The sequence below is a fragment of the Streptomyces sp. NPDC088725 genome, assembly GCF_044751305.1.
In the GTDB taxonomy this organism is placed as follows: Bacteria; Actinomycetota; Actinomycetes; order Streptomycetales; family Streptomycetaceae; genus Streptomyces.
On record NZ_JBIVLO010000013.1, the window covers coordinates 1 to 189,552 of the forward strand.

The 189,552-nt window shown below is 69.9% G+C and carries 161 protein-coding genes, 1 tRNA gene and 4 pseudogenes; 91 read left to right on the forward strand and 75 right to left on the reverse strand.

From position 1 onward, the window contains the following. Window positions 1–182: 182 nt before the first annotated feature. The 11 genes and pseudogenes from ACIP6N_RS26600 to ACIP6N_RS26650 form a co-directional block, all read right to left on the reverse strand. Entirely contained in the window at window positions 183–728 is a 546-nt protein-coding gene (locus tag ACIP6N_RS26600) for an SMI1/KNR4 family protein (protein ID WP_401819590.1), read from the reverse strand. Further along, window positions 725–1,861, reverse strand: a pseudogene (locus ACIP6N_RS26605) (RHS repeat-associated core domain-containing protein); the annotation flags it as partial. The pseudogene ACIP6N_RS26605 and the gene ACIP6N_RS26600, both read right to left, overlap by 4 nt. Window positions 1,862–1,880: 19 nt before the next feature. Continuing rightward, a pseudogene (locus ACIP6N_RS26610) lies at window positions 1,881–2,728 on the reverse strand (IS5 family transposase). 73 nt (window positions 2,729–2,801) lie between these two features. Further along, window positions 2,802–3,008: a DUF397 domain-containing protein gene (locus ACIP6N_RS26615; protein WP_401819593.1), complete on the reverse strand. Its 207-nt coding sequence runs from the start codon at window positions 3,006–3,008 to the stop codon at window positions 2,802–2,804. Between the two features lie 39 nt (window positions 3,009–3,047). After that, complete coding sequence (locus ACIP6N_RS26620) at window positions 3,048–3,353, reverse strand: hypothetical protein (protein ID WP_401819596.1); 306 nt, start codon at window positions 3,351–3,353, stop codon at window positions 3,048–3,050. Window positions 3,354–3,384: 31 nt separating this feature from the next. Continuing rightward, the gene (locus ACIP6N_RS26625) at window positions 3,385–4,479 is read right to left on the reverse strand and encodes an amidase (RefSeq protein ID WP_401819599.1); all 1,095 of its coding nucleotides are present in this window, start codon (window positions 4,477–4,479) and stop codon (window positions 3,385–3,387) included. Further along, window positions 4,479–5,945 (reverse strand): penicillin-binding transpeptidase domain-containing protein, encoded by a 1,467-nt coding sequence (locus tag ACIP6N_RS26630; RefSeq protein ID WP_401819602.1) that lies wholly within the window; start codon window positions 5,943–5,945, stop codon window positions 4,479–4,481. Before ACIP6N_RS26630 ends, ACIP6N_RS26625 begins: the two co-directional genes overlap by 1 nt. Beyond that, window positions 5,942–7,444, reverse strand: coding sequence for an FtsW/RodA/SpoVE family cell cycle protein (locus ACIP6N_RS26635; protein WP_401819604.1), 1,503 nt, complete (start codon window positions 7,442–7,444; stop codon window positions 5,942–5,944). Before ACIP6N_RS26635 ends, ACIP6N_RS26630 begins: the two co-directional genes overlap by 4 nt. 102 nt (window positions 7,445–7,546) lie before the next feature. Further along, the gene (locus ACIP6N_RS26640) at window positions 7,547–8,905 is read right to left on the reverse strand and encodes a sensor histidine kinase (protein ID WP_401819606.1); all 1,359 of its coding nucleotides are present in this window, start codon (window positions 8,903–8,905) and stop codon (window positions 7,547–7,549) included. Then, window positions 8,902–9,732: a hypothetical protein gene (locus ACIP6N_RS26645; protein WP_401819608.1), complete on the reverse strand. Its 831-nt coding sequence runs from the start codon at window positions 9,730–9,732 to the stop codon at window positions 8,902–8,904. The genes ACIP6N_RS26640 and ACIP6N_RS26645 overlap by 4 nt, the downstream gene beginning before the upstream one ends. A 192-nt stretch (window positions 9,733–9,924) precedes the next feature. Then, the gene (locus tag ACIP6N_RS26650; protein ID WP_401819609.1) at window positions 9,925–10,371 is read right to left on the reverse strand and encodes a zinc-ribbon domain-containing protein; all 447 of its coding nucleotides are present in this window, start codon (window positions 10,369–10,371) and stop codon (window positions 9,925–9,927) included. Between the two features lie 136 nt (window positions 10,372–10,507). On the opposite strand from ACIP6N_RS26650, the gene ACIP6N_RS26655 reads away from it, so the two are divergent. Further along, a complete protein-coding gene (locus ACIP6N_RS26655) occupies window positions 10,508–11,401 on the forward strand; it encodes a nuclease-related domain-containing protein (protein WP_401819611.1) in 894 nt (297 codons plus the stop codon). 100 nt (window positions 11,402–11,501) lie between these two features. Here ACIP6N_RS26655 and ligD read toward each other — a convergent pair whose 3' ends face one another. Continuing rightward, the gene (ligD, locus tag ACIP6N_RS26660; RefSeq protein ID WP_401819613.1) at window positions 11,502–12,389 is read right to left on the reverse strand and encodes a non-homologous end-joining DNA ligase; all 888 of its coding nucleotides are present in this window, start codon (window positions 12,387–12,389) and stop codon (window positions 11,502–11,504) included. Between the two features lie 50 nt (window positions 12,390–12,439). On the opposite strand from ligD, the gene ACIP6N_RS26665 reads away from it, so the two are divergent. Together ACIP6N_RS26665 and ACIP6N_RS26670 are read left to right on the forward strand one after the other, a co-directional pair. Further along, window positions 12,440–13,444, forward strand: coding sequence for a Ku protein (locus tag ACIP6N_RS26665; protein ID WP_401819614.1), 1,005 nt, complete (start codon window positions 12,440–12,442; stop codon window positions 13,442–13,444). A gap of 180 nt (window positions 13,445–13,624) precedes the next feature. Continuing rightward, window positions 13,625–13,696: transfer RNA gene (locus tag ACIP6N_RS26670), tRNA-Arg, on the forward strand. Between the two features lie 174 nt (window positions 13,697–13,870). Here the strand turns inward: ACIP6N_RS26670 and ACIP6N_RS26675 are convergent. Next, the gene (locus ACIP6N_RS26675; protein ID WP_401819617.1) at window positions 13,871–15,553 is read right to left on the reverse strand and encodes an SWIM zinc finger domain-containing protein; all 1,683 of its coding nucleotides are present in this window, start codon (window positions 15,551–15,553) and stop codon (window positions 13,871–13,873) included. Between the two features lie 369 nt (window positions 15,554–15,922). On the opposite strand from ACIP6N_RS26675, the gene ACIP6N_RS26680 reads away from it, so the two are divergent. After that, the gene (locus tag ACIP6N_RS26680; RefSeq protein ID WP_401819619.1) at window positions 15,923–16,219 is read left to right on the forward strand and encodes a hypothetical protein; all 297 of its coding nucleotides are present in this window, start codon (window positions 15,923–15,925) and stop codon (window positions 16,217–16,219) included. Further along, window positions 16,209–16,388 carry a hypothetical protein gene (locus tag ACIP6N_RS26685; RefSeq protein ID WP_401819620.1) on the forward strand — a complete coding sequence of 60 codons (180 nt, stop codon included), beginning with the start codon at window positions 16,209–16,211 and terminating at the stop codon, window positions 16,386–16,388. The genes ACIP6N_RS26680 and ACIP6N_RS26685 overlap by 11 nt, the downstream gene beginning before the upstream one ends. Window positions 16,389–16,442: 54 nt before the next feature. Here the strand turns inward: ACIP6N_RS26685 and ACIP6N_RS26690 are convergent, their stop codons facing one another. The 5 genes from ACIP6N_RS26690 to ACIP6N_RS26710 all read right to left on the reverse strand — a co-directional run bounded on the left by ACIP6N_RS26690 (window position 16,443) and on the right by ACIP6N_RS26710 (window position 21,881). After that, window positions 16,443–17,078, reverse strand: coding sequence for a hypothetical protein (locus ACIP6N_RS26690; RefSeq protein WP_401819622.1), 636 nt, complete (start codon window positions 17,076–17,078; stop codon window positions 16,443–16,445). A 158-nt stretch (window positions 17,079–17,236) separates the two neighbouring features. Then, entirely contained in the window at window positions 17,237–18,130 is an 894-nt protein-coding gene (locus ACIP6N_RS26695; RefSeq protein WP_401819625.1) for a carbohydrate ABC transporter permease, read from the reverse strand. Beyond that, on the reverse strand, window positions 18,127–19,314 hold the full coding sequence (locus ACIP6N_RS26700) for a carbohydrate ABC transporter permease (RefSeq protein ID WP_401819627.1): 1,188 nt from the start codon (window positions 19,312–19,314) through the stop codon (window positions 18,127–18,129). The genes ACIP6N_RS26695 and ACIP6N_RS26700 overlap by 4 nt, the downstream gene beginning before the upstream one ends. A gap of 114 nt (window positions 19,315–19,428) precedes the next feature. Beyond that, a complete protein-coding gene (locus ACIP6N_RS26705) occupies window positions 19,429–20,673 on the reverse strand; it encodes an extracellular solute-binding protein (RefSeq protein WP_401819629.1) in 1,245 nt (414 codons plus the stop codon). A 155-nt stretch (window positions 20,674–20,828) separates the two neighbouring features. Then, the gene (locus ACIP6N_RS26710; RefSeq protein ID WP_401819632.1) at window positions 20,829–21,881 is read right to left on the reverse strand and encodes a LacI family DNA-binding transcriptional regulator; all 1,053 of its coding nucleotides are present in this window, start codon (window positions 21,879–21,881) and stop codon (window positions 20,829–20,831) included. Between the two features lie 141 nt (window positions 21,882–22,022). On the opposite strand from ACIP6N_RS26710, the gene ACIP6N_RS26715 reads away from it, so the two are divergent. The 3 genes from ACIP6N_RS26715 to ACIP6N_RS26725 all read left to right on the forward strand — a co-directional run bounded on the left by ACIP6N_RS26715 (window position 22,023) and on the right by ACIP6N_RS26725 (window position 26,004). Continuing rightward, window positions 22,023–24,140: a glycogen debranching N-terminal domain-containing protein gene (locus ACIP6N_RS26715; protein WP_401819634.1), complete on the forward strand. Its 2,118-nt coding sequence runs from the start codon at window positions 22,023–22,025 to the stop codon at window positions 24,138–24,140. Between the two features lie 99 nt (window positions 24,141–24,239). After that, window positions 24,240–25,211 (forward strand): acetylxylan esterase, encoded by a 972-nt coding sequence (locus ACIP6N_RS26720; protein ID WP_401819636.1) that lies wholly within the window; start codon window positions 24,240–24,242, stop codon window positions 25,209–25,211. Between the two features lie 247 nt (window positions 25,212–25,458). Continuing rightward, on the forward strand, window positions 25,459–26,004 hold the full coding sequence (locus ACIP6N_RS26725) for a hypothetical protein (protein ID WP_401819639.1): 546 nt from the start codon (window positions 25,459–25,461) through the stop codon (window positions 26,002–26,004). Window positions 26,005–26,083: 79 nt separating this feature from the next. On the opposite strand, the gene ACIP6N_RS26730 is transcribed toward ACIP6N_RS26725, so the two are convergent. Next, window positions 26,084–27,913 carry an MFS transporter gene (locus ACIP6N_RS26730; protein ID WP_401819642.1) on the reverse strand — a complete coding sequence of 610 codons (1,830 nt, stop codon included), beginning with the start codon at window positions 27,911–27,913 and terminating at the stop codon, window positions 26,084–26,086. Between the two features lie 317 nt (window positions 27,914–28,230). Here ACIP6N_RS26730 and ACIP6N_RS26735 point away from each other — a divergent pair, with 317 nt between their 5' ends. From ACIP6N_RS26735 to ACIP6N_RS26750, 4 genes are all read left to right on the forward strand, one after another. Then, window positions 28,231–30,465 (forward strand): MMPL family transporter, encoded by a 2,235-nt coding sequence (locus tag ACIP6N_RS26735; protein WP_401819645.1) that lies wholly within the window; start codon window positions 28,231–28,233, stop codon window positions 30,463–30,465. A 312-nt stretch (window positions 30,466–30,777) separates the two neighbouring features. Further along, on the forward strand, window positions 30,778–32,760 hold the full coding sequence (locus ACIP6N_RS26740) for an ABC transporter ATP-binding protein (RefSeq protein WP_401819648.1): 1,983 nt from the start codon (window positions 30,778–30,780) through the stop codon (window positions 32,758–32,760). 294 nt (window positions 32,761–33,054) lie between these two features. Then, window positions 33,055–33,648 (forward strand): RNA polymerase sigma factor, encoded by a 594-nt coding sequence (locus ACIP6N_RS26745; RefSeq protein ID WP_401819650.1) that lies wholly within the window; start codon window positions 33,055–33,057, stop codon window positions 33,646–33,648. Window positions 33,649–33,686: 38 nt separating this feature from the next. Continuing rightward, window positions 33,687–34,400 carry a hypothetical protein gene (locus ACIP6N_RS26750; RefSeq protein ID WP_401819651.1) on the forward strand — a complete coding sequence of 238 codons (714 nt, stop codon included), beginning with the start codon at window positions 33,687–33,689 and terminating at the stop codon, window positions 34,398–34,400. A 120-nt stretch (window positions 34,401–34,520) separates the two neighbouring features. On the opposite strand, the gene ACIP6N_RS26755 is transcribed toward ACIP6N_RS26750, so the two are convergent. Further along, on the reverse strand, window positions 34,521–35,255 hold the full coding sequence (locus ACIP6N_RS26755; protein WP_401819902.1) for a VOC family protein: 735 nt from the start codon (window positions 35,253–35,255) through the stop codon (window positions 34,521–34,523). 254 nt (window positions 35,256–35,509) lie between these two features. On the opposite strand from ACIP6N_RS26755, the gene ACIP6N_RS26760 reads away from it, so the two are divergent. From ACIP6N_RS26760 to ACIP6N_RS26890, 27 genes are all read left to right on the forward strand, one after another. Further along, on the forward strand, window positions 35,510–35,956 hold the full coding sequence (locus ACIP6N_RS26760) for a hypothetical protein (protein ID WP_401819653.1): 447 nt from the start codon (window positions 35,510–35,512) through the stop codon (window positions 35,954–35,956). 138 nt (window positions 35,957–36,094) lie between these two features. Further along, complete coding sequence (locus ACIP6N_RS26765; protein ID WP_401819655.1) at window positions 36,095–37,132, forward strand: aldo/keto reductase; 1,038 nt, start codon at window positions 36,095–36,097, stop codon at window positions 37,130–37,132. Between the two features lie 153 nt (window positions 37,133–37,285). Beyond that, entirely contained in the window at window positions 37,286–37,723 is a 438-nt protein-coding gene (locus ACIP6N_RS26770) for a response regulator (protein WP_401819657.1), read from the forward strand. 156 nt (window positions 37,724–37,879) lie between these two features. Next, window positions 37,880–38,947, forward strand: coding sequence for an ArgS-related anticodon-binding protein NrtL (gene nrtL / locus ACIP6N_RS26775; protein WP_401819659.1), 1,068 nt, complete (start codon window positions 37,880–37,882; stop codon window positions 38,945–38,947). A gap of 21 nt (window positions 38,948–38,968) precedes the next feature. Next, complete coding sequence (lysA, locus tag ACIP6N_RS26780) at window positions 38,969–40,360, forward strand: diaminopimelate decarboxylase (RefSeq protein ID WP_401819660.1); 1,392 nt, start codon at window positions 38,969–38,971, stop codon at window positions 40,358–40,360. 93 nt (window positions 40,361–40,453) lie between these two features. Further along, on the forward strand, window positions 40,454–41,746 hold the full coding sequence (locus tag ACIP6N_RS26785) for a homoserine dehydrogenase (RefSeq protein WP_401819661.1): 1,293 nt from the start codon (window positions 40,454–40,456) through the stop codon (window positions 41,744–41,746). Window positions 41,747–41,753: 7 nt separating this feature from the next. Then, complete coding sequence (gene thrC / locus ACIP6N_RS26790) at window positions 41,754–42,836, forward strand: threonine synthase (RefSeq protein ID WP_401819664.1); 1,083 nt, start codon at window positions 41,754–41,756, stop codon at window positions 42,834–42,836. A gap of 305 nt (window positions 42,837–43,141) precedes the next feature. After that, entirely contained in the window at window positions 43,142–44,059 is a 918-nt protein-coding gene (thrB, locus tag ACIP6N_RS26795; RefSeq protein ID WP_401819666.1) for a homoserine kinase, read from the forward strand. 404 nt (window positions 44,060–44,463) lie between these two features. Further along, window positions 44,464–46,500, forward strand: a complete 2,037-nt coding sequence (rho, locus tag ACIP6N_RS26800) for a transcription termination factor Rho (protein ID WP_401819668.1) — start codon at window positions 44,464–44,466, stop codon at window positions 46,498–46,500. 114 nt (window positions 46,501–46,614) lie between these two features. Then, on the forward strand, window positions 46,615–47,718 hold the full coding sequence (locus ACIP6N_RS26805; RefSeq protein WP_401819670.1) for an LCP family protein: 1,104 nt from the start codon (window positions 46,615–46,617) through the stop codon (window positions 47,716–47,718). A 288-nt stretch (window positions 47,719–48,006) separates the two neighbouring features. Beyond that, window positions 48,007–48,228, forward strand: coding sequence for a 50S ribosomal protein L31 (gene rpmE, locus ACIP6N_RS26810; RefSeq protein ID WP_161309761.1), 222 nt, complete (start codon window positions 48,007–48,009; stop codon window positions 48,226–48,228). Between the two features lie 100 nt (window positions 48,229–48,328). Continuing rightward, window positions 48,329–49,408 (forward strand): peptide chain release factor 1, encoded by a 1,080-nt coding sequence (gene prfA / locus ACIP6N_RS26815; protein ID WP_401819671.1) that lies wholly within the window; start codon window positions 48,329–48,331, stop codon window positions 49,406–49,408. Window positions 49,409–49,515: 107 nt separating this feature from the next. Beyond that, the gene (gene prmC / locus ACIP6N_RS26820) at window positions 49,516–50,355 is read left to right on the forward strand and encodes a peptide chain release factor N(5)-glutamine methyltransferase (protein WP_401819904.1); all 840 of its coding nucleotides are present in this window, start codon (window positions 49,516–49,518) and stop codon (window positions 50,353–50,355) included. A 116-nt stretch (window positions 50,356–50,471) separates the two neighbouring features. Further along, on the forward strand, window positions 50,472–51,119 hold the full coding sequence (locus tag ACIP6N_RS26825; protein WP_401819674.1) for an L-threonylcarbamoyladenylate synthase: 648 nt from the start codon (window positions 50,472–50,474) through the stop codon (window positions 51,117–51,119). Next, the gene (locus ACIP6N_RS26830; RefSeq protein ID WP_401819676.1) at window positions 51,116–51,766 is read left to right on the forward strand and encodes a protein-tyrosine-phosphatase; all 651 of its coding nucleotides are present in this window, start codon (window positions 51,116–51,118) and stop codon (window positions 51,764–51,766) included. Before ACIP6N_RS26825 ends, ACIP6N_RS26830 begins: the two co-directional genes overlap by 4 nt. A gap of 92 nt (window positions 51,767–51,858) precedes the next feature. Further along, on the forward strand, window positions 51,859–53,139 hold the full coding sequence (gene glyA, locus ACIP6N_RS26835) for a serine hydroxymethyltransferase (protein ID WP_401819678.1): 1,281 nt from the start codon (window positions 51,859–51,861) through the stop codon (window positions 53,137–53,139). A gap of 144 nt (window positions 53,140–53,283) precedes the next feature. Further along, window positions 53,284–54,612 carry an MraY family glycosyltransferase gene (locus ACIP6N_RS26840; protein ID WP_401819680.1) on the forward strand — a complete coding sequence of 443 codons (1,329 nt, stop codon included), beginning with the start codon at window positions 53,284–53,286 and terminating at the stop codon, window positions 54,610–54,612. A 283-nt stretch (window positions 54,613–54,895) separates the two neighbouring features. Then, window positions 54,896–55,333 carry a hypothetical protein gene (locus ACIP6N_RS26845; RefSeq protein WP_401819683.1) on the forward strand — a complete coding sequence of 146 codons (438 nt, stop codon included), beginning with the start codon at window positions 54,896–54,898 and terminating at the stop codon, window positions 55,331–55,333. Window positions 55,334–55,561: 228 nt separating this feature from the next. Continuing rightward, window positions 55,562–56,383 carry a F0F1 ATP synthase subunit A gene (gene atpB, locus ACIP6N_RS26850; RefSeq protein ID WP_401819686.1) on the forward strand — a complete coding sequence of 274 codons (822 nt, stop codon included), beginning with the start codon at window positions 55,562–55,564 and terminating at the stop codon, window positions 56,381–56,383. Between the two features lie 80 nt (window positions 56,384–56,463). After that, window positions 56,464–56,703: a F0F1 ATP synthase subunit C gene (locus ACIP6N_RS26855; protein WP_401819688.1), complete on the forward strand. Its 240-nt coding sequence runs from the start codon at window positions 56,464–56,466 to the stop codon at window positions 56,701–56,703. Between the two features lie 41 nt (window positions 56,704–56,744). After that, window positions 56,745–57,299: a F0F1 ATP synthase subunit B gene (locus ACIP6N_RS26860; protein ID WP_401819690.1), complete on the forward strand. Its 555-nt coding sequence runs from the start codon at window positions 56,745–56,747 to the stop codon at window positions 57,297–57,299. Beyond that, complete coding sequence (locus ACIP6N_RS26865; protein WP_401819692.1) at window positions 57,296–58,111, forward strand: F0F1 ATP synthase subunit delta; 816 nt, start codon at window positions 57,296–57,298, stop codon at window positions 58,109–58,111. Before ACIP6N_RS26860 ends, ACIP6N_RS26865 begins: the two co-directional genes overlap by 4 nt. A gap of 189 nt (window positions 58,112–58,300) precedes the next feature. Then, entirely contained in the window at window positions 58,301–59,896 is a 1,596-nt protein-coding gene (gene atpA / locus ACIP6N_RS26870; protein ID WP_401819693.1) for a F0F1 ATP synthase subunit alpha, read from the forward strand. A 20-nt stretch (window positions 59,897–59,916) separates the two neighbouring features. Continuing rightward, the gene (locus tag ACIP6N_RS26875) at window positions 59,917–60,834 is read left to right on the forward strand and encodes a F0F1 ATP synthase subunit gamma (protein WP_401819696.1); all 918 of its coding nucleotides are present in this window, start codon (window positions 59,917–59,919) and stop codon (window positions 60,832–60,834) included. After that, entirely contained in the window at window positions 60,834–62,288 is a 1,455-nt protein-coding gene (gene atpD / locus ACIP6N_RS26880) for a F0F1 ATP synthase subunit beta (protein WP_401819698.1), read from the forward strand. Before ACIP6N_RS26875 ends, atpD begins: the two co-directional genes overlap by 1 nt. A gap of 120 nt (window positions 62,289–62,408) precedes the next feature. Further along, the gene (locus ACIP6N_RS26885; RefSeq protein WP_401819701.1) at window positions 62,409–62,783 is read left to right on the forward strand and encodes a F0F1 ATP synthase subunit epsilon; all 375 of its coding nucleotides are present in this window, start codon (window positions 62,409–62,411) and stop codon (window positions 62,781–62,783) included. 151 nt (window positions 62,784–62,934) lie between these two features. Further along, on the forward strand, window positions 62,935–63,381 hold the full coding sequence (locus ACIP6N_RS26890; RefSeq protein WP_401819702.1) for a DUF2550 domain-containing protein: 447 nt from the start codon (window positions 62,935–62,937) through the stop codon (window positions 63,379–63,381). Between the two features lie 95 nt (window positions 63,382–63,476). On the opposite strand, the gene ACIP6N_RS26895 is transcribed toward ACIP6N_RS26890, so the two are convergent. Further along, window positions 63,477–64,049 (reverse strand): cob(I)yrinic acid a,c-diamide adenosyltransferase, encoded by a 573-nt coding sequence (locus tag ACIP6N_RS26895; RefSeq protein WP_401819705.1) that lies wholly within the window; start codon window positions 64,047–64,049, stop codon window positions 63,477–63,479. A gap of 422 nt (window positions 64,050–64,471) precedes the next feature. On the opposite strand from ACIP6N_RS26895, the gene ACIP6N_RS26900 reads away from it, so the two are divergent. The 3 genes from ACIP6N_RS26900 to ACIP6N_RS26910 all read left to right on the forward strand — a co-directional run bounded on the left by ACIP6N_RS26900 (window position 64,472) and on the right by ACIP6N_RS26910 (window position 68,828). Next, complete coding sequence (locus ACIP6N_RS26900) at window positions 64,472–65,320, forward strand: 3-hydroxyacyl-CoA dehydrogenase family protein (RefSeq protein WP_401819706.1); 849 nt, start codon at window positions 64,472–64,474, stop codon at window positions 65,318–65,320. A gap of 208 nt (window positions 65,321–65,528) precedes the next feature. Next, a complete protein-coding gene (locus tag ACIP6N_RS26905) occupies window positions 65,529–65,852 on the forward strand; it encodes an anti-sigma factor antagonist (protein ID WP_401819709.1) in 324 nt (107 codons plus the stop codon). A gap of 240 nt (window positions 65,853–66,092) precedes the next feature. Further along, window positions 66,093–68,828, forward strand: coding sequence for an ATP-binding protein (locus tag ACIP6N_RS26910; RefSeq protein WP_401819712.1), 2,736 nt, complete (start codon window positions 66,093–66,095; stop codon window positions 68,826–68,828). Between the two features lie 110 nt (window positions 68,829–68,938). On the opposite strand, the gene nucS is transcribed toward ACIP6N_RS26910, so the two are convergent. Further along, a complete protein-coding gene (gene nucS, locus ACIP6N_RS26915; RefSeq protein WP_401819714.1) occupies window positions 68,939–69,598 on the reverse strand; it encodes an endonuclease NucS in 660 nt (219 codons plus the stop codon). Between the two features lie 214 nt (window positions 69,599–69,812). On the opposite strand from nucS, the gene ACIP6N_RS26920 reads away from it, so the two are divergent. Further along, window positions 69,813–70,205: an SCO5389 family protein gene (locus tag ACIP6N_RS26920; RefSeq protein ID WP_401819716.1), complete on the forward strand. Its 393-nt coding sequence runs from the start codon at window positions 69,813–69,815 to the stop codon at window positions 70,203–70,205. Between the two features lie 146 nt (window positions 70,206–70,351). Here the strand turns inward: ACIP6N_RS26920 and ACIP6N_RS26925 are convergent, their stop codons facing one another. After that, window positions 70,352–71,365 (reverse strand): LLM class flavin-dependent oxidoreductase, encoded by a 1,014-nt coding sequence (locus ACIP6N_RS26925; protein ID WP_401819718.1) that lies wholly within the window; start codon window positions 71,363–71,365, stop codon window positions 70,352–70,354. Window positions 71,366–71,558: 193 nt separating this feature from the next. Between ACIP6N_RS26925 and ACIP6N_RS26930 the strand changes: the two genes are divergently transcribed. After that, a complete protein-coding gene (locus ACIP6N_RS26930) occupies window positions 71,559–71,876 on the forward strand; it encodes an ATP/GTP-binding protein (protein WP_401819721.1) in 318 nt (105 codons plus the stop codon). 96 nt (window positions 71,877–71,972) lie between these two features. Here the strand turns inward: ACIP6N_RS26930 and ACIP6N_RS26935 are convergent, their stop codons facing one another. The 7 genes from ACIP6N_RS26935 to mce form a co-directional block, all read right to left on the reverse strand. Beyond that, window positions 71,973–72,806, reverse strand: a complete 834-nt coding sequence (locus tag ACIP6N_RS26935; RefSeq protein ID WP_401819724.1) for an ABC transporter permease — start codon at window positions 72,804–72,806, stop codon at window positions 71,973–71,975. Continuing rightward, window positions 72,803–73,945, reverse strand: a complete 1,143-nt coding sequence (locus ACIP6N_RS26940) for an ATP-binding cassette domain-containing protein (RefSeq protein WP_401819727.1) — start codon at window positions 73,943–73,945, stop codon at window positions 72,803–72,805. The genes ACIP6N_RS26935 and ACIP6N_RS26940 overlap by 4 nt, the downstream gene beginning before the upstream one ends. A 159-nt stretch (window positions 73,946–74,104) precedes the next feature. Further along, entirely contained in the window at window positions 74,105–74,884 is a 780-nt protein-coding gene (locus ACIP6N_RS26945) for an ABC transporter permease subunit (protein WP_401819730.1), read from the reverse strand. Window positions 74,885–74,887: 3 nt separating this feature from the next. Further along, window positions 74,888–75,856, reverse strand: coding sequence for an ABC transporter ATP-binding protein (locus tag ACIP6N_RS26950; RefSeq protein WP_401819732.1), 969 nt, complete (start codon window positions 75,854–75,856; stop codon window positions 74,888–74,890). A 117-nt stretch (window positions 75,857–75,973) separates the two neighbouring features. Continuing rightward, window positions 75,974–76,912: a cellulose-binding protein gene (locus tag ACIP6N_RS26955; protein WP_401819733.1), complete on the reverse strand. Its 939-nt coding sequence runs from the start codon at window positions 76,910–76,912 to the stop codon at window positions 75,974–75,976. A 153-nt stretch (window positions 76,913–77,065) separates the two neighbouring features. Next, entirely contained in the window at window positions 77,066–80,851 is a 3,786-nt protein-coding gene (gene scy, locus ACIP6N_RS26960) for a polarized growth protein Scy (protein WP_401819735.1), read from the reverse strand. A gap of 158 nt (window positions 80,852–81,009) precedes the next feature. After that, window positions 81,010–81,438 carry a methylmalonyl-CoA epimerase gene (mce, locus tag ACIP6N_RS26965; protein WP_401819737.1) on the reverse strand — a complete coding sequence of 143 codons (429 nt, stop codon included), beginning with the start codon at window positions 81,436–81,438 and terminating at the stop codon, window positions 81,010–81,012. Window positions 81,439–81,623: 185 nt separating this feature from the next. Here mce and ACIP6N_RS26970 point away from each other — a divergent pair, with 185 nt between their 5' ends. The 3 genes from ACIP6N_RS26970 (at window position 81,624) to ACIP6N_RS26980 (ending at window position 85,330) form a co-directional block, all read left to right on the forward strand. Further along, window positions 81,624–82,823 (forward strand): acetyl-CoA C-acetyltransferase, encoded by a 1,200-nt coding sequence (locus tag ACIP6N_RS26970; protein ID WP_401819738.1) that lies wholly within the window; start codon window positions 81,624–81,626, stop codon window positions 82,821–82,823. A 112-nt stretch (window positions 82,824–82,935) separates the two neighbouring features. Further along, window positions 82,936–83,985: a methylmalonyl Co-A mutase-associated GTPase MeaB gene (meaB, locus tag ACIP6N_RS26975; RefSeq protein ID WP_401819905.1), complete on the forward strand. Its 1,050-nt coding sequence runs from the start codon at window positions 82,936–82,938 to the stop codon at window positions 83,983–83,985. A gap of 127 nt (window positions 83,986–84,112) precedes the next feature. Beyond that, window positions 84,113–85,330, forward strand: coding sequence for an MFS transporter (locus ACIP6N_RS26980; RefSeq protein WP_401819741.1), 1,218 nt, complete (start codon window positions 84,113–84,115; stop codon window positions 85,328–85,330). Between the two features lie 123 nt (window positions 85,331–85,453). On the opposite strand, the gene ACIP6N_RS26985 is transcribed toward ACIP6N_RS26980, so the two are convergent. Further along, the gene (locus tag ACIP6N_RS26985; RefSeq protein WP_401819742.1) at window positions 85,454–86,032 is read right to left on the reverse strand and encodes an HD family hydrolase; all 579 of its coding nucleotides are present in this window, start codon (window positions 86,030–86,032) and stop codon (window positions 85,454–85,456) included. A 16-nt stretch (window positions 86,033–86,048) separates the two neighbouring features. After that, entirely contained in the window at window positions 86,049–86,414 is a 366-nt protein-coding gene (locus ACIP6N_RS26990; protein ID WP_401819744.1) for a hypothetical protein, read from the reverse strand. A gap of 299 nt (window positions 86,415–86,713) precedes the next feature. Here ACIP6N_RS26990 and ACIP6N_RS26995 point away from each other — a divergent pair, with 299 nt between their 5' ends. Both ACIP6N_RS26995 and rph read left to right on the forward strand, forming a co-directional pair. Further along, window positions 86,714–87,163: an ATP-binding protein gene (locus ACIP6N_RS26995; protein ID WP_401819746.1), complete on the forward strand. Its 450-nt coding sequence runs from the start codon at window positions 86,714–86,716 to the stop codon at window positions 87,161–87,163. Window positions 87,164–87,457: 294 nt separating this feature from the next. Next, window positions 87,458–90,085, forward strand: a complete 2,628-nt coding sequence (gene rph, locus ACIP6N_RS27000) for a rifamycin-inactivating phosphotransferase (protein ID WP_401819747.1) — start codon at window positions 87,458–87,460, stop codon at window positions 90,083–90,085. Between the two features lie 131 nt (window positions 90,086–90,216). Here the strand turns inward: rph and ACIP6N_RS27005 are convergent, their stop codons facing one another. The 4 genes from ACIP6N_RS27005 to ACIP6N_RS27020 form a co-directional block, all read right to left on the reverse strand. Further along, entirely contained in the window at window positions 90,217–90,693 is a 477-nt protein-coding gene (locus ACIP6N_RS27005; protein ID WP_401819749.1) for a MarR family winged helix-turn-helix transcriptional regulator, read from the reverse strand. 114 nt (window positions 90,694–90,807) lie between these two features. Then, entirely contained in the window at window positions 90,808–91,605 is a 798-nt protein-coding gene (locus ACIP6N_RS27010) for an AIM24 family protein (protein ID WP_401819751.1), read from the reverse strand. Continuing rightward, on the reverse strand, window positions 91,602–92,252 hold the full coding sequence (locus ACIP6N_RS27015) for an AIM24 family protein (protein WP_401819753.1): 651 nt from the start codon (window positions 92,250–92,252) through the stop codon (window positions 91,602–91,604). The genes ACIP6N_RS27010 and ACIP6N_RS27015 overlap by 4 nt, the downstream gene beginning before the upstream one ends. After that, window positions 92,252–92,932 (reverse strand): AIM24 family protein, encoded by a 681-nt coding sequence (locus tag ACIP6N_RS27020; protein WP_401819755.1) that lies wholly within the window; start codon window positions 92,930–92,932, stop codon window positions 92,252–92,254. The genes ACIP6N_RS27015 and ACIP6N_RS27020 overlap by 1 nt, the downstream gene beginning before the upstream one ends. 152 nt (window positions 92,933–93,084) lie before the next feature. Between ACIP6N_RS27020 and ACIP6N_RS27025 the strand changes: the two genes are divergently transcribed. The 4 genes from ACIP6N_RS27025 (at window position 93,085) to ACIP6N_RS27040 (ending at window position 97,627) form a co-directional block, all read left to right on the forward strand. Then, window positions 93,085–93,429: a DUF3817 domain-containing protein gene (locus tag ACIP6N_RS27025; RefSeq protein ID WP_401819757.1), complete on the forward strand. Its 345-nt coding sequence runs from the start codon at window positions 93,085–93,087 to the stop codon at window positions 93,427–93,429. Continuing rightward, a complete protein-coding gene (locus ACIP6N_RS27030) occupies window positions 93,426–93,731 on the forward strand; it encodes an MTH1187 family thiamine-binding protein (RefSeq protein ID WP_401819760.1) in 306 nt (101 codons plus the stop codon). Before ACIP6N_RS27025 ends, ACIP6N_RS27030 begins: the two co-directional genes overlap by 4 nt. A 206-nt stretch (window positions 93,732–93,937) precedes the next feature. Then, window positions 93,938–95,644 carry a glycosyltransferase family 2 protein gene (locus ACIP6N_RS27035; protein ID WP_401819906.1) on the forward strand — a complete coding sequence of 569 codons (1,707 nt, stop codon included), beginning with the start codon at window positions 93,938–93,940 and terminating at the stop codon, window positions 95,642–95,644. 3 nt (window positions 95,645–95,647) lie between these two features. Continuing rightward, window positions 95,648–97,627, forward strand: coding sequence for a galactose oxidase-like domain-containing protein (locus ACIP6N_RS27040; RefSeq protein WP_401819762.1), 1,980 nt, complete (start codon window positions 95,648–95,650; stop codon window positions 97,625–97,627). A 48-nt stretch (window positions 97,628–97,675) separates the two neighbouring features. Here the strand turns inward: ACIP6N_RS27040 and ACIP6N_RS27045 are convergent, their stop codons facing one another. Further along, the gene (locus ACIP6N_RS27045; protein ID WP_401819764.1) at window positions 97,676–98,704 is read right to left on the reverse strand and encodes a glycoside hydrolase family 6 protein; all 1,029 of its coding nucleotides are present in this window, start codon (window positions 98,702–98,704) and stop codon (window positions 97,676–97,678) included. 287 nt (window positions 98,705–98,991) lie between these two features. Here ACIP6N_RS27045 and ACIP6N_RS27050 point away from each other — a divergent pair, with 287 nt between their 5' ends. From ACIP6N_RS27050 to ACIP6N_RS27060, 3 genes are all read left to right on the forward strand, one after another. After that, the gene (locus tag ACIP6N_RS27050; RefSeq protein WP_401819766.1) at window positions 98,992–99,501 is read left to right on the forward strand and encodes a MarR family winged helix-turn-helix transcriptional regulator; all 510 of its coding nucleotides are present in this window, start codon (window positions 98,992–98,994) and stop codon (window positions 99,499–99,501) included. Between the two features lie 68 nt (window positions 99,502–99,569). Next, a complete protein-coding gene (locus tag ACIP6N_RS27055) occupies window positions 99,570–99,908 on the forward strand; it encodes a DUF3817 domain-containing protein (RefSeq protein WP_401819768.1) in 339 nt (112 codons plus the stop codon). A gap of 119 nt (window positions 99,909–100,027) precedes the next feature. Continuing rightward, window positions 100,028–101,767, forward strand: a complete 1,740-nt coding sequence (locus tag ACIP6N_RS27060; RefSeq protein ID WP_401819769.1) for a methylmalonyl-CoA mutase — start codon at window positions 100,028–100,030, stop codon at window positions 101,765–101,767. A 151-nt stretch (window positions 101,768–101,918) separates the two neighbouring features. On the opposite strand, the gene ACIP6N_RS27065 is transcribed toward ACIP6N_RS27060, so the two are convergent. Beyond that, window positions 101,919–102,914, reverse strand: a complete 996-nt coding sequence (locus tag ACIP6N_RS27065; protein WP_401819771.1) for an aldo/keto reductase — start codon at window positions 102,912–102,914, stop codon at window positions 101,919–101,921. A 145-nt stretch (window positions 102,915–103,059) separates the two neighbouring features. On the opposite strand from ACIP6N_RS27065, the gene ACIP6N_RS27070 reads away from it, so the two are divergent. From ACIP6N_RS27070 to ACIP6N_RS27085, 4 genes are read left to right on the forward strand one after another with little or no spacing between them, the layout of a single operon-like run. Next, entirely contained in the window at window positions 103,060–103,935 is an 876-nt protein-coding gene (locus ACIP6N_RS27070; RefSeq protein WP_401819774.1) for a helix-turn-helix transcriptional regulator, read from the forward strand. 27 nt (window positions 103,936–103,962) lie between these two features. Next, on the forward strand, window positions 103,963–104,418 hold the full coding sequence (locus tag ACIP6N_RS27075; protein ID WP_401819776.1) for a MarR family winged helix-turn-helix transcriptional regulator: 456 nt from the start codon (window positions 103,963–103,965) through the stop codon (window positions 104,416–104,418). Further along, window positions 104,415–105,353: an ABC transporter ATP-binding protein gene (locus ACIP6N_RS27080; RefSeq protein WP_401819777.1), complete on the forward strand. Its 939-nt coding sequence runs from the start codon at window positions 104,415–104,417 to the stop codon at window positions 105,351–105,353. The genes ACIP6N_RS27075 and ACIP6N_RS27080 overlap by 4 nt, the downstream gene beginning before the upstream one ends. Next, the gene (locus ACIP6N_RS27085) at window positions 105,313–106,173 is read left to right on the forward strand and encodes an ABC transporter permease (RefSeq protein ID WP_401819779.1); all 861 of its coding nucleotides are present in this window, start codon (window positions 105,313–105,315) and stop codon (window positions 106,171–106,173) included. Before ACIP6N_RS27080 ends, ACIP6N_RS27085 begins: the two co-directional genes overlap by 41 nt. A 26-nt stretch (window positions 106,174–106,199) precedes the next feature. Here ACIP6N_RS27085 and ACIP6N_RS27090 read toward each other — a convergent pair whose 3' ends face one another. Then, window positions 106,200–106,889 (reverse strand): TetR/AcrR family transcriptional regulator, encoded by a 690-nt coding sequence (locus ACIP6N_RS27090; protein WP_401819782.1) that lies wholly within the window; start codon window positions 106,887–106,889, stop codon window positions 106,200–106,202. Between the two features lie 342 nt (window positions 106,890–107,231). On the opposite strand from ACIP6N_RS27090, the gene ACIP6N_RS27095 reads away from it, so the two are divergent. The 4 genes from ACIP6N_RS27095 to ACIP6N_RS27110 all read left to right on the forward strand — a co-directional run bounded on the left by ACIP6N_RS27095 (window position 107,232) and on the right by ACIP6N_RS27110 (window position 111,692). Next, the gene (locus ACIP6N_RS27095; RefSeq protein ID WP_401819784.1) at window positions 107,232–108,206 is read left to right on the forward strand and encodes a tetratricopeptide repeat protein; all 975 of its coding nucleotides are present in this window, start codon (window positions 107,232–107,234) and stop codon (window positions 108,204–108,206) included. 704 nt (window positions 108,207–108,910) lie between these two features. Beyond that, window positions 108,911–109,555, forward strand: a complete 645-nt coding sequence (locus tag ACIP6N_RS27100; protein ID WP_401819786.1) for a DUF6230 family protein — start codon at window positions 108,911–108,913, stop codon at window positions 109,553–109,555. 159 nt (window positions 109,556–109,714) lie between these two features. Next, window positions 109,715–110,377 (forward strand): DUF6114 domain-containing protein, encoded by a 663-nt coding sequence (locus ACIP6N_RS27105; protein WP_401819787.1) that lies wholly within the window; start codon window positions 109,715–109,717, stop codon window positions 110,375–110,377. Next, complete coding sequence (locus ACIP6N_RS27110; RefSeq protein ID WP_401819789.1) at window positions 110,367–111,692, forward strand: hypothetical protein; 1,326 nt, start codon at window positions 110,367–110,369, stop codon at window positions 111,690–111,692. The genes ACIP6N_RS27105 and ACIP6N_RS27110 overlap by 11 nt, the downstream gene beginning before the upstream one ends. 95 nt (window positions 111,693–111,787) lie before the next feature. Here the strand turns inward: ACIP6N_RS27110 and ACIP6N_RS27115 are convergent. Then, window positions 111,788–112,093 (reverse strand): annotated as a pseudogene (locus ACIP6N_RS27115) (ATP-binding protein); the annotation flags it as partial. Between the two features lie 270 nt (window positions 112,094–112,363). On the opposite strand from ACIP6N_RS27115, the gene ACIP6N_RS27120 reads away from it, so the two are divergent. Beyond that, the gene (locus ACIP6N_RS27120; protein WP_401819790.1) at window positions 112,364–112,957 is read left to right on the forward strand and encodes a hypothetical protein; all 594 of its coding nucleotides are present in this window, start codon (window positions 112,364–112,366) and stop codon (window positions 112,955–112,957) included. On the opposite strand, the gene pyk is transcribed toward ACIP6N_RS27120, so the two are convergent. The 4 genes from pyk to pta all read right to left on the reverse strand — a co-directional run bounded on the left by pyk (window position 112,849) and on the right by pta (window position 117,814). After that, entirely contained in the window at window positions 112,849–114,279 is a 1,431-nt protein-coding gene (pyk, locus tag ACIP6N_RS27125) for a pyruvate kinase (RefSeq protein WP_401819793.1), read from the reverse strand. The genes ACIP6N_RS27120 and pyk overlap by 109 nt on opposite strands. 81 nt (window positions 114,280–114,360) lie before the next feature. Further along, on the reverse strand, window positions 114,361–115,590 hold the full coding sequence (locus ACIP6N_RS27130) for an acetate kinase (protein WP_401819794.1): 1,230 nt from the start codon (window positions 115,588–115,590) through the stop codon (window positions 114,361–114,363). Further along, window positions 115,587–115,733: a hypothetical protein gene (locus ACIP6N_RS27135; RefSeq protein WP_401819797.1), complete on the reverse strand. Its 147-nt coding sequence runs from the start codon at window positions 115,731–115,733 to the stop codon at window positions 115,587–115,589. The genes ACIP6N_RS27130 and ACIP6N_RS27135 overlap by 4 nt, the downstream gene beginning before the upstream one ends. Beyond that, complete coding sequence (gene pta, locus ACIP6N_RS27140; RefSeq protein ID WP_401819799.1) at window positions 115,730–117,814, reverse strand: phosphate acetyltransferase; 2,085 nt, start codon at window positions 117,812–117,814, stop codon at window positions 115,730–115,732. Before pta ends, ACIP6N_RS27135 begins: the two co-directional genes overlap by 4 nt. Window positions 117,815–118,039: 225 nt before the next feature. On the opposite strand from pta, the gene ACIP6N_RS27145 reads away from it, so the two are divergent. Then, a complete protein-coding gene (locus ACIP6N_RS27145; protein ID WP_401819801.1) occupies window positions 118,040–119,065 on the forward strand; it encodes an ATP-dependent 6-phosphofructokinase in 1,026 nt (341 codons plus the stop codon). Between the two features lie 549 nt (window positions 119,066–119,614). Here the strand turns inward: ACIP6N_RS27145 and ACIP6N_RS27150 are convergent. From ACIP6N_RS27150 to ACIP6N_RS27175, 6 genes are all read right to left on the reverse strand, one after another. Continuing rightward, window positions 119,615–120,202 carry a helix-turn-helix domain-containing protein gene (locus ACIP6N_RS27150; protein WP_401819908.1) on the reverse strand — a complete coding sequence of 196 codons (588 nt, stop codon included), beginning with the start codon at window positions 120,200–120,202 and terminating at the stop codon, window positions 119,615–119,617. A gap of 155 nt (window positions 120,203–120,357) precedes the next feature. Beyond that, on the reverse strand, window positions 120,358–121,182 hold the full coding sequence (locus ACIP6N_RS27155) for a carbohydrate ABC transporter permease (protein ID WP_401819803.1): 825 nt from the start codon (window positions 121,180–121,182) through the stop codon (window positions 120,358–120,360). Further along, the gene (locus ACIP6N_RS27160; RefSeq protein ID WP_401819806.1) at window positions 121,182–122,108 is read right to left on the reverse strand and encodes a carbohydrate ABC transporter permease; all 927 of its coding nucleotides are present in this window, start codon (window positions 122,106–122,108) and stop codon (window positions 121,182–121,184) included. Before ACIP6N_RS27160 ends, ACIP6N_RS27155 begins: the two co-directional genes overlap by 1 nt. After that, window positions 122,105–123,457 carry an extracellular solute-binding protein gene (locus ACIP6N_RS27165; protein ID WP_401819809.1) on the reverse strand — a complete coding sequence of 451 codons (1,353 nt, stop codon included), beginning with the start codon at window positions 123,455–123,457 and terminating at the stop codon, window positions 122,105–122,107. Before ACIP6N_RS27165 ends, ACIP6N_RS27160 begins: the two co-directional genes overlap by 4 nt. A 120-nt stretch (window positions 123,458–123,577) precedes the next feature. Then, window positions 123,578–124,318, reverse strand: a complete 741-nt coding sequence (locus ACIP6N_RS27170; protein WP_401819811.1) for a response regulator — start codon at window positions 124,316–124,318, stop codon at window positions 123,578–123,580. Continuing rightward, window positions 124,315–125,991, reverse strand: a complete 1,677-nt coding sequence (locus tag ACIP6N_RS27175) for an ATP-binding protein (RefSeq protein WP_401819813.1) — start codon at window positions 125,989–125,991, stop codon at window positions 124,315–124,317. The genes ACIP6N_RS27170 and ACIP6N_RS27175 overlap by 4 nt, the downstream gene beginning before the upstream one ends. Before the next feature lie 136 nt (window positions 125,992–126,127). Between ACIP6N_RS27175 and ACIP6N_RS27180 the strand changes: the two genes are divergently transcribed. Beyond that, the gene (locus tag ACIP6N_RS27180) at window positions 126,128–127,519 is read left to right on the forward strand and encodes a cation:dicarboxylate symporter family transporter (protein WP_401819814.1); all 1,392 of its coding nucleotides are present in this window, start codon (window positions 126,128–126,130) and stop codon (window positions 127,517–127,519) included. A gap of 181 nt (window positions 127,520–127,700) precedes the next feature. Here ACIP6N_RS27180 and ACIP6N_RS27185 read toward each other — a convergent pair whose 3' ends face one another. The 4 genes from ACIP6N_RS27185 to ACIP6N_RS27200 form a co-directional block, all read right to left on the reverse strand. Next, window positions 127,701–128,264 carry a CAP family protein gene (locus ACIP6N_RS27185; RefSeq protein ID WP_401819816.1) on the reverse strand — a complete coding sequence of 188 codons (564 nt, stop codon included), beginning with the start codon at window positions 128,262–128,264 and terminating at the stop codon, window positions 127,701–127,703. Window positions 128,265–128,404: 140 nt separating this feature from the next. Then, complete coding sequence (locus tag ACIP6N_RS27190) at window positions 128,405–130,819, reverse strand: ATP-binding protein (RefSeq protein ID WP_401819817.1); 2,415 nt, start codon at window positions 130,817–130,819, stop codon at window positions 128,405–128,407. Between the two features lie 4 nt (window positions 130,820–130,823). Continuing rightward, window positions 130,824–131,453: a DUF6879 family protein gene (locus ACIP6N_RS27195; RefSeq protein ID WP_401819818.1), complete on the reverse strand. Its 630-nt coding sequence runs from the start codon at window positions 131,451–131,453 to the stop codon at window positions 130,824–130,826. Then, complete coding sequence (locus ACIP6N_RS27200; RefSeq protein ID WP_401819821.1) at window positions 131,446–131,715, reverse strand: hypothetical protein; 270 nt, start codon at window positions 131,713–131,715, stop codon at window positions 131,446–131,448. Before ACIP6N_RS27200 ends, ACIP6N_RS27195 begins: the two co-directional genes overlap by 8 nt. 579 nt (window positions 131,716–132,294) lie before the next feature. Here ACIP6N_RS27200 and ACIP6N_RS27205 point away from each other — a divergent pair. Together ACIP6N_RS27205 and ACIP6N_RS27210 are read left to right on the forward strand one after the other, a co-directional pair. Beyond that, window positions 132,295–132,564, forward strand: coding sequence for a hypothetical protein (locus ACIP6N_RS27205; RefSeq protein ID WP_401819823.1), 270 nt, complete (start codon window positions 132,295–132,297; stop codon window positions 132,562–132,564). Window positions 132,565–132,707: 143 nt separating this feature from the next. After that, window positions 132,708–133,466 carry a GNAT family N-acetyltransferase gene (locus ACIP6N_RS27210; RefSeq protein ID WP_401819824.1) on the forward strand — a complete coding sequence of 253 codons (759 nt, stop codon included), beginning with the start codon at window positions 132,708–132,710 and terminating at the stop codon, window positions 133,464–133,466. Window positions 133,467–133,611: 145 nt separating this feature from the next. On the opposite strand, the gene ACIP6N_RS27215 is transcribed toward ACIP6N_RS27210, so the two are convergent. Next, window positions 133,612–133,890 (reverse strand): hypothetical protein, encoded by a 279-nt coding sequence (locus tag ACIP6N_RS27215; RefSeq protein WP_401819826.1) that lies wholly within the window; start codon window positions 133,888–133,890, stop codon window positions 133,612–133,614. Here ACIP6N_RS27215 and ACIP6N_RS27220 point away from each other — a divergent pair. After that, window positions 133,873–135,888 (forward strand): HelD family protein, encoded by a 2,016-nt coding sequence (locus ACIP6N_RS27220; RefSeq protein ID WP_401819828.1) that lies wholly within the window; start codon window positions 133,873–133,875, stop codon window positions 135,886–135,888. The genes ACIP6N_RS27215 and ACIP6N_RS27220 overlap by 18 nt on opposite strands. A gap of 255 nt (window positions 135,889–136,143) precedes the next feature. Here the strand turns inward: ACIP6N_RS27220 and glgB are convergent, their stop codons facing one another. The 4 genes and pseudogenes from glgB to ACIP6N_RS27240 all read right to left on the reverse strand — a co-directional run bounded on the left by glgB (window position 136,144) and on the right by ACIP6N_RS27240 (window position 144,567). Continuing rightward, a complete protein-coding gene (glgB, locus tag ACIP6N_RS27225) occupies window positions 136,144–138,330 on the reverse strand; it encodes a 1,4-alpha-glucan branching enzyme (protein ID WP_401819909.1) in 2,187 nt (728 codons plus the stop codon). A gap of 419 nt (window positions 138,331–138,749) precedes the next feature. Then, window positions 138,750–140,237, reverse strand: coding sequence for a maltokinase (locus ACIP6N_RS27230; RefSeq protein ID WP_401819830.1), 1,488 nt, complete (start codon window positions 140,235–140,237; stop codon window positions 138,750–138,752). 626 nt (window positions 140,238–140,863) lie between these two features. Continuing rightward, window positions 140,864–142,582, reverse strand: a pseudogene (gene treS, locus ACIP6N_RS27235) (maltose alpha-D-glucosyltransferase); the annotation flags it as partial. Further along, window positions 142,579–144,567 (reverse strand): alpha-1,4-glucan--maltose-1-phosphate maltosyltransferase, encoded by a 1,989-nt coding sequence (locus tag ACIP6N_RS27240; protein ID WP_401819911.1) that lies wholly within the window; start codon window positions 144,565–144,567, stop codon window positions 142,579–142,581. The pseudogene treS and the gene ACIP6N_RS27240, both read right to left, overlap by 4 nt. 568 nt (window positions 144,568–145,135) lie before the next feature. Here ACIP6N_RS27240 and glgP point away from each other — a divergent pair. Both glgP and ACIP6N_RS27250 read left to right on the forward strand, forming a co-directional pair. Then, a complete protein-coding gene (gene glgP, locus ACIP6N_RS27245) occupies window positions 145,136–147,796 on the forward strand; it encodes an alpha-glucan family phosphorylase (protein WP_401819832.1) in 2,661 nt (886 codons plus the stop codon). Between the two features lie 242 nt (window positions 147,797–148,038). After that, a complete protein-coding gene (locus tag ACIP6N_RS27250) occupies window positions 148,039–149,283 on the forward strand; it encodes an alginate lyase family protein (RefSeq protein ID WP_401819834.1) in 1,245 nt (414 codons plus the stop codon). 68 nt (window positions 149,284–149,351) lie between these two features. Here ACIP6N_RS27250 and ACIP6N_RS27255 read toward each other — a convergent pair whose 3' ends face one another. Beyond that, window positions 149,352–151,406: a M4 family metallopeptidase gene (locus tag ACIP6N_RS27255; protein WP_401819836.1), complete on the reverse strand. Its 2,055-nt coding sequence runs from the start codon at window positions 151,404–151,406 to the stop codon at window positions 149,352–149,354. 399 nt (window positions 151,407–151,805) lie between these two features. Between ACIP6N_RS27255 and ACIP6N_RS27260 the strand changes: the two genes are divergently transcribed. Continuing rightward, on the forward strand, window positions 151,806–152,267 hold the full coding sequence (locus ACIP6N_RS27260) for a MarR family winged helix-turn-helix transcriptional regulator (protein ID WP_401819839.1): 462 nt from the start codon (window positions 151,806–151,808) through the stop codon (window positions 152,265–152,267). 205 nt (window positions 152,268–152,472) lie between these two features. Continuing rightward, complete coding sequence (locus ACIP6N_RS27265; protein WP_401819914.1) at window positions 152,473–154,173, forward strand: MFS transporter; 1,701 nt, start codon at window positions 152,473–152,475, stop codon at window positions 154,171–154,173. A gap of 207 nt (window positions 154,174–154,380) precedes the next feature. On the opposite strand, the gene ACIP6N_RS27270 is transcribed toward ACIP6N_RS27265, so the two are convergent. The 3 genes from ACIP6N_RS27270 to ACIP6N_RS27280 all read right to left on the reverse strand — a co-directional run bounded on the left by ACIP6N_RS27270 (window position 154,381) and on the right by ACIP6N_RS27280 (window position 158,439). Beyond that, on the reverse strand, window positions 154,381–154,578 hold the full coding sequence (locus ACIP6N_RS27270) for a hypothetical protein (protein WP_401819841.1): 198 nt from the start codon (window positions 154,576–154,578) through the stop codon (window positions 154,381–154,383). Between the two features lie 112 nt (window positions 154,579–154,690). Next, window positions 154,691–156,658, reverse strand: coding sequence for an ABC transporter ATP-binding protein (locus ACIP6N_RS27275; protein WP_401819842.1), 1,968 nt, complete (start codon window positions 156,656–156,658; stop codon window positions 154,691–154,693). Beyond that, on the reverse strand, window positions 156,655–158,439 hold the full coding sequence (locus tag ACIP6N_RS27280; protein WP_401819844.1) for an ABC transporter ATP-binding protein: 1,785 nt from the start codon (window positions 158,437–158,439) through the stop codon (window positions 156,655–156,657). The genes ACIP6N_RS27275 and ACIP6N_RS27280 overlap by 4 nt, the downstream gene beginning before the upstream one ends. A 179-nt stretch (window positions 158,440–158,618) precedes the next feature. Between ACIP6N_RS27280 and ACIP6N_RS27285 the strand changes: the two genes are divergently transcribed. Both ACIP6N_RS27285 and ACIP6N_RS27290 read left to right on the forward strand, forming a co-directional pair. Further along, window positions 158,619–159,575, forward strand: a complete 957-nt coding sequence (locus tag ACIP6N_RS27285; RefSeq protein WP_401819846.1) for an ABC transporter ATP-binding protein — start codon at window positions 158,619–158,621, stop codon at window positions 159,573–159,575. Window position 159,576: 1 nt separating this feature from the next. Further along, window positions 159,577–160,320 carry an ABC transporter permease gene (locus tag ACIP6N_RS27290; RefSeq protein WP_401819848.1) on the forward strand — a complete coding sequence of 248 codons (744 nt, stop codon included), beginning with the start codon at window positions 159,577–159,579 and terminating at the stop codon, window positions 160,318–160,320. 205 nt (window positions 160,321–160,525) lie between these two features. Here the strand turns inward: ACIP6N_RS27290 and glgX are convergent, their stop codons facing one another. Continuing rightward, complete coding sequence (gene glgX, locus ACIP6N_RS27295; RefSeq protein ID WP_401819916.1) at window positions 160,526–162,796, reverse strand: glycogen debranching protein GlgX; 2,271 nt, start codon at window positions 162,794–162,796, stop codon at window positions 160,526–160,528. A gap of 303 nt (window positions 162,797–163,099) precedes the next feature. Here glgX and ACIP6N_RS27300 point away from each other — a divergent pair, with 303 nt between their 5' ends. From ACIP6N_RS27300 to ACIP6N_RS27340, 9 genes are all read left to right on the forward strand, one after another. Next, window positions 163,100–164,344: an Ig-like domain-containing protein gene (locus ACIP6N_RS27300; RefSeq protein WP_401819850.1), complete on the forward strand. Its 1,245-nt coding sequence runs from the start codon at window positions 163,100–163,102 to the stop codon at window positions 164,342–164,344. A 232-nt stretch (window positions 164,345–164,576) separates the two neighbouring features. Further along, the gene (locus ACIP6N_RS27305; protein ID WP_401819851.1) at window positions 164,577–165,857 is read left to right on the forward strand and encodes an Ig-like domain-containing protein; all 1,281 of its coding nucleotides are present in this window, start codon (window positions 164,577–164,579) and stop codon (window positions 165,855–165,857) included. A gap of 90 nt (window positions 165,858–165,947) precedes the next feature. Beyond that, complete coding sequence (locus ACIP6N_RS27310) at window positions 165,948–166,718, forward strand: enoyl-CoA hydratase/isomerase family protein (protein WP_401819852.1); 771 nt, start codon at window positions 165,948–165,950, stop codon at window positions 166,716–166,718. Window positions 166,719–166,887: 169 nt separating this feature from the next. Then, the gene (locus ACIP6N_RS27315) at window positions 166,888–167,505 is read left to right on the forward strand and encodes an ATP-binding protein (RefSeq protein ID WP_401819853.1); all 618 of its coding nucleotides are present in this window, start codon (window positions 166,888–166,890) and stop codon (window positions 167,503–167,505) included. A gap of 99 nt (window positions 167,506–167,604) precedes the next feature. Further along, window positions 167,605–168,411 carry a polysaccharide deacetylase family protein gene (locus ACIP6N_RS27320; RefSeq protein WP_401819855.1) on the forward strand — a complete coding sequence of 269 codons (807 nt, stop codon included), beginning with the start codon at window positions 167,605–167,607 and terminating at the stop codon, window positions 168,409–168,411. After that, complete coding sequence (locus tag ACIP6N_RS27325) at window positions 168,411–169,607, forward strand: hypothetical protein (RefSeq protein ID WP_401819857.1); 1,197 nt, start codon at window positions 168,411–168,413, stop codon at window positions 169,605–169,607. The genes ACIP6N_RS27320 and ACIP6N_RS27325 overlap by 1 nt, the downstream gene beginning before the upstream one ends. A gap of 126 nt (window positions 169,608–169,733) precedes the next feature. Beyond that, a complete protein-coding gene (locus ACIP6N_RS27330; protein WP_401819860.1) occupies window positions 169,734–169,949 on the forward strand; it encodes an EF-hand domain-containing protein in 216 nt (71 codons plus the stop codon). A 269-nt stretch (window positions 169,950–170,218) separates the two neighbouring features. Further along, window positions 170,219–171,337 (forward strand): serine/threonine-protein kinase, encoded by a 1,119-nt coding sequence (locus tag ACIP6N_RS27335; RefSeq protein ID WP_401819862.1) that lies wholly within the window; start codon window positions 170,219–170,221, stop codon window positions 171,335–171,337. Window positions 171,338–171,411: 74 nt separating this feature from the next. Next, the gene (locus tag ACIP6N_RS27340; RefSeq protein WP_401819865.1) at window positions 171,412–172,905 is read left to right on the forward strand and encodes a metallophosphoesterase family protein; all 1,494 of its coding nucleotides are present in this window, start codon (window positions 171,412–171,414) and stop codon (window positions 172,903–172,905) included. Between the two features lie 55 nt (window positions 172,906–172,960). Here ACIP6N_RS27340 and ACIP6N_RS27345 read toward each other — a convergent pair whose 3' ends face one another. From ACIP6N_RS27345 to ACIP6N_RS27370, 6 genes are all read right to left on the reverse strand, one after another. Beyond that, window positions 172,961–174,430: an LCP family protein gene (locus tag ACIP6N_RS27345; RefSeq protein WP_401819867.1), complete on the reverse strand. Its 1,470-nt coding sequence runs from the start codon at window positions 174,428–174,430 to the stop codon at window positions 172,961–172,963. A 117-nt stretch (window positions 174,431–174,547) separates the two neighbouring features. Then, window positions 174,548–175,600, reverse strand: a complete 1,053-nt coding sequence (locus ACIP6N_RS27350; protein WP_401819918.1) for a sodium:calcium antiporter — start codon at window positions 175,598–175,600, stop codon at window positions 174,548–174,550. A gap of 270 nt (window positions 175,601–175,870) precedes the next feature. Beyond that, window positions 175,871–176,218, reverse strand: coding sequence for a MerR family transcriptional regulator (locus tag ACIP6N_RS27355; RefSeq protein ID WP_401819870.1), 348 nt, complete (start codon window positions 176,216–176,218; stop codon window positions 175,871–175,873). Between the two features lie 447 nt (window positions 176,219–176,665). Next, window positions 176,666–177,859: an HTTM domain-containing protein gene (locus ACIP6N_RS27360; RefSeq protein ID WP_401819873.1), complete on the reverse strand. Its 1,194-nt coding sequence runs from the start codon at window positions 177,857–177,859 to the stop codon at window positions 176,666–176,668. Beyond that, window positions 177,849–178,385, reverse strand: a complete 537-nt coding sequence (locus ACIP6N_RS27365) for a DUF5819 family protein (protein WP_401819876.1) — start codon at window positions 178,383–178,385, stop codon at window positions 177,849–177,851. The genes ACIP6N_RS27360 and ACIP6N_RS27365 overlap by 11 nt, the downstream gene beginning before the upstream one ends. 299 nt (window positions 178,386–178,684) lie before the next feature. Beyond that, window positions 178,685–180,124 carry an ice-binding family protein gene (locus tag ACIP6N_RS27370; RefSeq protein ID WP_401819878.1) on the reverse strand — a complete coding sequence of 480 codons (1,440 nt, stop codon included), beginning with the start codon at window positions 180,122–180,124 and terminating at the stop codon, window positions 178,685–178,687. 365 nt (window positions 180,125–180,489) lie between these two features. Here ACIP6N_RS27370 and ACIP6N_RS27375 point away from each other — a divergent pair, with 365 nt between their 5' ends. The 6 genes from ACIP6N_RS27375 (at window position 180,490) to ACIP6N_RS27400 (ending at window position 186,095) form a co-directional block, all read left to right on the forward strand. Next, window positions 180,490–180,819: a chaplin family protein gene (locus ACIP6N_RS27375; protein ID WP_401819919.1), complete on the forward strand. Its 330-nt coding sequence runs from the start codon at window positions 180,490–180,492 to the stop codon at window positions 180,817–180,819. Between the two features lie 19 nt (window positions 180,820–180,838). Next, window positions 180,839–182,098 (forward strand): hypothetical protein, encoded by a 1,260-nt coding sequence (locus tag ACIP6N_RS27380; protein WP_401819880.1) that lies wholly within the window; start codon window positions 180,839–180,841, stop codon window positions 182,096–182,098. 56 nt (window positions 182,099–182,154) lie between these two features. After that, window positions 182,155–183,099 (forward strand): hypothetical protein, encoded by a 945-nt coding sequence (locus ACIP6N_RS27385; RefSeq protein ID WP_401819882.1) that lies wholly within the window; start codon window positions 182,155–182,157, stop codon window positions 183,097–183,099. An 88-nt stretch (window positions 183,100–183,187) separates the two neighbouring features. Continuing rightward, a complete protein-coding gene (locus ACIP6N_RS27390) occupies window positions 183,188–183,673 on the forward strand; it encodes a ribonuclease domain-containing protein (protein ID WP_401819885.1) in 486 nt (161 codons plus the stop codon). A gap of 366 nt (window positions 183,674–184,039) precedes the next feature. Further along, a complete protein-coding gene (locus ACIP6N_RS27395) occupies window positions 184,040–184,198 on the forward strand; it encodes a hypothetical protein (protein ID WP_401819888.1) in 159 nt (52 codons plus the stop codon). A gap of 115 nt (window positions 184,199–184,313) precedes the next feature. Then, window positions 184,314–186,095: an MOSC domain-containing protein gene (locus ACIP6N_RS27400; protein ID WP_401819891.1), complete on the forward strand. Its 1,782-nt coding sequence runs from the start codon at window positions 184,314–184,316 to the stop codon at window positions 186,093–186,095. Between the two features lie 9 nt (window positions 186,096–186,104). On the opposite strand, the gene ACIP6N_RS27405 is transcribed toward ACIP6N_RS27400, so the two are convergent. From ACIP6N_RS27405 to ACIP6N_RS27425, 5 genes are all read right to left on the reverse strand, one after another. Further along, window positions 186,105–187,106, reverse strand: coding sequence for an iron-containing redox enzyme family protein (locus tag ACIP6N_RS27405; protein WP_401819893.1), 1,002 nt, complete (start codon window positions 187,104–187,106; stop codon window positions 186,105–186,107). Then, a complete protein-coding gene (locus tag ACIP6N_RS27410) occupies window positions 187,087–187,362 on the reverse strand; it encodes a CDGSH iron-sulfur domain-containing protein (protein ID WP_401819895.1) in 276 nt (91 codons plus the stop codon). The genes ACIP6N_RS27405 and ACIP6N_RS27410 overlap by 20 nt, the downstream gene beginning before the upstream one ends. Beyond that, the gene (locus ACIP6N_RS27415; protein WP_401819897.1) at window positions 187,346–188,029 is read right to left on the reverse strand and encodes a HemK2/MTQ2 family protein methyltransferase; all 684 of its coding nucleotides are present in this window, start codon (window positions 188,027–188,029) and stop codon (window positions 187,346–187,348) included. The genes ACIP6N_RS27410 and ACIP6N_RS27415 overlap by 17 nt, the downstream gene beginning before the upstream one ends. A 639-nt stretch (window positions 188,030–188,668) precedes the next feature. Then, entirely contained in the window at window positions 188,669–189,085 is a 417-nt protein-coding gene (locus tag ACIP6N_RS27420) for a hypothetical protein (protein WP_399140641.1), read from the reverse strand. A gap of 148 nt (window positions 189,086–189,233) precedes the next feature. After that, the coding region (locus tag ACIP6N_RS27425; RefSeq protein WP_401819899.1) for a tetratricopeptide repeat protein at window positions 189,234–189,552 on the reverse strand (319 nt) is incomplete at its 5' end.

The following is a 189,552-nucleotide window of genomic DNA, read 5'->3' on the forward strand; positions in this document are numbered from 1 at the left end:
CCCACTCCTTGTCCGTCAGCTGTCTCCGCGTCATACACACCGGACTACAGGACCCGCCCCCGAAGCGAGGGCGAATCCCGCAGATTGATCACGACCCGATACAGGCCCTAGCCCTATCCATCGGGTCGTGGCTGTCCGTACTGCGATATCGAGGAGGCGACCACCGCAGCCGTGGGGAAACGTTATTGGTTCGGCGTGTCTGTGAAGGGTCGCCAGGTGTGGGGGTGGGTGGGGAAGCGGGAGGAGAGGATGTCGGACTGGATGGTGCCGTCCAGGATGCCGGTCAGGTAGGCGGCGAAGCCGAGCTCGTGGAATTCCCAGCCTTCGCCGCGGGCTTCGTTGACGAGGATGGCGTAGTCGGCGGGGTTCTGGCCGGGCAGGATGCGCCAGAACAGCCATTCCCCGTTGTCCGTGGTTGCCCAGGGGATGATGCGGCTGCCTTCGGGCTCGAGCTGTGCGGGCTTGTCCTCGAAGTCGAAGAGGTCTTCGTAGGCCTCGTCTCGTTCGGCGGTTGCTTCGAGCAGGTCATAGTGCTGGTTGGGGGAGGCCGGGGCGAGAACGTAGAGGTAGTTGTCGACGTTGCCGCCTCCGGCCTGCTCGATGAACTCTTTGTAGTCCGAGGGCAGGGGGGCGTGCAGTTCCGCTTCGATGGCCGCCCAGTCCGGTGACGGGATGGAGACGGTGTCTGCGGCCAGTAGTTCCTTGAGGCGGCGTACCTGCTCGCTCACGTGGTGTGTCCTCCCTGGAAGAAGCTTTTCGGTTCGTTGGGGATGTAGATGCGGTTGGTTCCGGTGGTGGCGCCCTTGGGCATGAACTGGAACCCGTCGGTGCCGTGGGCTTCCAGCCAGACGCCCTCGGGGATCACACTGTTCCCCTTGTAGACCGGCGTGGCGGAGTATTCAATCACCTCGCCACCGTCGACCGCTCTGCGGATCTGGGTCTCATAGCGCCGCATCATGGGGCTGTTGGCGTAGCGGTGCATGGTGACGAAATTGCGCGGGTCCTTGTTGGAGCCGCCGAGCTGGGCGCCCAGCAGGTGCGCGCGGTTGTAGCCTGCGTCGCTCTTCCACCCGGCGGGGTCGACCTGTGGGTCGGTCTTCCCGCCCATCATGTTGCGCGCCAGGGTGGCGGTCATGCCCTGGGCCCGCCCGCCGGGGCCGAGCTCGCGGTAGTGGACCCGCCCGCCCCAGGTGACGTCCTTTTCGTTGCAGGGGGCCAGGCCCAGAGGGTCGGATTCGGCGCGCGGGTCGGGCACATAAGCGACCGGGTTGGGGGCGGGGGCCAGGCCGAGCGGGTCGGGGGAGACGTAGCGAGCGGTCTCGGGGTCGTAGTGGCGGAAGTAGTTGTAGTGGAGTCCGGTCTCCGGGTCGGCGTACTGGCCGGGGAACCGCAGGGGGGTGTAGGCGGTGGCGCTGGCGGCGTTCCAGGCGGTGGCGCCCCAGGCGGTGGGGCGACAGCGCCAGGCGACGTGGCCTTCTTCGTCGACCAGTTCGGTGGGGGTGCCGATGAGGTCGGTGATGATGGCGAAGAAGCGGGTGTCGAACTCATCCTGGGTGCGGGGCCGGCGCTCGTACTGGGTCAGGGGGCGGTAGCCGTCGTAGTCCCAGGCCACGGACGTGCCGGTGCAGGTGTGGGTTTCCTCGGCCAGCCGGGTGCCGTCCCAGGCGAAGAGGGTCTCGTCGTGGACGTGGCCGTCGCTGGTCTGCCGGTATTTCGCGGTGCGGCGCCCGAGCGGGTCATAGCGGTAGTGCCAGGTGGTCCCGTCGGGTGTGGTGCAAGTGGTCAGCCGGTCCTCGGCATCCCAGGTGTAGCGCCAGATGTCCGGTTTGCGGGACAGGCGCTTCTTGATGCGTTCCACCAGGTCCTGTATCGAGTTGTGATCAATGAATGGTCCGGGCGAGGTCCCTGATCCAGATCATGGAGGCGCGGAGATGGAGTCCGGCGAGGCGGCTCTCGGGGGTCTTGTCGTAGCGGGTGGCGATGCCGCGCCATGCCTTCAGCCTGTTGATCAGGCGCTCGACGGTGTTGCGGTCCTTGTAGAGCTCGGCGTCGTGGGTGAGGGGACGGTCGCCCCGGCGGCCCTTCTTCTTCCGGTTGGCGGCCTGGTCCTTCTTCTCCGGGATGACTGTCTTGATGCTGCGTTTGTGCAGGTAGGAGCGGTTGCCTCGGGAGGAGTACGCCTTGTCTCCGGCGACCGCGCCGGGCCGGGTTCGGGGACGGCCGACCGGGAGGCGAACCCGCACCTTGTTGAGCACGGGGATGAACTGCGGGCTGTCGGCGGCCTGTCCGGCGGTGAGCGTGAGGACGAGCGGTCTGCACTTGCGGTCGGCAGCGACATGGACCTTGCTGGTCTGCCCGCCCCGCGAGCGGCCGAGCAGGGCGGCCTTCAGGCGGAGCTTGCGGCGTCGCCGGACGCGTCGCCGTTCGACCCGCCCGGCCTCGACGTCGGTGTCCTGCCCGACTTGTTCCTTGCTGTCGCCCCTTTGAGCAGACCTTCCAGCAGGTTCTCGAAGACCCCGGCGTCCCGCCACTGGCGGAACCGGTTGTACACGGTGGGCCAGGCGCCGAACTCGGCCGGCGTCTCCCGCCACTGCGCGCCCGAGCGGAACTTCCAGAGCACACCCTCGAACTGCTCGCGCAGTTTCGTGGGGTACGGCCCGTACTCGCCGATCGGCAGGTACGGCTCCACGTACCCCCACTCCTTGTCCGTCAGCTGTCTCCGCGTCATACACACCGGACTACAGGACCCGCCCCCGAAGCGAGGGCGAATCCCGCAGATTGATCACGACCCGATACAGGCCCTAGACGTCGGTGCTCCGGGCGAAGGCGACCAGGTTGGTGAAGCCTTCGGGGGTGAGCATGAGGGCGGGGCCGGTGGGGTTCTTGCTGTCCCTGACAAGCACGATGCCGTGAGCGACCGCGTAGGCGGGGGACCACTCGACACAGTTGCCCTGATCGGGACCGCTGTAGCTGGACTTGACCCACAGTTGGGGCTTGGCGTTCACCACGTGCCCGTCCGCCCTTCTATTCCGCCGGTCGTGTGGGTTTCAGCAGAAGTGCTTCTGGATCTCGTTCGGAGGGACACCTGATCGCTTGAACTGGGAGCACAAGTGAGCGGCCATGGTGACGAAATTCGCAGCCTCGCGATCGCTCCCGAGGGCTCTGGTTGCCTCTCCGGTGGACATGTTCATGGAGGTTCCTTCGATGGTGACCCCATTGATTTCGCTGGCGCGGACGACGTCATTTTCCGCGTCCGGCGTGATGGCCCACCTCTGGGTGCCGTCAACTGTGCCCTCGTAGTAGGAGAGTCGGCCATCGCTCCTCACCAGCTTGAGGCGGAAGTTGTCTGCCATTTTGTTTCCTCTCTCTCGGAATCCGCATCTCTCACGGTCGTAACGTCCCCCCGTGCCGCTCCGCCGCCAGCGCTACTTCCAGGAGGCCGGCATCAGTGCCTCGGTCCGTTACCAGTTGTAGTCCCACCGGGCAGCCGTCCGGCGTCATGCCTGCGGGGAGGCTGGCCGCCGGGTGGCCGCTCAGGTTGAAGGCCCAGGTCAGCGCCGTGGAGTACAGCTCGCCTGGGCCCTCGTGGCCATGCGGGCGGTTGGGGGTGGTCGGGGTCAGCAGGAGGGGTGTGCGGGCGAAGAGGACGGCCAGCCTGCGGTTGTTCTCCGCCCGTACCCTCGCCGCCCCGGCAATCTCCGCCGCGTCGCTCCCGCCGCGTATCGCCAGCCATGCCGCCCGGGGGTCCAGCAGCGTGAACTCGCCTTCCCGCGGCTCCAGTCGGATGACGCCCGCCGCCTCCAACCGCGCCACCGCGCACCGGACAACCGCCGCCACCTCCGGGTCGACCTCGGCGAATCCCAGGTCCGGTGAGAACACCGCAGGTACCGGTAGTTCCGTCAGCGTCCTCTCGTGCGGTCCGGTCAGCACGCACCGCAGATACGTCTGCGCGTCCGCCACCGACCGGGTCAGTACCCCCGCCGACGCCAGGCCCGTTCTGTCTGGGGACGGCAGCAGTCCGTTCGTCGTCTTCAGGCCGAACACACCGCACCAGGCGGCCGGGATGCGCACCGAGCCCGCGCCGTCGCTGCCCGTCGCCAGCGGCACCATGTCCGTCGCGACCGCCACCGCCGAGCCCGCCGAGGAACCGCCGGGGGTGCGGTCGGCGCGGTACGGGTTCAGCGTGCGGCCGTGTCTGCCCCGGCCCCACGTCTGCCAGTAGGTGCCGGGACCCGGAACCGCTGTTGAGCCGACCGGGATCGCGCCTGCCGCGATCAACCGCTCCGCCGCGTACGACCGGATGCCCACCGGCCCTTTCACCGCGAACGGCAGCCCTGAGAGGGGGAGTTCGGTGACGTCCCGCGTTCGTCGCACGGACCTCGCCCGCTCCCGGGCTTCCTCGTCCCACACCTCGGTGAACGCGGACAGCTCCGGATCCAGCCGTTCGATCCGTGCCAGAGTCGCTTCGATCTCCCCCATCACCCCTCCTGCTTCCGCAGCGCGGCCTCCATCACCGCCCGCGCGATCGGGGCCGCGTCGCCGCCGCCGCTGATGTCCGTGCGGTTCGCCTCCGCGTCCTCGACCACCACCGCCACCGCGACCGCCGGCTGCGTCGCGCCGTCCGCCTGTGCCCAGGCGATGAACCAGGCGTACGGCGTACCGGAGTTGCCGAGGCCGTGCTGCGCCGTGCCCGTCTTGCCGCCTACCGTCGCTCCCTCGATTGCCGCGTTCGTGCCCGTGCCCTCCTCGACGACGTCGATCATCATCTGCCTGAGCTGCCCTGCCGTGCCCGCGCTCATCGACTGCTCGTACGTCCGCTCGCGGGTGCGCGAGATGACGTCTCCGTCCGACCTCATCGTCCTGTCCACCAGGTAAGGGCGCCTGAGTTCACCGTTGTTGGCGACCGCTGCCGCAACCATCGCCATCTGCAGAGGAGTCGCTGTCGTGTCGAACTGTCCGATCGAGGAGAGCGCCAGCTGATCGTCGCTCATCCGGGTGTCGAAGTTGGACTTGGCGACCCCGGAGGGAATCTTGAGCCCCGTGTCATTGAAGCCGAACTTCTCTGCCGTGTCAGTCATCCCGGACAGTCCGACCTTCACACCGAGCCCCGCCATCACCGTGTTGCACGACCAGGTGATCGCGTACTCCAGCGACGCGTCGTCGCACCCCGTCGCCTCGTTGGGGAGCGTGGTGGTGGTGCCCGGCAGGACATAAGGCTCGCGGATGCCCGTCGGGGCGCCGATGTCCGTGACCGCACGCGAATCGAGCGCGGCCGCCGCCGTCACGATCTTGAAGGTGGAACCCGGCGGATAGGTCTGCCTGATGGCCCTGTTGAGCATCGGCTGCGTGCGCTGGGCGTTGAGGCGGGACCAGGCGTCGATGACCGGCTTTCCGGTACCCGAGAGCTGTTGCGGGTCGTATGACGGGCTGCTGACCAGCGCCAGGATCTTGCCGCTCACCGGGTCGAGCGCCGCGACCGCGCCCCGGCGGCCGGCCAGCCCGCCGTACGCGGCCTGCTGCATCGACGCCTTGATGGTGGTGGCGACCCGCCCGCCCGGCTGCCGGCTGCGGGTGATGTCACTCCAGAAGGGGATCGGGTCCAGCATGGGGTCGATGCCCGAGAGGACGTCGTCCTCGGCGTTCTCGATCAGCGTCGTACCGTAGGTCTGGGATGCGTAGCCGGTGACGGGCGCGTACAACGGGCCCTGCTTGTAGGTGCGTTCGTATCGAAGTTGCTGTCCGGTGTCGGCCGATCCGGTCACGGACCGCCCGTCGACAAGGATGTTGCCGCGCGGCTGCTCGTAACGGGCAATGGTCTGGCGGCGGTTGGCGGGGTTGTGGTCGAACGACTCGGCCTGGAAGACCTGGACGCGCGCCGCGTTGGCCAGCAGCGCGAGGAGCAGCAGCAGGCAGAAGCCGGCCGCCCGCCTGATGTAGCGGATCACCGCTCACCTCCCGGCATCGCCTCGCCGCCCGGTGTCCCGCCGCCCGGTGTCGCACCGTCGCCGGGCAACCCGCCATGGCCGCGCGGGGCTTCGCCCGTCGGCGTGGCACCGTCCTCTCCCGTACGGTCGGTTCCCGCCGTCGGCGCGACGACCCCCGGTTCCACCGCCTCCGGACGCGGACTGCGCGCCGAATTGCTCAGCCGGATCAGCAGCGCCACGATGATCCAGTTGGTGACCACGGACGAGCCGCCCTGCGCGAGGAACGGCAGCGCCATGCCGGTCAGCGGGATCAGCCCCATCACTCCGCCCGCGATGACGAAGACCTGGAGCGCGACGATCGAGGCCAGCCCGACGGCCAGCAACTGCCCGAAGGAGTCGTGCAGGGCGAGCCCCGCCCGGTAACCGCGCGCCACGAGCAGCGCGTACAGCATGAAGATCGCCGTCAGACCGACGAAGCCCAGTTCCTCGCCCGCCGTGGCGAGGATGAAGTCCGACTTGGCGGCGAAGCCGATCAGGATGGAATCGCCACGGCCAAGACCCGTACCGAAGAACCCACCGGCGGCGAACGCGAAGAGGGACTGGGCGAGTTGGCCGGGTCCGCGTCCCGCGTAGATGGAGGCGAACGGGTCGAGCCAGTCCTCGACCCGGCTGTGGACGTGGGGTTCGAGCGAGCCGACCACATACGCGCCGACCACGGCCAGCAGCAGCCCGACCGCGATCCAGCCGGTGCGCCCCGTCGCCACGTACAGCAGGATCACGAACAGCCCGAAGAAGAGCAGGGACGTACCCAAGTCCCGTTCCAGGATGAGGACGATCACGCTGAGCAGCCAGATCGAGACGATCGGACCGAGCAGCCGGCCGGTGGGCAGTTGGAGCCGCCGGATCTTGCGGCCGGTGTACGCGAGGGCGTCGCGATTCGCGGCGAGGTAGGCGGCGAAGAAGACCGCGAGCAGGATCTTGGCGAACTCGCCCGGCTGGAAGGAGAATCCGCCGACCCTGATCCAGATCTTGGCGCCGTTCACGGCAGGGAAGAAGATCGGCACGATCATCAGGCCGAGCGCTGTGGCCACCGAGAGGTACGCGTACCGCCGCAGGACACGGTGGTCGCGCAGGAACACCACGACGGCGATGAACAGCGCGACCCCGAGCGCGGACCAGATCAGCTGAGCCGGCGCGGCCCGGTCGTGCGGGGTCTCCAGGTCGAGTCGGTAGATGAGCACCAGACCGAGGCCGTTGAGGAGGACCGCGATGGGAAGGAGCAGCGGATCGGCGTACGGCGCGCGCAAGCGGACCGCGACGTGTGCGAGGAGCGCGAGCAGCCCGAGGGACGCGCCGTACTTGGCCGCGCCGGGCGGTACGGCGTCGGCCTTGGCGAGGCCGACGCTCGCGTAGCCGAAGACGGAGATGAGGACGGCGCAGACAAGGAGCGAGAGTTCCACACCCCGGCGCTTGGGGAGGCGTAGCTCGGGCGGGGGAGCGTCCGCCGTCTGTGCGGTCATGACAGGCAACGTAGCAAGGTGACATGCTTTATGTCCGTTTATCTAAAGACAAAAGGCATGTCGAAAACCGGTCCAACTCGATGGAGCCGGCAGTGCGAATGGTCACCGGGGGTGATCGGCGGTGGGCGCCTCCGGGGCCGGGGCCGGAGGGAGGGCCAGCCGTGCCACCGCCCCGCCCGCCGGATCGTTGCCGAAGGTCAGGACCGCGCCGATCGCCGCGGACTGCCCGAGAGCGATGGTCAGCCCGAGGCCGTGGCCCCTGCCGCCGCTCTCGGTACGGAACCGCTGGGGCCCGTGTTCCAGCAGATAGGCGGGATAGCCGTCGCCGTGATCGCTCACGGTCACCTCCGTGCCCTCGACGGTCAGGACGATCGGGGGCCGCCCGTGCTTGCGCGCGTTGGCGAGGAGGTTGCCGAGGACGCGCTCCAGGCGGCGGCGGTCGGTCTCGACGTAGCCGTCCCTGACGACCACGACGCGCACCTCTGCGGTCTCGGGCGTCGCTTCCTCCTCAGGTGTCCCGGGCGTTCGCGCTGTTCCGGTGGACCCCGTCATTCCCGTCGCACCCATGCCGGAAGCTCTGACAGCTCCCTCGACCATCGGAGCCAGCGCGTGGACGGTCAGTTCCACCTTTTCCGTACGGGTGTCGAGGCGGGAGATCTCCAGCAGGTCCTCGGTGAGCGCCCGCATCGTCCGCACCCGTTCCCGCACCATCTCGGCGGGGCGGCCCTCCGGCAGCAGTTCGGCCGCGGCGGAGAGGCCGGTCAGTGGTGTGCGCAGTTCGTGGGCGACATCGGCGGTGAAGCGCTGCTCTCTCAGCAGCTTGCCCTGGAGCGTCGAGACCATGGTGTCCAGTGCGCCGGAGACCGCCGAGACCTCGTCCTGCAGGCGTGAAGGGTCTTTCGTACGGGGGTCGTTGACGCGCGCGTCCAGATCGCCCGCGCTGATGCGCCGCGCCACCTGCGCGGTCAGATGCAGCCGGCGGGTGATGCGGGTGACGGCGAACGCTCCCACCAGCAACGTGACGCCGATGGCGAGTGCGGAGGAAGCCAGGATCGACCGGTCCAGGTTGGCGATGGTGGACTCGCTGAGGGAGTAGTCGACGCGCGCGGCGAGCGCCTTGCCGTCAGCGGGGCCCGCCGCCCACATGATGGTCCGGTGCTGGAAGCGGGCGACCTTCGTGCCGCGCTCGCCGTCCGTGGCGAGAGTGCGCAGTGTGCGGGGCATCCCGGGCGGGTCGATCCCGGAGAACCGGGGGAGGGGCCTGCCCGCCTTGTACGCGTCGGTCACGTCGTCAAGCCGGGACAGGGCCGCCGCTCGGGCGGACGCGACGGTCTGACGGGTCACCAGTACGTGGACCAGGGTGCCGAGCAGCGCGGCGAGCATGCAGCACATCACCGTGATGAAGACGGCGGCCTTCCAGGTGAGGGTGGCGGTCCAGCCGGGCAGGCGGGGCCGTCTCACGGGGTGGCCGCCGGGCCGCTGACCTGCGCCTGCGTGGGTGCGTGTGCGTGTGCGGACGCCTGTGCCGGGGCTGTTGTCCGGCCCGGCACAGGGGCCGGGGCCGGTTCTGGCGGGCCGGACACCGGGCTCGACGGGGAGGGTGAGTGCGTGGGGATGATCTCCTCCCGCGCGGGGAGCATGACCTTCTGCCTGGCGTTCCAGGACCAGGTCGTCCGGTACTCGTTGCCGGGGATGCCCGCCGAGACGACCCGCACGATCAGGTCGCGGTTGGCCAGCTCGACGGCCGTGATCTGGTCCGAGGTGGTCATGATCCTGGTCAGGCCGCCGCGCTCGGCCCGGTAGCAGCGCACGGCCAACTGCTTGTCGGGCAGCGTGATGCCCACGATCAGTTCGTCGCGGCCGTCGCCGGTCAGATCATGGTGATAGGGCCTCAGCACCGGACAGGCCGCCGGCGTCACCGCACAGTCGGCGAGCTGCGCGACGGTCTGCCCGGGAAGCACGGTGGGATCGGTGTCGATCGCGTTGCTGTCGGCGTTCTCCGGCTGGGCGCGGGCCTCGGCGCGGACGACGGCCACGGGATCCACGCGATGGACATCGTCGTCAGGCACCCTGACACCGGGGACGCGCTCCTTGTCGCTCTCCCCGAAGTCGATGGGCGGCGCGGAGATGGGCGGCAGGTCGGGCCAGAGCGGCACGGGCCCGAGCGCCGCCCGGGTCGGGCCCGCGCTCTGGAGGCCGCCCTCGTTGACACACGCGGACAGGGAGAAGCACAGCGCGGCGGCAATGGCCGCCGGGACTGCTCCGGCTGCGACGCGGTGAGTGGGCAAGGTGCTCCCGGAACGCATGGGTTTCGTTCCGCCACCTTATGGGGGATATGCCCCCATTTCCCGCTGTGCTCGCCCACGCGAGGCGTCGCGCCCGCACGGATCATCGCCCGCGCGAGCCGCCCGCGGTACGACCAGGCGCCGGGCCGCGCGCTCCGCCGGGCCGCGCGCTCCGCCGGACCGCGCGAGGCGGGGTCAGTTCTGGTACGGGTTCTGACCCTGGCCGGGGTTCTGCACCTGTCCAGGGCCGTACGGCTGACCGCCGGCCTGTCCGTACGCCTGCCCCTGCGCCGGTCCGTACCCCTGACCCTGTCCATAGCCCTGCGCCGGACCGTGACCCTGCGCCGGAACGAAGCCCTGCCCCTGGCCCTGCGCCGGTCCGTACGCCTGGCCCTGGCCCTGCATGGCCGCGCTCTGAGCCAGTACCTGGTCCGCCTGCTCCTTGGTTATGCGCTGCTCCTCGCCGCAGAACGTGCACTGCGACGCGTACTGCGTCGAGATGGGGAAGAGCGGCACGAAGAACAGCGTGAATTTGACGACGCGCTTCCGCAGTGTGTGCGCCGAGGGATTGCCGCACCGGCCGCAGACCAGCGTCAGTATCGCCAACTGGTAGAGGTAGCCTCGGGTGCCGAAGATGATCATGACTGAATTTCCTTCCCCCATGGATCGCGCGCTCTGGGAAGAGTGTGGCGCACGCCTGTGACAACTGGTCAGCCAGGTCCGTGAGTTCTTGCCAGCAGGGGCGATCGCTGTTCCCATGGTGCGGGGGTGGTGCGGCATGACGGGACCTCGGCTGCGTGTGACGGCGGCGCGCTGGTACGGCCCGGAGCGGTTGTACGTCACCCGGGTGGACGGCGCGAGCGTGGTCGCCTGGTACGACAAGGAGACCGCACGCGTCAGCCTGCTGCCCGGCGCCGCGCGCGACGAAGTGCTGGCCGCTCTCGCGCCGTACGTCACCGGAGAGGTGACCGTAGGGCCGCCGCCGGTACCGACCGCCGCCGATCTCGCCCGTCTCTCCCTCCACCCGGACGACGACCTGGCCCCCAACCGCCCCGGTGAAGCCCTCCACGCGGAGCTGGAGGAGTCGGAGGGGCCGGATGCGTCCCGGCAGTACCCTCGCGGGTTACGGCGTGGCTCCCGCCGGCCGGATGAAGGCCCCAGGGACGCGCTGCTGGCGGCGCACCAGGCGGTGGGTGAACAGCTCGACCGTTTTGAGGGCGCTGGATGGCGCGTGGTGCACGCGATATCCCCGCCGGGAGCCACTGCCACCGCCATCGACCATCTGGTGATCGGTCCGGCCGGTGTCTTCGCGGTCCACACGCTCGCGGCCGGCAGGAAACGCGTCCGTATCGCCGACCCCTTGGTCAGAACGGGCCGCGGCGAACCGCTCCCGCACCTGCGCCGCGCCCGCCGGGCCGCCGAGCACGCCTCCCTGGCCCTGGCGACGGCGGTGCGGCCGGTGCTCGTGGTGGTCGAGGCGTCCCGGCTCGACGTAGGGCCACCCTCTCGCGGTAGGACCGCGTCCCCGGACGGTCCTGCGCTCACGCCCGTACGGATCCTGCACGACACCGAGATCCAGGCACTGACGGCGCTCACGGGCGTACTCAAACCGGCGGACGTCGAGTCCCTGTACGCGACGGCGCGCGACCGCCGCACCTGGACGCGCCTGTAGAGCCACGACGGTCCGCGGAGAGCACCGGAGGGCCGGCCAAGCCGTCCAGAGATCCAGCCCCCGCTCGGCCCAGCCGCCCGCTCGGCCCAGCCGTGCGGGGTCAGCCCAGCCGCCCGGCCAGTCCGGGATCGTTGAGCGGCGCGAGCAGGTCCCCGTACCGCTCCAGCCGTCCCGTGAGGTCGTCCAGCCGGAAGACGAGCTGACCGGCCGCCGTGCAGCTCGCGATCTCGTCCCAGCTCACCGGCGTGGAGACGGTTGGCTCCGGCCTCGCGCGCAGGGTGTAGGGGGCGGCGGTGGTCTTCGCGGCGGCGTTCTGGCTGTGGTCGACGAAGACCTTCCCGGGCCGCAGCGCCCGGTTCATCCGGTGCACCACCAGTGCGGGCAGCGCCGCCTCCGCCTCGACGGCGAGCCTTTTGGCGTACGCCGAGACATCCGTGGACGGTGTCGGTTCCAGCGGCGCGAGGACATGGAGCCCCTTCGAACCGGACGTCTTCACGCAGGCGTGAATGCCGTCCGCGTCCAGCCGCTCACGCAGCCAGAGCGCGACGCCGCAGCACTCGACGGCGGTGGCGGGCGGGCCGGGGTCCAGGTCGAGGACGAGACGGTCGGCGAGGGCCGGAGTGGCGGCACGCCACTGCGGGGTGTGGAACTCCACCACCAGATTGGCCGCCCACATCAGCGTGGCCAGATCGTCCACCACCACCTGCGGGGCGGCCCGCTCCCCGCCGGAGCGCGGTACGTCGGCGATCCGTACCCAGCCGGGGGTGCCGGGCGGCGGGTTCTTGGTGAAGAAGTGCTGGCCGCCGGGCCCGTCCGGATAACGCAGGAAGGAGATCGGGCGGTGGGCGACATGGGCCAGCAGAGGGCCCGCCGTACGGGCGTAATAGTGCAGGACCTCGCCCTTGGTGGTGCCGGTGGCGGGGTACAGCACCTTCTCCAGATTGCTGAGCGCCAGCCGCCGCCCCTCCACCTCTGTGATCGGCGTCATACGATGAGAATCCCATAGATTCGCTGCATGTCGGATGAAAGGGATGAAACGTGCGATCCATATGGAACGGCGCGATCTCCTTCGGTCTTGTCAGCATCCCGATCAAACTCGTGAACGCCACCGAGAATCATTCGGTCTCCTTCCGCCAGATCCACAAGGACGACGGCGGCCGCATCCGCTACCGCAAGGTCTGCGAGCTGGACGAGCGTGAGGTGTCGTCGGCGGAGATCGGCAAGGCGTACGAGGACGCCGACGGTTCCATGATCCCGATCACGGACGAGGACCTGGCCACGCTGCCGCTGCCGACGGCGAAGACGATCGAGATCGTCGCGTTCGTCCCGGCGGCCGAGATCGATCCGCTCCAGATGGACGCGGCGTACTACCTCTCGGCGAACGGCGTGCCCGCGGCCAAGCCGTACACCCTGCTGCGTGAGGCGCTGAAACGCAGCAAGAAGGTGGCCGTGGCGAAGTTCGCGCTTCGGGGACGGGAACGGCTCGGCATGCTGCGGGTGGTGGACGACGTGATCGCCATGCACGGCCTCCTCTGGCCGGACGAGATCCGCCGGCCGGAGGGCGTCGCACCGGAGTCGGACGTCACGGTGCGGGACGCCGAACTCGACCTGGCCGACGCCCTGATGGCCACCCTCGGCGAGGTCGACATGGATTCTCTCCACGACGACTACCGGGAAGCGGTCGAGGAGATGATCGCCGCCAAGGCGGAGGGCGAACCGGTGCGGGGGAAGGAGCCGTCGGGTGAAGGCGGCGGAAAGGTACTCGACCTGATGGCCGCGCTGGAGAACAGCGTGCGCGCGGCGAAGGAGTCGCGGGGCGAGGACGGCGAGGGCGGCGAGAGCGGTGAGCACGCCGGGGTGACCGAACTCCAGGGCAGGAAACAGCCGCAGAAGCGCACGCCGGGCAAGCAGGCGAAGAAGACGGCCCCTGCGAAGAAGACGGCGGCGGCCAAGAAGAAGACGACCCCGCAGAAATCGGCCTCGGCAAAGAAGGCAACCAGTCCGGCCAAGAAGTCGGCGCCGAGAAAACGGAAGTCGGCCTGAGGCGACGGCCGCGGCCCTGGCCGTCCGGCAAGGCGTGACGCCGATCGGCGGCGGCCACCCACCTGCTCCGGCACCACTCCGTCACCGCTCCGGCAATGAGGACGCCGCGACGGGAAATACCTGTCCACGGCCACCCCACCGGAGCTGGTAGGGTTTCTCCTGTCGCCACACCGGCGACACGCCCCCGTAGCTCAGGGGATAGAGCATCGGCCTCCGGAGCCGGGTGCGCAGGTTCGAATCCTGCCGGGGGCACTCAATTGCTTGGTGTATTCCTCCAAGTCAGAGTGCCGGAATCGCCGTCCTTCGGGGCGGCGATTTTGCGTTCGCCTCCTAGCCGTCGGGCGGGGCCGCATGGCCGTTCCGAGCCGAGCCTTTCCGAGCCGGGCTGGTCCGGACCGGCAGGCTTCGGCGCCCACATCTCCGCTCTCACAGGTCGTGCTGGTCGAGGATCTTCATCAGGTTGCGCTTGCGTTTCTGCTCGCTGCGCAGCGACGTCACATAGTCGGCGAACTGCTCTGATGTGCCCAGGTTTTGGTGGCAGACCCGGGCACCCGACAGCAGGCGGGCGATCTGCTGATAGTTCGCATTGCCGGTGATCTTCTTGAGCGGCTCGATCAGACGCAGGTACACCGGGAGCGCGTCGGCGGGGCGGTCGTCCCGGATCAGGTCGGCGAGGGCCAGCCACTGGCGTGTGCCGGCAGGGCCGTCGGTGGCTGCCTGCCAGGCGCTCTCCAGGTCGCCGTCGTCGATCAGCGCGTCGATCAGTACGGACCCGCCGCCCCAGGCGGACCGCGGGTGGGCCGCGTCCTCGCGGAGCAGTTCCAGGGCCGCCGGGCGTTCGCGTTCCCATTCACCCTCGGCCCGTGCGCACTCGCGCAGCAGCCGGTACGCGGCGAGCGAGCGGTGGACCCGGAACCCGTCCCGGCGCACGGCGGTCGCGCGGGCGAAGCGGCCCGCCGCGGCATGGCGCTCGCAGAGGTAGTCCTCCAAGCCGCTGCCGCCTCGATGGTGCACGGTCATCTCTCGCAGACCGCGTTCCGCCCAGTCCAGCGCCTCGTCCGGGCGGCCCGCCGCTTCGAGCTCCTGCGCGATCGTCAGGTGGGTCTCGCCCGTGGGGGACAGATCCGCCGCGTAGACGGCGATCAGCTCGTCCACGTCGCCGGCCGCCTTCAGCAATCGTTCCATCAGGTACTTCTCGTCCCAGCCCGACGGATTGCGCCGCCATGCCCCGGTCGCCAGTTGCCGCAGCCGTGCCAGGCCGTCCGTACCCAGGACCTCGCGGTACTCCACCGGGTCGGTGTCGAAGGCGTCGTAGTCGCTGTCCAGCAGGTGCCGGGCCAGCCACTCGGCTGTCTCCAGCGGGTCGGGCCGCGCCGCCCGGCACGCCTCCACATGGGCCTCGGCGAGTTCTGTGGCAACGGAGCCCACGTACCCGGACGAGTCATCGATGTCCCCGTACGTTCGGCACAGCAGCGCCATCGCCTCCCGGGCCAGGATGACGGCCTGCGCCGCCCGGCCGTCGGCGATCAGTGTGCGCAGCGCGGCGACGGCTTCCGATGCCTGGTCACCGTAGGCCTGTGCGTCGGCGCACTCGACGTACCCGTAACCCGCGAAGGGCGCCGGGTCGAGAAGGGCGAGAATTCGCTCCCGTACGACCGGATCGTCGCTGCGCGCGGTCGCCGCCCGCAGCTCCAGACGGTGGCGCAACTCCCGGTCCCCCTCGACTTGTTCCCGCACGAGCGCCAGCAACTCCTCGCGGGGCAGGGACACCAGCCACCGCTCAAGTCCCTCGGCCCGGGAAGCGGCGGCGGATCGCTGACGCGGTACGTCCCGCGCTCGGGAGAGTACGACCAGTCCCACCGCGACGCAGTGCTTGCAGAAGTTCCCCTCCTCCCCGTACGGACAGTCGCACGCGCCGGAGAGGCCGTCTGCCTCGCGCACGGCGACTTCGACCTCGTACACCTCCGTTCCCTGCACGCGCGCGGAGAACCAGCCGTCCTCCACTTCCAGGCCGCTCACCGCGTCCTGGTAGTCCTGTCCGCGTTCGAAGGAGCGGGGCCCGGCCAGGTCCCGCAGATCGTCCTTGCTGAAGCCCACGGAGATTTTCACGCGGACCATTGAAGCCGACGGCGACGGTGATCGCCCAACCTCACCTGTGCGAGGTAAACGGGATGGCATCGGGGCCGTTGCCGCCGCAGAGCGGTGACACTTGATCAGGTTCCCCTGGCTGCCGCCTGGGACGGCTGATCAGGGAAGACCCCGAATCGGCCGTGCCGGTGGCGCACGCCGTCCTGCCTTGAGGGAGGCCGGCCTACCTCGGGGCGCCCTCTCGTCGAACGGCTGAAGGGTTCTGAACCGGGCCGCCTCAAGGAACCGCGCGGTGCCAAAGCCGGAAACTGCGAGCGCTGGTAGTAGGAGAACGACCCAGCGGCAGAGGACCTCTGCCGCGAGTACACCGAGGGGATACAGGGAGCCGGGATGACGGAGAAGACGCCACAGGACGGGGAAACCCTGGAGGAGCAGCCGTACGCGGCCGGTGCCGACCCGGTTGAGGCACAGGCCGGAACCCGCAGACTGCTCGCAGGGTGGCGGGGGCGCCAGGACGGTAACCAGATTGGTGAGCTGATTCGGCTGCGCCACCGCCGGAGGATCGTCACTCGTGACGAGTTCGCCCGTATGTCGCGAACCGCTCCCGATATCCTCTCTCTGGACGCCTTCCGCGTCGATCAGGACCGTACGCCGGAGCAGGGAGCAAACGATCCCAATGACCGTTGAGCGACCGGTCCGCCAGATCGAGCGGGACGGCCTGAACGAGCTCATCGCGTCAGCCGAGGCCCATCACGGCCCAGTCGGTGACGACGAGATCCGGGCGAGGCGCGATCAGCTGCGACGCGCCCGTGAACAGCAGCAGGTCGACGCGTCGCCCGCCACCTCGGCAGAGTAAGGGCAGCCAAGCCCAGGCTCGGTGACCGGCGGAGTGCAGGGTTGCCTCGGTGGTTCAGCTGAGATCCGCCGGGTCGCCCCAGTGGCCAGGTATCTCCGGTGGCAGCCACATCTCCGGGGTGTCCCGCTCAAGAACCGGAGGCTCGGCGTGTGAGGGCAGTGGCCTTCCGTCGATCACCGCTTCCAGTGAGAACTGGACGTACCGCAGGCAGTTGCGGATGTCTCGAACCACGCGAGTGGGATGGTCTTGTCCCTCCTGCCGCCACCCCGCGTCGTAGGTGAGCTTCACGAGGGCGCGGCAGCGGTCACGGGCTTCGCCTTGGCCGATACCGAAGAGTTCCGTGTGCATTCCGCGGCGCAGGGACTCCATCGCCGTGCGACAGCTGTCCCGGGCGGTGGCGCTGAGGCGAGGGGGCTCGGCGGCCACGTCCGGCAGAGAGGGCAGCCAGGCATGGAGATCTGCCAGCCGCTCCAGGAGTTGCCTGGCTGCCTCGGACGAGCGTTCATGCTCCCTTTCGACGCGCGCCAGTCGCGCGTCGGCGGCCTGCTGGGCCGAGGCGAGGTCTGTTTGAGCCACGATTGCTTTGGCGGTTTGCCAGCGTGCGACCAGGACCGTGATCGCTCCACCGGCGATCGTTCCCGTCAAGGCACCGACGGCCTGGACCGCGAGGTCGCTCCAGCTGCTGCTCACGCGCACGTCCTCGGCGGGCCGGCATCCTGCGGCAAGGGTGTGGTCGCGAGGGCGACGAAAAGCGCCGGGCGCCCCACGCACAGCGAACCGGGAGGCGCCCCCAGTCAGGTGGGGGGCCTCCCGGAGTGCGGTGGGACGGGACCGGCGGCGGGCCGGGGTTACTCCTTCACCGCGCCCGAGTTCGCGCTGCGTACGAAGTGGCGCTGGAAGGCGAAGAACAGGATCGCCACCGGGATCGTGGCCAGCAGCGCCGCCGTGAGTTTGAGCGGGTACTGCGTGCCCGCGCTCAGGCTGCCGGAGACGAAGTGGGCGAGGCCCGTGGTCAGGGTCTCGTACTGGGGGGACTGGGTGGCCACCAGGAAGTGGGTGAACTCGTTCCAGGAGCCCTGGAACGACAGGATCGTCAGGGTGATCAGCGCGGGCTTGGCCATCGGCAGGACCACCGACCAGAAGGTGCGGAAGATGCTCGCGCCGTCGATCCTCGCCGCCTCTTCCACCTCCTTCGGTATGGAGACGAAGAACTGCCGCATGATGAACACACCGGCCGCGTCCACCAGCAGCGGGATGATCATGCCTGCGTAGCTGTCGAAGAGGCCGAGCTGGTTCAGGACCAGGAACTTCGGGATCAGCAGCACCACGCCCGGCACCGACATCACCGTCAGCAGGCCGTTGAAGAGCAGGTTGCGGCCGCGGAAGTCCAGCCGGGCCAGCGCGTAGCCGGCCAGCGAGTCGAAGAACACGCGGCCCGCCGTGATGAACAGCGTGACCAGGATCGAGTTCGTCAGCCAGCGGGTGAACGGAACCGAGTCCGCGGCGTCGCCGATGCCGAACAGGCGGCGGTACGAGTCCAGTGAGAGCGGGTTCGGCAGCAGGGACAGCGGGTTCGAGGCCGCGTCCGGGTCGGTCTTGAAGGACGTCGCGATCTGGACGGCGAACGGCAGCACGTACACCAGGCCGACAACGGTCAGCAGCAGGTAGATGGCCACGAGCAGCACCGTGTGTCCGGTGCTGCGCCGCGGCTTGGGCGCTTCGGTGGTGGTCTGCGTGCTCATGAGGCCCTCCTGCGAAGGAACCGGTCGCGCTTGGTGGGCCTGTCGCGGTCTCGCGTCAGTACGCGCTGGATCAGGGTCATCACCACGACGATCGCCAGCAGGATGAAGGCGATGGCGGCGGCGCGACCGTAGGCGGCGTCCTGGAAGCCCGAGGTGTACGAGAGGAAGGCGGGGGTGAGGGTGGTGTTGCCCGGCGCGCCCTGGCTCATCACGTACACGGCGTCGAAGACCTGCCAGGTGCCGATCAGGCCGAGGGTGACGACGAGGAAGAGCACCGGCCGGATGGCGGGCAGCGTGACGTTGCGGAACGACTGCCAGCGGTTGGCGCCGTCCAGCAGCGCGGCCTCCTCCAGTTCAGCCGGTACGTCCTGGAGCGCCGCGAGGAAGATCAGCATGTACGTGCCCGACGTGGTCCAGGCCAGCAGCAGGATGATCGTGCACATCGCGATGGACGGGCCGGACAGCCAGTCCCACCAGGAGAGTCCGAGGAAGCCGTGCGAGGCCAGCGCGGCCGTCGGCTTGTCGGGGTCGACGATGCCGAGGCCGCCGAGGATCGTCCACACCAGACCGTGGGCGTCGGTGAACCACTTGGGGCCCTTGAGGCCGACCCACTTCAGCAGCTCGTTGATAGCGCCGCTGCCCTGGAACAGGAACAGGAACACGGTGGAGATGGCGATGGAGCTGGTGACCGAGGGGAAGTAGAAGATCGTACGGAACAGGCTCTTGCCCTTGACCCGGCGGCTGTTGACGGCGACGGCCAGCGCGAGGGAGAGCACGGTCTGGAGCGGCACGACCAGCAGGACGAGGTACAGGTTGTTGCGTACCGACGTCATGAACAGCTTGCGGTCGAGCCCGTCGGTGGTCAGTACGTCTGCGTAGTTGCGTACGCCGACGAAGTCCGCCGCGGTGGTGAACGGGTTGGACTGCCCGTTCCAGTTCAGCAGGCTGACCCACAGGGCCATCCCGATGGGCAGCAGCAGGAACAGCCCGAGGACGATCACCATCGGGCTGACGAAGAGCCAGCCCCACATGCCCTGGCGGCCTCTGATGCCGGCCCTGCGCCGGCCGGCCCGGCCGCCACCGCCGCGGCGCCCGCCGTCGCCCGCGCCGGTGCCGGCCGCGCCTATGTCGGCTTCACCGGCCGCGGCCGGCACCGCGACGGAGCCGTTGCCGTACTGGCTCATTCTGTTCTCCTCCTGCGCCCGCCGGAGTCATGGCTCCGGCGGGCGTCGTGCGGGGTGGTGCGGGGTACCGCGGGGTGGTGCCAGGTGGTTACGGGTGGCGCGGTCGCAGAGCCGTCAGTTGGCGCTCTTGAGGACTTGCTCGCCGTTGGCCTGGAGGTCGGACAGGATCTTCTTCGGGTCCGCCGTCGCCAGCTCGGCCAGGTCGGTGTCGAACTGCGTCAGCACCTTGGTGAAGCCCGGGACGGTCACAGGACCCTGGGCGTAGGCGGCGCCGTCGACGAACGCCTTGTCCTGCGGGTGCTTCTGCTGGAAGGACTCAAGCGCGCTGGTCCGCGAGGGGAGGACCCCGTAGGCACCGGCGAACGTGACCTGCTGCTCAGCGGTGGTGAACGCCTCGACCAGCGAGACCGCGGCGTCGTGGTGGGCGCTCTTGTTGGCGACGCCCCAGCAGGTGCTGAAGGAGAGCGTGCCCTTGTCCTTCGGGCCCGCGGGAAGCGGGACGACCTTGTAGTCGACGGACGGGTAGTCCGTGGACATGGCGCCGGTCAGCCAGTTGCCCTCGATGGTCATCGCGGCCTTCTCGGTGCCGAACGCCTCGCCGCCCCAGCCCGTGTCGACCTGCTTCGGGAACTTCAGCACACCGTCGGTGAGCAGCTTCTTGACGTACGTCAGCGCCTCGACGTTGGCAGGGCTGTCCGCGGTGATCTTGGTCTGGTCGGCGTTGGTGATCCCGCCGCCGGCCTGCTTGATGAAGGCGCCGATCCGGTCGTACGAGCTGCTGAGGACCAGACCGCTGACCTTGTCGGTGGTCAGCTTGCGCGCGGTCTTCGCCAGGTCGTCCCAGCTCTTCGGGTAGTCGGCGTCGGTGAGCCCGGCCGCCTTCCACATCTTGGTGTTGACGGCCAGCGCGAGCGTGGAGCTGTCCTTGGGCGCGCAGACGAACTTGTCGTCGTAGCTGAAGGACTTGCGCAGCGTCTCGGAGAAGTCGTCCTTCTCCGGCAGCTTGTCGCCGTACGCGTAGAGCGAGTTGCCCTTGGCGTAGTTGGCGAAGACCGAGGAGCCGACGTAGAAGACGTCCGGCGGGCTGCCGCCCGCGAGCGCCTGGCCGAGCTGCTGGTCGAGGTTCTGCGCCGGAACGACCGTGACCTTGTTGCCGGTCTTCTTGGCCCAGGCCGAGGCCGCCGCCTTCACGGCATTGGTCTCGGCGTCACCGGACGAGCCGATCATCACGGTGAGGTCCTGCTTGCCGGAGGTCTTCTGTTCGGCGCTGCTGTCGCTGCCGAAGCCCGACGACGAGCAGGCGGTGAGCAGGAATCCGCCACAGACGGCGGTGGCTATCGCGGTTCTGCGTATCTTCATTGTCTTCTTTCTGAGGCTCTGTGGGCCCTGTGGGCTCTGTGGCTGTTCTCTGTGGCTTGCGTAGCCCGATGGCGGTGGTGCCTGAGGTGAAGTCCTGGGTGATGTCTGTGGGGCGGGTTGTGCCGGTGGTGCGGAGGGCGGCACGGGGTGGGAGGTCAGCGGCCGGGCAGCGGGGCGGTCGAGCTCTCCCGTACGACCAGTTCGGGCGTCAGGAGCACACGCTCCGGAGCGGCCTCCGGGTTCTGGATACGGGAGACGAGCAGCCGGGTGCAGGCCCTGCCGACCTCCTCCAGCGGCTGGTGCACGCTGCTGAGGCTCGGGGAGAGCAGTCCGGCGGCGGGGGAGTCGTCGAAGCCGACCACCGCCACGTCCTGCCCGGGGACCCTGCCGCTGTCCCGCAGCGCCCGGTAGCAGCCGAGCGCCAGCGTGTCGCTGGCCGCCACCACGGCGGTGACGCCCGGTAAGACCGGCGCGATCGCGTCCCGCGCGGCATCGACGTCGTCCAGCGACTGCACCCGCAGCTCGCGCACGGGCAGGCTGTGCCGCCGCATCGCCTCGCGCCAGCCGCGCGCCCGGTCGTCGCCGACGCTCGAACCGCGGGGCCAGCCGAGGAAGGCGATCTTGCGGTGCCCCGCGGCCACCAGGTGATCGACCGCGGCGGCGGTGCCGTGCGCGCCGTCGACGTCCACCCAGTCCGCGGTGTCCCGGGCCGACCACCTGCCGAACGCGACGAACGGCACGCCCCGCTTCTGCAGCCAGCCGGGGCGGCGGTCGCCGCGGAAGGTGCTGCTCAGGACGAACGCGTCCAGTGAGTGCTCGCGCAGCAGTTCGCCGTACCGCTCCGCCTCGTTCGCCGTGCCGGTGGGGGCGGCGAACAGCAGGATGCGGTAACCCGCCTTGTCGGCCGAGTCGGACAGCGCGTGCAGGAAGTGGTCGAGCACCGGCGTGGAGAGGCCGGTGGGTGTCGGATGGACGCCGTAACCGATCAGCCGGCTGGAGCGGGTGCGCAGCGAACGGGCCGCCTGGTGAGGCCGGTAGTCCAGATCGCTGATCGCCTCTCGGACCCGCTTCAGGGTCCGGGGTGCGAGCAGGTCGGGTGAGTTGAGCGCGTTGGACACCGTCTGCGCCGACACTCCCGCCCGCTGGGCGACCAGGGCCAGGGTGACCGGCCCGTCCTTGCGCCCGCCGGCCGGGGTCGTACGTGCCACCAACGGCCTCCGTCGTCCACGCGCCACTCACTCGAAATGCGGCGCTGCATCTTCGATGGATCGATAAAACTCTCTTCAATGCCAGCTTGGCAAGGGCTAGGGTGAATTTTGATCGATCCAATCTACGAGAGGCTCCACACAGTGAACACGGTCGTCCAGGGACACCCCACCGGTGATCACGGGCTCACGGACGTCGTCACCGAGGGCCTTCAGCCCTTCCTGCACGACACCTGCACCACTCTCTACGCGCCCAGCCTCGTGCTGTCCAGGCCCGACGGGGACATCGCCGGCGGCGCCGACGGATTCTTCCACGGTGACCGCCGGATGCTCTCGTCGCTGGCGGTCCGGGTGCAGGGCGTGCCGCTGTCCGCCATCCGCCAGACGCTGCGTTCCGCCGACCAGACCGGTTTCCGCGCGATCCTGCGCGGCCTCGGAGAACACACCGCGGACCCGGCCGTCACGCTGCACCGGCTGCGCTCGGTCGCCCCCGGCGTGCTGCGCGAGGAGCTGGAGATAGCCAACGCCGGTCTTCAGCGGATCCGCCTGGAGGTCGTGCTCACCGCCGGTACGGACCTGGCCCGGATGGACGACGTCAAGGCCGGCCGCCCCCGCCCCGCGCTGCCCGCCCGCGCCGAGGACGCCGGACTGGTCTGGAACGACGACGAGGTGACGGTCCGGCTGCACGCCGAGTCCGGCTCCCCGCGGATCGACGCGGCCCTCGGCGAGCTGCGCTTCCTGGTGGAACTGGGCGCCGGTGAGACGTGGCGTTCGACCGTGGAGTGCGCCGCCGTCTCCGTCGAGCCCGACCAGTTCCCGGCCGTCGCGCGCGACGCCGTCCCGTGGTCGCCGACCGAACTGCGCAGCTCCGACCGGCGCCTCGACCACCTCCTCGCCCGGTCCGTGGACGACCTCGCGCGGCTGCTGCTGTCCGACTCCCAGGCTCCCGAGGACCAGTTCCTCGCCGCCGGATCCCCGTGGTTCCTCACCCTCTTCGGCCGTGACTCGCTCTGGGCCGCCCGGATGCTGCTGCCGCTCGGCACCGAGCTGGCCGCGGGCACCCTGCGTACGCTGGCCCGCCGTCAGGGCGCCGTCACCGACCCGGGCACCGAGGAGCAGCCCGGCAAGATCCTGCACGAGGTGCGCCGCGAGGAGGCGAACCTGCGCGAGGGCGCCACCCTCCCGCCGGTCTACTTCGGCACCGTGGACGCGACCCCGCTCTGGGTGATCCTGCTGCACGACGCGTGGCGCTGGGGCCTGGACCCCGAGCAGGTCCGCGCGCTGCTGCCGCACGCCGAAGCCGCCCTGGAATGGCTCGCCGAGTACGGCGACGCCGACGGCGACGGCCTGCTCGAATACATCGACACGACCGGCAACGGCCTGGCCAATCAGGGCTGGAAGGACTCCGGCGACTCCATCCGCTGGCGCGACGGAACCCTCGCCGAGGCGCCCATCGCGCTGTGCGAGGTGCAGGCGTACGGGTACGAGGCCGCCATGGCCGGCGCGGCCCTGCTGCGCGCCTTCGACCGCCCCGGCGCCGAGCGCTGGGAGGAGTGGGCCGCCCAGCTCCAGCGCCGCTTCCGGGAGAGCTTCTGGGTCGACGACGAGAACGGCCGCTACGTGGCCGTCGCCCTGGACGCGAACAAGCGCCCGGTGGACGCCGTCACTTCCGCCTTCGGGCACCTGCTGGGCACCGGACTGCTCAACCAGGAGGAGAGCGCGCTGCTTGTCGCCAGGATCGCCGGACCCGAGCTGGACTCCGGTTTCGGCCTGCGCACGCTGAGCACCGACTCCACCGGCTTCAACCCCTTCGGTTACCACATCGGCGCCATCTGGCCGCACGACACCGCCATCGCGGTGCACGGCCTGGTCAGGGCCGGTTTCCCGGAGGAGGCCGCCAAGCTGGCCGACGGCCTGATCGCCGCTTCCGTGGCCTTCGACGGCCGGCTGCCCGAGCTGTTCGCGGGCCACGGCTCCGCCGCCGACAGCGCGCCCGCCCCGTACCCGGCCTCCTGCCGCCCGCAGGCGTGGTCGGCCGCCTCGGCGGTCCTGCTGCTCCAGGCCGCGCTGGGCCTGGAGGCCGACGTACCCGGCGGGACGCTGCGTGTGGCGCCGCTGGCCGCGCAGGGCATGGGGCCGCTGAGCCTGAGCGGCCTGGAAGTCGCGGGCGCGCCGCTGAGCGTACGGCTGGACGCGGCGGGCCGCGCCGAGGTGGACGCGCCGGACACGCTCACGGTGCACGGCGCCGGCGAAGACGCCTGACCACCCCTGGACTCGCCGCGTATCGCGGCGAGTCCATCACGAACCCGCATCACGAACCCGCACCGCGAACACTCACCACGAACCGAGGAGCCGCCCCTCATGCCGCTGATGGACATGCCCCTGGAGGAACTGCGCCGCTACCTCCCCGACCGCGAGGAACCGGCAGACTTCGACACCTTCTGGGCCGGCACCCTCGCCGAGGCGCGCACCCACGACCGGCCGGCCACGTTCACCCCGTACGACGCCTGCCTGACCGAGGTGAACGTCTACGACGTGCGCTTCCCGGGCTTCGGCGGCGATCCGGTGGCCGGCTGGCTGCTGGTCCCCGCCAACGCCACGGAACCACTGCCGTGCGTGGTGGGCTTCCTGGGATACGGCGGCGGCCGCGGCTTCCCGTACGAGTGGCTGACCTGGCCGTCCGCCGGATACGCCCACCTGCTGATGGACACGCGCGGTCAGGGCGGCTCGCTCCAGCCGGGCGCCACCGGTGACCCGCACGGCAGCGGCGGCTCCTCGTCCCCCGGCATGGTCACGCGCGGCATCGAGGACCCGGCCGACTACTACTACCGCCGGGTCTTCACCGACGCCGTGCGGGCCGTGGACGCGGCGCGCAGCCACCCGTCGGTCGACCCGGAGCGCATCATCATCTCCGGGGGCAGCCAGGGCGGCGGCATCGCGCTGGCCGCCTCGGCGCTGGTGGACGGGGTGAGCGCGGCGCTGGTCAACCAGCCGTCGCTGACCCACTACCGGCGAGCGCTCCAGGTGGTCGAGGGCAACGCGTACCGCGAGATCTGGACGTACCTGCGCACCCACCGCGACTCCGTGGAGCAGGTGTTCCGCACCCTGTCGTACTTCGACGGGGTCAACTTCGCGGCCCGCGCGAACGCCCCCTCACTGTTCGCGGTGGCCCTGATGGACGACATCTGCCCGCCGTCGACGGTCTTCGCCGCGTACAACCACTGGGCCGGTCCCAAGGACATCCGGGTGTGGCCCTGGAACCGGCACGAGGGCGGCGGCTACTTCCAGGACCTGGAACAACTGCGCTTCCTGCGTTCGCTGCCGACGCTCTGACCTGCTGATCCGACCCGCCTCCGCGCGGCCGCCCCGGTGCCGGGCGGCCGCGCGGAGTGCGTTCACAGCCCAACTACTCGTGTCCTGACCGTTGTTGGATCGATAAAACCAGCGCTATGGTCGCTCCGGAGGCCGAAGATTCGGCCGGTGCCTTCACGGACCGACCGTCATCCGAGCCTGCCTCGTGACTGACGGTCCCCCCACTGGACTTCTCTCAGTTCAGGTCCCCAACGACGAAAGGGCCGACATGGCTCCCCCCTCGCTCCGTCGCAAAATAGGCAGCGCCATCGCGACACTTGGCCTCGCAGCGTCCTTCCTGGTCGCGGGCTACGGCACGGCCGAAGCCGCGCCCGCCGCCCCCGCCGCCGTCGCGCCCGCCGACATCGGTGCGGACAGCGCCTACGTGACCTACACGTACACCGCCACGGGCGACACCACGACGTGTGAGGTCACCGTGCCCAGCGGGATCGGATACCCTCCCACCCAGCCGCACCAGCTCTCCTGGCGCTCGGTCGTCCTGTGCGGCCTCCAGCTCCACATGCAGGGCGCCAGCGCCTCGTACGTATGGGGCCAGGACATCGCCTACTACCCGGGCAGCCAGTACGACGTCATCGGCTACCAGTCGGAGACCGTCGGCCGGGTCAACGTGCCGCCGGGCACCTGGGGCCTGAACAGCAACGTCCTGCTCTTCACCCCGCCCGGCTGGACCGCCGTCCCGGGCACGGGCTGCGCCGCCCAGGACACCACCGTGATCAAGTGCACCGCCACCGCGGGCCCGATCTTGGTCAGCTGACGCGCAGTCGGAATACCAACGGCCCTCTGAACGCCGAAATACCGGCATTCAAAGGGCCGTTGGCCGTGGTGCGGTACCGCTATCCGTCCAGGCCCTGTTTCGCGGGCGGCGCTTCGCCGTCCTCGACCGGCACCACCAGTTCGGTGAGCGCGAGGCCCGACGCGCCCGAGACCGCGGCCAGTTCAGAGCCCAGCGGTTCCGGGGCGGGCACCGGGTGTGCGCGGCCGAGGCGGCCCGTCAGGAGCGAGGAGGCCGCGGCGATCACGCAGGCCGCCACCGCGAACCAGAACGCGATGACCAGGCCCTGGTGGAAGGGGCCCGAGATCAGGTGCGGGAAGAACTCCTTGCCGGTGATGTTCTTTCCGCCGTCCGGCAGCCCTGACAGCTGGTCACCCAACAGCTGCTGGAACGGGTTGTATCCCAGGAACGCGGCGAACAGCACGGCGATCGGCGGGAGTTGCGATACACCCTGGGCCATCTGGTCCGGCACGCCCTGGTGGACGAGACCCTCGTGCATCACGCTCGGCAGGCTGGTCGAGAGCCCCGCGATCATCAGGCTGAAGAAGATGCCGATGGACAGGACAGACGCGGAGTTCTGGAACGTCGCCGTCATCCCGGCGCCCGCGCCGCGCGATTCGGCCGGGACCGCGTTCATGATCTCGGCCCTGTTCGGCGACGAGAAGAGGCCGGAGCCCAGGCCGTTGACGAACAACAGGACGGCGAACAGCCAGTAGTTGAAGTCCGTGGGCAGCTCCATCAGCGCCACGAAGCCGGCGCCGGTCAGCAGCGAGCCGCCGACCGTGAACGCCCGCGCGCCGAAGCGGTCCGACAGGTAGCCGGAGAGCGGCGCGGAGAGCAGGAAGCCGACGGTCAGCGGAATCATGTAGATGCCCGCCCACAGTGGGGTCTTCTCGAAGCTGTAGCCGTGCAGGGGGAGCCAGATCCCCTGTAGCCACATGATCAGCATGAACTGCAGACCACCGCGGCCGAGTGCCATCAGCAGGCTCGCGATGTTGCCGGCCGTGAAGGCCCGCAGCCGGAACAGCGACAGCCTGAACAGCGGCTCCGCCACCTTCAGTTCGATCAGCACGAACAGGCCGAGCACCACCAGGCCGCCGATCAGGGCGGTCAGCACCCACGGGTTCAGCCAGCCCATCGTGCTGGAGCCGTACGGCTGGATGCCGTACGTGATGCCCACCAGCACGGCGATCAGGCCGACGGCGAAGGTGATGTTGCCCCACCAGTCCATCTTCGCCCTGGCGCGCACCCCGGTGTCATGGAGTTTCACGTACGCCCACACCGTGCCGAAGATGCCGAAGGGCACCGACACCAGGAAGATCAGCTTCCAGCTCACCGGGGCCAGTACACCGCCCAGGATCAGTCCGATGAACGAACCGGCGATGGCCGCGATGGAGTTGATGCCGAGCGCGGTTCCGCGCTGGCTTGTGGGGAACGCGTCGGTCAGGATGGCCGTGGAGTTGGCGAAGAGCAGCGCACCGCCGATGCCCTGCGCGATACGCCAGCTGATCAGCCACAGCGCGCCGGCGCTGCCGTCCAGCCAGGTGACCGCGAGCATCACCGAGCAGAACGTGAAGGCGGCGAAGCCCATGTTGTACATACGGACGCGGCCGAACATGTCGCCGAGTCTGCCGAACGTCACCACGAGCACCGCCGTGACGACCATGAAGCCCATCAACATCCAGAGCAGATAACTGGTGTTGGAGGGATCCAGCGGGTCCAGATGGATGCCGCGGAATATGTCGGGGAGGGCTATCAGCACGATGGACTGGTTGATCATCACCATCAGCACACCGAGTGTGGTGTTCGACAGCGCTATCCATTTGTAGTGTTCCCCGGGCGCGCCGCTCCCCGGGGGTTCCGCGGTCGTTCGACGAGTCATGCCCACCATGCGGGTAACTCCTTCACAACATGCGTCTGCTGTCCGCCGAGGGACGCGGGCACGGATGGTTGGCCGATGCACGCAATCTATCCCGTGTACGTGACATCCATATGTACGCCGAGGTCGAGAGCGTGAGAGCGGCAGCGGCGACCGCCGACACGGTCCGGAGCGTCACCGGCGTACGCCGTCAGGTCCACGCGCGCGTGACGCACCTGTGAAGCCGGAGCGGAGCGGCCGCGCATTCACACTCAGCCGTATTCCGGCAACAGCGTGTAATCATGAGGCGAGGTGGGGGCCGAGGGAACGCGAGAGAAAGTGGGCGGCCCGTGGCTGGACGCTTGTACGCGCTGGGGCGCTGGGCCGCGCGGTGCCGCGGCAGGGTTGTCGGGACGTGGCTGCTTCTCCTCGTGGTCGTCGCCTTCCTGGGAACCTCCCTGAGCGGCACGCTCACCACCCAGTTCACCGTGCCGGGCGTCGAGTCGCAGCAGGCGCAGGACCTCCTCCAGCAGAAGTTCCCGGAGGCCGCCGGAGGAGTGGCGCGCGTCGTGTTCGCGGCTCCGCACGGCACCGCGCTGACGGCGCCCGCCGCGCGGAGCGCGGTGTCCGAGAGCCTCAAACGGGCGGCCGGCGTGCCTGGCGTGGTCTCCGTCTCCGACCCGGCGAAGACCGGCACCGTCTCGAAGAACCGGACCATCGGCTACGCGGACGTGCTCTTCCGTCAGACCGCCTCCAACGTGCCCCAGTCGGCGAAGGACGCGCTCTCCCGGGCGATGCGACCGGCCCGTGACGCGGGGCTCGATGTCGAGTTCGGCGGCTCGGCGGAGAACGCGAAGACGAAGGTCGGCGGGCCCGCCGAGATCATCGGCGTGGTCATCGCCTTCTTCGTGCTGGCCATCGCGCTCAGCTCTCTCCTCGCGGCCGGACTGCCGCTGGTCACCGCGCTGATCGGGGTGGGAATCGGCGTCCTGGGCGTCATGTTCGTCTCCCGGTTCGTCCAGATGACCAGCACCGCCACCGTGCTCGCCCTGATGGTCGGTCTCGCGGTGGGCATCGACTACGCCCTGTTCATCGTCTCCCGCCACCGTGAGCAACTGGTCGATCCGGAGACGGACGTACGGGACTCGATCGCACGGGCCGTCGCGACCGCGGGCAGCGCCGTGTGCTTCGCGGGGGTCACGGTCGTCATCGCGCTCGCCGCGCTCTCAGCGACCGGCATCCCCTTCCTCACGATCATGGGCCTCGCGGCCGCGGGCACCGTACTGATCGCCGTGTTCATCGCCCTGACACTCGTCCCGGCGGTGCTGTCGTTCGCGGGGGAGCGGCTGCGGCCACGGTCGCCGAGACACGGGCGGCTGCTGCGCCGGCGGCGTACCGCCGGAAGCGCCCGTGCGTCAACCACCCCCGGTGATTGGGGAGTTGCCTGGGCCCGGATGGTCATGCGCGCACCGGTCGCCGTGCTGGTGATCGGTGTTCTCGGGCTGCTCGTCCTCGCGCTGCCCGCCCTGAACCTGCGTCTGGGGCTGCCCAGCAACGAGACACAGCCCGTCAACAGCACACAGCACCGCAGCTACGACCTGCTCTCCAAGGGGTTCGGCCCCGGCTTCAACGCCACGCTCACCGTGGTCGTGGACGCCACCGGCATTCCGGTCGCACAGCGGAAGCCCGTGATCGGGCGGGTACGCGCGACAATCAAGGACGACCACGAGGTGGCTGCCGTCGCACCGCCCCACACGTCCCCCGACGGAGACGTCACGGTCCTCGCCGTCGTCCCCAAGTCCGGGCCCGACTCCGCGGCCACCACCCACCTGGTCAACCGGCTGCGCGACACCGTCGAGCCGCCCGTCGCCCGCGCGCACGGCTCGGTGTACGTGGCGGGCGCCACCGCCGGCGCCATCGACGTCTCGGCGAAACTGTCGTCCGCGCTGCCGCTCTTCATCGTCATCATCGTGGTGCTCGCGGCGATCCTGCTGACCATCGCCTTCCGGTCCCTGCTGGTCCCGCTCAAAGCCGTGATCGGCTTCCTGCTGTCCATCGCGGCGGGCCTCGGCGCGGTCGTGTGGGTCTTCCAGTACGGCCATCTGAACAGCGTCTTCGAGGTCGCGGCCGCGGCGCCGGTCACCAGCTTCCTGCCCGTCCTGCTGATCGGCGTGCTGTTCGGGCTCGCGATGGACTACGAGGTGTTCCTCGTCAGCCGTATGCGGGAACACTTCGCGCGCACCGGGAACGCCAAGGAGGCCATCGCGTACGGCCTGGCGCGCAGCGGACGCGTCGTGAGCGCGGCGGCGCTGATCATGGCGTCGGTCTTCGGCGGCTTCATCTTCAACAAGGACCCGATCACCAAGTCCATCGGATTCGCGCTGACGGTGGGTGTGCTGATCGACGCGTTCGTCGTCAGGATGACGCTGGTCCCGGCCGTCATGGCCCTGCTCGGCCGCCACGCCTGGAGCCTGCCGCGCCCGCTCGAACGCCTCCTGCCGGACGTCGGCATGGAGGGCGCCTCGCTGCCCGCGCGGATCTCCGGGCGGCCTGGGCGTGGCGAGAAGGGACGGGAACGGGAATGACCTGTCGCGTCAGGGAGGGGACGGGGGAGGACGCCGGTCCGAACTTTCGTGCGATGACTCATCCGTCCTGTCCCGGCACACACCCCTGATCAGGCGCGTTGTCCGGATGGCCGCATGTGCCGCCGGCATCGCAGGAGGAAACGTCTTGTCCGCTCCCGCCCTCGTGGGCAGTGTTGTCGGGCACCCCGTGTTCGACGGCGGTGGCACGACCGGTCCATCCGAAGTGCGCCAGGTGTGACGCACGCTCGCAGTGGGGGTTGCCGAGTGAAAGTACGCCGGAAAGCCACGACCGCGCAGCCGGAGGGCGAGGCGGTGTCGGAGTCCGAAGAGCTGCTGTTCGGCGGGCCGCTCCGGTACGACTACGGCTGGAGCAAGCACGAAGACGCACTGTTCCAGCTGAACTTGCGCTCCCTGGTGACGCGGCTGCCGCGCATGCTCGCCACCACCGCCCGGCTGGCCTGGGAGGCCGACAGGGGCGCGCTGCGGCTCGTGACGTTCTCGGAGTTCGGCCGGGGGCTCAGCCAGGCGGTGGGCCTGATCGCCGTCAACCGCGTCCTGTCCCACCTCCTCGGCGACGGCACGACCGCGCAGCGGCTGACCGACGCGGCCCCCGCGCTCGCCGTCGCCGGCGCGGCCACCCTCCTCGGTGCGTTGCTGCGCGCCCTGTCTACCGCGGGCACGGGGCAGTTGGAGCCGAAGGTCGAACGAGTCGCCACCGAGCGCTACTTGGCCCACACCGCCAACGTCGAGCTGGAAGCGATCGAGGACGAGGAGTTCCACAAGCTCCTCGACAGCGCTTCCTTCGGGGCGAGTTCGGCCCGGGCCATGGTCAAGTACTGCCAGAACACCATCAACGCGCTGATGTCGCTGATCGCCGCCGCCGGGGTGCTCGCCGTACTGCACCCGCTGCTGCTGCCCCTGCTCGTCGCGATGACCCTGCCCAGCGCGTGGGCGGCCCTGACGACGGCGCGGCGGCGCTACCTGTCCTTCCACGCGTGGGTGCAGCACTCGCGCGCAGGGCATCTCATCAGGCAGCTGCTGATCTCCACCGACGCGGCGCCCGAGATCCGCGTCCACAACGTGGGCCCGTTCCTTCTGCACCACTTCCGCGCCATGTCCCAGTCCCAGGAGGCCGAGCAGCGCAGACTGGCCAGACTCGCGGCCCGTACGGGACTGGTCGCCGCGGGCTGGACCGGGCTCGCGGCGGCCGCCGCGTACGCCACCCTCGGCGGACTGACGTGGACGGGCGCCATGGCACTCTCCGTCGGCGGCACCGCCGTACTCGCCATCCGCACCGGCTCGTCCAGCCTGGACAGCCTGGTCCTCCAGCTCAACTACCTGCACGAGGAAAGCCTGTTCGTCGGCGATCTGCACCGGCTGTGCGAGGAGGCCGTCCAGCGGGCCATCCCGGAAGGCGGCCTGCCACTGCCCGCCGCGCCCAAGGCCATCACCTTCGAGGACGTGGTCTTCACCTACCAGGGCAAGGACAACGAACGCGCCCTGGACGGCGTCAGCCTCACCATCCCGACCGGCCGGATCGTCGCGCTGGTCGGGGAGAACGGCAGCGGCAAGAGCACCCTGGTCAAGCTGCTGTGCGGGCTCTACCAGCCGGACGCGGGCCGCATCCTCTGGGACGACGTCGACGCGGCGAAGGCCGACAGGCGGGAGCTGGTCGCCCGCGTAGCGGTGGTGGGCCAGGACTTCCACCGCTGGCCGTTCACCGCCTCGGTGAACGTCAGCATCGGCAGGTCCGACACCCCGGTGAGCGAGGAACGCCTCACGCGGGCGGTCGGTCACGCGGGCGCGGACGAGCTGATCGAGAAACTGCCACGCGGCTGGAAGACGCTGCTGGCCCGCGGCTACAAAGGCGGACACCAGCTATCCGGAGGCCAGTGGCAACGTCTGGGCCTCGCCCGCGCGCACTACAGGGCGGCCGAGATCCTCATCGTCGACGAGCCGACGTCAGCCCTCGACGCGAAGGCCGAACAGCAACTCTTCGAGCAGATCCGCGCGCTGGCCGACTCCGGCCAGACGGTCATCCTCATCACCCACCGTCTCGGCTCCGTGCGGGCGGCGGATCTGATCCACGTCCTCGACGGAGGACGGGTCGTGGAGACCGGGACGTTCGAGGAACTGCTGTCCGACGACACCGAAGGCCCCGGGGCCTTCAAGGAGTTGTACGAGATCCAGGCGGCGCAGTACGCGGTGGAGGGAAAACCGGCGGCTCCCGCCGTCCCGACCCAGAGGCCGAAGGAGGACAGGGCCCGGAACGGGGCCCAACTGACGGATCTGTAGGGCTGTCCGACCTCCGGTACCCGAGATCCGGCGTCCGGTGGCCGTTGCCCGGACGTTCGACGGCCGGTGCCCGGACGGACGCTGGTCAACCGCACGACGCACGGCGAACTGCCCCGCGCGCAGCGGGGAACCAGGGAACCCGGCCGTAGTCGCCCCGTCACCGTCCGCGAGAAAATCGGAGGGTGCCTTGCACGCCAACCACCGTCATCCGATTGGCTTATGAGGGAGAGACCGCACCTCTCACACCGACGCCCTCCACCCCGGAGCGGCGCGGTGCCAGGGAACGGGACACACGTGAGACTCGATCCGGAACGTGTGGTGGCCAGGCGGTACGAGTCCCGGGCCGGCAATCCCGGGGGGAGCGGCCCACGGCGGCGACTCGCGCTGACGTTCGACGCGTTCGACACCCACCATCACAAGTTATGGCTGCGCTATGCCCATACCCAGGTCGGCAAGCGGTCCACGGCGGAGGCGGTGGTGGACGCCACCTGCGCGCGGCTGATGGAGCACTGGGACCACGTCCTCACCCAGGAATCGGTGCCCCAGTACGCCTGGGCGGTACTGAAGGAAGAGGTCGCGCGCTGGCTGGACGCCCGCGGCCGGCGCCCCGTACTGGTGGACACCGCCGCCTTCCACATCGCCATTCGCAAGCTGCTCCTGCACGAGATGCGCGATCAATTCGCGGTACTGGAGGGCGAGATCGGGCTGTACGCGGCGATCGCCCGGCTGCCGGAGCGGCAGTACGACGTCGTCGTCCTGCGCTACGTCCTCCAGGTCCCCGACGACGAGGTCGCGGAGTACCTGGGCATCGAGGTGGCCACCGTCCGCTCCCATGTACGCCACGCCAGAAGGCGGTTGGCCAAAGACCTCGGGATGCGCGAGTTCTAGGGCGTGTTGCGAAAGTCCCGACATCAGGAAGAGCAGACGTGCCCCGCACAGATGAACCCGCGCCCATCGAAGGGCTGTTGGAAGGCGCGGAAGTCCTCGCCGACACCTATGACGACTACGACACCGAAGCCGCGCGCCGGCGCGTCCGCGACCGGTGTGCGGAGTACACCGCCTCGCCGGATGTCCCGCCGCGCTACCCCTCCGCCCACGAACAGGCCGCGCACGACCTCAACTTGGCCGTCGCGCTCATCGTGAACGCCCCGCAGGCCGCCGTCAGTCTGTCCCGGCTGGCCGATCAGGACCGTATGGACCCCGAAGGCGCCGTCGTCTTCGGCGCCCTCCTGCATCTGGCGGGCCACCGGGACGCGGCGCAGTTCTGGTGGCAGTTCGCCGCGGGCGGCGGCAACCGGACAGCGGCCTGCTGCCTCTTCCTCGCCCACCGGCGGCGGGCCGAGTTCCGGGACGCCGCCTACTGGCACGGCCAGTGCCGCGGGCCGGCCGGGCAGGGTCAACCGCCGCCCGCCACGCCCGCCCCGGCCCCGGTGACCTCGTTCCCCCTGCTTCCCGAGACGGTGCGGCACGACCTGATCAGCCAGTGCCGTCGCGGCCGTAATCCCTCCCTGCCCGCGTCGCTGGAAGCGGTCATCAACCGGCTGCGCGTCGACAGCGCGGACGAGGACTTCGGTGAAGTACCACAGCCCGACGTCGCGTTGACCGGCGAACTGGCCCGCGGGCCTGTCAAGCCGCAGTGATCGGAGTGAGGTGACCGCCATCCCGCCGTCGCGACCGCGATCCGGCCGTCGTGACGCTGACCGGGCCGTCGTGACGGTGATCAGCCCGCCGGGACCGCGAGAATGTCGTCGTGACGGCGATCAGACCGTCGTGACGGTGAACAGCGCGCCATCCGGATCCCGCAGAGTGGCCTCCCGGCCGTCCCGTCCGTCGTGCGCCTCCGACGGGGGAACGATGACGGTGCCTCCGGCCTTCGCGGCCTGATCGGCGGCGGCGGACACGTCGTCCACCCGGAAGGAGACGTGCCAGCGCGGCCGCACCTGCGGGTCCGGCGCGCTCTCCACGGCTCCGCCGCGCAGCGCCGCGACGGCCCGCGAGCCGTCCCGCACCAGCACCTGGTCGTGTTCGTACTGGACATCGCAGCTGTCCGGAGAACCCGAGGCCCAGGCCAGCACCTCCGCGTAGAAGATCGCGGCGGCGAACGCGTCCCGCGTACGCAGCTCCAGCCTTGCGGGGCCGCCGCCGCCCTGCCCCACCGACCAGCCCTTGACGGTCCTGCCCTCCCAGAACCCGAACACCGCGCCGTCCGGGTCCGAGGCGAGCGCCGCGCGCCCGTTGTCCACCGGGAGCGGCCCGACCGCGACGGTGGCGCCACGTTCGCGTACCCGGGAGGCGGTCACATCCGCGCTGTCGACCGCGAAGTACGGGACCCACGCGACCGGCGCGCGCAGGCTCGGCGCGGTGGCTCCGAGCCCCGCGACCGGTGCCTCGCCGTCGAGCGCGACGGCGAAGTCCGCGTCCTCGGGGACAGGCCGGTAGGACCAGCCGAGAACAGCACTGTAGAAGTCCTGGGCCGCGCCCAGATCGCGGGCCAGCAGGCTCACCCAACAGGGGGCCCCGGATACGGCATGACGTGACGCCGACATAAGACGTGTCCGCTCCATTCCACTCGTTCACACACCTGGATGACACCTGGATCGCACCTGGACCACACCTTGCCCGTGTGCGCGGCGGCATGCATGTGGCTCGCCGAAGAGCGAGGTACCCGATGACTTAGGCGGGAACGCGCAGTCTGTCCTCACACGTGAGAGAACGACTCACACGACACAGAACGAGAGGAAGTACCGCCATGTCCGACTCGCCGGCCGATGTCGTCCGGGCCTGCCTGGAGAGTTACGCCGCCCAGGACCGCGAGCTCGCGGAGAGGCTGATCGCGGACGAGTACGTGTTCACCAGCCCGCAGGACGACCGGATCGACCGGGCGGCGTTCTTCGACCGCTGTTTCCCGACCGCGGACCGTTTCGCCTGGCAGCGGATCCTCGCGGTCGTACCGGTGTCGGCCGCATCGGGGTCGACCGTGGCGGGGGCGGCCGCATCCGCGTGGGCCACGCCCGCGTCGGCCACGCCCGCGTCGGACGGTGACACCGGACCGGCGCCGGACGGCGATGTCTTCGTCCAGTACGAGTACGAGCTGAAGTCCGGGGAGCGGTACCGGAACGTCGAGGTCAGCACCGTCCGGGACGGCAGGATCACCGAGACGCAGGTCTTCTTCGGCGGCCGCGTGACCGGCGCGTAGGGTGTCCGCCCGAAAGCGGTTGCCACCGGGCGCCGCCCGCCCACTGCCGGGCTGCCACCGGGCCGCCGCCGGATGTCGTTCCAACGGGTCGTTCCGGCGAGTCGTTCTGACGAGACGTTTCATCGAACGGAGTGCACGATGACGGAGTACCGCCCCTTCGGCCGCACCGGAGTCCAGGTCAGCCCGCTGTGTCTGGGCACCATGATGTTCGGCCCCCGGGGAAACCCGGACCACGACGACAGCGTCCGTATCATCCACCGCGCCCTGGACTCGGGCATCAACTTCGTCGACACCGCCGACGTCTACTCGGCCGGTGAATCGGAGGTCATCGTCGGCAAGGCGCTGGCGGGCGCGCGGCGTGACAACGTTGTGCTGGCCACCAAGTTCCACGGTGGCATGGGCGACGACCCGAACCAGCAGGGTAATTCCCGGCGCTGGATCGTCCGCGAGGTCGAGAACAGCCTGCGCCGGCTCGGCACGGACTGGATCGACCTCTACCAGGTCCACCGGCCGTCCCCCGGAACGGACTTCGACGAGACCCTGGGCGCGCTGTCCGACCTCGTCCACCAGGGCAAGATCCGCTACATCGGTACGTCCACCTTCCAGCCGTCGGAGATCGTCGAGGGCCAGTGGACAGCCGAGCGGCGCGGCCGCGAGCGGGTCGTCTCCGAGCAGCCGCCGTACTCCGTGCTGGCGCGCGGTATCGAGCGCGAGATGCTGCCGGTCGCCCAGCGCTACGGTCTCGCGGTCATCCCGTGGAGCCCGCTCGCGGGCGGCTGGCTCTCCGGCCGCTACCGCAAGGGCGCCGCGCAGCCGTCGTCCAGCCGCTCCGACAGCCAGCGGGAGCGCTTCGACATCAACGCCCGTGAGAACGCGGCGAAGCTGGAGGCGGCCGACGCGCTCGCGGTGCTCGCCGAGGAGGCCGGTCTCACACTCGTCCAACTGGCGCTGGCCTTCGTGCTGGAACACCCGGCGGTCACCTCCGCGATCATCGGTCCGCGCACGATGGAGCAGCTGGAGACGCAGCTCGACGCGGGCGGCATCCGGCTGAGCAAGGACGTACTCGACCGGATCGACGAGATCGTCCCGCCGGGCACGAACCTGTCCGCGCGCGACTCCGGCTACACCCCGCCCGCCCTCGGCGACGCCGCGCTGCGCCGGCGCGCGTCGAACTGACATCCGGACCGCTCCACCACCGGCGTACGACCGGTGTCCGCGCGGTGCCCGCTCTGTGCGGGAACTGTGCGGGCACCGGACCGCCCTGCCCGCACGGGCGCGGAAGTCGCCAAAACCCGGACGTGGCACGGGGATCCGACCTACTCTCAAGTGGTGTCGGGCGCGTCCGGCCGGGTGCTCGTTGTCGACGACAACCGAGTCATCCGGCAACTGATCAGGGTCAATCTCGAGCTGGAGGGCTTCGAGGTCGTGACCGCTGCTGACGGTGCCGAATGTCTGGACGTCGTGCATGAGGTGGCGCCCGATGTCATCACGCTCGACATGGTCATGCCCCGCCTCGACGGTCTGCGCACCGCCGCGCGGCTGCGCGCCGACCCGCGCACGAGCAGGCTGCCGATCGCCATCGTCAGCGCCTGTACGCGGTACGAGGCGGAGTCCGGGTGCGTCGCGGCAGTCGACGCGTTCCTGGCCAAGCCCTTCGAACCGGCCGAGCTGATCAGGCTCGTACGGCAGCTGACCCACCACGAGGGGCCGGCGGTGCTGGACGGCAGATACGGCGCGGCGGGGCGCGCGGGGAGCGCACGCGGCTGACCGCACGGGCAGGCGGGGCCGCGCACGGAACGAACCCCGGGCGCGTACGCAGTGGACATCGGGCGCGTACGGAACGGGCCTCGGGCGCGTACGGGGCTGACCGCATCGCGAAACGCGTTCGCGAAGTGCCCCCCTTCCTCCCATACGCTGGTGCCCGTGACCCCCGCAGAGCTTTCCCTCACCGTGCGCGGCGCCGTGCGCCGCGCGGTCGAGGCCGGTCCGCTGCGCGGTGTCACGGTGCCCGAACGGGTACGGGTCGAGCGGCCGCGCCCCGGAGGCAGCGGCGACTGGGCCACCAACGCGGCGCTGACGCTCGCGGGCCAGGCGGGACGCGCGCCCCGGGAAGTAGCGGAAATCCTGCGCGAGCACATCGGATCCGGGCCCGCGGACGGCATCGCCCTGATCGAGATCACCGGCCCCGGCTTCCTCAACTTCACGCTCTCGGACGGCACCGGGGCGGATCTGGTCCGTACGGTGCTGAACGCGGGCCCGCGCCACGGCCACGGCAGCGCGCTCGCGGGAACCACCGCCGTCTTCGCGCGGGCTCCCGAACCGCGCGCCCGCGTCTGGACCGAAACGGTCGTCGCGCTGCTCCGCAGCCAGGGCGCCGACGCCTCCGTGGCCCCGCAGGGCATGGACCGCGTGGACGGCATGGACGGCGTGGAGACCGTACGCGTCGTCCCCGCGCCCCCCGAGGACGACCTCTTCGCGCGGCTCGGCCGGGACGCGGCGCGCTGGGCCCTGCTGCGCCCCGCGCCGCACGACCGCCCCAGGACGGGCCCCGAGCTGCTGATACAGCGGGAGAGCAACCCGCTGTTCCGCGTCCGCTACGCGCACGCCCGCACCCACGCGCTCGCGCGCAACGCGGCGCACCTGGGTATCACCCCGGCCCCGGCAGGCGAGGCCCCCGCCCCTCAGGCGGCCGGCCGGCCTGCCGCGCTCACCCACGACCCCGCGGCCGCCGGTCTCCTCGCGGTCCTCGGCGACCACTCCGCCGTTCTCGAAGCCGCCGCCCGGCTGCGCGCGCCCGATCGGCTCGCGCGCCATCTGGAACAGACCGCGGAGGCGTTCCTGCGCTTCCAGGAGACCGGACGTCTCCTGCCGCTCGGCGACGAGAAACCCTCGGCCGCCCACCGCTCCCGGCTCGCGCTCGCCGCCGCCACCGGGGCTGTGCTGGCCGGTGGCCTTTCCCTGCTCGGCATCGACGCACCCGAACACCTCTGAGAGAACCAAGAGAGCCACGAGATGAGCCGTTCCGCACACCCCGCAGGTCCCCGACACGGCGAGGTCATCGTCGACGGGCGCTACTTCCCCCCGGCCCCCGACCTCAACGTCCTCGACGAGAAGATCTGGTCGCGCACCGTCAGCAGGAACGAGGACGGCGTCGCCACCGTCGCCGGGATCGAAGTGACGCGCCTCGCCGAGGAGTTCGGCACCCCCGCGTACTTCCTCGACGAGACCGACTTCCGGGCCCGCTGCCGCGCCTGGGCCGCCGCCTTCGGCCGTAACGCCGACGTCTTCTACGCGGGCAAGGCGTTCCTCTCCACGGCCGTCGTGCGCTGGCTCAACGAGGAAGGGCTCAACCTCGACGTGTGCTCCGGCGGCGAACTGGCCACCGCGCTCGCCGCCGGGATGCCCGCCGAGCGCATCGCCTTCCACGGCAACAACAAGTCCGCCGCGGAGATCGAGCGCGCCGTCAGTGCCGGCGTCGGCCGTATCGTCCTCGACTCGTTCCAGGAGATCGTGCAGGTCGCGCACATCGCGACGCGCCTCGGCAGGCGCCAGCCCGTCCAGATCAGGGTCACCGTCGGCGTGGAGGCCCACACCCACGAGTTCATCGCCACGGCGCACGAGGACCAGAAGTTCGGGATCGCGCTCGCCGACGGGCAGGCCGCGGAGGCCGTCAGGCGGGTCCTGGGGCTCGACGGGCTCGAACTGGTCGGCATCCACTCGCACATCGGCTCGCAGATCTTCGACATGGCCGGTTTCGAGGTCTCCGCCCGCCGCGTCGTGCAGCTGCTCGCCGAGGTGCGTGACGAACACGGCGTCGAGCTGCCCGAGATCGACCTCGGCGGCGGCCTCGGCATCGCGTACACCTCGGACGACGACCCCAGCGAGCCGCAGGCGATCGCCAAGGCGCTCCTGGACATCGTCACCCGCGAATGCGAGGCGGCGAAGCTCACCACCCCCCGGATCTCCGTCGAGCCCGGCCGCGCGATCGTCGGCCCGACCGCCTTCACGCTGTACGAGGTCGGCACGATCAAGCCGCTCGACGGGCTGCGCACCTACGTCAGCGTCGACGGCGGCATGTCCGACAACATCCGCACCGCGCTGTACGACGCCGCCTACAGCGTCGCGCTCGTCTCGCGCCGCTCCGACGCCAAGCCGATGCTGTCGCGCGTCGTCGGCAAGCACTGCGAGAGCGGCGACATCGTCGTACGCGACGCCTACCTGCCCGAGGACCTCGCCCCCGGTGACCTGATCGCCGTGCCCGCGACCGGCGCGTACTGCCGCTCCATGGCGAGCAACTACAACCACGCGCTCCGGCCGCCCGTCGTCGCGGTGAAGGACGGGCAGGCCAGGGTCATCGTCCGGCGCGAGACGGAGGAAGATCTCCTGCGTCTCGATGTCGGCTGACGAGATTCACGTCTCACTCACCGGACAGGGGGTAGATCCTCGCGTCCGGTGAGTGAGACTGGTCCACGTTCCCGCTCAATGAAATGAGGTCGGATGATGCGTACGCGTCCGCTGAAAGTGGCGCTGCTGGGCTGTGGTGTGGTCGGCTCAGAGGTGGCGCGCATCATGACGACGCACGCGGGCGATCTCGCCGCCCGCATCGGCGCCCCGGTCGAGCTGGCGGGGATCGCGGTCCGGCGCCCCTCCAAGGTGCGCGAGGGCATCGACCCCGCGCTGATCACCACCGACGCGACCGCCCTGGTCAAGCGCGGCGACATCGACGTCGTGGTCGAGGTCATCGGCGGCATCGAGCCCGCCCGTACGCTGATCACCACCGCCTTCGAGCACGGCGCGTCCGTCGTCTCCGCCAACAAGGCGCTGCTGGCCACGGACGGTACGACCCTCTACGACGCGGCCGCGCGGCACGGCAGGGACCTCTACTTCGAGGCCGCCGTCGCCGGTGCGATTCCGCTGATCAGGCCGCTGCGCGAGTCCCTGGCCGGCGACACCGTCAACCGCGTCCTCGGCATCGTCAACGGCACGACGAACTTCATCCTCGACCGGATGGACTCCGCCGGGGCCGGCTACTCGGAGGCGCTGGACGAGGCAACGGCCCTCGGATACGCGGAGGCCGACCCGACGGCGGACGTCGAGGGCTTCGACGCCGCCGCCAAGGCCGCCATCCTCGCCGGGATCGCGTTCCACACCCGTGTGCGCCTGGACGACGTGCACCGCGAGGGCATCTCGGAGGTCACCTCCGCCGACCTCGCCTCGGCCCAGCGCATGGGCTGCACCGTCAAACTGCTCGCCATCTGCGAACGCGCCGCCGACGGCAGGTCCGTCACCGCCCGCGTCCACCCGGCGATGATCCCGCTCAGCCACCCGCTGGCCTCCGTGCGCGAGGCGTACAACGCGGTCTTCGTCGAGGCGGAGAACGCCGGACAGCTGATGTTCTACGGCCCCGGCGCGGGCGGCGCGCCCACCGCGTCCGCCGTGCTCGGCGACCTCGTGGCCGTCTGCCGCAACAAGCTGAGCGAGGCCAGGGGGCCCGGCGAATCCGCGTACACCCAGCTGCCCGTGGGCTCCATGGGCGAGGCGGTGACGCGCTATCACATCAGTCTCGACGTGGCCGACAAACCGGGTGTGCTCGCCCAGGTCGCGACGGTCTTCGCCGAGCACGGCGTGTCCATCGACACGGTCCGCCAGAAGGGAAAGGACGGCGAGGCATCACTCGTCGTCGTCACCCACCGCGCGCCTGACGCCGCCCTCTCGGCGACCGTCGCGGCGCTGCGCGAGCTGGACACCGTGCGCGGTGTCGCCAGCATCATGCGTGTTGAAGGGGAGTAAGGGACCCATGACCAGCAACGGCACCCAGCAGGGCAGCCACCAGTGGCGCGGCATCATCGAGGAGTACCGGGACCGTCTGCCGGTCACCTCCACGACGCCGGTCGTCACCCTCCGCGAGGGCGGCACGCCGCTCGTCCCGGCCCAGGTGCTGTCCGAGGCGACGGGCTGTGAGGTGCATCTCAAGGTCGAGGGCGCCAACCCCACCGGGTCCTTCAAGGACCGCGGCATGACGATGGCCATCACCCGCGCCAAGGAAGAGGGCGCACAGGCTGTCATCTGCGCCTCCACCGGCAATACGTCGGCCTCGGCGGCGGCCTACGCGGTACGGGCCGGCATGGTCTGCGCCGTCCTCGTGCCGCAGGGCAAGATCGCGCTCGGCAAGATGGGCCAGGCCCTCGTGCACGGCGCGAAGATCCTCCAGGTCGAGGGCAACTTCGACGACTGCCTCACCCTCGCCAGGTCGCTGTCCGACAACTACCCGGTGGCGCTGGTCAATTCCGTCAATCCGGTCAGGATCGAGGGCCAGAAGACCGCCGCCTTCGAGATCGTGGACGCGCTCGGCGACGCCCCCGACATCCACGTCCTGCCCGTCGGGAACGCCGGCAACATCACGGCGTACTGGAAGGGATACGGCGAGTACGCCGCCGGCGGCCCCGCCTCCCGTACGCCCCGCATGTGGGGATTCCAGGCCTCGGGTTCCGCGCCGATCGTGCGCGGTGAGGTCGTCAAGGACCCGCACACCGTCGCCACCGCGATCCGGATCGGCAACCCGGCCTCCTGGCAGTACGCGCTGGCCGCGCGCGACGAGTCGGGCGGCTTCATCGACGAGGTCACGGACCGCCAGATCCTGCGCGCGTACCGGCTGTTGGCCTCCCAGGAGGGCGTTTTCGTGGAGCCCGCCTCGGCGGCGTCCGTCGCCGGGCTGCTCAAGGCGGCGGAAGAGGGCAAGGTCGACCCCGGCCAGCGCATCGTCTGCACGGTGACCGGAAACGGGCTCAAGGACCCCGACTGGGCCGTCCAGGGAGCGCCGCAGCCGGTCGTCGTACCGGTCGACGCGGGCGCGGCCGCGGAGCGCCTCGGCCTGGGCTGAGCCGCGCTCCGGGACAAAGCGCGGCAGGGAGGGCAAGAACGGCAAGCGCGGCACGGGCGCGCAGCAGGCACGCGACACGCATCGTGCGCCTCCTGTGCGCCCTATGTCGCGGGAGAACCTTCCTTCGATAGGCTGTGGTCACCCGTCCCGCCGCATATGCCGCGGTGTTGTCGCCTTCGCGACCCCGGGTGTTCCGTACCCCTCGAAATCCCGCAGGCACACCACGATCCCGCCGGCCCCACCACGCAGGCACATCACCATTCCGTCCAGCCCACCACGCAGGTACAAGGAGAGTCGTCAGAGCGATGGCCGGTCCCGCGTTCCGCGCCGCCGCCGTACGGGTGCGCACCCCCGCCACCAGCGCCAACCTCGGCCCTGGCTTCGACGCCTTCGGCCTGTCGCTGGGGCTCTACGACGACGTGGTCGTCCGCGTCGCCGACTCCGGTCTGCACATCGACATCGCGGGTGAGGGCGCCGACACGCTTCCCCGCGACGAGAGCCACCTGCTCGTACGCGCGCTCCGCACCGCCTTCGACCTGCTCGGCGGACAGCCGCGCGGCCTCGAAGTCGTCTGCGCCAACCGCATTCCGCACGGTCGCGGGCTCGGTTCGTCCTCGGCCGCCATCTGCGCGGGCATCGTCGCCGCCCGCGCGGTGACCATAGGCGGCGACGCCAGGCTCGACGACGTGGCCCTGCTCGAACTGGCCACCGAGATCGAGGGCCACCCCGACAATGTCGCGGCCTGTCTGCTCGGCGGTTTCACCCTGGCCTGGACGGACGGGGGAGCGGCGCGTGCCATCAAGATGCAGCCCGCCGATTCCATCGTTCCGGTGGTTTTCGTGCCGGGCAACCCCGTACTGACGGAGACGGCCCGCGGACTGCTGCCGCGGACCGTCCCCCATGTGGACGCGGTGGTCAACGCCGGTCGGGCGGCCCTGCTCGTGGAGGCGCTGACCAGGCGCCCCGAGCTGCTGTTCCCGGCCACCGAGGACCGGCTCCACCAGGACTACCGCTCGCCCGCGATGCCGGAGAGCGTCGCTCTTGTCACCCGGCTGCGCGCGGACGGCGTCCCCGCGGTCATCTCCGGCGCGGGACCGACCGTGCTCGCGCTGGTCGAGGACGGTACGGCCGACAAGGTCGCGCGGCTCGCGGGCGACGGCTGGGCGGCCAACCGGCTCGCACTGGACGCCGCGGGGGCGAGCGTTCTGCCACTCGGTTCTTAGCGGACAGGGGATTGCCGGGCTATGAGAGGGGGAATGTTTGTTGGAGCCGGTAGTGTTAAAGTCAAGTCTGCAACCGACGTCTTTGTGGCGCGGTGCTCTGTGTCCCTCTTCGGGATCACGATTCTTCCGGGAGCCTCCCCAACTGCCTGAGCAGCCTGCCTGAGCAGTTTTGAGCACGCCTCGGAACCGGCACGACACCCCTCGCTTTGTCCAGGAGTGGGCCGAGCAGGGGGACCTCGGGCCGGACCCATCGCACGTACGCACGTTGCACATTTCTCCGCCGTACCCGGCGGGACCATCGCCCCGGCCCAGGTCCGCGATCCGAAAGATCACAGACCGCAGCCGGACAGCACAACCGGTCGCCGAGCCAGAAGGCCGACGTCCGCTCCAGGGAAGGACCCTTCGTGAGCGACACCACCGATCTGATGGGCGTGACTGCCGACAACACCGTCGACACCACCGCGCCCGCCGAAGGTGCTGCCACTGGCACCACCGCACGGCGCCGCCGCTCCGGCACCGGCCTCGAGGGCATGGTTCTGGCCGAGTTGCAGCAGGTCGCGTCCGGCCTCGGCATCAGGGGCACCGCGCGGATGCGCAAGAGCCAGCTGATCGAGGTCATCAAGGAGACGCAGGCCGGTTCCCCGGCCGCGTCCAAGGCCTCCGACGCGGCCGGCGCCGACACCGAGAGCAAGCCGAAGCGCCGCGCGACCTCCAAGAGCCGTACGGGTGACGCGCCCGCCGCTGCCGCGGAGAAGGCCGACAAGGCCGTGGCCCAGCAGCAGATCGACATCCCCGGCCAGCCGGACAGCGACGACCAGCCCGCGGGCGAGCGCCGTCGCCGCAGGGCCACCGCGCAGGCGGGCAGCCCCGACACCAGGGCCGACGCCAGGACCGAGCAGCAGGGCGACGTCAAGGTGGAGGCGCAGCCCGACGCCAGGGCCGAGGCCGCCGTCTCCGCGTCCACCCAGACCGCAGACGCGGACGGCAGGCAGAGCCGCCAGGACCGCGGCCAGCGCGGCGACCGTGACCGCGGCGACCGCCGCGACCGGCAGCGCGACCGCCGCGGCAAGGGCGACGACCAGCAGGGCGGCGGTCAGCGCCAGCAGCGCGACAACAACCGCCCCGAGCGCGACAATCGCGGCGGCGGCCAGAACCAGAACAACAACGGCCCGCAGGACGACTTCGACGACGAGGCGGGCGGCCGCCGCGGCCGTCGCGGGCGCTACCGCGACCGCCGCGGCCGTCGTGGCCGTGAGGACTTCGGCCCCGACCAGCCGCAGGTCGCCGATGACGACGTGCTGATCCCCGTCGCCGGCATCCTCGACATCCTCGACAACTACGCGTTCATCAGGACCTCGGGCTACCTGCCGGGCCCCAACGACGTGTATGTGTCGCTGGCTCAGGTCCGCAAGAACGGCCTGCGCAAGGGCGATCACGTCACCGGCGCCGTGCGCCAGCCCAAGGACGGCGAGCGCCGCGAGAAGTTCAACGCGCTGGTACGGCTCGACTCCGCGAACGGCATGGGGGCCGAATCAGGCCGCGGCCGCCCGGAGTTCCAGAAGCTGACGCCGCTCTACCCGCAGGACAGGCTCCGTCTGGAGACCGACCCGGGCGTGCTGACGACCCGAATCATCGACCTCGTCGCACCGATCGGCAAGGGCCAGCGCGGTCTGATCGTGGCCCCGCCGAAGACCGGCAAGACCATGATCCTCCAGGCGATCGCCAACGCCATCACGGTCAACAGCCCCGAGTGCCACCTGATGGTCGTCCTCGTGGACGAGCGTCCCGAGGAAGTCACCGACATGCAGCGGTCGGTGAAGGGTGAGGTCATCTCCTCGACCTTCGACCGCCCCGCCGAGGACCACACCACCGTCGCCGAGCTGGCCATCGAGCGCGCCAAGCGTCTCGTGGAGCTGGGTCACGACGTGGTCGTGCTGCTCGACTCCATCACGCGTCTGGGCCGTGCGTACAACCTCGCGGCGCCCGCCTCCGGCCGCATCCTGTCCGGTGGTGTCGACTCGACCGCGCTCTACCCGCCGAAGCGCTTCTTCGGTGCCGCGCGCAACATCGAGGACGGCGGCTCGCTGACCATCCTGGCCACCGCGCTCGTCGAGACCGGCTCGCGCATGGACGAGGTGATCTTCGAGGAGTTCAAGGGCACCGGCAACATGGAGCTGCGGCTCGACCGGAAGCTCTCGGACAAGCGCATCTTCCCGGCGGTCGACGTGGACGCGTCCTCCACCCGTAAGGAAGAGATCCTGCTCGCCAGCGATGAGCTGGCCGTCGTCTGGAAGCTGCGCCGGGTGCTGCACGCGCTCGACCAGCAGTCGTCGATCGAGCTGCTGCTGGACAAAATGAAGCAGACGAAGTCGAACGCGGAGTTCCTGCTCCAGATCCAGAAGACGACGCCCGGCAACGGCAACAGCAACGGCAACGACTGACCCCGACTGACGCCGTACAGAGCCGCCCCGGCGCCACCGCGCGCCGGGGCGGTTTTGCGCGCGCGGAACCGGGCGTGCTGTGGGAACCTTCGAGATATTTCACCGAGGGAGACCATGACCGACGACAGCGGCATCAGACGCCCACGTGGCAGCGGTGGGAACCGCGAGACGCCGAGCCGGCGCCGCCGCGTGATCAAGGTCGTCGTGTGGTCCCTCGTGGGCCTCGTGGTCGTCGTCGGAGGCGGTCTGACGGTCCTGTACTTCAAGCTCAACGGCAACATCAACGGCGTCGACATCAACGCCCAGCTGGGCACCGAACGGCCGCGCAACGTCGAGAACGGCTCGCAGGACATCCTCGTCCTCGGCTCGGACTCGCGGGCCGGGGCCAACGCGGAGTACGGCGGGAACCGGGGCGCCCGCTCCGACACGGCGATGGTCCTCCACGTCTACCCGGGCCACAAGAAGGCGAGCGTCGTGTCCGTACCGCGCGACACGCTCGTCGCGCGCCCCCGGTGCGCCGCGCTCCCGGGCAAGAAGGCGGCGCCGGCCATGGCCGAGGCGATGTTCAACAGCGCCTACGAGGTCGGCGGGCCCGCCTGCGCGGTGAAGACCGTGGAGAAGATGTCCGGCATCCGCATGGACCACTACATCGAGGTCGATTTCACCGGCTTCAAGAAGCTCGTGAACGAGCTGGGCGGCGTGAAGATCACCACTCTCAAACCGATCAGGGACCCGAAGAGCCACCTGACGCTCCCGAAGGGCACGCACACCCTCCGCGGCGAGCAGGCCCTCGGCCTCGTACGGACCCGCGAGACCATCGGCGACGGCAGCGACCTGGGCCGGATCGAGCTGCAGCAGGCCTTCATGAGGGCGCTGATCAAGCAGGTCAGGAGCGTCGGCGTGTTCAGCAGCCCGAAGAAGCTGTACGACCTGGCCGACACCGCCACGCAGACGATCACCCCGGACTCGCAGCTCGATTCGATCAACGAGCTGATCGGCTTCGCCGGCGGCCTCAAGAACCTCTCCGCGGGCGACGTCAAGATGATCACGCTCCCGGTCCGGTACGACCCCGCCGATCCGAACCGCGTCCTGCCGATGCGCAAGGCGTCCCGGCAGGTCTGGAAGGCGCTCAGGCAGGACAGGCCGATCCCCGCGTCCGCCACCAGGCACTCGGCGGGCGACCAGGGCGACGCGGGCGACGTGGTCAAGAGCGGCTGAGCCCGTAACCCCGCCCCCTGCCGTCAGCCCGCCTTCAGGCCCGCCGGCGTACCCTCAGGGGCCCGTCGAGCCCGGCCAGGCCCGTCAGGCCCGGACAGGGGCCGCGCGGCCGGCCCGGCGCGGCTCACGGCCGCCGGGCTGCGGAATACTTCCCGGCACACCCCCGTTTTGGGAGTTACGGCCGATCCTGGCAGACTGGTCCGCTGGCCCCGGTTCACGTACGAGCAATCCGCGCGTGCGACCCGGCGCCTTCCCCGCCCGGCGGGGAAGTTTCCTCTAGGAGTCACCTTGAAGCGCGACATCCACCCCACGTACGTCGAGACCCAGGTCAGCTGCACCTGCGGTGCGTCGTTCACCACCCGGAGCACCATCGAGTCCGGCACGATCCGTGCCGACCTGTGCTCCGAGTGCCACCCGTTCTACACGGGCAAGCAGAAGATCCTCGACACCGGTGGCCGTGTGGCCCGCTTCGAGGCCCGCTTCGGCAAGGCTGCCGCAGCCAAGAAGTAGCGAGTCATGTGCGCCGGTTTCCGGCGCCCCTCAGCGGGGCGCCGGGACCGGCGCTTTGGCGTCCCGAAGCACCTTCGTACGAAAAACCCAGGAGCACCCGATGTTCGAGGCGGTCGAGGAACTGATCGGCGAGCACGCCGATCTGGAACGCAAGCTCGCCGACCCGTCGGTCCACGCGGACCAGGCGAACGCACGCAAGCTCAACAAGCGCTACGCCGAGCTGACCCCGATCGTCGGCACGTACCGCTCCTGGAAGCAGACCGGTGAGGACATCGTCACGGCCCGCGAGTTCGCGGCCGACGACCCCGATTTCGCCACCGAGGCCAAGGCTCTGGAGAAGCAGCGCGAAGGGCTCACGGAGCGGCTGCGCCTGCTGCTCGTCCCGCGTGACCCCAACGACGACAAGGACGTCATCCTGGAGGTCAAGGCGGGCGCGGGCGGCGACGAGTCCGCGCTCTTCGCCGGGGACCTGCTGCGCATGTACCTGCGCTACGCGGAGCGCGTCGGCTGGAAGGCCGAGATCATCGACGCCACCGAGTCCGAGCTGGGCGGCTACAAGGACGTCCAGGTCGCGGTGAAGACCAAGGGCGGCAACGGCGCGACGGAGCCCGGACAGGGCGTCTGGGCGCGGCTGAAGTACGAGGGCGGCGTGCACCGGGTGCAGCGCGTGCCCGCGACCGAGTCCCAGGGCCGTATCCACACCTCCGCCGCGGGTGTCCTGGTGACGCCGGAGGCCGAGGAGATCGACGTCGAGATCAACCCGAACGACCTGCGCATCGACGTCTACCGCTCCTCGGGGCCCGGCGGGCAGTCCGTGAACACCACCGACTCGGCCGTGCGCATCACGCATGTGCCGACCGGCGTGGTCGCCTCCTGCCAGAACGAGAAGAGCCAGCTCCAGAACAAGGAGCAGGCCATGCGTATCCTGCGTTCGCGGCTTCTCGCCGCCGCCCAGGAGGAGGCGGAGAAGAACGCCTCCGACGTCAGGCGCAGCCAGGTCCGTACGGTCGACCGCTCGGAGAAGATCCGCACGTACAACTTCCCGGAAAACCGTATCTCGGACCACCGTGTCGGTTTCAAGGCGTACAACTTGGACCAGGTGCTCGACGGCGAGCTGGACACGGTCATCCAGGCGTGTGTCGACGCCGATTCCGCGGCGAAGCTCGCCGCCGCCCAGTAAGCCGCCAGTCATTCACTTAAACGCAGTCCGGAGGAACCAGCGTGCAGCCACATTCTGGGGGGCCCAGCGACCCTCAGCGGCTCCGCCGCGGGCCCGCCCCCCGCAGTCTGCTGCTCGCCGAGGTGGCCCAGGCCACCCAGCGGCTGGCTGACGCGGGTGTGCCCTCACCCCGCTTCGACGCGGAGGAGCTTGCCGCCTACGTACACGGCGTCAAGCGGGGAGAGCTGCACAACGTCAAGGACAGTGACTTCGACGCCCGCTACTGGGAGACGATCGCGCGCCGCGAGGCCCGCGAACCGCTCCAGCACATCACCGGACGCGCCTTCTTCCGCTACCTGGAACTCCAGGTCGGGCCCGGCGTCTTCGTACCGCGCCCGGAGACCGAGTCGGTCGTCGGCTGGGCCATAGACGCCGTACGGGCCATGGACGTCGTGGAACCGCTCATCGTGGACCTCTGCTCCGGCTCCGGCGCCATCGCGCTCGCCATGGCGCAGGAGGTGCCGCGCTCGCGCGTACACGCCGTGGAGCTGTCCGAGGACGCCCTCAGCTGGACGCGGAAGAACGCCGAGGGGTCCAGGGTCGTCGTGCACCAGGGGGACGCCCTGACGGCCCTTCCCGACCTCGACGGACAGGTCGACCTGGTCATCTCCAATCCTCCGTACATCCCGCTCACCGAGTGGGAGTACGTCGCGCCCGAGGCCCGTGACCACGACCCGCAGATGTCTCTCTTCTCGGGCGAGGACGGCCTCGACACGATCCGCGGCATCGAGCGCACCGCCCACCGGCTGCTGCGGCCCGGGGGCCTCGTGGTGATCGAGCACGCGGACACCCAGGGCGGCCAGGTCCCGTGGATCTTCAGCGAGGAGTCCGGCTGGGCCGACGCGGCCGACCACCCGGACCTGAACAAGCGTCCGCGGTTCGCGACGGCCCGCAAGGCCATGCCATGAGCGGGCAGACCACGGTGTTCCGCGCGCGCCGGAGCGCACGCGGCGCATGCGCGTGCAGCGCGCACAGCGCACAGAACGCGCGGAAGAGCGCACAAAAAAAGAGGGAGGGCCTCTAAATGGCCAGGCGATACGACTGCAACGACGCGACCGACCGTACGACGGGTCTGCGCGAGGCCGCGTCGGCCGTGCGCCGCGGTGAGCTGGTCGTGCTGCCCACCGACACCGTCTACGGCATCGGCGCGGACGCCTTCAGCTCCGAGGCCGTCGCCGATCTGCTGGACGCCAAGGGCCGCGGGCGCAATATGCCCACCCCTGTCCTCATCGGCTCGCCGAACACCCTCCACGGCCTGGTCACGGACTTCTCCGAGCAGGCCTGGGAGCTGGTCGACGCGTTCTGGCCCGGCGCCCTCACCCTCGTCGCCAAGCACCAGCCGTCCCTCCAGTGGGACCTCGGCGACACCCGCGGCACCGTGGCCGTCCGGATGCCGCTGCACCCCGTCGCCATCGAGCTGCTGACCGAGGTCGGCCCGATGGCCGTCTCCAGCGCCAACCTCACGGGACACCCGTCACCCGAGGACTGCGACGCCGCCCAGGAAATGCTGGGGGACTCCGTCTCCGTGTACCTGGACGGCGGCCCCACTCCCGGGATCGTGCCGTCGTCGATCGTCGACGTCACCGGCAAGGTGCCGGTACTGCTGCGTGCCGGCGCCCTCGACGCGGAGGAGCTCCGCAAGGTGGTACCCGACCTCGAGGTGGCCAATTGACCGCCCCTGAGGGGCGTGGCATAGCGGAGACCGCACAGCACAGCAGTACGTTCCGCATCCTCCACGTCAGTACGGGCAACGTCTGCCGCTCGCCCATCACCGAGCGGCTGAACCGTCATGCCCTGACCGCGCGCCTCGGTGAGGCGCTGACGGGCGGGCTGATCGTGGAGAGCGCGGGCACCTGGGGCCACGAAGGCGCCTCGATGGAGGCCAACGCCGAAGCGGTCCTCGCCGACTTCGGCGCGGACGCCTCCGGGTTCGTCGGACGCGAACTGCTCGACGAGCACGTCATCCGGGCCGACCTCGTCCTCACCGCGACCCGCGACCACCGCGCCCAGGTGATCTCCATGGGCCACTCCGCGGGCCTGCGCACCTTCACCCTCAAGGAGTTCACCCGGCTGGTACGCGCCATAGACCCGGCCACGCTGCCCGATCCGCTGGACGAGGGCGTGGTCGAACGCGCCCGCGCGCTGGTCCGCGCCGCCGCCGCGCTGCGCGGCTGGCTGCTGGCCCCGACGGTGGAGGCCGACGAGGTCTACGACCCGTACGGCGCCCCCATCACGTTCTTCCGGTCCATCGGCGACGAGATCAACACGGCCCTCGACCCGGTCGTCACGGCCCTGACCGGCGTCCCCGCCGCACGCTGAGCGAACGAGTTCCCCGCGACCATCAGGCAGCCGTCCTGCGACCGTCCTAGATTGGATGGCAGAGAAACCCTTCCGAGGCCCCGGAGCCAGAGATGCCGGTCACCGCAGAGGCAGCTTCAGCCGCACCCCACGCCCTCTTCGCGCAGGAACTCGGCCTCCTGCGCCGGCAGGATCCCGAACTGGCCGAGGTGATCGGCGGAGAGCTGCGCAGGCAGTCCGACAGCCTTCAGCTCATCGCCGCCGAGAACTTCACCTCACCCGCCGTTCTCGCGGCCCTGGGCTCCCCGCTCGCCAACAAATACGCCGAGGGCTACCCGAGCGCCCGCCACCACGGCGGCTGCGAGCAGGCGGACGCCGCCGAGCGGATCGCCGTGGCGCGGGCCACGGCGCTGTTCGGCGCCGAGCACGCCAACGTACAGCCGCACTCCGGGTCCTCCGCCGTCCTCGCCGCCTACGCGGCCCTGCTGCGTCCCGGGGACACCGTGCTGGCCCTGGGGCTGGCGTACGGCGGCCACCTCACCCACGGCTCCCCGGCGAACTTCTCGGGCCGCTGGTTCGACTTCGTCGGGTACGGCGTCGACCCGGAGACCGGCCTCATCGACTACGCGCGGGTCCGCGCGCTGGCCCGCGCGCACCGGCCCAAGGCGATCGTCTGCGGCTCGATCTCGTACCCCCGGCACATCGACTACGCCGAGTTCCGCGACATCGCTGACGAGGTCGGCGCGTATCTCATCGCCGACGCGGCCCACCCCATCGGGCTCGTCGCCGGGGGAGCGGCGCCCAGCCCCGTGCCGTACGCCGACCTCGTGTGCGCGACGACCCACAAGGTGCTGCGCGGCCCGCGCGGCGGGATGATCCTGTGCGGTGAGGAGTACGCCGAGCGAGTCGACCGGGCCGTGTTCCCCTTCACCCAGGCCGGCGCGCAGATGAACGCGATCGCCGCCAAGGCCGTCGCCTTCGGCGAGGCCGCGGCCCCGGCGTTCGCCGTGTACGCCCACCGCGTCGTCGACAACGCACGCGTGCTGGCCGGTGCGCTGGAGGCGGAAGGCCTACGGATCATCACGGACGGCACCGACACCCATCTGATCACCGCCGACCCCGCACCCCTCGGACTGGACGGCAGGGCGGCCCGCGGACGTCTCGCGGCCGCCGGGATGGTCATGGACACGTGCGGACTGCCGTACGGTGATCGTCGAGGGATCCGTCTCGGTACCGCCGCCGTGACCACCCAGGGCATGCGGCAGGCGGACATGGCGCAGATCGCGGGGCTGTTCGGCGCCGCATTGCGCGACGACGGCAGGGAAGCCAGCGGGATACGCGCCCAGGTGCGGGAACTCACGGGGCGCTTCCCGCCCTTTGCGGCGCATTCCTGAGCGGAAATTCGCGGCGGCGGAAAGACATGCAACCATCTCCGCAGGCCGGTCGTCCCTCCTCAGGGAGACGCGGTATCCGAAGACACTTCCGGTGACGGCTAGGGTGTGGGGCTGAGATGGCCAGCGATTCCTGTGGGGCAGCCTGTGCGTGATTATCTGCTGACGCTCTGTGTAACGGCTGCGGTGACCTATTTGCTGACCGGCCCGGTGCGCAAATTCGCCATCGCGGCCGGAGCGATGACGGCGATCCGCGCGCGCGACGTGCACCGAGAAGTGACACCGAGACTCGGCGGTATCGCCATGTTCTTCGGTCTGTGCGCCGGTCTGCTCGTCGCGGACAATCTGCAGAACCTCAACGGGGTCTTCGAACTCTCCAACGAGCCAAGGGCGTTGCTCTCCGGAGCCGCCCTGATCTGGTTGGTCGGCGTCCTTGACGACAAGTTCGAACTCGACGCCCTGGTGAAGCTCGGCGCCCAGATGATCGCCGCGGGCGTCATGGTCATGCAGGGTCTGACGATCCTGTGGATCCCGGTCCCGGGCGTCGGCACGGTCTCGCTGACCGACTGGCAGGGCACGCTGCTCACCGTCGCGCTGGTCGTCGTCACGATCAACGCGGTCAACTTCGTGGACGGCCTGGACGGCCTCGCCGCCGGCATGGTCTGCATCGCCGCCGCGGCGTTCTTCCTGTACGCCTACCGGATCTGGTACGGGTACGGCGTCGAGGCGGCCGCTCCCGCGACGCTCTTCGCCGCCATCCTGATGGGCATGTGCCTGGGCTTCCTGCCGCACAACATGGCCCCGGCGAGAATCTTCATGGGCGACTCCGGCTCGATGCTGCTCGGCCTGGTGCTCTCCTCGGGTGCGATCTCGGTCACGGGGCAGGTCGACCCCGACGCCCTGAAGATCTTCGAGGGCGGTACCCGTGAGGCCACGCACGCGGCGCTGCCGGTCTTCATCCCGCTGCTGCTGCCGCTGACGATCATCGCGATCCCGTTCGCCGACCTGGTGCTCGCGATCGTGCGCCGTACGTGGAACGGCCAGTCGCCGTTCGCCGCCGACCGCGGTCACCTGCACCACCGGCTGCTGGAGATCGGGCACTCGAAGACGCGCGCCGTGCTGATCATGTACTTCTGGTCGGCGCTGATCGCCTTCGGTGTGGTCCTCTACTCCGTGCACTCGGCGTCCATGTGGATCCTGCTGCTCATCGTCGCGCTGAGCGCCGTGGGCCTCGGGCTGCTGCTCCTGCCGCGCTTCAAGCCGCGCGCGCCGCGGTGGGCCGAGGCGTTCGTACCGCCGCGCTACCGCCGCAGGCGCCGTCCCGCGGTGCAGGACGGAGAGACGGCCGAACTCGCCTATGAGGCGCCGGAGATGGCCGAGGATCGCACGCCCGTTCCTGCGGGCGTCAACGGCGCGACCGCGATGGGCGCTCGTTCGCGTCTTCCCGATCGCTGGAAAACCGGCTCGTCGCGCTGACGCACGGACGATACAGGGCGTTGGAGGGCAATATCAGACATCCGGGTACTCTGTCTTGCACACACGCGCGGGGTCACTCTCATGTGTGACGGTCAGCACACTAATAGAGTAAAGACCTCATCAAATAGTTTGTGATATCGTTCACGAGACCCGGCGACAGAGCCGAAGGGCCGTTGTACGACGGCCCGTTGGCCCGAGAATGTATGACTCGGACCGGGCCTACGCTCGTCCTTGACGAACCGTTCCACCCCACGACCGACCCCTAAGCAGCGGAGCTGCCGACATGCCGTCCAACGACGTCCGGAACCTCCTCAACACCGCCGTGCCCACAGCTGCCGCCGGTGTTGTCGCCGCTGTGGTCAGCGGTGTGCTCGCAGGCGGCAAGGGGGTACTCGGAGCCGCCGTCGGCACGCTGGTGGTGATGGTCTTCATGGGTATCGGTCTCGTGGTTCTCGAACGGACCGCCAAGTCTCTTCCGCACTTGTTCCAGGCCATGGGTCTGATGCTGTACACGACCCAGCTGTTGCTGCTGTTCGTCTTCGTTGCGGTGTTCAAGGACACCACCTTGTTCAACCCGAAGGCCTTTGCCATCACACTGGTTGTCGCGACGGTGGTGTGGATCGCGGCTCAGGCCCGTTCGTACATGAAAGCCAAGATCCTTTACGTTGAACCCGAGTCCTCGAAGGGCGAAAAGCCCCAGAAGACGGGGACCTCGGCGTGAGGGGTAGGGCCGGGATAAGCGGACTCTCGTCGTCCTGCTATCGTCCGGTGCCAACTGCGGCATTGCGGGCGCGGGCATCCGAGCTGACGCCTGTTCTCACGACGCGAGGCTCGAAGCCCGGCCGCCGCCACCACATCCGTAACACCAGTCCAGTGCCGAACCGCGGCTGCGCGCCGCGCCGACACAACGAGGTTGCCGTACCTATGCGCCATGTTGAAGGAGCCCGCGGTGAGTGCTGACCCGACGCAGGTGCTCGCCTTCGAGACCGACTGTCACATCTTTGAGGGGTGTGGCTTCCCGGCACCCGGCCTGCATTCGTTCCTGTTCGAGCCCATTGCGGGCAACGGGGACAGCAACTTGTATTTCAACAAGCCGATGCTGCTGGCGCTGCTGGGCTCCGTCATCATCGTGGGCTTTTTCTGGGCCGCCTTCCGCAAGCCGAAGGTCGTCCCGGGCAAGCTCCAGATGGTGGCCGAGGCCGGCTACGACTTCATCCGGCGCGGTATCGTCCACGAGACGATCGGCAAGGCCGAGGGCGAGAAGTACGTACCGCTCGTCGTCTCGCTGTTCTTCTTCGTCTGGATGATGAACCTCTGGTCGATCATCCCGGTCGCCCAGTTCCCGGTCACGGCGATCATCGCCTACCCGGCAGTATTGGCGATCATCGTCTACATCGTGTGGGTGTCGCTGACCTTCAAGCGTCACGGCTTCGTCGGTGCGTTCAAGAACATCACCGGCTACGACAAGTCGCTCGGCCCGGTTCTCCCGCTGGCGATGCTCATCGAGTTCTTCTCGAACCTGCTGGTCCGCCCCTTCACCCACGCCGTGCGACTCTTCGCGAACATGTTCGCGGGTCACACGCTGCTGCTGCTCTTCACGATCGCCAGCTGGTACTTGCTGAATGGCATCGGGATCGCCTACGCCGGTGTGTCGTTCGTGATGGTCCTTGTGATGACCGCGTTCGAGCTGTTCATCCAGGCCCTTCAGGCGTACGTCTTCGTGCTGCTGACGTGCACCTACATCCAGGGCGCGCTCGCCAAGAGCCACTGATCGCGCGCGCACCCCACCCCACCCAATAGTCGTCCGGTGGCCAACCCCCACCGGTCCGTGAAAGCAAAGGAAGAACTGGCATGTCGCAGACTCTTGCCGCCGCCGCCGGCGTCCACGGTTCCGTCGCCTCCATCGGTTACGGCCTCGCGGCCATCGGTCCCGGCGTCGGCGTCGGCATCATCTTCGGTAACGGTACCCAGGCCCTCGCTCGTCAGCCCGAGGCTGCCGGTCTGATCCGCGCCAACCAGATCCTCGGCTTCGCCTTCTGTGAGGCGCTCGCCCTCATCGGTCTCGTTATGCCGTTCGTCTACGGCAAGTGATCTCTGATCCGCGACCAGTCCACTAGACGAAAGGCACTGATGTGAACCCTCTGGTTCAGCTCGCGGCCGAGAGCGCGGAAAACCCGCTTATTCCGCCGATTCCCGAGCTTGTCGTCGGCCTGCTCGCCTTTGTCATTGTCTTCGGTTTCCTCGCCAAGAAGCTCCTCCCGAACATCAACAAGGTTCTGGACGAGCGTCACGAGGCCATCGTGGGCGGCATGGAGAAGGCGGACGCGGCCAAGGCCGAGGCCGAGAGCGTCCTGGAGCAATACAAGGCCCAGCTCGCCGAAGCCCGTCACGAAGCCGCGCGGCTGCGCCAGGAGGCCACCGAGCAGGGCGCCGCGATCATCCAGGAGATGAGGGCGGAAGGCCAGCGGCAGCGCGACGAGATCATCGCCGCCGGCCACACCCAGATCGAGGCGGACCGCAAGTCCGCGTCCGCGGCGCTGCGCCAGGACGTGGGCAAGCTCGCCACCGATCTGGCCGGCAAGCTCGTCGGCGAGTCCCTCGAGGACCACGCCCGGCAGAGCCGCACCATCGATCGCTTCCTCGATGGACTCGAGGACGGCGCGTCGACCGCCGAGGCCACGCGATGAACGGCGCGAGCCGCATCGCACTGGCCGAGGCACGCGAGCGCATGGACGCGCTGACCGACAACACGTCGGTCGACGCGGCGAAGCTCGCGGAAGAGCTGGCCGCTGTCACGGCGCTGCTTCAGCGCGAGGTGTCATTGCGTCGGGTCCTCACCGACCCGGCGCAAGAAGGCTCGGGCAAGGCCGAGCTGGCGGGACGGCTGCTGAACGGCCAGGTGGGCGGTTCCACCGTCGACCTGGTCACCGGCATGGTCCGTTCCCGCTGGTCGCAGCCGCGCGACCTGGTCGACTCGGTGGAGGAGCTTTCCGCCACCGCTGACCTGACCGCGGCTGAGCGCGCGGGCGCCCTCGACGACGTCGAGGACGAGCTGTTCCGCTTCGGCCGCATCGTCGAGTCGGACGTCGCTCTGCGAGCGGCGCTGACCGACAGGTCGGCCACGGCCACCGCGAAGGGCGCGCTGCTGGCCCGCCTGCTCGGCGGGCGTGCCAACCCGGTCACGGAACGTCTTGTCGTGCGTCTCGTCACGCAGCCCCGTGGACGTAGCCTTGAAGCAGGGCTCGACACCTTGTCCAGGCTCGCCGCGGCGCGCCGGGACCGTGTGGTGGCCACCGTCACCTCGGCGGTGCCGCTCACCGATGTACAGAAGCAGCGTCTCGGCGCCGCGCTCGCGAGGCTTTACGGCCACACGATGCACCTGAACCTCGAAGTGGACCCCGAGGTCCTCGGCGGGATCTCGGTGCGGATCGGCGAAGAGGTCATCGACGGCACGATCGCCGACCGGCTCGAAGAGGCGGCACGGCGGCTGGCCGGCTGACGGCAGCAGCAGCCGACGGTCGCGGCCGCGCACAGGTGCCGCGACCGTCAACAGAACAGCACAGGCAAGACCAGCGGCCCGGTTGGGCCGTGCAGAAATTGCGGAAGATTCCTGGGGGTCGCCCCCAGACCCTAAGAAGTCAGACCCCCCAAGAAACTTCGGGCCCAACAAGGAGAGCAGGGAACCCAGATGGCGGAGCTCACGATCCGGCCGGAGGAGATCCGGGATGCGCTGGAGAACTTTGTCCAGTCGTACAAGCCGGACGCGGCCTCGCGCGAGGAGGTCGGTACGGTCAGCGTGGCCGGCGACGGTATCGCCAAGATCGAGGGTCTTCCCTCGGCCATGGCGAACGAGCTGCTGAAGTTCGAGGACGGCACGCTCGGTCTCGCCCTCAACCTCGAGGAGCGCGAGATCGGTGCGATCGTCCTCGGTGAATTCAGCGGTGTCGAGGAAGGACAGCCGGTCACCCGTACCGGCGAAGTCCTGTCCGTCGCCGTAGGCGAGGGCTACCTGGGTCGCGTCGTCGACCCGCTCGGCAACCCGATCGACGGCCTCGGCGAGATCGAGACCGAAGACCGCCGTGCCCTTGAGCTGCAGGCTCCTGGTGTCATGGCGCGCAAGTCCGTGCACGAGCCGATGCAGACCGGCTACAAGGCTGTCGACTCGATGGTCCCGATCGGCCGCGGCCAGCGTCAGCTGATCATCGGCGACCGTCAGACCGGCAAGACCGCTCTTGCCGTCGACACGATCATCAACCAGCGTGACAACTGGCGCAGCGGTGACGTGAACAAGCAGGTGCGCTGCATCTACGTCGCCATCGGCCAGAAGGGCTCCACCATCGCGTCCGTACGCGGTGCGCTGGAGGAGGCGGGCGCGCTCGAGTACACGACGATCGTCGCCGCCCCGGCGTCCGACCCGGCCGGCTTCAAGTACCTGGCGCCGTACACCGGTTCCGCCATCGGCCAGCACTGGATGTACCAGGGCAAGCACGTCCTGATCGTCTTCGACGACCTGTCGAAGCAGGCCGACGCCTACCGCGCCGTGTCCCTGCTGCTGCGCCGTCCGCCGGGCCGTGAGGCGTACCCCGGTGACGTCTTCTACCTGCACTCGCGTCTGCTGGAGCGCTGCGCCAAGCTCTCCGACGAGATGGGCGCCGGTTCGATGACGGGTCTGCCGATCGTCGAGACCAAGGCGAACGACGTGTCGGCGTTCATCCCGACCAACGTCATCTCCATCACCGACGGTCAGTGCTTCCTGGAGTCCGACCTGTTCAACGCCGACCAGCGCCCCGCGCTGAACGTCGGTATCTCGGTCTCCCGTGTCGGTGGTTCCGCCCAGCACAAGGCCATGCGGCAGGTCTCCGGCCGTCTGCGTGTGGACCTCGCCCAGTACCGTGAGCTGGAGGCGTTCGCGTCCTTCGGTTCCGACCTGGACGCGGCCTCCAAGGCGTCCCTGGAGCGCGGTCAGCGTCTGGTCGAGCTGCTGAAGCAGCCGCAGTACGCGCCGTTCCCGGTCGAGGAGCAGGTTGTCTCGGTCTGGGCCGGCACGACCGGCAAGATGGACGACGTTCCGGTCGCCGACATCCGCCGCTTCGAGAGCGAGCTGCTGGACTACCTGCGCCGCGAGCGCAAGGACCTCCTGACCAGCATCGCCGAGGGCGCCAAGATGTCCGACGACACGCTGCAGTCCATCGCGGACGCCATCAGCGCCTTCAAGAAGCAGTTCGAGACCTCGGACGGCAAGCTTCTGGGCGAGGACGCGCCGGCCGTCAACGTCTCCAAGTGACGACGGAAGGGACCTGACTCATGGGAGCCCAGCTCCGGGTCTACAAGCGTCGCATCAAATCCGTCACCGCGACCAAGAAGATCACCAAGGCGATGGAGATGATCGCCGCCTCGCGCATCGTCAAGGCCCAGCGCGCGGTCAAGGCGTCGACCCCGTACGCGTCCGAGCTGACCCGCGCGGTCACCGCGGTCGCGACCGGTTCGACGACCAAGCACGCGCTGACCACCGAAGCCGAGTCCCCGACCCGCGCCGCGGTGCTGCTCATCACGAGCGACCGCGGTCTGGCCGGCGGCTACTCGTCGAACGCCATCAAGGCGGCGGACCGGCTCACCGAGCGGCTCCGTGGTGAGGGCAAGGAGGTCGACACGTACATCGTCGGCCGCAAGGGTGTCTCGTACTACGGATTCCGCGAGCGCAAGGTCGTGGAATCGTGGGGCGGCTTCACCGACAACCCGACGTACGCGGATGCCAAGACGGTCGCGGCCCCGCTGATCGAGGCGGTCCAGCGGGACACGGCCGAGGGCGGCGTGGACGAACTCCACATCGTCTTCACCGAGTTCATCTCGATGATGACGCAGACACCGGTCCAGAACCGGCTGCTGCCTCTCAAGCTCGACGAGGCGGCAGAAGAGGCCGACGGCAAGGGCGAGATCCTTCCGCTGTTCGACTTCGAGCCGTCGGCTGAGGACGTCCTCGACGCCCTGCTGCCGCGCTACGTCGAGAGCCGTATCTACAACGCGCTGCTCCAGGCCGCTGCTTCCAAGCACGCGGCCACCCGCCGCGCGATGAAGTCGGCGACCGACAACGCCGGGGATCTCATCAAGAGCCTCTCCCGGTCTGCCAACGCGGCCCGCCAGGCCGAAATCACCCAGGAAATCAGCGAGATCGTCGGTGGCGCCAGCGCTCTGGCCGACGCGTCCGCGGGGAGTGAAAATTAATGACGACCACTGTTGAGGCGGCCAACCCGGGAAGCACGGTCACGGGCCGCGTCGCCCGGGTCATCGGCCCGGTCGTCGACGTGGAGTTCCCCGTCGACGCCATGCCGGAGATCTACAACGCCCTGCACGTCGAGGTCATGGACCCGACGGACGCGGGCAAGAAGAAGACGCTGACCCTCGAGGTTGCGCAGCACCTCGGCGAAGGCCTGGTCCGCGCGGTCTCGATGGAGCCCACCGACGGTCTGGTCCGCCAGGCCGCGGTGACCGACACCGGGGCCGGCATCCTGGTCCCCGTCGGTGACGTGACCAAGGGCAAGGTGTTCAACACCCTCGGCCGGATCCTGAACGAGCCGGAGGCCGAGTCCCAGATCACGGAGCGCTGGCCGATCCACCGCAAGGCCCCGGCCTTCGACCAGCTCGAGTCCAAGACCGAGATGTTCGAGACCGGCCTGAAGGTCGTCGACCTGCTGACCCCGTACGTCAAGGGCGGCAAGATCGGTCTGTTCGGGGGTGCGGGCGTCGGCAAGACCGTCCTCATCCAGGAAATGATCATGCGTGTGGCCAACCTGCACGATGGTGTTTCCGTGTTCGCCGGTGTCGGCGAGCGCACCCGTGAGGGCAACGACCTCATCGACGAGATGGCCGAGTCGGGCGTCCTGGAGAAGACCGCGCTGGTCTTCGGCCAGATGGACGAGCCGCCGGGCACCCGTCTGCGGGTCGCGCTCTCGGCGCTGACCATGGCGGAGTACTTCCGCGATGTGCAGAAGCAGGACGTGCTGCTCTTCATCGACAACATCTTCCGCTTCACCCAGGCCGGTTCCGAGGTCTCCACGCTGCTCGGCCGTATGCCGTCCGCGGTGGGTTACCAGCCGACCCTGGCGGACGAGATGGGTGTGCTCCAGGAGCGCATCACCTCGACCCGCGGTCACTCGATCACCTCGATGCAGGCGATCTACGTTCCCGCGGACGACCTGACCGACCCGGCCCCTGCCACGACCTTCGCGCACCTCGACGCGACGACCGTGCTGTCGCGCCCGATCTCGGAGAAGGGCATCTACCCGGCGGTCGACCCGCTGGACTCGACGTCCCGCATCCTGGACCCGCGCTACATCTCGCAGGACCACTACGACACGGCTTCCCGCGTGAAGGGGATCCTGCAGAAGTACAAGGACCTGCAGGACATCATCTCCATCCTCGGTATCGACGAGCTGGGTGAGGAAGACAAGCTCACCGTCTTCCGTGCCCGTCGCGTGGAGCGCTTCCTGTCGCAGAACACCCACGCCGCCAAGCAGTTCACCGGTGTGGACGGTTCGGACGTACCGCTGGACGAGTCGATCGCCGCGTTCAACGCGATCTGTGACGGGGAGTACGACCACTTCCCCGAGCAGGCGTTCTTCATGTGCGGTGGCATCGACGACCTCAAGGCCAACGCCAAGGAACTCGGCGTTTCCTGACCCCGGTCGGTGCGCGGAGGGGGCAGGTCAGCCTGCCCCCCTCCGACGCACCTCAGGCCACCCCATAGAATTAGCCCAACACCCGGCCGAACAGCCGGGTGGTGACCCGAGGAGCCACCCATGGCTGCTGAGCTGCATGTCGAGCTGGTCGCCGCCGACCGTAGTGTCTGGTCAGGCGAGGCCACTCTGGTCGTCGCGCGCACCACATCGGGCGACATCGGCGTCATGCCCGGTCACCAGCCGCTTCTCGGTGTGCTGGAGTCGGGCCCTGTGACCATCCGCACGAGCGACGGCGGCACGGTCGTCGCCGCCGTGCACGGCGGTTTCATCTCGTTCGCGGACGACAAGCTGTCGCTGCTGGCAGAGGTCGCGGAGCTGGCGGACGAGATCGACGCCCAGCGCGCCGAGCGTGCGCTGGAGCGTGCGAAGTCGGACGAGGACGCTGTCGCCGAGCGACGCGCCGATGTCCGTATGCGCGCGGTGTCGGGGCACTGACCCCGGACACCACAGATTTACCCTCAGCCGCGGCTCGTTCCGGACTCTCCGGACCGGGTCGCGGCTGAGGCGATGCAGGCGTCGGGACACGTGCGTTCCGTCGGGGCCCGTTCGTTCCGTGGTATTGGATGAGGCGAGGAGGTGGGTGCTGATGATCCTCGCTCTGCTTGTCTGCGGACTGATCGTCGTCCTGATCGCGGTGGGGCTCTTCGTCTTCGGTCTGCGCCGGCGGCTGATCCAGCGCTCGGGCGGGACCTTCGACGCCAGCCTGCGCTGGGACCTGCCGGAGGAACGTGACCTCTCCGGGAAGGGCTGGGTGTACGGCGTCGCCCGCTACAACGGCGACCGCCTCAACTGGTTCCGCGTCTTCTCGTACGCCCCGCGCCCACGCCGCACGCTGGAGCGCTCGGCGATCGAGGTGGTCACCCGGCGCGCTCCGGAGGGCGAGGAGGAGATGGCGCTGCTCTCCGATGCCGTCGTCCTCATGTGCGTACACCGCGGGGTCCGTCTGGAGTTCGCGATGACCGACGACGCCCTCACCGGATTCCTCGCCTGGCTGGAGGCCGCGCCGCCGGGACAGCGGGTCAACGTGGCCTGAGGCGCGGGAGTTCCGGCCCGAGAGCTGACGAAGGGGGCGGCGCCACGTGCGCCGCCCCCTTCGTGCTGCCCTGCCGTCCCTCGTCCGACGCCCTCTCAGCGCTCGCCGCCCGGCACCCACAGGACGTCCCCGACCTCCTTGTTCGCCACCCTTGCCAGGATGAACAGCAGGTCGGAGAGACGGTTCAGGTAGGTCGCCGTCAGCGGGTTCATGGTCTCGCCGTGCGCCTCGAACGCGGCCCACGTCGAACGCTCGGCACGGCGTACGACGGTGCACGCCTGGTGCAGCAGCGCGGCCCCCGGGGTACCTCCGGGGAGGATGAAGCTGCGCAGCTTCTCGACCTGATCCAGGAAGAAGTCGCAGTCCGTCTCCAGCTTGTCGATGTACGGCTGCTCGACCCGCAGCGGCGGGTACTCCGGGTTCTCCACGACCGGGTTGCACAGGTCGGCGCCCACGTCGAACAGATCGTTCTGCACACGGACGAGAACCTTCACCACCACCCCGGGCAACTGCCCCAGAGCGATCGCCGAACCGATGCACGCGTTGGCCTCATTGGCATCGGCGTACGCGGCGATCCGCAGATCGGTCTTGGCGGTACGGCTCATGTCGCCGAGCGCCGTGGTGCCCTTGTCGCCGGTGCGGGTGTAGATGCGCGTCAGATTGACCATGGGGTCAGCCTAATGAGGCGCAGGACCGCCGGCGTAGTCCGCCGGTGCCGTTCGGGCTCACGGGCCCTCAGATCCCGTCTCCGGCCCCCGTCTCCGGGCCGCCGGGCAGAATCTCCCGGCACCTTTGGAACCCGCTCCGGGAGGAGACTCCCGTGCCGATACGGTGAAGTCTTCACCCGGCGGACGGCTCCGAAGGCGTGCCGGGGGAGATGGTGCTCCTGGGGCAGAAGGTGCTCAAGTACGCGGTGCGTGGCGCTTGATGGACTGCCCCGGTGTGATGTCCGCCATTTGGGACGTGACGCGCATCTCTTCGCCCCCATATGGGCGCCCGTGAACGCTAACCTCCGCCACAGAGCCGAAATGTAAACAGCCGTTAAGGCCGTGACCGTCTCGCGGCCTTGGAAGAAAAGCAGAGGTGTGCCGTGGCCAGGAAGCTCGCCGTCATCGGGGCAGGACTCATGGGGTCCGGTATCGCGCAGGTCGCCGCCCAGGCCGGCTGGGACGTCGTGTTGCGTGATGTGACGGACGCGGCGCTGGCCCGGGGGACCGACAGCATCCGCGCCTCGTACGGCAGGTTCGTCGCCAAGGGCAAGCTCGAAGAGGCGGACGCCGACGCGGCGCTCGGCAGGATCACCACGACCACCGACCTGGACGCCGTCGCCGACGCGGAGATCGTCGTCGAGGCCGTCTTCGAGAAGCTCGAGGTCAAGCACGAGATCTTCCGCGCGCTCGACAAGCTCGTGCGGGACGACGCCGTACTCGCCTCCAACACCTCCGCCATCCCCATCACCAAGATCGCGGCGGTGACAGAGCGTCCCGAGCGCGTCGTCGGCGCGCACTTCTTCTCGCCGGTGCCGATGATGGCGCTCTGCGAGCTGGTGCGCGGCTACAAGACCAGCGACGAAACGCTCGCCGCCGCGCGGGAGTTCGCCGAGTCCGTGGGCAAGACCTGCATCGTCGTCAACCGCGATGTGGCGGGCTTCGTGACCACCCGGCTGATCTCCGCGCTGGTCGTGGAGGCCGCCAAGCTCTACGAGTCGGGTGTCGCGTCCGCCGAGGACATCGACATCGCCTGCAAGCTGGGCTTCGGCCACGCCATGGGACCGCTCGCCACCGCCGACCTGACCGGCGTCGACATCCTTCTTCACGCGACCGGAAACATCTACACCGAGTCGCAGGACGAGAAGTTCGCCCCGCCGGAGCTGATGCGCCGGATGGTTGACGCGGGTGACATCGGCCGCAAGAGCGGGCAGGGCTTCTACAAGCACTGAGCCGCGCTTGCCGGTCCCCCTCACCTCACCGGGTGAATCAGGTATCGGTTCGCTTACGGACGGCAACTTTTGCGACCGCGGGACGGTCAGTCAGTTGTCGGGTGGTAGTCAGATCAGTGGAGCCGGTTGACCACCGGTTCGTCAGTTGTCCGGTCATCGGCACAGTCATGACAGACACGGAGCACGTTCAGTCCTTACGGGAGCGCATATGTACATCAGGGGCGACCACGCCGAGCTGGTCGTCGGGGGCCGCCTCGACGTACGCAGCGCGGCGGACGCCCGTACGGTCCTGCATTCGGCGGTCGACGACGGCGTCGGCGATCTGGTGCTCGACCTGTCCGATCTGGATTCCTGGGACGCCACCGGACTCGGCGTCATCATGGGAGCCCACCGGCGAGCGGGGCGGGGTGGCCGGAGGCTTGTGCTGCGGGGTGTGCCGCCCCAGATGCAGCGTCTGCTGGTGGCCACCCGACTGCACCGCATCCTCGCCATCGAGGGCGGGATCGTCGCGGAATCGCTTCCGCGCGTCTGACGGCCGCCGGGCGAAGCGGCGCTCCGGTCCTTTGCGGCCATAGGTGTTCGCGAACAATCCTCACTAGACCGTGATGTCTCGGACGAGGCGGCACCCCGGCTGTTCGTAGATACTGAGCGGGAGTCTAGGGTTCGGCCGTCCGCGTATTGACGGACCCGTAGAACAGGCACCGGACCGGAGCGACAGATAGGCGTGCGAGGCCGGGGACAGCGGCACGCCACGATCTGGGGGACTTTCACCATGGACCCGATGAGCCGGGGACCGGAAGAAGAGTACGGTCACGACGCGCAGCGCCGGGCGCGCCCCGGGGTGAACACGGACCTGCCGCGCCCGCCGCGCGAAGCGCTTCCCGCCTCCCTCGGGCACCTCAAGGGAACGGGAACCGCAGGAGCGCCGCGCGCACGGCCCGTCCAGCTGTTCTCCGGCGACTTCCTGCTGACCGTCAACCCGGTCGACGGCAGCGAGATCGAGGCGCGGCCCCCGGGCAGCACGCCTGCCGCGCCGGGCAGGCGCGGCGTCGGCGAGCGCGCGGAGCTCCAGCGTGCCGGCCTGCCGCCCGTGCCGCCGGGCCCCGCCGCGCCGCCGCTTCCGCTGCTGGAGCGTCAGGAGCAGCGTGAGCGGCTGGTGGAGCTGCTGGGACGTGGCCGTTCGGTACGGCTCGTCGGGCCCGACGGCTCCGGCCGCACCGCACTGCTCGAGGCGGCCGCGGCGGAGTGCGGGCGGCTCGCGCCCGACGGACTCGTCCGTCTCTCCGGGTACCACCGCACCGCGACCGAGTTGCTGCACGAGCTGTGCACCGCTGTCCGGGAGACGGAGCTGCGCAGGCCGGACCGTGCTGAACTGCTCACGTACGTCCGTGACATCGGAGCGGTCGTCGTCCTCGACGACCTGGAGTTCGGCGGCGAGGCGCTGGACGAACTGCTGGACGCGACGCCCGAATGCGCGTATCTGCTCGCCGTGTCGCCCGAGGTCGCCCCGCCGTCCGCGGAGGCGGGCCTCGAAGAGGTCGTCCTCGGCGGACTGAGCCGCGCGTCGTCGCTGGAACTGCTGGAGCGCGCGGCCGAGCGGCCGCTCACCGACGAGGAGGCGAACTGGGCGGGTGACCTCTGGTTCGAGTCGGAGGGCCTGCCACTGCGCTTCGTCCAGGCGGGAGCGCTGCTGCGGCAGCGCGACGCGCTGCGCGGTGAGGTCGAGAACGTCGACGAGTTCGAGCCGTTCGCGTCGGGTGCGCCGGGCGGGGCCGCTGGGACGGGTGCGCCGAGTGGGTCCGGGGTGTCCGCCGTGGACCCGGCGATCACGGTCACGGTCCTGGGCGACACCTCGCTCGACGGGGCCGACATCCCCCTGCCCAGCATCGGCGAGGGCGCCGCGCCCGCGGCCCTGCTCGCCTCCCGGCTGAGCGAATCCGCACGTGCCACGCTGCGTTTCGCCGTCGCGCTCGGCGGCGAGGTCCCGCACCAGGCACACCTGCCGGCCCTGGTCGGCGACACACACGCGGACGCGGCCCTCGGCGAGCTGGTCAGCTGCGGGCTGCTCTCCCCGGTCGGCACGCGCTACCGCCTCGCGGCCGGGGTCGCGGCCCAGCTGGAGGAGAAGGGCTACGGCGACGACGCGACCGCCCACGCGCACACCGCGGCCCAGCACTACGCCTGGTGGTCGGGGCACCCGTCGGTCACGCCGGAGCGCGTCGCGGCGGAGGCGGACGCGATCCTGGCGGCGATGAGTCCGCTGGTACCGGCCGCACCGGCCGGTCGCGAGGAGGACGCGGGGCACCCGAGCGCAGCCGTCCTGCTGGCGCGCAGCGCGGCTCCCGCCTTCCTGGCGGCGCTGCACTGGAACGCCTGGGAGCGGGCCCTGCGGACCGGCCAGGAGGCGGCCAGGCTCGCCGGAGAGGTCGCCGAAGAGGCGTACTTCCACCATGAGTTGGGCGTGCTGGCGCTCTGCGTCGGAAATCTGGAGCGGGCCCGCGCCGAGCTGGAGGCGTCGATCGCGATGCGCGGCGCGCTGGCCGACAAGAGCGGGACGGTCGCGGGCCGCCGGGCGCTGGCGCTGGTGGCCGACCTGACGCGCGGCGGTGCGGAGCCGGGACGGTACGAGGAGCAGGCGGCGTCTTCCGCGCTCGGCAACACGGCGGCGACGGCGGTCGCGCTGCCCGTACGGTCACCGCTGGGCGCGGGTCCCGGCAGGGCGGGCGGGGTGTCCGGCAGGGCCGGGGCGGCGGCAGGTCCGGCCGCGCCGGGTACGTCCGCCTACAGGGCGTACGGCGCGTCGGGCGCGTCCGGTCCGTTCGGTCCGTCCGGTCCGTCCGGCGAGGACGCGACGCTGGTCGCGTCCGTACGTAACACCCGGTCCCTGTCCGGGACCTCGGGAACCGGCCGGCGCCCGATGCTCGGTGGCGCCCGGCGCAATCTCGTCGCCGCGGGCGCGGGCGCGGTGCTCGCGGCCGTACTGGGCACGGTCGTGACACTGGGCGCGACCTCGGGCGCCGACAACCAGGGCTCGGAAGGCGCGACGACAGAGCAGTCCGTGGACACGGACGACGGCGCGGGTACGGACGAAGAGGCTCCCGTAGAACCGTCGGACACGGACAGCCCGGCCGGCCACCGGCAGGGCGGCGGCTCCCCGACCGCCCCCGTGGCGCCGGAGCCGTCGGGCCCGAGCGCGAGTGGTTCGCCGTCGGGCAGTCCGTCCGCGCCGGGGAGCCCGTCGGACGGGGAGAGCGCGACGACGCCGGGGGGCGGGGACTCGCCGTCCTCTCCGGGCAAGCCTCCGAAGCCGCCGTCGCACTCCACCTCGCCGTCGCACACGCCGTCGGGCACCCCGTCCGACCCGCCCAGCGACCCGCCGACGGACCCGCCCACGAGCCCCCCGACGGAGTCCCCCACGGACCCGGAGACGCCTCCCGACGCCTCGGCCAGCGGCACGGCCCCCAGCATCACGGCAGGCGCTCCGGAGCCCGCCGACACCACCGCCTGAACGACCCGGCCCGGTCTGTCCGGTGCTCCCGCGCGTACGGGAGGACCGGACAGACCGGGCCGGAGAAGCGGACGGCAAAGCCCCGTGCGAGGCCTGCCGAGAACGCGTCCTCAGAAGAGGCGGAGCTTGTCGTCCTCGATGCCGCGCATGGCGTTGTAGTCCAGGATCACGCAGCCGATGCCGCGGTCCGTCGCCAGTACCCGGGCCTGCGGTTTGATCTCCTGGGCCGCGAACACGCCCTTCACCGGGGCCAGGTGGGGGTCGCGGTTCAGCAGTTCGAGGTAACGGGTCAGCTGCTCCACGCCGTCGATGTCGCCGCGCCGCTTCAGCTCCACCGCGACCGTGCCGCCGTCGGCGTCCCGGCACAGGATGTCCACCGGGCCGATGGCCGTGGGGTACTCCCGCCGGATCAGGGTGTAGCCGGGGCCCAGCGTCTCGATCCGGTCCGCGAGGAGTTCCTGGAGGTGGGCTTCCACGCCATCCTTGATGAGACCGGGGTCGACACCCAGCTCATGCGAAGAATCGTGAAGGATTTCTTCCATCGTGATGATCAGTTTCTCGCCCCCCTTGTTCACGACTGTCCACACGCCGTCGTCCTCTTTCAAGGTGCAGGGCGGTGACATCCAGTTGAGGGGCTTGTACGCCCGGTCATCGGCGTGGATCGACACACTGCCGTCGGCTTTGACCAGGAGGAGACGGGGCGCGGAGGGCAGGTGGGCGGTGAGCCGGCCCGCGTAGTCCACGGAGCAGCGGGCAATGACGAGACGCATGGTCGGCAACGCTACTCGACTGGCGCCACTCGGCGCGATTCGCCCCACAACCCCCTTTCGTTTGTGGCCGGTTGTGTTCGCATTCGCCTGGTGCGGTCAGGACAGCACGCATAACGTGGATGCGTGAGGTCGCCGGTCGTGCACGCTGCGTCGTCGTCACTCTCATACCTGACCGTAAGACCCCGGTATGTCCGGGGTCGCGAGAGGAGAACCCATGTCGCTCGACGTCTCACCGGCGCTGTTGGAGCAGGCCGAGCGAGGCGAGGTCGACGAAGCGGCTTTCGTCGACTGCGTCCGGACCTCCCTGCCCTTCGCTTGGGAGATGATCAGTTCCCTGGTGGCCCAGCTGAAGGTGGACGGTGGACAGTTCGCCGACAACCAGACGCCGCCGCCGGACGAACAGGCACGTGGCCAGTTGCTGCGCGCACTCGCGAGTGACGCCATTCGCGGCGCTCTGCAACGGCACTTCGGGGTGCGTCTCGCCTTCCAGAACTGCCACCGTGTCGCGGTGTTTCCCCTTGACTCCTCGGTGGACGAGCGGCTTGCCCGTTTCACCTCGATCCGGGGCCAGTTGCTCAACCAGTCTCCGGAACTGCGCGACTGCTGAGGCCACACGCTGCCGCTCCGTACGCCGGGGGCTCTGCGGAGCGGCAACAGCAATGGCAACGGCACGCGCCGGCCCCGTGCGCCGGCCCCGTGCGGCTGGCTCCGCGCGCCTGCCTCGCGCGCCGGCCCCGTGCGCCGGCCCGTGCGTCAGCTGAGCAGGGGCAGTACCTCCGTGCCCAGGCGCTGGACGTTCTCCTCCGTGGTCATGAGGTCGCCCGAGCCCTCCAGCAGCAGCGCGAAGCGCGTGATGCCCGTACGCTCCGCCGTGGCCGCGAGACGGTCGGCGGCGAAGCGGGGCGAGCCCACCGGGTGCAGGGTGCTGAGGAGTTGCGTATAGGCGACCGGATCGCGCATCGAACGGGCTCTGCCGTCGACCGTGACATGGGCGCCGAGGCCCTGTTTCAGCCAGCCGGGCATGGCCTTGAGGAGAGTGTTTCTCGCCTCGGTCCCGCCGTCGGCGATCTGGGCCACTCCCGCCGACACATGGGCGGCTTCGGGGTCGTGGCCCGCACCTTGTGCGTACGTACGCCACAGCGCGACCATGTCCGCTTTCTCGGTGTCGCCGCAGTGCATGCCGAGGAGCATCGGCAGGCCTTGTTCCGCGGCGAGTTTCACGCTTTTCGGTGAGGTGCACGCGACGATCACCTCGGGACCGCCGCTCCGGCCGGGTCCGTCCGGCCTGGGTACGACGGGGACCTCACGGAAGACGAACCGCTCTCCCGACGCCGACACGCGCGGCTCGCGCAGCCAGTTGAGCAACAGATCCAGCGACTCGGGGAATCCGTGTTCGAAGGCGCTGAGGCCGGCGCCGAAGACCTCCAGATCGACCCACGGACCGCCCCGCCCCACGCCGAGCGAGAACCGGCCGCCCGACAGGAGATGCAGCAGCGCGGCCTGTTCTCCCAGGGCCACCGGATGCGCGTTCGGCAACACGCTGACCGCCGTACCCACCCGGATGTGCCGGGTACGCCCGAGCAGCAGCCCGGCCAGCGTGATCGCCGACGGGCACACCCCGTACGGCACGAAGTGGTGCTCACCCAGCCAGACGGAGTCGAGGCCGGATTCCTCGGCGACCTCGGTGGTGCGCACCGCCCGGTGCAACGCCTCTCCCGGCCCCTGGCCCGGGAACTGGGCCGCCAGTACAAAAGCTCCAACACGCATCGCCTGGTGCCTCCTTGCGGCCGACGCGGCTCCCCGTTATAAGGCAACAACGCCGGACACGTGCCAAAGGCACGGCCGACGAGGAAATTCTTGCGATTGTCGGCTAAGTGCCTCTGGTGCTTTGTGCCCTCTCCACGTGGCCAGGGGCCGTAGGCTGGGGACGAAACGTGCTTCCTGCCCCGTGAGGTGTCCTGTGTCCCCGCGCCGCAACCGCCCTCATGGCGGCGAGAAACCGATCGAGAGCGGAAATCGCTACGGCGGCTTCCAGCGGACCGAGAGCTGGCAGGACGAGGAGTGGTCGGTCCGCCATGTCGCCGGCGCGAGCGCGGCGGGCAAGCGCTACCGCTGCCCCGGCTGCGACCAGGAGATCCCCTCGTCGGTGGCGCATGTGGTGGCCTGGCCCGAGTACGGGGGAGTCGAGGACCGGCGCCACTGGCACCAGGCCTGCTGGAACGCGAAGGACCGCCGCACCTCGCGGGTGCAGCGGTCCCGTAACGCGCCCAGGTACTGAGTACCGAACCCGGCGCCGAGCTTCCCGGCGGGCCTGGACGGGAGCGGTCCTGGACGGAGCAGCCCCGGGCAGCGGAGGCCCCGGACAGCAGCGGCCCTAGACGTCGCGCCTGTCGAGCGAGAAGAACGCGCCGGCCATCGCGACCACCGCCACGCCCAGCAGGATCCACACCGGGTCCCAGCCCGCGGGCCCCGAGCCGCTCGCGCTGTCGGCTTCGCCGTACAGGGTGATGAGCTGGTTGGGGATCGAGTAGTCGAACATCGCGTCGCGCAGATCGGCCAGCGAGTCCGCGAACATGAACATCGCCAGCACCATCGGCAGCAGAACGACCCCGATCATGACCGTGATCGCACCCGCCGAGTGCCTGATCAGGGCGCCGACCGCCAGCGACAGCAGCCCGAGCAGCGCCACGTAGAGGCTGACGCCGACCGTCGCCCGGAACCACACCGACGCCCCTTCCTCGGCGCCGCCCACGATCGCGGTCTGGAGCGCGGCGACGGCCGTCGTGCAGACCATCGTGATCACGAAGACCAGCAGGAAGAAGACGATCGCCTTGGCCGCCAGCACCCGGGCCCGGCTCGGGCAGGCGGTCAGCGTCGTACGGATCATGCCCGTGCTGTACTCGGAGGAGATCGTCAGCACGCCCAGGGTGATCACACAGATCGAGCCGAGCAGCACCCCGAAGAAGCCGAGCCCCAGGGCGGACTGGTCGGAGCTGTCGAGGGAAGAGGCCGCGACAACCGCCGCGGCGCCCAGTCCGATGCCCACGATCAGCAGGACCATGACGCCCAGCGTCCAGATCGTGGACCGCACGGAGCGGAGCTTGGTCCACTCGGAGGCCAGCGCGTCACCGAGGTGGGCGCGGCGCGCGGGGATCGGCGAGGTGTAGCTGCCCAGGGCCGGGCCCTGCTGCTCGTACGCGGTCGTCATCGGGCTTCCTCGCTCGGTACGGGCGGTGCGGTGCGCTTCTGCCCGGCCGCCGGGTTCTGCCCGGCCGCGGACGGCGGCTGGGCGTACGGGTTCCTCGCCGGCTGCTGCGCTGCGTCCGGAGCCTGTCCCGGCGGCGGCGGTGCGTACCAGCCCTGCTGCGGCACCTCGGGGACGATGGGCCCCGCGGGCCCTCCGGGCTGCTGGAAGCCCGCCAGGGCGTCGGCCGTCGAGCGGTAGTCCACCGCGCCCTGGGTCAGCCGCATGTACGCCTCCTCCAGCGAGGCCTGGTGCGGTGACAGCTCCCAGACCCGTACGCCGGCCTCGTGCGCGAGGTCGCTGATGCGGGGGAGCGGCAGGCCGGTGACCCGCAGGGCGCCGTCCGGCTCGGACATCACCTGGCCGCCCGCCCCGGTCAGCGCGGCCGTCAGCTTCTCCCGCTCCCCGGGGCCCGTCGCCGGGATGCGTACCCGGGCGAAGTCCGCGGAGTTCGCCGAGATGAAGTCCTTGACGTTCATGTCGGCGAGCAGCTGTCCCCGGCCGATCACGATCAGATGGTCGGCGGTCACGGCCATCTCGCTCATCAGGTGCGAGGAGACGAAGACCGTACGGCCCTCGGAGGCCAGCTGCTTCATCAGATTGCGGACCCAGAGGATGCCCTCGGGGTCGAGGCCGTTGACGGGCTCGTCGAAGAGCAGCACCTGCGGGTCGCCGAGCAGCGCGGCGGCGATGCCCAGGCGCTGGCCCATGCCGAGCGAGAAGCCGTTGGAGCGCTTGCGGGCCACGTCCTGGAGGCCGACGACACCGAGCACTTCGTCGACCCTGGAGGCGGGAATCCCGGAGAGCTGCGCGAGCGAGAGGAGGTGGTTACGGGCGGTCCTGCCGCCGTGCACCGCCTTCGCGTCGAGGAGCGCGCCGACCTGGCGCGGAGCGTTCGGCAGCTGCCGGAAGGGATGCCCGCCGACGGTGACCCGGCCTGCGGTCGGCTGGTCGAGGCCGAGGATCATCCGCATGGTGGTGGACTTGCCGGAGCCGTTGGGGCCGAGGAATCCCGTCACGAAGCCCGGCCGTACCTGGAAGGAAAGGTTGTACACGGCCGTCTTGGCGCCGTAGCGCTTCGTCAGGCCGACTGCCTCGATCATTCTCCAGCCCCATCGACAGTCAGGTCGTCGGGGCGGTGGCCTGTGCAGGCCGAAAGCCCCCGTTAGAGCTAGGAGCTTATCCGGGGCTTGACGGTTCCGGCACGAGGTAAGAAATGAACAGCGGCTGACCGCTGCCCCGGCACACCCTCGGGGCACCGCTCAGGCGTCGCGCTTCCTGAGCGTCACGTAACCGGCGACGAGCGCCGCCGCGGTCCAGGCGGCGAGGATGCCGAAGCCGCCCCAGGGACCGTACGGCGCCTTGTGCGCGGTGAAGGCGTCCGGCACCACCTGCAGGATCTTCTTGCCCGCCTGGTCGGGGAAATACCGCGCGACGTCCTTGGCGCCCGGAACCGCCGCCAGGATCTGTGAGACCAGGAAGAAGAACGGCATCAGGATGCCGAGCGCCAGGATCGAGCTGCGCAGCATCGCCGTGATGCCCATCGAGAAGATGGCGATCAGGCCCATGTAGAGACCGCTGCCGAAGACCGCCCGCAGCACATGGGGCGCGCCGATCGTCGTGCTGTGGTCGCCCAGCAGAGCCTGGCTGACGAAGAACGTCAGGAAACCGGTGACGATCCCGACCGCCAGCGCCAGCGCCCCGGCCACCAGGATCTTGCCGAAGAGGAAGAGTCCGCGCTTGGGCACGGCGGCCAGCGAGGTGCGGATCATGCCGGAGCTGTACTCGGAGCCGACCACGAGCACCCCGTAGACCACCATCGCCAGTTGGCCGAGGATCATCCCCGAGAAGCTGATGAACGTCGGGTCGAAGGTGGCCTGCTGCGCCTGGTCCAGGCTGCTGAACTGCGCGTTGTACAGCGCGGAGAGAATCGCCCCGAGCGCCACGGTGACGACGAGGGCGGTGATCAGCGTCCAGGTCGTGGAGGAGACCGTACGGATCTTGGTCCACTCGGACTGGACGACCGCCGGCAGCGATGCCATGGATCAGACTCCCTTGCCCTCGTCGCGCGGTCCCCACTGGGCCCCGGGGGACTGCTGCGTCCCGTCGGTCGCGTGGGCGTGGTACTCGACGGACTCCGCCGTCATCTGCATGAACGCGTCCTCCAGCGAGGCGCGTTGGGCGCTGAGTTCGTGCAGCACGATCTGATGGGAGGCCGCCAGCTCACCGAGCTGTTCGGTCTCGGCCCCGTCGATTTCCAGCGTGCCGTCATCGGTCTCGACCGGGGTGAATCCGGCCTCCCGCAGGACGTCCCTCAGCTGTTCCACCTGTGGTGAGCGGATCCGCGCGTAACTGCGCGAGTTCTCGTGGATGAAGTCCGCCATCGAGGTGTTCGCGAGCAGTCTGCCCTGCCCGATCACGATCAAATGGTCGGCGGTCAGCGCCATTTCACTCATCAGATGGCTGGATACGAAGATCGTGCGGCCCTCGCGTGCGAGATCCTTCATCAGATTGCGGATCCAGTGAATACCCTCGGGGTCCAGACCATTGACCGGCTCGTCGAACATCAGAATCTCGGGATCACCGAGCAGGGCCATCGCGATTCCGAGCCGTTGGCCCATTCCGAGGGAGAAACCCTTGGACTTCTTCTTCGCCACGGCGGTCAGCCCGACCATGTCGAGCACGTCGGACACCCGCCTCGCCGGGATCCGGTTGCTCTGCGCCATGCACAGGAGATTGTTGTACGCGCTGCGGCCGCCGTGCATCGCCTTGGCCTCCAGCAGCGCCCCGATGTGCTTCAGCGGCTCCGCCAGCTCGTGGTACTTCTTCCCGTCGATCCTGACCGAACCGCCGGTCGGGAGGTCCAGATCCAGCATCATGCGCATCGTGGTCGACTTGCCCGCGCCGTTGGGCCCCAGAAAACCCGTCACCACACCGGGTCTCACCGTGAAGGAGAGACGGTCGACCGCGATCTTGCGGCCGTACCGTTTGGTGAGCCCATCGACCTCGATCATGCGGCCAACCTAAAGGCGCGCAGAGCCCCCCGCCACCGGAGTGGCGAGGGGCTCTGCGACGGTACTCAGCCGGTACGCGGCCGGTTCAGCCGGCGCTCAGCGGGACAGCGTCCGTACTCAGCGGGACTGCTGGGCCGGAACACCGCGCGAGATCGGCTCGTCCTCGGCCGGGGCACCGGCGGCGGCGACCGCGGCACCCGTCAGCGTGGCCAGCATCTCGCGGACGTTGGTCAGCTGGGCGTTGATCGAGTCGCGGCGGTTGGTGAGTGCCGCCAGCTCGCGCTCCGACTCGCTGCGGATCCGGTCGGCCTTGGCGTTCGCGTCCGCCACGATGTCCTCGGACTGACGCTGGGCCGTCTCCACCGTCTGACGGGCCCGGCGCTCCGCGTCCGTACGCAGCTTCTCGGCCTCGAGCCGCAGCTGCTCGGCGCGGTGCTCGATCTCCGCCAGGCGCTTCTCGGCCTTCGCCTGACGCGAGGCCAGGTCACGCTCGGACTGCTCACGCCGCTTGGCGAGGTTCGTCTCGAAGTCCGCGGCGGCCTGGGCGGCCTTGGCGCGGGTCTCCTCGAAGAGCGCGTCCGCCTCCTCGCGCTTGGACTGCGCGTCCTTCTGCGCGTCCGAACGCAGGGTCGAGGCGTCGCCCTGTGCCTTCTCGACGATGCGCTGGCCCTCGTCCTCGGCCTTCGCCTTGCGCTCGCTCGCGAACGACTCGGCGTCGTTGCGCACCTGCTGAGCGGCCGATTCGGCCAGCTCACGGTGCTGCTCCGAGGCGCGGCGGGCCTCTTCGCGCAGGTCCTTCGCCTCCTCCTCTGCGAGGCGGAGGATCTTCTCGACGCGCGCGCCGAGGCCGGCGTACGACGGCTCGGCGTCGGTTACCTGTGCCTGTGCGTTCTGCGTCTCGAGGTGCAGTTCCTCGATGCGCTTCTCCAGCGCGGTGATGCGGCCAAGTGCACTGTCACGGTCGGCGACGAGTTTGGTAATGCGGTCGTCCACCTGACCGCGGTCGTAACCACGCCGCACGAGCTCGAAGCCGAATGGGGAGGATGTGTCGCTCATGGGGTTCCTGTCGAATGAGACCGGTGAGGTGATAGAGGGAATCCTAGGGGCCTTGGCGGCGTGTCATCGAGCCGATGCCGGTTTGATATGCAGAATGTCCAGCCTTTTGAGTGGCTGAAGCCACTCGTTGGCAAGACCTTAAGCCGTGTCGCGCTAACTCTCTGACGACTTGCCACTCGAACGAGTCGTTCCGGCCGCCGCGCCGGCCTTGACGGGGTTGTCCTTCGCCCCGCCGGACGGGGTCTCGAAGGATTCCAACGCTTCGAGAACATCCTGGACACGGGAGATCTCGGTCTGGATGTCCTTGCGCCTGCGTACCAGAACCTCAAGTTCACGCCGGCCCTCCTCCACCGTCTGCTTGGCCTCTGCATCCGCCTCGTCGCGCAGTTTTGTCGCTTCCTTGATCAGTTCGGCCTTCTTCTGCTCGGCTTCCTTCAGGAAGCCCTCGGCCTTCCTGACCGCGGCGATCCGGACCTTGCTCGCCTCCGCGGCCGCGTCCGCGACCAGCTCCTTGGCCTTCTCCTCGGCCTCGGCACGCTGCTCGGTGGCGGCCTTCATCAGATTGTCGACGCGCTCGCCGACCGTCTTCAGCTGCTCGGACGTCTCCCGGCGCGCACGCTCGTGAAGCTGCTCGATCTCGCTCTCGATCCGCGCACGCAGCTCCTCGGCCCGCTCCCGTACGGCCGTCGCGTCACGACGCGCGCCGACCAGCAACTCGTCAGCGTCCGTACGGGCCTTCTCGACCAGGGTATTACCCTCCACGGCCGCCTCCGACGTGATGCGGTCGGCTTCGGTGCGGGCCGCGCCCACCATCACGTCCGACTGCGCCTCGGCCTCGGTGGCGGAGCGCAGCGCCTCCTCCTGGGCCTTGTTCATCAGCTGGTCGGCCTGCTCGGCCGCGTCGGCACGGCGCTTGGCCGCGTCCTTGCGCGCCTCGTCGAGCAGCCAGTCCGTCTCTTCCTGCGCCTCGTTCCTGATCCGGTCGGCCGCGGCCTCGGTGTCCGCCTTGTACTGCTGCGCCTCGGCGCGCATCCGCTCGGAGGCCTGCTGCGCGGAACCCAGCGCTTCCGCCGCCTCACCGCGCAGCCGGTCCGACTCGCCCGACGCCTCCGTGATGAGCCGGTCGGCCTGCGCCGCCGCCTCGCTCCGCTGGCGGTTGGCGTCCGTGCGGGCCTCGGCACGCACCCGGGCCGCGTCCTGCTCGGCCGTGGCGAGGGTGTCCGACGCCTCCGTCCGCACCCGCTGCGAGTACTGCGCCGCTTCGGTACGCAGCCGCTGCGCCTCGCCGGCCGCCTCCGCGCGCACCCGCTCCGACTCGTCCGCGGCCTCCGCGCGCAGCCGCTCGGACTCACCGGCCGCCTCGGCGACGGTGTGCTCGGCGAGCTGCTGGGCGGTCTCGGCCTCCTCCTGGGACCTGGCACGGATACGGCTCGCGTCCTGCGCCGCGCGCTCCCGCTCGGCGTGCGCGTCGGCGCGTACCCGCTCGGCCTCTTCCCGCGCCTCCGTCTTCGTACGTTCGGCGGCGTGATCGGCCTCCGAACGCAGCGCGGCGATCTCCTGCCCGGCCTGCTCATGGAGGCCCGCGACGGCGTCCCGTACCTGCTGGGCGGTCTGTTCCGCGGCGGAGACCATCTCCTGGGCGCGGGCGTCGGCCTCCTCGACCAGACGCTGGGCCTCGGCCCCCGCCTCCTCGACGCGCTTGCGCGCGGAGGCGAGCAGTTCCTCGCTCTGCTCGCGGGCCCGCTCGCGCTCCTGGTCGGCTTCCGTACGGGCGGCCGACAGCAGCTCCTCGGCCTCGCGGCGGCGCCGCGTCGCCTCTTCCTGCGCGGCGGCCAGCGCCTCAGCGGCCTCCGTACCGACGCGCTCCGCGGCGGCCGCGGCCTCGCTCCTGACGCGGTCGGCCTGTTCCTTCGCTTCGGCCCGGAGCCGTTCCGTCTCCGCGGCGGTCTCGGCGTGCAGCCGCGACGCGGCGGTCTCCGCCTCCGTACGTGTCCCGGCGGCGTCGGCCGCGGCCTCTGCGCGCAGCCGCTCGGCCTCTTCCTCGGCCCGCGCCTGGAGCGTACGGACGCGCTCGGCGGCCTCCGTACGGAGGCGGTCGATCTCCTCGGCCGCCTCGCGGCGGATCCGCTCGCTCTCGGAACGCGCCTCGGTCAGCGCCTCCTCGGCGGACGCCACGCGCTGTTCGGCCTCGGTGCGCAGCCGCGTCAGCTCGCCGGCGGCCTCGTCCCTGCGGGACTCTATGCCGCGCTCGTTCTCCTCGCGCAGCTCGGCGGCGGCACGCTCGGCCGCCGCCCTCGTCTCCTCGGCCTGCTCTTCGCTCTCCGTGCGCAGCCGCTCGGCCTCGGCGCGCGTGCGCTCCAGGGTCTCCTCGGCCTGCCGGCGCAGCGTCGTGGCGCGCTCGATGGCCTCGGTACGCACCCGCTCGCCCTCGGCGGTGGCCTTGGCGCGCGCCTCCTCGGCGTCCGCCTTCGCCTTCGTCAGCAGCTCCTCGGCGGACTTGGCCGCCTCCTCGATCTGCTGGACGGCCTCGCGGCGCGCCTCGCCGCGGATCCGCTCGCCCTCGGCGACCGCTTCGGCCCGCAGCTGCTCGGCCTCGCCGCGCAGCCTGCGCGCCTCTTCCTGCAGCTCGACCGTCTTGGCGCGGTACTCCTTGGTGTCGTCCTTGGCCGCGCCCTTGAGCTGATCGGCCTGCTCGGCGGCCTCGCCGCGCAGCCGGTCCGCCTCGGCCTCGGCCTCGCGGCGGATCCGTTCGGCCTCCTCGCCCGCCGACCTGATGGTGCCCTTCGCGTCCTCGGACGCCTTGGTCAGCACCTCCTCGGCGCTGCGGGCCGCCTTCGCGAGCTGCGCGGCCGATTCCTCCGCCGCCTCGGTACGGGCCTTCTCCGCCGTCTCGGCGACCAGCTTCTCCGCCTCGGCGCGCGCGTCGGCGAGCGCCTGCTCGGCCTCGGCCTTCGTCGCCTCCGCGGACTCGGTGGCCTCTCCGACCAGCCGCGCGATCTCGGACTTGGCCGTACGGGTGCGCTGCTCGTTCTGCGACTCGGCGCTCGCCAGCCGCTTGGCCGCCGTGTCCTTGGCCTCGCCGACGAGCTTCTCGGCCTCCAGGCGCGCCTCGCGCAGGCGCAGTTCCGCCTCCTGCGCGCGCTGTTCCGCGAGACGGCTCTGCTCGGCGGCCTGCTGGCGCGCGTGGTCGGCCTCCGCGCTGGCGGACGAACGCAGCTGCTCCGCCTGGCTGGTGGCCTCCTGGGCCTGCGCGGACGCGGCGTTCAGCATCCGCTCGGCGTCCCTGCGGGCGCGCAGCAGCAGCGCTTCCGCCTCGGCGCGTGCGGCCTCGGCCTCGGAGCCGAGCCTGCGGCGTGCCTCCTCGGTGACCCGGGCGGCCTCGGCCCGTGCGGCGGCCAGGGACTGCTCGGCCTCGGCGCGCGACTCGTCGAGCAGCCTGCGCGCCTGCGATTCGGTACGGGCACGCAACTGCTCGGCCCACGCCACGTTCTCGTTGACGTGCGACTCGACGGTCTGCCTGCGCTCCGACAGCTCCTGGTCGAGCCGCTGCCTGCGCTGGACACCCTCGGCGTGCAGCTCCGCCTGGAGACGGGCCTGGTGCTCCGCGTGCTCCTGGAGGATGCGCTGCGTCTGCGCGCGGGCGTCGCGCAGCTCGCGCTCGGCATCCGTCCGCAGCTGATCCGCCTGCATCTGGGCGTCGCGAAGCATCTGCTCGGCCTGATAGCCCATGTCGGCGCCGTCAAACGAGGAGGGCCGCATCGCGAGACTGCGGCGTGCCTCATGGAGCTTGGCGCGCAAGACCTCGACCTGGTAACCGAGGTCCTCGGCGTGCTGGACGGCCTTCTCTCGCGCGGTCTTCAGCCGGTCCATCTCGGCTTCGAACCGCGAAAGGTGGTCGTCGTCAGCTCGGTGGCTCTCCTGGCGTTCGTAGCCCCGCACTGCGCGGTCCCATCCGTCCCATGGTCGCAACTCTCCGAACGAGCACCGTTCCCGGCGAACGGCCCCCCGGGGAATGGTGTCAGATCTGCGGTCGGGGCGCGGCCCCGGCCCGGCCCCGGCCCGGAGCGGTCACTCTACCGGGCCGGGAATCCTTAAGGTCAGTGCTCCGGACGGGAGGTGACCAGTTCTGTGAGGACTCCGTGGCAGTCCTTGGGGTGGAGAAAGGTGATGCGGGAGCCCATGGAACCGGTGCGCGGCTGGTCGTAGAGCACCCGTACGCCCTTCTCACCGATGGCCTGGGAGTCACCGTCGACATCCTCGGTGCCGAAGGCGATGTGATGCACGCCCTCACCGTTCTTGGCCAGCCACTTTCCCACTGCCGAGTCGTCCCGGACGGATTCGAGCAGCTGAAGATACGAAGCGCCGCCGTCCGACGTCTCGTTGATCTTGAGCATGGCTTCCCGCACGCCCTGTTCCTCGTTGACCTCGGTGTGGAACACCTCGAAGCCGTACGTGGCACGGTAGAACTCGACGGTCGCGTCGAGGTCGAAACAAGCGATTCCGATGTGATCAATTCGCGTCAGCATGCAGACAGTGGAGCGGTACGGCGCCGATTTCGCAACGGCTGCTCACGCAACGTGCCCGCCGTCACACATACTGCCTGGTGACCGCCGCCGGTACCGGTCAGTACATTGGAGGTTAACCCTCGTTCACTTCCTGACGGCGCACGGCTCACACCGTGTGCGGCCGTACGCAAAGGGGATCGCGTCTCATGTCGGATACGAACACCACCACCTCCGTCCTCGTCGCGGGCGCCCGCACCCCCATGGGGCGGCTCCTCGGCTCCCTGAAATCGTTCTCCGGCGCCGACCTCGGCGGTTTCGCGATCAAGGCCGCGCTGGAACGGGCCGGCGTCACCGGCGACCAGGTGCAGTACGTGATCATGGGGCAGGTGCTCCAGGCCGGCGCGGGCCAGATCCCGGCGCGCCAGGCGGCGGTCAAGGCCGGCATCCCGATGAGTGTCCCCGCGCTCACGGTCAACAAGGTCTGTCTCTCCGGGCTCGACGCGATCGCCCTGGCCGACCAGCTGATCCGCGCGGGCGAGTTCGACATCGTCGTCGCGGGCGGCCAGGAATCCATGACCAACGCGCCGCATCTGCTCCCCAAGTCCCGCGAGGGATACAAGTACGGCGCGATCGAGATGCTCGACTCGATGGCGTACGACGGCCTCACCGACTCCTTCGAGGACATCGCGATGGGCGCCTCGACCGAGAAGCACAACACCCGCCTGGGCATCGAGCGCGCCCCGCAGGACGCGTTCGCGGCGCGCTCGCACCAGCTGGCCGCCGCCGCGCGGAAGAACGGTGTTTTCGACGCCGAGATCACACCGGTGGAGATCCCGCAGCGCAAGGGCGACCCGGTGGTCTTCGCGCAGGACGAGGGGATCCGGCCCGACACCACGGCCGAGTCGCTGAGCGGGCTGCGCCCGGCCTTCGCCAAGGACGGCACGATCACCGCCGGCAGCTCCTCGCAGATCTCGGACGGCGCGGCCGCCGTCGTGGTGATGAGCAAGGCGAAGGCCGAGGAACTGGGCCTGGAGTGGATCGCGGAGATCGGCGCCCACGGCAATGTGGCGGGCCCGGACAACTCCCTCCAGTCGCAGCCCTCGAACGCCATCACGCACGCCCTGGAGAAGGCGGGCCTGAGCGTCGGCGACCTCGACCTCATCGAGATCAACGAAGCCTTCGCGGCGGTCGCGGTGCAGTCGATGAAGGACCTCGGGGTGTCCCCGGAAAAGGTGAACGTGAACGGCGGGGCCATCGCCCTCGGCCACCCGATCGGCATGTCCGGCGCGCGGCTCGTCCTGCACCTGGCGCTTGAGCTGAAGCGGCGCGGCGGCGGAGTCGGCGCGGCGGCGCTGTGCGGGGGCGGCGGCCAGGGGGACGCGTTGATCCTGCGCGTGGCCAAGTAGCCGTCGCACGCGGCGATTTGCGCGCCGTACGCGGCGATGTGCACGGCGCGTCCGCGTCGTACCGGTGTCGTTCTGCGATCCGGACCGAAGAGTCGAGGAAACGGGAGCTGTGATGCAGGACGTCCCCGAGCTGGTGGCTCAGGCACGCGAGGGTAGGCCCCGGGCCGTGGCCCGGCTGATCTCACTGGTCGAGGGGGCGTCCCCGCAGCTGCGCGAGGTGATGGCGGCGATGGCGCCGCTCGCGGGACACGCGTACGTCGTGGGGCTCACGGGCTCACCCGGGGTCGGCAAGTCGACATCGACCTCGGCGCTGGTCTCCGCGTACCGGCGCGCGGGCAAGCGGGTCGCGGTGCTCGCCGTCGACCCGTCGTCGCCGTTCTCCGGAGGCGCGCTGCTCGGCGACCGCGTCCGGATGTCCGAGCACACCTCGGACCCGGGCGTCTACATCCGCTCCATGGCGACCCGCGGTCACCTCGGCGGTCTCGCCTGGGCCGCGCCGCAGGCGATCCGGGTGCTGGACGCGGCGGGGTGCGACGTGATCATCGTGGAGACCGTCGGGGTCGGCCAGTCCGAGGTCGAGATCGCCTCGCAGGCCGACACCTGCGTGGTGCTGCTCGCGCCGGGCATGGGAGACGGTATCCAGGCGGCCAAGGCCGGGATCCTGGAGATCGGCGACGTCTACGTGGTCAACAAGGCGGACCGCGACGGCGCCGACGCGACGGCCCGCGAGCTGAACCACATGCTGGGCCTCGGCGAAGCGCGCGGCCCCGGCGACTGGCGTCCGCCGATCGTGAAGACCGTCGCGGCGCGCGGCGAGGGCATGGACGAGGTCGTCGAAGCGCTGGAGAAGCACCGCGCGTGGATGAACGAACACAACATCCTCACCGAACGCCGGGCCGGGCGCGCGGCCCGCGAGGTGGAGACGATCGCGGTCACGGCGCTCCGCGAGCGCATCGGGGACCTGCACGGCGACCACCGCCTGGGCGCGCTGGCGGCACGCGTCGTCGCGGGCGAACTGGACCCGTACGCGGCGGCGGACGAACTGATCGCGGCGCTCACCGCGGCCGGATCCTCCGCCGGGCCTGCCGCCACTGGATCCTCCGGAGCAGGTGACAGCGGCGGCCCGTCCCGCCCCGGTGACAACTCCGTCGCCGTCTGTTAGCTTCCTTGGCATGTTCCTCTTCCGTGCGTAGGACCCCGGCCCCCGCGGCACACGTCGCGACCCTCCGGCGTCCCTGTACGGCCGCAGCGGCCGGATTTCGCGCTGCCCTCTCCGAGGAACCTCTCCCATGTCTTCGTACGCCGCTGTCCTGCGGACCCCGCACGCGGCGCGCACCTTCGGTGCCGCGCTGCTCGGCCGGCTCTCCTACGGAACGGTCTCGCTCTCGCTCGTACTGGCCGTGAAGGACGCCTCCGGCTCCTTCGCCGTGGCCGGAACCGACATGGCGCTGTTCGGTGCCACCAGCGTCGTTCTCTCACCCGCAAGAGCGGCCCTGGTCGACCGGCACGGACCGCGCCGCGCCCTGGTCCCGATGGCCGCGCTCTACGCGGCGCTGCTGGCGGCGCTGGCCTGGGCCACCGCACGGCCGGGAGCGCCGGGAGCGCTGCTCGGCGCGCTCGTCGTCACCGCCGGGGCCTGCACCCCGCCCCTGGGCCCGGCCATGCGCACGCTGTGGAGCCAACTCCTGCCGGACCGGCGCATGTTGCAGCGCGCCTACAGCCTCGACGGCGTCGCGGAGGAGTTGCTGTTCGTCACGGGACCGCTGCTCGTCGGCGTCCTGGTGACGTACGCCGAACCCGCGATGGGGCTCGCGATCAGCGCCGCGCTCGTCCTGGTGGGCACGCTCGGGCTGGTGGCGTCGCCGGTCCCGTTCCCGCTACGAGCGGCACGGGTCGGCCCGAAGTCATCCACGCCCCGCACCGGTCCGAGGCCGCTCGCCCGGCCGGTCCTTGCCGCCGCCTGCGTCGGGCTCTGTCTCGGCGGCCTCGAACTGCTGGTGGTCGCCTTCACGGAGGACCTGAACCGGCCGGGCGCGGTGTCCTGGGTGCTCGCCGCGCTCTCGGCCGGCAGCGCCGTCGGCGGACTGGCGAACGGAGCGGTCTCCTGGCGGAGTTCGGCCCGGACACGGCTCCCGGCGTTCTGCGGGGCGCTCGGCCTCGTACTGGCGCTGGCAGGTCTCGCGCCGAACGCGTACGTACTGGCCGGAACGGCCGCGCTGGCAGGCCTGTTCGTCGCCCCGGCGCTGACCACGGCCTACCTGATCGCCGACGAGACAGCGGCGCCGGGCGACCGTACGAAGGCGGGCGCGTGGGTCAACACAGCGGTGAACGCGGGCTCTTCGACCGGCACAGCCGCCGCCGGCCTCCTGGCGGGCAGCCTCCCCCTCGCCGCGTGCTTCGCCCTCACGGCGGCCCCGGCCCTGCTCGCGGCGGTGCCGATCCTGGGTGCGAATACCGGCCGCGCGCGGGAGGGCAGCCGACGACTCCGCCCTGAGCCAGGGCCGTAGCTCAGCGCACGCCGCGACGTCCCGTCGCCGTCACGAAGAGGTGACGGGGCGCGAAGTCTCCCGCGGTGCGGACGCGCCCGGTGCAGCCTGGCCACGGCCAGATCGCGCCCCATGGCCCAAGTCTCAGCGGAGATAGGCTTCCTGCCAGTCCACCGAGGTCATGTTCAGAGCAGCCTCGGCGAGTTCCTGGGCGGAGGCGGTCTTCAGTTTGGAGATGCTGCTGTCGATCCACCCCTGCACATTCGAGCAGCCCTGCTCGCGGTACTCGACGGCCTGAAGGAGACATTCGAGCTTGTCGGCGTCATGTGCGCAGATAACTTCGAGGGAGTCACCGTTCTCGTACTCCTCGACAATGCGCTGGGCTCCGGCCCGCACCGCTGGGTGTGCCGCCGACACCTGATCCGCTGTGACGCTCTCATTGGACGCCGCGTCCAAGTAGCGGCGGCCGATGTGCGGGATGTCGCTGACACGGGTTTCCTGCGTGTCGTGCCACAAGCCGAGGAGAGCGGTCCTCGCGGGGTCGGCTCCCTCCATCATCGCGAGTACGGAACCGATGAGACCGACACGGAACGAGTGCTCGGCGATGGTTTCCGGGTCCTTGACTCCGGCGATCCACCAACCGGACCGCTTGGCCCGCTTGAGCATGCCCATCTCCAGCAGGAACCCCGCTGTGCCCTTGGCCTGAGCGGTGTCGTCCGCCATCGTCTGCCTCCGGTTGTCACGTGCGGTTCTCGCGTAGAACGCAATGTACGGCGCTGAGTTCTCGTCTTGATCGTGAGGAAATTGCCCCGTTGCCGAGGAGTTGTACCGTCCGCCTGTCCAGTTTTTCGGTGAGATCGGGGGACGCCAGTGGGAGCCACTTGTACGCGGTCAACAACGCCCACACTGAGTGGGCGTAGAGGTCGACGTAGCCGGGGGCTTGGTGGAGACCTACGACCAGGCTGCGCAGCAGCTTGATCGGCTCCCACCCAGAAAGGTCCCCGTTGCGCATGAAGCCGTCGTCTGCCTGCGGTTCAGGGAGGGCGCCGAGCCAGTACGCCCAGTAATTCAGGTTCGCGGCCTCTGCCGCGTCGTCGTCGGCCATGGCCCGATCGATGAAGTCGAGCAGGGGTTGCGGGTCACCCAGACGTGCCAGTGCCGTAGCGGTCGAACGGGCCGCCGCCCAGTGCGGCGTCCACCCTCGGGCGGCAAGGAGGCCACGACGAGCATGGAGTGCGTAGGCGGTCCACGAAGTCGCTTCCGGCGTTCGATCGTAGGAACAGAGGTACAGCGCCTGGCGGTGCAGGAGCGTCCCGTTCTCGCCTGCTCGCGCCGCGGCCTCGGCGGAGTCCCGAACATGTTTCCTACGGGGCCTGGGTGGTCCATGCTTTGAAGGGGAAACCAGTGACCACGACCGCGACCAGGTCGAACGCGACCGGCGCCCCCGGTTACAGCGAAACCCTGCCGTGCGAGGCGGCGTCCGCGAGGCGGGCTCGGTCGCTGGTGCGCGATGCCTTGACCGCGTGGGGTCTCGGCTGCCTCGTCGATTCCGCGACGCTCACCGTGTCCGAACTCGTCGCCAATTCGACTCAGCACAGCGGGAGTCGTCTCATTCGCGTCGGCATTCACCTGCCCATGCCCGATCGCGTGCGTATCGCCGTTTCCGACAAGTCCCGCGCAGTTCCCGCCGTTCGGGAAGCACAGAACGACGAGGAAAACGGCCGAGGTCTGTGGATTGTCGAGGAGATCGCCCATCAGTGGGGCATCGACCGTCGTCGTTGGGGGAAAGTCGTCTGGGCCGTTCTGCTCGTCCCCGGGGGCGCGCGGAACGGCCCCGGCCCGGATCTCGGCTGAGTGGCGCACGGGACGGAACGCGGAGCCGTTCGGTGTGGCGGGACGGCCGGGCCGCGAGCCGGGTGACAAAAGTGAAGGCAAGGAGAGCACTCTCCTTGCCACTCTTAACTTATAGCGCAGAGGGGGGCTTGCGGCAAGGCCCCCGTGGTGGCGCAAAATCGTCCGCCGAGGCCACAACCTGCGGAAATGAGGGCACGACGTGCGTGTGTTGTCGAGGTACGAGGGGCGCGGTGACGTCGGACCAGTGGGGGCGCCGGCCGTGCTGCGGAGCACGACCGCCACGGAGGCGTCGCGATGACCGAGCGGTACGTGTGGGATCTCCGTGACGTCGACGAGACACGGGTCGCGGTCGTCGGCGGCAAGGGCGCGCAGCTGGGCGCGCTGTCGCGGATCGACGGCATCAGCGTGCCGGCCGGCTTCTGCGTCACGACGGACGCCTTCCGGCGGATGCTGGCGGAAGCGCCGTCGATCGGCGACCTGCTCGATCAGCTGTCGCGCCTGGACCCGGACGACCGGGAAGGAATCCGCACGCTCAGCGCGGAGATCCGAGAGGCCATCGAGAGCATCGCCGTCCCGGACGATCTCGCGGCGCCGATCACCCGCGCGCTCGCCCGGCTCGGCGAGCAGGCCGCGTACGCGGTCCGGTCCAGTGCGACGGCGGAGGACCTGCCGACCGCTTCCTTCGCCGGTCAGCAGGACACGTACCTGAACGTCGTGGGGCCTGCGGCGGTCCTCCGGCATGTCAGCCGGTGCTGGGCCTCGCTGTTCACCGAGCGGGCCGTGATCTACCGACGCCGGAGCGGCATCGACCACCGGGCGGTCCGCATGGCCGTGGTCGTGCAGCGGATGGTCTTCCCGGACGCGGCCGGCGTCCTGTTCACGGCCGACCCCGTCACGGGCAACCGGAAGGTCGCCACCGTCGACGCGGGCTTCGGCCTGGGCGAGGCCCTGGTCTCCGGCCTGGTGAACCCGGACGTCTTCACGGTGCGAGACGGCGCAGTCGTCGCCAGGGCGATCGCCGCCAAACAGCGTGCCGTTCAGGCCCTGCCGGCCGGCGGTACGCGGGACGTGGCGATCGATTCGGGGCGGCAGGAGCAGCCGGCGCTGACGGATGAGCAGGTCGTGCGGCTCGTGGGGCTCGGTCGGCGGATCGAAGCCCACTTCGGCCGGCCGCAGGACATCGAATGGTGCCTGGCCGACGACGGCTTCCAGATCGTTCAGAGCCGGCCGATCACCACACTGTTCCCCGTCCCCGAGACCGGCGACCAGGAGAATCACGTCTACGTCTCCGTCGGGCACGGGCAGATGATGACCGACGCCATGAAGCCCCTGGGGCTCTCCATGTGGCAGCTGACGGCCATGGTGCCGATGCACGAGGCCGGCGGGCGGCTGTTCGTCGACGTCACCCGGCGCCTGGCCTCGCTCGCGAGCCGCGCCGGTCTTCTGGACGTCATGGGCAAAGGCGATCCGCTGGTCAGGGACGCTCTGGAGACCGTCCTCGACCGCGACGACCTCGTCCCCTCGCTCCCGGACGCGGGTCCCGGCAGGCCGCCGGCCGGCGGTGCGTCCGCGCCGGTCGAGACCGATCCGGCCATCGTCGCCGCGCTGATCGAGCGCAGCCAGGAGTCCGTCGCCGCCCTGGAGCGCGACATCCGGACGAAGACCGGACCGGAGCTGTTCGACTTCCTGCTGGAGGCCTTCGAGGAGCACAAACGAGTCCTCGGTGATCCGCTGAACATCCAGGCGATCATGGCGGGGATGGAGGCCACGTGGTGGCTCAACGACAAGCTGCTGGAGTGGCTGGGCGAGAAGAGCGCGGCTGACACGCTCACGCTGTCCGCCCCCGACAACGTCACGTCGGAAATGGGCCTCGCGCTGCTCGACGTCGCCGACGTGATCCGCCCGCATCCGGAGGTCGTGGCGTTCCTGAGGGGCGTCGGGAACGGGGGCGTCGGGCGCGAGGGTGCCGGGGACGAGGGCTTCCTGGACGAGCTGGCGAAGCTCGCGGGCGGGACCGGGGCGCGCGACGCCATCGAGGGCTACCTCGACCGGTACGGCATGCGCTGCGTCGGCGAGATCGACATCACGAGGCCGCGTTGGCGCGAGCGCCCCAGCACGCTCGTGCCGGTGATCCTCGACAACGTCAGGAACTTCGAACCGGGCGCCGCCGAGCGGCGCTTCGAGGAGGGGCGGCAGAAGGCGCGGGAGAAGGAACAGGACGTGCTGTCACGCCTGCGGGCCCTGCCGGACGGGGACCGTAAGGCCGACGAGACCAAGCGGATGATCGACCGGGTCAGAACGTTCATCGGGTACCGGGAGTACCCGAAGTACGGAATCGTCAGCCGCACTTTCGTCTACAAGCAGGCCCTGCTGGCGGAGGCCGAGCGCCTGGTGCGGGCCGGCGTGCTTCCGGAGAAGGAGGACGTCTTCTACCTCACGTTCCAGGAACTCCACGACGTCGTGCGCTCGAACCGGCTCGACGAACAGCTCATCCGGCGGCGCAAGGACGCGTTCCGGTCGTACCACGCGCTCACCCCGCCCCGGGTGCTCACCTCGGACGGCGAGGCCGTCACGGGGGCGTACCGGCGCGACGACGTGCCGGCCGGCGCACTGATCGGCCTGCCGGTTTCCGCCGGGACCGTCGAGGGGCGGGCCCGCGTCGTCCTCGACATGGCGGACGCCGATCTCGAAGCGGGCGACATCCTGGTCACGGCCTTCACGGACCCGAGCTGGTCGCCGCTGTTCGTCGGAATCGCCGGCCTGGTGACGGAGGTGGGCGGCCTGATGACCCATGGCGCGGTGATCGCCCGCGAGTACGGCCTGCCGACCGTCGTGGGCGTGGACCGGGCCACCCGGCTGATCCGGGACGGGCAGCGGATCCGGGTGCACGGAACCGGCGGGTACGTCGAGATCCTGCCGTGACCGGTCACGAGTCAGCGTCGGCCGGTCACGAACCTCCGTGACCGGCCGTACCGGACCAGGGAGACCAGGACGTCACTCGTTCGAGATCACCTGGCCGTGATCACCGTCGCCCACCCCACGGGCCGGACAACCTAGGCCTTGCCCCGGCAGTCGCGCAGGTGGTCCGCGATCGGGGCCAGCGACGTGTGCAGCTCGGCCAGGGCTTCCGGGGAGAGCAGGTCGATGAAGTGCGCGCGTACGGACGCGACGTGGTGCGGGGAGACCTTCTGCATGGTCTCCATGCCCAGGTCCGTCACGACCGCGAAAAGACCCCGGCGGTCGGACTCGCAGTGTTCCCTGACCACCAGGCCCGCGTTCTCCAGGCGGGTGATCTGGTGGGAGAGGCGGCTCTTGGACTGGAGTGTGGCCGCGGCGAGGTCACTCATCCGCATCCGCCGGTCCTCCGACTCCGAGAGGTTCACCAGGATCTCGTAGTCGTTTATGGTCAGGCCGAACGGCTGAAGGTCTCTTTCCAGCTGGTGCGTGAGCAGCCTGCTGACATCCAGATGCGTGCGCCAGGCGCGCTGCTCCGCGGCGGTCAGCCAGCGGGTGGCGGTGTCGGTCTCCATGAGGGGATTCTACCTAAGAAGTTGAAAAGTGGACAATATTATCTGCGGTCGCACGGTGTTCGTCATCCACGGGAAGCGTGCGAATGTTCGACATTACACTCCGCAGACAAGCGCTCACAGGCCGAAGCGCCGCTGAAGATCTCCCAGCTGCCCCGGCATCCGCGGCACCCCGCCCATGCCACCCGTGCCACCCATGCCGCCCTGCTGTCCGGGCCCGCCACCGCCCGGCACTCCCGGCTCCTGCGGCACCGCTCCCGTCGCCTGCTCGGCCATCAGTACCTCGGTCGACTGGAGCAGCACCGTACCGGCGCCGACGAATTCGAACTGATGCTCCTCGCCGGACGCTCCGCCGATCCCCGTCATCGCACGCAGGCCGCCCAGCAGTCCGGTCATGTAGCCGTGATCGTAGTGGTGGCAAGGGGACGGGCAGTCGGACCAGCCCACCAGGGCCTGCGGGTCCACCCGGATCGGTGGTTCCATGAAGACCACTTCGCCGTTGGACGCCGCCACGAACTTCCCCGTACCGATCAGGGTCAGAAAGCCCGGCACGATCGACTGCTTGAGCGCCAGCGTCGGCTGATACGCCAGCAGATTGCCGGAGCGGATCGTCAGATTGCCGTCTTCCAGGTCGTACGAGTTGACGTCGAACGCCCGGTCGGCCAGCAGCATCTTGCCGTTGCCCTCCGCCACCACCCAGTCGCTCGCGTGCAGCGGCGAATGGAAGCTGGTGCGCACCAGGCGCTCGAACCGGCCGTGGCCGATCCCGTTGAAGTCGATCCGCCCGTAGTAGGCGATCATCTTGCCCTTCTGCAGGAACCACTGGCTTCCGCTCAGCTCCACGCAGAAGGTGTACGGATTGACGTTGTCGTCGCTCGGCAGCGTCATCGGGTCAAAGATCACGGGCGCGCTCACAGCTTCTCCTCCGACGCCTGGACGTACACCGCACCGCTGCCGCTCAGCTCCAGCTGGAACGCCTCGCCCGAGCCGCGCCCCACCATCTCGCGCCAGCCGAGCGCCGTGGAGAGCTTGTTGCGCACCTCGCCGTGGTGGGCGACGTACGCCTGTGGATCCACATGGACATCGCGGCCAGGGGTGATCGGTACCTCGATCACCCCGCCGTGCGCCATCACCGCGACCGCGCCATGGCCCTTGAGCGTCGTGGTGAACAGGCCCTGGCCCGTCACCTGCCCGCGCACCATGCCCATCACGCCGCCCTGCGAACCCATGAACATCGTGCCCTGCTGGAGGGTTCCGTCGAACGCGAGCATCCGGTCGGCCTCCACGTACAGGGTCTCGCCGGTCAGGCTGATGACCTGGATGTGGTGGCCGCCGTGACCGAACATCACCGTGCCGCTGCCCTCGACCGTCATCAGCGGCGTCGCCTCGTTGGCGACGCGCCGGCCGATCATCGACATCAGGCCGCCCTGGCCGCCCTGGATGTTCGGCGTGAAACTGACGTCACCGCGGTACGCCAGCATCGCGCCGCGCTGGCTGAACAGCTTCTGGCCCGGCGCGATCGTCGCCTCGACCATCTTCGAGCTGACCTCACGGAACGGCATCAGACGTCACCCCCGATCGTGTTCCGCTCGCTCGGCTGCACGTACACGAGCCCGTCGCCCTCGAAGCGGATCTGGAAGGACTCGCCGGAGCCCTCGCCCATCAGCGTCCGGAAGTTCACCCCGGACTGGAAGCTCTGCTGGAGCCGTCCCTGATGCGCGATGTACGCGCCGGGGTCGACGGACAGCGGGTACTGCGGCGTCACGCGCAGGATCACCGCGGGGCCGTCCGACATGATCGCCGCCTGACCGGTGCCCTCGACGGTCGTCGTGAACAGACCGTTGCCGCTCGCGCCGCCCCGCAGTCCGGTGAACGACGTGCCGGTGCGCAGCGCCGCGTCCGTGCACAGGAGGTTGCTGGCCTCGACGTACAGCTTGTCGCCGGCCAGTGAGACGAGATTGATCTCGCTCGCCCGGTCCGCGAAAAAGCAGGTGCCCTGGCCTTTCACCTCCATCACGGTCAGCTGCTCGCCGGTGATGCGGCGCGTCACCATCCCGCGCAGACCGTCACCGCCGCCGGTCATCTTCTTGAAGGCCATCTGGCCGTCGTACGCGACCATCGAGCCGTTTTTCGCTTTGACGGAGTCGCCTGTCATGTCGACGGCGAGCACCTTGCTGCCTTGCAGTCGGAACTGAGCCACGCCATGACGGTAACCGGCGCCACGCCGCGCGAACAGAGCCATCCGTATCGATCCGGCCCTGACTCCACCCCGGGAAGGACCCCGACCCGACCCTGAGAACCGCCCGCCGGACCGGGCTGCCACAATGAAACAGCCGCTTGTGCGCGTATTCACAAGATCGCGCCGCTCCTCCCGATGACGAAGGTGCCTGCCTCGTGGACATCAAGACCGCATCCGCCCTCCACCGACTCCGCCTGGTCTCCGGCCCCGAGGCGGTGTCCTTCCTGCTGCTGCTCGTCTGCTCGGTGCTCAAGCGCACGACGGACTTCAACGCGGTCCCGGTGATGGGCATGGTCCACGGCCTGCTCTTCGTGCTGTACGTGATCTTCTGGGCGGACGCCTGGCGCCGCGCCCGCTGGGGACTCGGTATCGCCGCCCTCTATTTCGTCCTCTCGGTGCTGCCGACCGGCGGATTCTTCGCCGAGCGCAAGCTGCGGCGCGCCTCGCAGGACGCGGTCATCGCCTCCCGCGCCCGGCGTGAAGGTACGGTCAACGCATGATCATCGCCTTCTCCGTGTCCCCGGTGGGTGTGGGTGAGGACGTCGGTGAGTACGTCGCCGACGCCGTCCGCATCGTCCGCGAGTCCGGCCTGCCGAACCGCACCGACGCCATGTTCACCTCTATCGAGGGCGAGTGGGACGAGGTGATGGACGTCGTGAAACGCGCCGTCGCCGCTGTCGAGGCCCGCTCCTCGCGCGTGTCCCTCGTCCTCAAGGCCGACATCAGGGCCGGCGTCACGGACGGCCTCACCTCCAAGGTCGAGACGGTCGAGCGCCACCTCTCCGGCGGCCCCGCGCGGTAGTCCGCCGCCCGGCCGCCGTCCGCCCGGTTACTCCCCCGTACGCGTTAACCGGCGAGCTTGATGACGCTCAGTCGGACGACTCCAGTCGACACGCAGGTCCATGTCCCCTTCTGTGGGGATATCGACCGAGTGCAACAGCTGGAGGAATCGTGCGGCAGCCGGAAGGCTACGACTACGACACCCACAGCTGCCTGGCCGGTCCGCTCATGGAGCCGGACCAGGCGGCGACCTACCGGGTGCGTTACCGGAGTCTGCTCTCGCAGGAGCCCCACCGAATAAGAGCGGTCCTCCTGATGGGCCTGGCGCCGCTGCTGTCCGGCGTCCTGATGGTCTATCTGATCTGGCCGTCGCACAGGACCGTGCGCGAGGGCGGCGACCGCTGGCTGATCGCTTTCGACCACGTGATGCTCGTGTCGATCGGCCTGATCGCCTTCTTCATGCTCGTGAACGTGACCTCGGTCGCCCACGCCACCCTCGTCGCCAGGGACCCGATCCCCGTCCCCGCCGAGACCGGCACCCGCGTCGCCTTCCTCACCACGTACGTCCCCGGCAAGGAACCGCTCGCGATGGTGCGCGCCACCCTGGAGGGCGCGGTCCGGCTGCGGCACAGCGGTCCGCTCGACGTCTGGCTCCTCGACGAGGGGAACGACGCGGGAGCCCGGGCGCTCTGCGAGGAGCTGGGGGTACGTCACTTCACCCGCAAGGGCGTGCCCGAGTGGAACCGCGAGAAGGGCGTGCACAAGGCCAGGACCAAGCACGGCAACTACAACGCCTGGCTCGCCATGCACGGCGACGAGTACGACTTCTTCGCCTCCGTCGACACGGACCACGTACCGCTGCCCAACTTCCTCGAACGGATGATGGGTTACTTCCGTGACTCGGACGTCGCCTTCGTCGTGGGACCACAGGTGTACGGCAACTACACCTCGCCCGTGACCAAGGCGGCCGAATCGCAGCAGTTCCTCTTCCACGCGCTGATCCAGCGGGCCGGGAACCGCTACCACGCCCCGATGTTCGTCGGCACCAACAACGTCGTGCGCATCAGGGCGGTCAAGCAGATCGGCGGCCTGTACGACTCGATCACCGAGGACATGGCCACCGGCTTCGAACTCCACCGCAGGAAGAACCCGCTCACCGGCCGCTTCTGGCGCTCCGTCTACACCCCGGACGTGCTCGCGGTCGGCGAGGGACCGGCCTCCTGGACCGACTTCTTCACCCAGCAGCTGCGCTGGTCACGCGGCACGTACGAGACGCTCATCAAGCAGTTCTGGAAGGCGCCCTTCCGGGTGCCGCCCGGCCGGCTGCTCAGCTACACGCTGATGCTCGTCTACTACCCCATGACGGCCGTCAACTGGTTCCTCGGCATTCTCAGTTGTGTCCTGTTCCTGTGGCTCGGCGCCTCCGGGACGCAGGTCTCCTCGCAGGTCCTGCTGATGCTCTACAGCGACGCCGCCGCGTTCCAGATCGGGCTGTACCTCTGGAACCGCAGGCACAACGTCTCGCCGCACGAACCCGACGGCTCGGGCGGTCTCGCCGGCATGGCGATGTCCGCGCTCTCCGCGCCCATCTACCTCAAGTCGCTGGGCTCCGCGCTCATGCGCACCAACGGCAGCTTCGTCGTCACGCCCAAGGGCGGCGAGGCCAGCCCCGACCGGGCCGCCACCTTCCGCATCCATCTGTTCTGGGCCGCCGTCCTGGTCGTCTCGCTGCTCGCGTCGGTGTGCCTCGGCCACACGCACGCGGCGATGCGTATCTGGGCCCTGCTGGCCCTGGTCATCGCCCTGTCCCCGGTGGCGGTCTGGCGCTGGACCGCATGGCGCGGGCGCGGGGAGCGGCACACGGCGATCAGCATTCCGGCGGCGGGCGAGGAACCCGAGCCGGCCCTGGCCACGACGACGACAGGAGGGCACTGAGCCATGGCACACCTCTCGTACCGTTACCGTCCCACCGGAAAACTCAAGAAGACCGTGCTCGGTGGCGGAGCGCTGGTGGTGCTCGTGGGCCTCAACGCCCCGGCCGCGGCGTCCTTCGCGAGCGAGAAGTACCACGCGTACAAGATCGCCCAGCCGGACTACCAGCAGAAGTACGGCTCCTGGTCGGTCCTCGACGTCCCGAAGCAGTACCGCACCAACGCGATCCACGCGGCCCTGCTGCACACCGGCAAGGTCCTGCTCATCGCCGGCTCCGGCAACAACCAGAAGAAGTTCGACAAGGGGACGTTCGAGACCATCCTCTGGAACCCGGCCGACAACACCTTCAAGAAGATAACGACCCCTGAGGACTTCTTCTGCTCCGGCCACTCCCAACTGCCCGACGGGCGGATGCTGGTGGCGGGCGGCACGGCGCGCTACGAGGTCCTCGACGGCAAGGTCACCAAGGCCGGCGGCGGGATGCGGGTCAAGAACGAGGACCCGGACAAGGCCGTCACGTTCAAGAAGGGCACCCTCTTCCGCTCGCCCTCCGGCATCGAGTACGTCAGCAAGTTCGACGTCAAGGTCCCCAGGGCGAAGAAGAAGTTCAAGGTCGACTACGCCAGCAGCGGCCGGATGCTGCCCTGGAAGACGAAGGTGACGGCGGGCGAGGCCCGGGTCTTCGTGGAGGCCGTCGAGAAGGGCCCGCAGGCGCTGACGACGGAGGCCGCGCAGTACGAGATCGTCGGACTCAAGGGCAAGGACGCGGACAACCAGTACGGCCTCGCGGAGAAGATCACCACGGAGAAGCAGGACTTCCAGGGCATCAAGGCGGCGTACGAATTCGACCCGAAGGCCGAGAAGTACGTGCGGGTGGACCCGATGAAGGAGGCCCGCTGGTACCCGACGCTGGTCGGCCTGGACGACGGCAGGGTGCTCGCGGTCTCCGGCCTCGACGACGTCGGCGCCGTACTCACCGGCGACAACGAGATCTACGACCCGGTCACCAAGAAGTGGTCGAAGGGGCCCACCCGTTACTTCCCGACGTACCCCGCGCTCTTCCTCACCAAGGGCGGGAAGCTGTTCTACTCCGGCTCCAACGCCGGGTACGGGCCCAAGGACAAGGGCCGCCAGCCCGGTCTGTGGGACGTCAGGAACAACACGTTCACCAAGGTCGGCGGACTCACCGACGCGGACGCGACCGAGACCTCGTCCTCGCTGATGCTGCCTCCCGTACAGGACCAGAAGGTGATGATCCTGGGCGGCGGCGGTGTCGGTGAGTCGTCCAGGTCCACACCGCGCACCGGGATCGTCGACCTGAAGAAGGACAGCCCGTCCTTCCGGAAGGGGCCCGATCTGCCGCAGGGCACGCGGTATCTGAGCAGTGTGCTGATGCCGGACGACTCCGTGTTCACCACCGGCGGGTCCTCGGACTACCGGGGGCGCAACGCCAGCGACGTCCTCAAGGCGCAGTTCTACGACGCGAAGAAGAACACCTTCCGCGCGGCGGCCGATCCCACCGTCGGGCGCAACTACCATTCGGAGGCGCTGCTGCTGCCGGACGGCCGCGTGGCGAGCTTCGGTTCGGACCCGCTCTACTCCGACGCGGACAACACCAAGCTCGGGACGTTCGAGCAGCGCGTGGAGATCTTCACCCCGCCGTACCTGCACGGCGACAAGGGCAAGAAGGCGAACCGCCCCGCGCTGGGGGAGGGCCCGGACGAGCTGGACCAGAACGGCCGGGCGACCTTCAAGGCATCGAACCCCGACAAGATCGTCAAGGCACGGCTGATGCGGCCGAGCGCCGTCACGCACTCCACGGATGTCGAGCAGCGCTCGATCGAGCTGACGCTCTCCACCGACAAGGACTCGGTGACCGTGGACGTCCCGACGGACCGGACGCTGGTGCCGCCGGGCTGGTACATGCTGTTCGTGACGAACGTGGCGGGTGTTCCGTCAGAGGCGAAGTGGATCCACGTGGAGTAACGGGCGCGGGGAATCCACGGGGAGCGGCGGGCCGGGGCCCGCCGCTCCTCAGCCCTTCGCCCTGCGGGCCAGTCCCAGGGCGTAGGACGGCCACCACGTGCCGGCCGCCGGGCCGCCCCGGCAGGTGCCGTCGGACTGGCCGGGGCGCTTGATCCACAGGTAGGCGTCCAGCAGCTCGTTGCCGGTGGTGGTGGTCGGCGGCGTACCCAGCGCGCGGCCGGGCGGGTTGCACCACGCCTGCGCACGGCCGCCGGGCAGCGGGCCCGCGCCGTTGCGGCTCGTGTCCACGACGAAGTGCACGTTGTCGCCGAGCAGGCCGGAGAGCCGGGTGCCGAACGCCTCGACCGCCGGGTTCTTCTGGAAGTTGGAGACGTTGAGCGAGAAGCCGTCCGCCGCGTTGATCCCGGCCCGCCGCAGCGGCTCCGCCACCTTGGCCGGGTCGGAGATCCAGGCCGGGTTGCCCGCGTCCAGATAGACCTTCGTGTGCGGCTGCCGCTTCAGCCTGCCGATCGCCTCCGACAGCAGCTGGATCCGCTCGTCCTGGTGCTGGGCGGGCGTACAGCCGTCGGCGATGTGCGGCACCGCGTCCGGTTCGAGGACCACCACGGCCCGGGTGTCACCGATCGCGCCCGCGAAGCGGTCGATCCAGTCACGGTACGACTGCGCGTCGGGGGCGCCGCCCGCCGAGTAGAGCCCGCAGTCGCGGTGCGGGATGTTGTACGCGACCAGCACCACCGTGCGTTTGGCGGCCGCCGCGCCCCGGGCGGCCCGCTGGATCACCGGTACGGGGTTGTCGGCGGGCGGCCAGTCGGCCACCGGCCGCTCGGAGATCCGCCGGAGGGCCTTGGCATCGGCGTCGCGGCCCTGCGACTCCCACGCCTTGACCTGCCGCGCCGCGTCGCTGTCCGGATCGGTCCAGAACGGCGAGGCGGCGGTGGGGGCGGCCTCGCCCCGGATCGCGGACGCCGCGGGGTCGGACGCGCGGGGCCCGGAGGGGGACGGGGGAGAGGCGCAGCCGGCCAGGGCCACTGCGCACACGGCGGCGACGCACGGACGGAACGCTCTGCGGCCGGACATCCAGCCCCCTTGCCCTTGAAGGGTCCCCCTGGAAGCGTCCTGAACGACGACGGAGACGTCCGAACGACGACCGGGTGACGGCGGGATCATGACTGACGGAATCGGCTTATCGTTACATAACAGGCATTCAGGACCGGGGTGCGACACCGGGAGTGACGGAGATGTGACGCCGTCGCCGCTCGCCCCTCCGCAGGGCTCGCGGCCGTCCTGTCCTGCACGTCGGACCGATCGGACCGAAGTCCGAGACGGGGCTGACCAACATATGACCGGTCGGTAGGCTCGGTGTTGTGTCAAAGCCGCTCAGCCTTCCCTTCGACCCGATCGCACGCGCCGACGAACTGTGGCAGCAGCGCTGGGGACCCGTCCCTTCCATGGGCGCGATCACCTCGATCATGCGCGCGCAGCAGATCCTGCTCGGCGAGGTCGACGCCGTGGTCAAACCGTACGGACTGACCTTCGCCAGATATGAGGCGCTGGTGCTGCTCACCTTCTCCAAGGCCGGTGAGCTGCCGATGTCCAAGATCGGTGAGCGGCTGATGGTCCATCCGACCTCGGTCACCAACACCGTGGACCGGCTGGTGCGCTCCGGCCTGGTCGGCAAGCGGCCCAACCCCAACGACGGCCGCGGCACGCTCGCCGCCATCACGGAGAAGGGCCGCGAGGTGGTCGAGGCGGCCACCCGTGATCTGATGAAGATGGACTTCGGGCTCGGGGTGTACGACGCGGAGGAGTGCGACGAGATCGTCGCGATGCTGCGGCCGCTGCGCGTCGCGGCCCAGGACTTCGAGGAGAAGTAGCCGGCCGGGGCCGGAGAAGGGGCGGCCCCGGCGAAGATCGTCCACAACGGGCCGTTACGCTCATCGCTATGAAACGAAGCGTACTGACCCGCTACCGGGTCATGGCGTACGTCACGGGCGTGCTGCTTGTCCTGCTGACCCTGGGCGTCATCGCCAAGTACCTGCTGGACATGGACGGAGCCGCGAGCTTCGTGCAGATCGTCGGCATCGCGCACGGCTGGCTCTACATCGTCTACCTGGCTTTCGCCTTCGATCTCGGCTCCAAGGCGAAGTGGCCGGTCGGCAAGCAGCTCTGGGTCCTGCTGGCCGGGACCATCCCGACCGCTGCCTTCTTCGTCGAGCGCAAGGTCTCCAGTGAGCTGGAAGCCCGGATCGCCGACCGGGACCCGGTGCCCGTCAAGGCGTGACAGCCGCTCCACCGCTCCACCGACACCCACTGTCGATATCACCGCTGATACCGCCGCGTATATGACTCGCGGCGGTCAGCCATCGACATTTACTTGGACGTCCTAGTAAATTCGACTGTATGGACGGTTCAGGCAAGGACGGCAGAAACGTGGACGGCAGCGGCCCGGAGGCCATCGAGGCGGGCCGCGCCCGCTGGCAGACCCGTTACGACAAGGCCCGCAAGCGTGACGCGGACTTCAGCACGCTCTCCGGCGACCCCGTGGAGCCCGTCTACGGGCCGCGGCCCGGTGACACGTACGAGGGTTTCGAGCGGATCGGCTGGCCCGGCGAATACCCGTACACCCGCGGACTCCACCCCACCGGCTACCGCGGCAGGACCTGGACCATCCGGCAGTTCGCCGGGTTCGGCAACGCCCGGCAGACCAATGAGCGCTACAAGACCATCCTGGCCAACGGCGGCGGCGGGCTCTCCGTCGCCTTCGACATGCCGACGCTCATGGGCCGCGACTCCGACGACCCGCGCGCGCTCGGCGAGGTCGGCCACTGCGGTGTCGCCATCGACTCGGCCGCCGACATGGAGATCCTGTTCGGCGACATCCCGCTCGGTGACGTCACCACGTCCATGACCATCAGCGGTCCCGCGGTCCCGGTCTTCTGCATGTACCTGGTCGCGGCCGAACGGCAGGGCGTGGACCCCGCCGTACTGAACGGCACGCTCCAGACCGACATCTTCAAGGAGTACATCGCGCAGAAGGAGTGGCTTTTCCAGCCCGAGCCGCACCTGCGCCTGATCGGCGACCTGATGGAGCACTGCGCGCGCTCCATCCCCGCCTACAAGCCGCTCTCCGTCTCCGGGTACCACATCCGCGAAGCCGGTTCCACGGCCGCGCAGGAGCTGGCGTACACCCTCGCCGACGGCTTCGGCTACGTCGAACTCGGCCTCAGCCGCGGTATGGACGTGGACGTCTTCGCCCCCGGCCTCTCCTTCTTCTTCGACGCGCACCTCGACTTCTTCGAGGAGATCGCCAAGTTCCGCGCGGCCCGCCGGATCTGGGCGCGCTGGATGAAGGAGGTGTACGGCGCCACCACGGACAAGGCGCAGTGGCTGCGCTTCCACACCCAGACGGCGGGGGTCTCCCTGACCGCGCAGCAGCCGTACAACAACGTCGTACGGACCGCGGTGGAGGCCCTGGCGGCCGTCCTCGGCGGTACGAACTCGCTGCACACCAACGCGCTCGACGAGACCCTCGCCCTGCCCAGCGAGCAGGCCGCGGAGATCGCGCTGCGCACGCAGCAGGTGCTGATGGAGGAGACCGGCGTCGCCAATGTGGCGGACCCGCTCGGCGGATCGTGGTTCGTGGAGCAGCTGACCGACCGGATCGAGGCGGACGCCGAGAAGATCTTCGAGCAGATCAAGGAGCGCGGGCTGCGGGCCCACCCGGACGGGCGGCACCCCATCGGCCCGATGACGTCGGGCATCCTGCGCGGGATCGAGGACGGCTGGTTCACCGGCGAGATCGCCGAGTCCGCCTTCCAGTACCAGCGCTCCCTGGAGAAGGGCGACAAGCGGGTCGTCGGCGTCAACGTCCACCACGGCTCGGTCACCGGCGACCTGGAGATCCTGCGCGTGAGCCACGAGGTCGAGCGCGACCAGGTCCGCACGCTCGCGGAGCGCAGGGGCGTACGCGACGACGCCGAGGTCCGCACGGCGCTGGACGCGATGCTGGCGGCGGCCAGGGACGGCTCGAACATGATCGCCCCGATGCTGGACGCGGTACGCGCGGAGGCGACGCTCGGCGAGATCTGCGGGGTGCTGCGGGACGAGTGGGGCACGTACACGGAGCCGCCGGGCTTCTGAGCGCGGCGGGCTGAGGCTCCGGGCCGGATGTGCGGGGTTGGGCCCGTGCCGGGCTGGACGTGCCGGGCGCTCGTGGCCGGGCCCGGCGGGCTTCCGGGCCCGCCGGGTTTCGCGTCCGTACCGATGGCCGTCCGTGAGGGCGGGGTGGGGCTCAGTTCCCCACGCCGAGGCCCGACATGAACGCGGACGGGTACCGGTCGCCGCGTGCCGCGCCCGGCGGCACCGCCTTGTCGATCTCGGCGAGGTCGTCCGCCGAGAGGTCCAGCTCGGTCGCGGGCAGCGCCTCCGCCAGCCGCTCGCGCGTACGAGCACCGACCAGCGGCACGATGTCGTCCCCCTGCGCGGCCACCCAGGCGATGGCCAGCTGGGCGACGGTGCACCCCTTGGCCTCCGCGACCCTGCGCAGCGCCTCCACCAGGGTGAGGTTGTGCTCCACGTTCCCGCCGGAGAACCGCGGACTGACACCGCGGAGGTCACCGGGGCCCGTGACGCGGCCGGCGGACCAGTGCCCGGAGATCAGGCCGCGGCTGAGGACGCCGTAAGCGGTCAGGCCGATGCCGAGTTCCCGCAGCGCGGGCAGCACCTCCGTCTCCACCGCACGCGAGATCAGCGAGTACTCGATCTGCAGGTCGGCGACCGGGTGCACGGCATGCGCCCGGCGGATCGTCGCCGCGTCGACCTCCGAGAGGCCGAGGTGGCGCACGTACCCGGCGTCGATCATCTCCTTGATCGCGCCCACCGTCTCCTCGATCGGCACCGCGGGGTCCCGCCGGGCGGGACGGTAGATGTCGATGTGGTCGGTGCCCAGCCGGGTCAGCGAATAGGCCAGGAAGTTCTTCACCGCCTCGGGCCGGCCGTCACTCCCGCCGAACGCCGGGCCCGGTCCCCGCAGCATGCCGAACTTGACGCTCAGCTGGTAACTGTCCCGGTCCCGGCCACGCAGGGCCTCGGCGAGCAGCAGTTCGTTGTGGCCCATGGCGTAGAAGTCGCCCGTGTCGATCAGGGTGACGCCGGCGTCCAGCGCGGCGTGCACGGTGGCGATACTCTCCGCGCGGTCGGCCTCGCCGTAGGCGCCCGACATGCCCATCGCGCCCAGTCCCAGCGCGGAAACGGCAGGGCCGGTACTTCCCAGGGTGCGTTTGCGCATCGCGTTCTCCTTCGTGGTCGGTCTGTCACCTGCGGTCGGTCTGTCACCCACCTTGAGGCCGCGCGGACCCGCGCGAAAGCGGAGCGTTCATCATGGGAGAGCCGCTCCCTGGATGGGCCCGTCCACGGCGAGAGAGCATGGAGTCATGCAACGCGACCAGCTCGCCGACTTTCTGCGCCGCCGCCGCGAGGCGATCCGCCCGGCCGAGGTCGGAGTCCCCGACGGTCCCCGGCGCCGCACCGCCGGCCTGCGCAGGGAGGAGGTGGCCATGCTCGCCGGGATGTCGGTGGACTACGTCGTACGCCTTGAGCAGGGCCGCAGCAGTCAGCCCTCGTCCCAGCTGCTCGGTGCGCTGGCGCGGGCGCTGCGTCTCTCTGACGACGAGCGCGACCACCTGTTCCACCTGGCAGGCCACCGGCCTCCGCCCTCCGACGGGCCGGCCCGCCTGGCTCGTGCCGGCCTGACGCGCATGCTCGATCTGCTCGGGGACACGGCGGCCATGGTGCTGTCCGACCTCGGCGAAGTCCTCGCCCAGAACCGGGCAGCCATCCTGCTCACGGGCGATGCCACCGGCTTCTCCGGAGACCGGCGCTACGCCGTGTACCGCTGGTTCACCGACCCCGCCACCCGTGCCGCCGCTGTCCCCGAGGAGAGGGAGCACCTCGCCCGCGCGGCCGTGGCCGACCTGCGCGCGGCCGCCGGCCGCCGGTCCGGCGACCCCGTGGTCGCCGGACTCGTCGACCGTCTGCGGGCCGAGAGCGACGACTTCCGCCGGCTCTGGGCCGAGCACGAGGTGGCGATCCGGCGCGCCGACCGCAAGACCCTGACGCACCCGCGCGTGGGCCGTCTGCTGATGGATTGCGAAACCCTGGTCACGCCCGACCAGCGCCAGCAGCTGCTGGTACTCACCCCGGCGGACGCCGAGACCCGCGAGCGGCTGGAACTGCTGCGAGTCCTCGGCAGCCAGGAATTTCCCACCGGGGCGGCGACCGGCCGCCCCGGAGAATCGGCCGGTCAATAGCTCTGATTGAGAGCTAAAATCGGCAGCGTGGCCACAGAGGAGTTTCACGACTCGCTCGCCGGGGTGCTCGCGGGTGTCCAGCGGCTGATCAGACGGCGGCTGCGGGAAGGGCTGAGCACCCCGCCGCTGCGTGGCGCGCAGGTCTCGCTGCTGCGGCTGGTCACGGCGCGTCCCGGGATCCGCGTGTCGGACGCGGCCAGGGAGCTGTATCTCGCGGGCAACTCGGTCTCCACACTGGTCAAGCAGCTGACGAAGGCCGGTTACCTGCTGCGCGAGACCGACCCGGACGACCGGCGCTCCGCGCTGCTGATGCCCACCCCGGCGGCCGGGGCGCGGCTGCGTGACTGGGAGGCGCGCCGCAGCGCGCTGATGCGCGCGCAGCTGGCACGGCTGTCCGAGGATGACCGGGCAGCACTGGCCGCGGCGCTTCCCGCGCTGCGCAGACTGGCCCAGAACCTGCACGAAGAAGTGGAGGGACCATGACCGACGATCCGCACAGCACCGGCGACAGCGGAGCGGACAGCACAGGACCGGACGGCCACGAAGCCGCGGGCACCGGCACGGAGGCAGCCGGCACCGGGCAGGACGCCGTCACCTGCACCGGACTTGACTACTCGTTCGGGGAGACGAAAGCCGTCGACCACCTCGACCTCTCCGTCGGCTCCGGTGAGGTCTTCGGCCTGCTCGGCCCGAACGGCGCGGGCAAGACGACCGCGATCCGCTGCATCACGACCCTGCTTCCGGTGCCGGCGAACATGGTGCGGGTCTTCGGGTACGACGCGGCCAAGGACAAGATGGCCGTACGGCGCCTGCTCGGATACGTACCGCAGCAGCTGTCCGCCGACGCGGCGCTGACCGGCCGGGAGAACGTCACGCTGTTCGCCCGCGTCTTCGACGTCTCACGCCGCGAACGCGCGGAACGGGTCGCGCAGGCGCTCGCCGCGGTCGACCTGACCTCGGCGGCCGACCGGATGGCCAAGACGTACTCCGGCGGCATGATCCGCCGTCTCGAACTGGCGCAGGCCCTGGTCAGCGCGCCCCGGCTGCTGATGCTCGACGAACCGACGATCGGCCTCGACCCGATCGCCCGTACCAGCGTCTGGGAACACATCAACGCCGTACGGAAGGCCACGGGCATGACGGTCCTGGTCACCACGCACTACATGGACGAGGCGGACCAGTACTGCGACCGGGTCGCGCTCATGCACCAAGGCAAGATCCACGCGCTCGGCACTCCGGACGACCTGCGGGCCGAACTGCGCGAGACCAGGCGGGCGGCGGGCGCCAAGGGCGCCGACGATGTCATGCCGTCGCTGGAGGACGTCTTCCGCGACGTGGCGGGCAGCGGCCTCGACGAGGAAGGAGGCGATTACAGCGATGTCCGGAGCACCCGGCGAACAGCGTCCCGCGTCGGCTGAGGTCACGCACCCGCAGGGACTCGACCTGCTCCTCGTTCCGCCGCGCGCCCGTACCGGCTGGCGGGTCCTGCTCGCCAGGGTCCTCGCGATGTGCGTGGTCGAGCTGCAGAAGCTGCGGCACGACAGGACCGAGCTGTACACCAGGGCTGTTCAGCCGGCTCTGTGGCTGCTGATCTTCGGTGAGACGTTCACCCGGATCAAGGCCATCCCTACGCAGGGCGTCCCGTACATCGACTTTCTCGCGCCGGGCATCATCGCCCAGTCCGCGATGTTCATCGCGATCTTCTACGGCATCATGATCATCTGGGAGCGCGATGCCGGCATTCTGACCAAGCTGCTCGTCACCCCGACTCCGAGATCGGCCCTGATCAGCGGCAAGGCGTTCGCGTCCGGGGTGAAGGCGCTGATCCAGGCGGTGGTGGTGATCGTCATCGCGGCGGCCCTCGGAGTGGCACTGACGTGGAACCCGCTGCGGCTGCTCGGTGTGGCCGTCGCGGTGATCCTCGGTTCGGCCTTCTTCTCCTGCCTCTCGATGACGATCGCGGGGATCGTGCTGACCCGCGACCGGCTGATGGGCATCGGGCAGGCCATCACCATGCCGCTCTTCTTCGCCTCCAACGCCCTTTATCCGGTGGCGATCATGCCCGGCTGGCTGCAAGTGGTCAGCAAGGCGAACCCGTTGAGCTATCAGGTCGATGCGCTGAGAGGATTGCTGCTCGGCACCCCGTCCCATCTGCTGCTGGACTACGGGGTGTTGGTGGTGGCCGCTGCGGCGGGCATCGCGGCCGCCTCGTCGCTGCTGGGACGTCTGGCCAGATGACCGAGGACGCGGTGGCCCGGGGTGTCTCAGCTGGACGGCGTCCCGGCGCCGAGTCCGGACAGCAGGAGCCGGGTGAAGCGTCTGGCCCACTCCTCGTCCACCGGCTCCGCGCTCACCAGCGTCCGGTGGACGACCGCGCCCGCGACCGTGTCGAAGATCAGGTCGGCGTCGCGGGCGGCGGTCACCGGGTCGCCGGGGCAGGGGAGTTCACCGCGCAGCTGGGCGCGCTCTCGGCCCTTGAGGACCAGGCGTTTCTGCGGCTCCACGATGGCGGAGCGGATCCGCTCGCGCAGCGCCGGATCGCGCGTCGACTCGGCGACGACCGCCATCAGCGCGGTCTTCGTCTCGGGGCGCTCCAGCAGCGCGGCGAACTGGCGCACCACGCTCTCCACATCGGCCACCAGGCTTCCCAGGTCCGGGAGTTCGAGTTCGTCGAAGAGGACCGCGACCGCGTCCACCACCAGCTCGCTCTTGCATCCCCACCGCCGGTACAGCGTGGTCTTGGCGACCCCGGCGCGCGCCGCCACGTCTCCCATCGTCAGCCCGGACCAGCCGAGTTCCACCAGAGCGGCCCTGGCGGCCTCCAGGATCGCCGTGTCTGCGTCGGCGCTGCGCGGGCGTCCGCCGCCGCTGCCCGTACGGGCTGCGCGGGCCGTACGGCCCGTCTCGCCCGGACCTTCCGCGGGCGCGCCGGGGGAGTTGGTGCGGCTACACATGACCGCGACCATACCGGCCGGTATCCGGTTCGCCGCCGCTCGGTTCGGCGGGCACACCCCGGTCGGCGGGCACACTCCGGTGCTTCCGGACGGGTGGCTCGCGGGCGGGTTCACGCGCCGGTCCACGCCCGGTCCGGCTGTCCGGTCCGGCGGGCCGGTTCTGTGAGCCAGTTCACCGGAAGGATCTTCCCGCCCACCCACTGCGGAAGTTACGCTACGGGTCGTAGCGAAAGCCCCTGACAGACCGCTCGCGACGACCACGAGCGCCGGGTGGGGACCCGGCGCGGAGCTTCTTCACGGGTTGCTTTTCTGAAGTGTGCGCGAAAGGGGGAGGATGTACCTATGCAGCCTAGGAACATGTCCATGAGCGGCGTGGTCGATCTCGCCGCGGTGAAAGCGGCCGGAGAGGCCAAGGTCAAGGCCGAGCAGGCCCGTGCCGAGGCCGCCCGCCAGGGTGGCGCCGTCGCCGTACCCCCTTCCAGCCTCGTGTTCGACGTCGACGAGGCGGGCTTCGAGCGTGATGTCCTCCAGCGTTCCGCCGAGGTCCCCGTCGTCATCGACTTCTGGGCCGAGTGGTGCGAGCCGTGCAAGCAGCTGAGCCCCGTGCTCGAACGGCTGGCGCACGAGTACAGCGGCCGCTTCGTCCTCGCCAAGATCGATGTCGACGCCAACCAGATGCTGATGCAGCAGTTCGGTATCCAGGGCATCCCCGCGGTCTTCGCGGTGGTGGCCGGCCAGGCGCTGCCGCTGTTCCAGGGCGCGGCGCCCGAAGCGCAGATCCGGGGGACCCTGGATCAGCTGGTGCAGGTCGCCGAGGAGCGTTTCGGGCTGACCGGCATCGCCGTGGACACCGACGCCGAGCCGGGTGAGGAGGCCGAAGAGGCCGCCGTTCCGGAAGGGCCGTACGACGCCCTGCTGGAGGCTGCCGTACAGGCGCTGGACGCCAATGACTTCGCCGGCGCCTCCGAGGCGTACCGGAGCGTGCTCGCCGACGACCCCGGAAACACGGAGGCCAAGCTCGGCCTCGCCCAGGCGGAACTGCTCGCGCGCGTTCAGGGGATGGACCCGCAGCAGGTCCGCAAGGACGCGGCCGAGGGGCCGGACGACGTCCGGGCGCAGATCGCCGCGGCCGATCTCGATCTGGTCGGCGGCCATGTGGAGGACGCCTTCGGCCGGCTGGTCGAGGCGGTGCGCCGTACGGCGGGTGACGACAGGAACGCCGCGCGGGTGCGGCTGCTCGAACTGTTCGAGGTCATCGGCGGGGACGACCCCCGGGTGACGGCCGCGCGTTCGGCGCTGGCGAGGGTTCTCTTCTGATACGTGGGCTGACGCCCGGTCATGCGGCGGCGTACGTACCGTACGCGCGCACTCGCCGTGCACGCGCGCGCACAATTCCCGTGCGTGCGCTGCCGTATGGGCCGGACACTCCCTGATCCATTGCTGAACCAGGTGTCCTGCCGCAGATTTGGCGACAATACGCCATCGGCGATCGCGCTTTACCAAAACTTGGTAAACCGATCCGCTGTTACTCGCAGTAAATCGGCTCGGTTCGCGTGTCCGTGCATGCGCCGAAATCCCACTCTTTGTCATGTCGGGCGGAAGTACCCTGTGTCGCCGCGCGATGGCATGCGGTTGCCGCTCGGTGATCTCTGCGTTACTCACTAGTAACGAAGCCCCTTGTGTGACAGGCGCGAATGGACCACGATCGTCGACGCTCGGTCCAATTGCGCGCCCAGCTCGGCAGCCGGCCGCGCCGACGCTCTTGGGTCCCCACCGAGTGGACCGGCGGCAGCGCCGCCGGCCCGGACAGGGGGGTTCCTGCCCACCCGGCAGGGCCTGTCCAAGTGAGGTTGCGCGAACGCGTGGCCAGTGGTTGTCGCTCGGGGGTGATCGCCGGTGATTCGGACGAGGCTCGCGCCCTCCGACGCGGGCGCTCTCCTTCCCGAGGACGTAGCACTTCTCCCATCCCAGGACGGGCTCAGGCCCGATCCGGAGATGTACGTCCGAGAAGGAGGAAATTGATGGAGTCCCTAGTTCGCGGTGGGACCAGATGGAAGCGGTTCGCCGTCGTCATGGTGCCGAGCGTGGCCGCTACGGCCGCGATCGGTGTCGCCCTGGCACAAGGGGCGCTGGCGGCCTCGTTCAGCGTGTCCGGCCAGAGCTTCAAGGTGAGCGCCGCCAAGCTGGACGGAACAGGCTTCGCCCAGTACGGCACGATCGCCCAGGGGAAGGATCTCAAGGGCAACCCGACGGCGAACCCGGTCGCGGTCTCGGCGTTCAAGTCCGCCGAGATCACGAAGATGTGTCAGTCCGTCGTCACGCCGGACGTGCCGATCTTCGGCAGCGTCAGCCTTGTCCTCAACGCGGGCGGCGGCGGCAAGCCGGTACACGCCGACAATCTGTACATCGATGTCGCGGACCTCAGCGCCGACGCCGAGTTCTCGAACATCGACATCGGCGTGGCGGCGGGCTCGACCGACAAGGGTCCCGCCGTCCAGTCGCCCGGCAAGGGCGGCCCGGGTATCAACCCGAACGGCTTCGCGCAGCAGGCCGACAGGGCCGTGCTGACCGACGTGAAGCAGACGGCGTGGGCGACCACGGCCGGCACCTTCAAGCTCAGCGGTCTGAGCATGAAGCTGCACAAGGGCGTGAAGGAGTGCTACTAGTACCGCGGCCGGTGACGTTCGCCCGACCGGGCACACGTCGCCGCGAGGGGTACTAGGCACACGCCTGGCGGACGGGGGAGTGCGGAGTCCGCGAACCCCCGTCCGCCGCCCTCACTTTCTCTTTTTCATAGCAATGCCGGTTCCAGGGAGCTGTTTTCCATGAGCGCCGAGTCTTCGGTTCGCCAAGGCCGATTCACGTACTGGCGGCTGCGCTTCCGCGCCTGGCGAGGTGCCCGGCCCTTCTGGGCGGGCCTGTTCACCGTGATCGGCGGAGTGCCGATCGCGTACCTCCCGTACGCGAATCTGCAACTGGGCAACCTCACGCTGGCGATGGCCACGACGGCGGGCGCGGGCTCGCTGATCATCGGCGTACTGCTCGTCACGCTGGGTCTGACGATGTGGTACCACAGCATCGTCCGGGTGTTCGCGGGCGTCGCCACGATCCTGCTCGCGCTGGTCTCGATCCCGGTCTCCAACTTCGGCGGTCTCGTCATCGGCTTTCTGCTGGCTCTTGTCGGCGGATCCCTGTCCATCGCCTGGGCGCCGGGCAAACCGGCCGAGCCGGCCGGGCGGGCCACCGAGAACGACGGCCGCCACCGGGCAACGGAGCCCGACGGCGCCGATGACCCATACCTTCCCGCCGCGTACGGCTCAGACTCGTACGGCTCCGATCCGTACGGCACCGGCGGCTCCCGCACCGACTCCTTCGGCACCGAGGGCCACGGCCCGGGTGGCGGCGGCTCGGGCGGACGCCACGGGAAGAGTCCGAACGTGACGGACACGACTGCCCACGCCAACGGCGGGAGGAACAGTGCGGGGTGACGAGACGCGGCCGGTCACGGCCGGATCCGAGGAGGTCCGAGAGCGAAGAGGGGGACGTCACGCGGCCCCCAGAAAGTCCCTCCTGACGAAGCTGCAGATACCGGCGGGCAAGGCGATGGCGCTGGCCGCGATGCCCACGGCGGTCTTCGTGGGCATGGGGCTCAGCCCCCGGCTCGCGCTGGCGGACGACAACGGGGACATCCCCTACGCGCCGGGCCCCTGCGTGACGCGTTCCGACGAGCCGTCGACGGAGGCCTCGGAATCGGAACCGCCGAAGCCGGACACTTCGCCCTCGGGTTCACCGTCGGGTGCGGTGTCCGAGCCGTCGGCGGACCCGGCCTCGCCGTCACCGTCGGCGAGCGCCTCGACCGGGGACAGGGGCAGCACGGAGCCCAAGCCGTCGGCTTCCGCTTCCGCTTCCGCCTCCGCTTCCCCGACGCCGAGCGGGAGTCCGGGCGCGGCGAAGGACCACAAGCCCGCGGACCCGCTGGGTCTGGGAGGCCTGCTGGGCGGTCTGCTGGGCGGCGGCTCCGCCAAGGAGACGCCGGCGGCGGACGAACCGTCCTCGGAGCCTCCGTCCAAGCCCGCGTCGGAGCCCTCCTCGAAGCCGGAGAAGGACGACCCGATCGGCAAGGCCGGTGACGCCGTGGGCGAAACCGTCGGCGAGACCGTGGACGACACGGTCGGCAAGACGGCCGACGCGACCAAGCAGGCCATCAAGGACGCGGCGGACCGTGCGGGCGCCACGGTCGAGGAACTGGGCGACGAAGCCAAGGGACTTGAGGCCCACGCGGACGACGACATCCCGGAAGGCGCGGACGGCAAGGAACCCTTCCCCTGCCCGACCGCCGACCCCGAGGCCCTGGCCAACGCGAAGGAAGAGCAGGGCATTCCGCTGCTGCCGGACGACCCCTGGACGCTGCACAGCTCGATGCTCACGCTGAAGGGGCTCGACTACGAGGGCATTGTCGAGGTGCGGACGGCCAACGGCTCGACGAAGAAGGCGCTGAAGTTCACCTCGTCGTCGCTGGACATCAAGGACCTCCACCAGACCACGGTCTACCCCGGAGGCAAGACCGCCCACGTCAAGGCCCGCGCGGGTTCCAACTCCACGATCCGCGACGGGGAGGTGACGCTGTACACGGAGGAGCTGAAGGGCAACCTCTTCGGCCTCGTCCCGATCACCTTCAGCCCGGAGACCCCGCCGCCGGTGAACATCCCGTTCGCCTTCTTCACCGACGTCACGGTCATCCAGGCAGGTCAGTTCGGCGGCACGCTGTCGATCCCGGGTCTGCACAACTACATCACGGACTGACCCAAGTCCCCACCGCACGAACGACTGTGGCCCGCCCGGCCTTCCGGCGCGGGCCACAGCCGCGCTCAGCCGTACCTGTCCGGGCCGAGCCGCGCTCAGCCGCACCCGCCCCGGCTGATCCGTGCCCATACGGTCTTGCCGCCGTCCGGCAGGGGCCGGTGCCCGAAGCCGTCGGCCAGCGCGACCACGAGCAGAAGCCCGCGGCCGCGTTCCCCGTCCTGGGCCGGGACGGTGACCCTGGGAGGCGCGGGGAGAGGGTCGGACACCTCGATCAGGCAGTCCGATCCGGTCACCGTCAGCTGGACGCGGAGGAGTTGGCCGGGCACGAACCCGTGCCGGACGGCGTTCGTGGCGAGTTCACCGGCGACCAGAACGACGGTGGCGGTGTCGTCCTCGGCGCATCCCCACGTACGTGGTCATCGTCCGAGCGGTCTGCCCGCGGACGAGTCCCACGGACTTCTCGTACAGGGCGAATTCCCCGAGCCAGATCGGTGGGCGCGGACCCGGGTGCGGACGGTGTGTCGGGTGTCTCTGCGGCTGGCTCCACCAGGACGCGGGTGACCACCGGGCCGCGCGGTACTGGACGGACCGCGCGCTCGACTGGTCCCACGCGACCGGAGGTCAGGACCTGATCACATATGTCATGGACCGCAAGGCGCAGTTGGCGGGGGATGTCGGCGACAGCGTGGAGGCAGTCGATCTGGCTGAGGCGGCGCGGAGCATGGCGCCGCCGGGCGGCCGGCTCCAGGCCATGGCCACGCTGTACGGAGCGCACGGCCATCCTCGCCAAGCTGCCGGCGGACGATCCGCGGCTGCAGGGCGCCACTCTCTACAGCTCGCTGGAGCCCTGCTCCGAGCGCCGTTCGCGGCCCCGTACCTGCACCCGGCTCGTGCTCGACGCCGGGATCCCGCGTGTGGTCATCGCGTGGCGGGAGCCCGACCTGTTCGTGGTCGGCTGCGAAGGCGTCGAACTGCTGGCGGCGGCCGGCGTCGAGGTGGTGGAGATCACCCGGTCTCGCGGACGCGGCCCGCGCCGCCAACGCGCATCTGCCGCTCTCCGGCTGATCCGGGCGCGGCACCGGGCCGCTGTACGACGGTGGGCCGCACCCCCGTTGTCCGGGGTGCGGCCCACCGTCATACAGGTGCCTCAGGCGCGTCAGTCGCGGCCGGTGCCGCCCAGGTGGTGCACCCGGACCATGTTCGTCGTGCCGGGGACGCCCGGAGGGGAGCCGGCCGTCATGATCATGGCGTCGCCCTCGTTGTAGCGCTGGAGCTTCAGCAGCTCCGAGTCCACCAGCTCGACCATCTCGTCCGTGCTGCTCACCCACGGCACGATGAACGACTCCACGCCCCAGCTCAGCGCGAGCTGGTTGCGGGTCGACTCGTCCGTCGTGAACGCCAGGATGGGCTGGCTCGCGCGGTAGCGGGAGAGGCGGCGCGCCGTGTCGCCGGACTGGGTGAAGGCGACCAGCGCCTTGCCGCCCAGGAAGTCCGCGATCTCGGTCGCCGCGCGGGCGACGGAACCGCCCTGCGTACGGGGCTTCTTGCCCGCGACCAGCGGCTGGAGGCCCTTGGAAAGCAGCTCCTCCTCGGCCGCGACCACGATCTTCGACATCGTCTTGACGGTCTCGATCGGGTACGCGCCCACCGACGACTCGGCGGAGAGCATGACCGCGTCCGCACCGTCCAGGATCGCGTTGGCGACGTCGGACGCCTCGGCGCGCGTGGGGCGCGAGTTGGTGATCATCGACTCCATCATCTGGGTCGCCACGATCACCGGCTTGGCGTTGCGGCGGCTCATCTCGATGAGGCGCTTCTGCACCATCGGGACCTTTTCGAGCGGGTACTCGACGGCCAGGTCACCACGGGCCACCATGATGCCGTCGAACGCCGCGACCACGTTCTCCATGTTCTCGACGGCCTGCGGCTTCTCGACCTTGGCGATGACGGGGACCCGGCGGCCCTCCTCGTCCATGATCTTGTGCACGTCGAGGACATCGGCGCCGTCGCGGACGAAGGAGAGCGCGACCAGGTCGCAGCCCATCCGCAGACCGAAGCGCAGGTCGTCGATGTCCTTCTCGGACAGCGCGGGCACGTTCACGGCCGCGCCGGGCAGGTTGATGCCCTTGTGGTCCGAGATCACACCGCCCTCGATGACGATGGACTTGACCTGCGGCCCCTCGACGGCGACCACCCGCAGCTCGACGTTGCCGTCGTTGATCAGGATCTGGTCGCCCTTGGTGACATCGCCGGGCAGGCCCTTGTAGGTCGTGCCGCAGATGGACTTGTCACCCGGTACGTCCTCGGTCGTGATGACGAACTCGTCACCGCGCACCAGCTCGACAGGACCCTCGGCGAAGGTCTCAAGACGGATCTTGGGGCCCTGGAGGTCGATCATCACGGCCACGGCGCGGCCGGTGTCGGCCGCGGCCTGGCGGACGCGGTTGTACCGGTCCTCGTGCTCCGGGTGGCTTCCGTGGCTCATATTCAGGCGGGCCACATTCATTCCGGCCTCGATGAGCGACTTCAGTTGCTCGTACGAGTCGACGGCTGGGCCCAGGGTGCAAACGATTTTGGAACGGCGCATACTGCGGATCCTATCGGTTTGTTTCAACGCGGAATATTCCGTCTGGCGGAAAATACAAATGGGCGGGCACCCGCTCAGGCGTTAAACAGTTCTGGCGTCGCCGACGAGTGCGAAGGTCTGCTGCGCGATCTCCAGCTCCTCATCGGTCGGCACCACGGCCACGGCCACTCGCGCGTCGTCCGGCGAGATGATCCGAGGCACGTCGGAACGTACGGCATTGCGCTCGGCATCCACCGCGAAGCCTATGGTTTCCAGGCCCGCCACGGCCGCCTCCCTTACGGGGGCCGCGTTTTCGCCCACACCCGCCGTGAAAACCAAGGCGTCCACCCGGCCGAGTACCGCGGTGTAAGCGCCGATGTACTTCTTCAGCCGGTGGATGTAGACGTCGAAGGCGAGCTGTGCCCGTTCGTCGCCCTCGCCGATCCGGCGGCCGATCTCCCGCATGTCGTTGTCTCCGCAGAGGCCGATCAGACCGCTTTTCTTGTTGAGAAGTTCATCGGTCTCGTCCAGGGACATTCCGGCTACACGGCCCAAATGGAATACGACCGCCGGATCGATGTCACCGGAACGCGTTCCCATCACCAATCCCTCCAGCGGTGTCATCCCCATGGAGGTGTCCACGCACCGGCCGCCCGCGACGGCCGACGCCGAGGCGCCGTTGCCGAGATGCAGCACGATCACGTTCACCTCGGACGGGTCCCTGCCCAGCAGCGCGGCGGTTTTACGGGACACGTACGCGTGCGACGTCCCGTGGAAGCCGTAGCGCCGGATGCGGTGCTCGTCGGCCGTCGCGATGTCGATGGCGTACCGGGAGGCGTACTCCGGCATCGTCGTGTGGAACGCGGTGTCGAAGACCGCGACCTGTGGCAGGTCGGGGCGCAGCGCCTGCGCCGTACGGATCCCCGTCAGGTTCGCCGGATTGTGCAGCGGCGCCACCGGCACCAGCCGCTCGATCTCCGCGAGCACCTCGTCATCGATCAGGGACGGCTCGCTGAACTTCAGTCCGCCGTGCACCACGCGGTGCCCGATCGCCGCCAACTCGGGTGAATCGAGGCCGAGTCCGTCCCGTTCGAGCTCCTGCGACACGGCCTTCAGCGCCGCCGCATGATCCTCGATCCGCTCCGTACGCTCACGCTTCGTGCCGGCGCCCTCGCCGGTCAGCGGAGTGTGGACCAGCCGGGCGGAGTCCTCGCCGATGCGCTCGACCAGACCGATGGCGAGCCGGGAGGCGTCCCGCATGTCGAGCAGCTGGTACTTCACCGAGGAGGAACCGGAGTTGAGCACAAGGACGCGGGTGGGATCTGCGGTCACGGGCTGAGCACTTTCTCTTGGCCGGGCAGCGTCTTCTCGTGCGCCGGAACGGTGATGGTCTGCCGGCACGCCGGAACGGTGACGGTCTGCTGCCGCGCCGGAACGGTGACGCTTTCTGGTGTGCCGGAGCGGTGCGAGGTCATACGGCGGGCTCGCCCTGCGCCTGGATCGCCGTGATGGCGACCGTGTTGACGATGTCCTGGACGAGCGCACCGCGCGAGAGGTCGTTGACCGGCTTGCGCAGCCCCTGGAGCACGGGCCCGACGGCCACGGCTCCGGCCGAACGCTGCACGGCCTTGTAGGTGTTGTTGCCGGTGTTCAGGTCCGGGAAGATCAGCACCGTCGCCTGCCCCGCGACCTCCGAATCCGGCAGCTTGGTCGCGGCGACGGTCGGCTCGACGGCCGCGTCGTACTGGATCGGCCCCTCGATGCGCAGATCCGAACGCGAGCCGCGCACCAGCTTGGTGGCCTCACGAACCTTGTCGACGTCCGCCCCCGATCCCGACGTGCCGGTGGAGTACGAGAGCATCGCGATCCGCGGGTCGACGCCGAACTTGGCTGCGGTGGCGGCCGATTGAATCGCGATGTCCGCCAACTGCTCGGCGTTCGGGTCCGGGTTGACCGCGCAGTCGCCGTACACCAGCACCTTGTCGGCCAGGCACATGAAGAAGACCGAGGAGACGATCGACGCCTCCGGCTTCGTCTTGATGATCTCGAAGGCGGGCCGGATCGTCGCGGCCGTCGAGTGCACGGCCCCCGACACCATGCCGTCCGCGAGCCCCTCCTCGACCATCAGCGTCGCGAAGTAGTTCACGTCCGCCACCACGTCGTACGCCAGCTCCACCGTCACGCCCTTGTGGGCGCGCAGCTGCGCGTACCGCTCGGCGAAGCCCTGCCGCAGGTCGGAATCGACCGGATCGATCAGCTGCGTGTCCGTACCGCCCAGATCGATGCCGAGATCGGCGGCCTTCTTCCGGATCACATCGACGTCCCCGAGCAGGGTCAGATCACACACGTCGCGGCGCAGCAGCACATCCGCGGCCCGCAGCACCCGCTCCTCCGCGCCCTCCGGCATCACCACACGGCGGCGGTGCGCGCGGGCCTGCTCCAGCAGCTCGTGCTCGAACATCATCGGTGTGACCCGGCCGCTGCGCGCGACGGACATCCGGTTCAGCAGATCGACGGTGTCCACATGACGCTCGAAGAGCCCGAGCGCGGTCTCCGCCTTGCGCGGGGTGGCGGCGCTCAACTTTCCTTCCAGGCCGAAGAGTTCAGCCGCCGTCGGGAAGGACCCACCGGCCACGGAGACGACGGGCGTGCCGGGCGCGAGCCTGGCGGCCAGGGTCAGGATGGACGTGGCGGGCCGCTCGTCCAGTGTGAGCAGCACACCGGCTATGGGCGGGGTTCCCGCGGAGTGCGCGGCGAGCGCGCCCACCACGATGTCGGCGCGGTCGCCGGGAGTCACCACCATGCAGCCCGGGGTCAGCGCGCCCAGGAAGTTCGGCAGCAGCGCACCGCCGAAGACGAAGTCCAGCGCGTCACGCGCGAGCCCGGAGTCGTCCCCGAGCAGCACCGTGCCGTCCAGCGCCTGGACGATCTGCGCGACGGTGGGGGCGGCGAGCGCGGGCTCGTCGGGCAGCACGTAGCAGGGCACGGGCAGCTGCTCCCGCAGCGCCGCGGTTATCTCCTCGCGGTCCTCGGCGGCCACGCGGTTGACGACCGTGCTCAGCACGTCGCAGCCCAGCACCTCGTACGCGCGGTGTGCGTTGCGCGCCTCGGCCCGTACGGATTCGACGCTCTGGCCCTTGCCGCCCACCACGGTGATCACGGAGGCGCCGAACTCGTTGGCGAGCCGTGCGTTGAGCGCCAGCTCGTCGGGGAGCTGCGTCGCCGCGTAGTCGCTGCCGAGCACCAGCATGACCTCGTAGTCACGCGCCACCCGCAGGAAGCGCTCGACCAGCCGGGACACCAGCTCGTCGGTCCCCTGCTCGGCCTGGAGCGCGGACGCCTCGTGGTAGTCGAGGCCGTACACCGTGGCCGGGTCCTGCGACAGCCGGTAACGGGTCCGCAGCAGATCGAAAAGCCGGTCGGGACCGTCATGGACGAGCGGCCGGAAGACGCCCACGCGGTCCACCTGGCGGGTGAGGAGTTCCATGACCCCCAGCTCGACCACCTGCCGGCCGTCTCCGCGGTCGATCCCGGTCACGTACACGCTGCGTGTCACGCATGCTCTCCTGTCTGGGTGGCCTGAACAGAATCTCCGCCGAGGCGGGTGTGTCCTCTTGACAATACCGGGGGAGGCGGATAAGACGCGTGCGGGCTCGGTCCGAGCCAGGTGGGTGCATGGGCGGCCGATGGCCCGTGGGAGGATCGAACCCGGCTCATGCCTGGGGAGGGAGGGTCCGCTCCCCAGAAAAGCACAGCACTAGCGAGCAGGAGACACGGGACGATGCGTATCGGAATTCTCACCGCGGGTGGCGACTGTCCCGGCCTGAACGCAGTGATCCGCTCGGTAGTGCACCGAGCCGTCGCCGAGCACGGCGACGAGGTCATCGGCTTCGAGGACGGCTTCAAGGGCCTTCTCGACGGCCACTACCGATCCCTTGGCCTCAACGAGGTCAGCGGCATCCTCGCCCGGGGCGGCACGATCCTCGGCTCGGCCCGTCTGGAGCGCGGACGGCTGCGCGAAGCGGCCGAGAACTGCGAGGAACTGGCCCGCAGGTACGGGATCGACGCGCTCATCCCGATCGGCGGCGAGGGCACGCTCACCGCGGCGCGGCTGCTCTCCGACGCCGGGATGCCCGTGGTGGGCGTACCGAAGACCATCGACAACGACATCTACTCCACCGACCGCACGTTCGGTTTTGACACCGCGGTCATGGTCGCCACGGAGGCGATCGACCGCCTCAAGACCACGGCCGAGTCGCACCAGCGCGTGATGGTCGTCGAGGTCATGGGCCGGCACGCGGGCTGGATCGCCCTGGAGTCCGGCATGGCCGGCGGCGCACACGGAATCTGCCTCCCGGAACGGCCCTTCGAGGTCGACCGGCTGGTCAAGATGGTCGAGGAGCGCTTCGACCGCGGCAAGAAGTTCGCGGTCATCTGCGTGGCCGAAGGAGCGCACCCGGCCGAGGGCTCGATGGCGTACGCCAAGGGCGAGATCGACCAGTTCGGCCACGAACGCTTCCAGGGCATCGGCAACCGCCTGGCGGCGGAGCTGGAACGCCGCATGGGCAAGGAAGCGCGCCCGGTGATCCTGGGCCACGTCCAGCGCGGCGGCACGCCGACGGCGTACGACAGGGTCCTGGCGACACGGTTCGGCTGGCACGCGGTCGAGGCGGTGCACCGCGGCGAGTTCGGCCGTATGACGGCGCTGCGGGGCACGGCGATCGAGATGGTCCCGCTGGCCGAGGCGGTCACGCAGCTGAAGCGGGTCCCGGAGGAGCGCATGTTCGAGGCGGAGTCGGTCTTCTAGAGACCTTGGGGCCGGAATCCCGGCCCCAGCGCATCCCTTGCCCACTAAAGACGGTCCGCGGATACCCGCTCGGGGCTGCTACCGCGGACGGACCGACGGGGAGCACCGGCGGGAGGGGCGCGGGGCGCAGGAGGCATGTGTCCGGACGGCGAGCGTGATGTGCGGCCTGCGACCGCCGGTCAACTGCTCGCTGCGCTTGAGCGCGCCGTGAATCTCGCAGTCCGGACACGCGCCTCCGGAGCCCACGGGCCCCGGCACTACGGCCCCGCACGCGCACGGCCCCGCACCACGGCCCCGCACCACGGCCCCGGACCCGGGCCCGCACGGTAGCCGCGCACCGGAACGCCGAACCGGCACGCGCACGGCGCCCGCGCCCCGGAACGCCGGATCACGCCACGCGCCGCGCACACCACACCGCGCGACCACACCACGCGCCGCGCACACCGCACCGCGCACACCGCACCGCGCACACCGCGCCGCGCACACCGCGCCGCGCACACCGCACCGCGCACACCGCACCGCGCACACCGCGCCGCGCCAAGCCGGCCGCTACCCCCGCACCAGCTCCCAGAAGCGCTCGGTGACCCCCGCCAGAACGTCCGCCGCGTCAGCCGGCCCCGCGCCCATCCCCGAACCCGCCCGGTAATCCGCGTTCAACTGCTCGAGCACGTCCTCCAGATGGTGCCGGGGCAACGGCAGCATCTTCGCGACGGCCCGCACATGCGGCTGCCACCGACCGGTCGCGGCCTCCCGCAGCACCCCCGCCAGTTCCTCGTTCCGGCCGGTCGCCGTCAGCAGTTCGCGCGGTGTCAGCACCAGCGCCGTCGCCAGCGCCTCGGTCTGCCGTTCGCTGCCCCGCCACTGCCCCGACTCCTCCATGCGGACGTACGAGGCCGGGTCCATGCCCAGGCGCCGCGCCAGTTCGTCCGGCGCCATCCCGCGCGCCAGGCGGTGTTCGCGCAGGGTGCTGGCCTGGGCCAGCAGTTCGCCCACCGAGCACCACAGCACGCCGGCGAGCGCGTTCACCTCGCGGGCGCTGGGGGCGCTCAGCCCGTGTTCCCAGGACGCCACCGTGTCCACGGTGACGGCGAGGCCGTACTGCGCTTGGAGGCCGTAGGCGACATGGCCGGGGGCCATTCCCAGGGCCTCGCGCAGCCGGCGCGCGGCGGGGGCGTCGAAAAGTGGCGTGGGGGAGGACGTGCTGGGCTGCGGGGACACGCGGCCACGGTAGAACCCGGCGGGCCGCCGTGCCTATGGTGCGTTCGGTCGCACGAACGTCAAGAAAGGCCGGATTACCCCTTGACGCCGCCGCTCAGTGCGAATCCGCCGCCGAGACGCCGTGAGATCAGGAGGTAGAGGACCAGTACCGGCGCCGAGTAGAGGATCGAGAACGCCGCGAGCTGCCCGTAGATCACCGAGCCGTAGTTGCCGAAGAAGGTGAAGATCGATACGGAGGCGGGCAGTTGCTCCGGCGTCAGGAGCAGCATGAAGGGGACGAAGAAGTTCCCCCAGAGCATGATGAAGGTGTAGATCGTCACCACGGTCATGCCGGGCCCCATCAGCGGCAGCACCACGCGCGTCAGCGTCTGGAAGCCGGAGGCGCCGTCCGTCCGGGCCGCCTCTTCCAGGACGGTGGGCACGCTGTCCATGAAGTTCTTCATCAGCCAGATGGAGAACGGAAGTTGGGACGTGGCGAGAAACAGGGACGTGCCGTACACCGTGTTGATCAGGTTGACCTGGACGAACAGCCCGTACACCGGGACCATGATCGCGGTGATCGGCAGACAGGTGGTGAAGAGGATCGTCAGCAGGTACGGGCGGTTGAAGCGCGACTTGTAGCGGGAGAGCGGATACGCGGCCAGCGCCGCGCACACCACCGTCAGGATCGTCGCACTGCCGCACAGCAGAAGGCTGTTGAGCATCGGTGTGAAGGTGATCTCGTCGGTGAGAACAGCGCTGAAGTTGTCCGTCGTGAGGGACGAGGGCACGCGTACGCGGAGGTCGGCGTCGGAATCCACGGACGCCAGCACCAGCCAGAGGAGCGGGAGCGCGAACGCGGCGGCGGTCACCAACAGGGCCACGTCCGAGGCGAGTCGGGCGCGGGTGCGGCGCCTCATCAGACGTCCACCTTCATCAGCCGCAGGTAGAGGACCGAGAAGAGCGCGCCGACGACCAGCAGCAGCAGGGCGACCGCGGTGCCGTAGCCCATCAGGCTCTTCAGGAACGCCTGGTCGTACATGAACACCGGCAGGGTCTCGCTGCGGTTGCCGGGCCCGCCGCGCGTCATCGCCCAGATCAGCCCGAAGACGGAGAGCGTCGAGAGGGTGTTCAGCATCAGGTTGGTGCCGATGGAACGGCGGATCATCGGCAGCGTGACGTACCAGAGCCTGCGCACCCCGTTGGCCCCGTCGACCTCGGCCGCCTCGATGATCTCCAAGGGGATCTCGGAGAGCGCGGCCGAGTAGATCAGCATGGAGAAGGCGGTCCCGCGCCAGACGTTGGCGAACGAGACCGCGAGGATCGGCAGCGTGAACAGCCAGTTCTGGGACGGCAGATGCAGCCAGTCGAGCACCGCGTTCAGCGTTCCCTCGCGGCGGAAGAAGGCGTACAGCAGGAAGGCCGCGACGATCTCGGGAAGCACCCAGGCGGCGATCACCAACGCGCCGGTGAGGCTGCGGACCGGCCGGGACGCCGTCCGCATCAGCCCGGCCAGCGCGAGCCCGAGCGTGTTCTGCCCGAGGACCGACGAGATGAACGTGAAGACGAGCGTCAGCCACACGGCGTTGCGGAAGTTCTTGTCGGAGAAGGCCCGCCGGAAGTTGTCCAGCCCGACGAATTCCGACGAAGAGGAGCCGGTCAGCTGCGTGTTGGTGAAGGCGATCCAGACGCAGTACAGGATGGGCCCCGCCAGGAAGAGCAGCAGGAGGAGGGTGGCGGGGGCGAGCGGCATCCAGCGCCAGAGCCGCCCCGTCCGCCGGGACGCGGGACCGGCGGCCGGGGCGGGCCGGGCGCCCGCCCCACCCGCCGCGCTCACGGCGCTCATTCGCCGGCGGCGGCGCCGTCGACGATGGACTTCAGCCCGTCGTTGTAGTCCTTGGCCGCCTCCGCCGGTGAACCGTCACCCGTGGTGACCGTCTCCAGCGCCTCGCCGATCGCCGACGAGACCTGCGGATAGACGGGCAGCGCGGGGCGGTAGTGGCTGAACTCGACGAGGCCGGTGAAGAATTTGATGCCCGGCATGGAGTTCAGGTACTTGGGGTCGGCTGCCACGTCCTTGCGTACGGCGATCTGCGCGTCCACGACGTCCCACTTGACGGCGTTCTCCTTCGACTGCGCCGTCTTGAGGAACTCCCAGGCCAGATCGGCCTTGGGGGACTTCTCAGGGATAGCCCACGTCCAGCCGCCGGACATCGACACCTTGCCGGGCGCCTGCCCGTTCTGCGTCGGCATGGCTGTCTGCGCCAAGTCCGTTGACCACTCGGGCCATTCGCTGCCCCCGCCGGTGAGCCAGTGCTGTCCCAGCCACGATCCGTCGAGCGAGATCGCCAGCTTCCCTTCGGGGAACCACTCTCCGGCCACCGTCGTGCCGACGTTGGGATCGAGCGCGTCCGAGACATCGGGCCCGAGCTTCTCCCCGTACACCGTCTGTACGAAGCGCAGCGCGTCCTGGAAACCCTTGCCCGCCGGGACCCACTTCTTCGTCGCGGGGTCGTAGAGCGGGTCGGCGCCGGTGCCGTAGAGCAGCATCTCGAAGCCCTGCATCACCGCGGCCTCGCCCGGCCCCTTGCCGGTGTAGACATTCAGCGGAATGACGCCCGGCACCTTCTCCTTGACGGTGCGTGCCGCGTCCAGGACCTCGGCCCAGTTCTTGGGCTGCCAGTCGGCGGGCAGGCCTGCCTTGGCGAAGATCTTCTTGTTGAACCAGAGGCCGCGCGTATCGGTCCCGTCGGGGATGCCGTACGTCTTGCCGTCTTCCGCTTTGGCCGCGTCCTTCGCCGTGTCGACGAACTGGTCCCAGTCGGACCACTTCGCCAAGTAACCGTCCAGCGGCCGCAGATACCCGGCCTTGATGTCGGAGCTGATCCGGAAGGTGTCCTCGTAGACCAGATCGGGCGCGGTCTTGGGGGAGCGCATCATCTGCTGCGCCTTGGTGGCGTAGTCGTTGTCGGGCGCCTGGATCGGGATGAGCTGGACCTTCTTGCCCGGGTGGCTCTTCTCGAACTGCTTCTTCACGGACTCCAGATAGGTGTCCTTGAAACGGTTCTTGTTGTCGGTCGAGCGGTTGTACGCGATCTTGACGGTGTCCGGATCGTTTCCGGAACCACTGCCGCAGGCGCTGAGCGACGCGGCGGCAAGGGCGGCGACGAGAATCAGTGGAACGGTGGGGCGCACGGGCTCGACCTCCTGCGATCCGCAGCGGTGGCTGCCCGGTGACCGTAGGACTGCCCCGATACCAAGGTCAATCCCCTTGCAGGGGGCGCGCGTTGGTCACCACTGCGGACAACGCTCCGCTCAGTGCGGTGCGCTGACCCAGCGGTACTGCAACTCCGGCCGTCCGATCTGGCCGTACTGCGGGCTGCGGTCGGCCCAGCCGTGCGTCACCAGATGTTCCAGATAGCGGCGCGCCGTGATCCGCGAGATCCCGACCCGCACGCCTGTCTCCGCCGCCGTGAGGCCGGTGGCGGCGTCCCGCAGCGCACGGGTCACCGTCTCCAGCGTCGGAGCACTCAACCCCTTAGGCAGGGAGGCGGGTTGGGGGGTACGGAGCGCCCCGAGCGCGCGGTCGACCTCGTCCTGGCCGCTCGCCTCGCCCGCCGCCGCACGGAACTCCGCGTACCGTACGAGCCGGTCGCGGAGCGTGGCGAAGGTGAAGGGCTTCAGGACGTACTGGACGACGCCGAGGGACACGCCTTCCCGCACCAGCGCGAGATCGCGCGCCGAGGTGACCGCGATGACGTCCGCCTGGTGCCCGGCGGCGCGCAGGCCGCGCAGGAGCTGGAGTCCGTGCCCGTCGGGGAGGTAGAGGTCGAGCAGGATGAGGTCTATGGCGGTGCGTTCGAGCAGCCGGCCCGCCTCGGCGCGGGAGTGGGCGACGCCCGCGACGGTGAAGCCGGGTACCCGGCCCACGTACAGCTGGTGCGCGTCGGCCGCGACCGGATCGTCCTCCACGACGAGGACACGGATGGCCCGGCCTCTCGGGGTGTCCCCGCCGTCGGCGCCGGTCCGGAAGTCCCCGCCGTTCGCTCCGCTCATGAGGACGCCCCCGTACGTGAAGTCGCCTTCGTACGCGGCTCCGTGCCCGGCGTCGCGACGGCCACCTCGCGCGCTCCGAGCGGCAGCCGTACGGTGAACTCCGCACCTCCCTCGGGGCCTTGGCTGAGGTCCACGGTCCCGCGCGCCCGGTGCACGGCCTGCTGTACGAGCGCGAGGCCGAGCCCGCGTCCCGGCCCCCGCGTCGACCAGCCGCGCCGGAACACCGAGTCCATGTCCCCGGGGTCCACCCCGTCGCCGGTATCCCTGACGCCCAGCAGCAGTTGACCGCCCTCCACCAGCGCGGTCACGGTCACGCGCGGGCTGTCGCACATCTCGCCCCGAGCGTCGTCACCGCTCTGCGCCGCGTCCATGGCGTTGTCGATCAGGTTGCCCAGGATGGTCACCAGATCGCGCGACGGAAGGGTCGCCGGAAGGACGCCGTCGTCGATCCGGCTGTCCTCGGCGAGCACCAACTCCACACCCCGCTCATTGGCCTGGGCCGCCTTGCCCAGCAGCAGCGCGGCGAGCACGGGCTCTCCGACGGCGCCGACCACCTGGTCCGTGAGCGCCTGGGACAGCTCCAGTTCGGCCGTCGCGAAATCCACGGCCTGCTCCACCCGGCCCAGTTCGATCAGCGAGACCACCGTGTGCAGCCGGTTGGCCGCCTCGTGCGCCTGGGAGCGCAGCGCCTGCGTGAAGCCGCGCTCGGAATCCAACTCGCCCGACAGCGCCTGAAGTTCGGTGTGATCGCGCAGGGTGATGACCGTGCCGCGCTGTTCGCCGCCCACCACGGGCCGGGTGTTGACGACCACGATCCGGTCGGCCGTCATATGGACCTCGTCCACCCGTGGCTCCGAGGCGAGCAGTGTGCCCGTGAGCGGCGCCGGCAGGCCGAGGCCGGCGACGGACCGGCCCACCGCGGTGTCGTCGAGCCCCAGCAACTCCCGCCCGCCGTCGTTGATCAGCGCGATCCTGCGGGCGCCGTCGAGCATCAGCAGCCCTTCGCTCACGGCATGCAGCGCGGCCTGGTGATAGTCGTGCATCCGGCTCAGCTCGTCGGCGTTCATCCCGTGCGTGTGCCGGCGCAGCCGCGCGTTGATCACGTACGTACCGAGCCCGCCGAGCAACAGCGCGGCTCCTGCCGCGAGGAGCAACAGCTTCACCTGGTGGCTCAGTTGGGTGGAGACCCGGTCCACGGTGATGCCGACGCTCACCAGACCGGTGATGCGCTCGCCGTCCCTGACCGGGGTGACCACCCGGATGGACGGGCCGAGCGTGCCGGTGTACGTCTCGGTGAACGTCCGCCCGCGCAGCGCGGGCGCCGTACGGCCGAGGAACGGCATCCCGATCTGCCGGGGGTCCGGATGAGTCCAGCGGATCGCGCCCGTGCTCATGATCGTGACGAAGTCGACGCCGGTGTCCGCGCGTACACGCTCCGCGTACGGCTGGAGTAGCGCGCTCGGATCAGGGGTACGGATCGCCTCCCGCACCGAAGGCGCGTCGGCCACGGCGCGGCCCGCGGCCTGAACCTGCCTGGCCGCGGTCTCGTCCGCCTGACCGCGGTCACTGAGATAGGCGAAGACCGCGCACCCCGCCACCACGACCGCGACCAGCACGGCCTGCATCGCGAAGAGCTGGCCGGCGAGGCTGCGGGGGCGGCGGGGCAGGTACATGGGCCCAGTCTGCCTGGCCGGATTCGTATGAACGAAATGCACGTAAGGGTGACCGGCGTCACACGGTGGTGGATAGTCGCCGGGACCCCCCGGGACAGGGACGGGGGCACATGCAGTGACGAGTCAAGGAGGACCCGTGGCCGCAGCAAGGCGGGACCGTACCCACTTTCTGTACATAGCGGTGGTCATAGCCGTCGCGCTCGGCATCCTGGTGGGCTTCGCCGCCCCGGGTGTGGCCGTCGAGCTGAAGCCGATCGGGACCGGCTTCGTCAGTCTGATCACGATGATGATCTCCCCGATCATCTTCTGCACGATCGTGCTGGGCGTGGGCTCTGTCCGAAAAGCGGCGAAGGTCGGCGCGGTCGGCGGGCTCGCCCTCGGCTACTTCCTCGTGATGTCGACGGTGGCGCTCGCGATCGGTCTGGTCGTCGGCAACATCCTGCACCCCGGCGACGGGCTTCACCTGACCGAGTCCACGAAGGGCGTGGGAGCGGCCCAGGCGGAGGGCGCCTCCTCCTCCACGACGGACTTCCTGCTCGGCATCATCCCGAAGACGATGGTCTCCGCCTTCACCGAGGGCTCGGTGCTCCAGACCCTGCTGATCGCGCTCCTCGCGGGCTTCGCGCTCCAGGCGATGGGCAAAGCGGGTGAGCCGGTGCTGCGGGGCATCGGACACATCCAGCGGCTGGTCTTCCGTATTCTCGCCATGATCATGTGGGCCGCGCCGATCGGCGCGTTCGGCGCGATGGCGGCGGTCGTCGGCGAGACGGGCCTCGACGCCCTGAAGTCGCTCGCGGTCATCATGATCGGCTTCTATGTCACGTGTGCGCTCTTCGTCTTCATCGTCCTCGGCACGCTGCTGCGGCTGTTCACCGGTGTGAATCTCTTCCTGCTGCTGAAGTACCTGGCGCGGGAGTTCCTGCTGATCCTCTCGACATCGTCGTCGGAGTCGGCGCTGCCGCGCCTGATCGCGAAGATGGAACACCTCGGCGTGAGCAGGCCGGTTGTCGGCATCGTCGTACCGACCGGCTACTCCTTCAACCTCGACGGCACCGCCATCTACCTGACAATGGCGTCGCTGTTCATCGCCGACGGCATGGACCAGCCGCTCGCGCTGGGCGAGCAGATCTCCCTGCTCGTCTTCATGATCATCGCCTCGAAGGGCGCGGCGGGCGTCACCGGAGCGGGACTCGCGACCCTGGCCGGCGGCCTCCAGTCGCACCGCCCCGAACTGGTCGACGGCGTGGGCCTCATCGTCGGCATCGACCGCTTCATGAGCGAGGCGCGCGCCCTGACGAACTTCGCGGGCAACGCGGTGGCGACGATGCTGGTCGGCACCTGGACGAAGGAGATCGACAAAGAGCGCGTGAACCAAGTGCTCGCCGGTCAACTCCCCTTCGACGAGAAGACCTTGCTGGACGACGGCCACGGCGGCTCCCCGGAGGACGCCGAAGCCGACGCGGACCGGTCGCGGGAGCAGGACGCCCCGGGCGCGCAAGCAGGCGAAAAGACCCAGGCCGGGGTCTGACCTCCCTCCCCGAACCCCGGCCTTGAGGAAGACCGGCCCGTACGGTGACCACACCCGTACGGGCCGGTCTTTGTTGCCGCGGCGGGGCTGTGCGGTGGCTGTGCGACGACGCGCGTCCACTGCGCGGCGGCCACGCGGTAGCTGCGTGACGCTTGCGTGGCCCGGGAGTTCGTTCCCGCGGTTATGTGGCCGGGAGTACGTTCTCCTTGAACGCCCCCGTCATGTTTCCCGGTGGGCTGAAGTTCACGACGATGTAGCTCTCGTGCATCTCGTCATCGCCTTTGCCGTCAGCACGAGCGGCGCCGATTCTCTTCGTGCCCTTCCATACGAGCTGCGTGAAGTGGCCTGTTTCCTCGCTGAATTGACCTGAGTCGAAGTCGTACTTCGAAGATTCCTCGTACCACGCCCTGACGGCAGCGGACGCGGCGACCTTGTTCGGTTCGGTCGAACCGTGCCAGAACAGATTCTCGCCGTATTTATGATCCAGCCCCCTGTGCGCCTCCCGCAGCTGCTCCCGCGAGGAGACCGTTGCCGCCCGGGACTTGGCATACCGGGTGACCTTCGTGTCCAGCTTCACGGGCGGCACACCATGTCTGGCCCGGTAGCTGTTGACCGACCGCAGAATCTCCCGCAGGAACGCCCGGTCGGTCGAATCCCGTAAGGGCTCACGGGCCTGCGCGGGAACACCCGTCACCCCGACCAACGTTGCCACAGCCAGCAGGACACCGATCTTCTTCAGCTTCAACACCATCGCACCTTCGGCTCGGTTACGCATGGCGAGCTACCCGGGTTGCCCCGGAAATACCCCAGCTTCATTCAATGTCCCATAATCCACTGACCAATTGTGCGAACCTCGAATACCACGACCGTTTCCAACGGCACTGCTCAGCCGGCCGCAGCGAGTCGTTGTTCGATGAGACGGCGTGTCGAGGCCGCCCGGGGATCGTCGAAGTGGGCGATGAGGTCCCGGGCTTCGGTCCAGTGGCGTGTGGCTGTTTCCGGGGCGTCGGTGGCCAGCGCGGCGGCCAGTGCGCTGAGGGACAGGGCTTCGTTCCAGGCATCGCCGAGCTCGTGGTGTGTCGCGGCGGCTCGCCAGTGGAAATGAGCCGCTTCCACGTGGCGGTCGAGGCGGCGGTAGGCCTTACCTGTGCCGTTCCAGGCCAGCGCTTCGCGGCTGCGGTTACGGAGGCGCCGGTGGAGAGTGGCGGAGCGGTGGTAGGAGGCCAGCGCCTCGTCCAGTTCGCCGTTCGCCTGTTGGGCGTCTCCCAGAGCGAGGAGCCAGTAGCCCTCCAGTGCGTGGTTGCGCAGTGTGAGGGCGATGTCCACGGCGTGGCGGGCCGATCGCAGCGCCCTCCTGGGCTCTCCGCGCTCCCGTTCGATGCCGCTGAGCACTCGCAGCAGGTTTCCCTCTCCCCGCTGGTTGTCGAGGGCTCGGTGGGCTGCCAGCGCCTCATGTGCGACGGCTGACGCCTCAGCCAAACGCCCGGCGTTGTAGTGAGTGGTCGCAAGGTTGGACAGTGCGGTCGCCGCCCAGTGGGCGGAGCCCAGCTCTTGGAAGCCGGCGATGGCTTGTTCGAAGTGGTCTGCGGCTGGCCCAAGTTGCCTTCGGCTGAGGTGGGCGAGTCCGATCAGATTGAGCGAGTCAGCCTCACCGAATCGGTCACCCGCGTCCCGCCGGATCGTCAGCGCGCGCTGGTGATAATCCAGGCTGTCGGCGTGCTGGTTGATCCGGGAGTGATCCATGCCGAGTTCCGTGAGCAACAGCCCCTGCGCCACGAGATCGCCCTGTCGCCGGGCTGCCGCGAGAGCGACCTCACCCGCCGTCAGGCAGTCCGTGACGGGGACTGAGGAGGAGCGCGCACCGAAGAAAATGGCGGCCAGCTGCCAGGCAGCTTGATCCTGTTCCGCGGTCGCGGCGACGCGAATCGACTGGAGGAGGTTGGTGTGTTCGCGCTCCGACCAGTCCAGGGCGGCGTCGTAGTCGGGCAGAACAAGCGGTCGCACGCCCTCGTACGGCCGAGGGAGGGCTATGCGGGGGAGGGCGGGGCTGAGCCGGGTCCGGGCCTCGTCCGCGGTGTGCAGGTACCAGTCGAGGACGCGGCGCAGCGCGGCGGCACGCTGATCGGGCGGTTCCTCCTGCCGTGCTTGAGAGGTGGCGTAGGCGCGCAGGAGATCATGGAACTGGTAGCGGTCGGGGGCGGTCTGTTCCAACAGGTGGGCGCCGACGAGGCTGTCCAGGAGCTGCCGGGTTCTGTTGGAAGGGAGCCCGGCCAGGGCCTCGGCGGCGTGGAGACTGAACTCCGGGCCCGGATGCAGACCGAGGAGACGGAAGAGCCGGGCGGCATCCTCAGGCAGAGCACGGTAGGACCAGGCGAACACAGTGCGGACGGCTTCGGCCTCGTCGTCGTCTCCCGTACTCAAGGCGTCCCAGAGCGCTGATTCGTCGCGGAGATCGGCGATGAGGTCGGCCAACCGCATATAGGGGTGGCTGGCGGCGCGTTCAGCGGCGATGCGCAGGGCCAGCGGGAGCCGGGCGCACAACTCGGCGAGTTCGGTGAGCTTGTCCAGGTCGTCCTCCGGACGGTACCCGGCGGTGACTGCGCGCAGCAGGGCCACGGCCTCGGGCCGGGGCAGAGTGCCCAGGGTCAGCCGTCGCGCTCCGTCGCGCACAGCGAGGCCGGACAGCCGGCTGCGGCTGGTGACGATGGCCAGGCAGTCCGAACTGCCGGGCAGGAGCGGCCGGACCTGACTCACTGCGGCCGCGTTGTCCAACACGATCAGGACGCGACGGTCCGCCAACAGCGAGCGGTACAGCGCGGCAGCCGAGTCGAGGTCCTGGGGTACGGAATCGGTCCGTACACCGAGAGCGAGAAGGAAACGGCGCAGGGCCTCCTGTGCGCTGACCGGTTCTCCTGGGTCGTAGCCCCGCAGATTCACGTACAACTGCCCGCCGGGGAACAGGTCGCGGACCTGATGCGCCCACCGCAGGGCCAGCGACGTCTTGCCCGCGCCGGCAGTGCCCGCGATGACACACACGGATATGACGAGAGGAGCGCCGTCCTCACCGGCCACGACCGCGTTCAGCTGGTCGAGTTCGTGGCTGCGATTGACGAATCCGTGTACGTCCGAAGGTAACTGCCTCGGGGTCGGCCCTGGAAGCTCGCCCGGGTCCTTCACGGGCTGCTCGTGGAAGTGGATTCCGCCATGGACCTGGCCGGCTTGCACGATGTCCCGTGACGAGGCCGTCCCCGACAGCTCGTTGTGTGTCGTACCGCCATCGTTTTCGCTGGTTTCCCGCATGTGCCTACTCTCGCGGTGTTTTGGGCGCGGGCAGGTGCGATACCTCGCGGTCGAAATAGGTGTGCATTTCTTCACCGGCCCGGTAGAGCGCTTTGATGTAGCGTTCCCAGCGCCCGACGAGGTCGGGATCGGTGTAGCGAATCGCCCCTTCAGAAGCTCCTGCTTCGGTATAGAGGACGTGATAAAGAGTCTGTCCGCCGACTACCACCAACTCCGGCAGCAGGCCGGCTCTCTCCGTCCTCGCCAATGTGTTCGCGCTGACGACGCGGATGCGCTGCCCGTACTGCGCCTGCTGACGCAGTGAGTGCAGCTCCCATTGCAGATACGGCGTCAGCGGTTGCTCGACCACCCGCACACGATGAAAGACATGGCCGTGACGCCGATCTTCCTCAGCCTCCGCGAGCAGGGCGCCGTGCCTCTCTTCCATCAGACGCAGTGCTTCCTCCCATTCGCCTCGGCGGAGCGCGTCCCGGCTGGCGCTCCCGTGCTCCTCGAAGTGCTGCAGCCGCTCCAGCTTCCAGGAGTCGCCATTACGCACCGCCGCTTCGCGCCGGCGGAAATCGCGCTTGTAGTCCGCCCGGACAAGTCGCTCGCCCTGTTCGGGTACGAGGGCCGGGGGGCAGTGGTCAGGCATCCGCGATGTCCGCTTTGGCGGCGCTGAGCATGTTCCCCGGGATGACGACGAGCCGTTCGTCCGGCGCGAGCGATACTCCCTCGGGCAGGTGGGCTTCGTATGCGGCCGTAAGGTCCTGGCCGATGACCGCGATGTCGCCGTTGTCGAGTTGCCATATGTCCGGGCAGTCGTCGCGACCGTCGGAATTGCCCAGTTGTTCCGCCGGCTTTCCGAGCCGTCGCTCGAATAACGCGGACGGATCTGCTTCCCAGGCGCGCGCCATGGCTGTCTCCACTCGACGTGGTTGAAGTGCGCAACTGGCACGGATTGTAGGCGCGTTGGTTACTCTGCGCAACGCGCTGTGGATGGCCGGTACGGCTTCGAGATGGCATTCATGGTTGAGGGAAGGGTTGGTACCTCAATGTGGTGAATGTGCGGATGATTCCGGTTGGAGAGTGAGCCGGTGGCGCAGGTTCTCTGCGACCGGGCGGGTGTCGCGCCCTGACGGAAGGACCCATCGCCATGCGGCTGCCGCGTAACGTCGTCGACGCGCTCCCCACCGGCCGGGCTCGTCGCTGTGTCGGCGCCGGCCTCGCCGTCGCTGTTGTCGCGGCTCCCGTGCCGTGGCGGGACCGACGTGTGGCGGGGACGGTACGCGGTGTGTCGCCGGTTTGCGGTTCGGTGGTGGCAACTGGAAAGCGGGGCGCGACGATTTACCACCCGGAGGCGAGGGCGACGAGCCGGATCGTGTCGGGCGTGAGCCGGTGGCGGGGCCCGTACCGGTCAACAGCCTTGCGAGCGAAGGGAACACCGACAGGCGCTCCGTCGATCTGCGGTTCGATGACGGCAGGTGGAAGGTGGCGTGGAACGTGACGAGCGCCCCATTAGTAAGTGGCAGGTGCAAAGTGCCCGGGACGGGGCATCCGAATCCCTGACCGGTCTGAAGGCCGCTCCACTCGAACAACGGGAGAACCCCATGCTGTTCCATGGCGCATCCACTCTGGACTATCTGGATCTTGAGGACGAACCGCAGACCGCGGTCGCGTCCACATCTCAGGAGAGCCAGTCGACGGGCCGCGTTCCGGCGCCGGCTTCCGCACCCGAGCCCGCGGACGGCACGCGGCGCGCGTAGTGCGTGGCGGGGTCTTGGTCCGGGGCGTGGCCCGGGCTTGGCGCGGTCGAACAAAGCGGGCGAGTGAGTGAGGGAGCGGCCGTATCATCGGCCGAATGAGGGTGAACTCGCTGGGATTTCGCACCGATTTGATGTTACGGAAGATGGCCGGGGCCGTCCTTGACGACCGTGCCTCACATCTGGTGGTCCGGACTCCGGCCAATCCCGGTTATCACTGGGGTAATTTCGCGCTGTTCGGCGCACCACCCGCACCCGGTGACGCGGAGCGTTGGGCTGCCGTATTCGCCCGGGAGTTTCCCGGTGCGGAGTATCTGGCGCTGGGTGTGGACGGCACCGACGGTGCCCCGGGCGACAGTTCCGCCCGCGCGCGGCTCGGCGTTGCGGCGGAGGTGTACGCGGTCCTCACGGCGACGCGGCTGAATCCCCCCGCCAGGCCGAATCCCGCCGCCGACATCCGCCCGCTGGCCACGGACAACGACTGGGCGCAGGCCCTCGCGCTGCGTATCGCCTGCGAGGACTCCGCGCCCTCGGACGGGTACATGGCGTTCATGGAGAAGAAGACCGCCGAGTACCGCATGCTCACGGAAGCGGGCCACGGCGCGTGGTTCGGGGCGTTCCTCGGGGGCCGGATGCGCGCGGGAGCGGGACTGTTCGGCCACGCCGGGGGACCGGTGCGTTTCCAGAACGTCGAGACCCATCCCGGCTTCCGCAGGCGTGGCCTCGCCGCGTCGGTCGTGCACCGCGCCGGCCAGTGGGGGCTGCGCGAACGCCGCGCCCGGCCGCTCGTCATCGTCGCCGACCCCGAATACCACGCGATCCGCGTCTATCGCGGCCTCGGATTCACCGAAATCGAGCGGCAGGTCATGCTCTACCGTGCCGACGGAGCCGGCCCCGGCGATTAGCGATCAAGAGCGCGCACAAAAATACCCCGAACCGAATTGACGGTCGGGGTGTTTCTCTGCGTATATTGGTTGTTTCCGCGCCTTGATGAAAATCAAGATTCAGGGTGCGCCACTCCAAACAGCGTATCGGACAGGGGTAGAATTGTCAAGCGAGGAATTGCAGAACGAACAGCAATTCATCTCCCACCTCTATGAGCGTCTGGATACCCTCAGGGAGCAGGCCGAGGCTGCCATGACGCAGTCGATCGGCCAGGTCAACACCGGTCGCCAGGCCCGGGTTGAGCGGGACATCAGCGTCGCGGAGCAGTCCGGGCGCATGTCCGCGCTGAATGCCGTGGAGTCCGGGCTGTGTTTCGGGCGAATCGACCTTTCCGATGGTGCGACGCATCACATCGGCCGTATTGGAATGCGGCGTGACGATCAAGAACGCACCCCGCTGTTGATCGACTGGCGGGCGCCCGTAGCCCGTCCCTTTTATCTCGCCACGGGCTTTTCGACCATGGGACTGCGCCGGCGCCGGCACATCACCACGCAGCAGCGCCACGTCACCGCGCTGCACGACGAGATCATGGACATCAGCGACACCACCCGCACCGGGTACGAGGACCCGGACGGCGACGCCGTGCTGCTCTCCGCGCTGAATTCCGTCCGTACCGGGCGCATGAGCGACATCGTGCAGACCATCCAGGCCGAGCAGGACCGCATCATCCGCGCCCCGCACCGCGGTGTGCTCGTCGTGGAGGGCGGTCCCGGCACCGGGAAGACCGCTGTCGCGCTGCACCGGGCCGCGTACCTGCTCTACGCCTACCGCGAGCAGCTGGCCCGCCGTGCCGTGCTGATCGTCGGTCCCAACCCCGCCTTCCTCGGCTACATCGGCGAGGTGCTGCCCTCGCTCGGCGAGACCGGCGTGCTGCTCGCGACCACGGGGGAGCTGTTCCCCGGTGTGGTGGCCACGGGTACGGACACCCCGGAGGCGGCCGCGGTCAAGGGCCGGCTCGACATGGCGCGGGTGCTCGCGGACGAGCTGCGCGACCGGCAGGTCGTGCCCGAGACCGCCGTCGAGATCCCGACCGAGGACCATGGCACGCTGCTGCTGGAACCGGCCGCGGTCCGCGAGGCCAGGCAGCGCGCCCGCGACACCGGGCTGCCGCACAACCTCGCCCGTCCCGATTTCGCCTTCCGCGTCATCGATGTCCTGACCGGGCAGCTCACCGAGCGCCTGGGCGCCGACCCGCTCGGCGGTCCGAACCTCCTCGACCCGGCCGACATCGCCCAGCTCGGCAAGGAGATCGCCACCAGCCCCGAGGTGCAGACGGCGATCGACGCGCTGTGGCCGACGCTCACCCCGCAGCAGTTCGTGGCCGACTTCCTGGAGGATCCCCGGCGGCTCGACGCGCGCGACGCGGTGGCCGTACGCCGTCCCGGCGCGCGGACCGGAGCGGACGCGCCGGTCGAGTGGACCCCGGCCGACGTGCCGCTGCTCGACGAGGCCGCCGAACTGCTCGGCGAGGACGACAGCGCGGCCCGCGTCGCGGCCGCCCGCGAGAAGCAGGAACGGATCGCCTACGCGCAGGGCGTGCTGGAGCTGTCGTACGGATCCCGTACCCAGGAGTTCGAGGACAAGGACGAGGAGGACTCCGAGGTGCTCGCCGCGCACGACATCATCGATGCCGAGCGGTTCGCGGAACGCCACGAGGAGACCGACAGCCGGAGCGCGGCCGAGCGTGCCGCGGCCGACCGTACCTGGGCGTTCGGGCACATCGTCGTCGACGAGGCGCAGGAGCTGTCCGCCATGGCCTGGCGGCTGCTGATGCGCCGCTGCCCGAGCCGTTCCATGACACTGGTCGGCGACCCGGCCCAGACCGGGGACGCGGCCGGCTGCGACTCCTGGCAGCAGATCCTCGACCCGTACGTGGGCAAGCGCTGGGAGCTGGCGAGACTCGGCGTCAACTACCGCACGCCCGCCGAGATCATGGAGGTCGCGGCCGACGTGCGCCGGATGGCGGACCCCCTCTTCGAGCCGCCGCGTTCCGTACGCTCGACCGGTGTGGGGCCCGAGGTGCGGACTGTGAAGGCCGGCGAACTCGCCCTCACGGCAGCCGAGTTGGCCGGGAAGTACGCAGGCGACGGTCGGCTCGCGGTCATCGCGCCGCCTGCGCTGTTGCCGGGCCTCGCGGCCGAACTGCCCGACGCCTCCTGGGCCGTGACGCCCGACCTGACCCGCTCGGTGGTCCTGATCACGGCCCGGCAGGCGAAGGGGCTGGAGTTCGACACCGTGATCGTGGTGGACCCGGAGGCCATCATGGACGGCTCGCCCCGCGGCGCCAACGATCTGTATGTGGCGCTGACCCGCTCCACCCAGCGGCTCGGGATCGTCCGCGACGCCGGGGTTCCGTCGCGGATCGCGTCGGCGGCGCTGTAGGGCGCCCAGGTCCGGGCCCGGTCCCGGGGCTCCGGACGGGGCTGCCCGGCCCGCGCCGGACCGGGTGGCAGGAGAAGCCGGAGTGGCGCCCGCGGAGTACGTACGTATCCGCAGGCGCCACCCTCCCCGCACGATCCGACCCCGCACGGCGCAGACCAGTGCGGTCCGACCCCGCACGGCCGTACCAGCGGGGTCCGACCCCGCACGGCACGAATCAGCGCGGTCCGGCCCCGCAGCGGCTCGGCCCCGCAGCTCTCAGGCCGGGCGCAGCCAGATCGTCGCCAGTGGCGGCAACGTCAGCTGGATGCTCGCCGGACGGCCGTGCGAGCCCACCGGCTCGGGCTTCACCGGATCGGTGTTGAGTACGTCGCTCCCGCCGTACCGGAGCGCGTCCGTGTTCAGGACCTCGGTCCACGCCGAGTACTGGTCAGGGACGCCGAGGCGGAACTCCCGGCGCACAACCGGTGAGAAGTGCGAGACGGCGAGCAGGGGCGAGCCCGACGCGTCGTAACGCAGGAACGCGAAGACGTTGTCCTCGCCCGCGTCCCCCTCGACCCACGAGAACCCCTCGGACACCGTGTCGCGCTCCCACAGCGCGGGCGTGGACCCGTACACCGTATTGAGATCGCGGACCAGATCGCGCACACCCCGGTGGTCGACCGCCGCCTCGTACGACGGGTCGAGCAGCCACCAGTCCGGGCCGTGAGCCTCCGACCATTCGGCGCCCTGCGCGAACTCCTGTCCCATGAAGAGCAGTTGTTTGCCGGGGTGCGCCCACATGAAACCGAGATAGGCGCGGTCGTTGGCCCGCTGCTGCCACCAGTCGCCGGGCATCTTGGACACCAAGGCGCCCTTGCCGTGCACGACTTCGTCGTGCGAGATGGGCAACACGTAGTTCTCGCTGTACGCGTACACCATGGAGAACGTCATCTCGCCGTGGTGGTACTTGCGGTGGACGGGCTCCTTCGACACGTAGTCCAGCGAGTCGTGCATCCAGCCCATGTTCCACTTCAGGCCGAAGCCGAGACCGCCGAAGCCGTCGGGGCCGACGATGTGAGTGGCGCGGGTGACGCCGTTCCACGCCGTGGACTCCTCCGCGATGGTCACCACACCGGGACAGCGGCGGTAGACGGTCGCGTTCATCTCCTGGAGGAACGCGACGGCATCCAGATTCTCCCGGCCGCCGCGCTCGTTCGGCGACCACTGGCCGTGCTCGCGCGAGTAGTCGAGGTAGAGCATCGAGGCGACCGCGTCGACGCGCAGCCCGTCGATGTGGAATTCCTCGCACCAGTAAACGGCGTTGGCGACCAGGAAGTTGCGGACCTCCGTGCGGCCGTAGTCGAACTCCAGCGTGCCCCAGTCGGGGTGCTCGGCGCGCTGCGGATCGCTCGGCTCGTACAGCGGCTGTCCGTCGAAGCGGGCGAGCGCCCACTCGTCCTTCGGGAAGTGCGCGGGCACCCAGTCGACGATGACCCCGATGCCCGCGCGGTGCAGGGCGTCCACCAGATGACGGAAGTCGTCAGGGGTGCCCATCCGGGACGTCGGCGCGTAGAAGCCGGTGACCTGGTACCCCCACGAACCGCCGAAGGGGTGCTCGGCGATCGGCATCAACTCCACGTGTGTGAAGCCCAGATCCCTGACATAGGCAGGCAGCTGATCGGCGAGCTGGCGGTATGTCAATCCCGGCCGCCAGGAAGCCAGATGGATCTCGTAAACGGAGAACGGCGCTTCGTGGACGGGACGGTCCGCGCGGTGCGCGAGCCATTCCTCGTCCTGCCACTCGTAGTGTGTCTCCGTGACGATGGAGGCGGTGGCGGGCGGCACTTCGGTACGCCGTGCCATCGGGTCGGCGCGTACGGTGTGCGAGCCGTCCGCCAGGCAGATGTCGAACTTGTACAGCGCGCCCTCGCCGATACCCGGCGCGAACAGCTCCCACACACCCGTGGCACCGAGTGAACGCATCGGAAAGGCCGTGCCGTCCCAGTAGTTGAAGTCCCCGGTGATCCGCACGCCCCGCGCGTTGGGCGCCCAGACGGTGAAGCGGGTACCGGTCACACCCTGGTGCGTCATGGGCCGGGCGCCGAGCGCCTTCCACAACTCCTCGTGCCTGCCCTCACCGATCAGATGCAGATCGAGTTCACCGAGGGCCGGCAGGAAGCGGTACGGGTCCGACACCTCGGCCTCGTCGGCGCCCGCCGTGTCGCCGTACCGGACGAGCAGTGTGTACGCCGGTACCGCGCGCAGCGGCAGCACACCGGAGAAGAAACCGTCGCCGTCGTCGTTCAGCTCGGCCCGCAGGCTGTCCGCCACGACCGTCACGGCACGCGCGAACGGGCGCAGCGTACGGAAAAGCACACCGTCCGGGACGGGATGCGCCCCCAGCAGCCCGTGCGGATCGTGATGCGCCCCGGAGAGCAGCCGCTCCCGGTCGCCGTCGTCCAGCGAATGAGCGGCGCGCGCACGAGATGCGTCGGAGGCGGGCGCGGAGGAAGCCCCGGAGCCGGCGGAGTTCCCCGATCCGGCAGGGGCCCCGGAGCGGGCGGAGTTCCCCGATCCGGCAGGGGCCCCGGAGCGGGCGGAGTTCCCCGATCCGGCAGGGGCCCCGGAACCGCCAGAGGCCCCGGAACCGGCAGCGGATCCAGCGGCAGCCGACGGGGCGCCGGCACCGGGGCCCGGCGCGTGCGTGCGGCGGGCGCGAGCGGGAGGCACCGGTTTCCCGGCCGGTACGGACCCCGAGGCACGCGCCGGGCGGAACGTGGCGGGAAGATCGGGATCGGACGGGAAGTCGGACGGCGGACGGGCGGTCACGGGGGCTGCCTCCTCGGCGTGTTACGCGGATGGGATACAGGTGTGCGGTGACATCAGCCGTCGCCGGCCAGCCGCTCGATCGCCGCCATGGGGACGGGCAGCCAGTCCGGGCGGTGCCTCGCCTCGTACAGCACCTCGTAGACCGCCTTGTCCGTCTCGTACGCGCGCAGCAGCTCGGGCTCCGCGCGCGGGTCGGTGCCCGCCGCGCTCGCGTACCCCTCGCAGAACGCCGACCGGCAGCGCGCCGCCCAGTCGGCCCGCCACGGCTCGTGGGACCGGGCCGCGTAGTCGAAGGAACGGAGCATCCCCGCGACATCGCGGACCGGCGGCTGCGGGCGGCGGCGTTCGGCCAGGGGCCGGGCGGGCTCGCCCTCGAAATCGATGATCGACCACCTGCCGTCCGGCGTACGCAGCGCCTGGCCCAGGTGCAGATCGCCGTGGACGCGCTGCGCGGGCCGCCCGCGCGCCGCCTCACCCAGCTCCGCGAGTGCGTCGAAGGCGTTGCGCAGCCCCGTGACGTACGGCAGCAGCGCGGGCACCGCCTGCGCCGCCGCGTCCAGCCGCTCGGTCATCGCCCCTGCCAGCAGGTGCTGCTGGCTGCGGCCCAGCGTGACCGTCGGCAGGGCGGTCGCGAGAGCGAGGTGCACCTCTGCCGTCGCCCGGCCGAGCGCATGCGCCTCGGAAGTGAACTCACGCCCCTCGGCCAGCGCCGCCAGCGCGAGCTGCCAGCCGTCCTGCGAGCCACGGAGATAGGGCTGGAGGACGCCGAGGGTCAGTGGTTCACCGCTGCCGGAGGGGTCGGACGCCTCGAACCAGGCGACCGGCGCGGGCACCCGGTCGCAGCCCTCGGTGGCCAGCGCGAGCGGCAGTTCCAGATCCGGATGGGGGCCGGGGAACACCCGGCGGAGGATCTTGAGGATGTAGGCGTCGCCGTACACCAGCGACGAATTCGACTGTTCGACGCCGAGCAGACGCGACGGCAGCCCGGCGGGTACGGCGCCCGCGCGGTCGAAGCGGAGCGGCCCCCGCGCGCCGGGGGTACGCAGCCGTTCCAGCAGCAGGTCGGCGAGGCGCGGATCGTGCAGACCCTCGTAGACGGTACGGCCGGCCAGCGGCCCGTGCGCCGCGTGGCCGATCAGCGCGGGCGCGAGCCGGGGCGGCAGGGAATCCCGCACCCCGAGCAGCAACTGGTAGCAGTCACCGGCCAGGGGCGAAGCGGACGCGGGTGAGGAAGCGGCAGGGGCGGGTGAGGGGGCCGGGGGTCTTGTCGTGCCCTGTTGCTCCACCCGTACGAGCAGGTGCAGCAGCCCGGGAACATCGGAATCGGCCTGCTCGGCCCGCTCGTACGGCTGCAGCTCTGTCACCGTCACCGGCACGAAACCGGTGATCCTGCGGCCCTTGCCCGCGAACCATCGCTGCCTGGGCAGCCAGTCGTGGAGCAGGGGAGCGAGCGAGCGGATCAGTTCCGCCGCGTCGGCGGCCGGTACGGCCGCAGGCGCCGTGGGCCTGCGAGTACTCCGGGTGGATGCAGCCTTCGACATGGCATCGCGTCCTTTCCCCGGGCACACCACAGGATCCGCTGAGTGTCCCGGATAGCGGCAATGGCTGTCCGGCTGTGCGGGACGTGTCGGGTGAGGATGGTCCGTACGGGCTCGAATCCGATGGGACCCCAAACGTGTTCGGTGTGCTCGATGTGGGACAGAGTGCCCCGTGCGAGGCGGCGGAAACCGCCTCGCACGCGCTGCATCGGTCAAGATCGGACAACATCGCTCAGCGCTACCGGCGAGAGCGCTTCGGTGGCACGTCGGTGACGCGCCGGTAGCCATGACGCCGGCCGTACGCGTCGCCTCGGCGCGATGCCCCGGAGCCGGAAAGCCCCGGAGACGCGATGCCCCGGAGAAGCCCCGGAGACCGGACACGCCCCGAAGGCGGAGCGCCCCGGAGAAACGTTGCCCCTCGGGAAACATTGCCCCGGAGACGCGATGCCCTAGGAACCCGTGCCCGGGGAAGCCGTGCCGTCGGGAGCGATGCCCTGTGCGGGGGTGATGCCGTGAGCAGGAGCGATGCCTTCAGCAGCACCGACGGCCTCAGGACCCGGCCCCTCCGGCGCCACACCCTCCGGCACCACACCCTCCGGCGCGACGACCTCCTGCGGCGCCACGTCCGTCGGCGTGATGTCCTTCCTCAGCCGGAACCAGTAGAAGCCGTGTCCCGCCAGCGTGAGCAGATACGGCCACTCCCCGATCGCCGGGAACCGCACCCCGCCGATCAGCTCCACCGGATGCCGCCCGTTGAACTCCTTCAGATCCAGCTCCGTGGGCTGCGCGAACCGCGAGAAGTTGTGCACGCACAGCACCAGATCGTCGCCGTTGCCGTCCGCGGACGGCGCCTCGCGCAGGAACGCCAGCACCGCCGGGTTAGAGGACGGCAGCTCGGTGTACGAGCCGAGTCCGAAGGCGGGATTCTGCTTGCGGATCTCGATCATCCGGCGGGTCCAGTGCAGCAGCGAGGACGGCGACGCCATCGCCGCCTCCACGTTGGTGACCTGGTAGCCGTAGACCGGATCCATGATCGTCGGCAGATAGAGCCGCCCCGGGTCGCTGGACGAGAAACCCGCGTTCCGGTCGGGGGTCCACTGCATCGGCGTCCGTACGGCGTCCCGGTCTCCGAGCCAGATGTTGTCGCCCATCCCGATCTCGTCCCCGTAGTAGAGGATCGGGGAGCCGGGCAGCGACAGCAGCAGAGCGGTGAACAGCTCGATCTGGTTGCGGTCGTTGTCCAGCAGCGGGGCGAGACGGCGGCGGATGCCGATGTTGGCGCGCATCCGCGGATCCTTGGCGTACTCCGCGTACATGTAGTCGCGTTCTTCGTCCGTCACCATTTCGAGGGTCAGCTCGTCGTGGTTGCGCAGGAAGATGCCCCACTGGCAGCTCGTCGGGATCGCCGGGGTCTTCGCCAGGATCTCGGAGACCGGGTAGCGGGACTCGCGCCGTACCGCCATGAAGATGCGCGGCATCACCGGGAAGTGGAACGCCATGTGGCATTCGTCGCCGCCCGACTGGTAGTCGCCGAAGTAGTCGACGACGTCCTCGGGCCACTGGTTCGCCTCGGCGAGGATCACCGTGTCGGGGTAGGCGGCGTCGATCTCCTTGCGGACCCGTTTGAGGAATTCGTGGGTCGCAGGAAGGTTTTCGCAGTTGGTTCCTTCCTGCTGGTACAGGTACGGGACGGCGTCCAGCCGGAAGCCGTCGATGCCCAGGTCGAGCCAGAACCGCAGCGCGGAGATGATCTCCTCCTGCACCTTCGGGTTCTCGTAGTTGAGGTCCGGCTGGTGCGAGAAGAAGCGGTGCCAGTAGTACTGCTTGCGCACCGGATCGAAGGTCCAGTTGGACGTCTCCGTGTCGACGAAGATGATCCGGGCGTCCTGGTACTGCTTGTCGTCGTCGGCCCAGACGTAGTAGTCGCCGTAGGGGCCGTCGGGGTCCTTGCGGGACTCCTGGAACCAGTCGTGCTGGTCGCTCGTGTGGTTCATGACGAAGTCGATGATCACGCGCATGCCGCGCTGGTGTGCGGCGTCGACGAATTCCACGAAGTCGGCGAGGTCACCGAACTCGGGGAGCACCGCCGTGTAGTCGGAGACGTCGTAGCCGCCGTCACGCAGCGGCGACTTGAAGAACGGCGGCAGCCAGAGGCAGTCGACGCCCAGCCACTGCAGATAGTCCAGCTTGGCGGTGATGCCCTTGAGGTCACCGATGCCGTCGCCGTTGCTGTCCTGGAACGAACGCACCAGGACCTCGTAGAAGACGGCACGTTTGAACCAGTCGGGATCCCGGTACTTGACCGGGGTGTCCTCGAATGTGTCCGGGACGGGCTCGTTGACGATCATGATGTGGGTGACCCTCCGATCGGCGGGGACGGTCGCAGAACCACGATGTGCGCGGGCGTGACGCCCGGCTCTAGGCGCACATAGTTGGCGCTGCCCCAGTGATAGGTCTCTCCGGTGAGCTCATCACGCACCGGGACGGTCTCGTGCCGGTCGAGGCCGAGCCGCTGCATGTCCAACGAGACCGTCGCCTCCTGGGTGTGGTGCGGGTCGAGGTTGACGACCACGAGAACGATGTTCGAGCCCGAACGCTTGCTGTAGACGATCACCGCGTCGTTGTCGGCGTGGTGGAAGTGGATGTCACGCAGTTGCTGGAGCGCGGGGTTCCGGCGTCTGATCCGGTTGAGGGTCGTGATCAGCGGGGCGATCGTGCGGCCCTCGCGCTCGGCGGCTTCCCAGTCGCGCGGACGCAGCTGGTATTTCTCGGAGTCGAGGTATTCCTCGCTGCCCGGCTTCGCCGGCACGTTCTCGTACAGCTCGTACCCGGCATAGACCCCCCAGGTGGGCACCATCGTGGCAGCCAGGACCGCCCGCGCCTCAAAGGCGGGACGTCCACCGTCCTGAAGATACGCGTGCAAGATGTCAGGCGTGTTGACGAAAAAGTTCGGCCGCATGTACGCGGCGGACTCGCCGGAGAGGTCCGTCAGATAGTCGGTCAGTTCCTGCTTGGTGGTGCGCCACGTGAAGTACGTGTACGACTGCTGGAACCCGACTTTGCCGAGGGTGTGCATCATCGCGGGCCGGGTGAACGCCTCGGCGAGGAAGATGACATCAGGGTCGGTCTTGTTGATATTTCCGATCACTTTCTGCCAAAAGATGACCGGCTTCGTGTGGGGATTGTCGACGCGGAAGATGCGTACGCCGTGGGACATCCAGTAGCGCAGGATCCGGACGGTTTCCCGTACGAGACCGCGCATGTCGCGGTCGAAATCGATCGGGTAGATGTCCTGATACTTCTTCGGCGGGTTCTCGGCATAGGCGATCGAGCCGTCCGCGCGGTGGTGGAACCACTCGGGCCGCTTCGCGACCCACGGATGGTCGGGCGAACACTGGAGGGCGAAGTCGAGCGCGACCTCCATCCGCAGGGTGCGGGCCTTCTCCACGAAGTGGGCGAAGTCCTCGATCGTGCCGAGGTCGGGGTGGATCGCGTCGTGACCGCCCTCCGCCGAGCCGATCGCCCAGGGCACGCCGACATCGTCGGGTCCGGGAGAGAGGCTGTTGTTGGGACCCTTGCGATACGTGGTGCCGATGGGGTGGATCGGTGGCAGATAGACCACGTCGAAACCCATCGCGGCAACGGCGGGCAGTCGCTCGGCGGCCGTTCTGAACGTGCCGCTGACGGGTGGTTCGCCCTTCTTCACCACGGCGCCCTCCGACCGCGGGAACAGCTCGTACCACGAGCCGTACAGCGCGCGCACGCGCTCCACCAGCAGCGGAGCCGGGCGCGAGGCGGTCACCAGCTCGCGCAGCGGGTGCCGGGCGAGAGCGGCGCCGGCCTCCGGGGCCAGCGCGGCGGCCAGCCTGGCGGAGGGCGGCAGCGACTCGTCGCGCAGCGCGTCCACGGCGGCGAGCACCGCCTCACGACCGTCCTTCTTCGGTACGCCCGCGGCGGCGCGCTCCAGCAGTTCGGCGCCCTCCGCCAGCACCAGCGCGGTGTCGATACCGGCCGGAATCTTGATCTGGGCATGATGGCGCCAGGTGGCGACGGGATCGCTCCACGCCTCCACGGTGAAGCTCCAGCGGCCCTCCTCGGTCGGCGTGACCTCGGCGCCCCAGCGGTCGGTGCCTGGCGCGAGTTCACGCATCGGGGTCCAGGGGCCGGGCCGGCCACTGGGATCCATGAGGACGACATTCGCCGCGACCGCGTCATGACCCTCGCGGAAGACGGTCGCGGTGACCTGGAAGGTCTCACCGCTCACCGCTTTCGCGGGGCGTCTGCCGCAGTCGACGAGCGGGCGTACGTCCAGGACGGGAATGCGACCAATCAGCGGTTTCAACGGATCACCTGAGGGCTGTGCGGGCGTGACAGGCAGGGCAGGTCCAGCGGGTTGGCTACTCTGACGGCTACTTTGACGAGGCTTTGCAGTTCTTTGTAGCTGCTTGGTCGACGACTGACGGGCTGCGGGCATGGCCGCTCCTGTCCGCGTTCACTCGAATAGCGCTTGGACGGCGCGTGAATCGGGTGAGGGCGCGCTCGTGTGCCGTGCGTACCGGAGAAGCCTTCCCATCATTTTCGGGTCAGCAATCCGGCGCTCTGTTAACTACTGGGGCGTAGGAAACGAACATGACCCAGTTCCGCGGAGCCGGCCGTAAGGACCGGCCTGCCACGGCCGCGCGATGCCCCAATCCTGTACCGGACAGAGGTTCTGCGCGAGCGTGTTCGACGAACCGCCCACATATCCCGCTTATCCGCGTACGGCGCAGAAACACATGCGGGCGGACGCATGAATTGGCCGTGTTCTGGAGAGAGTGGGGCGACTACCGTCGGAGCCATGGTGCGGCGCACGGCGTGGTGCGTCCCTCCAGGTTCGTCTGTCCCCTGCGAAGGTGGAACACGTGAAGGCAATCCGTCGGTTCACCGTCCGCCCTGTCCTCCCCGAACCTCTACGACCGCTCAGCGATCTGGCGCGTAACCTGCGCTGGTCCTGGCACACCGAGACCCGTGAGCTGTTCCGGGCCGTCGATCCGGACGGCTGGCAGGAGTCGGGCGGCGACCCCGTACGGCTCCTCGGGTCCGTCTCCGCCGCACGTCTCGCCGAGCTGGCCGCCGACCGCCCCTTCCTGGACCGGCTGACGGCGGCCCACGACGACCTGGACACCTACCTGCACGGCGCCCGCTGGTACCAGGAGCGGGACGGCGGGGGCGCGGGCGGCGCCGGACGTGACGGCGGCCTGCCCGCCGCCGTCGGTTACTTCTCGCCGGAGTTCGGCGTCACGGCGGCCCTGCCGCAGTACTCCGGCGGCCTCGGCATCCTTGCCGGCGACCATCTCAAGGCCGCCAGCGACCTCGGCGTCCCCCTCATCGGCGTCGGACTCCTCTACCGGCACGGCTACTTCCGCCAGTCCCTGTCGCGGGACGGCTGGCAGCAGGAGCAGTATCCGGTCCTCGACCCGCACGAACTCCCGCTCACGCTGCTGCGCGAGGTCGACGGCACACCCGCGCAGGTGGCCCTCACCCTGCCGGGCCGGCGGACGCTGCGCGCGTGCGTCTGGCAGGCGCACGTCGGACGGGTCCCGCTGCTGATGCTGGACTCCGACGTCGAGGAGAACGCTCCCGCCGAGCGCGAGGTGACCGACCGGCTCTACGGCGGCGGCAGCGAGCACCGGCTGCTCCAGGAGATGCTGCTCGGCATCGGCGGTGTGCGCGCGGTGCGAACGTTCTGCCGGCTCACCGGACACCCGGCGCCCGAGGTCTTCCACACCAACGAGGGGCACGCCGGCTTCCTCGGCCTGGAGCGCATCCGTGAACTCGCCGACACCGGGCTGGGGTTCGAGGCCGCACTGGAAGCGGTCAGGGCCGGCACCGTCTTCACCACCCATACCCCGGTGCCCGCGGGCATCGACCGTTTCGACCGCTCCCTGGTCGCCCGCCACTTCGGTGACGAGGGTGAACTGCCCGGTGTGGACGTCGAACGCGTCCTCGGGCTCGGACTCGAGACGTATCCCGGCGGGCAGCCCGACCTCTTCAACATGGCCGTGATGGGCCTGCGGCTCGCCCAGCGCGCCAACGGCGTCTCCACCCTGCACGGCGCCGTCAGCCGGGAGATGTTCGCCGGACTCTGGCCGGGATTCGACCCCGAGGAAGTGCCGATCACGTCCGTCACCAACGGCGTGCACGCACCGACCTGGGTCGCCCCCGAGGTCATCGGGCTCGGGGCGCGCCGGATCGGGGTCTCCCGTACGGAGGACGCCCTGTCCGTGGGCGGATCGCCGCGCTGGGACGCCGTCGCCGACATCCCCGGCACCGACATCTGGGACGTACGCCGGTCCCTGCGCGCGCAGTTGGTGACGGAGGTGCGTACACGACTGCGCGCGTCCTGGCGCCTGCGCGGCGCCGCGGAGGCCGAACTGGGCTGGATCGACGGCGTACTCGACCCCGATGTCCTGACGATCGGCTTCGCCAGGCGAGTCCCCTCGTACAAGCGCCTCACGCTGATGCTGCGCGACCGCGAACGGCTGACCCGCCTGCTGCTCGACCCGGAGCGGCCCATCCAGATCGTCGTCGCGGGCAAGGCGCACCCGGCGGACGACGGCGGCAAGCGGCTGGTGCAGGAGCTGGTGAAGTTCGCCGACGACCCGCGAGTGCGCCACCGCATCGTCTTCCTGCCCGACTACGGCATGGGGATGGCGCAGAAGCTCTACCCGGGCTGCGACGTCTGGCTCAACAACCCGCTGCGCCCGCTGGAGGCGTGCGGCACCAGCGGGATGAAGGCGGCGCTCAACGGCTGCCTCAACCTGTCGGTCCTGGACGGCTGGTGGGACGAGTGGTTCGAGCCGGACTTCGGCTGGGCCATCCCCACCGCCGACGGCGCGGCGGCCGACGACGAGAACCGCAGGGACGAGCTGGAGGCCAACGCGCTCTACGAGCTGATCGAGGAGCGCGTCGCACCGCGCTTCTACGACCGGGGTGGCGAGAGCGGGCTGCCCGACCGGTGGATCGAGATGGTCAGGCGCACCCTGGTCAACCTCGGCCCCAAGGTGCTCGCGGGACGGATGGTGCGGGAGTACGTGGAGCGGCTCTACGCCCCGGCCGCGCGCGCCCACCGCGCGCTGGACGCCGGCAGCGCGGCCGATCTCGCGGCCTGGAAGTACCGCACGCGCACCCTGTGGCCGAATGTGTCGGTCGACCACGTCGAGGCCCTGTCCGTCGCTGCCTCCGGCGGCTCGGCGGAACTCGGCTCGACGCTGAGCCTGCGGGTCACCGTCGGCCTCGGCGAACTGCGCCCGGACGACGTCGAAGTGCAGGCGGTCGCGGGCCGGGTCGGCTCCGACGACGCGATCGCGGACGCGCACACCTTCCCGCTCAAGCCGGTCGGCGGGCCCGAGGAGGGCCGCTGGGTGTACGAGGGGCCGCTCGCCCTGGACCGTACGGGGCCCTTCGGTTACACGGTCCGGGTGCTGCCCGCGCATCCGCTGCTCGCGTCGAGCGCGGACCTCGGCCTCGTCACCCTGCCGACGGAGGTGCCGGGGGACGGCGCCGGGGTGCTGATGCGCTGAGCGGTCACCGTTTTCAGGGCCGGGTCCCCGCGGGGACCCGGCCCTTCGCGTACAGCCGGGTCTCCCACGGGGCACGGCCTTTCCTGCGCGCCTCTGTTCGTATTGGTCCAGACCTTGACGCCGTGGGGGGATGGCTTTAGGTTCCTCATCCCAACAGGGTTCACAACTCCATTCAACGTTCATGTCCATGAATGAAGTTGAGGAACATCCATGGAATCCATTGACCGGAAGGCACCCCCCAGATGCTCCCCGGAATGATCCCCAGAGTCCTCGGTCTCGCCGCCGCCCTGGCGGGGGTGACCGCCGCTTTGGCGGCGCCCGCCTCGGCCGCGAAGGCGGCCCCGCAGCCGGCGGCCGTGCGGGCCCAGCAGGCGGCCGTCGCACCCGCCCCCGCGAACTTCACCCACCCCGGCGTGAACCTCAACACCGCGCAGCTCGACTTCGTACGCTCCAAGGTGCAGGCGGGCGCGCAGCCGTGGAAGGCCGCGTACGACCAGATGATGGGGAGTTCCTATGCCTCCCTGTCGCGAACGGCCAAGCCTCGCGCGAACGTCGAGTGCGGCTCGTACTCCAACCCCAACAACGGCTGCACGGACGAACGCGAGGACGCGATCGCCGCGTACACGGACGCGCTCGCCTGGTACATCACACGCGACGACCGGTACGCGCAGAAGTCCATCGAGCTGATGGACGCGTGGTCCAATTCCATCAAGCAGCACACCAACAGCAACGCGCCGCTCCAGACCGGCTGGGCCGGCTCGTCGTGGCCGAAGGCCGCCGAGATCATCAAGCGCGTCCACGGCGGCTGGTCCAACTCGGGCCGCTTCGACACGATGTTGCGTGACGTCTACCTGCCCACGCTCATCAAGGGCTCCAATTCCAACGGGAACTGGGAGCTGACGATGGTGGAGGCGGCCACCAGCATCGCCGTCTACCTCGACGACAAGACCAGCTACGACAAGGCGATCAGCCTCTACCTGGCGCGTGTTCCGGCCTATGTCTACCTGGCCTCGGACGGCGACCTGCCCAAGACCGTACCGAGCCAGAACCTCGACACCCGCGCCAAGATCGTCAGCTACTGGCAGGGGCAGGGCACGTTCGGCGCCTCGATGACCGGTCTCACGCAGGAGACCTGCCGCGACTTCGTCCACACGGGCTACGGCATCTCGTCCATCTCCCATGTCCTGGAGACGTCCAGGATTCAGGGCCAGGACCTCTTCCCGCAGGTCGGTGAGCGGCTGCGGCAGGCGCTCGGCTTCCAGTCGAGGTACGAGATCCAGGCCGAGCCCGTGCCGTCGAACCTGTGCGGGGGCGGTGTGACCCGCGGTCTGGGACCGATCACCGAGGTCGGCTTCAACAACCTCAACACCCTGCACGGCACGGCGATGACCAACACCCAGAAGCTCACCGAGCAGCAGCGGCCCGCCGGGACCAACAACCTGTTCGTGGCCTGGGAGACCCTGACCAACGCGCAGAACCCCAACTGACCTCACGGCGCACGCGCGATGCGGCCGCCCGGGGTGCGTGGACCCCGGGCGGCCGCGGCCTGCTTCGCTCAGAAGGTGAGCTTGAAGCTGTTGATACGGCCGGTGTCGCCCGAGGCGACGTCCTGGACCTTCAGCTTCCACGTGCCGTTCGCCGTCACCGAGGACGCGTTGACCGTGTACGTCGCGATGACGTTGTCCGCAGAGTCCGACGCGCTGGAGTTCTTCAGCCGGTACGTCGTCCCGTCCGGCGCCACCAGGTCGATGACCAGGTCGCCGCGCCAGGTGTGCGTGATGTTCACGTCCACCTTGAGGGCCGCGGGGGCCTTGCCCGAGATGCCGGTGACGTCGACCGACGACGTGACGGCCGCGCCATTGTCCGGGATGGAGACCGCGGTGGTGTTCTGGAAGACGGTGCCGTCGCCCGGGGCCGGATCACCGCCGCCACCGGGGCGGGTGCCGACGTTGACCCCGGCCCACGCGTTCGCGACGGCCGTGTACTCGGCGCTCGTCGTGCCGTACAGCTCACCGGCGGCCGCCAGGGTGCCGGTGCGGGCCGCCGCGTAGTTCGTGGTGCTGGTGAACTTCGTGGAGAGTGCCTTGAACCAGATCTGCTCCGCCTTCGCCCGGCCGATGCCGGTCACCGGCAGGCCGTCGGAGGTCGGCGAGTTGTAGCTGACACCGCCGATGACCTTGGCGCCGCTGCCCTCGGAGAGCAGGTAGAAGAAGTGGTTCGCGATGCCCGAGGAGTAGTGGACATCGAGGTTGCCGACACCGGAGTACCAGGAGTCCGCGGAGCCGCCGTCCTTGCTCGGCTTGTCCATGTAACGCAGCGGCGAGCCGTCGCCGTTGATGTCGATCTTCTCGCCGATGAGGTAGTCGCCGGGGTCGTTCGCGTTGTTGGCGTACCACTCGACGGCGGTCCCGAAGATGTCCGAGGTGCCCTCGTTGAGGCCGCCGGACTCACCGCTGTAGACGAGGCCGGCCGTGGCGGCGGTGACGCCGTGGGACATCTCGTGTCCCGCCACGTCGACGGCGGTCAGCGGGGCCTTGTTCTGTGCGCCGTCGCCATACGTCATGCAGAAGCAGGAGTCGTCCCAGAAGGCGTTGACGTAGCTGTTGCCGTAGTGCACCCGGGAGTACGCGGCGACGCCGTTGCCCTTGATGCCGGTGCGGCCGTGCACGTTCTTGTAGTAGTCCCAGGTGAGACCCGCGCCGTAGGCGGCGTCGGCGGCGGGCGTCTCCTGGTTGGTCGGAGTGCCGTCGCCCCAGACGTCGTCGGGGCCCGAGAGCAGCGTGCCCTTCCCGCTCGACGTGGTGTTCTTCAGCGTGAACGTCTGGTGCCCGCCGCGTCCCGCGTCGGTGAGGTTGTACGTCGAACCCGACTGCGTGGACCCGAGCGTGACCTGACCGCTGAACTCGGTGTTGCCGATGCCCGTCTCGATGCCCTGGTACTGGAAGAGCTTCTTGCCGGTGGTGGCGTCGGTGATGACGTGCAGCTGATTGGGGGTGCCGTCCTCCTGGAGCCCGCCGACGACGGTCTCGTACGCGAGGACGGGGGAGCCCTGCGCCAGCCAGACGACCTTGCGCGGTGCGCTGTCGGGGCTGGTGCTCTTCGACCCCTCCGCGGCGGCGGCGCCGAGCGCCTGCTTCTGCGCGGTGGCCGGGGTGACGCCTGCGGTGGTGTCGACGTTCTTCAGGGCGGCGTCGGAAGCCTTGGTGACGGACTCGGTCGTGCCCGCCTTCGACTCGACGACGAGGTCGCCGCCGAGGACCGGAAGGCCGTCATAGGTACGTTCGTACCGGGTGTGGGTGGTGCCGTCGATGTCCTGGACGACATCGCGGACGGCAAGTTTCTCCAGGGACCCGAGGCCGAGTTCCCTGGCCTTGGCGGTGGTGCCGGCTTCGGCCTGGGATATCAGCGCGGCCCGCTGGGCGGGGGAGAGCGCGCGCGGCAGGGCGCCGGGGTGGGCGGTCCGGGCGGCCTGCGAGGCCAGTGCGGCCGGCAGAGCGGGTGCGGCGGCGTCGGTCTGCGCGGCCGAGGCCGGGACAGCGACGGAGAGAAGGGCTGCTGCTGCGATCAGAGCGCCGGTCGCTGTGGCGCGACGGCTGGGCGTGGGTCTCACGCGAACTCCTTCTGCGAGGGGGGTACCGGGCCGCCTGGTGGGTGGCCCGGACGTAGCAAGCGGAGCGAGTTGGTGCGAGGAACGGGGGAAGCGTCGCAGGGCGGCGCTTTACTGTCAGGAGCGCGTCAATAACTTGGCCGGAACTCGGCCTCGGCCCGGATGTTGTCGCTCATTAAGCGGACGTTTCATGGAGCAACATGGCCGCGTCGACGGGGGTTTGCCGCAACGGCGGCGGGCGTGCCTTGTGTGAACGGAGTGTGTGGCGGAGGCTGCGTCCGGGCCGGGCCGCGCATGTCGACTCGTGGCTTGTTGTGGACCCTCGCGAACCCTGATATACGGCAGTCCGTACTGATCAGATGACACTGGACAGTTTGGACTGAAGGTTTTACCGTGCGACGTATGGAAGAGAGCAGGGGAGAGACCCCCGGGGGAATTTCCGAGTCGGCCGCACGCGCCGCGCGCGATCTGCGAGTGGTGGTCGGCAGGGTGCGCCGCCGGGCCAAAGAGGTGTCGGGCAACGACGAGCTCACGCCCTCACAGACCTCCGTGGTCAGCCGGCTGGCCAGAGCGGGGGCCGCGTCGGCCAGTGGTCTGGCGGCTGCCGAGGGGGTCCGCCCGCAGTCGATGGCGGCCATCCTCGCGGCGCTCGACGAGCGGGGGCTGATCCGGCGCAGGCCGGACCCCGACGACGGCCGGCGGCAGCTGGTCTCGCTGAGCGAGGCGGGGCGCGAGCTGCACCAGGGCGGCCGGCAGGCACGCGAGGAATGGCTGACGCGCTCGCTCCAGGATCTCTACACCGAGTCCGAGCGGCGCACCATCAACGAGGCGCTGGCCCTGCTGGAACGGCTGACGAACCCGTGACCGGGGTTTGCGGGGGCCGGGCGTGTCCGCTCACGCGACGGCCGGGCGTGACGGCGCTCTCGTACGCCCCACGCACCCGGCACACTCCACGCACGCGGAACGAGAGAGGCTCCACATGGCCGGCGGGCTGATAGCGAGGACACTGGGTCACGCCAGGAACGGCCGCCCCCGGCACGGCCGTTCCGCCGACGACCGCTACAAATGGATGGCCCTGTCGAACACGACCGCCGCCGTGTTCATGTCGCAACTCGACGGCTCCATCGTCATCATCGCGCTGCCGGCGATCTTCCGCGGCATCCACCTGGACCCGCTGGCGCCCGGCAACGTCGTCTACCTGCTGTGGATGATCATGGGGTACCGGCTGGTCCAGGCCGTGCTCGTGGTCGCCGTCGGCCGCCTCGGTGACATGTTCGGCCGGGTCAGGATCTACAACTCCGGTTTCGCCGTGTTCACCGTGGCCTCCGTCCTGTTGTCCTTCGACCCGTTCACCGGCGGCCACGGAGCGATGTGGCTGATCGGCTGGCGGATGCTCCAGGCGGTCGGCGGGTCCATGCTCCAGGCCAACTCGGCGGCCATCCTGACCGACGCGTTCCCGCGCGAGCAGCGCGGATTCGCGCTGGGCATCAACCAAGTCGCCGGGATGGCGGGCATGTTCATCGGGCTGGTCGCGGGAGGAGTGCTGGCCGCCCTGGACTGGCGGGCGGTCTTCTGGGTCAACGTGCCCGTCGGTGTCTTCGGCACCCTGTGGGCCTACCGCAAACTCCGCGACACCGGCGACCGCAGGCCCGGCCGGATCGACTGGTGGGGCAACATCACGTTCGCCGTCGGACTGGCCGCCGTCCTGATCGGCATCACCAACGGCATCCAGCCGTACGGCGATCACTCCATGGCCTGGACGAACCCGTCGGTCTACGGCCTGCTCGCCGTGGGCGCGGCCCTGCTCGTGGCGTTCGCGGTGATCGAGACCAGGGTCGCCGAGCCGATGTTCCAGCTCACCCTGTTCCGGATCCGGGCCTTCACCGTCGGCAATGCCACGGGATTCGTCGTGGCCGTCGCACGCGGCGGGCTCCAGTTCGTGCTGATCATCTGGCTCCAGGGGATCTGGCTGCCGCTGCACGGCTACGACTACGCCGACACGCCTTTGTGGGCCGGTATCTTCCTGCTGCCCATGACCGTCGGCTTCCTCGTCTCGGGCCCCGTCTCCGGATTCCTCTCCGACCGGTTCGGCGCCCGGCGGTTCGCCACCGCGGGCCTGCTCGTCTTCGCCGGCAGTTTGATCGGCCTGATGCTGCTGCCCGTCGACTTCCCCTACTGGGCCTTCGCGACGCTGATCACGGCGAACGGGATCGGCGTCGGCATGTTCAGCTCGCCCAACTCCTCGTCGATCATGGGCAGTGTGCCCGCACAGCAGCGCGGCGCGGCGTCCGGCATGCGCGCGACGTTCCAGAACTCCGGTACGTCGCTGTCGATCGGGGCGTTCTTCTCGCTCATGATCGCGGGACTGGCGAGCACGCTTCCGCACACACTGACGAGCGGCCTGCAACAGCAGGGCGTACCGCACGGCATCGCCGAACAGGCCGGCTCCCTCCCACCGGTCTCCTCGCTGTTCGCAGCGATGCTCGGCGTCAACCCGATCGAACACCTGCTGGCCCCCAGCGGGATCCTCTCCACGCTCACGCACGCGCACCAACAGACCCTGACCGGAAGGGAGTTCTTCCCGCACCTGGTGGCGGGTCCGTTCCACCACGGCCTGGTGGTGGTATTCGCCGCGGCCGCAGGACTCTCCCTGCTGGCGGCCTTCGCCTCAACACTGCGCGAAGCCCGCGCCAAGCCGCACGCGGAACACGCCGCCGACGCGGCGCCGGAGGAGGCTGCCACGTCGGCGCCGCCGGACGCGGCGGGGTGAGAGTGGGAGGGGCGGCCCGCAGTGAGGGCCCGGGCACGTCAGCTCGGACGGGCCGGCGGCAGCGCTTCCAGCATCCTGGTGGCCGCGGCGACGCGGAAGGCACCCATGTGTGAGATCACCGAGTCGTCGCGGGCGATGGCCTCGGCGAGGATGTGAACACCGGATCCGGCCTCATGACGGGTCCCGGCGGCTACGGCCGACCGGTGACTATGCGGTCTTGGCGGCCTCCGCGGCGCGTGCTGAGACGGCGTCGGCCGCGCGTCGGCTGTGGCCGGCGAGCTTCCAGCCGGCGAGCCGTGCGGCCGGGGCGGGGGTCGGCGGGAAGACACCGAGTTGGCCGAGCATGGTCATGTCGTCGCGGACGGCCTCGTGCCCGACCACCTTCCCGTCGCGCACGGTCGGCACGCCCGCGGAATCGTGCGATGGTCCGTCCGTTGTCCGTCTCGCAGGGGCGCTGCCCATCGAAACGCGGAACCTGCAGGTCCGGCCGTTACGACCGAGCCTGCAGGTCCGGCCGTTACGACAGGCTGTCGCGCCAGGCTCGGTGGAGGCCGGCGAAGCGGCCTTCGCCGGCGATCAGGTCGGCCGGGGTGCCGTCCTCGACCACGCGGCCCGACTCCATCACCAGGACCCGGTCCGCGATCTCCACCGTGGAGAGCCGGTGGGCGATCACCACCGCCGTGCGGCCGTGCAGCACCGTGTCCATCGCGCGCTGTACGGCCCGTTCGCCCGGGATGTCCAGCGAGCTGGTCGCCTCGTCGAGGATCAGTACCGCCGGGTCCGCGAGCAACGCGCGGGCGAACGCGACCAGTTGGCGCTGACCCGCCGAGATGCGGCCGCCTCTCTTGCGTACGTCCGTGTCGTAGCCGTCCGGCAGGCCCGTGATGAAGTCGTGGGCGCCGATGGCCTTCGCGGCGTGCTCGATGTCCTCGCGGGTGGCCTCGGGGCGGCCGATGGCGATGTTCTCCGCGACCGTTCCCGAGAAGAGGAACGCCTCCTGCGTCACCATCACGACACCGCGCCGCAGTTCGGGAGTGTCGAGATCGCGCAGGTCGACCCCGTCGAGCAGAACGCGGCCCCGCGTGGGGTCGTAGAAGCGGGCCAGCAGCTTGGCCAGGGTGGACTTGCCCGCGCCCGTCGAGCCCACGACCGCCACCGTCTGGCCCGCCGGGATCGTCAGGTCGAAGCGCGGCAGGATCTCGCCGCCCGTGCGGTAGCCGAATCCGACGCCGTCGAAGACGACCTCGCGGCCCGGGAACTCGCCCGTGAGCACCGGAAGCGGTCGAGGGTCCGCGGTTTCCGGCACCGTCGGGGTCTGGGCCAGCAGGCCGGCGATCTTCTCCAGGGAAGCGGAGGCCGACTGGTAGGAGTTGAGGAACATCCCCAGCCGGTCGATCGGGTCGTACAGCCGCCGCAGGTACAGCACCGCCGCCGCCAGCACACCGAGCGCGAGCGTGCCGTCCGCCACCCGGTAGGCGCCCCACAGCACGATCCCCGCGACCGCGGTGTTGGCGACGAGCCGGGAGCCCGACACGTAACGGGCCATCTCCAGGAGCGCGTCACCATTGGTGCGTTCCGCCCTGCGGTTGAGCGTGTGGAACTGCGCGTCGTTGGCGCGCTCGCGGCGGAACGCCTGCACCGGCCTGATGCCGTTCATCGTCTCCGTGAACTTCACGATGACGTCGGCCGTCGCGGTGGAGCGGCCGCTGAAGATCCGCGCGGCCCGGCGCTGGTAGAGCCGTACCAGCAGATACAGCGGAACGAACGAGAGCACGGCCAGCGCGCCGATGCCGAGGTCCAGATAGAGCAGCATGCCGGAGATGTAGACGAACGCCAGCACCACGCCGATGAGTTCTTGGAGTCCTTCGCTCAACAGCTCGCGCAGCGACTCCACATCGGTGGTCGACCGGGAGATCAGCCGTCCCGAGGTGTACCGCTCGTGGAAGTCCACACTCAGCGCCTGGGCGTGCCGGAAGATCCGCTCGCGCAGTTCGAGCAGCACATCCTGGTTGACCCGCGCCGATGTGTTGATGAACGCGTACTGGAACGCGCCGGAGGCCACCGCGCAGAGCAGATACCCCAGGCCGACAGCGAGCAACGGCCCGTGATCGCCGTCGCGGATGGCGGGGACACCGCTGTCGATGGCGTACGCGACGATCAGCGGGCCCGCCTGGGCCGCGGCCTGCTGGAGCAGCAGGAACACCACGGCGGTCGTGACCCGCGCGCGCCGGGCGCTCAGCAGTGATCGCAGCAGCGCGCCGGTGGCACCCGGAGGCGCGGGCAGTTCGTCGCGGTCGAACGGGTCGTCGGACGGGGCCGGCGCCTTTACGGCGTCCGCAGCCGCGTCGGTGTCCGCGTCGGCATCAGCAGCCGTATCCGTATCCGCCGCCACAACAGCGGCCGACCCCGCGTCGGCCGGTCCGCGCTCGCCGCCCGGTTCCTCGTCCTCGGGCTCCCGGGTGTCCGTGCTGGTCGACGTCGTCATCGGGCGCTCTCCTCAACAGCACCGGCCATCAGCCAGGCGTACTCCTCGCTGCTCCGCAGCAGTTCCTGATGGGTCCCCACGGCCACGATCCGGCCCGCGGAGACCAGCGCCACCCGGTCGGCGAGCATCACCGTCGAAGGACGGTGCGCCACGACGAGCGCGGTCGTCTCTTCGAGCACCCGCCGCAGCGCCGCCTCGACCAGGGCTTCCGTGTGCACGTCCAGCGCGGAGAGCGGATCGTCGAGCACCAGGAAGCGCGGCCTGCCGACCACCGCCCTGGCCAGCGCGAGCCGCTGGCGCTGGCCGCCGGAGAGGCTGAGGCCCTGCTCGCCGACCTCCGTCGCCACCCCCGCGGGCAGCTGGTGCACGAAGTCGGCCTGGGCGGTGTCCAGCGCCCGCAGCAACGCGTCCTCGCCGGCGTCCGCCGCGCCCATCAGGACGTTCTCCCCGACGGTGGCCGAGAACAGCGTCGGCTCCTCGAACGCCACCGACACCAGCTCGCGCAGCCGTTCGCGCGGCATCAGCGAGATGTCCTCGCCGTCGAGCGTGATCCGCCCGGTGGTCGCGTCATGCAGGCGCGGCACGAGCGCCGTCAGCGTCGTCTTGCCCGAACCGGTGGCCCCGACGAGGGCCATCGTCTCACCGGACCTGATGTGCAGATCGATCTCCGCCAGCACCGGTACGGAGCCGTCCTCCGCGTCCGGATAACGGAACGACACGCCTTCGAAGCGCAGCCCGTCCGCCTCGCGCGCCGCCTTCTCCGGCGCCGCCGAGGGCTCGGGCCCGGCCTCCTCCGGCTCGTCCATCACCTCGAAGAACCGCGTGGTCGCCGTCGCCGAATCCTGGGTCATCGCCAGCAGGAACCCGATCGACTCCACCGGCCAGCGCAGCGCCAGCGCCGTCGACAGGAACGCGACCAGCGTGCCCGCCGAGAGGTCGCCGTCCGCGACCTGAACCGTGCCGAGCACCAGCGCGGCGCCGATGGCCAGTTCGGGCAGGGTCGTGATCAGCGCCCAGATGCCCGCGAGCAGCCGCGCCTTGCCCAGCTCCGTGGCGCGCAGCTTCGTCGTCAGTTCACGGAAGGCGAGCGCCTGGCTGCGATGGCGTCCGAAGCCCTTGACGATCCGGATGCCGAGCACGCCCTCCTCGACCACCGTCGTGAGATCGCCGACCTGGTCCTGCGCCTTCCGTGCGACCAGGGAGTACCGGGACTCGAAGAGCGAGCAGAGGATGACCAGCGGCACCACGGGAGCCAGCAGGACAAGACCGAGCGTCCACTGCTGCGCCAGCAGGATGACGAAACCGACCAGGATCGTCACGCCGTTGACCAGCAGGAAGGTCAGGGGGAAGGCCAGGAACATCCGCAGCAGCATGAGGTCGGTCGTCCCGCGCGACAGCAGCTGGCCGGACGGCCAGCGGTCGTGGAACGACACCGGGAGCCGTTGCAGATGCCGGTAGAGGTCGGCGCGCATGCCCGCCTCGACCCCGGCCAGCGGCCTCGCCACCAGCCAGCGCCGCAGCCCGAACAGGCCCGCCTCCGCGATACCGAGCAGCAGCAGATACAGCGCGCCGCGCCATATGCCCGACGTGTCCCGGTGGGTGACCGGACCGTCCACCATCCACTTCAGGACGAGCGGTATCACCAGGCTGAGGCAGGACGCGACAATCGCTATGAAAGCCGCGCTCGACAGGCGGACGCGCACCGGGCGCACGTACGGCCAGAGCCGCAGCAGGGTGCGCACGGTGGACGGGGATTCGGCGGGAGCGGGAGTCTCGGACATCAGGGGCGAGCCTACGGTTCACCACTGACATCGCTCACGTGGTTTTCCCGACATCCTGGGCGCTTGACGGGAAGCCTCCCAGGTCGTAGGCGCGTCCGGACCATCTCGGACGATCGGCCGACCGAGTGTGGACGCGAGGGGGTATGGCCCCGTCCCGCCGAGGACGGGACCCTCGGTACATGGCGATTATCGAAGTGAAAGGCCTGCACAAGGCCTACCGCGGCCGACCAGCCGTGGACGGGGTGTCCTTCGCCGTCGAACAGGGGGAGATCTTCGGGATTCTGGGTCCCAATGGCGCGGGGAAGACGACCACGGTCGAATGCGTCGAAGGACTGAGGGTTCCCGACGCCGGAACGGTCCTGGTGGCAGGGCTCGATCCGGTCACGGACCATGAACAGGTGACGCGGCTCCTCGGAGTGCAGCTCCAGGAGAGCGAGCTGCAGCCGAAACTGACCGTACGGGAGGCGCTCGAGCTGTACTCCGCCTTCTATCCGAGCCCGGCCGACTGGCGTCCGCTCGCCGAACGTCTCGGGCTCACCAGCAAACTGACCGCCCGCTTCGGGAAGCTGTCCGGCGGTCAGAAACAGCGGCTGTTCATCGCGCTCGCGCTGATCGGCGACCCGCGCGTGGTCGTCCTGGACGAACTCACCACCGGCCTCGACCCGCGCGCCCGCCGCGACACCTGGTCCCTGATCGAGGAGATCAGGGACTCCGGGGTGACCGTGCTGCTGGTCACGCACTTCATGGAGGAGGCACAGCGCCTGTGCGACCGGATCGCGGTGATCGACAAGGGCCGGGTCGCCGCGCTGGACACGCCGTCCGGGCTGATCGCGAGGTCGACCGCGTCCACCGTCATCACCTTCACGCCCTCGCGTCCGCTGGACGACGCTGAGATCGGCGGGCTGCCGCAGGCCACGTCCGTCGAGACCAGGGACGGCCGCGTGGTGATCAACGGTACGGACGAGACCGTCAACGCCGTGATCGCCCTCCTCGCGCGCCGGGACATCGCCGTCAGCGGGCTCCGGGTCACCGACGCGACGCTGGACGACGCGTTCCTCGACCTCACCGAGTCCGCGTCCCGCAGCGGACGGACCGGGCAGGCAACGCCGGCCGACCAGCCGGAAGAGAGGGTCTGACATGGCTTCCGCGTCCCTCGCCGTCCTCAGGACCGAGGCACGGCTCTTCACCCGCGAGCCCGGCATCCTCTTCTGGATCGTCGTCTTCCCGACCGCTCTGACGGTGATCCTCGGGTCGATCCCGTCGTTCCGTGAGGTCGACGACTCCCTCGGCGGCAGACGGGTCATCGACCTCTACGTCGCCGTGGCCGTCCTGCTCGCGCTGATCGTGGCCGGCCTCCAGGCCATGCCGCCGATCCTCACCGGCTACCGCGAGCGGGGAATCCTGCGCCGGATGTCGACCACGCCGGTACGGCCGTCCGCCCTGCTCACCGCGCAGCTCTTCGTGCTGGGCGCGAGCGCCTTCTGTTCGGCCGTGCTCGTGATCGCCGTCGGCCGGATCTTCTTCGAGGTGGAGCTGCCGCGACAGCTCGGCGGCTACCTGCTGGCCCTGATCCTCGCGACGGCGAGCGCTCTGGCGTTCGGCGCGGTGGTCTGCGCGGTCGCCCCCACCCTGAAGGCGGCTCAGGCGATCGGCTCGGTCGTCTTCTTCCCCGCGATGTTCACGGCCGGCGTCTGGACGCCGGTTCAGGTGATGCCGCACCTGCTTCGCGAGATCGTCGAGTGCACCCCCTTCGGCGCCGCGTCGGACGCGCTCGACCAGGCGATGCGCGGCGTCTGGCCCGGCTGGTCGCACCTGGGCGTCATGGCGCTGTGGACGGTCCTGCTGACGGCCGGCGCGGCGCGCTGGTTCCGGTGGGAGTGAGCGGCGGACGGCAGCGCTGAGGGTCGCGGTGGCGTTTACGGCCGCCGCGACCCGGCGCGAGCGCGTATGCGCGGGCGCGCGTAAACGCCACCGCGAGCCGGCGCACGCGGGCGAGCGCCACCGCACGTGAGCGCCACCGCACGTGAGCGCCACCGCCCGTGAGCGCCACCGCACGTGAGCGCCACCGCCCGTCACGGGCCTCGCCTCAGCTCCGCACCCGGAACAGCAGCACCGTACGCTCCGGCACCGTCACCGCCGTGCCTCCCTCGTACACCGTTCCCGGCGCCGCGTCCTGGTCCTCCAGCGACGTGTCGATCATCAGCTCGTACGCCTCCGCCCACGGTGGCCCCGGCAGCTCGAACTCGATCGGGTGCGCCGCCGCGTGGAAGACCGTCAGGAAGCTGTCGTCCGTGATCCTGCGGCCCTGTTCGTCGCGCCCGGGGATGTCACGGCCGGACAGGAAGAGCCCGAGCGTCGACGCGGGCGCGTACCAGTCCCGCTCCGTCATCTCCGCGCCGAACGCGGTGAACCAGGCCAGGTCCCGCAGCCCGTCCGCCGTCTGCGGACGGCCGGAGAAGAACGCGCGGCGGCGCAGTACGGGGTGGGCCCGGCGCAGCGCGAGCAGCCGGCGTGTCAGCTGATGGAGAGCGTACGGGCCGGGCTGCTCCAGCAGCGACCAGTCGAGCCAGCTGACCTCGCTGTCCTGGCAGTACGCGTTGTTGCTGCCGCCCTGCGTACGGCCCATCTCGTCGCCCGCGACCAGCATCGGCACCCCCGTCGACACCAGCAGGGTGGTGAGCAGATTGCGCAGCTGTCGCCGCCGTACCGCGTTGATCCCGGCGTCGTCCGTCTCGCCCTCCGCACCGCAGTTCCAGGAGCGGTTGTCGTTCGTCCCGTCCTGGTTGCCCTCGCCGTTGTCCTCGTTGTGCTTTTCCTCGTACGTCACCAGGTCGCGCAGGGTGAAGCCGTCGTGCGCGGTGACGAAGTTGACGGAGGCGTACGGCCTGCGGCCGCCCCACGCGTACAGGTCGCTCGACCCGGACAGCCGGTAGCCGAGATCCCGTACGTCGGGGGTGGCGCCGCGCCAGAAATCCCGTACGGCGTCCCGGTAACGGTCGTTCCACTCCGTCCACAGCGGCGGGAACGCGCCCACCTGATAGCCGCCGCTGCCCACGTCCCACGGTTCCGCGATCAGCTTCACGCGGCGCAGCACCGGGTCCTGGGCGATCACGGCGAGGAACGGCGAGAGCATGTCGACGTCGTGCATGGAGCGCGCGAGGGCCGCCGCCAGGTCGAAGCGGAAACCGTCGACGCCCATCTCGGTGACCCAGTAGCGCAGCGAGTCGGTGATCAGCCGCAGCACCTGCGGCTGGACCACGTGCAGGGTGTTCCCGCAGCCGGTGTAGTCGGTGTACCGCCGGGCGTCCGGCTGGAGGCGGTAGTAACCGCGGTTGTCGATCCCGCGCAGCGACAGCGTCGGCCCGCGCTCCCCTGCCTCGGCGGTGTGGTTGTAGACGACGTCGAGGATGACCTCGATCCCCGCCGCGTGCAGCGCCCGCACCATCTCCTTGAACTCCTCGACCTGCTGACCGCGGGTGCCGCCGGCCGCGTAACCGGCGTGCGGGGCGAAGTAGCCGATCGAGTTGTAGCCCCAGTAATTGCGCAGGCCGCGTTGGAGCAGATGCTCCTCGTGGGCGAACTGGTGTACGGGCAGCAGCTCGACCGCCGTCACCCCGAGCCGGCGCAGATGGCCGATCGCGGCCGGGTGCGCGAGGCCCGCGTACGTACCGCGCAGCTCCTCCGGGATGCCGGGATGCCGCTTGGTGAAGCCGCGTACGTGCAGCTCGTAGATGACCGAGTCGGCCCAGGGCGTCCCCGGGCGCCGGTCGTCGGCCCATTCGCCGTCGGGGGCGTCGTCGTGGACTACCACGCCCTTGGGGACGTACGGGGCCGAGTCGCGGTCGTCGCGCACGGTGTCGGCCACCTGCGGCTGCGGCCAGTCGCGCACATGGCCGTAGACCTCGGGAGGCAGCGTGAAGTCACCGTCGACCGCGCGGGCGTACGGGTCGAGGAGCAGCTTCGCCGGATTCCAGCGGGCGCCGGTCCAGGGGTCCCAGCGGCCGTGGACCCGGAAGCCGTAGCGCTGGCCCGGGCGGATCCCCGGCACGAAGCCGTGCCAGATCTCATGCGTCAGCTCGGTCAGCGGCAGCCGGGTCTCGACGAGCGGGGCGTCCTCGCCGGCCTCCTCACGTACACCGGTCCCGCCGGTCTGGCCGGGCCCGTCGGTCCCGTCGTCGAAGAGGCAGACCTCCACCGCCTCGGCCCCGCCCGCCCACAGTGCGAAATTGGTGCCCTCGACGCCCTCGGGTCCCGCCGGCCGGTACCGGGCGCCCAGCGGATTCGGCACACCGGGCCACACCGGGCGGCGCGCGGTGCCCGTCCCGCCGTGCGGTCCGGGCAGCGGGGAGCCGGACAGCCCGTGGCCGTTCGCGCCGCCGGTCCCGTTGCCGTCGTACCCGTACGCGCCCCCGTTCCCGTTCGGGTTCCCGTTCCGTGACGTCTCTTCCGCCCTTCCCGATGCCTTCTCCGGCGCCCCCTGCGCTGCCTCCTGCTCGGCTGCGTTCGCCACCTGACCGGCCTCCCGCGCTCGTCGGCCCCGCGAAGCCGGCCGCGCACGGCGTCCCGGCCGTGGCACCCTCGCGTGGTCCTTCTCCCTGTTCTTCCCGCAAGAAGGCCCGCGCTCACGTTTCCCCGCGAGGGGGGTGGTCGTTGGGGGGTCGTGAGACACGTACTGAAGCGCGCGGGAACCGGCACGGCCGCGGTTCTGACATGGGCAGGACTGACGGCAGTACTCATGGCGGGACTGATGGCGGGGCTCGCCGGATGCGCCGAGGTGGCTTCCTTCACCGAGGGCAAGTCGCGGGCGCCCGGCGACACGATCCGGATCACCCCCGAGGACGGGGCCAAGGGGGTCGGCCGATCCGACCGGATCGAGGTGACGGTGCCCGACGGCCACCTCGAACGGGTCACGCTGGAACGGATCGAGAACGCGCAGCCGGCCGAGCTGCCGGGCCGGATCTCCGCCGACGGCCGCAGCTGGCGGCCCGCGAGCGGCTCCGAGATCTCGCTCGCCGCGAAGTACGGCGTCGACGCGGTCGCCGTGGACGGCCAGGGCCGCCGCTCCGCGCGGCACACCACCTTCACGACGTTCGTCCCCACCCGCCGGTTCATCGGTTACTTCGCGCCGGAGAACCGCTCCACGGTCGGCACGGGCATGATCGTCTCCTTCGACTTCAACCGGCGGATCGTGGACCGCGCCGCCGTCGAACGCGCGATCAGGATCACCTCGAACCCGCCGGTGGAGGTCGTCGGCCACTGGTTCGGCGACCGGCGCCTCGATTTCCGGCCGCGCGAGTACTGGAAGCCGGGCACCGCGGTCACACTCGACCTGGGGCTGCGTGACGTCCAGGGCGCGCCGGGGGTGTACGGCATCCAGCGCAAGACGGTCGGCTTCACCGTCGGCCGCTCCCGCGTCTCGCGGGTCGACGCGGCCCGGCACACCATGGAGGTGCGGCGCAACGGCGAGCTGGTCAGGACCGTGCCGATCACCGCCGGCGCGCCCAGGACCACCACGTACAACGGGAAGATGGTGGTCACCGAGCTGTACGACATCACCCGCATGGACGGCAGGACGGTCGGGTTCGGCGGCGAGTACGACATCAAGGACGTGCCGCACGCGCTGCGGCTGACCACTTCGGGGACGTTCCTGCACGGCAACTACTGGGCGCCCAAAGGCACGTTCGGCTCCGAGAACACCAGCCACGGCTGTATCGGCCTGCGCGATGTGAAGGGCGGGGGAGCGGACACCCCGGCGGGCTGGTTCTTCGACGGGACGCTCATCGGGGATGTCGTGGAGGTGGTCAACTCGAACGACCGGACGGTCTCGCCCGACAACGGCCTCGGCGGCTGGAACATGGACTGGCAGAAGTGGAGGGCGGGTTCGGCCGTCCACGGATCCGACTGATCCCGCCGGAGCGCTCCGTCGATCTCCAGGGGAGTCCACGGACATCTCCACGTGGCGTACAAGCCCCGGCGCGCCCCGCTCACCCCGTTCCTTGATCGGTTGGGACGGAACGGTGACCTGAGCGGGGGCTTCCGCACGTCCTCTGTGTGGTTCTCTGGTGTGGAGCGCGCACTCGACGCGCCGGGAGTACGGGCCGTGGCGGGGCCAGGCCGTGCGAGGGGAGACAGCCATAGTGAACGGGCAGCCGATATCGGGTGCGTCGGCCGGGGCGGGCCGCGGATCGACGCGCCGGAGCGGCGGATACGGACGAACGGGGCTGCCGGCCCTGGTACTTGGCGCGTTGCTGCTGATGGTCACCGCGTGCGGTGGCGGTGGCACGGGCGGGGACGACGCCAAGGGCGGCGGGAGGGGCGGCGTGGCCAAGGGCGCGTCGCAGATAGAGGACACCGCCTCCCGGGCGGTCCTGACGGTCGCGCCCAAGGACGGCGCGAAGTCCGTCGCCACCACCGGCGTGCTCAAGGTCGCCGTACACGAGGGCACGTTGACCGCGGTCACCGTCAAGGACGACAAGGGCAACCCCGTCGAGGGCAAGCTCGCTGCCGACGGCGGCAGTTGGGAGCCCTCGCGGCATCTGGCGGGCGCGACGAAGTACACGGTGCACGCGAGCGCCAAGGACCCGAAGGGCCGGGAGTCCGCCAAGGACACCACCTTCACCACGCTCGTTCCGAAGAAGACCTTCATCGGCTACTACACCCCCGAGGACCGCTCGACGGTCGGTGTGGGCATGCCGGTGTCGCTCAGCTTCAACCGGGGCATCACGCGGCCGGAGGACGTGGAGAAGGCCGTCGAGGTCACGGCGGAGCCCGCCGTGCCGATCGAGAGCCACTGGTTCGGCAACGACCGCCTCGACTTCCGTCCCGAGAAGTACTGGGTGCCGGGCACGAAGGTGACGGTGCGGATCGACTTCGACGGTGTCGAGGGGCGTTCCGGTGTGTACGGCACGCAGGCCAGGACGGTGACGTTCACGATCGGCCGCAGGCAGGTCTCCACGGTCGACGCCGCCGCGCACACGATGAAGGTCGAACGGGACGGCAAGCAGCTCAGGAAGATCCCGGTCAGCGCGGGTTCGCCGTCGACCACCACGTACAACGGACAGATGGTCATCAGCGAGAAGTACAAGGTGACCCGGATGAACGGGGACACCGTCGGGTTCGGCGGTGAGTACGACATCGAGGACGTGCCGCACGCCATGCGCCTCTCCACCTCGGGGACGTTCATCCACGGCAACTACTGGGCTTCCTCGGGCACGTTCGGCTCGACCAACACCAGCCACGGCTGTGTGGGCCTGCGGGACGCGCGCGGCGCCGGGGACAAGAGCACACCGGCCGCGTGGTTCTACGACCATTCGATTCTCGGCGACGTCGTGATCGTGAAGAACTCCAAGGACAAGACGATCGCTCCGGACAACGGCCTGAACGGCTGGAACATGTCCTGGGCCGACTGGAAGAAGTAGCGCGAGGGCAGCACGAGGCGGGCGGGCCCGGCACACGGCGGAAGCGGTGTGCCGGGCCCGTCGTCGTTAGTCCCCGTTAACCTGGCGCGTATGGCAACCGTGAATCTCGAAGTCTCCGGCGGCGTCGGTACGATCCGGCTCGACCGCCCTCCGATGAACGCCCTGGACACCGCGATCCAGGACCGGCTGCGTGAGCTGGCCGAAGAAGCCGGACGGCGCGACGACGTCCGCGCGGTGATCCTGTACGGCGGTGAGAAGGTCTTCGCGGCCGGCGCGGACATCAAGGAGATGCGGGAGATGGACCACGCGGCGATGGTCGTACGGTCCCGTGGGCTCCAGGAGGCGTTCACCGCCGTGGCCCGCATCCCCAAGCCAGTCGTCGCGGCCATCACCGGCTACGCGCTCGGCGGCGGCTGTGAGCTGACGCTGTGCGCCGACTACCGCATCGCGGCCGACAACGCGAAGCTCGGCCAGCCCGAGATCCTGCTCGGCCTGATCCCCGGCGCCGGAGGCACCCAGCGCCTGGCCCGGCTGATCGGCCCCTCGCGCGCGAAGGACCTCATCTTCACCGGCCGTCAGGTCGCGGCCGAAGAGGCGCTGTCGCTCGGCCTGGTCGACCGGGTCGTCCCCGCCGCCGAGGTGTACGAACAGGCCCACGCCTGGGCCGCGAAGCTCGCCAAGGGGCCCGCGCTCGCGCTGCGGGCCGCCAAGGAATCGGTCGACACCGGCCTGGAGACAGACATCGAAACCGGCCTTGCCGTCGAACGCACTTGGTTCGCAGGCCTGTTCGCCACCGAGGACCGTGAGCGTGGCATGAGCTCCTTCGTCGAGGACGGTCCGGGGAAGGCCAAATTCACCTGAACATAAGTCAGTTGGACTGCCTGCCGGGCGGCGCTCGCGGCACAGCCCGGCTGTGGTGAGGCTTAGCCCAGCCTTAAGGGAGCCTTAAGCAATTCGGTCGCTGGAGAGGGGACCAGGAGCGGGCGCCCGGGTGTCACCGCAGGTCAGCCGAGACGGGTGGGAATGGGTAGTGTCGTTGGCATATGCCGCTCGCGCCCCCTGGAATGACTCGTTCCGACAGGTGGATTCCCCGGGAACCGCCCCCGGGACAGGCCCCGGCGGCCATGATGGGGGCATGGCGGGCCTGGAGGGTGTGGAGCAACCGCGGCGGCGCGGTCACGCGGCCGCGGAGCGTTGGACGCCGGCCGTCGAGGACGAGCAGGCGCTCGAAGCGCTGGAGTTGTACGGCAATCCGACCGAGGCGGAAGTGCGGCTGCCCTCCCGCCCGGAGTCGGCGTACGCCGCGCGCCGGATCACCCATGGCGTGGTGCTCCGGCAGTGGGCGCTCTCGCCGCAGACCGCGGAATACGCGGTCCTGCTCGTCTCGGAGCTGGTCGGCAACGCGGTACGGCACACCGGAGCGCGCGTCTTCGGGCTGCGCATGCTGCGCAGGCGCGGCTGGATCAGGATCGAGGTACGGGACCCCTCGCGCGGCCTGCCGTGCCTCATGCCGGTCCAGGCCATGGACACCAGCGGCCGCGGCCTGTTCCTGGTGAACAGGCTGTCCGACCGGTGGGGCGTGGATCTGCTGCCGCGCGGCAAGACGACGTGGTTCGAGATGCGGGTCGCGGACCGCCAGGCCACCTGACGCGCCCACCGCCGGTGATCGTTGCCGGGAAGATCCGGCTGACGAGATCCGGCCGGGTCAATCAGGGCGTTTTCTTCCCTTCACCCCTTAAATGGGTGCGTGACCCCCGACCGTCGCAGTGCGCTGCGCGCCGCAGCCGGCGTGGCCGTCTCGGGCGCCCTCGCCACCGGCTGTACGGACAGCGGCTCCGCCGCGCCCGTACAGCCGGCGTCCACGTCACCGCAGGGCCCCGCCACCCCGCGTCCGGCCTCCGCGAAGGCGCGGCCCGACACCCCTGCCGCCCCCGCGCCCCGGCGCTTTCCCCGCCAGCCGGCCGAGATCGCGCACGGCCCCCGTGACCACGGCCGCGTCGCCCTCACCTTCCACGGCCAGGGCGACCCCGCCACTGCCAGGGCCCTGCTCGCCGAGGCGGAACGGGCCGGCGCCCGGGTCACCGTGCTCGCCGTGGGCAGCTGGCTCGACGCGCACCCGTCGATGGCCCGCCGGATCCTCGACGGCGGCCACGACCTCGGCAACCACACCCAGCGCCACGCCGACATCTCCGCCATGGACGAGGCGCGGGCGTACGCGGAGATCATCGGCTGCGCCCGGCGACTGCGCCGTCTCACCGGCTCCATCGGTCTGTGGTTCCGGCCGTCCCGCGCCCAGCACGCCACCCCGCTCGTACAGCGGCTGGCCCTGCGCGCGGGTTATCCCCACGTCCTCTCGTACGACGTCGACTCGCTCGACTTCACCTCGCCCGGCGCACCGGCCGTCCTGAGCAACATCACCGGACAGATCCGTAACGGCTCCGTGGTGAGCCTGCACTTCGGCTACGCGGACACGGTCGCCGCACTGCCCGCCCTCCTCGACGAACTCGACGACCGCGGCCTGCGCGCGGTGACGACCACGGAGTTGCTGACCTGATGATGTCTTTCACCACCCGGTCCGCGGTGCTCGCCGCCTGTGCCGCGCTCGCCCTGCTCGGCGGCTGCGCGGGATCCGATGGCGCGGCGCACGACGCGCACGCGTCCCGCGGCGCCGCCTCGCCGGCCGCCCGCCCCGAGGGCGACCAGTCCCGGGCCGTATCCGGCGGGCTTCCGGGAATGCCTCCCGTACTCGACCCGGACGATCTCTACTCCGCCGACCGCCCGGGCAAGCTCTCACCGGTAGTGCGGCACTTCCCCTCCCGCGTCTACGTGCCGAACAGCAACTCCGACACGGTCTCGGTCATCGACCCCGCCACGTACAAGGTGATCAAGACGATCCCGGTGGGCAGACAGCCGCAGCACGTCGTGCCGTCCTGGGACCTGAAGACCCTGTGGGTCAACAATGACCGGGGCAACACCCTCACCCCGATCAACCCCGCGACCGGAGCCGTGGGCAAGCCCGTTGACGTGCACGACCCGTACAACCTCTACTTCACGCCCAACGGCAGGTACGCGATCGTCATGGCCTCGCTCGACCGCGAGCTGGTCTTCCGCGATCCGCACACCATGAAGGTGCTCAAGACGGTGCCGGTCACCTGTTACGGCGTCAACCACACCGATTTCTCCGCCGACGGCCGGTACTTCATCGTGTCCTGCGAGTTCTCCGGCGAACTGCTCAAGGTCGACACCGAGAAGATGAAGGTCGTCGGACAGCAGCGGCTTCCGTTCAAGGGCGCCATGCCGCAGGACGTGAAGATCTCGCCCGACGGCAGGACGTTCTACATCGCCGACATGATGGCGCACGGCGTGTGGGTGCTCGACGGCAAGAAGTTCGGCACGCCCGAGCTGCTGCCCACAGGCAAGGGCGCGCACGGGCTCTACATCAGCCGCGACTCGAAGGAGATGTACATCTCCAACCGGGGCGAGGGCACGATCTCCGTCTTCGACTTCCCGAAGAACAAGCTGACGAAGAAGTGGCGGCTGCCCGGCGGCGGAAGCCCCGACATGGGCGGGGTCTCGGTGGACGGCAAAGTCCTCTGGCTCGCGGGGCGTTACAACTCCGAGGTGTACGCGATCGACACGGCGAGCGGCAAGCAGCTCGCCCGGATCCCGGTCGGCGGCGGACCGCACGGCCTTGCGGTGTACCCGCAGCCGGGCCGCTACTCGCTGGGCCACACGGGCGTCTTCCGCTGAGGCAGCCCCCGGCACAGCCGGGAGCGCTGCCCGCACGGGGGACGGGACGCCGTACCGCCGCCGTACGGCCGAGGGCGTACGGATAATCTGGCCCCGTCAGCGAGGCACCAAGAAGGGGCGGCAACAGTGGCGGACAACGACGACGTGCGCAAGGCGTTCGACCGGTTCGACGCGAACGGCGACGGGCTCATCACGGCGACGGAGTACAAGAGCGCGATGGCGCAGCTCGGCGACCACTACGTGACGGAGACCGTGGCCCAGGCCGTGATCAACGCCCACGACGCGAACGGCGACGGCCTGCTCAACTTCGACGAGTTCCTGGCCTCCCGCAGCAAGGGCTGACCCGCCCCGGACGTGGGGCGACCGCCGGGCGGTGTTCCGGCGGTCGCCCTGGTCTTCCGTGATGAGATTCCCGCGATGGGTCCCGGCACGAGTTTCCCGGCATGGGTTTCCGCCATGAATTTTTGTCATGGACGCGACTTCATTGGTCTGAGCGGTCCGGCACGGGGCACACGGAGCCCATAGCCGCCCTTTCGCAGTTGCCGTCCGAGACCGTGCGCCGCCGGCGCTGAGCGCGCAGCTCTGAGCAAGGGCCGGGAAGGGTGTGCCCGATGTTGGTGGCGGGCCGGTACCGGACAGCTGACAGGCTCGGCCGCGGTGGGATGGGCGAGGTCTGGCGGGCCGTGGACGAAGTACTCGGCCGGCCCGTGGCGGTCAAGCTGCTCCTCGGCCGGGGAAACGACGCCGCCACGCTCGACCGCTTCCAGCTGGAGGCCAGAACTGCGGCCCGGCTCAGCGACCCGCACGTCGTCTCCGTGTACGACGTCGGTTCCTGTGAGGACCGGCTCTACCTGGTCATGGAGTTGCTCGAAGGACGCAGCCTGGCCGAGGAGTTGTCGGCACACGGCCCGTTCTCACCCGGACGCGCCGCCAGGATCGGCGGCCAGACGGCGGCGGGACTCGCCGCCGCGCACCGGCAGGGCGTCGTACACCGGGACGTGAAACCGGCGAATCTGCTGCTGGACTCCGAAGGCGACGTCAAAATAGGTGACTTCGGGATCGCCCGCTTCGCCGACGAGTCGGCGGCCGTACCGGCCACGCCCGGACAGATCATCGGCACCACCCCCTATCTGGCGCCGGAGCGTGCCCTCGGGCAGCCGGCCGGCGGGCCCGCGGACATGTACGGCCTCGGCTGTGTGCTGTACGAACTCCTCGTCGGGCGGCCGCCGTTCCTGGCGGAATCCCCGGCCGGTGTGGCGTACCAGCACGTCGACGCCGTACCCGACCCGCCGAGCCTGCACCGTTCGGATGTGCCTGAGCCCTTCGACGCGCTGGTGCTCGGCCTGCTGGCGAAGGACCCGCTGGAGCGTCCCACCGCCGAGCAGGCCGCCCAACTCCTCGACAACCCGGATCTGTTCGCGCCGCCCGAACCGCCTGCGCACTACCTGCCCGGCCTGGCCGCGCGGTCCGTACGGCGGCGGGGCCTCGGCATGGCGGCGCTGACGGGCCCCGGCACGGCGGCTCCTGCCGTCCGACCGCGTTCGCGCAAGCTGCGCGTGCTCGCGGGAACCTTCGTCGCGACGGTCGCGGCCGCCACGTTCGTCACGCTGTCCGCGAACTCCCCCGGCGCGGGGGACGAGCGCCCGCCCGTCACGACGCAGACGCGGCTGCCCTCCGTGCAGAACGTGGACCGGCCCGGACACCTCCCTGAGCAACTGCGCAACCCATAAGGGACCGGATCGCCGGGGACGTGGCGGCCGGATCCAACTCCCGGACCGGGTGCTGTGATTGCTACCGTTCCCTGATGTCCTCCTCTTCGCGCGACTCAGCGTCCGGCGCCGGCTGGCGTGATCAACAGCCCGGCGAGTACAGCACGTTGATGCCCACGCGGGTCGAGAAGCTGTCCTGGCTGAACCCGGTCACGCTCTGGCGCGCCCGCAACGGAGTCGTCGCCTCGCTGTTCGGCGACCCGACCGGCACCGAACGCGACCGCTGGGTCGGCGCGCAGGTGGCCCGCGGGGTCTCTCCGGACCTCGTGATCGAGCGTGACGACCCGGCCGCCTACTCCTTCATGCTCATCGCGGACACCGGTGAGGGCGACGCCCCGCAGTACGCCGTGGTGCCGGGGTTCCTGAAAGAGAGCCGGGAAAGCCGGTTCGCCGTGCTCGCCAGCGATGTCATCTATCCGGTCGGCAGCGCCAACGAGTACGACACCAAGTTCTTCCGGCCGTACAAGGATTACGACGCGCCCATCTACGCCGTCCCCGGCAATCACGACTGGTACGACGGCATCACCGGCTTCATGCGGGTCTTCTGCGACGCTCCCGCTCTGCCGCCCACTGCCAGGCCGACGCCGCTGTCGGCCGCCTGGTGGCGGACGCTGCTCTGGAAGAAGCCGGAAGTCCCGGACGAGCAACGGCTGGCCGCGGCCCGGAAGATGCGCTCCGCACCGGCGCAGCAGGCCACGCAGCCGGCCCCCTACTGGGCCATCGACTCGGGACCGCTGCGGATCATCGGCATAGACACCGGACTGCTCGGCACCATCGACAAGGCGCAGGGAGAGTGGCTGCGGCGCGTCTCCCGGGGCCCCAGACCCAAGATCCTGGTGACCGGTTCACCGCTGTACGTGGACGGAGAACACCACCCGTGCGCGATAGAGGGCGGCGGCACCGTCGACGAGATCGTCCGTGATCCCGAGTGCCACTACGTGGCCGCGATCGGCGGGGACATCCACAATTACCAGCACTATCCGGTGGATGTCGAAGGACGCCGTATCGAGTACGTCGTGGCCGGCGGCGGTGGCGCGTTCATGCACGCCACCCACACCATCCCGCGCATCGCCACGGCCGGGGTCACCGAGGAGACCTTCCGCTGCTACCCGCTGCGCAGCGACTCGCTGGCGTTCTACAGCAGGCTCTACGGCCGGCGGCTGCGGATGCGGCGGTTCTTCGAACTCACCGACGAGCAGGCGGCGGCGGTCATCGCCCGGCGCCTCGGCATCCCGCCCACCCGGGGGACGAGCGCGCCGGTCACCGCGCGCACGAGGATGGTGGCCTCCCTGCTCGGAGTCGCCGCGCGGCCCGGCCGCCTGTGGTGGCTGCGTCTGCCGGTCCGCAAGGCGTACACCCAGCTCTTCTCGCCCGGCTCGGCGACCTACAGCCCGCCGTTCTTCAAGTGCTTCCTGCGGCTGGACGTCACTCCGGACAGCCTGCGCATCCGGTGCTTCGCCGCGACCGGCAACCGGGAACAGGAACTCGCCCCGCCGGTCGAGGACGAGATCACCATTCCGCTGGGCTGAGAGCGCCGGTGCGCGGGGCAGCCGTACGCGGGGCACCCGGCGCACCCGTACGCGTTCATCCGTACGACAGGCCTGAGCACAGCGTGCCGTCCGCCGAGCGCGCGTGGTCGGTGACGCCGGCCGGCAGGGGCGCGGGAGCGGCCGGAGCGGCGGGAGCGGCGGGGAGGCCGGCGTAGTCCTGGCCGGCCACCAGGTTGAGATGCGTTCCGGTGGTGGACCGCAGCTCCGCGCCCGGGAACAGCCGGGCGAGGGTCCGCGCCTGCGCCAAGAGCCCGGTGCCGTACTCGATGATGGTGGTCGCGTGGTCCTGCGAGTGCGCCGTCGCGGTTCCGGTGACGGTGAACTGATGGTCGCGCAGCATGCGGGCGGCCCGCGCGGCGAGCCCGTTGGTGGTGGTGCCGTTGTAGACGGCGACCGTGATGCCGCCCCCGTCGACGGACGCGGCGCCGGAGGCGGGGGAGGGGACGGCCGGCTTCTCCTGCCCGGCTCTCTGTCCGGTGCTGTGACCGTCGAGCGTACGGTCGGCCTTGAGGGTGGCCCAGAGGCTGTCGACGTCCGGATGGACGAGATCGATGCGTGAACCGTCGTAACGCCAGGGCGCGGTGAGGAAGGTGATGTCCGCGAGGTCGATGTTCTTCAGCGACATGGCGAACGACAGCAGCTTGTCCGCCGAGCCGAGCCCCGGGTCGACGGTGAGGGACTTCGTCGCCGCGTTGGCCAGCGGAAGCAGCGTCGTGGGGCTGAACCCCTGCTCCTTGACCTGCTTGATGAGGCTGGACACGAAGGCCTGCTGACGCATGGTGCGGCCGATGTCAGACCCGTCGCCGATGCCGTGGCGCAGCCGTACGTAGTCCAGCGCGGCCTTGCCGGAGACCGTCTGCTCGCCCTGGTGGTAGACGAGTTCACCCCGCGTGGCGCGGTTCGGGTTGAGGTCCTTCTGGTAGATGTCCTGGGGCAGGCATACCGGTACGCCGCCGACGGCCTCGGTCATGGTGGCGAAGCCCTGGAAGCTCACCACGACGGTGTGGTCGATACGCAGCCCGGTCAGCGCCTCCACGGTGTTCTGCGTGCAGGCGGGGTTGCCGGCCTCGGTGCCGCCGAGGGAGAACGCCGTGTTGAACATGGCGCGTTGGCGCGGGGCCGTCCAGCTTCCGTCCGGCAGCAGACAGGGCGGGATGTCGACGAGCGAGTCGCGCGGGACGGACACGCCGACCGCGTGCCGGTGGTCGGCGTAGACGTGCAGCAGGATCGTGGTGTCGGAGCGGCCCACGGCGTCCTTGCCGCCGCCCAGGGCGGCGTTGGTACCCGCCCTGCTGTCCGAGCCGATGAGCAGTATGTTCTGCGCGTCCCCGGCGGAGCCCTCGGGCCGCTGGTGGCTCAGGCCCTTGCCGTCGAAGGTGTCGATGTTGCCGCTGAGCCGCAGGTATAAGGCGCCCACGGCGGCCACGGCGAGTACGGTCACCGAGGTCGTGACGCCCAGGAAGAGCTTCTTGCGTCGTGTCGCTGGCTGTTGCTGACCGGTCATGGGGTACGCAATCGTCCGGGCGCCCATCTCGTGGACGCGAGTGAGGACCGCAGGGTCCTTGGGGTCCGGCCGGCGGCCGGAAGCGGGGTCGGGTGGCGGATGGGGCCAGGAGGAAGATCAGGCCAGGATCGGGACGAGGCCGGCGGCGAAGATCAGGTAGAAGCCGGCCGAGACGGCCAGCCGGCCCGGGGTGAGCCGGTGGGCGCGCATGGTCAGCAGGAGGTAGATGATCGCGGCCATGGTGACGGCCCCGGACCAGATCAGCGCCCCGTCGAACTTCCAGGTGGTGAACAGCAGTCCCAGCCCGCTGGGGACGGTGGCCTGGATCATCATCGAGCCGGAGATGTTGGCGAGCGCGAGCTGCGTCTTGCCCTGGCGTACCCAGATGATCGCGTTCATGACCTCCGGCAGCTCGGTGGCGATCGGGGAGAGCAGCAGCGCCGTCACGGTGGTCGAAAGGCCGATCACCGGACCGATCGCGTCCAGCTGCTTCACGAACAGCTGCGAGGCCAGGAAGATCACCACCAGCGTGACCAGCGTCTGGGCTGCCACTGCCCAGGTGGCCGGGGACGCCTTTCTGGGCTGGAACTTCAGCGGTTCCAGCTCCTCGTCGTCCTCCTCTGCCCCGCCCGCCCCGCCGCCGCGGATCTCGCGCCAGAAGTACACGGCGTACGTGGCGAAGAACAGCACACCGAGGACGGGCTTGAACGCGAAGGCGACCAGTCCGAGGACGACTTTGACGAAGAAGATCGGCAGGAACCACTTCTGGTCCTTCGACAGCCGCCGCATGTCCTTCTCGTCACCCAGCGGATGGTCGTACGGGCCGCTGGGCGGCATCCCCGTCTCGGCCAGCGCGGCCAGCCGCTGCCTGCGGCGCTTGAGCAGCAGTGCGAGGCCCGTGATGCCGTACGCCACGGTGGACAGGGCCAGCGGCCCGCCCATCGCCGCGCCGACACCGATGTCCTTGGCCTTCTCGGTGGCTCCGGTGGTGACGGCGACCAGGGTCACCACGGACTCCGGCAGGGCGGTGCCGAAGGCGGCCAGGATCGTACCGACCGCCATCTTTCCCACGTTGAGCCGGCGGCCGAGCCATTCCACCGCGTTGACGAACCACTCACACGACAGATAGATCGCTGCCGCACATACGACGAGCAGTAAAAAATGGATCACGGCACCCATCCAGCTTTCCCGTGCCGCGGGACACCGGGGAAGACGCGCCGGGAGTTCGCGGCGTACGACCTCGGCCCCGCGACGCGTACAGGTCGTCGACAAAGGGCCGAAGGTCTCGCCCACCCGCAGATCGAACCACGGGCCCGGTAACCGGGAGCCGCAAGGGCTCCAGCATGTCGACGACCGGTATCGCGGGGCTACTCCCCTTCGCAGCGGCCCACTATAGCCAGTCCACTGACAGGTCCCCCGACGCACGGCCGGACGCGGGGCTCAGGACGTGGTCCCCGCCGTGCTCGGTCCCGGGGAACGCCTGCGCAGCTCTTCGTTGATGCGCTGGGCCTCTTCGAGCTGGTCTTCGAGGATGACGATGCGGCAGGCGGCCTCGATCGCGGTGCCCCCGTCGACCAGCTCGCGGACGCGCGAGGCGAGCCGCAGCTGGTAGCGCGAGTAACGGCGGTGGCCGCCCTCCGAGCGCAGCGGGGTGATGAGCCGCGCCTCGCCGAGTGCCCGGAGGAAGGCGGGCGAGGTGCCGAGCATCTCGGCTGCCCGGCCCATGGTGTAGGCGGGGTAGTCGTCATCGTCGAGGCTGTCTGCGAGCTGTGGGCCTTGAGGAGGCATCGCACCTATTCCTGGAACGCGCCGAAAGGCTCCGGTACCGTGCGGCACCGGAGCCCCGAGCGTGTGCTGCTGACTTCGTCTTGTCCTGCGAAGCCTAATCAGATAAGGGCCGTATGTCTACCGCAGTCGTGATAGATTTTCCCTCGCGGGAGGGTTAGTTTCGGGCGGTTGGTTCCGGTGGTTTGTTCCCGTGGCCGGTTTCCTTCGGTCGTTTCCGCGCCGTTGCTTTCCAGTGCCGCGACGGGGCTTCCTGAACGTGTGTCCCCGGGGCGTGTTGCGAAAGAAGCGCCGTCCGCCCGGAGGGCGGGGCTTGCGGCGTCCGGTGCGTGCAATCGCAAGGCGGAGGATCATCGTCGCCGATGGCCCGGACGTACGTGGATGATTCCGGCAGCGCGGCGAGGTGCCGTGCCAGGCATTCCGGGCCCGCGAAGATCCGCCGGACAGGGCCTAGGAACGCGGCTGATCCGCCGAGGCTTCCTGCTCGCGCTCCGCCTGCCGCGGCCCGGCCTGCTGCGGTACGGCGGCCGGTCCCGCGCCGGGCAGCGAGGCCTCCGGCACGTCTGCCCGGCCCGTCGCACGGCGGCACAGCCGGCGCAGCGACTCGTAGAAGCGGTCGGGCAGGAACACGGAGTCCGCGATGATCATCGCGCCGGAGAAGAGCGGCAGCCCCATGAGTACGGCGATGCCGAGGTGCATGCCGAACAGCATCGTCAGAACGGGGTACTTGAGCCGGCCGAACAGGACGAACGGGAAGGCGACCTGCGGCAGCACCGTCAGGTAGCAGGCGGCGCCGAGGAGCGCGGGGTGGCTGTCCGCCAGGTGGGACAGGGCCGGCCAGGGCTGGAACAGGTTCAGGTTCAGCACGTAGTGGAGAGCCGTGCCGTTGCCCCAGGAGCCGCCCTGGACCTTGTACAGACCGGCGGATCCGTAGAGGAAGCAGACCTGAGCCGCGATGACGAACAGAGCGCAATTGTGCGCCACCGTGACCAGCGTCCGCCGGGCGAAGAGCAGGTTCGGCCGGAGACCGTCCCCTTCCTCGTCCTCGTCTCCGGGTCGTACGGGCCCGTTCTGACGCGCGGCGCGGAGCCGCGCTCTGCGCGCGTCGAGGGACCAGCGCCTGCCGCATCCGGTGAAGACGAGATACATGGCCATGAGAAGGATCAGGTTGTCGCCGCCGTCCGTCATGAAGATCGACCGGGCGTGGAACGACGCCACCACGACGGCGAACAGGACGGACACCGCACGGGTCCGCCAGCCCAGCATGAACAGTGCCGCGGTGATCACCGCCAGCGCGTAGCAGCACTCGAAGTACGGCCGGCTGTCGGAGAGCGTGAGGATGCTGGCCCAGCCCGTGTCGTAGAAAAGCTCCCTGGCAAGCGCTGGGGTCCACGGCGAACCGGGGCCCCAGATCTCGTCGCGGTGCGGGAACTCCCGCAGCAGGAAGGCGAGGTAGAGCAACCCGTAGCCGATGCGCAGGACGGCGGTCCCGTACAGGGACACCGGGCGCCGGGTGAGAAGGGCGAAGAACCCGTCGAGCCGGTTACGGACTCGCCGCGCGAGAGACCGGGCGGGAGAAGGAGACGGGGGCGGTGTCGGCACCGGCACCGGTCCGGGGGACGATACGGCCTGCTCAGTTGCCATCGGAGATCACCTTCCACCAGGGGAGAGTGCGGGTGTCCGTGGGTGCGGACGTGGCCGGTCGGGCGCCGGGCGCGGCGATGCGGCGGGTGACCACCCGGAGCTGGATGGACTCGAAGGAGCCGTGTTCGAGGGTGGCGACCCGGTCGGCGGCGATGTTGCGCAGATACTTCTGCACCATCTCGGCGCGCTCCGAGCGCGCCCGGTCGTCCCCGCCGAGGGTTTCAAGGTAGGAGGTCCAGGCCCGGCGCAGCATGTTCTGCGTCGTGTGACTGGGGAAAACGTTGTGATCGACCGCGGAGTCGTCCACGGCCGACAGATCGGACCACGCGCTCACGCGCACGGTGCCGTCCGCCGCGGTGTGCGCGGTCCTCGCGGAAATCTGCTGGTTCACCGATTCGGGATCAGGCGCGAAAAGCCGCCAGTTCTGCTCGAACAGCGGGAAGACCCAGGCGTCGACCAGCTTGCTGTACCGCTGGGACACCGCGTTCGGGGGAGCCACGTGCAGGAATACCAGAAATACGTGCATGAAGGCGGTGGTCAGACATAGGGCCACCGCTGCCAACACCCCGGCTTTCAGCGGTCCGGGAAGCCGGGAAATCCGCTGGGCCGCCCCGGACCCGCCGGTCTTTTCCCGCGTGGGATCTTCCTCATCGGTCCGCTCTCGTTCCAGCACATCCGCTGCGTCAATGCCGCCCGTCACCAGCCTCACCCGACCTTTCCGTTTCAGTTGCTCGCATTGTCTTGTTCCGAGGCTTTCATCACAGCGGCGGCGCGCGGCGGAATTGTGCTTTCATTCCGCCGCGCGCCGCCGTCCAGGGGGATTACTCAGCTTTCGTAGCTTTCCTGGTCCTCGCTGTCTTCGTGGTTGTCGTAGTTGTCGTGGTTCTCGTTGTCGTCGGGCTGCTGCCCATAACCGCCGGAGTGCTGGGGCTGGTCTCCGTACCCCTCGTCCTCGATGGGCCGGTCGCCGGGCTTGTCTCCGTAACCGCCCTGGTGTTCGTCATGGCCGGACGGCTTGTCGCCGTAGCCGCCGGGCTTTTCGCCGTGGCCCTGCCCGGGCTTCTCGCCGTAACCGCCGGGCTTCTCCCCGTAGCCGCCGCCCGGCTTCTGGCCGTGACCGCCGGGCTTTTCCCCGTAGCCGCCGCCCGGCTTCTGGCCGTGACCGTGACCATGACCGGGCTTCTGGCCGTGGCCCGGCTTGTGCCCGTGACCGGGCTTGTGGCCGTGGCCATGCCCGTGACCGTGTCCGCCGGTGCCGCCCGTGGTGGTGACGCCGCCCGTGGTGACCGTGTTGCCGGTGGTTCCGGCGACGAGGCCGCCCGAGACGCCGCCGGTGGTACCGCCGGTCAGAACGCCGCCGAGCACACCGCCCAGGAGACCGCCGTTGGTGCCGCCGGTCGCGCCGCCGAGCACTCCGCCGAGGACGCCGCCGAGGACGCCGGTGGTGGTGCCGCCCGTGGTTCCGGTGGTGGTACCCGTGGTGGTGGCGCCGGTGGTGGTACCTGTCGTCGTGGCGCCGGTGGTGCCTGTCGTCGTGGCGCCGGTTGTGCCGCCGGTGGTCGCCGAGGCACACGTCGCGATGGTGATCGTGTTGGTGTCCAGAGTGACCGAGCCGTTACGGGCCAGCGCCCGGCCGTCGATGTCCGCTCCCGTGGTCACGGTGATCGAGGTGAGCGCGAGGATGTTGCCGACGAACGTGGAATCCGTACCGAGGGTGGCGGAACTGCCGATCTGCCAGAACACATTGCACGCCTGGGCGCCGTTGATGAGCGCGACCTGACTGGCCGACGCCGTCGTCAGACCCGATCCGACCTGGAAGACCCACACGGAGTTCGGGTCACCCTGGGCGTCCAGGGTGAGCGTGCCGGTGAGGCCCAGGGTGGACGACGCGGTGTAGACGCCGGGAACCAGCGTCAGGCCGCCGGCGTCCGGGGGCAGCGCCTCGTCGGTGGCCTCTCCCGCCGCGACGTTGTACGCCGTGACCAGATCGGACTGGGCCTGCAGGGCCACCGCGTCGGCGGAGTGCTGAGCGCCGTTCACCGTGCCCGGAGGAAATCCGGTGATGGCCGTTCCCGGACTTACCCCGAGGTCTCCGGTAATCACCGAAGGGCCGGTATTGCTGACCGACTGCCCGGCCAGAACAGCGAAACTCGACGCGGTGCCCAGTGGAACGGGCGTCGCGATGGCAGCCGCCTGTGAAGACGTCATCGCCACCAGTGCGATGGCCAGAACCGGGGCGAGCACCCCACTGATCCAGGTCGGCATGGTGCGCCGTCCTGGCGCATTCCGAATACTCAGCTTCATTGAGCGGCCAACTCCTGTAAGAGAAGGTTGAAGGTGGGCGGACCGGTCCGGGTCTGGGAACCGGTCACTTCTGTCGTGTTCATAACTCCGGTATGAAGTTCTGGTTATGCGTCATACGGGTGATTCGTTTTTGTTTTCATGGTGGTGCGGAGATCGAATAAGGCTATTAATGCGCCATGTGAGTTTGCGGAATGAGGAGAACCGGCCGCTTTTCGCCCGCCCGGCGGGTTTGGGCGTATCCGGCCGTGTGGTCCGTCGTTGTCCCGCGTGTGCGGCCCGTATCCGTCTCCGGGCCCGATCCGCGAAGGAGCGCTGTGAGCGTGGGAATGAACGAGGGCCTTCTGACCGTCGAGGACACGCGGCAGGACATGGATCGCGGAGGCCGGGGCATGGGCAAGCGCGCGGCGGCCGTCGGAGCTGTGCTGGGCGTCGCGCTGGCCCCCGCCGGGGCCGCGCACGCGAGCGTCGTCGGCATCGGGAACGCGACATTCGGAAACACCTGCGCCACCGAGGGCGGTGCCCTGGCGGCGGGCGGCACCGCCGCCGGCAGCGGCACGGCGAGCGGCAATCAGATCGGCCTGCCGTTGGACCTGCCCCGCAACCACTGCGGCAGCAGCGGCATCGTCTGCACCGCGGTGTTCGGCTCCAGCGTCTGAACCGGAGAGGGATCCCGAGGTGACGGGTGTGCCGGTGGCGGACGCCGCCGTACGGGAGCTGGCCGCCCTGAGCGGGCGCGGCCTGTCCCTGCTGCGGCAGTGGGTGGCCGAACACCCGCGGCTCGGTGTGGCGCGGGCGCTGCTCGTGCTGGCGACCAGCGGCGGGCTGAGTGACCTCGAGCTGCGCGAGGAACTGGTGATCGCGCACCGGGACGCGCTGTCCGCCGGTGCCAGGTCCGTGAGCCTGGTCCATGGCGTGTTCCTCTACGCCCACCGGCAGTACCGCATGACGGCCGATCACCTGGTGACGCACTTCGCGCGATGGCCGGCGGACGAGGTGGCCGCGCTGATACTGGACGCCTTCCACGCGTGCGGGGACACCGGCTACCGCGCGCACGGCGACGCTCTGGCTGAGCGGCAGTACGCCCTGGCCGGCCCGGACAGCTGGGTGTGGGCGAGCAGAATGGCCTGGACGCGCGTGGAACAGGGACGCGTCGAGGAGGCGTACGAGCTGGCCGAGCACGCCCTGGCCCGGTACCCGCGCTCGGGGCTCGCCGCCCACGCCCGAGCGCACGCCGAGCAGGAGTACGGAGCGGGCCCCGCCTCCACCGCCTTCCTCGACGGATGGCTGGCGGCCGATCCGCAGGCGATGCAGTTCAAGCACCTCAACTGGCACGCCGCCCTCCAGTCGCTGGCCTGCGGGGACTTCGCCGACGCGCGCCGCCGGGCGGACGAGGTCCTGGACCACGCGGACGTGGGCATGCGGTCGGCGACGAACTGGCGCCTGCTGCTCGCCGGCCAGACCCCGGCCCGCCGCTGCGACCTGGACCACGTCCGTACGCTGCTGACGGCTCCCGGCGGGATGGCCGAGGTCTTCCACACCTTCAATCTCGCGCTCGCCCTGGCCGTCGAGGCGGCCACCGACGACCTGTACGCGCTGGCCGGGCGGGCGGCCGGCGACGACAGGGCCGACTACCGCGAAGTACTCGCCCCTGTGGTCCGGGCGCTCGCCGACGTCACCGCGGGCCGCCCGCGGTCCGCGGTGGACCTGTTGACCGGCCTGGGCAAGCGGACGGAGCGCGTCGGCGGAGTGCGGGTGGAGCGCGAGATCATCCAGGACACGCTCGCCCGCGCGCTCATCGACACCGGCCAACACGCCGACGCGGCCGCCCTGTTGCACCACCGCACCACCACCCGCCGCCACCACACGTACGAGGACCTTCTCCTCATCCCCCGGCCGGCGCTCACCACCGCATGTGACGCCGTCCCCGCCCGCTGATCCCCGGCCCTCCGTCCCGTACGGGGCTCCCGCCCCTCTCTCCTGGAGAAACCCGCATGGCCGCGCCGCAGCTGATCGTCGTCTCGCCGCACGGCAGCGGGACACCGCTGCTGACCGAAGCCACCACCGCGCTCGGGTACACACCGTGCGGCACGATGAGCGGGGCCAAGGGCCCCAGCGGCGCATGGCGTCCGGGTCCCGGGGAGGTGCATCCGCTCCTGACGGCCGCCTACGGACCCGACCGGGCCGCACTCCTGCTCCGCCGTCAGGGAGGAGAAGGAGACAACCTCGAAACGGCCTTTCAGGAAGCGGTCAGCGCACTGTGGCGCGTGTGGTGGATGCGCCTGGGCCAGCCGGTCACTCTGGCCTCGCCGGTCGACCCCGGGCTGGAAGGACGCCTGGCCCGCGTGCCGGACAGTGAACTGCCGGGACTGCTGCCCGGCAGGGGCTGCTGGTACGTCACGAGCCTCGAACTCCGGCGGGCCGACGGCGGTTTCCTGCGCGCGTGGCAGGCCACCGGCAATCCGCCGGTCATCTTCCACCACCGCGATCCGCGGGACCGGATCATCAGCCAGATCCGGCTGCTCTCCCAGCCCGCGGGCCAGGTCGGTTCCCTGCCCGAACACCTCGTGTACCGCGACATCATCAGCGCGCTGCCCACCATGGACGCCAGGATCACCTTCGCCCTCACCGACCCCGGCTTCCCCGGCACGGCAGAGGCCCGCCACTGCCAGTGGCTGGCGCACCACCCGGCGGTCACCGTGATCACCCACGAAGACCTGGCGGGTCCGGCCCACGGAGGGAGCGCCGAGGCCCGGCAGCGGGCCCTGGCCCGGCTGCGGGAGACCACGGGGCACGCGGCCCCGGCCGTGGAACTGCCCGCGCCGTCCGCCGCCGCGAGTGAGGGTGACGATCTGACGGTGGGCGCCTGGCGCGCACACTTCACCCCCGCTCACGAACGTCTCCTCAGCCGGTATCACGGCGACCTGCTCGCCGTCTGACCGGCGGACGGCGAGAGATTCGTAATCCACGCGGGTGACGGCGCGGCGACCGTGCGTGTCCACCGTGCCGGGCTCTCGTTGGCCGTGTATGACCACACTCCGCAGTTTCCGGCGCACGGCTGCCGCTGCTCTGTTCCTCGCGGCTGTCGTTGTCCCCGCCGTCCCGTCGGCCACGGCCGTGACGGCCCCGCACACAACCGCCCCGAGCGCGACGGCGCCCCAGACGATTCTGCCCGGCGATGTCCTCGAACCTCCGGTCTCCGTCGACGCGTTGCCCGCGCAGGTCAAGAAGGCGTGTGCCATCTGGAAGAAGCTGGCCTGGCCCGAGGCCGACCGGCCCACGGACTACAAGGTGGCCGGGACCTCGTACGTCATCCGGGGCAGCAACCGCTACGGCAACCGCAGCGGTGACCTCCCGCTGGACGGCAAGTACCGCGAGTACGACGTCAATCCGCGCCCGGCAGGTCAGCACCGCGACGCCGAACGCGTGGTCCGCAACCCCGCGACCCACGCGGTCTGGTACACCGGCGACCACTACGACAACTTCCGCCGCATCTCGTCGGGTTGTTCCTGAGGAGTACCGACCCGGCCGGGCGAGAGCACGGCCGTCGCCGGCCGGCGGCTGAGCGAACAGGCGTCCTGGCCCTCACGGACCGTGGCGAACGGCGGATGGTGAACACGGCTGATCATCCACCGCCAGGGGCCTCGGCGGAGTGCAAGGCGGGGGAGGCCCCGCCTTGCACTCCGCGCACGGTCGGACGACCCTGGATGGGGTGATGTGCCGGTCAGGATCGTACGGTCTCGAACGGCGCGCCGGACTGTGACACCCGCGCAGGGCCCCGGGGCCCACGCACGCGAGGTGCCGCCGCGCACGCCCGCGACACCCACCGCACGGGCACCGCCGGAAACTCGGACACCGCCTGAAGCTGGAGTGACAGAGATGAGCGATCCCCGAGAAACCTGGACCTCCCGCCTGCGGGATCTCTCCGACGAAGTACCGCCGGAGAACGCGGAGCGCTTCGTGAACGACCTGTACGCGGCGGCGCAGGCCGATCTGGACGAGCAGCGGGCGCAAGCCGACTTCGAACGGGAGGAATAGCGCGCCGGACGCTCCCGTGCCGAGACCTGGCCGGACGCTCCTGTGCCGAGACCTGGCCGGACGTTCCTGTGCCGAGACCTGGGGGCGAGAGCGCGAGACCCGGGAGGCGAGAGCCGTGGCCGCCAGGCTGATCTCCTTGAACGTGGGCCTGCCGCAGGATGTCCCCTGGCGCGGCCGCACCGTGCACACCGGGGTGTGGAAGAGCCCGGTCTCAGGACCTCGGATGGTACGGCGGCTCAATATCGACGGAGACGGCCAGGGCGACCTGGCGGGCCACGGCGGTGAGGCGCGCGCGGTGCTGGTGTACCAGTGGGCGTCGTACGGCTACTGGCAGAAGGAGCTGCGCCGCGACGACTTCAAGCTCGGGCAGTTCGGGGAGAACTTCACGGTGGACGGTCTGCCCGACGACGAGGTGTGCGTGGGCGACCGCTACCGGATCGGCGACGCCGTCTTCGAGGTCACCCAGCCCCGGGTGACGTGCTACCGGGTGGGTCTGCGGATGAACGAGCCGCAGCTGCCGGCCCTGCTCGTCTCCCATCGGCGCCCCGGCTTCTACCTGCGGGTGGTGACCGAAGGCGAGGTCGAAGCCGGGCAGGAGATCGTCAAGATCTCCTCGGGCCCGGAGCGGATGACGGTCGCGGAGGTCGACGCGCTGCTCTACCTCCCCGGCCACTCCCCGGAGGGGATCCGGCGCGCCCTGCGCATCCCGGCGCTGAGCCCCGGCTGGCAGAGTTCGCTGCGGACGATCGCCGACCAGGCCGACCGTTCGGAGCAGGAACCGGGAACCGCCGTCGGCAACACCGGACTGACCCCGGCCGCGAGCAGTCCGCCGCCCGCCTGGAAGGGATTCAGGCCCCTGACCGTCACCGGTATCCACCACGAGAGCCGGAGCGTCGTCTCCCTGTCGCTGGCCGACCCGGACGGGTCCCCGCTGCCGGCCTCGCTGCCGGGACAGGCCGTCGCGCTGAAGGTACGGCCGCCGGGTGGTGGCTCTCCGCTGATCCGCGACTACTCGCTGTCCGGTGCGCCGGACGCCGACGAGTACCGGATCAGCGTGAAGAAAGAGGTGCACGGTGAGGTCAGCGGCCGGCTCCACACGGCTGTGCGCACCGGAGACACCCTCGACGTGGCAGCGCCGCGCGGCACGTTCTGCCTGAAGGACAGCGAGCGTGCCGTGGTGCTGGTGTCCGCCGGTGTCGGTGCCACGCCCGTGCTCGCGATGCTGCACGCACTGGCCGGTGCGCACTCCGAGCGGCCGGTCTGGTGGCTGCACGGAGCGCACGACGGAGCCGAGCACCCGTTCGCCGACGAGAGCCGCGCTCTGATGCGGGACCTGCCGCACTCCCGAAGGCTGATCGCCTACAGCAGCCCCGATGAGGACGACCGCGCGGGCGTCGACTACACGAAACGCGGCCGGTTGTCCCCGGACATGCTGTCGGGGCTCGACCTGCCGAAGGACGCCGACGCGTATGTGTGCGGCCCGGTGGATTTCATGTCCGACCTGGCGTCCGCGCTGTCCTCGGAAGGTCTGGATCCGGCCCGTATCCACACCGAGGCGTTCGGCGCCGAGGCCGCCCTGACACCCGGCGTGGTGGGAGGCCAGGCCAGGGCGCCGCACCCGCCGGAGGGCTCCCGGGGCGAAGGCCCCGCCGTCTCCTTCGCCCGCAGCGGCCTCACGGTCGACTGGGACCCCGCACGCGCGAGCCTGCTCGAACTCGCCGAGGCCTGCGACGTACCGACGCGCTGGGCCTGCCGCACCGGCATCTGCCACACCTGCGAGACCGCGCTCATGTCGGGCCGGGTCGACTACGCCCCCGACCCCATCGACCAGCCGGCTGAGGGCAACGCGCTGATCTGCTGCTCCTCGCCCGCGGAGAGCGTCGTACTCGACCTGTGAAGGGGGTACTCAGCGCAGGGCCGACCGGCCCGCGCGCCAGGCATCCAGCACGTGGACGGCGAGACGGTCGTCGAGAAACGCGGTGGCGTCCGCGCCGAAGGACACATCGGCTTCCAGGTGCGGTTCGTCGGCGAGCAGGCCACCGATCACCTCGCGGCGTACGACCTGCTCGTGGACGGCGTCCGCCTCGACGTGCTCGGTGTAGAAGCGTTCCGCCGCAGGGCCGGCCCCGGTCCGCCGCATGGCGGCGGCGAGGCGGCGCGAGCCCGGTGACGACGTGACCTCGACGCTCGCGAAGTGGCCGACCAGCGCGCCGCGCAACGCCCGGTGCAACCCGAACAGCGTCATCACGTTGACGGTGGCGAGCGCGACGGCCGGCGCGGCGTCGAGGCAGTGCCCGTACTCGGTCTCCAGCCCCAGGTCCGCCATCAGATCGGCGAAGAGCCGCGCGTGGATGTTCTCGGCCCGGCCGGCACCGAACTCGTCGTACTCGATCGCCACCATGCCTGCCTTCGCCCGGCCGCGCAGCCGCGGTATCACCCAGGCGTGCGGGTCCGCCTCCTTGAGGTGGTACAGCGAGCGGAGGGCGGCGTACTCCCGCAGCTGCCAGAGTTCCCCGTCGTGTTCCAGGTGGTACGCGATGTCGGCACTGTGATCGGTGGGCTCCATCAGCAGCTCGCCGAATACGTCCTCGACGCCGCGGCCCGAGGGAACGTCGGCGCGCAGCGCGCCGAGGAAGCGCTCTTCGAGCGCCCTGCGCAGCGGCATCAGCCCGGGGTCCCACTCGCGGTCGTCGGCCACCTCCGCGAAGCCGCGGTAGTGCAGTTCGTAGAAGAGGTAGAGAGCCAGCTGCAGGTCTTCGCCGTACGGATCCGCCGCCGCTGCCTCGCCCGCGTCCGGCGCGGCACGGCGCCGCGCGGTGAGCGCGGTGAGAAGGCCGGCCGACAGCGGGCCCCTGGGTGTGGGCAGAGCCGGCCCGGCGCGGCGCCGGTCAGTGCTGGTCGCCGTCATCGGATTCCTCCGCATCGGGGGCGGGACGCTCGTCATGACCGCGCCTCTTGCCGGTGCCCGGCCGCCGGTGACCGCGATGGCTGGTGTCGCACCACGGGTAGGCGCGGCTGCGGCGGCAGGCGCACAGGGCCACCACGAACCGGTCGGAGGTGACGACGCTGCCGTCCTCCGCGACCACCTCCACCGGTCCCTCGATCAGTACAGGGCCGTCGCGGTCGACGGTGACCCGCCTGAAGCGGTCATCTTCGTTCGGCACGGATCACCACCAGTTCTTCCCTGTCCTCGTGCGCGCCGATCAGGCCACGGGCGCGCAGCCACGGCAGCCGCTGGCTGAGAACCGGGCCGAACGGCACGTAGGCCCGCTCGGTGACCGCGCACATCAGCCCGGCTTCGGCCAGTTGCCGCAGGGTCGAGTCGACGCCGCACAGGCCGGAGTGCACCAGCAGCAGCACGCCGTGCGGACGGAGCAGCGACGGGGCACGCGAGCAGATCCGGTCCACCACGTGCCGGCCGTCCCGGCCCGCGTCCCACGCGCGGGTCCTGCCCCACAGCGGAGGCCGGGCGCGCCGGGCGGGAACGTAGGGCGGGTTGCTCACCACCAGGTCGAAGGTGCGTCCGTGCCACGGCATCGACAGGTCGCCGTGGCGGACCCGTACCCGCTGTCCGGCCCGTGCGGCGTTGACCCGGGTGGTGAGCACCGCGCGCCAGGAGATGTCGGTGGCCGAGACCCGCGCCCCTGTCCGCGCGGTCAGCACCGCGAGCGCGCCGCTGCCCGTGCCGACGTCGAGGACGTCCGACCCCGCCGCGATCCTTTCGGCCCGCAGCGCCCGGGCGAGCAGACGGGTGTCCGCCTGCGGGGCGTACACCCCGGGCAGCGTCCACAGGTTCCCGAGATCAGCGTGCCGTGGGGCAGCGGTCGTCATCAGGTACCTCCGTGGGGCCGGTGCGGCCGGGCGGCGCGATGTCCCCGCCTGGCGCCGTTCCCGTTCCCTCCAGGTTCGGCGCACGAGTGGCCCGCCGCCACTGGGGCCCACGGCAGCGATCACCGGACCGCCTGCCCGCCGCCCTCGCACCCGGTGCGCGGCCCGCGACTACGGCACCGCGAACCGGCCCGCGTCACCGGTGGAGCCGCGCGTCAGCACTCGATGATGTTCACCGCGAGCCCGCCGCGCGCCGTCTCCTTGTACTTCACGTATATGTAGACGACTGTTGATCATGGGGATGACCTGCAGTTTTGGCGTGCCCAGGCCTGTCTTGAATCACGTCAGGGACTTTGTGGGGACTTTTCGTCGAGAGCTGATTAGCAACGTATCGCATGTTGCGTGAAAAGCTTGCGGGATTGGGCAGTCGACGATCGGGCGCCACGCGATGGCTTCGGTGAGCCCGCTCTCGTTATGCGGTGCTGATGCACGAGCGCCCTCCCGGGTAGTGGAAGGGCGCTCACTGACGTCGGTCGGTTCAGCGACCGACATTTCCTGGTGTGCGGGGTGGATCAGACCAGGGTCGACGGCATCGCGCACAGTTCGAAGACTGGTGGCAAGAACTTTATGGCCGAGGCGGGGTCACGGACGGATCGTGGTGTTGTCTCCGGTGACGGCCGTGCCGATCGTCTGTGCGGCGATAGACCTTTCACCGGACGCGGTGATCGTAACTGCGCCGGCCGCGGGAAGTTGGGCGGCCAGTTCGGCAAGCAATTGTGGGTTCTCTCTTAGAGTCCGCTTGATCTGCTGACGCAGCGCGGCTGCAGTATCGGTGTCCTCCGGCTCCTCGGCCGCCTCACGCACCGCCGCCTCCAGCTCCTGGCGTCCGGCTGGGCTCCGGCGCCGCCAGACCGCGTGCAAAATACTGCGCCCCGCGTTCGCCGTGGCTCCCACCGCAGCGTCCTCAGCCCGGGCCAGTACCCCCGCACCATAGGCACCCAGGGCTGCGCTTAGATACGGCCCTGCCTGCTCCAAAAACTGCACGATCTCCGCTCCCACAACCCATCCCTGAATTACTGTCATTGGCTGAGGCCAGAGCATCAGACTAAGCCGCCCAGCCAGCGCGCACACGGCAATTCTGCATTCACAGATCGTCGACCGGCCTCACTCCACACGAGCTTGGGAAGCGGAGAACTCCAATGGAGTACTAACGGTCAGACCGCGAAGCGGCGTGCTCGGCTGCGTCGATCCTTGCGCGAATCTGAGTGACGAGCGGGTTTTCCGGGCCCAGGGTGGGCTCGATCCGGTCGAGGGCAACGCGATAGACCGCGAGCGCTTTTTGGTGTGCCCCGGCTTCCTGGTGGGTGTCCGCCAGGGTGAGTTGGGTGCTCAGGACATTCGGGTGGTCGCCGAGGGTCTGCTGCCAATGTGTGAACCGTTCCGGGTTCGGTAGGGACTCGATCATTTGAGAGGATCGAGTCATGGCACGTCCTTCCCAGTACCCGCTTGAGCTGCGCCGTCGTGCG

Coding starts and splice junctions, on each gene's coding strand:
- ACIP6N_RS26635 (WP_401819604.1), bottom strand. CDS start 7,444: ATGACCGCACAGACGGCGGACGCTCCCCCGCCCGAGCTACGCCTCCCC.
- thrB (WP_401819666.1), top strand. CDS start 43,142: ATGGCCGGTCCCGCGTTCCGCGCCGCCGCCGTACGGGTGCGCACCCCC.
- ACIP6N_RS27220 (WP_401819828.1), top strand. CDS start 133,873: ATGCGGCGTGACGATCAAGAACGCACCCCGCTGTTGATCGACTGGCGG.
- ACIP6N_RS26825 (WP_401819674.1), top strand. CDS start 50,472: ATGGCCAGGCGATACGACTGCAACGACGCGACCGACCGTACGACGGGT.
- pyk (WP_401819793.1), bottom strand. CDS start 114,279: ATGCGCCGTTCCAAAATCGTTTGCACCCTGGGCCCAGCCGTCGACTCG.
- ACIP6N_RS26785 (WP_401819661.1), top strand. CDS start 40,454: ATGATGCGTACGCGTCCGCTGAAAGTGGCGCTGCTGGGCTGTGGTGTG.
- ACIP6N_RS27385 (WP_401819882.1), top strand. CDS start 182,155: ATGGCCGCGCCGCAGCTGATCGTCGTCTCGCCGCACGGCAGCGGGACA.
- ACIP6N_RS26725 (WP_401819639.1), top strand. CDS start 25,459: ATGGCTCCCCCCTCGCTCCGTCGCAAAATAGGCAGCGCCATCGCGACA.
- ACIP6N_RS27095 (WP_401819784.1), top strand. CDS start 107,232: ATGCAGCCTAGGAACATGTCCATGAGCGGCGTGGTCGATCTCGCCGCG.
- ACIP6N_RS27065 (WP_401819771.1), bottom strand. CDS start 102,914: ATGCGCAAACGCACCCTGGGAAGTACCGGCCCTGCCGTTTCCGCGCTG.
- ACIP6N_RS27200 (WP_401819821.1), bottom strand. CDS start 131,715: ATGGCGCGCGCCTGGGAAGCAGATCCGTCCGCGTTATTCGAGCGACGG.
- ACIP6N_RS27340 (WP_401819865.1), top strand. CDS start 171,412: ATGTCCTCCTCTTCGCGCGACTCAGCGTCCGGCGCCGGCTGGCGTGAT.
- lysA (WP_401819660.1), top strand. CDS start 38,969: ATGAGCCGTTCCGCACACCCCGCAGGTCCCCGACACGGCGAGGTCATC.
- ACIP6N_RS26970 (WP_401819738.1), top strand. CDS start 81,624: ATGTCGGATACGAACACCACCACCTCCGTCCTCGTCGCGGGCGCCCGC.
- ACIP6N_RS26955 (WP_401819733.1), bottom strand. CDS start 76,912: ATGAGCGACACATCCTCCCCATTCGGCTTCGAGCTCGTGCGGCGTGGT.
- ACIP6N_RS26925 (WP_401819718.1), bottom strand. CDS start 71,365: ATGCGTGTTGGAGCTTTTGTACTGGCGGCCCAGTTCCCGGGCCAGGGG.
- ACIP6N_RS27030 (WP_401819760.1), top strand. CDS start 93,426: ATGATCATCGCCTTCTCCGTGTCCCCGGTGGGTGTGGGTGAGGACGTC.
- ACIP6N_RS27080 (WP_401819777.1), top strand. CDS start 104,415: ATGACCGACGATCCGCACAGCACCGGCGACAGCGGAGCGGACAGCACA.
- glyA (WP_401819678.1), top strand. CDS start 51,859: ATGCCGGTCACCGCAGAGGCAGCTTCAGCCGCACCCCACGCCCTCTTC.
- ACIP6N_RS27415 (WP_401819897.1), bottom strand. CDS start 188,029: ATGACGACCGCTGCCCCACGGCACGCTGATCTCGGGAACCTGTGGACG.
- ACIP6N_RS27090 (WP_401819782.1), bottom strand. CDS start 106,889: ATGTGTAGCCGCACCAACTCCCCCGGCGCGCCCGCGGAAGGTCCGGGC.
- ACIP6N_RS27395 (WP_401819888.1), top strand. CDS start 184,040: ATGAGCGATCCCCGAGAAACCTGGACCTCCCGCCTGCGGGATCTCTCC.
- ACIP6N_RS26845 (WP_401819683.1), top strand. CDS start 54,896: ATGCCGTCCAACGACGTCCGGAACCTCCTCAACACCGCCGTGCCCACA.
- ACIP6N_RS26760 (WP_401819653.1), top strand. CDS start 35,510: ATGTCCGACTCGCCGGCCGATGTCGTCCGGGCCTGCCTGGAGAGTTAC.
- ACIP6N_RS26865 (WP_401819692.1), top strand. CDS start 57,296: ATGAACGGCGCGAGCCGCATCGCACTGGCCGAGGCACGCGAGCGCATG.
- ACIP6N_RS27375 (WP_401819919.1), top strand. CDS start 180,490: ATGAACGAGGGCCTTCTGACCGTCGAGGACACGCGGCAGGACATGGAT.
- ACIP6N_RS27040 (WP_401819762.1), top strand. CDS start 95,648: ATGGCACACCTCTCGTACCGTTACCGTCCCACCGGAAAACTCAAGAAG.
- ACIP6N_RS27275 (WP_401819842.1), bottom strand. CDS start 156,658: ATGACGACGTCGACCAGCACGGACACCCGGGAGCCCGAGGACGAGGAA.
- ACIP6N_RS27170 (WP_401819811.1), bottom strand. CDS start 124,318: ATGAGCGGAGCGAACGGCGGGGACTTCCGGACCGGCGCCGACGGCGGG.
- nucS (WP_401819714.1), bottom strand. CDS start 69,598: ATGCGTCTCGTCATTGCCCGCTGCTCCGTGGACTACGCGGGCCGGCTC.
- ACIP6N_RS26885 (WP_401819701.1), top strand. CDS start 62,409: ATGGCTGCTGAGCTGCATGTCGAGCTGGTCGCCGCCGACCGTAGTGTC.
- rph (WP_401819747.1), top strand. CDS start 87,458: ATGACCGAGCGGTACGTGTGGGATCTCCGTGACGTCGACGAGACACGG.
- ACIP6N_RS26920 (WP_401819716.1), top strand. CDS start 69,813: ATGTCGCTCGACGTCTCACCGGCGCTGTTGGAGCAGGCCGAGCGAGGC.
- ACIP6N_RS27210 (WP_401819824.1), top strand. CDS start 132,708: ATGGCCGGGGCCGTCCTTGACGACCGTGCCTCACATCTGGTGGTCCGG.
- ACIP6N_RS26875 (WP_401819696.1), top strand. CDS start 59,917: ATGGGAGCCCAGCTCCGGGTCTACAAGCGTCGCATCAAATCCGTCACC.
- ACIP6N_RS27355 (WP_401819870.1), bottom strand. CDS start 176,218: ATGCCTCCTCAAGGCCCACAGCTCGCAGACAGCCTCGACGATGACGAC.
- ACIP6N_RS27120 (WP_401819790.1), top strand. CDS start 112,364: ATGTCGGCGACAGCGTGGAGGCAGTCGATCTGGCTGAGGCGGCGCGGA.
- ACIP6N_RS27345 (WP_401819867.1), bottom strand. CDS start 174,430: ATGACCGGTCAGCAACAGCCAGCGACACGACGCAAGAAGCTCTTCCTG.
- ACIP6N_RS26945 (WP_401819730.1), bottom strand. CDS start 74,884: ATGGCATCGCTGCCGGCGGTCGTCCAGTCCGAGTGGACCAAGATCCGT.
- ligD (WP_401819613.1), bottom strand. CDS start 12,389: ATGACGCCGATCACAGAGGTGGAGGGGCGGCGGCTGGCGCTCAGCAAT.
- ACIP6N_RS27005 (WP_401819749.1), bottom strand. CDS start 90,693: ATGGAGACCGACACCGCCACCCGCTGGCTGACCGCCGCGGAGCAGCGC.
- ACIP6N_RS27045 (WP_401819764.1), bottom strand. CDS start 98,704: ATGTCCGGCCGCAGAGCGTTCCGTCCGTGCGTCGCCGCCGTGTGCGCA.
- ACIP6N_RS27260 (WP_401819839.1), top strand. CDS start 151,806: ATGGAAGAGAGCAGGGGAGAGACCCCCGGGGGAATTTCCGAGTCGGCC.
- ACIP6N_RS27310 (WP_401819852.1), top strand. CDS start 165,948: ATGGCAACCGTGAATCTCGAAGTCTCCGGCGGCGTCGGTACGATCCGG.
- ACIP6N_RS27160 (WP_401819806.1), bottom strand. CDS start 122,108: ATGAGCGCCGTGAGCGCGGCGGGTGGGGCGGGCGCCCGGCCCGCCCCG.
- ACIP6N_RS26940 (WP_401819727.1), bottom strand. CDS start 73,945: ATGATCGAGGCAGTCGGCCTGACGAAGCGCTACGGCGCCAAGACGGCC.
- ACIP6N_RS26895 (WP_401819705.1), bottom strand. CDS start 64,049: ATGGTCAATCTGACGCGCATCTACACCCGCACCGGCGACAAGGGCACC.
- ACIP6N_RS27015 (WP_401819753.1), bottom strand. CDS start 92,252: ATGCCGTTCCGTGAGGTCAGCTCGAAGATGGTCGAGGCGACGATCGCG.
- prfA (WP_401819671.1), top strand. CDS start 48,329: ATGTTCGAGGCGGTCGAGGAACTGATCGGCGAGCACGCCGATCTGGAA.
- ACIP6N_RS27105 (WP_401819787.1), top strand. CDS start 109,715: ATGAGCGCCGAGTCTTCGGTTCGCCAAGGCCGATTCACGTACTGGCGG.
- ACIP6N_RS26910 (WP_401819712.1), top strand. CDS start 66,093: ATGGACCCGATGAGCCGGGGACCGGAAGAAGAGTACGGTCACGACGCG.
- ACIP6N_RS27100 (WP_401819786.1), top strand. CDS start 108,911: ATGGAGTCCCTAGTTCGCGGTGGGACCAGATGGAAGCGGTTCGCCGTC.
- ACIP6N_RS27360 (WP_401819873.1), bottom strand. CDS start 177,859: ATGGCAACTGAGCAGGCCGTATCGTCCCCCGGACCGGTGCCGGTGCCG.
- ACIP6N_RS26980 (WP_401819741.1), top strand. CDS start 84,113: ATGTCTTCGTACGCCGCTGTCCTGCGGACCCCGCACGCGGCGCGCACC.
- atpD (WP_401819698.1), top strand. CDS start 60,834: ATGACGACCACTGTTGAGGCGGCCAACCCGGGAAGCACGGTCACGGGC.
- ACIP6N_RS27290 (WP_401819848.1), top strand. CDS start 159,577: ATGGCTTCCGCGTCCCTCGCCGTCCTCAGGACCGAGGCACGGCTCTTC.
- meaB (WP_401819905.1), top strand. CDS start 82,936: ATGCAGGACGTCCCCGAGCTGGTGGCTCAGGCACGCGAGGGTAGGCCC.
- ACIP6N_RS26705 (WP_401819629.1), bottom strand. CDS start 20,673: ATGAAGATACGCAGAACCGCGATAGCCACCGCCGTCTGTGGCGGATTC.
- ACIP6N_RS26680 (WP_401819619.1), top strand. CDS start 15,923: ATGACGGAGAAGACGCCACAGGACGGGGAAACCCTGGAGGAGCAGCCG.
- ACIP6N_RS27135 (WP_401819797.1), bottom strand. CDS start 115,733: ATGACCTCGCACCGCTCCGGCACACCAGAAAGCGTCACCGTTCCGGCG.
- ACIP6N_RS26905 (WP_401819709.1), top strand. CDS start 65,529: ATGTACATCAGGGGCGACCACGCCGAGCTGGTCGTCGGGGGCCGCCTC.
- ACIP6N_RS27325 (WP_401819857.1), top strand. CDS start 168,411: ATGATGTCTTTCACCACCCGGTCCGCGGTGCTCGCCGCCTGTGCCGCG.
- ACIP6N_RS27195 (WP_401819818.1), bottom strand. CDS start 131,453: ATGCCTGACCACTGCCCCCCGGCCCTCGTACCCGAACAGGGCGAGCGA.
- thrC (WP_401819664.1), top strand. CDS start 41,754: ATGACCAGCAACGGCACCCAGCAGGGCAGCCACCAGTGGCGCGGCATC.
- ACIP6N_RS27265 (WP_401819914.1), top strand. CDS start 152,473: ATGGCCCTGTCGAACACGACCGCCGCCGTGTTCATGTCGCAACTCGAC.
- ACIP6N_RS27190 (WP_401819817.1), bottom strand. CDS start 130,819: ATGCGGGAAACCAGCGAAAACGATGGCGGTACGACACACAACGAGCTG.
- mce (WP_401819737.1), bottom strand. CDS start 81,438: ATGCTGACGCGAATTGATCACATCGGAATCGCTTGTTTCGACCTCGAC.
- ACIP6N_RS26655 (WP_401819611.1), top strand. CDS start 10,508: ATGACGGGACCTCGGCTGCGTGTGACGGCGGCGCGCTGGTACGGCCCG.
- ACIP6N_RS27155 (WP_401819803.1), bottom strand. CDS start 121,182: ATGAGGCGCCGCACCCGCGCCCGACTCGCCTCGGACGTGGCCCTGTTG.
- ACIP6N_RS26730 (WP_401819642.1), bottom strand. CDS start 27,913: ATGGTGGGCATGACTCGTCGAACGACCGCGGAACCCCCGGGGAGCGGC.
- ACIP6N_RS26805 (WP_401819670.1), top strand. CDS start 46,615: ATGACCGACGACAGCGGCATCAGACGCCCACGTGGCAGCGGTGGGAAC.
- ACIP6N_RS27370 (WP_401819878.1), bottom strand. CDS start 180,124: ATGCCGACCTGGATCAGTGGGGTGCTCGCCCCGGTTCTGGCCATCGCA.
- ACIP6N_RS26950 (WP_401819732.1), bottom strand. CDS start 75,856: ATGATCGAGGTCGATGGGCTCACCAAACGGTACGGCCGCAAGATCGCG.
- ACIP6N_RS26765 (WP_401819655.1), top strand. CDS start 36,095: ATGACGGAGTACCGCCCCTTCGGCCGCACCGGAGTCCAGGTCAGCCCG.
- ACIP6N_RS27285 (WP_401819846.1), top strand. CDS start 158,619: ATGGCGATTATCGAAGTGAAAGGCCTGCACAAGGCCTACCGCGGCCGA.
- ACIP6N_RS26855 (WP_401819688.1), top strand. CDS start 56,464: ATGTCGCAGACTCTTGCCGCCGCCGCCGGCGTCCACGGTTCCGTCGCC.
- ACIP6N_RS27405 (WP_401819893.1), bottom strand. CDS start 187,106: ATGACGGCGACCAGCACTGACCGGCGCCGCGCCGGGCCGGCTCTGCCC.
- ACIP6N_RS26625 (WP_401819599.1), bottom strand. CDS start 4,479: ATGGGGGAGATCGAAGCGACTCTGGCACGGATCGAACGGCTGGATCCG.
- ACIP6N_RS26985 (WP_401819742.1), bottom strand. CDS start 86,032: ATGGCGGACGACACCGCTCAGGCCAAGGGCACAGCGGGGTTCCTGCTG.
- ACIP6N_RS26620 (WP_401819596.1), bottom strand. CDS start 3,353: ATGGCAGACAACTTCCGCCTCAAGCTGGTGAGGAGCGATGGCCGACTC.
- ACIP6N_RS27060 (WP_401819769.1), top strand. CDS start 100,028: ATGGACGGTTCAGGCAAGGACGGCAGAAACGTGGACGGCAGCGGCCCG.
- atpA (WP_401819693.1), top strand. CDS start 58,301: ATGGCGGAGCTCACGATCCGGCCGGAGGAGATCCGGGATGCGCTGGAG.
- ACIP6N_RS27230 (WP_401819830.1), bottom strand. CDS start 140,237: ATGTCGAAGGCTGCATCCACCCGGAGTACTCGCAGGCCCACGGCGCCT.
- ACIP6N_RS27145 (WP_401819801.1), top strand. CDS start 118,040: ATGCGTATCGGAATTCTCACCGCGGGTGGCGACTGTCCCGGCCTGAAC.
- ACIP6N_RS26720 (WP_401819636.1), top strand. CDS start 24,240: ATGCCGCTGATGGACATGCCCCTGGAGGAACTGCGCCGCTACCTCCCC.
- ACIP6N_RS27035 (WP_401819906.1), top strand. CDS start 93,938: ATGGAGCCGGACCAGGCGGCGACCTACCGGGTGCGTTACCGGAGTCTG.
- ACIP6N_RS26700 (WP_401819627.1), bottom strand. CDS start 19,314: ATGAGCCAGTACGGCAACGGCTCCGTCGCGGTGCCGGCCGCGGCCGGT.
- ACIP6N_RS27280 (WP_401819844.1), bottom strand. CDS start 158,439: ATGTCCGAGACTCCCGCTCCCGCCGAATCCCCGTCCACCGTGCGCACC.
- ACIP6N_RS27070 (WP_401819774.1), top strand. CDS start 103,060: ATGCAACGCGACCAGCTCGCCGACTTTCTGCGCCGCCGCCGCGAGGCG.
- ACIP6N_RS27085 (WP_401819779.1), top strand. CDS start 105,313: ATGTCCGGAGCACCCGGCGAACAGCGTCCCGCGTCGGCTGAGGTCACG.
- ACIP6N_RS27250 (WP_401819834.1), top strand. CDS start 148,039: ATGCTCCCCGGAATGATCCCCAGAGTCCTCGGTCTCGCCGCCGCCCTG.
- ACIP6N_RS27365 (WP_401819876.1), bottom strand. CDS start 178,385: ATGCACGTATTTCTGGTATTCCTGCACGTGGCTCCCCCGAACGCGGTG.
- ACIP6N_RS26990 (WP_401819744.1), bottom strand. CDS start 86,414: ATGGCCGACGACGACGCGGCAGAGGCCGCGAACCTGAATTACTGGGCG.
- ACIP6N_RS27150 (WP_401819908.1), bottom strand. CDS start 120,202: ATGGCCCCCGGCCATGTCGCCTACGGCCTCCAAGCGCAGTACGGCCTC.
- ACIP6N_RS26935 (WP_401819724.1), bottom strand. CDS start 72,806: ATGACGACCGCGTACGAGCAGCAGGGCCCGGCCCTGGGCAGCTACACC.
- ACIP6N_RS26650 (WP_401819609.1), bottom strand. CDS start 10,371: ATGATCATCTTCGGCACCCGAGGCTACCTCTACCAGTTGGCGATACTG.
- ACIP6N_RS26695 (WP_401819625.1), bottom strand. CDS start 18,130: ATGAGCACGCAGACCACCACCGAAGCGCCCAAGCCGCGGCGCAGCACC.
- ACIP6N_RS26890 (WP_401819702.1), top strand. CDS start 62,935: ATGATCCTCGCTCTGCTTGTCTGCGGACTGATCGTCGTCCTGATCGCG.
- ACIP6N_RS27390 (WP_401819885.1), top strand. CDS start 183,188: ATGACCACACTCCGCAGTTTCCGGCGCACGGCTGCCGCTGCTCTGTTC.
- ACIP6N_RS27020 (WP_401819755.1), bottom strand. CDS start 92,932: ATGGCTCTGTTCGCGCGGCGTGGCGCCGGTTACCGTCATGGCGTGGCT.
- ACIP6N_RS27335 (WP_401819862.1), top strand. CDS start 170,219: ATGTTGGTGGCGGGCCGGTACCGGACAGCTGACAGGCTCGGCCGCGGT.
- ACIP6N_RS27175 (WP_401819813.1), bottom strand. CDS start 125,991: ATGTACCTGCCCCGCCGCCCCCGCAGCCTCGCCGGCCAGCTCTTCGCG.
- ACIP6N_RS27055 (WP_401819768.1), top strand. CDS start 99,570: ATGAAACGAAGCGTACTGACCCGCTACCGGGTCATGGCGTACGTCACG.
- ACIP6N_RS26685 (WP_401819620.1), top strand. CDS start 16,209: ATGACCGTTGAGCGACCGGTCCGCCAGATCGAGCGGGACGGCCTGAAC.